This window comes from Kitasatospora sp. NPDC051705 (assembly GCF_044453265.1).
Taxonomy (GTDB): domain Bacteria; phylum Actinomycetota; class Actinomycetes; order Streptomycetales; family Streptomycetaceae; genus Kitasatospora.
Map to the genome: position 1 here is coordinate 1 of NZ_JBITCO010000012.1, position 227464 is coordinate 227464.

Below are 227464 nucleotides of genomic sequence, written 5' to 3' on the forward strand. Positions count from 1 at the left end.
ACGGACACTTCCTTCGGTCTGCCTTCCAGCAGGCCCTCCGGGCGCTTCGTTCTTTCGTGTTTCCAGCTTATCAGATGTTTTCCGCTCCGTTTTCCGGGGCTTCGTCATCCAACTCGCCGGTGTCTTCCGGGGTTTGACGCCCCGTCCGACGTTTCAAACTCTAGCCGATCCCCGCTCCGAAAAGCGAATCCGACCGCAATCCAATAAAACGAGCACGCCGAATACGCACCGAGCCGCGACAAAGCGCGACCCAGCCCGAGCCGGGAAGTGGTGTTTCGAAGGATTGGCCGCCCCGGGACCGTCCGCGCCGATGCGTGTCCGGTGCTCCCTGCCGAGCGACTAGAGAACACTACCCCTGTTCGGCGCCGCGGGCAAACCACTGCCGGTGACCGTCCGGGTGCAGCGCGGGCGCCCCGTCTTCACGTACTCGCCGTTGGGGTGGTCGTTGCCGGTGACCCAGTCGCGGGCGGTGGCCTCGTCGCGCCCGATGTCCCGGTGGCGGCGGAGCAGACGTTCCTCGCGCAGGGCGTCGTCGGTGTCGACGTACCAGAGCTCGCGCAGCAGGCGGCGGGCCTCCGGCCACGGGTTGTCGGTGGAGGCGAGGTAGTTGCCCTCGGTGATGACGAGGCGGGTGTGCGGGCGGACGACGTGCCGGGCGGCGACGGGTTCGTCGAGGGTGCGGTCGAAGTCGGGGACGTAGACGTCCCGGAAGCGGTCCCCGGCGATGCGGTGCAGCAGGGCGACGTAGCCGTGGGCGTCGAAGGTCTCCGGCGCGCCCTTGCGGTGCGTCAGGCCGAGGCGCCGCAGTTGGGCGCCGGAGAGGTGGAAGCCGTCGAGCGGGACGTACGCGGCGCTGCCGGGGCCTTCGACGCGTTCGACCTCGGCGACCAGGTGCCGGGCCAGCGTGGACTTGCCGGCCGCGGGCGGGCCGACGAGCCCGAGGATCGTCCGGGCGTTGCTGCCCGGGCCCCGCAGGAGGCCGAGGGCGAGGGCGGTGAGGCTGTCCCCGTTCACACTCATGCGCGCACCCTACTCACCCCGGCTCACCGGGTCACCGCCTCGCGGTCCGCCTCAGGCCCGGCCGGCGAGCGCGGGAACGGCCATGGTCAGCGTGCCGGCGTCGGCGTCCAGGACGGCGGGGACTCCGAGCGGCACGGTCAGCGAGGACGGGCAGTGGCCGAATCCGAGTTCCCACAGGACGGGGACGCCGAGCGGGCCGAGCCGGTCGAGCATGACGGAGCGGACCCGGTCCGGTCGGCCGCAGCCCTCCCAGGAGCCGAGCGCGATGCCGGCGACGCCGTCGAGCGCGCCGGAGCGCAGGAACTGGGTGAGGATCCGGTCGAGCTGGTAGGGGTGCTCGTTGACGTCCTCCAGGATCAGGATGGTGCCGGCGAAGGACGGCCGCGCTCCCGGGGTGCCGCGTTCCGCCGCCAGCACGTGCGTGCAGCCGCCGGCGGTGACGCCCCGGGCCACGCCCGGGACGAGGGCGGTGGCGGTGGCGGAGGTGAGCAGCGTGGTCGAGTCGGGTTCGAAGAGGGTGCGGCGCAGGTGTTCGGCGGTCGGTCCGTCGGTCACGAAGGCGGAGCCGGAGGCCAGCGGACCGTAGAGGGTGGCGAGCCCGAGGCGCTGGGCGAAGGCCTCGTGCAGCGAGGAGACGTCGCTGAAGCCGATGAACGCCTTGGGCGGGACGCGGCGCATGGCGTCCCAGTCGAGCAGGTCGACCATGCGGTGGACGCCGTAGCCGCCGCGGGCGCACATGACGGCGTCGACGGTGGGGTCGAGCCAGGCCTGCTGGAGGTCGGCGGCGCGGTCGGCGTCGGCGCCGGCGAGGTACCCGAGGGAGGGGTGGGTGTCGAGGACGTGCGGGGCGACCGTCACCCGCAGCCCCCAGGAGCGCAGGATCCCGGCCCCGGCGGCGAGCCGCTCGGGGTCGATCGGCCCGCTGGGGGCGACCACGGCGACGTGGTCCCCGGGGCGCAGGTGGGGCGGTCGGGTCAGCCCTCGTGCGGGCGAGGTCGGCTGCTGGTCCATGACCGGAATCCTTCCAGGGGCGCGGGGCGACGCGGTCGGCGGGGTGATGCGGCCTCAGTTCCGGCCGGGTCCGCCGGAACTGGTATGCCCCGTCCGCGTCACACCGATCCCATCACCGACCTGACCTCGGCGAGGGTGGCGTCGGCGATTGCGTTGGCGCGCTCGGCGCCGTCCCGCAGGACCCGGCGCAGGTGGGCGCGGTCGGCGGCGAGTTCGGCGCGGCGGGCCCGGAGCGGGCGGAGGTACTCGTTGACGGAGTCGGTGACGGTGCCCTTGAGGGCGGCGGCTCCGCCGTCGCCGATCTCGGCGGCGATCTCCTCGGGTGCGCGGTCCTGGCAGAGGGCGGCGAGCAGGACGAGGCCGGAGACCTCGGGGCGTGCGGCCGGGTCGTAGGAGATCCGCCGGTCGGCGTCGGTCCTGGCGGCCCGGACGATGCGGGCGGTCTCGTCCTCGGTGGCGCCGAGGGCGACGGAGTTGCCGCGGCTCTTGCTCATCTTGCCGCCGTCGGTGCCGAGCAGCAGCGGGGCGTCGGAGAGCAGCGCCCGGGGCTGGGGGAAGACGGGTTCGCCGCCGCTGTGCGGGTAGCGCTCGTTGAAGCGCCGGGCGACGGTGCGGGCGACCTCGAGGTGCGGCAGCTGGTCCTGGCCGACCGGCACGAGGTTCGCCTTGCAGAAGAGGATGTCGGCGGCCTGGTGGACCGGGTAGGTGAACATCAGCCCGTTGACGGCGGACTGGCGGGAGTGGGCGATCTCCTCCTTGACGGTGGGGTTGCGGTTGAGTTCGGCGACGCTGACCAGGCTGAGGAAGGGGAGCAGCAGCTGGTTGAGGGCGGGGACGGCGCTGTGCGCGAAGATCGTGGCGCGGTCCGGGTCGAGGCCGGCCGCGAGGTAGTCGAGGACGAGGTCCTCGGTGTGCTCGGCGAGCCGGTCGGCGACGTCCCGGTCGGTGATGACCTGGTAGTCGGCGACCACGACGAACATCTCGACGCCCTGTTCCTGGAGCCGGACGCGGTTGCGCAGGGTGCCGAAGTAGTGGCCGAGGTGGAGCGGGCCGGTGGGGCGGTCGCCGGTGAGGACCCGGTCGGTGCCCGGGTCGGCGGTGAAGGTCGCGGTGGTGGCGGCGCCGGCGGGGCCGGTCGCGGTCGCGGTGGTGGTCATCGGGTCTCTCCTCGGTGCGGCGGTGGTGGCGGCCGTCCGGGGGCGGGAGCCCGTCCCGTGGGGAAACACGACAGGGCCGTCCGATCCGGACGGCCCTGGGTCAGGTGTGAGGGGTGGCCGTCCTAGGACGGCCACCAGCTCAGGCCCGCGTGAAGCTTCATGTGCTCGAGGATAGCGCCGACGGTCCGCCGGCGTGGCCGGTCGGTCGATCCGGCGATCGACCGCCGGCCACCGGCGCCCGGCGCCCGTTTCAGTCCTCGACGACCAGCGCGGGGGTGTCCCGGCGCAGCGTCTCGCCGCGGAAGAACTCCGGCCGGACCAGGCCGTAGCCGGTCATCAGCGCCGCGCCGAGCAGCAGGATGCCGACGCCGATGACGAACACCGAGCCGATGCCGAGGACGGCTCCGCTGCCGTACTCCGGGTCCCAGGCGTCGGTGAGGGTCTGCAGGAAGACCCCGCTCAGCAGCACGCCGCCGAGCAGTGGGGCGACGCCCTTGAGGAAGAGGTCGCGCGGGCCGTTGCGCAGCGAGCGGCGGAAGTACCAGACGCAGGCGAATGCGGTCAGCGCGTAGTAGAAGCAGATCATCAGACCGAGCGCCAGGATGGTGTCCTCGACCACGTCCTCGCTGATCAGGCTCATGCCGACGTAGAAGACGGCGGTGGCGGCGCCGGCCGCGGCGGTGGCGTAGCCGGGGGTGCGGAAGCGCGGGTGGACGGCGCCGAAGCGCGGCGGCACGGCGCGGTAGGCGCTCATCGCGAGCAGCGTGCGGGCCACCGGGATGAAGGTGGTCTGCAGGCTGGCGGCGGCGCTCGCGACCACGGCCAGGAAGAGCAGGACGCTCCAGGGCGACCCGAGCACCGGGCGGGCGAGCGCGGCGAAGACGTTGTCGGAGGTCTCCGGATTGCCCAGGCCCGGGCCGGTGGAGCCGACGCCCGCGAACATCTGGGCGGCGATCGCCACCAGCAGGTAGGAGCCGACCAGGGTGACCATGGAGGTCATCGCCGCACGGCCCGGCGTCCTGGAGCTGCCGAGGGTCTCCTCGTTCATGGTGAGGCAGGTGTCCCAGCCCCAGTACATGAAGATCGACAGGGACAGGCCGGCGGTGAAGGCGCTGAAGGAGCCGACCTCCAGTGGGTTGAGCCAGGAGGCCGAGAAGCCGATCGAGTCGGGGAGCTCGCCCGCGGCGGCCTTGCCGATGGCGATGACCGAGAAGAGCACCAGCACGGCGAGCTGGAGCCCGACCAGGCCGTACTGGAACCACCGGGTGGCCGTCATCCCCCGGTAGCTCATCGCGGTGGCGCCGCCGATCAGCAGGACCACGGTGAGCAGGTGGACGGCCTGGTTCTGGTCGAGGTCGGCGACCCGGCTGCTGCCGGTCATCTCGCCGAGCATCAGGTAGAGGAAGTCGGTGGCGACCCCGGCCAGGTTGGAGAGCACGATGATCGTCGCGACGGTCAGGCCCCAGCCGGCCATCCAGCCGACCCGGGGGCCGAAGGCCTTGACCGTCCAGGTGAAGGACGTGCCGCAGTCCGGGAAGTCCTTGTTCAGCTCCTTGTAGGCGAACGCGACGAGCAGCATCGGCAGGAAACCGGCCAGGAACACCGCGGGCATCTGGACGCCGACCGCGGTGACGGTCGGCCCGAGCGTCGCGGTCAGGCAGTAGACCGGGGCGACCGTCGAGACGCCCAGGACCACGCTGCTCAACAGGCCCACCGAGTTGCCCGACAGGCCCTTGTCCCACGCTCCCCCCGCCGGCCCCCGGTCGGGGACTCCACCACTGGCACCACTGACCGGGGTGCCCTGCGGAGCGCCGGGCGCCATTGCCCGGCCGCTGCTTCCGTGCTCTGAGAGCTGCTGATCACGCACCAGCGCACTCTAGTGCGGATGCAGAAGGTTGAGCAGACCAACTCTTGGTGATTTTATGCACGTACGTTGAGATTTGGCGCGCGTAGTAGGTTTGCCTAACCTAACCTCGATCTCGAAGGAGCGTCGCGTGGCCCCCACCTCCGGCGACCCCACCTCCGGCGACCCTGCACCCGGCGACCCGGCCCGCGTCGGCCCCGCCCCGGTCGGCCCCCGCACCCCGTCCCGCCGCCGGTTCCTGTCCACCGCCGTCGCCGGCGGAGCGGTGCTCGGCCTCGGCGGACTCCTCACCGCCTGCGGCGGACCCGGCGGCAGCGGCGGCCCCGGCGCCTCCGGGGGGTCGACCCCGGGCACCGGCGGCTCCTCGCCCGACCAGAAGTCGGTGAAGCAGGGCGGCGACGACTACGCCACCGTGATCGAGAAGATGAAGGGCTTCGGCACCGACGCCGCCCCCGGCGTCTACCCGCGCACCGTCCGGCACGCGATGGGCGAGACCGTCGTCCCCGCCCGGCCCACCCGGGTGGTCGTTCTGGACACCGGCGAGCTCGACAACGTCGTCTCGCTCGGCATCCAGCCGGTCGGCGTCGTCCACACCGACGGTTCCAAGTCGCTGCCCTCCTACCTCAGGGACAGGGCCGGCGCCCCCGCCGCGGTCGGCACCATCAACAGCCTCAACCTGGAGGCGATCGCCGCGCTCAAGCCCGACCTGATCCTCGGCAGCCGGCTGCGCGCCCAGGACCAGTACGCGCAGCTGTCCAAGATCGCGCCGACCGTCTTCTCGCTGCGCCCGGGCTACCCCTGGAAGCAGAACTTCCGGCTCAACGCCAGCCCCTTCGGTCTGGAGGCGGAGGCCGGTGCGCAGCTCGACGCCTACCAGGCGGCCGCCACCGCGGTCGGCGCCGGACTCGGCGGCAAGCGGCCGACCGTCACCCCGCTGCGCTTCATGCCGGGCCGCACGCGGCTGTACGCCGGGCTGTCCTTCATCGGCACCGTCCTCGCCGACGTGCCGCTGCCGCAGCCCCCGATCGAACAGGTCGAGGAACTCGCGGTGGAGGTCAGCCCGGAGCAGATCGACAAGGCCGACGCCGACTGGATCTTCTACGGCGTCTACGGCACCCCCACCGCCACCAACCAGGACACGGTGCTCGGCGGCGCGCTCTGGAAGACCCTCGGTGCGGTCAAGTCCGGTCAGGCCCGACCGGTTTCGGACGAGACCTGGTTCCTGGGGCTCGGCGTCCTGGCGGCGAACGCGGTGCTCAGCGACCTCAAGGGGTTCGTCGCGCCCGGCACTTGAGCCGACACACCGGGTAGGGGCGGGCCCGGTCCGCGCGCACGACCGCGGAAATGACGCTTGGAGCTGATCGCGCGGTGCGGGAGGATCGTCGGGACCGTCCGCCGAAGGGCCCGTGCCGATGACCTCGCTCCACCCCACCGCAACCGATCCGACGCCGCCCGGCCCGCCCGCGGACGGCGCCGGAACGCCGGCACCGCACGCCGGGCGCTGCGCCGTCACGACGGCCGCCGAGGCCGGCCCGGCCGGCGCCCCGGGGGCCTCCCCCAACGGCCCGGCCGGCGACCCGCGCCACCCCGGCGGCGCGCGCCCCGACTCGGTGCCCCGGCCCCGCGGCTCGCAGGACGCCCTGCCGGACGGCCGCCCCGCCGACGAGGACGCCGCGACGGACGATCCGACCACGTCACGGCTGCGGGCGGCGCTCGCCGAACGGCTGCGGGCCGCGCACGCGCAGGGGCGCTCGGTCTCCGAACTGGCGGCCGCGTGCCGTCGGCCGGTCGCGGAGGTGCGGGCCCTGCTCGGCGGGGACGGCGCGGGCCGGGCCGCGGAGTCCGACGGCGTCGGCCGGGGGCGCCCCGCGGGCGGCTCAGGCGGCGTGGACGGTCCGGACGGTCTGGTCCGTGCCGCGGGCGGCCCCGGCGGTCGGGACCGGACGGACGGTGTGCACGGCGGCCTCGGCGCGGCCGACCCGGGGAGCGCGGCGGTCCCCGCGGGTCCGGAGCGCGCGAGCGGCACCGGAACCACCGGGTACACCAGGTTCCCCCTCACGACCGGCCCGACGGCGGACGAGACCGACGTGCCCGTCCTACGGGCCGCCCGCGAGGACCTGCGGGGCTTCGGGTCGCGGCGGCCCTCCCCGTCGCGCCGGCTGCGGCGGATGCACCCGGAGAGCGCCCCGGCCGGACCGGCCGCCGTCGGCCCGGCCGAACCGGCGGCCCCGGCCGGCCTCCAGGACGGGGACGGACGGGTGGTCCTGCCCCGTACGGGTGAACCCGCCGACGCCGGCCGGACCGTGGAGCAGTGGCCGGCCGCCGACCCCGGGGCGACGCGCGGCGAGACCCCGCTGGGCATCCTGATCAGTGGCAGCCCCCTCCAACCCGAGGCCGTCGGCCGCCCCGAGGAGCGAGCTCCGGTCCGGGTGACGGCCGACACCGTCCGCCTCGGCCGCGGCACCAGCCTCGTCGTGCTGCCGTCCTGGCGGCCCGCCATCGCCGTCTCGGTGCCGACCGACCGGCTGCTGGCCGCCACCGGGCTCACCTTCGAGCAACTGGCCGGCGCGCAGCTGACGGTGCTGATGAACCCCGCCGCGCTGCACGACCGGGAGTTGGACCTGCACGGCTGGGAGGCCGGACCGGGCGGGCGGGCCCGGCGCGGCGGGCGGCCGTAGGGCCGAGGAGCCGTCGAACCGCGGGCCGACGGGCCGACGGGCCGACGGGCCGACGGGCCGACGGGACGCCCGCACGGGAGCCCGGCGGTCGGCGGGTGATGTGCGGCGGGGTCGTGCGTGGCGGATCGCGGCTGGCCCTCGGTGGCTGAGCGTCAGCGGGCGGTCGTCAGCATGCGGCCGTCAGCATCCGGGCGTCGTCAGCGGACGTCCGGGGCGTTCGGCACGTAGCCGAGGTCGACGGGCACCGGGGGCCGACCGTCCACCGCCCAGCCCGAACGGACGGCGTCCAACAGCTCCGGCAGCCGGGGCGGCCAGAGCGCGTCGGCGTTCTCGTCGGCCAGGTCGGCCGGGGTCCACCAGCGCCAGTCCAGGATCCGGTCCTCGGCGTGCACGGCGCTGACGTCGCCGACCGGCCCGCGGTGCGGACCGGTGGTCAGGTAGATGTGCTCGTGCTGGCGGACCGGGGTGCCGTGCCAGGTGAAGTCGTGCTCCCAGGTGCAGAGCAACGGGCCGGGTTCGAGGTCGGTCCAGCCGGTCTCCTCCCAGAGCTCGCGCCGCGCGCCGGTCCACGGGCTCTCGCCGGTGTCCAGTCCGCCGCCGGGCATCGTCCAGTGCACGCCCACCTCGTCGTTGTCCGAACGCAGCAGGAAGACCGAACCTCCCTCGTCCAGGACGACGGTGCGGGCGGCCTGTCGGGGAACGCGCTTGCGGGATCGCAGCAGATTTCGCATCGGATCACTCTGGCAGCGCAGCCCCGGGCCGTCGAGCCGAATTCGCCGGAGTGAAAGCCGCCGACACGGGCCCGGCTCCGGCCGTACCCTGACGGCCATGCCCGTACCCGCGATCCTCCTCCCCGCCGACCCGCTCAACCCTCGCCGACCCGACCCGCACTTCGCCTGGGAGGCGCGGCTGTTGCGGGAGTCGGGCGGCGAGCACCACCTGGTCGACCACGACGCGCTGCTCGCCGGACGGGCCGAGGAGGCCGTCCTACGGGTGCCGCGCGGCAGCGGCCCGCTCTGGTACCGGGGCTGGATGCTGCCCTCGGCCCGCTACGCCGAGTTCTCCGCCGCGCTCACCGCACGCGGCGGACACCTGCTGACCAGCGCGGCCGGCTACGCGACGGCCCACGAACTGCCCGGCTGGTACGGCGTGTTCGAGGGGGCGACCCCGCCCAGTACGTGGATCCCGACCGCCGGGGCGGCGCCAGCGGCGGAGGAGCTGGCGGCCGCGGCGGCCCGGCTCGGCGGCAGCGGGCCGGCGATCGTCAAGGACTACGTGAAGTCCCGCAAGCACGAGTGGCACGAGGCCTGCTACGTCCCGGAGTTGGCCGACCTGGCGGCCGTCGGCCGGGTGGTGGCCCGGTTCGTCGAGCTGCAGGGCGAGTTCCTGGCCGGCGGGGTGGTGCTGCGGCGGTTCGAGCGGTTCGCCGGCCTCCCGGACGCCGGGCGCGGGGCAGGCGGCCCCGGGGCGGCCGCGCCGGGCGGCGCCGGAACGGGGGCCGACGGAACCGGCGATGGCGCCCACGGCCTGGGCGACGGGGCCGGCCGGGCCGCGGAGGCGCGGGTGTGGTGGCTGGACGGCGAGCCCGTCCTGGTCGGACCGCACCCAGACGGGCCCCGCCACACCGTCGAACCCGACCTCGACGGCGTCCAGGCGCTGGTCCGGACGCTCGGCTGCCGCTTCGTCACCACCGACCTCGCCTACCGGGCCGACGGCTCCGGCTGGCGGGTGGTCGAGGTCGGGGACGGGCAGGTGAGCGAGCTTCCGCACGGCATCGACGCCTCGAGCCTGTTGACCTCGCTGATCGCCGCCTGACGCCGGGGCGGCCGTCGCCCTTCGCAGGCACCGCCGCTCCGAACGCCCCGGCCGGGGGCCGCCCGGTCGGGGAGGGTGGCCGGACGGGGAGGGTGGCCGGAGTCCGGTCGGACTCCGGCCCACGCTGCCCCGGGCGACCCGGCCCGGGGACCTACCCGGCCGGGACGGCCTCGGCCACCGGGTGGCCGTCGGCGATGAAGGCCTCCCACAGCCGGGCGTAGGTGCCGCCCCTGGCCAGCAGTTCGGCGTGGGTCCCGTCCTCGACCACCCGGCCGTGGTCCAGCACGACGACCCGGTCGGCGCGCTCGGCGGCGGTCAGCCGGTGGGCGATCACCAGGGTGGTGCGGCCGCCGCTGAGCCGGTCGGCGGCGTGGTTGACCACCGCCTCGGTGGCCAGGTCCAGGGCCGCGGTCGCCTCGTCCAGCAGGAGGATGTCCGGGTCCACCAGTTCGGCTCTCGCCAGCGCGATCAGCTGGCGCTGGCCCGCCGAGAGGTTGCGCCCGCGGCCCGCGACCTCGTGGTCGTAGCCGCCGGACAGCTTGAGGATCATGTCGTGCGCGCCGACCGCCCGGGCCGCCGTCTCCACCTCGGCCGGCGAGGCCTGCGGCCGGCCGTACGCGATGGCCTCGCGCACCGTGCCGGCGAACAGGTACGCCTCCTGCGGCACCACGCCGAGCCGGTGCCGGTACTGCGCCAGGTCGTAGCGGGTGAGGTCGACCCCGTCGACCCGGACGGTGCCGGCCGTCGCGTCGTAGAACCGGGCGACCAGCTTCACCAGCGTCGACTTCCCGGCGCCGGTCTCACCCACCAGCGCCACCGTCTGCCCGGCCGGGATGTGCAGGTCCACACCGGTCAGCACGTCCGGGGCGCCGTCCGCCCCGCCGTTGTAGGCGAAGCTGACGCCCTCGAAGGAGATCTCCCCGCGCAGCCCCTCGGGGACCGGGACCGGGTCGGCGGACTGCACGGTGGTGGTCGGGGTGCGCAGCAGCTCCCGGATCCGGCCGAGCCCCACCGAGGCCTGCTGGTAGCCGTCGAACACCTGGGACAGCTGGTTGACCGGCGCGAAGAACAGGTCGATGTACAGCAGGTACGCGACCAGCGCGCCGACCGTCAGCGTCCCGGCGTCGACCCGGGCGGCGCCCACGATCAGCACCAGCGCGGCGGCCACGCTGGAGAGGAACTGGACGAACGGGAAGTACAGCGAGATGTAGAGCTGCGCACGGACCCGGGCCTCGCGGTAGGCCTCCCCCCGGGCGACGAAGCGGTCGGTGTTGGCGTCCAGGCGGCGGAAGGCCTGGACGATCCGCATGCCGGCCACGTTCTCCTGCAGGTCGGCGTTGACGGTGCTGATGAGGTCCCGGGAGAGCTCGTACTGGTCCTTGGACTTCTTGCGGAACACCAGCGTGGCGATCACCAGCAGCGGCAGCACCGCGAAGACCACCAGGGCCAGGCCGGCGTCGATGATCAGCAGCGCGGCGAAGATCCCGGCGAAGGTGAGCAGGCTGACCACGGCGGTGACGACGCCGGTCTGCAGGAACGAGGTCAGCGAGTCCAGGTCGGTGGTCATCCGGGTCATGATCCGACCGGACAGCTCGCGCTCGTAGTAGTCCAGGCCGAGCCGGTTCAGGTGGGCGAAGATCTTGAGCCGGAGCGAGTAGAGCACCCGCTCGCCGGTCCGTCCGCTGACCCGGTTCTCGGCGCTCTGCACCAGCCAGTCCAGCAGCACCACGACGAGCGCGGCGAGCGCGGCGACGGCGACCCCGGACATCAGGGCCTTGCTGACGCCCTGGTCGATGCCGTGCCGGATCAGCACCGGCAGCACCAGGGCCGCGCCGGCGTCCAGCGCGACGAGCAGCAGGGCGAGGGCCAGCGGGGCCCGGAAGGGGCGCAGCATCCGGCGGAGGGTGAAGTCCGGGTCGCCGGCCTCGGCCTCGGACCGGGGGATGGCCGGGGTGTCGGTGGCCGGCGGGAGCGCGGCGACCGTGGCCAGCAGGTCGGGGTTGGCGGTGCGGGCCGCCTTGACCAGGGAGGGGGTGGGGAGGGCGGGGACCGCCGGTTCGCGCTCCGGCGCGGCGGTCTGGCCTGCCGTCCGCCCGGGGGACCCGTCGAGGGCCTGGCCGGTGGCCTGGTCAGGGGCGTGGTCGGGGGCCCGGTCCGCGGTCGGGTCCGTCGCGTCGTCGGGAGCCTGCTGCCCGGAATGCTGCTCGGCGTGCTGCCCGGCGTGCTGTTCGGACGGCTGCCCGGGTGCGGGCTCCGCCTGCGGCCGCCGGGAGGCGCGGCCCGCCTCGTGGTCGGTGATCAGCGCCCGGTACTGGGGACATCGGGCGTCGAGCTCCTCGTGCGTGCCGATGTCCAGGAGCCGGCCGTGGTCCAGGACGGCGATCCGGTCGGCGAGCTGGAGCGTCGACCGCCGGTGCGCGATCAGCAGCGTCGTGCGGCCGGTCATCACCGAGCGCAGCGCGTCGTGGATCTCGGCCTCGATCTGCGGGTCCACCGCCGAGGTGGCGTCGTCCAGCAGCAGGATCCGAGGGTCGGTGAGGATCGCCCGGGCCAGTGCGATGCGCTGGCGCTGGCCGCCGGAGAGGGTCAGACCCTGCTCGCCGACCCTGGTCTCGTAACCGTCCGGCAGCGCGCGGACGAACTCGTCGGCCTGGGCGGCGCGCGCGGCCGCGACGACCTGCTCGTCGGTGGCGTCCGGGCGGCCGTAGGCGATGTTGGTGCGGACCGACTCGGAGAAGAGGAAGCTCTCCTCGGGGACGATCCCGACCGCCGCGCGGACCGAGTCCAGGGTGAGGTCGCGCAGGTCGTGCCCGTAGATCCGGACGGCGCCGGCCGCCGGGTCGTAGAAGCGGGGCACCAGCTGCGCCACCGTCGACTTGCCGGAGCCCGAGGCGCCGACCAGCGCGAGGGTCTCGCCCGGGGCCAGCCGCAGGCTGAGGCCGTGCAGCACGGGGGCGGGGTGCTCCGGGTCGTAGCGGAACTCGACCTGGTCGAACTCCAGGGCGACGTCCGGCGTGCGGGGGCCGGCGGAGCCGGCCGGGGAACCGGGGGTGACGGCGGCGTCGGGCGAGGCCTCTGCGGCCCCGCCGTCCCGGCCGGAACGGGTGAGGTCGAGGGTCAGCGCGTCCGGGCGCTCCTGCACCAGCGGACGGTCGTCGATCAGCTGCAGCACGCGCTCCACGCCGGCCCTGGCCTGCTGGCCGATCGTGATGACCGCGGTGAGCATCCGCACCGGACCCGTCATCTGCGCGACGTAGGCCGAGAAGGCGACGAAGGTGCCGAGCGAGACCCGGCCGTCGACGGCCAGCCAGCCGCCGAAGGCCAGCACCGCGACCTGCGCGAGCGCCGGGATCGCCTGCATCGCCGGGTTGTAGCGGGCGTTGAGCCGGATCGACCGGAGGCGGGCGGCGAACAGGTTGCGGGACGCCAGCTCCAGTTTGTCGAGCTCCTGGGCCTCCTGGCCGAAGCCCTTGACCACCCGGACGCCGCCGATGGCGCCGTCCACCACGCCTGCCACGGCCGCCGCCTCCTGCTGGGCGGCCCAGGTGGCGGGGAACAGCCGCTTGCGGCTGAGGGAGGAGACCCACCACAGCGCGGGCGCCATCACCAGGGCGATCAGGGTGAGCGGCGGGGAGAGCCAGACCATCACGGCCAGCGACATGACGAACATCAGCAGGTAGCCGGTCATCATCGGCAGCATCGAGAGCAGGCCGTTGATCAGCTGGAGGTCCGAGGTCGCGCGCCCGATGACCTGGCCGGTGTCCAGGCGGTCCTGGCGGTGGCCGTCGAGTCGGCCGAGCGAGCGGAAGAGGTCGCTGCGCATGTCGTGCTGGACGTCGAGGGCGAGCTGACCGCCGTAGTAGCGACGGACCTGGGTGCAGCCGAAGACCACGACCGCGGCGAGCAGCAGCACCAGGGCCCAGGGGGCCAGCGAGCGGGTGTGCGTGGTGATGACGTCGTCGATGATCAGCTTGGTGACCAGCGGCACCAGCGAGGTGACGGCCATGCCCACCAGCGAGGCACCGAACGCGAGCAGCACGCTCCGGCGGGAGTGCCAGCAGTAGCCGACCAGTCGGCGCAGCCAGCCGGTCGTCTCCGGGCTCCCGCCGCCCTGCGGGGCCGCGGCGTTCTGCGGGGCCTGGGCGTTCTGCGGGCCCCGACCGGTCTGCGGGCCGGCGCCGGTGTCCTGCCGGCCGGCGCCGGGAACCGGTGGGCCGCTCGGGGACTGCTCCACCGTGGATCCGTGAGTCTCAGGCATATTTAGGGATGCTAACCATTTCGTCGGGTGGCCGCCACGGCGTTCTCCCACCGGGGTGGGGTGGGAGTGGGCCGGGACGGCCCGGATCGTCCGGTCCGGCGGTCTGGCAAACAGCCCGCGCCCTGCGGTGATTCCCGATCGGACCCGCACGGCACGCCGCCCCCGCCTGCCTCCAGGGTCGCGGACGGCCCGGCGGACGCCCAGCGGCCGCGGGCCGGTGGGCGCCGTCCTTTGGACCTAGGACCCGGGCCGGGGGTGCCGGGCGGGGCCGGGGCACGGATCAGGGGCGCGGACCAGGGGTGCGGGTCGGGGTCCGCGGGGCGTGCCGGTGCCGGCCTCAGGCGTCCGGAGCCGCGTCCGGAGCCGCGTCGGCCGCGACGGAGCCGGCCGCCGCGGCGAAGGCGCCGTGGGCCAGGGCGTGCAGCAGGGCGGCCATGCCGTCGCGCTGGAGGCCGACCCGCTCGCCCTGGGCCGGGTTCGGGGCGAGGCTGTGCGGGGTCGAGTTGATCAGTCCGAAGACGGCGTGGACGGCGGCCCGGGCCACCGGCTCGGCGCTCGGGCCCGCCAGCTGCGGATACGCCTGCCGGACCACGTCCACCCAGAGCTCGACGTAGCCGCGCTGGAGGCGGCGGACGCTGCGCCGGTCCTCCTCCTTGAGGTTCAGCAGCTCGCGGTCGTGCAGGGTGATCAGGTCGCGGTCGTCGAGGGCGAACTCGACGTGGCCGCCGATCAGGGCGTCGAGTGCGGCGGCCGGACCGTCACCGCCCCCGGCCCGGCGGCGCCCCTCCTCCAGCAGGCGCTCACTGATGCCGATCAGCAGGTCGGCCAGCATCGCGTCCTTCCCGGCGAAGTGGCGGTAGAGCCCGGGGCCGCTGATGCCGACCGCCTTGCCGATCTCGTCCACGCCCACTCCGAGGAAGCCCCGGGCGGCGAACAGCCGCGCGGCCTCCCGGCGGATCTGGTCGCGGCGTGGGAGCGCGGAGGCTGCGGGGACGTTCGGCATGCTGCCCATCGTAGACAGTAGGGTTATCGGCCGTTAACCTGGGCGCGTAAGTTAACGTTAATTAACGTGTGACTCATGGGCGTACCGCACCCGGCCGCCCACCAGGCGCCGAGGGCAAGGGAGCTCTTGGGAATGGTCATCTCCACCGCCGGCACACCCGCCGGAGTCCAGCTCAGCGCGGCGAACGGCACCGCGGCGCCGTCCGCCGCACCGCCGGGGGCCGCGGCCCCCGCACCCCGGCTCGGCACCTCCGCCGACCCGGGCTCCGCGGCCTACCTGGCCAACACCGAGGCGCACCGGGCCCTCGTCGCCGAGCTGCGCGACAAGCTCGACACGGCCGCCCTCGGCGGCGGCGCCAAGGCCCGCGCCCGGCACACCTCCCGGGGCAAGCTCCTCCCCCGCGACCGGGTGGACACCCTGCTCGACCCGGCCTCGCCCTTCCTGGAGCTGGCCCCGCTGGCCGCCGACGGCATGTACGACGGGGCGGCGCCCGCGGCCGGGGTGATCGCCGGCATCGGCCGGGTCGCCGGACGCGAGGTGGTGGTGGTCGCCAACGACGCCACGGTCAAGGGCGGCACCTACTACCCGATGACGGTGAAGAAGCACCTGCGCGCCCAGGAGGTCGCGCTGGAGAACCGGCTGCCCTGCGTCTACCTGGTGGACTCGGGCGGCGCCTTCCTCCCCATGCAGGACGAGGTCTTCCCGGACCGCGACCACTTCGGCCGGATCTTCTACAACCAGGCCCGGCTCTCCGCCGCGGGCATCCCGCAGATCGCCGCCGTGCTCGGCTCCTGCACGGCCGGCGGCGCGTACGTCCCGGCGATGAGCGACCAGGCCGTGATCGTCCGCAACCAGGGCACCATCTTCCTGGGCGGGCCCCCGCTGGTGAAGGCCGCCACCGGCGAGGTGGTCACCGCCGAGGAGCTGGGCGGCGGCGAGCTCCACTCCCGCACCTCCGGCGTCACGGACCACCTCGCCGAGGACGACGCCCACGCGCTCTCCATCGTCCGCACGATCGTGGCCGGGCTCGGCCCGCGCTCGGCCGCGCCGTGGCCGCTCGCCCCCGTCGAGCCGCCGACCGTCGACCCGGCCGGGCTGTACGGGGCCGTCCCGGTCGACCCGCGCACCCCCTACGACGTGCGCGAGGTGATCGCCCGCCTGGTCGACGGCAGCCGGTTCGCCGAGTTCAAGGCCGAGTACGGATCGACCCTGGTCACCGGCTTCGCCCGGATCCACGGCCACCCCGTCGGCATCGTCGCCAACAACGGCGTGCTGTTCTCCGAGTCGGCCGTCAAGGGCGCCCACTTCATCGAGCTGTGCGACCAGCGCGGCATCCCCCTCCTCTTCCTGCAGAACATCACCGGGTTCATGGTCGGCCGGCAGTACGAGGCGGGCGGCATCGCCAAGCACGGCGCCAAGATGGTCAACGCCGTCGCCTGCACCCGCGTCCCGAAGCTGACGGTGGTGATCGGCGGCTCGTACGGAGCCGGCAACTACTCGATGTGCGGACGGGCCTACTCACCCCGCTTCCTGTGGATGTGGCCGGGCGCCAAGATCTCCGTGATGGGCGGCGAGCAGGCGGCGTCCGTCCTCGCCACCGTCCGCCGCGACCAGCTGGAGGCGCACGGCGAGCAGTGGCCGACCGAGGCGGAGGAGGAGTTCAAGCGCCCCGTCCGCGAGCAGTACGAGCGCCAGGGCAGCGCCTACTACGCCACCGCCCGGCTCTGGGACGACGGCGTGATCGACCCGATGGACACCCGCACCGTCGTCGGCCTCGCGCTCACCGCCTGCGCCAACGCCCCGCTCCCGCAGCCCGGCCCGTACGGCGTCTTCCGGATGTGACCCCGCCCCCGCGGGCTCCGACCCCTCCCGTCCGACCGTGACCCCGCTTCCGCGGGCGTGACCGGGCGGTGCCGACGCACCGCCCGGGCCGGGGCGCCCGCCCCGCCCGCCACCCCCTCTTCGTACGGCCCCCTCGACCCGGAGGAACGCCTCCCATGTTCGACACAGTTCTGGTCGCCAACCGCGGTGAGATCGCCCTACGGGTGATCCGCACCCTGCGGCGGCTCGGCGTGCGCTCGGTCGCCGTGTTCAGCGACGCCGACGCCGACGCCCCGCACGTCCGCGAGGCGGACGTCGCGGTGCGGCTCGGCCCCGCCGACCGCAGCGACAGCTCCGCGGCCGAGACCTACCTGCGCACCGACCAGATCCTCGCCGCCGCCCGCCGCACCGGCGCCCAGGCCGTCCACCCCGGCTACGGCTTCCTCGCCGAGAACGCCGGCTTCGCCCGCGCCTGCGCCGACGCCGGCCTCGTCTTCATCGGACCTCCTCCCGGTGCGGTGGAACTGATGGGCGACAAGATCAACGCCAAGGAGGCCGTCCGCGCCGCCGGCGTCCCGGTGGTCCCCGGCAGCGAGGCCACCGCGCCCACCGACGACGAGCTCGTCGCCGCCGCCGACGGGATCGGCTACCCCGTCCTGCTCAAGCCGTCCGCCGGCGGCGGCGGCAAGGGCATGCGCCTGGTGCGGGACCCCGCCGACCTGCCCACCGAGATCGCCGCCGCCCGCCGCGTCGCCCGGACGGCCTTCGGTGACGACACCCTGCTGCTGGAGCGCTGGGTCGACCGGCCGCGCCACATCGAGGTGCAGGTGCTGGCCGACGCCCACGGCACCACCGTCCACCTCGGCGAGCGCGAGTGCAGCCTCCAGCGCCGCCACCAGAAGCTGATCGAAGAGGCTCCCTCCGTCCTGCTCAACGCCGAGACGCGTGCCGCGATGGGCGCTGCGGCCGTCCGCGCCGCGGAGTCCTGCGGCTACACCGGGGCCGGCACCGTGGAGTTCATCGTCCCCGGCATCGACCCGGCCGACCCCGCCTCCGCCGCCACCGACGGGGTGCGGGACTTCTTCTTCATGGAGATGAACACCCGTCTCCAGGTGGAACACCCCGTCACCGAGCTCGCCGTCGCCGTCGGCGAGGACGCGGCCCGACTCGACCTGGTCGAGTGGCAGCTGCGGATCGCCGCCGGAGAGCGGCTCTCCTTCGGTCAGTCCGACGTCTCCTTCCTGGGCCACGCCATCGAGGCCCGGATCTGCGCCGAGGACCCGGAGCGGGACTTCCTGCCCACCGGCGGCCGCATCCTCGTCCTGGACGAGCCCCGCGGCGAGGGCGTCCGCGTCGACTCCGGGGTCGCCCCCGGATCCGTCGTCACCAGCGCCTACGACCCCATGCTCGCCAAGGTCATCGCGTACGGGCCCGACCGCCCGACCGCGCTGCGCCGGCTGCGCGCCGCGCTGGCCGACACCCGGATCCTGGGCGTCACCACCAACACGGGCTTCCTGCGCCGACTGCTCGCCCACCCCGACGTCGCCGCCGGCCGACTGGACACCGGACTGGTGGAGCAGACGGCCCGGCAGCAGCCCGGACTGCTCGCCTCGCCGTACTCGCCGGCGAACGCGGCCGACCCCGGGCACCCGGCCGAGGAGGCCGGCACCGGCGACGGCACGGGGGCGACCGGCCCGCTCCCCTCCGGCGCTCCGACATCCGCCCACCTCCTCTACTACGCGGCCGCGCTGGCGCGGCACCTCGACCTCACCCCCGCCGCCGACCCCGGCGGCTGGACCGACCCGTTCTCCCTCCCCTCCGGCTGGCGCCTGGGCGGCACCCCCGCCTGGACCACCCACCGACTCCGCACCCCCGGCCAGGACCCGGTGTCGGTGTGCATCCGTCCGATCACTGCGGGCAACGTAGCCGATGCCACTGACAATCCCGCCGAGGTCACCCGCGAGGTGGAGCTCCGGCTCGACGCCGGCCCCGTCCACCGCGCCCGCGCGACCCTGACCGGCGACCGGCTGCACCTGACCGTCGACGGCCTGCGGACCGCGTTCGCGCTGGCCGTCGACGCCTCCCCCGGCCTCGCCGCCGGTCCGGTGACCTGGCTCGGTGCGGAGGGCGACGCCTGGCCGCTGCACCCGCACGACCCGGTCGCCGAGAACGCCGCCGGGGCCGCCGCCCACCACGGCGCCCTGACCGCCCCGATGCCCGGGACCGTCACCGTCGTCAAGACCACGGCGGGCGAGACGGTCCGCAAGGGCCAGCCCCTGCTCGTGCTGGAGGCCATGAAGATGGAACACGTGATCGCCGCCCCGCACGACGGCGTGGTGGCCGACCTCCGGGTCGCCGCCGGCGCCACCGTCGCGATGGAGGACCTGCTGGTCGTGGTCGCCCCGGCCGAGGACGACGCCGACGGCCGGGACGCCGACGGGCAGGCCGCCCCCGCGCCCGCCGGGGTGCGGTCGTGACCGCCCCCGGCCGCGAGCCCGACGCGCTCGACCTGGGGCTGCCCGACCCCGTCCGCGCCCCCGGCCTGCCCGAGGAGGTCCGGATCCACGAGGTCGGACCGCGCGACGGACTGCAGAACGAGGGCACCCTGGTGCCCGTCGAGGTCAAGGCGGAGTTCATCGCCCGGCTCGCGGCCGCCGGGCTGCGCACCGTCGAGGCCACCAGCTTCGTGCACCCGAAGTGGGTGCCGCAGCTGGCCGACGCCGAGGAGCTGGTGCCCCGGCTGGCCGGCCTGCCCGGGCGCCACCCCGGCCTGCGGCTGCCCGTCCTGGTGCCCAACGAGCGCGGGCTGGACCGCGCGCTCGCCCACCACGCCGCCGACATCGCCGTGTTCGCCAGCGCCACCGAGACCTTCGCCCGCCGCAACCTCAACCGCTCGGCGGACGAGGCCATGGCGATGTTCCGCCCCGTCGTGGCACGGGCCGCCGAGGCCGGCGTGGCCGTCCGCGGCTACCTCTCGATGTGCTTCGGCGACCCGTGGGAGGGCCCCGTCCCGGTCGACCAGGTGGTCCGCTTCGGGGTGCAGCTGCTGGAGATGGGCTGCGCCGAGCTGAGCCTCGGCGACACCATCGGCGTGGCCACCCCGGGGCAGGTCGGCGCCCTGCTGGCCGGCTTCGCCCGCGCCGGGGTGCCGGTCGGGCGGCTCGCCGTGCACTTCCACGACACCTACGGCCAGGCCCTCAGCAACACCCTGGCGGCACTGCGCGAGGGCGTCACCACGGTGGACGCCTCGGCCGGCGGACTGGGCGGCTGCCCGTACGCCAAGAGCGCCACCGGCAACCTGGCCACCGAGGACCTGGTGTGGATGCTGCACGGGCTCGGCGTCCGGACCGGCGTCGACCTGCGCGCGCTGGTCGCCACCAGCGGCTGGATGGCCGAGCGGCTCGGCCGGCCCAGCCCCTCCCGCACCGTCCAGGCGCTGCTCGGCGCCGCCCGGGGCTGACCCGCCCCCCGCCCGGGGCCGGCCGCGCGGCCACCCGACCGCCGGCCGGCCCCGGTTCCCCGCTCGTCACCCAATCCCACCGTGCGACCGTCACACCGTCCGACGGACGCCGGTCGTCCCGCTCACGCCCGCGGCCACCCCGGCCGGGCCCCAGGAGGATCACCGTGTTCGACCACCGACTCAGCAGCGAGTACGAGGAACTGCGGCGCACCGTCGCCGAGTTCGCCCAGGACGTGGTGGCGCCGAAGATCGGCGAGTTCTACGAGCGGGAGGAGTTCCCCTACGAGATCGTCCGCGAGATGGGGCGGATGGGCCTGTTCGGCCTGCCGTTCCCCGAGGAGCACGGCGGCATGGGCGGCGACTACTTCGCGCTCGGCATCGCCCTGGAGGAGCTCGCCCGGGTCGACTCCTCGGTGGCGATCACCCTGGAGGCGGCCGTCTCGCTCGGCGCGATGCCGATCCACCGCTTCGGGACGGAGGAGCAGAAGCGCGAGTGGCTGCCCCGCCTGACCTCGGGCGAACTCCTCGGCGCCTTCGGCCTGACCGAGCCCGAGGGCGGCTCGGACGCCGGCGCGACCCGCACCACGGCGCGCTACGACGAGACCACCGACGAGTGGGTCATCAACGGCACCAAGTGCTTCATCACCAACTCCGGGACGGACATCACCGGTCTGGTCACCGTCACCGCGCTCACCGAACCGATCGCTCGTTCGAGTGAAGAAGGCGAATTCGGCTCGCCCACCCGCGAGATCTCCTCCATCATCGTGCCCACCGGGACCCCGGGGTTCCAGGTGTCCAAGAAGTACTCGAAGGTCGGGTGGAACGCATCCGACACCCGCGAACTGTCCTTCACCGACTGCCGCGTCCCCGCGGCCAACCTGCTGGGCGAGCGTGGCCGAGGCTACGCCCAGTTCCTGCGGATCCTCGACGAGGGCCGCATCGCGATCGCCGCCCTGGCCACCGGCCTGGCCCAGGGATGCGTCGACGAGTCCGTCAAGTACGCCGGCACCCGCCGGGCCTTCGGTCGCCCGATCGGTGCCAACCAGGCCATCCAGTTCAAGCTCGCCGACATGGAGCTGCGCGCCCACACCTCCCGCCTGGCCTGGCGGGACGCCGCCTCCCGGCTGCTGCACGGCGAACCCTTCAAGAAGGAGGCCGCGATCGCGAAGCTGTACTCGTCCGAGGCCGCCGTCGACAACGCCCGCGAGGCGACCCAGATCCACGGCGGGTACGGCTTCATGAACGAGTTCCCGGTCGCCCGGTTCTGGCGCGACTGCAAGATCCTGGAGATCGGGGAGGGCACGTCGGAGGTCCAGCGGATGCTCATCGCGCGGGAGATCGGCGCCACGTTCTGAGCCGGTCCCACCGGAACGACACCCCCCTCCTCACACGGCGTTGAGGAGCGGCCGGCACCACGAAGCCGGCGGCATCGCGAGGCCGCCGGCGCGGGGAGCGCCGGGCCGGGCGCCGTGAGAGGGCGTCAGGGGATCACGATCACCGGACGGTTGGCCCGCCGGGCCAGCCGTCCGGAGACGGAGCCGAAGAGCTTGCCGAGCAGGCCGTGCGTCGTGCCGACGACGATCGCGTCGGCGGCGTACTCACGGCCGACCTCCTCGATCTCGTGGCAGATGTCGCCGCCCCGCTCGATCAGGATCCACGGCACGCCGGCGAGGAAGTCCGCACAGGCGAGCTCCAGACCCAGGACCTCGGTCCGGTGGTCGGGGAGGTCGACGAAGACGGGAGGTTCACACCCCGCCCACACCGTGGCGGGCAGGCGGTTGGCGACGTGCACGATCACCAGGCCGCACTGCGAGCGACGTGCCATGCCCACCGCGTAGGCGAGCGCGCGCTCGCTCGACAGGGAGCCGTCGAAGCCGACGACCACGCCGTGCTGGAAGACCGGGTCGAGGGGGCGCGCGGGCGCGTCCTGGGCCGTGGGCTCGACGTACGCACCGGACGGGTCGGACGCCTTCGGACGCTCGGCGCCCGGGCCGAGGCGGCCCGTCACCGGGGGCTCCGGAGAGCCTGCCGGACGCTCGCCACGGCGCTGCCGCGGGCCGGACCGGCCGCGGCGGACGATGCCGCCCCGCCGGGCGGCGTCGCGCAGTGCGCGTACGAGGCCCGGGCCGCCGGTACGACCGTCGGCGGACGCGTCGGCGTGCCCGTTGCCGCGGGCTTCGGCGTGCCCGTCGGCCGGGTCGTGGCCGGCAGCGGGCGGAATGCGGCCCCCGGGCGCAGGAACGCGCTCTGCCGGGGCCGGAACGCGGTCCGCGGGGCCCGGGCCGTCGGCTGCGGGGCCGTGGCCGTCCCCGGTCGCTGCGCCCGCGCTGCGGGGCGCGTCCGGTTCCAGCGGTCGGGAGGACTCAAAACCAGCCATGGCTCACGGCTCTTCGAGGGAGAGGGGCCGACAGGAGAGGACAACGCTGCCCGGGCAGCAGGCCCGCCCACGGCATGACGTCGGTCTGCGCCGCGCAGCACCGTATGTGACCTGTTCCTTTCAGAGTACGACGGGCGGGAGTCCCAGCCCAGCGGTGAAGCCTCGGAGCGCCTTTGTTCCCGCAAAAGGAGGATGCGCCCGCCGACGGCAGTGCGCCCCGCCCGCCGGCGACGCGCCCCTCCGGAAAGGAGGTTCCCTGGAGCTTGACTGAGCGGACCGGGTGACGCAACAGGCCCACCGGACACCGTGACCGGACTGTCATGGATCGGCGACGATCCGTTGCGACATGTCGCCAACCGTCACGCCCCACCGGTCCCACCAGCCCCGACGGGCCCGCCCCGCCCCGTCCGCCACCCGGGCCGGGATGCCGATTCAGCCAGTGTGCACGGCTTCACGACGCGCTCTGGCATTTGCCAGGTGCATAGGCACGGCCGCTGGCACCATGCGACACATGCCCCTGCTCCTGTTCGACCTCGACAACACGCTGCTCCCCAGGGACGCCGCTTTCCGGGCCTGGGCTCAGGATTTTCTGTCCGAACGAGACCTACCGCCCGGAGACGTCGACTGGTTCGTCACCCTGGACGGTGGCGGCTACGTACCGCGCAGCACCGTACTGTCCGCCGTCCGGCGCCGCTACGGCCTGGACGTCTCCGCCGAGTTCCTGCTCGCCCACTACCGGCGCGGCATCAACTCGCACATCCACTGCCCGTCCGGTCACATCGACGCGCTGCGGACGGCGCGGGCGGCCGGGTGGACGCTGGGCATCGTGAGCAACGGCGGCACGCGGCCGCAGCTGGAGAAGATCCGGCGGACCGGACTGGGGCCGATGGTCGACGGCTGGGTCATCTCCGAGGAGGCGGACTGCGTCAAGCCCGATCCGCTGATCTTCGAGATCGCCGCCCAGCGGTGCGGTGTCGCGCCGACCGGCGACTGGGCGTCGCACTCCTGGATGGTCGGGGACCACGCCCCCGCGGACATCGCCGGTGCCGAACTGACCGGCCTGCGCAGCGTCTGGCTGCACCACGGCCGCCCCTGGGCCGAGACCGGCTACCGGCCGACGCTGAAGGCGGCCGGTCTGCCGGAGGCGGTCGGCCAGGTGCTCGCGGCGCGCAACGCGCCCTCGCCGCGGCCGGGCATCCGGGCGGGCGGTCCGGTGCGGCGCCGGGCGGCCGGAGCGGCGGTGCGCACGACGGCGCTCCTCGGCGCTCGGCCCGGCGCACACCCGGCGACGACCGCCCCGGCGAGCCCGTTTGCGCCTGTTGCCGTGGGTGGCGGGACGGCCGGTGCTTCCGGTGCGCCAGTGGGGCCGTCGGATGTCCGAAACCGCACCGGCGAGCTTGCCCTGCTCACCGAGAGCCCTTCGGAGGGCCTCGCCGGCTCAGCCCAGGGCACCGCTCCGGGGGCGGACGGCCGCCGCGCGACCACCGGCGCCCGCCCAACACCCCTGCGAGGGAGGCCCGATGGGGTGGCCGGGCCCGGACCGACCGCCTTCGTCGCGGCCCCGGCCGCGGCCGCCCCGTAGCGCCTCCGCGCGCCCACCGCCGGCAGCCCACCCACCCGCTGCCGGCCGTCCGTCCGTCCGCGCACCGCCAGCCGTCCGTCCGGTCACCGTCGAAGGCCTGCAACCGGCCGGCGGCCCGTCCACCCCGGCCCTCAGGAGTCGGCCGGGGTGCGGATCCACCAGCTGGTCCGGGCCTGTTCGGTGAACCCGAGCCGGCGGTAGAGCGGTTCGCCGAGCGACGTCGCCACGAGGCTCGCCGGGCGGTCGGGGTGCGCGTGGGCGAGGGCGGTCCGCAGCACGGCGCCGGCCACGCCCCGACCGCGGTGCGCGGGCAGCGTGGCCACCCAGTAGACGCCCGTGACCCGCCCGTCGTCGTAGGTCAGGCAGGCTCCCGCCACGGCGGCGTCGACCCGGCCCAGCCAGGCCCGGCACCCCGCGTCGCCCAGGAGGTTCTCCGGGAGGGCCCCGCCACGGGTCCAGGGCTGCCGGGCCGGCAGCGGGAAGCCGTCCACGACGGCGCGCTCGACCAGCGCGAACGTGTCGCCGTCCAGTGCCTCATCGACCGTCAGGACGCCACCGCCGCGCGCCTCCGCGCGGGCGGGGAGGGCGGCGGAGGCGCCCTCGACCGGGCCCGGCTCACGGGTCATCACCGGCATGGCGGGCATCCTGGCGGCCCCGAGGCCGGTCAGGTCGAGCCCGCCGTACGGGTCCTCCACGGTGAACCGGACGGCCTCCCACTCCTCGATGAGCTCGGCCAACTCCGCTTCCAGGGGCTTCGGTTCGGCGTACCGGCGGGTCACCAGGAGGCGGGGCGGGTCATCGGGGGTGCGGGCGCAGCGGACCGCCGTCCAGTCGGGGCGGATACGGTACCGCCAGCCGTGCGCGCGGGCTTGGGCGAGCCAGAAGGCGGCGGCGTTGTCGTTGGCCTGTTCGAGCCGGCTGAGGGTGTTCACAGCAGGACGGTAACCCGGCGTCCCGGCCCCGGCCGGGCCGTCGCCGCCTTGGCCGGATGAGGCCTGGGAGGCGCACGGAGGAGTTGCGTGCGCCCTCTTGTGCACCGGCTATTTTCGGTCAATTTCGGGCCGGTCCCTCCCGCTTGGGCAAATCCGCAGCCCAGACCCGCCGGCCGGGTGCGCGGAACCCGGGCACCCCGGGAGCGGCCCCTCGACAACCAGCCACCGTTGCACGGGCCCTCTTCCCAGAAGGGTCGACGGGTGCCACGCTTCGTGATCGAATGCATCACGCCAAATTGCCATGTCGACATAGCGTCGGATGGTGAACTTGTCACAACGGCAACGGTCCACCCGATAGATTTCGATCTTGGCGAGCAGTGCCGCACCACCCACACCACACCACCGAGGGGGCTTGAGCGCCTTGAGCAGGGTGAGCAGGAGCGACGCGGGTCCTGACAGCGGCCAGGCGGTGGCCGGTATCGCGGCCAGGTCCGCGAGAAGCACTGGCACCTCCGCGATCGCCGCCGGCACCCGCATCTCCGGCGCCCCGGGCGCAGCCCACCACCTCTCGTACTCCTCGGCGCCGGGGCCCGGCACCGCGACCGGCCCCTCCTCGGCGCCCGCGGAGCACGGCGGCCTCCACGCGGGCACCCCGCACGCAGGACTCCTGCACGGCGGAGCACCGCACGGCGGGCCGCTCGCGAGCCGAGGGGCCGTCAACCCCGCCCAGGCCTACGGCGCCGACCACTCCGGCCACCCCGCCCAGGTCGGCTACCCCGCGCAGGCCGGCTACCCAGGGCTGAACGGCGGGCCCGGCGCGAACGGCTCCCCCGCCGGCCCGCTCGGGACCCTCGCCCTCGGAGCCGCACCGGGCCACGGCCAGACCGGCCACGGCGGTCCCGGCCCGAACGGCTCCCCCACTCCGATGACCGGCTCCGCCCCCCGCAAGCTCTCCGGCCGGCGCCGCCGGGAGACCGTCGCGGTGCTGATCTTCGGCGGGGCCCCGATCTTCGAGAGCTCGATCCCGCTCTCCGTCTTCGGCGTCGACCGCCAGGACGCCGGGGTGCCGCGCTACCGCCTGCTGGTGTGCGCCGGCGAGGAGGGCCCGCTCGCCACCACCGGCGGTCTCACCCTCTCCGCGCCCTACGGACTGGAGGCGCTCGCCCGCGCCGGCACCATCGTCGTGCCGGCCTGGCGTTCGATCTCGCAGCCCCCGCCCGTCGAGGCGATCACCGCCCTGCGCAAGGCCCACCACGAGGGCGCGCGGATCATCGGACTCTGCACCGGCGCCTTCGTGCTCGCCGCCGCCGGCCTGCTCGACGGCCGCCCGGCGACCACCCACTGGATGTACGCGCCGACGCTGGCCAAGCGCTACCCGCGGGTCCACGTCGACCCGCGCGAGCTGTTCGTCGACGACGGCGACGTGCTCACCTCGGCCGGTACCGCCGCCGGCATCGACCTGTGCCTGCACGTGGTCCGCAGCGACCACGGCGCCGAGGCCGCCAACGCGCTGGCCCGCCGCCTGGTGGTGCCGAGCCGCCGCAGCGGTGGCGGACAGGCCCAGTACATCGACCAGTCATTACCGGAGGAGATCGGCAACGACCCCCTGGCCGAGGTGGTCACCTGGGCGCTCGAGAACCTCAACCAGCAGTTCGACGTCGAGGTCCTGGCGGCGCGCGCCTACATGAGCCGACGCACCTTCGACCGCCGGTTCCGCACGCTCACCGGCAGTGCGCCGCTGCAGTGGCTGATCACCCAGCGGGTGCTCCAGGCGCAGCGGCTGCTGGAGACCTCGGAGCTGTCGGTGGACGACGTCGCGCGCCGGTGCGGGTTCCGTTCGCCGGTGGCGCTGCGCGGGCACTTCCGCCGCCAGCTCGGGGTCTCCCCTGCCGCGTACCGGACCAGCTACCGGGCCCGCCGCCCCGGTCCGGCGTCCGCCCTGCCGGGTGGAGCGCAGGGCGGCGACCTCCGACTGCCCGGCGCCCTGCCGCACGCGGCCGCGGCCGCCGCGGCGGGCGGGGCCCTGTTCGGCGGCGCGCACGGCGGGCAACCGGGGCAGCCGTTCCCGGGCGGCCCCGGGTCGCCGGTGCCGGTCGGCCCGCACGGCCAGCCCGTGCCGCACGGCGCGCAGCCGGTCGGCCCCGGTCAGCTGGGCCCGCACGGCCAGCCCGGTCCGTTCGGTCCGGGGCAGGCCGGGACGCCGGCCGCCCAGGCCTTCCACGCCCGGGCCGGACAGCCGTACCCGTACCAGCAGGCCGCACAGCCCCCGCACCCCGGGCAGCAGGGTGCGGGGCGCGGTCCGGCGCGGCCTCCGATGGTGCCGCCGCAGGCCGGGCCCGGGGCCGGGGCGGGGCGTCCGCCGCGCACCGCCGAGCACGCGGCCGCGGAGGACGGACTCCCCCAGCCGGGGGCGCGCGGTCAGGGCCAGGGGCACCGGAGCGCGGTCGAGCGGCCCGCGGACGACGCAGGCGCGACCGGGGCGGGCCAGGCCGGCCGCGGTCACGCCACCGGCGGCGGCCGGGTGCCTGCGCCCGCCCCCGCCGGGCAGCCGGCGGCCGGGGCGGGCGAGCTCCGGGGCCGGCAGGCGCGGGCGCCGCAGGTCCGTCCGCAGGCCGGCCGGACGGGTGCCGAGGGCGCCCGGACGGCTCGTGAGGCGCGCCCGGCCCGGGAGGGCCACGCGGTCCGCACCGGCCGGGACGGCGAGCGCCCGGAGGGCCACGGCCCGCACGCCGGCGCGGAGGAGCACCAGGCCGAGGGCTGCGCCCCGGAGCCCCGGTCGGCGCCACCGGTCCCCGCGGCGCGTGATCGCGCCGTAGGGTGAGCTGCGTGAATGACCGTTTGGTATGGATCGACTGTGAGATGACCGGCCTCGACCTCGACCAGGACGCCCTGGTCGAGGTCGCGGCGCTGGTGACGGACTCCGAGCTGAACATCCTCGGCGAGGGCGTGGACGTCGTCATCCGCCCGCCGGCGGAGGCGCTGGCGAACATGCCCGAGGTGGTGCGCGCCATGCACACCTCCTCCGGCCTGCTGGAGGAGCTGGAGCACGGCGTGACGCTGGCCGAGGCCGAGGAGCGGGTGCTCGCGTACATCCGCGAGCACGTGCCGGAGGCCGGCCGGACGCCGCTGTGCGGGAACTCGGTGGCCACCGACCGCGGCTTCCTGGCCCGGGACATGCCGGCGCTGGAGAAGCACCTGCACTACCGGATCGTGGACGTCTCCTCGATCAAGGAGCTGGCCCGCCGCTGGTACCCGAAGGCCTACTACAACAGCCCGCAGAAGGGCGGGAACCACCGGGCGCTCGCCGACATCCGCGAGAGCATCGACGAACTGCGCTACTACCGGGAGGCGGTGTTCGTCCCGCAGCCCGGCCCGGACACCGACACCGCGCGTGCCATCGCCGAGAAGTACCAGGCTCCGACGGCCTGACCGGCGGACCGTCCCCGGTGGCGGGGCCCCGGCCGACCCGGACCCGCCACCGACGGCCGCCACCCGACCCCGCCGCCGCGGGCCCGCAGGGGTGCGCGGAGTGCCCGCGTCCGCCCGAACGAAACCCTGGCGCGAGCACCCTCTCGGATCCTGTAGAGTTCTTCCTGTCGGAACGGGAACGCGAGAGCGGGAACGGACCGGACAGATGGTGGGTGTAGCTCAGTTGGTAGAGCACCTGGTTGTGGTCCAGGTGGCCGCGGGTTCGAGTCCCGTCACTCACCCCAGAGCCCGAGGGGCCGATCTCTTCAAGAGGTCGGCCCCTCGGGCGTTTTCGCGTTCCCTCAGTTCTCCCCGGCGGTTCGGGTTTTCCCGGCGCAGACCTGCCGCCAGAAGCTACCGACAAGTAACATTGCCGCCATGACGACTCCTTCGATCGGCCAGCTGCTCGACTCCACCGTGCCGATGGCGCACACCCTCAAGCTCGAGTACCTGGAGACCACCCCGGAGCGCGCGGTGCTCCGGCTGCCCGACCAGCCCGCGTACCACAACCACGTCGGCGGCCCGCACGCCGGCGCGATGTTCACCCTCGCCGAGTCCGCCAGCGGCTGCATCGTGCTCGCCGCCTTCGGCGACCAGCTCTCCCGGGCCGTGCCGCTCGCCGTGAACGCCGAGATCGCCTACAAGAAGCTCGCCATGGGCGAGGTCACCGCCACCGCCCTGCTCGGCCGCCCGGCCGCCGAGGTCGTCGCCGAGCTGGACGCCGGCGGCCGCCCCGAGTTCCCGGTCACCGTCGAGATCACCCGCGCCGACGGCGCCGTCACCGGTGTGATGACGGTCACCTGGACCCTGCGCCCCAACTCCTGACCACCCCGCGGCCGGTGGCCCCGGGGGTCCGACCCCCCGGGCCACTCGCGCGATGACCGTCCGTGACGGCCGGCGTGACCTCACGCCCCGTCCGCTCGTTCTCGACTCACGTGCGAGCCAACCACGCGACCAGGCCCCAGGAGCCCGCCCCCCGCGGCGTCACCGGAGCGCGGCGCGCGATCCGACGGTGGCTGCCGCACCCCCGCGCGGTCGCGGCCGGCGGCGCGCTCCTCGCCCAGCTCTGGGGGATCGGCGCACCCGGAGCGTACGCGGCCTCCGCCGAACCCCCGCCGGAGGGGACCCGGCCCGCCGTCCGACGGACCGCGCCGCACGACGGCGGCGCGCACGGCGGACCGGCCCCGCGCGGGGCGCCCCGGAGCCGCCCCGCCACCGGCGGATCCCCGCCCGACGGGACATCAGCCGGACCGCCCCCCGAGGCCGGGCACCAACCGGGCGGGGAGACCGCCCGGCCCTCCGGGCCCGTCGGCGAACCGCCCGGCACCGGACTCGCCGGGACCACCGGCGCCGTCGGCGGCCTCCTCCAGGACCGGATCCGGGCCGGCGGGCTCCCCCTCCCCGGCCAACGGGCCGCCGTCCCCGACGCTTTCGCGATCGCCTCCGGCCTGCTCGACACCGCCCCCGCGCAGGGCCGCCGCGTCGAGGCCCGCGCGCCCCGCGAGGGCGAACCGTCCGCACCGCCCACCGCCGCCCGGCCCGGCAGCGGCCCCGGCCGCACCGCGGCCACCGCCCACGCGCCCCACCAGCCCCGGGCGGCCGCCACGCCCCCGCCCGCCCGGGAGACCGTCGCCCCGGACCCGCGGAGCACGGCCGACCGGGGCGTCGCCGGCACCGCCACCGCCGCGCCGGTGAGCACCGTCACGCCTGACGGTCCGGCCGCGCCGATCGCCCTCGCCGAGACCGCCCCGGTCACGGCCGTCGGCGACGACTCCGCCACGGTGACCGCCGTCCTCGCCCCGATCGCCGCCGGACTGCTGCTGACCGGCGCGGCCATGTGCAAGCACCGCGGCCTGCCGCGCGGACACTGACGGGCCCGGCCCGGGAGGACGGCAACGGGCCCACCCGCCGGAGGCGCGGCGGGAGTTCGCACGCGAGCCGGACCGGACGGCGGCCGGACGGCAGGCCGGTCAGGCCCGGTCAGGTCGGGTCGGGGCGGGCCAGGTCAGGTCGGGCCCGTCAGGGTGGCGCCCAGGCGGACGGGACGGCCGGACCGGTCAGCGGAAGACGCCCGGCGGCGGGGCCGGCGAAGGGGCGGCGGTGGCGTCGGTGGCCGGGACGGCGCCGGCCGTGAAGTCGGTGAGCCCGGGCCCGTGTTCGACCCGGCCGAGCGCCGCGTCGGAGGCGACCCGGCGGGTGAGGTCGGCCAGCGGCAGCGGGTCGTGGCCGGCCGCGAGGACGAGGTTGCCGAAGCGCTTGCCGCGCAGCACGGCCGGGTCGGCGATCAGGCACAGCTCGGGGAAGACGGCACCGAGGGTGGCCACCTGGGAGCGGGCGAAGCGCAGGGCCGAGCCGTCGGCGATGTTCGCCGCGTACCGCCCGCCGGGGGCGAGGGCGCGGGCGGCGAGGGCGGTGAACTCGACGGTCGTGCAGTGGGCCGGGGTGCGGGCGCCGGAGAAGACGTCCGTGATGACCAGGTCGACGCTGCCCTCGGGGGTGCGCTCCAGCACGCTGCGGGCGTCGGCGCCGCGCACCTTGATCTGCCAGCCGCGCTCCAACGGGAGTTCCGTGCGGACGAGTTCGGTGAGCGCGGTGTCGATCTCGGCGACCTGCTGGCGGGAGCGGGGCCGGGTGGCGGCGACGTAGCGGGCCAGGGTGAGGGCGCCGCCGCCGAGGTGCAGGACGGTGAGCGGTCGGCCCGGCGGGGCGGCCAGGTCGATCAGGTGGCCGAGCCGGCGCTGGTACTCGAAGCCCAGGTGGGTGGGGTCGGCGAGGTCGACCAGGGACTGCGGGGCGCCGTCGATCAGCAGCGACCAGGCGTCGGGCCGGTCGCGGTCGGGGCGCAGCTCGGCGAGGCCGGAGCCGACGGGGCGGGTGAGCGGGCCCTGGGCGTGGGTGCGGCCGCCGGGGCCGGTGGCGGCCGGTCCGGTGTCGCGCTCGGTGTCGCGGCCCGTGCCGCGGGCGGCTCTGCTTCGTCCCATGCTGGCCATTATCGCCGCCGGACGGGGCGGCGTCACAGGCCGGTCGTCACAGGTCAGGGGCGTCGAGGGGCGTACCGGGTGGATCCGGCCGGAGGGGCGGGTCGGGCTCGCGGGCCCGGCGGGATCCGCACGGCACGCACGCTAGAACGGGCCGAGTCCGCCGGCGGTGAGCGTGCAGGCGGCCTCGCACAGGGCGGAACGGAGCACCCAGGCGTCGGTGGGGCGCGCGACGCCGGCCGGGGGGATCACCCAGCGCGGGTCGGTGGCGCCGGGCAGCAGGGCGCCGGCCGTGCAGGAGCTGCCGGGCAGGTGCCAGGTGTCGCAGGTGCCGGCGGGGACGAGGAAGACGACGGTGCTGCCGTTGCGACTCTGCAGGACGGCGCCGCAGGCACGGCGCAGGCGCAGGATGTCGACCGCCTCCAGGCCGTGCCGCAGCGCGACGGTCACGGTGTCGTAGGAGGTGGCGGGGGTGTCCTCGGCGGCTCCGGTGCGGTTCCGCGCGCCGCAGGGGGCCCGGCCGCCCTCGACCGGCCCGCGACCGGGGATCCGTTCGTCGGCGGGTTCGGGGAGCAGGGCGGGGGCGGCGCCGGCGAGCGCCCCTCCGACGACGGGTCGGTACTGCGGCAGTCCGGTGGCCATCATGGGCCCTCCTGTACCTCGTCGGGTCGGAAGCCGCCGCCGTCCGGGAGGTGGGGGCCGCGGGGCGGGCGACGGGCCGGGGCGGGGCCCGGGCTTCCACGTATCAGGACAACGCGGTGGACGCCCGGCAGGCCACGGGGCGCCTTACAGCAAGCCATGGCATTTCATGGCGGATACCCGCAACAAAGCCCGGTATGTACCGGATTGACAGCACATCTCCCGTGAACCCGCCGTGGTCGACCGGTCACGCCCGGTACTGTCGGCGGCATGGCAGCCACCCCACCGGCCGAGCCGAACCGCCCGTCCCCCAACTCCGTGATGCGCGCGCTGCGCGGCGATCGCTCTCCCGGCGAGTTCGCCACGGCGGTGCGCCGGGCCGCCCGCGAGATCGGCGAGCACGTGTCCTGCGACGCGCGCTACGTCGGGCGGGTCGAGTCCGGTGAGATCCGCTGTCCCAACTACGCCTACGAGCGGGTGTTCCGGCACATGTGGCCGGACCGCACGCTCACCGACCTCGGCTTCTCCCCCCGCACCGCCGTCCGGGGCCGCACGGCGACCCCCGGCGGCCTGCGGGCCGAACCCCCCACGTGCCACCCCCCGTTCCCGCCCCTGCCCGCCCCGCGCTCACCGCTCTCCACCCAACTCCCGTACGCTGCCTCGCCGTACGCGGATCCAACCGCTCCGGACGGGCCCCCGTGGCCGGGGGCCGGCGCGGTGCCCCGGGGGTCCGACGGATCGCCCTATCTCGACGAGGAGAACGACGACGTGCGTCGCCGTACGTTCCTGGCCGGCGGCTCGACCGCGCTGGCCGCCGTGATCGGCATCGAGCGGCCGGCCGCGGCCGCCGCCGGCCGCGCCACCGCTGCCGGCGGCCCCGCCACCGACCCCGCCGTGCCGCGACTGTTCGACCCCGGACCCGGCCCCCTGGTGCCGGGCCGCCCGGGACCGGTGCCGCCGCTGCGCAAGGTCGGCGTCGCCGAGGTGCTCGGCGTCGAACAGGCCGTCCGGGACATCCGGCTGGCCGACGACGCGCACGGCGGCGACACCCTGTTCGGACGCGCCGGGCAATCGCTGCGCACCGCCTACGTGCTGCTCAACGAGGGTGAGTACAGCGCGGAGACCGAACGCAGGCTCCAGGCCGGGGCCGGCGAACTCGCCATCTCGGTGGGCTGGTTGGCCCACGACTCGAACCGGCTCGCGGACGCCCGCTCGCTCTACGCGGAAGCGCTCGCCACCGCCCGGATGGCCGGCGACGCCGCCCTGGAGGCGCACGTCTTCTGCAACAGCGCCTTCCTCGCCCGCGACGCCGGCCGGCCCCGCGAGGCGCTGCGCGCCGCCCAGGCCGGCCAGGTCGCCGCCCGCCGGCTCGGCTCCGACCGGCTGCTCGCCCTGCTGGCCATGCGCGAGGCCGGCGGCTGGGCCGTGCTGCAGGACCGCACCGCCTGCGAACGCGCCCTCACCCGGGCCCGCACGCTCTTCGACCACGGCCCCGTCGACGCCGACCCGGAGTGGATGTCCTTCTTCGGCGAGGCGGAGCTCGCCGGTCTGCAGTCGCAGTGCTGGTCGGCGCTCGGCGACTGGGACCGCGCCAGCGAGCAGGCCGCGCTGGCCATAGCGCTTCAGGAGCCGCACTTCGTGCGCAACCGGGTCCTCTACACCGCCGAACTCGCCCACGACCGGCTCGGCCGGGGCGACCTGGTGGGCGCGGCGCACCACGGCTCGGCCGCCGTGGCGCTGTTCGGCGAGGTCCGTTCGGCGCGGATCCGCGGCATGCTGGCGGACACCGCCGGACGGCTGCGCGGCCACGCCGCCGTGCCCGAGGTGCGCCGCTTCCTGGTCCGGTACGACCGGGCGGCGGCCGCCTGAGGCACGGCGGTCAACGGCGCGTCGGTGGGCGAAGCGTCGGTGGGCGGTGCGCCAGTGGGCGGCGCGCCGTGAACGACGCGTCAGTGGGCGGCGCCCGTCTCCTCCAGGTGGGAGAGGTCGTTCCAGACCTCGACGGCCGGGGCGCCGTACTCCCAGGACAGCACGCAGAGCGCGGCGGTGCCGAGCTTGAACCGCTGGGCGAACTCGGGCGGCAGGCCCAGCCAGCGGGCGGTCAGGATGCGCAGCAGGTGGCCGTGCGCGAAGAGCACGACGTCGCGGTCCGCGCAGTGCATGACGGTGGTGTCCTCGTCGGGGACGCCGTGTTCCTCGTTGAGGTCGGCGAGCAGGGCGTCCACCCGGGCGGCCACCTCGGAGAGCTTCTCGCCGCCGGGCACGCCGTCGCGCCAGATCAGCCAGCCGGGGTGGTCGGCGGCGCGGATGTCCGCACCGGTGCGGCCCTCGTACTGGCCGTAGTCCCACTCCAGGAGCTCCGGGCGGTCGACCGCGCGGTCGCCGAGGCCGGCCAGCTCGCAGGTCTCCCTGGCGCGGCCGAGCGGGCTGGTGTAGACGAGCGCGTCCGAGAGCCCGTTCCAGGGGGCCCTGGCGAGGCGGGCGCCGAGCGCCCGGGCCATCGCGCGGCCCTCCTCGGTCAACGGGATGTCGGTGCGGCCGGTGTGGCGGCCGGTGGCCGACCATTCGGTCTCGCCGTGGCGGACCAGCACGATTCGGGCGGGCATGGGGGGCTCCTCGCAGCGGGGCGGTGGCAACGTTCGGTCTCACCGTTGAGCACCGGGTTCCATGATCCCTCACCCGGACGGCGGACACGATCCCGAGCGGGGGAGTTGGCGGGGGCGGGCGGCCGCAGGCCGGAACGGGCCGGGCCGCACCGCTTTGTCGGACCCGGATGCGACACTGGGCCGCACCATGAACGTCTCGACGAACGTCCCGTCCAGCGGGCACGCTGAGCCGCTCGCCCAGCGGCTCGCCGAGCTGCGCGGACCGGCACCGCAGCGCAGTCTGAACGCCCGCTCCCTCGCCGCGCTCGCCGCCAATCCGGGCTGCCACCGCCGCGCCGTGCTCGACGCGGCCGGGGTGGACAAGTCGGCACTGGCCGCCCGGCTCGGCCGCCCCGCCCCCTTCGGGCAGTCCCCGTTCGCGATCTCCCGCGGCGTGATCTTCGAGGCCCGGCTGAAGGCGGACGACTACGCCGCGCTGCTGGAGCCGCTGCGGGCCCGCCTCGGCGTCCCGGTGGACGGCGGCGGCGCCCCGCTGCTGGTCCCGGACCTGCTGCACCGCTCCGGCCCCGCCGTCCGGGCCGACCGGACGGCCGAGGCGCTCGCCCGGGCCGCCGCCGAGCCGGAGGCCTGGACGCTGCTGGACCACCCGATGCTGCGGCTGGACGTGGCCGGCGGCACCGCCTACCTGGAGCCGGACGCCGTCGTGGTGCACGGCGGGCGGTGCACCGTGGTCGAGATCAAGTCCTTCCCGGTGCTGGACGGCGGTGCCGACCCGGCCAAGGTCGGTGCCGCCGCCCGCCAGGCCGCGGTCTACGTGCTGGCGCTCCAGCACGCCGCCGCCGCACGGGCCGGCCGGCCGCTCGCCGAGGACCCGTACACCGAGCAGGCGCTGCCGGGCAGCCCCCGGTCGAGCGTGCTGCTGGTCTGCCCGAAGGACTTCGGCAACCGGCCGACGGCCGTCGCCGTCGACGTCCGCCGGGAGCTCGCCACCACCCGCCGCCAGCTGAGCCGGCTGACCGGCATCGGCCGGCTGCTCGCGGAGCTGCCCGCCGGGGCCGACTTCGACCTGGCCACCCGCGAGGACGGCGACCCCGCCCGCTCCGCCGAGGAGCTGACCGCCTCGGTGGAGGCGGTGCCCGCCGCGTACAGCCCGGACTGCCTCTCCACCTGCGAGCTCGGCTTCCACTGCCGTGCCCGGGCCCGCTGCGACGACCGGGTCGAGCAGCTGGGCCGCGGCGTGCGCGGCGAGCTGGGCAGCATCCGGACGGTGGCGCAGGCGCTGGCCGCCGCCGAGGAGACGGGTGCCGACACCGACGAGGCCGCCGAACGGCTGGCCTACGCGGCCGCCCTGCGCGCCGAGGCGCTGGGCCGGGCACTGGTCGGAGCCGCACGGTGAGCGGGCGCGGCGACGGGCCGGTGCCCGGCCGCGGCGGGGCGGGCGCATGAGCCTGCTGACCACCCTCGCCCGGCTGGAGGCCGTCCGCAGCGGCCGGGCCGAGCCGCTGGCCACCGTCCGGCACCGGCACCTGTCGGACCGCCCGATGGTGCTGGTGCCGCTGACCGCGGCCGGCGAGTCCGGCGCGCCGCTGGCGGTGATGCTGGGCACCGACCGGGAACGGCCCCGGGTGCACCTGGTGCCGCAGCCGCTCAACCGGACCCTGCGCTTCGACTTCCTGGCCGGCCTGGCCGCCGACCTGCTGCCCTACCTGGAGTCCTTCGCCGAGGACGTGGAGCAGATCGAGGGCTCCGAGAAGGACCCGGAGACGGGCGAGAAGACCCAGGTGTTCCGGGAGCTGTGCTCCGACGCGCCGCAGCTGATCGTGCCGAACGGCGCCGGCGTGCAGCACCTCGCCCTGCTCGGACGCTCGACCCGGTTCCGCCGCACGGCCGAGGACGCCGAACCGGGCCCCTACCCGGCGCCGGTGCGGGTGCCGCTGCTCGGCCGCTGGCTGACCCACCTCACCGACCGCGCCCAGGTGCCCGGCACCTGCCTGCTGCTGTCGATGACCGGCCTGCTGGCCCGGCACTGGGCCACCGGCCAGAGCCACCTCGAGGACCAGCACCTGGCCGCCCGGCTGGCCTGGCACGCACCGCCGGACGGGCTGACCGGCGCCGAGGCCGCCGAGCGCGCCGAGTCGGCCCGGGACGACCGCGGGCAGCTGCTGCACCCGCCGGCCGGTCCGGCCACGGACCCGCAGTTCGACGAGGCCGTGCTCGCCCCGGCGATCGCCCGCTACGACGCCGCCGCGGCCGCCCTGCGGCACGCCGCCGAGCAGGGGGACGAGCCCGCCGCCGAACGGGCCCGGGACGCCGTCCGGGCGGCCGTCGGGCAGCTGCGCGAGGCGCTGACGGCAGTACTGCTGCCCACCTGGCGGGACGTCTGGCACGGCCTGGACCTGCTGCGGGCGCTGCCGCCGGCCGGGCACCTGGCGGAGCGCTGGACGGGCGACCGCTGGTCCTACACCGGCCACCGGGACCGGCTGGCCGCCGGCGAGCCGCCGCAGCCCCGGCAGGACGACGCGGTGACGGCCGCCCGCAAGCTCGCCCAGCGCGAGCGCGAGCAGGCCCGGCTGGACGTCCAGGAGGCGCTGGACGATCCGTTGGCGATGGCCGAACACCGTCTGGCGGGAGAGGCGTTCACCGGCGTGGTGACGGAGGTGGTGCCGGACTACGACACCTCCGGCCGCTCCCCCAAGCCGCGCCCGCTGGTCACCCTGCGGACGACCGACCGCCCGCACGCCGACCTCGGGCGGGAGGCGCACCGGGTCCGGGGGTTCCCCCGGCCGGAGGGCGGCGCAGGGCCGTCCGCACAGAAGGCCGAGATCGCCGCGGTCGACCAGGCCGCGGGGACGATCACCCTGCGCGTGCTGTCCGGCATGGGCCGCAGGAAGGAGCCGGAGCCGGGCAGCCTGCCGGAGCCCGGCGAACCGGTGACCTTCACGCTCTTCGAGCTGACGGTCCGCCAGTCCGCCCCGCTGCCCGATCCGGACGAGACCCCGTGGACGCACGGCGGCCCGCCCGGCGCCGCGCCCGCGGCCGGGCCGTCCGCCGCCGCCGCCGAGGAGTGGGAGTGATGGGCGGGATGAGCACCGAGCAGGCGCCCGGCGAGGCCGCCGACGCCGCCGTGGCCCGGATCCTGGCGGCGACGGTCCACCCGCCGGCCGGCGCCCCGCGCGGGGTGGTCGTGGACTCCCCGCCCGGGGCCGGGAAGTCGACGCTGGTGGTGCGCGCCGCCCGCGAACTGGTCGGGGCCGGCGAGCGGTTGATGATCGTCGCCCAGACCAACGGCCAGGTGGACGACCTCGTCGGCCGACTGGCCGAGAAAGCGCCGGAGCTGACGATCGGACGGCTGCACGCCGCGGACGCCCGGCCCGGCCCGGAGGTGCTGCGGCACGCCAACGTCACGCCCTCCGACAAGGTGGCCGACCTGGTCGAGCAGGACGTGGTGATCTCCACCTCGGCGAAGTGGCAGTGGGTGCGGGCCGAGGCGCCGTGGCGGCACGCGATCGTCGACGAGGCGTACCAGATGCGCTCGGACGCGCTGCTCGCGGTGGCCCGGCTGTTCGAGCGGGCGCTGTTCGTCGGCGACCCCGGCCAGCTGGACCCGTTCACCGTGGTCGGCACCGAGCAGTGGGCGGGCCTGTCCTACGACCCGTCGAGCAGCGCCGTGGTCACCATGCTGGCGCACAACCCGCAGATCGAGCCGCACCGGCTGCCGGTCTCCTGGCGGCTGCCGGCCAGCGCGGCGCCGCTGATCTCGCGGGCCTTCTACCCGTACACGCCGTTCCGCTCCGGCACCGGGCCGGACGACCGCCGGCTCACGGCCGCGGTACGGCCGGACGGCTCGGCGCTGGACGCCGCGATCGACCGGGCCGCCGAGCACGGCTGGGCCCTGCTGGAGCTGCCCGCCCGGCACACCGTGCGCACCGACCCGCAGGCGGTGGCGGCCGTCGCGGCCACCGTCCGCCGACTGCTGGACCGTGGGCTGACCGCCCACTCCGAGCAGGGCTCCGCCCCGCTCACCGCGGGCCGGATCGCGGTCGGGACCGCCCACCGGGACCAGGCCGCGGCCGTCCGGGCGGCCCTGCTCAGGGCGGGCGTCCCGGTGGACGTGGCGGCCGGCCCGGCCGTCACGGTGGACACCGCCAACCGGCTGCAGGGCCGCGAGTACGACGTCACCGTGGTGCTGCACCCGCTCTCCGGGCGACCGGACGCGACGGCCTTCCACCTGGAGACGGGCCGGCTGTGCGTGCTCGCCTCCCGGCACCGGCACGCCTGCATCGTGGTGGCCCGGGCCGGGATCGGCGAGCTGCTGGACGAGCACCCGTCGACCGAGCCGGTGCAGCTGGGCGCCCCGGTGAGCTTCCCGGACGGCTGGGAGGCCAATCACGAGGTGCTGCACCACCTCGGCGGCCACCGGGTCCGGCTGCGCTGACCGCCGGGGCGGCCGTGGGCGGCCCGGCGGTCGCTCCCGGGCCGGTCCGGCGTCGGTCCTCGGCCGGTGCCGGTCAGTCCTCGGTCAGTCCTCGGTCTCGCAGAGCGCGTAGGCCCGGACGACGCCGCGGGCCGCCCGGGCCGCCCAGGTGGCCGGGGCGTCCGGGACGGGGGCGCTGACCAGGACGGCGTCGGCGGGATCGGCCGGCGTGAGGGTGTAGCCGCCGCCCGTGAGGTGGCTGTGGGCCGGGCAGGTCGCCGTCGACCAGCCGCCGGGTGCGCTCTGCCCGCCGGTCACCACGACGGTGGTCTCGGCGGCGACGGCGTCGGGGGCCGTGGCGGCGATCGGCAGGGCGAGCGGCAGGGCGAGGGACAGGGTCGCGAGGGTCTTCCCAGTGCGCATGGTCCTCCTTGGACGGCGGTCGGACGGCGGTCGGTCGGCAATCGGCCGGCGTCGGCACGTCGGCCGGTGCCGGTTCACCCGGGACAACGCCGCAGGCCGGGCCGCGATGACGGCACGGCGCCGGGACCACCCGAAGGGGTACCCGGGCCGCGGGGGCGCGCCCCCGGCGCGTGCGGGGGAATAGCGCCCGCACGCGCACCGTTCCGTTACCGGCCGCCGCCGCGCGACAATGGACGACGGCCACGACCGGGCGGCGCGGCCCGGAGCAGCCGCCGCCCACCCCCTCATCGAGCCCCGGAGGTGTCCGTCCATGCCCGACTCCCACACGAAGGCGTCCGACCACGGTGGTCCGTCCGACCCCGCGCGACGCCAGCGTCCGGCGCAGCTGCTGTTCGAGCCGCAGTCCGCCGAGCCGGAGCCGGAACGGTTCTTCGACCTGGAGTCCATCGACGACCCCGCGGAGCTGCTGCGCCGCTCCACCGAGCTGGCCCTGGCCTTCCGGGCCGCCGCGGAGCGGGCCACCGACTTCCAGGCCGTCGCCGCCGCGCAGCTGGCCGACCCGCGCCGGTTCGACGCGCTGCCGGACACCGAGATCGCCCGACGCGCGGACTGGACCCCGGACTACGCGGCCAAGATGATCGAGTACGGCCGCGGGCTGCTCCAGCCCCGCCGCCACGAGGACTGAGCCCCGGCGCCGCATCCGCCCCGTCCGCCACACGGGCCCCGGACACGCGCCGCTGGCATATGCGCGGCGGGAAGGGTACGCCGTGCCGCGCCGCCCTGTCCGACGAACGGCGCTTTCCCTCCCGTCCGGCCCGCCGAGCGCGCAGGCTGCTGTGCGTGGACATCTGGACCTATCAGTCGGTGGAGTACGTCACCGTCGCCGGGGAGGCCTGGCTCGCCTCCGCCAGCGAGTACCCGCGCAGCATGCGCGCCCTCTGGGAGGCCCGCCCGTGGGCGCCCTCGGTGCTGCCCTGCGGTCGCGCCTTCGACGTGATCAGCATGCCGTCGCTGTTCGGCCGCCGGGTGCTGGACGAGCTGTGGGCCTCCGGCCCCGGCTGCGGCCCGGTGGCCTCCTACCGGGGGCGGACCCTGCTGTTCGTGCGGCCCGGCGCGGCGCCCAGGCTGCGCCGGCTGCTGGCCTGGGAGGAGTGGGCCCGGGACGTGCCGCCGCTGTTCTGTCACGGGCGGGGCGACACGGTGACGGTGCCGCCGGTGCAGCGGATGGTGAACGGCCCGGACTCCCCGGGGCTGGGCTCCGGCCGGTGGATCGTCGCGCCGGAGGACCGCGAGCCGTGGCTGCCCGGTGCCTCGGTGGTGCTGTGGGCCTGCGTGCGGGCGGCCCGGGAGCCCGGTGCGGCGGTGCCGGTCGGCGCGGCGGTGGTGACCGGCGGGTGAACCCCGGACGGACGGTATTCGATTTTGGCGCGGCCCGGGGCCGCTGCTAGAGTCTTCTCTGTCAGCAGGCGCCGCTAGCTCAGTTGGTTAGAGCAGCTGACTCTTAATCAGCGGGTCCGGGGTTCGAGTCCCTGGCGGCGCACAGACGGTCGAAGGGCCCCTCGCGAGAGCGAGGGGCCCTTCGGCGTTTCCGCGTGCGGGGCCCGGGAGCGCCGGGCGGCGGGCCGCCCGCGGGAGCGGACGGCCCGGCCGGGGCTCAGCGGCCGCGCAGTGCGCGGTAGCGGGCCACCAGCTCCGCGGTGGAGCCGTCCAGCTGGTCGGCGCCCTCGCCGGTGAGCAGCACGGGTTCGATCCGCTTGGCCAGCACCTTGCCCAGCTCGACGCCCCACTGGTCGAAGGAGTCGATGTTCCAGATCGCGCCCTGGACGAACACCTTGTGCTCGTAGAGCGCGACCAGCTGGCCGAGCACCGAGGGGGTCAGCTCGGCGGCCAGGATGGTGGTGGTCGGGTGGTTGCCCCGGAACGTCTTGTGCGGGACGAGCTCGGCGGGCACGCCCTCGGCCGCGACCTCCTCCGGGGTCCGGCCGAAGGCCAGCGCCTGGGTCTGCGCGAAGAAGTTGGCCAGCAGCAGGTCGTGCTGGGCGACCAGGCCCGGGAGCAGGTCGGCGACGGGCCGGGCGAAGCCGATGAAGTCGGCCGGGATCACCTTGGTGCCCTGGTGCAGCAGCTGGTAGTAGGCGTGCTGCCCGTTGGTGCCGGGGGTGCCCCAGACCACCGGCCCGGTCTGCCAGTTCACCGGCGTGCCGTCCCTGGTCACCGACTTGCCGTTGGACTCCATGTCCAGCTGCTGCAGGTAGGCGGTGAACTTGGAGAGGTAGTGCGAGTACGGCAGCACGGCGTGCGCCTGGGCGTCGAAGAACGCGCCGTACCAGACGCCCAGCAGGCCGAGCAGCAGCGGGACGTTCTGCTCCGGCGGGGCGGTGCGGAAGTGCTCGTCGACCAGGTGGAAGCCGTCCAGCATCTCGCGGAAGGCGTCCGGGCCGATGGCGATCATCAGTGAGAGGCCGATCGCCGAGTCGTAGGAGTAGCGGCCGCCGACCCAGTCCCAGAACTCGAACATGTTGGCGGTGTCGATGCCGAAGTCGTGCACGCCCTGCGCGTTGGTGGACAGCGCGACGAAGTGCTTGGCCACGGCCTCGGTGCCGGCGCCCAGCCCGGCGAGCAGCCAGTCCCGGGCGGAGACCGCGTTGGTGATGGTCTCGATGGTGGTGAAGGTCTTCGAGGCGACGATGAACAGCGTCTCGGCCGGGTCGAGGTCGCGCACCGCCTCGTGCAGGTCGGCGCCGTCCACGTTGGAGACGAAGCGGACGTCCAGGTCGCGCTCGGCGTAGGAGCGGAGCACCTCGTAGGCCATCGCGGGGCCGAGGTCGGAGCCGCCGATGCCGATGTTGACGACGGTGCGGATCGCCTTGCCGGTGTGGCCGCGCCACTCGCCGCCGCGGACCCGGTCGGCGAAGCCGGCCATCTTGTCCAGGACGGCGTGCACGGCGGGCACGACGTTCTCGCCGTCGACCTCGACCACGGCACCGCGCGGGGCGCGCAGCGCGGTGTGCAGGACGGCGCGCTGCTCGGTGTTGTTGATCTTCTCGCCGCGGAACATCGCGTCCCGCAGCCCGGCGACCCCGGTGGCCGCGGCGAGCTCGCGCAGCAGTTCCAGCGTCTCGTCGGTGACCAGGTGCTTGGCGTAGTCCACGTGCAGGTCGCCGACCTGGAGGGTGTAGCGGCGGCCGCGCTCCGGGTCGGCGGCGAACAGCTCGCGCAGGTGCGTCTCGCCCAGCTCGGCGCGGTGCTTGCCGAGGGCCGCCCACTGCGGGGTCCGGTCGAGCGGGGTGCGGGCGTCGGCGCGGGTCTCCGACATCGGTGGTTCCTCGATTCATCTGGGTGCAGATACCGGCAGGGCCAGGCGGTGAGGGTTTCGCGAGGTCGTGCGGGTACTGGTGGTGCGCCGACTCCGTTGACGGCCTGCCCGGGCTCAGCCTATGCAACGTCCGGCGGGGCCGCGCACATTCCGTTCGGTCACGTCCCGAGGCGGGTCGGCCGCCCGGTGACGGGGAGGTGTCAGCGGGGTGGACCGACGGTGCGTCACTTCCTCTCGGAGCGCAGGTCGAGCCCGCGCAGCACCTGGTCGACCAGCTCCGGATCGGTGCCCGCCTCGCTGCGGGCGACCAGCATCTCGCGCCGGGACGCGGCGATCATCTCCTGCTCGACCTCCCGGGCAGCCCGCCACTGGGAGAGCCGCAGTTTCGCCTCGGCGGCCTCCTCCTCCGCGTAGTTCTCCGGGCAGAGCCGGGCCAGCCGGTCGTGCTGACGGTCCCGCAGGCGGTCGGCGACCTCGGCGGGCAGCCGGTCCTGCTCCTCCAGCTCGCCGAGCCGCAGCAGCCCGGCCTTGGCGGCCCGCCACCAGAGCCGGCGGACGGCCTGCTCGTGGCGGTCCTGGTCGATGTCCAGCTGCAGCCGCTTGGCCAGCCAGGGCAGGGTCAGGCCCTGGACCAGCAGGGTGAAGAGCACCACGCTGAAGGCGATGAAGACCAGTCGGCCGCGCTCGGGGAAGTCCGCGCCGGAGTGCACGGTCAGCGGGATGGCGAGGGCCAGGGCGACGGTGGCCACGCCGCGCATGCCGGACCACCAGAGCACCACGCTCTCCCGCCAGCTGAACGGCGTGTCCTCCTCCTCGCCCGAGCGCAGCCGCCGGGAGACCCAGCCGGCCGGCAGCAGCCAGAGCAGCCGGACCAGGACGACGACGGCGATCACCACCCCGGCGTCGCCGAGCATGCCGGTCCAGCCGGTGCCGGCCTCCTTGAGCACGGTGGCGAGCTCCAGCCCGATCAGGCCGAAGGCGACGCCGGTGATCAGGATCTCGACGACCTCCCAGAAGGCGTTGCCGACGAGCCGGTAGGAGACGGCGTCGGCGTCGGCGGCCCGCTCGGCGAGGTAGAGCGCGCAGATCACCACGGCGAGGACGCCGGAGCCGTGGATCTCCTCGGCGATGGTGTAGGCGGCGAAGGGCACCAGCAGGTTGAGCGCGACCTGCTGGGTCGGGTCGTCCAGCAGTTCGGCGAGCTTGCTGTTCACCCAGCCGAGGACGATCCCGACCACCACGGCGAGCACCGCGGAGAGCACGAAGCGCAGGATCGCGTGGCCGGCCGAGAAGTCGTCGCTCACCACGGCGTCGATGGCCAGCGAGTAGATGACGATCGCGGTGACGTCGTTGAACAGGCCCTCGCTCTCCAGGATCGCCACCAGGCGGCGGGGCAGTCCCACGCTGCCGGCCACCGCGACGGCGGCGACCGGGTCGGGCGGGGAGACCAGCGCGCCGACCGCGATCGCGGCGGCCAGCGGCAGCGCGGGCAGGAGCCAGTGCACGGTGCCGGCCACGGCGACGGTGGTGACCACGACCAGGGCGACGGCGAGCAGCAGGATCGAGCGGACGTTGGCCTTGAAGTAGCGGACCGAGGAGCGCCGGGCGACCGCGAAGATCAGCGGCGGCAGGACCAGCGGCAGGATGAGTTCGGGCTCGATGGTGATGTCCGGGATCTGCGGGACGAGCGCCATGACGATGCCGAGCAGGGTCATCAGCACCGGCTGCGGCACCCCGGTCCGGCGGGCCAGCGGCATGGTCACCACGGAGGCGAGCAGCACCAGGAAGAGCAGGGGCAGCTGACCCACGGGGAGGTTCCTCTCGACGGCGGACGGCTGAGCGCCGCCAGGATAAATCTGACAATGCGCCTATCCCGGGGGACACGCCGGGAGGTGCTTGACCTCAAGCGCGCTTCAGGTTCGAGGATCGGCGCGCGGCCCGCGGCGGACACTCCCCCGCGGACGCGGACACGCCGGCGCGGACCCGCCGCGGCACGCGCGCACGACCGAGAGGGCAGGAGCACCCATGAAGGCAGTCACCGTTCCCGGGTTCGGCGGACCGGAGGTCCTGCGGGCGGCCGAGACGCCCGACCCGCTGCCCGGGCCGGGCGAGGTGCGGGTCCGGGTCCGCGCGGCCGGGGTCCAGCCGGTCGACCTCGCCATCCGCGAGGGCTTCTCCCCGCCCGGGGCGCGGATCGAGCCGCCGTTCGTCCTCGGCAACGAGTTCGCCGGGGTGGTCGACCGGCTCGGCCCCGGCAGCCACGGCTGGCAGGTCGGCGACGAGGTCCTGGGCTTCCGGCTCCTGAACTGCCACGCCGAGTTCGTCACCGTGGACACCGCCCAGCTGGTCGCCAAGCCCGCCGCGATGCCCTGGGAGCAGGCCGGCTCGCTCTCCGCCTCCGGCCAGACCGCGCACATGGCCCTCCGCCTGCTGGGCGTCGGCCCCGGCGACACCGTCCTGGTGCACGGTGCGTCCGGCGGAGTCGGCACCGTCGCCGTCCAGCTCGCCCGGGCCTGGGGCGCCACCGTGATCGGCACGGCCGGCGAGCGCAACCACGCGTACCTGCGCGGGCTGGGCGCCGTTCCCGTCGCCTACGGCGAGGGGCTGGTCGAGCGGGTCCGGGCGGTGGCGCCGCAGGGCGTGGACGCCGCCTTCGACGCCGCCGGGCGGGGCGCGCTGGAGGCCTCGGTCGAGCTGGTCGCGGACCGGGCGCGGATCGGCACCGTGGTCGACTACCCGGGCGCCGAACGGCTCGGGGTGCGCGGGCTGCGGGCGGAGCGGACCGCCGCCCGGCTGGCCGAGCTGGTCGGGCTCTGGGAGGCCGGCGGCCTGCGGCTGGAGGTGGCCGAGGCCTTCCCGCTGGAGCGCGCCGCGGACGCGCACCGGATGGTCGGCACCGGGCACGTCCGGGGCAAGGTCGTCCTGGTCCCCTGACGGCCGCCGGCCGACCCCGGCCCGGGCGCCGGCCGCTCCGGCTGCCGCCCGTCCGGGCCGATTGTGTGTTTCTGCTGCTGACCAGGTAATGTTCTCCACGTCAGCAGGCGCCGCTAGCTCAGTTGGTTAGAGCAGCTGACTCTTAATCAGCGGGTCCGGGGTTCGAGTCCCTGGCGGCGCACAGACAGCCGGAAGGCCCTTCGCGAGAGCGAGGGGCCTTCCGGCGTTTCCGGCTCCGCTCCCCCGTCCAGGGGCCCTTCCGTCCCCGGCACGCCTGCCGCCGCGGCCGGGCGCCCGCGGTGGCAGGAAAGGTGGGAAACAGGTCATTGCCGCCATCGGAGCCCGCTGACAGGCTGGCCGCATGAGAGCACGCAGCGTGCTCGTCGTCCTCTACGACGGCGTGCAGAGCCTGGACGTGACCGGCCCCCTGGAGGTGTTCGCGGGGGCGGGCGCCGCCGCCGGGCGGCCCGGCGCCTACCGGCTGACCACCGCCTCGCCCGGCGGCGCCCCGGTGCGCAGCCGCAGCGGCCTGCGGCTGCTGCCGGACGCGGACCTGGCCGGGGCCGGCCCGGCGGACACCCTGCTGGTCCCCGGCGGGGCGGAGGCCGACGACCCGGGCCGGGCGGCACTGGTGGCGCGGATCCGGGAGCTGGCCGAGGGGGCCGAGCGGGTGGCGTCGGTGTGCACCGGGGCGTTCCTGCTCGCCGAGGCCGGACTGCTGGCCGGCCGCCGGGTCACCACCCACTGGGCGTACTGCGACACGCTGGCCCGGCGCTTCCCGGACGTCCGGGTCGACCCCGAGCCGATCCACGTCCGGGACGGGCCGGTGGCCACCTCCGCCGGGGTGACCGCCGGGATCGACCTGGCCCTCGCCCTGGTCGAGGAGGACCTCGGGCGCGACGCCGCGCTGCTGATCGCCCGTCACCTGGTGGTCTTCCTGCGCCGGCCGGGCAACCAGGCGCAGTTCAGCACCCAGCTGGCCGCCCAGGTCGCGGCCCGCGACCCGCTGCGCGAGGTCCAGCGCTGGATCGCCGAACACCCGGAGGACGACCTCTCGGTCGAGGCACTGGCCCGCCGCTCGGCGCTGTCCCCGCGGCACTTCGCCCGCGCCTTCGCCGCCGAGGTCGGGGTCACCCCCGGCCGGTACGTGGACCGCGTGCGGCTGGAGGCGGCCAGGCGCCGGCTGGAGGACACCGCGGACGGGATCGAGGAGGTCGCCCGCTCCTGCGGCTACGGCACCCCGGAGGCGATGCGGCGCGCCTTCGTCCGGGCCCTGGCCGTCGCCCCCACCGAGTACCGGCGCCGCTTCCACCCCGGCCCCACCACCCACCGAACCGGAGAAACCTGATGCGCATCGCCGTCCTGCTGTACGACCAGTTCACCGCCCTGGACGCCGTCGGCCCCTACGAGGTGCTGTCCCGGATCCCGGGCGCCGAGGTGGTGTTCACCGCCGCCCGGCGCGGGCCGGTGCGCACCGACATGGCGAGCCTGGCGCTCACCGCCGACGCCGCCCTGGACGAGGTGGACGCGGCCGACGTGCTGCTCGTCCCCGGCGGGCCCGGGACGCAGGAGCGGCTCGCGGACGCGGCCCTGCTGGAGTGGGTCCGCGCGGTGGACGCCACCACGCGCTGGACGACCTCGGTCTGCTCGGGCTCCCTGCTGCTCGGCGCCGCCGGACTGCTGACCGGGCGCCGGGCCACCTCGCACTGGTGCTGCCTGGACCAGCTGCCCCGGTACGGCGCCGAGCCGGCGGCCGCCGAGCGGGTCGTGATCGACGGCAAGTACGCCACCGCGGCCGGGGTCTCGGCCGGGATCGACCTGGCGCTGTCGCTGACCGGCCGGCTCGCCGGGGACTCCGTCGCGGAGGCGATCCAGCTGGTCATCGAGTACGACCCGCAGCCGCCCTACTCGACGGGCTCCACCGCGAGCGCGCCGGCCGGGATGGTCGAGGACCTGCTGGCGAAGGGGCTGCTGCTCTAGGACGTGTCCGGGGTCCTCTGTCGGCCCCGGGGCTTCCCGGCCGGGCGTCAGGTGCGCCGGGCCGGGAAGCCGTGGGCCCGGGCGCCGAGCACCACCGCGAGGACCGGTACCAGCAGGAGCAGGACGGTCCACGGCAGCGCCCCGGTGCCGAACCGGCCCAGCACCAGGCCGCCGGCCACGCCGCCGCCCGCCATGGCGACGTTCCACAGGGTGACCAGCGCGGCCTGGGCGGCGTCCGCCTGCGCGCCGCCCGCGTCGCCGGCGGCGGTCTGCAGCAGGGTCGGCGCGCCGCCCCAGCCCAGGCCCCAGAGCAGCGCCGCGAGGTGGACCAGCGGCGAGCCGTCGGGCCACAGGCCCAGCAGGGCCGCCGCCGCCGCGATCAGCAGGACGCCGCCCGCGGTCAGCCACCGCAGCCGGCGGTGGATGTGCACGCCGGTGAACCAGATCGCCACCAGCGAGGCCACCCCGAAGACCAGCAGCACCGAGTCGGTCGCGGTCCCGAGGCCGGCCCGGTCGAGGAACGGTGCGACGTAGGTGAACAGGACGGTGTGGGCGAGGACGAGGAGCACCGTCACGGCGAGCACCGGCCGGACTCCGGGCAGGGCGAGCGCGCGCCGTACCGGGGTCCGGTCGCCGTCCGCCCGGCCGGGCTGGTCCGGCAGGGCCGCCGCGATCCAGCCGATCACGCCGACCGCCAGTGCCGTCATGGCCAGGAACGGCACCCACCAGGCCAGCACCCGGCCGAGGAAGGTGCCGACCGGTACTCCCAGCGAGAGCGCCACCGGCACGCCCGCCATGGCGACGGCCATGGCCCGGCCCTGCTGCCCGGCCGGCACCAGACGGCGGGCGTAGCCGGCCAGCAGCGCCCAGGCGAGGCCGGCCGCGACCCCGGCGAGGAAGCGGGCGGCGATGGTGAGCGGGTAGTTCGTGGAGGCCGCGGTCACCGTGTTGGCCACGGCGAAGCCGGCCATCGCACCGAGCAGCAGCCGCTTGCGGCTCCAGCCGGCGGTGGCCGCGGTCAGCGGGATCGCGGTGGCGGCGGTGCCGAGTGCGTAGACGGTGACGGTCTGCCCGGCCGCCGACTCGCCGACGCCGAGGGCCCCGCCCATGCCGGGCAGGACGCCTGCGGGCAGGGTCTCGGTCAGTGCGGTGACGAAGACGGCGGTGGCCAGTGCGAGCAGGGACGGGAGCGGGAACGGGGACCGCCCGCGCGCCGCGGGGGTCGGGAGCTGTGTGGTCGCCATGGGGACCATGCTCGAACCTCACACCGGTGTCAGGTTCAAGTGCGTTCCGGCGCGGTTCACGTGCGGTCACGTGTGTTCAGGCGCGTTGGCATGCGTTCGCGTGCCGTTCGCGTGCGTTCGCGTGCTCCGGTGCGGTGCCCGGCCCCCGCACGGCGCGGGGGCCGGGCGGCCGGTCAGCGGTGGAAGTACCCGTCGAAGTTCCTGGAGAACTCCCGGCCGCCGAACTGGTCCCAGTTGACGGACCAGGTCATCAGCCCGCGCAGGTTCGGCTGGGCGCCCGAACGCGGCACGTAGGAGCCGCAGTTGGCGAGCCGGGTGAGGCAGTCCAGGGCCTTGTCCACCTCGGCCGGGGAGACGTAGCCGTTGCCGGCGTTGGTGGTGGCGGGCATGCCGACGGCCACCTTGGAGGCGGGCAGTGGCGGGAACACGTTGGCGGTGTTGCCCGCCACCGGGAAGCCGGTGAGCAGCAGGTCGGTCATCGCGACGTGGAAGTCCGCGCCGCCCATCGAGTGGTACTGGTTGTCCAGGCCCATGACGGAGCCGGAGTTGTAGTCCTGGACGTGCAGCAGGGTGAGGTCGTCGCGCAGCGCGTGGATGACCGGGAGGTAGGCGCCGGCCCGCGGGTCCTGACCGCCCCAGGGGCCGGATCCGTAGTACTGGTAGCCGAGTTGGACGAAGAACGTCTCCGGCGCCATGGTCAGCACGAAGCCCTGGCCGTACTTGGCCTTCAGGGTCCTCAGCGCCGAGATCAGGTTGACGATGACCGGGGTGGTCGGGTTCCTGAAGTCGGTGTCGCCGGTGTTGAGGGAGAGCGAGTGGCCCTCGAAGTCGATGTCGAGGCCGTCCAGGCCCCACTTGTCGATGATCGCCGAGACCGAGCTGACGAAGGTGTCCCGGGCGGCGGCGGTGGTCAGCTGGACCTGGCCGTTCTGGCCGCCGATCGAGATCAGCACCTTCTTGCCCTGGGCGCGCTTGGCGGCGATGGCGGCCTTGAAGTCGGCGTCGGACTCCACGCCCGGGCAGTCGGCGGCGGAGCAGCGGTTGAAGCGGATGTCGCCGGAGGTGACGGAGGTGGGCTCGCCGAAGGAGAGGTCGATGAAGTCCCAGGAGTTCGGGACGTCGGCCATCCGGGTGTAGCCGGCGCCGTTGGCGAAGCTGGCGTGCAGGTAGCCGACCAGCGTGTGGCCGCCGGCGGGCGGGGTGGTCGGGGTGCCGGTGGCGGTCGGGCTGCTCGTCGCGGTGGGCGAGGCCGTGGCGGTGGGGCTGGCGGTCGCGGTCGGCGAGGCGGTGGCCGTCGGCGAGGCGGTCGCGGTCGGCGTGGGCGTGGGGACGCCCGGGCCGTCCAGCGAGACGTCGTCCGCGTAGTAGGTGCCCTGGCCGTACCAGCCGTGGGTGTAGACGGTGGCGCTGGTCTGGTTGGCGCCGGTGGTGAAGCTGAGGCTGAGCTTCTGGTAGCCGCCGCCGGTGCCGGGGGTCCAGGTGCTGGGGCCGCCGCCGTCGACGCCCAGGTAGACGTACGAGCCGTTGACGTACGCGCTGAGCGTGTAGGTGGTGCCGGGGGCGACGGCCACGGTCTGGGCGCACTGCGCGGTGTCGCCCGCGGTGGCGGCGCCGGCCAGCGCACGGGTGCCGCCGTGCACGGGGGCGGTGACGACGCTGCCGGTGCCGCCGCTGCAGCTCCAGGGGCCGAGCGAGCCGGACTCGAAGCCGCCGTTGACCAGGAACTCGCCGGCCGAGGCGGCGGGCGCCAGGCCCAGGGTGAGGCCGACCAGGGTGGCGGCGGCGACGGCGGAGGCGATGCCGGCGGCGATCAGGGCGCGGGGACGCGGGGGTGAGCTTCTGGGCATGGGGGCTCCTGCGGTGACACGGTCGTGGGGGACGTCCGAGGGCACGCCGGAGCACGCGCCAGTGGGGGGGAACGGCCCGGCCTGGCACCCTAGTTGGACTAGACCACTGAAGTGGATCCGACGCTTCGGTGTCAATGGTCCAGACCGGTTGCGGGGCGCCGGGGGCCGGCGGGGGCGTCGGCGGGGGAACCGCCCCGGTTGCCGGGTGTGACACCCCGTCGAAGGATGGAGGGGTGACCCCGCCCGGCTACCTCCGCTACCCGCACCTGCACGGCGACCTGCTCGCCTTCACCGCCGAGGACGACGTGTGGATCGCCCCGCTGGACGGCGCCGGCGGCACCGGCCGGGCCTGGCGGATCGGCTGCGACCGCACCCGGGTCAGCCACCCCCGCCTCTCCCCCGACGGCCGCTCCCTCGCCTGGACCAGCTGGCTCAGCCTCACCCCCGAGGTGTGGACCGCCCCCGTCGAGGGCGGCGGCGCCCGCCGGCTCAGCTACTGGGGCAGCCAGGACACCCGGGTGCGCGGCTGGCTGCCCGACGGCGAGGTCCTGGCCGTCACCTCGTACCACGAACCGTTCGGCCACTACACCTGGGCGCACGCCCTGCCGCCCGACGGCTCCCCCGGCCGCCGGATGCCCTGGGGCCCGGTCGGCGACGCGCAGATGAGCCGCCGGCGCACCGTCCTGCTCACCGGCGCCGCCCCGCACGAACCCGCCGCCTGGAAGCGCTACCGCGGCGGGGCCACCGGCCGGCTCTGGGTCGACGGCGAGCAGGTCCTGGCCGGCCACCCCGGCCACCTCGCCTCGCCGATGCCCGTCGGCGACCGGATCGCCTTCCTCTCCGACCACGAGGGCATCGGCAACCTCTACTCCTGCCGCCCCGACGGCACCGACCTGCGCCGGCACACCGACCACGCCTCCTACTACGCCCGCGAGGCCGCCACCGACGGCACCAGGATCGTCTACCAGCACGCCGGCGACCTCTGGCTGCTGGACGGCCTGGACGCCCCCGCCCCCCGCCGGCTGGCCGTCCCGCTCGGCGGCGCCCGCGCCGGCCGCCGCCCGTACCAGGTCAGCGCCGCCTCCCAGGTCAAGGACCTGGCCTGCGACCAGAGCGGCCGGGCCGGGGTGATCACCGTCCGCGGCAGCCAGTACTGGCTCACCCACAAGGACGGCCCGGCCCGCGCCCTCGCCGACACCCCGGGCGTGCGGACCCGGCTGCCGGTCATGCTCGGGCACACCGGCGAGGCCGCCTGGATCACCGACGCCGAGGGCGCCGACGCCGTCGAGGTGGTGCCGCTGCCCGGCCACGAGGGCGCTCCCGGACACGGCGACCCGGCGACCCCGGACCCCGGGCACGACGGGGGCGGCCGGCACCGGCACCGGGTGCTCGCCGCTGGCCGGCTGGGGCGGGTCCTGGAGCTCACCGCCTCCCCCGACGGCGCGCACCTGGCGGCCACCTCCTCGGACGGGCGGCTGCTGCTGGTCTCCGCCGCGGACGGGGCCGTCCGCGAGATCGCCGCGTCCGGCTACGGGCCGGTCTCCAGCGCCCGGTTCTCCCCCGACTCGCTCTGGCTCGCCTGGTCCCAACCGGTGGCCGGGCGCTCGCTGCGCCGGATCCGGCTCACCCGGACCGACGCCCCCGCGCCGATCACCGAGGTCACCGACGGCCGGTTCGAGGACGAGCAGCCGGTGTTCACCCGGGACGGCCGCTACCTGGCCTTCCTGTCCTGGCGCGGCTTCGACCCGGTGCACGACGTGCACACCGGCGACCTCTCCTTCCCGGTGGGCTGCCGCCCCTACCTCGTGCCGCTCACCGCCGACACGCCGTCCCCGTTCGCCGCCCCCGCCGGGGACGGCGCCCCGCGCGGGGACGGCGGCGGCGACGGCACCGTCCGGGTCGAGCCGCAGGGCATCGGCGAACGGCTGGTGCAGTTCCCGGTGATCGCCTCCAAGTACTCGGCCACCGACGCGGTGCGCGGCGGCCTGGTCTGGCTGCGCTGGCCGATCTCCGGCACCCTCGGCCAGACCTTCGCCAGCCCCGACGACACCTCGGGGCGCCCCTCCCTGGAGTACTTCGACCTGGCCCGCGGCACCCGGAGCACCCTGGTCGACAAGCTGGACGGCTACGCGGTCTCCGGCGACGGCGGCTCGGTCGCGGTGTACTCGGCGGGATCCCTGCGGATCGTCCCGGTCGGGGCCCCCTCCGCCGGCACCACCGTCGACCTGCGCCGGATCACCCACACCGTGCACCCGGCCGCCGAGTGGCACCAGGCCTACCACGAGGCGGCCCGGATCGTCCGGGACCAGTTCTGGGACGAGCGGATGTCCGGCCTGGACTGGCCGGCGCTGGTCGCCCAGTACGAGCCGCTGCTGGAGCGGATCTGCTCCCCGGACGACTTCGCCGACCTGCTGCGCGAACTCCTCGGCGAGCTCGGCACCTCGCACGCCTACGTCACGCCGTCCCGGCGGGGCGAGGGGCCCTCGCTCGCCCAGCAGCCGCTCGGCCTGCTCGGCGCCAACGCGCACCGCTCCCCCGACGGGCGCTGGCTGGTCAGCCGGGTGCTGCCCGGCGAGTCCTCCGACCCGCGAGCCCGGGCCCCGCTGGCCGCCCAGGGCGTGCGGGACGGCGACGAGCTGCTGACCGTCGGCGGCCGCCCGGTCGACCCGGTCCGCGGACCGCTGCCGCTGCTGGCCGGCACCGGCGGGACCACCGTGGAGCTGGCGCTGCGCAGCGCCCCGGACGGGCCGGTGCGGCGGATCACCGTCACCCCGCTGACCGACGAGCGGGCCATCCGCTACCAGGACTGGGTGGCCAGACGCCGTTCCCTGGTCCGGGAGTTCAGCGACGGCCGGTGCGGCTACCTGCACATCCCGGACCTCGGAGGCTCCGGCTGGGCCCAGTTCAACCGCGACCTGCGCCGCGAGCTGGACAAGCCGGCCCTGGTGCTGGACGTGCGCGGCAACGCCGGCGGCAACGTCTCCGAACTGGTGCTGGAGAAACTCACCCGGCACGTCCTCGCCTGGGACTTCAGCCGGGACCGCCAACCGGTCCGCTGGCCCCGGGACGCGCTGCGCGGCCCGATGGTGGCCCTCGCCGACGAGGCGACCAGCTCGGACGGCGACGTGGTCATCGCCGCGATCAAGCTGCTCGGCCTCGGCCCGGTGATCGGCAACCGGACCTGGGGCGGGGTGGTCGGGATGACCGGGCGGCACACCCTCGGCGACGGCACCCAGATCTCGGTGCCGAAGAACGCCTCCTGGTTCGGCGGCGGCCTCGGCTGGTCGATCGAGAACCGCGGCGTCGAACCGGACGTGCACGTGCTGCGCACCCCGCAGGACTGGGCCCGCGGGCGCCACCCCGAACTGGTCGCCGCCGTCCAGCTCGCCCTGGATCTGCTGGAGGACCTGCCCGCGGCGGCGCCCCCGCCGGAGTCCACCCCCCGGCCGGACCTGCGGCGCCCGCCGCTGCCGCCGCGCACGCGCTGATCCCCCCGGGCGCGGGACCCGGGGGGCGCGGGGGTCACGGCCCGGTCAGTCCCAGGGGTCGCCCTCGGCCGTCATGTTCTCGGCGGCGCGCCGGTCGGCCTCCTCCTGCGCGGACTGCGCGGAGAGCCGCTCCGACTCGCGGGTCCCCCGCGCCCGCTCGACCTCGTCGCTGTACGCGTCGGCGGCCTCGTCGTGGGCCAGGGCGGCGCGCTCGGTGGCGTCCTGCCCGGCGGTGTCGTGCGCCTTGTGGCGGAACCTGTCGAAGATGCCCATGACTCCTCCTCCGGACGGATACCGGGCTGCCCCCACTCTCACACCGGTGCCGGACCGCCGCACCTTGAGTCCTTGGTCCCGGTCGGACGCGTCCAAGGGCCGTAGCGGGGCGGCCCGCGGCGGGCGCAGGGTGGAGCCGTCGGCCGATCTGACGTCCACCGTCTGGAGCCCGCTGTGACCGTCGCCCACCCCGAACGCCCCACCCGGCGCCCCGCCGAGGACCTGCACGACGGACCGCGCCGCCGGGTCGGCCCGCTGGCCGCACTGGACGGACGGCTGCCCGGACCGCACGACCTGCTGCTGATGCAGTGCCCGGGCTCGCTGCGGCCGCTCGCCGGTGGCGCACTGCCGCCCTGGGCCCGGGCGGTACTGCGCGCGCACCCGTGGGTCACCGTCGGGCGGGCGCCCGTGCTGCTCGCGGCGCCGACCGCGCCGGGCCCGCAGCGCTGCGCCCGGGACGACGCCCCGGCGCCCGACCAGTGGATCCCGGTGACGGTGCGCGGCGCGCGGCCCGGTCAGCGCCTGGACGCGCTGGCGCCCTGGGCGGCCGTCGCCCGGACCCTGCGGCCGGAGCAGCTGGTGGCCCGGCGGGCCCGGCTGGCCCCCGGACGGCTCGCCGACGTCCCGGCCCTGGCGCTGCTGCCGGAGGTCGACCGGCTCGTCGCCGACCACCGGCTGGCCTGGGGCCCGATCGGCGCGGTCGGCTACGAGCTGGGCAGCGGGGTGCCGGTCGCCGGGCCGCTGAGCCCGCTGCGGCTGGTGCTGCGGGCCCCGCACCCGGTCAGCCGGCGGGACGCGCTCCAGCTGCGGCGCGCGCTGAGCAAGCTGCCGGTGCCGGTGCAGGCCGAACTGGAGACCCGCTACGGCGCGGTGCTGCTGGCGGAGTACGCGGCGGGGCCGCAGGCGCTCACCCTGCTGACGCCGTACGGGCCCCGGGAGGTCCACGATCCGTGGTTCCCCCGGGGCCCGCTGTACTGAGGGGTGCGGTCAGCCGCTGACGCTGGGCGCGCCGGTCTCGAGGTGCCCGGTGAACCGCTGCGACCAGGTGGCGTCCGCGTCCACCGTGACGGTGAAGTCGTACCAGCCGTTGCCGTAGGCCACCGCGTTGAAGTAGTCGCTCACGCTGCCGCCGGCCGGCACCTGGTACGTCCAGGGGCCGTCGGTGCGGTAGTTGTTCGACGCGATGGTGAAGGTGAGCGGGGTGCTGCCGGAGTTGGCGAGCCGGAAGTAGAGCGCCAGCTTGCCGGTGCCCGGCTCGACCGCGTACGAGGCGGTGACGGCCGCGTTCTTGCCCGCCTTCGTGGCGTCGCCCTTGAAGCGGCGCAGGAAGCGGTTGGGGCCCACCACCGTGAGGTCGTACGGGCCGCCGCCGAAGCCGGTGCCGCAGTTGAAGAAGTCGCTGGTGCTGCCGCCCGGGTCGACGGTGTACTGCCAGGGGCCGCCGCTGCGGTAGGCGTTGGCGTAGGCCGCGAAGTGCGCGGACTTGGTGGCGGCCGCGCCCTGGTTGGCCATCGCGATCCAGACCTTCATCACCCCGCCGGAGCCGAACTCCAGGTGGTCCAGGTTGGCGTTCGGCTGGTACGGCAGGGCGCGGGCCTGCCGGGTGCCGGACTCCTGGAGCGGCAGCTGGTTGTTCACCGGCGCCGGGTTGGGCAGCGGGCCACAGGCGGACAGGCCGATGGTCTGCGAGGTGTCCGGCAGCGCGGGCAGGCCGTAGACCGGGTTGGCGAAGTCGAAGGCGCTGGTGAGGTCGCCGCAGACGCGGCGGCGCCAGTCGCTGATGTTCGGACAGGTGGCCGGGGTGCCGAGGGCGGTGGTCCAGGCCTCCAGGAAGCGCAGCACCGAGGTGTGGTCGAAGGTCTCGGAGTTGACCCAGCCGCCGCGGGTCCACGGCGAGACCGCGATCAGCGGGACGCGGAAGCCGAGGCCGATGTTGGTGCCGCTGTAGAACTCGCCGGGCGTGCCGGCCGGGGCGACCGGCGGCGGGACGTGGTCGAAGAAGCCGTCGTTCTCGTCGTAGTTGACGAACAGGACGGTGGAGTTGAAGACGTCCGGGTTCGCGTTCAGCGCGTCGACCACGTTGTGGACGAAGTGCGCGCCGTCGGCCGGGGTGGCGTAGGGGTGCTCGGAGGAGGCCTGGTCCGGGACGATCCAGGAGACCTGCGGCAGGGTGCCGTTGAGCACGTCGGCCCTGATCGCGGCGACGATGTCGTCCGGGGTGCGGCCGGTGACCTTGGGCACCGAGCCCATGCCCTTGACGGCCAGCGGGCTGCCGGCCGGGGCGTTCGCGAACTGGGTGAAGTAGGCCAGCGCGTTGTCGCCGTAGTTGTCGGCGGCGTTCTGGTAGACCTTCCAGCTCACGCCGGCGTTCTCCAGCGCCTCGGCGTAGGTCTGCCAGCGCAGGCCCTTCTCGTCGCCGCCGTCGTAGGCCGGACCGCCGGCGGCGCCGGCCGGGTCGATCTGGCCCGACCAGTGGTAGGTGCGGTTGGGGCCGGTCGCGCTCAGCACCGAGCAGTGGTACGCGTCGCAGATGGTCCAGTTCTCGGCCAGCGCGTAGTGGAACGGGATGTCCTGGCGGGTGAGGAACCCGAGGGTGCGGACGTTGCCCTTGGCGGCGACCCAGGAGTCGAGCTTGCCGCCGTTCCAGGCCTTGTGCTGGTCGCTCCAGCCGTGCGCGAGGTCGCCGTTGCACTGGGCGAGGCGCTCGGGGTCGGCCCCGCCGGCCGGCTTGGTCTGGCTGAACTGCCACGGGTACTGGCGGCCGAGCCCGTTGGGCTGGTTGAAGACGCTGTAGCCGCCGGAGATCTGGATGGCGCTGCGGTCGGCGAAGCCGCGCACGCCGCGCAGGGTGCCGAAGTAGTGGTCGAAGCTGCGGTTCTCCTGCATCAGGATCACCACGTGCTGCGCGTCGGCGATGGTGCCGCTGTGCCGGAGGCCGGCGGTGGCGGCGGTGGCGGCGGTGGCGGCGGTGGCGGTGGTTCCCGCGGTGCTCGGGGCGGCCCCCGCCGCCCCGCTGCCGGCCACGGCGAGGCCCGCCGCCGCGGCTCCGGACAGCGTGACGAACTTCCTACGACTCAGCTCGGCCATCAGTCCGGCCCGTCCCTTCGCTGGCGATGTTGTGTACACAAGTCGGGGCTCATCGATCGCGCAGCATCTTCCACCGCGGCCCGAGCGGCCCACCAGATGCCCGCGGCAGGGTTGGTGGACTGTTCGTCCGGCGGTCACCGAACGACGGCGGGCTGAACGGGCGGCGGAAACCCCGGGGAGGGACGGCGGGGGCCTGGCCCGGAGGGACGGCGGGGCCGGGGTCAGCGGTCCCGCACCGTGATCCCCAGGGCGTGGGCGAACTGCGGCGCCAGCTCCAGCAGCTGGGTGGAACTGATGACCGCCCCGCGCAGCCCCTCGTGGCCGTCCGCCAGGCCGAGCCGGGCGGCGTCGCGCAGGTCGGCCCCGCTCAGGGTGGCGCCGCGCAGCCGGACCTCCTCCAGCGTCGAGCCGGGGAAGGAGACCTCCGTCAGCCTGGCCCCGCCGAAGTCCACGTCGCGCAGCAGGCAGTCCTCGAAGACGACGTCCCGCAGGACCGCGGCCCGCAGGTTGACCGCCTCCAGCTTGCAGCCCCGGAACACCACCCGGCGCAGCGCCGAGCCGTGCGCGGCCACCCCGGCGAGCACCCCGCCCAGGACGGCGGTGTCCTGCCACTCGGAGTCGCTCAGGTCGCAGGCCACCCAGCGGCCGGCCTGCACCCAGACCTCGTTGAACCGGGCCTGGCGCAGCTTGACCCCGCTGAGCGCGACCCCGGTGAAGGCGCACTCCAGGAAGGCCGCCCCGGCGGCCGACTCGTCGGTGTGCTCGCCACCGTCGAAGTGCACGGTGTCGTAGTGCTCGTCGCTGCGCAGCGCCCCCGTGTGCGGGCTGAGCAGCTCCGCGTAGGGCAGGTCGGCGAGCTGGTCGGGGACGGAGCGCGGCATGGCGGGCACCTCACGGTCGGGCGGCACGGACGACCGGAGCGGTCGGCGCCGGCCGGAGCCGTCGCGGCGGTCGGACGGATCTCGTCCGCATGCTCGCACGCGGCACCGACAACGCCCCGGAGCACGCCGGGCGCCCGGCCCGGGCGACGCGCGGGGCCGCGACGCCGGGCAGGAGACGGGCAGGAGACGGGCCGTGACGCGCGGGCGCCCCGGCCCGGCCGCTGCGGACGGCGGCCGGGCCGGGGCGGTCACCGGGGGATCAGCCTCGCGCCCAGAGGGAGTTGACGCGGCTGCGCTCGGTGCTGTTCGGGTAGGGGTTGGTGCAGGAGGTGCCGGGGCCGCCACCGGACATCAGCTCGCTGCACGGGCCCGAGTAGTGGTCCGGCAGGCCGAGCACGTGCCCGGTCTCGTGCGCGGTCACCCGCACCGAGTTGTACTGCCGGTTCTGCTGGTAGTCGAGGAAGATGTAGCCGCGCCCGTGGCCGTCGGTGCTGGCGTAGGAGCCGCGGCTGTCGTTGCCCTCGTAGTAGCGGAAGTCGGCGGCCGAGCCGGAGCGCAGCTGGACGTTGCTGACCGAGCTGTTCCAGATCTGTGCGGCCTGGGAGATCTGGTTGCGGAAGCTCGGCGCCGAGCTGGCGTCGTAGGTGACGACCACGGTGGCCAGGTTCGGGTTGGCGGCCTGCTTGGCCTTGGCGGAGGCCATCACGGCCTGGAAGAACGCCTGGTTGTCCGCGGTCTCGGCGGCCGAGCCGGCGTACGTCGAGGCGGTGTAGCCCTGGACGGCCGCGGCGGGGGTGGCGGCGGCCGCGGCGGTGGTGGGCAGCACGGCGAGGCCGGCGGCGAGGGCGAGGCCCAGGGTGGCGGACAGCACGGATCGCTTCATGTGGGGGCTCCGATTCCGGTGGTGTCCGGCCGGGTTGGGGGCCGGCTTGGGGGGACACCTGGTCAGCGGGTGATGTCCCAGAGCTTCGGGCAGCCCGGCGGGCGGGCGGATGATGTCAACCGGTGATAGCCCGACCCAATACCCCTTCGGGCGGCGGGATTTGGAACGTCCTTTTCCTCGCCTTGACCCGCGCGTGCCCCTGGCTTTCGGTTCCGCCGGGGGCTAGGCTCGGCGCGGGGAAGTAACCGAAGCGGCGGGCCGCCCGATTCCGGCCGGGCGGCCCGCTGCTCCCGAGGCCGGCGCCGACTCGGCTGCCGGGGCGCGTGTTCGCCGGCGGTGCCGGTCAGTTCGCGGGCGCGACACCGTTCGCCCAGAGGGCGTCGACCTGGCCGCGCTCGTTGCCGTCGGGGTAGGGATTGGTGCAGGACGGGCCGGGGCCGCCGCCGGACATCAACTCGCTGCACGGGCCCGAGTAGTCGTCGGGCAGGCCGAGCACGTGACCGGTCTCGTGCGCGGTGACGCGGAGCGAGTCGTACTCCTGGTTCTGCTGGTAGTCGAGGAAGACGTAGCCGTGGCCGTGGCCGTCGGTGCTGGCGTAGGAGCCACGGCTGTCGCTGCCCTCGTAGTAGGAGAAGTCGCCGCCACCGCCGGTCTCCTGGAGCTGGACGTTGCGCACCGAGCTGTTCCAGATCTGCGCGGCCTGGGCTATCTGGCCGGTGAAGGAGGGCGCGTTGGCGGTGTCGTAGGTGACGGTGACGGTCTGCAGCCACGGGTTCGCGGCTCGCTTGGCCCGGACGGAGGCCGTCACGGCCCGGAAGAACGCCTGGTTGTCCGCGGCCTCGGCGGCCGAACCGGCGTACGCCGGGGCGGTGTAGCCCTGGACGGCCGCGGCGGGCGGGGCGGTGGCGGGTGCGGCGACGGCGGTGGCGGGCAGGCCGGCGAGGCCCGCGGCGAGGACCAGGCCGAGGGCGGCGGACAGCACGGATCGATTCATGTGGGGGCTCCGGATTCGCGGTGCGCCGACCGCCGGACCGGTGGGGGCCGGACGCGGCGGCGGCGGACGGTGGGGCGCCCCGACCGGAGGCCGGGGCGGATTCGCTGCACCCGAGCTTCGACCCGTCCGCGCCCGGCGCGGATGATGTCAACCGGCGATAGCGCGGCCGCATACCGGCGGTCCCCGCCGCTTGACCCTCTGTCATGTCCTTGGCGAGAAAGGCCGTCGACGTCTATGCTCCCCGGGTGGAGCTCGACGTGAGACACCTCCGGGTGCTGTGCGCGGTCGCCGACGCCGGCAGCCTCCGCAAGGCCGCGCTCCAACTCGGCATGACCCAGCCCTCCCTCACCACCCAGCTGCACCGCATCGAACGGGCCGTCGGCGGTGCCCTGTTCACCCGCGAGCAGACCGGCAGCCGGCCCACCGCGCTCGGCCACTCGGTGCTGTCCCGGGCCCGGCCGGTGATCGCCGAGATGGCCGCCCTGGTCGCCGCCGCCCGCCAGGAGGCCCGCGACGCGGCCGGGCCCGGTCGGCAGCGGCGGCTGCGCATCGGCAGCGTGGGCAGCCGGGCGGTCGCCGCCTGGCTGCGCCGGGTCCACGAACGGCTTCCGGAGACCGACACCACCATCCACGTCGACGTCTCCGCCAGCGCGCTGCTGCGGCTGGTCGCCGCCGACCAGCTGGACGTAGCCTTCGTGAACGAGAGCGAGGGCTTCCCGCTGCGGGTGCCGCCGGACGCCGAGCACCGGGTGCTGATGGCCCGGGAGCCGCAGTTCGTCGCGCTCGCCACCGGCCACCCGGCCGCCGCCCGGACGGTCGTCCACCTCGCCGACCTCGCCGAGGACACCTGGATGGTCGACCCGACCGCCGACCACGAGTACGCGGCGATGCGCCGGGTGTTCAGCGAGGCCGGGCTCAACCCCCGGGTCGTCCAGGTCCGGGACAACGCGACCGCCGCCGAACTGGTCGCCTCCGGCGAGGCCGTCCGGCCGTGCCAGCCGACCTCCGCCCCCGGGCCGGGCACCGTGGTGCGCCCCGTGCACGGGGACCCGCTGGCCGTCCGGCTGCTGTTCACCTGGCGGGCGCGCTCGCTCAGCCCGCCCGCCCTGGACACGCTGTACGACGAACTGCGCGCCGCCTACCTGGACCTGGCCAGGGTCAACCCGGCGTACCTGGACTGGCTGGCCCGGCACGAGCCGGTCCTGCTGGAGTGCGCCTGACCGGACCGGCCGGGTCCCGCCAGAGCGCCCGACCCGGCCGGTCCCGCCCCGGCCCGGCCCGGTGCGGCCGGCCTCCCGGCGGCGCGGTCAGCCCTCGCGAGTGTGCAGCACCACCCCGACCGCCACGGTCAGCGCGCAGACCAGGCCCGCCGCGAGCACCCCGGAGCCGCCGAGCGCGGTGCAGGCCAGCACCAGCACCGCCCCCGCCGGGGCGAGCGCCTGCGCCAGACCGGCTTTGGTGTGCCGGGAGTGCAGCAGCCAGACGGTGAACAGGTAGAGCGCGGTGGGCACGGTGACGGTCGCGGTGGCCGCCGTCGCCGAGATCTCCGCCTTGTGCACGGCCGACTCCACCGCCACCTCCAGCCCGGTGCCGATCGCGGCGGCCGCGCCGAACACCAGGTAGTGGCCGTAGCCCCAGGCGAAGGCCTGCCGGTTGGAGCGCAGGTGCTCGTGCACCGACCGGGCGAAGTAGATCCACCAGGCGGAGAAGCAGATCAGCAGGCCGCCGGCCGCCACCGGCAGCAGCCGGCCCAGCCCCTCGTGCTCGTCCACCGCCGACTGCACCGCGATGGTCGCCGCCGCCACCGTCTCGCCGAGCACGATCAGGGTGAACAGCCCGTACCGCTCGGCGATGTGGTGCGGGTGCCAGGTGGTCTGCATCCGCAGCTCGGCCACCACCGGCACGGCCAGTTCGGCCAGCACGCCGATCGGGATGACGTACGGCCGGGCGGCGTCCGGCAGGAAGAGCAGCACCACCCAGGCGATCTGGCACAGCGTGATCCCCAGCGCGTACCGCAGTGCGACCCGCCTCGCCTCGCCCTGCTCGCTGGCCGCCGCGCGCAGCCACTGGGTGACCATCGCCAGGCGCATCACCACGTACCCGGTGACCGCCAGCGTCAGGTCCTGGGTGGCGAACAGGCGCGGCACCCCGGCCGCGAGGATCAGCACGCCGGCGATCTGCACCAGCGTGGTGATCCGGTACGGCACGTCGTCGCAGTCGTACGCGGAGGCGAACCAGGTGAAGTTCATCCAGGCCCACCAGATCGCGAAGAAGGCGAGGACGTATCCGCGCAGGCCCTCGCCGTAGTGGCCGGCCGCCAGGTCGTGGGCGAGCTCGCGCCCGGCCTGCCCGACCGCGACCACGAAGCAGAGGTCGAAGAAGAGCTCCAGCGGGGTGGCGACCCGGTGCGGCTCGTTGCGGTCGCGCGGGACCATCCGGCGCACCGGGCGCGGATCGGCGGGACGCGGGTGGGGGGCTGCGGCGGAATCGCTGGCCATCGGTGCTGCTCCGGGGTGGGAGGGGCGGGCTCTCCCGCGCATCCTGGCAGCGGCCCGGGCCCGGCGCACGCACCGGCGCGACGGGTCCGGCCGTTCGTACACCCGGGCACGATGTGCCGGTTCGCCCCTTTTTTCCTTGCCGTCAGCCGTAGTTGACGTCCGGGTGCGCGAACCGGGTGACAGCGCGACGGGTTTCCGGGCGCGCCCGCGCGCTGCGCGCGCGACCCGCCGGACCATCCGGCTAGATTCGTCCCCGGTTGGAAGAGCGCGGGCCCTGCGGGGCCCCACGACACGGGCGGCCTGCGGGCAACGCGGAAGGTCAAGGCCGGTGGCAGGACAGCGGGGGCGGCGCAGCCGACCCAGCCGTGTCCGCACCACCGGCCTCGTGATCACCGCGCTGCTCGCCAGCGCCTGCCGTGCGGCCGGTGCCGCCGCACCCGCGACGGGGGCTACTTCTCCCAGCCGACCTTGGCGTAGTCCTCCCCCGCGAGCCCGAAGGCGCCGTAGTTGGCGAGGCCCTTGCGCGTCGCCAGCACCACCGGCCGCTGGTAGAGCTCGACGGTGTGGCCGAGCTCCCAGATCTTCGCGTCCGCCTGGTTGTACAGCTTCGCGGCCTCCGCCGCGTCGACCGTCCCGGCCGCCTTCTTCAGCAGGTCGTCGATCTCCTGACTGCCCAGCCGGGACGGGTTGTTGAAGGTGTTGTCGCCCACCGGCAGGCGGAAGTTGGGCAGGCTCTTGGAGAGCGGGAAGGAGTCGGTGTTGCGCCAGCTCGCGATCTCGAACTTGCCCGGGTTCACGTACTTGGTGAAGAAGTCGTTGGACGGCACCTTGTCCAGGTCGACCTTGACGCCGGCCGCCTGCCACATCGCCGCCGCCGCGGTGGCCAGGTCGATCTGGGCCTGCGGGGTGGCGTCGTTGACCACCCAGTGCAGCTCCAGCGGCTTGCCGTCCCGGGTGCGCGGCTGACCGCCGCCGGCGTCCTTCCAGCCGGCCTCGTCCAGCAGCTTCCTGGCCGCGGCGAGGTCGAACCTGGCCCACTCGCCGGAGTTGTCCTGGTAGCCGGCCTGGTTGGGCATGAGGATGTGGTTGCCGAGCGGCTTGAACTCCACCGGCACCCCGTTGTTGGCGATCTTGATCAACGCGGACCGGTCGAGCGCCTTGCCGAGCGCCTGGCGGACCTTCTGGTCGGCCAGCGCGCCGCCGCCGCCGAAGGATATGTGCACCTCGTCCCACGGGCTCGCGCTGCGGATCACGGTGTCCTTGGCGTCCTTGAGCTGCCCGTACGCGGTCGCGGTGCCGGCCGTGGCGAGGTCGATCTCGTTGTTGAGGTACGCCTGGGTGGTCGCCGACTGGGACATCACCCGGAAGGTGATCCGGTCGAGCTTGGCCCGGGTGCCCCACCAGGCCGGGTCCGGGACGAGGGTGAGGGTCTGCGCGGTCTTGTCCGCCGATCCGACCTTCAGCGCGCCGGCGGTGATCGGGATCCTGTCCACCCAGCCCTTGTTGAAGTCGTCCGGGGTGGCGATGCCGGCCGCCGGGATCAGCGGGCGGAACAGGTTCTGCCAGTCCGCGTACGGCTCCGAGAAGGTCACCTTCACCTCGGACGGGTCCGCGCCCTGCTCGACGGCGGAGATCTGCTCGTAGCCGGAGGGGTCGGAGATGTTGTACGCCGGGTCCTTGCCGTTGCTGGTCTGCCAGTCCGCCTTGAAGTCCAGGTAGCTCAGCGGCTTCCCGTCCGACCACTTGGCCTTGGGGTTGAGCTTGTAGGTGATCACCTGCGGCGAGGTCGAGGTGACCTTGGCCTCCAACAGGTAGTCGGTGTTCGGCAGGAAGCTGCCGGAGGGGTCGGTGTTGAACAGCGACGGCTCCAGCGCGCGCATGATCGAGACCGCGTCGCCGTAGGTGCCGTCCACCTGGAACGGGTTCCACTGGCTGATCCACTGGTAGAGCGGCAGGCGCAGCTCGCCGCCGTCCTTCACCTGGTCCAGCGGCTTGGCGTTGATGTCCTGGGAGTCCTGTCTCGGCGGCTCGCTCTTGGCCACGGTGTCGGCCGACCCGCCCCCGCCCGAGGTGCACGCGGTGACCGCCAGCGCGACGGCGGCCGCGAGGGCGGTGGCCCGGCCGAGTCGGCGGGCCGTGGTGGAAGCGTCCATGGGAGTCCCCCTGGTGAGTTCTTCTGAGTTCTTCAGAGCGGGAGTTGGGCCGCGCGAGGTGTGGCGGGGCTTGAGCGTGGGCAGCCAATTCGGCACCGGGCCAGCAGAACGTAACAGCGGATCAGATCCGCCACCAGGGGGAGGAACGCACACCTGATCCAGACGTCACACGCGGCAACACCACCGCAACACCCCGGCCGTGCGCCGGTGCAAGACTCTGACCTGCTGTTTCCCAGAGGGCCCGGACCGGGCCTCCGACCGAAGGCCACCACCCGATGCCCACCAGACGCGTCGGCCCCGCCCCCGCCACCCCGGGCGGACGCTGATGCTCCGCTACCTGGCGAAGCGGCTGAGCTACTACGCCGTGCTCCTGATCGCCGCCGTGTTCCTGGCGTACGCGATATCCGCGACCGCCCTGCAACCGCGCACCTACTTCGACGCCAAGGTCCCGCGCCCCGCCGCCGAGTCGGTGGAGCGCCAGCTCACCGCGCTCAACCTGAACGACCGCACGCCGGTCGTCGAACGCTTCGGCCACTGGGCCGGCGGCCTGCTCCGGGGCGACCTCGGCCGGACCATCCACGACACCCCGGTCACCGACGACTTCGGTCGCCGGGTCTGGGTCTCGCTGCGCCTGCTGCTGGTCGGCAGCCTGCTCGGCATGCTCCTCGGCGTCGCCGTCGGGGCGTGGGGCGCCGTCCGGCAGTACCGGTTCTCCGACCGGCTGCTCACCGTGACCTCCTTCGTCCTGCTCTCGACCCCCGTCTTCCTGGTCGCCCTGTTCCTCAAGAACGGCGCCATCGCCGCCAAGGACGCGGCCGGCCACGACGTCGTCCCGTTCACCGGCTACGAGACCCCCGGGCTGACCGGCGGACTCGGCGCCCACCTCGCCGACTGGGCGCTGCACCTGCTGCTGCCCACCGTCTCGCTCGCCCTCGGCGGCCTCGCCACCTACAGCCGCTACCAGCGCGGCACCATGCTCGACGTGCTCGGCTCCGACTACCTGCGCACCGCCGAGGCCAAGGGCCTCACCCGGCGCCGGGCGCTGCTCAAGCACGGGCTGCGGACCGCCGTGATCCCGATGTCGACGATGTTCGCCTACAGCTTCCTGGGCGTCTTCACCGGCGCGATCTTCACCGAGACCATCTTCGGCTGGCACGGCATGGGCGAATGGCTGATCCAGTCCATCAACGAACAGGACGTCAACTCCGTGGTGGCGGTCAACCTGTTCACCGCCGTGGTCGTCCTCGCCTCCGGCTTCCTCGCCGACACCCTGCACGCCGCCCTCGACCCGCGCGTGCGGTCCTGACCGGAGGTGACCTGACGTGACCACCATCGCCGCGGAGCCGGCCGCGCCCGCCCCCACCCCCGCGCCGCGGACCGCCGGCCGCGGGCGGCTCGTCCTCGCCCGGCTGCTCGCCGCCCGCGGAGCCCTCGCCGGAGCCGTCGTCGTCCTGCTGCTGTTCGTGCTCGCCTTCGGCGGGCCGTACCTCACGCCCTGGGACTACGCCACCCCCGACTTCACCGCGCTGCACCGACCCCCCTCCGCCGAGCACTGGTTCGGCACCAACGGGATCGGCCAGGACGTGTTCGCGCAGACCGTCCGGGGCCTGCAGAAGTCCCTGGTGATCGGCCTGCTGGTGGCACTGTTCTCCACCGTGCTGGCCTCCCTGGTCGGCGCCTGCGCCGGCTACTTCGGCGGCTGGACCGACCGGGTGCTGATGTTCCTGGTGGACCTCCTGCTGGTCTTCCCGAGCTTCCTGATCATCACCGTCGTCTCGCCCCGGCTGCGCAGCGCCGGCTGGATCGCCTTCGTGCTGCTGCTCGCCCTGTTCAACTGGATGATCACCGCCCGGGTGGTCCGCTCGATGACCATCTCCCTGCGCGAGCGCGAGTTCGTCCGCGCCGCACGGTTCATGGGCGTCCGGCCGCTGCGGATCATCACCCGGCACGTCCTGCCGAACGTCGCCTCCTTCCTCATCATCGACGCGACCATCGCCGTCGGCGGCGCCGTGATGAGCGAGACCGCGCTCTCCTACTTCGGGTTCGGCGTCAAACCGCCGGACGTCTCGCTCGGCACCCTGCTCGCCGCCGGCACCAGCGAGGCCCCGGTCTTCCCCTGGATGTTCTACTTCGCCGCCGGACTGCTGGTGCTGTTCGTCCTCGCCGTCAACCTGATCGGCGACGGGCTGCGCGACGCCCTCGACCCCACCGCCGGGAGCGCGCCCCGCCGCCGCTCCGCCCGTAGGAAGCGCCCGTGACCACCACCGTCGACACCCCCCTGCTCGCCGTCCGGGACCTCCGGGTGGACTTCGCCGGGCCGCACGGTCCGGTCCCCGCCGTCCGCGGGGTGGACCTCACGCTGCGGCGCGGCGAGACCCTCGGCATCGTCGGCGAGTCCGGCTCCGGCAAGTCCGTCACCGCGCTGTCCGTGCTCGGCCTGCTGCCCGGTACCGCCGAACTCCGCGGCTCGGTGCGCCTGGACGGGCGGGAGCTGGTCGGACTGCCCGGCCGGGAGCTCGCCGCGATCCGCGGCCGCCGGGTCGCGATGGTCTTCCAGGACCCGCTGTCCGCCTTCACCCCGGTCTACCGGATCGGCGACCAGATCGCCGAGGCGGTCCGCATCCACCAGCGGGTCGACCGGGCCGCCGCCCGCCGCCGGGCCGCCGAACTCCTCGAGCTGGTGGGGATCCCCGACCCCGGACGGGCCCTGGACAGCTTCCCGCACGAGTTCTCCGGCGGCATGCGCCAGCGCGCCATGATCGCCATGGCGATCGCCAACGACCCCGACGTCCTGCTCGCCGACGAACCCACCACCGCCCTGGACGTCACCATCCAGGCCCAGGTGCTGGACGTGCTGCGCACCGCGCGGCGGGAGACCGGCGCGGCCCTGGTCCTGGTCAGCCACGACCTCGGGGTGATCGCCGGCATGGCCGACCGGGTCGCGGTGATGTACGCGGGCCGGGTGGTCGAGTCGGCCGGGGTGGACGAACTGTTCACGGCCCCTCAGCACCCCTACACCCTCGGGCTGATCGGTGCGGTGCCCCGGCTGGACGGGCGCGGCGGCGCCCTCGTGCCGATCCCCGGCACCCCCGCGCCGATGGCCGACCTGCCGCCGGGCTGCCCGTTCGCCGCCCGCTGCCCGATGGCCGAGGAGCGCTGCACGACGGCGGAGCCGCCGCTGACCGGGGGCGGAGCCGGGAACGGGGACGGGAGCGGAGCCGGGGACGGGGAGCACCTGGCGGCCTGCGTGCGCTCGGCGGAGCTGGCCGGGCGCCGGCCCGCACCAGCCGAGGTCTACCCGGTGCCGGCGCTGCCGCCGGCCGCCGCCGCCCCGGCGGACCGCGGCTCGCGGGCCCCGGTGCTCTCGGTCAGCGGCCTCGGAAAGACCTTTCCCCTCCTCAAGGGGACGGTGTTCAAGCGCCGGGTCGGCGAGGTCTACGCGGTCGACGGCGTCGACCTCGACCTGCGGGAGGGCGAGACCCTCGGCCTGGTCGGCGAGTCCGGCTCCGGAAAGTCCACCACCCTGTTCGAACTGCTGAACCTCGCCGCCCCGGAGACCGGCCGGATCGAGGTGCTCGGCCGCGACACGGCCGAGCTCACCCGGGCCGAGGCCCACCGGCTCCGCGCCGAACTGCAGATCGTCTTCCAGGACCCGATGGCCAGCCTCGACCCCCGGATGCCGATCGGCGACATCGTCGCCGAGCCGCTGCGCGCCCAGCACGCCGCCGCCGGCGAGATCGCCCGCCGGGTGCCCGAGCTGCTGCGCCAGGTCGGCCTCGACCCGGCGCACGCCGTCCGCTACCCGCACCAGTTCTCCGGCGGGCAGCGCCAACGCGTCTCCATCGCCCGGGCCCTGGCCGTCCGGCCGAAGCTCCTGGTGCTGGACGAACCGGTCTCCGCACTGGACGTCTCCATCCAGGCCGGGGTGCTCAACCTCCTCCAGTCGCTCAAGGCCGAGCTCGGCCTCTCCTACCTGTTCGTCTCCCACGACCTCTCGGTGATCCGGCACCTCGCCGACCGGGTCAGCGTCATGTACCTCGGACGGACCGTCGAACAGGGCGAGGTCTCCGCCGTCTTCGAACGCCCCCGGCACCCCTACACCCGGGCCCTGCTCTCCGCCGTCCCGCTGCCCGACCCGGCCGCCGAACGCGCCCGGGAGCGCATCCTGCTCGCCGGGGACCCTCCTTCCCCCACCGAGCGCCGCACGGGCTGCGCCTTCCGGACCCGCTGCCCGGTGTACGCCGGGCTCACCGGCTCCGCCGAGCGGGCGCGGTGCGAGCAGGAGCGGCCGGGCCTCGGGGACGGGCCGGGCCTCGGGGAGCGGCCGGGGGCTGCGGCCGGGGCGTCGGACCACCAGGCGGCGTGCCACTTCCCGGCGGCGTAGGCCGGCCGGGCCGACCGGCGGATCGTCACGGTGGGTGACCACTCGAAAGCGATTCGGCGGATCGGCCCGGCGCCGTGTAATGTTCTCCAGGTCAGCAGGCGCCGCTAGCTCAGTTGGTTAGAGCAGCTGACTCTTAATCAGCGGGTCCGGGGTTCGAGTCCCTGGCGGCGCACATGGCAAGGTCTCAGGCCGTCCACTCCGGTGGGCGGCCTGAGGCGTTTCCGGGCCGGGTGCCCGGGTGGCACCGGCGCCCCCGGGGGCGTCAGCCGGTGTCGAGGACGGCCGAGGCCACCGCGTCCGGGCGGTCGAACATCACCAGGTGTCCGGCGGGGGCGGTGGGGCGGTAGTCGGCCCCGAGCAGCGCGGCCAGCTCCCGCTGCCCGGCCAGCCAGGCCTCCGTCCGGCGGGTCCGGCACCCGTCGTCGGCGGCCAGCACCGTGACCGGCAGCCCCTCGGGCAACGGCCGGGCGGCGCGCAGCACGTCCAGTTCGGCGGCCATGTCGAGGTAGCTCGTGTTCTCCCGGAGCAGGGCGCGCAGCGACCGGCCCGTGCGGTAGCAGCGCCGGACCAGCGGCGGCGGGGCGAGGTCCTCGCGGCGGACGGTGCAGAGCCGGGCCACCGCCCGGCGGGCGGCCGGACCGAACAGGTACGGCACGGCCACGGCGGTGGCGGCCCCGGCGAGCGCCCTGGCCGCCAGGTCGCGGGCGGCGGGGGCCGGGTACGGCCGGGCCGCCGGCTCGACGCTGCCGTCGACCAGGACCAGCCCGGCGGCCCGGTCCGGGTGCACCCGGGCGAACGCCTCGACGTGGAAGGCGGCCAGCGAGTGGCCCACGGCGGTGCAGGGGCCGGCCAGCCCGAGCCCGTCCAGCACCGCGCGGATCCGCCCGGCCTCACCGGCCAGCGTCGGCACGGGCCGCCCCGCGGCGGGCTCCGGAGCGCTCAGCCCGTAACCGGGACGGTCGAAGCGGACGACGGTGCGGTACGGCGTGAGGAAGGGCACGACGAGGTCCCAGTCGAACCAGCTGCTGCCGAGGCCGCCGGTGAGCAGGCAGACCGGGCCGCCGCCCTCGACGCGGACGTGCAGCGGGACGCCGTCCACGCGCAGGAAGCGCGCCCGGGTGCGGGGGTCGGCGGGTGCGGTCATGTCGGGCCCCGGCCCCCCGGCCGACCGGCCCGCCGGTCCGCGCCGGGCTCCGGGGTCGCCGCCACCCCGGGTGCCCGGTTCGCCGCCGCGCCGACCGTCACGTCGCCCGTCGCCCCGACCCTCGCGTCCTCCGCCGCACCGTCCGGGCGGGCCAGGCCGCGGGCCAGCACGGCCAGCCAGCACGCGACCAACAGCACCTGGAGCCGCTGCCCGGCCCCGAGCGCCCAGGTGCCGCGACCGGCCTCGAAGGCGGCGATCGCGGCGAGGCTCCAGCCGGTGGCGAGCAGCTCGGCGCCGAGCAGCCACGGCCCGGCCCTGCGCACCGCCGGCCACCACCCGTACCGGCGGGCGGCGAGGGTGAGCACGGCCATTCCGGTGAGCGCGCCGAGCATGGCCAGGCTGCTGGTGACGGCGTGCGCGGTGTGGGTCGCCGGGACGAGCCCGGCGGTCTCCCGGGCGGCGCACATCTCGTCGCTGGTGGGGGCGCAGCTGAGCGGCAACCGGGAGTCGGCGGCCGTCGCCGCACCGAACAGGGCCAGGGCGGACCAGCCGACCAGGGCCTGTCGGCGCCCCGGGCGGGGAGCGCGGGGCCGGGCCCGGCCTCCGGCGAGCGCGGTGACGGCGGCGGCGAGCACGCTGAGCCCGGCGACCAGGTCGGTGGCCCGGAACAGGCCGCCCAGCGGCTGGTCCTCGGCCGCGAGTTCGCTGATGTAGGCCTGCACCGGGTCGAGTCCGGTGCTCAGCACGACCTCCAGCACCCAGGCCGTGTACGCCACGGCACTGAGCAGCAGCAGCGCGGCGGTCGCCGTCCGCGCGTTCGGGTGTCCGGGCTGGGAGCTGGGCACGGTTCCACCCTAACCGGCGGCGAACTGCACCCCAACCGGGCGGAAACGGACACCTCGGCGGCGGCACCGGCGGGGCGCCCTGGCGGCCCCCGGAGGCCGGTTCGAAGCACCCCCCGGAACCGTGTATTGTTTTCCAGGTCAGCAGGCGCCGCTAGCTCAGTTGGTTAGAGCAGCTGACTCTTAATCAGCGGGTCCGGGGTTCGAGTCCCTGGCGGCGCACAGACAGTTGGGGAGCCTCTCGCAACAGCGAGGGGCTCCTCAATTTTTTGGCCCTCGACGTCCGTTTTGCGTGTGATGTCGGTCTCGATTGCCGTTCCGGCGGAGCCATCCGGCCCGCCCGGCTCGTCCTGGGCAGTAAACCGGAATCGGGGCAAAGGTCCCCAACCGCCGATGTCCCCGTCTGTGCAGGCCGGTCCGTCCGCCCGCAGGAAAGGCCGCGCCTTGTCCGAGAACGCCCAGAGCGGCCGTCGCGCGCTGCTGGCCGGCCTCCGGCCGGTCGAGCGCCTCAAGCGCACCGCCCCCGCGCCCGGGGGCAAGAAGCCCCGCCGTCCGAAGCGGACCGGCTGGCGCCGGCTGCTCCCCACCTGGCGGATGAGCCTGCTCGGCCTCGCCGTGGCGCTGCTGCTCGGCGTCGGCCTGTTCGCCCTGGGCGTCGCGCTGGTGAAGGTCCCCGACGCGCACGCCGCCGCCACCGCGCAGAGCAACACCTGGCTCTACGCGGACGGCTCGGTGATCACCCGCACCGGGCAGACCAACCGGCAGAACGTCGGGCTGGACAAGGTGTCCCCCGCCGCGCAGCACGCCGCGCTGGCCGCCGAGGACCGCAACTTCTACCACGAGGGCGCCGTCAACGTGCAGGGCCTGCTCCGGGCCGCGGTCAACACCGCCAAGGGAGAGGGCACCCAGGGCGGCTCCACGATCACCCAGCAGTACGTGAAGAACACGTACCTGAACCAGAAGCAGTCCGTCACCCGCAAGGTGAAGGAGCTGTTCATAGCCATCAAGGTGGACGCCACCGAGAGCAAGGACGAGGTCCTCTCCGGCTACCTGAACACCTCCTACTACGGCCGCGGCGCCTACGGCATCCAGGCCGCCGCCCAGGCGTACTTCGGCGTCGACGCCTCCGCGCTCACCCCCGCCCAGGGCGCCTACCTGGCCACCCTGCTGAACGCGCCGAGTGCCTACGACGTGGCCACCGCGACCCCGGCCGGCAAGCAGAACGCCGTCAACCGCTGGAACTACGTGCTGGACGGCATGGTCAAGGAGGGCTGGCTCTCCGCCGCCGACCGCGCCGCCACCACCTTCCCCGACGTCAGGGACCCGCAGCCCAACCCGGGCCTGTCCGGCCAGTCCGGCTACCTGGTCAACGAAGCCACCCAGTACCTCACCGCCAACCAGATCATCAGCGAGAGCGAGCTGGCCAAGGGCGGCTACACGATCAAGCTGAGCATCGACCCGGGCCGCCAGCAGGCCCTGCAGGACTCCGTCCAGACGCAGCTGCACGACACCCTGAACCCGGACAAGCGGAAGAAGGACGCGGCCGCCCAGGCCGGCGCCGTCTCGGTGGACCCGAAGACCGGGGCGGTCGTCGCCCTCTACGGCGGCGTGGACTACGTCAAGCACTACGTCGACAACGCGACCCGGCGGGACTACCAGGCCGGCTCCACCTTCAAGGCGATCGCCCTGGCCGCCGCGTTCGAGAACGACGCCAAGACCCAGGACGGCCGGACGGTCACCCCGCGCACCGTCTACGACGGCACCAGCGGCCGCAAGGTCCGCGGCGGCAAGGGCACCCCGTACGCGCCGCCGAACGAGGGCGACAGGAGCTACGGCCAGATCTCCCTGCAGCAGGCCACCGACTGGTCGGTCAACTCGGCCTTCGCGCAGTTGGCCCAGGACACCGGATTGCAGAAGGTCAAGGACACCGGTGTCGCGCTGGGCCTGCCCGGCAACACCCCGGGGCTCGACCCGGTCCCGTCCATCCCGCTGGGTGCGGCCACCCCCAGCGTCCTCGACATGGCCGGCGTGTACGCCACGCTGGACAACGGCGGCAAGCAGATCACCCCGTGGCTGGTCCAGTCGGTCGACCGCGAGGGCGAGGCCGTCCCGCTGCCCGCCCACAAGACCACCCAGGCGATCAGCTCGGACACCGCGAACGAGGTCACCTCGATGCTCCAGGGCGTGGTGAGCGACCCGGGCGGCACCGGCTGGCGGGCCAAGGCGCTCGGGCGCCCGGTGGCCGGCAAGACCGGCACCACCGACGACCAGAAGTCGGTGTGGTTCGTCGGCTACACCCCCGAGCTGGTCACCTCGGTCGCCCTGTTCGGCCAGGAGCCGGGCACCGGCGCGCAGGTCAGCCTGAGCGGCGTCGGCGGGATCGACGGCGCGGCGGGCGGCCAGTACCCGGCGCAGATCTGGACCGGCTACATGAAGGCCGCGCTCAGGGGGCTGCCGGTCTCCGACTTCCCGGACCCGGCCGACGGCGGCGACTCCGCCGACCCCGGCGACCTGCCGACCGCGCCGTTCTCGCCCAGCGCCACGCCGTCGACCGGCACCGGCTCGGGTGCCACCACCGCGCCGGGCGCCCAGCCCGGCGACGGGTCCCGGACCGGCTCCAGGAACGGCAACGGCAACGGCTCCGGTGCGTCGACGCCGACGGGCGGGCCGAACCCGGGCGGCGGTGCCACCACCGCGCCCACCGACCCCGCCACCGGGCAGCCGACCTCGCCGCCGACCACCCAGCCGACGACGAAGCCCACGACCAAGCCCACCACGAGGCCGACGCCGACCACCGGCCCGACCACGGCCCCGACCACCCAGCCCACCACCCAGCCCACCGGCGGGACGGACCCGCTGGCCGGGGCGGGGACGTCCTCCGGTCAGTAGCGGGGGCCCCGGGTTCGGGCGCGAACCCGGGGCGCGGGCGCGGGGCGCCGGCCAGGGGGTTCGCGCGGCCTCGGGCGGCCTGCGGGGCGGGTGCGCGGGCGGGTGCGGGACGGCGCAGGTGATTGCGCCGCTGCGCACAGTTCCGTGCAGGACCAAATGCCGGAATGGCGCCTTACCGAAGCTCCGGTATGACTGTCACAATGCGTCGGTGCACGGATCAACAGCCCCATCCACCCGCCCCACCGGCAGGACCCTCGGCCTCAGCCTCGCCCTGGTCTCCGCCTTCGCCTTCGGAGGCTCCGGCACCGCCGCGAAGCCGCTGATCGAGGCCGGCCTCTCACCGCTGCACGTGGTGTGGCTCCGGGTCACCGGCGCGGCCGTGGCCCTGCTCCCGATCGCCTACCGGCACCGGGACGCCGTCCTGCGCCGCCCCGGCCTGCTGCTCGGCTTCGGCCTGCTCGCCGTCGCCGGCGTCCAGGCCTGCTACTTCGCGGCGATCTCCCGCATCCCGGTCGGCGTCGCCCTGCTCATCGAGTACCTCGGCCCGCCGCTGCTCATCGGCTACGTCAGGTTCGTCCAGCGCAAGCCGATCAGCCGGGGCGCGGCGATCGGCGCCGGGGTCGCGGTGAGCGGACTGGCCTGCGTGGTGGAGGTCTGGAACGGCCTCGGCTTCGACGCGCTCGGCGTGCTCTTCGCCCTGGGCGCCGCCTGCTGCCAGGTCGGCTACTTCCTGCTCGCCGACGCCGGCCGCCGGGGCGAGCGGCCCGTCGACCCGATGGCGGTCAGCGCCTACGGCCTGCTGATCGGCGCCGTCCTGCTCACCGCCTTCACCCGGCCGTGGCAGGCCGACTGGAGCCCGCTCGGCGGATCCGTGCTGATGAACGGGCACACGGTGCCCGCGCTGCTCCCGGCCGCCTGGATGATCCTGGTCGCGACCGTGCTCGCCTACCTGACCGGCGTGATCTCCGTGGGCTACCTCTCGCCGCCCATCGCCGGGGTGGTGGCCAACCTCGAGGCGGTCGTCGCCACCGTGCTGGCCTGGGTGCTGCTCGGCGAGCACCTCGGCCTGCCGCAGATCGCCGGTGGTCTGCTGGTGCTGGCGGGCGCCTTCGCGGCGCAGGCCAGCAAGCCGCCGGCCGACCCGGAAACGGTGGCCGCAGCCGTCGCCGGCGCCGCCGCCCCGGGTGTCCCGGACGGGCTCGACGAGCTGCACCGGCCGGACGGGCCGGGCGGGCCGGGCGGGCCCGGCGGTCCTGGCGCGCCGAGCGGCGCGCGGGTCGCCGGGGACTCCCCGGTCGACCGGGGTCCTCGGGCCGACCGGGAGCGGGTGGCCGCCGAGCGGGGGGTCAGCGACCGACCCAGCCGAACCAGTCGAGGTGGTTGAGCGGCCACACGACGGCCGCCACCGGCCCGACCACGTTGGCCACCGGCACGGCCCCGCCGCCCGGGCCGCGCTGGTGGTAGCGGGAGTCCGCCGAGTCGCTCCGGTGGTCGCCCTCGACCCAGACGGAGCCCGAGGGCACCGTCACCGGGCCGAAGTTCAGGCCGGCGCAGGAGTCGTCGCCCGGGTGCAGGTACGGCTCGTCGACCTTCTTCCCGTCGACGGTCAGCGTGCTGCCCGCGCACTGCACGGTCTGGCCGCCGGTCGCGACGACCCGCTTGACCAGGTAGTTGTCGTCCTTCGGCGGCACCAGCCCGACGAAGCTCAGCACCGAGGTCACCGCGTTGGTGAGGGGGTTCGAGTCGGTGGGCTGCGGCGGGAGCCAGCCGCCCGGGTCCTTGAACACCACCGGCTGCCCGGGTTCCGGCTTCCAGCCCGTCAGCGGAGCGAACTTGTTCACGCCGACCCGGTCGCCGATCCGCAGCGTGTTCTCCATCGAGCCGGACGGGATGGTGAACACCTGGAACAGGCAGGTCTTGATCAGCAGGGCGACCACCAGGCCGACCGCCGCCATCGCGGGCACCTCGATCCACCAGGGCCGCGGTCGGCGCCCCGCCCGGCGGGCCTTGCGGACGCGCGAGCCCCGGGCCCGGCGGCGGGCCTCGGCGCGGCCGCCGGGGGCGTCGGACGCCCCGGGACCGCGGCCGGCAGCAGGGACCGGGCCGGACCCGGCATCGCTCGGCGTTTCGGGCAGGTTCACCGCCATCGTCGCTGCTCCACCTCTCCGGCTGGGGAAACCTGCACGCTACGCCAACCGTGGAGCCTCACGAAATCGGGCGTTTAGCCGTCCCCGACATCTCCCCGGGCTCCCCCGGACCGGACGGCCCCGGGGAGCCGCCCCGCCGGGGGGGCGCTCAGGCGAGGGGCGCTCAGGCGCGGGCGATGGCCTCGTGGTGGCGGATGACCTCGGCGATGATGAAGTTCAGGAACTTCTCGGCGAAGACCGGGTCCAGCTTCGCCCCGGCGGCCAGCTCCCGCAGCCGCTTGATCTGGTCCCGCTCGCGCGCCGGGTCGGCCGGGGGCAGCTTGTGCTCGGCCTTGAGCCGGCCGACCCGCTGGGTCGCCTTGAACCGCTCGGCCAGCATGTGGACCACCGCGGCGTCGATGTTGTCGATGCTCTCGCGCAGGCTGGTCAGCTCCGCCCGCACGGCGTCGTCGACCCCCTGGGGCAGGCCGGCGTCGGGGGTCGTGGGGTGGTCCGTCATCGGGGCGGCTCCCGGTGTCTGGGTTGGGCACCCGGCGCGCGGGGCGGCCGGGCTCGGGCCCGGGCAAATCTAACAGGGCCCCCGTGCCGGAACCGCACGCCGAAGGGGTTCCGTCCACGATCCGGACGTCCCCCGGACCCCCGGCGGCCCCGATGGTCACCCGGCAGTCCCCCCGCGTTCCCCCGCCGGCCCCGGGCGGACCCGGGCGGACCCGCGCCGTCCCACGACCCGCGCCACCCGCCGCCCCGACCCTCCCGGGCCCCGGGGGCGCGGCCCGTAGGCTGGTGCGTGCATGACCGGAAGTGACGACACAACAGTCCCTCAGTGATGGAGGTACCGATCGTGGCAACCACCCGCACCGCCCGCACCGCCTGGGAAGGCAACCTGGTCGACGGCAAGGGGCAGGTGACCTTCGCCTCCTCCGGGATCGGCGAGTACCCGGTCTCCTGGCCGGCCCGGGCCGAACAGCCCAACGGCAAGACCAGCCCGGAGGAACTGATCGCCGCCGCGCACTCGGCCTGTTTCTCGATGGCCCTCTCGCACGGCCTCGCCGGCGCCGGCACCCCGCCGACCACCCTGGACACCCAGGCCGACGTCACCTTCCAGCCCGGCACCGGGATCACCGGCATCCACCTGACCGTCACCGGACAGGTGCCCGGCCTGGACGAGGCCGGCTTCGTCAAGGCCGCCGAGGACGCCAAGGCCAACTGCCCCGTCAGCAAGGCGCTCACCGGCACCACCATCACCCTGACCGCCACGCTGGCCTGACGCCCCGCCGGATCCGGCGCGGCGTCAGCTCGTTCCCGCTCCCGGCGCGCAACCAGCGCCCGGGGGCGCGGATTCGGCTCACACGCCCCCGGCACACCTCATGTGATGTACACCCGGGGCGTCCACCCGTACCGCCACTCATGGCCACGAAGCGGGCGAATCACCCTGGCGGCGGTCACCGCCCGTTGTCACCGCGGCCTATGATCGGCCGCAGCGCCCTGTCCTTCACGCGGGTCTCCGCGCGACAGCGCCCCACGCCGGGCGCCCCGCACCGGACCGACTCCGAGGACCGCGACAGAGTGCGGAGCCGGCCGCCGGAGTCCCGAGTGGCCGGCCGGACCAGCATCAGGCGTCAGCAGCGGACGGGAGCATGCCGTGCCGGGCCAGAACGAGGGGGCCGACGCACACCACCCGGGCGTGCGGCACGAGGACTCACCGCACCACCGTCACCTCACGGCACCGGCCCGGCGGCCCGCCGTCGGCTCCGCCGGCACGGCGGTCGGCGCGGCGGTCGGCACCGTCGACCCGGTCGGGTCGGTCGCTTCCGTCGGTCCGATCGACCCGTCCGGAACGGCGGGCATCTCCCCGGCCGACCCCGGCGCGCTCCTCTGCCCCACCTGCTCGAAGCCGCTGAACGACGGCGCGCACCGGGGCCCCGCCGGCGGCGCCGACCCGGAGGACGGGGGGACGGACCGGCCGCTCGCCGCCCTGCGGGCCAGCGAGTCCCGGTTCCGGGCCGCCTTCTGCGACGCGGTCATCGGCATGGCCCTGATCGACCCCGAGGACCGGATCATCGAGGTCAACCCCGCCTTCGCGGCCCTCATCGGACGCGGCGTCGGCGAGCTGGTCCGCACCCACCTGCACGAGATCATCGACCCCGAGGGCATGCCGCACCGGCTCTTCCCCGAACTCGTCCACGGCGGCCGCGAGCGGTTCCGCGTGGAGAAGCAGCTCAAGCACCGCGAGGGCCGCACGGTGTGGAGCAAGGTCACCGTCTCGCTGATCCGGGACGGCGCAGGGCGACCGCTCTACACCCTGGCGCTGGTGGAGGACATCACCGAGCAGCGCCGGCTCGGCGACCGCCTCGAGTACCAGGCCCTGCACGACCCGCTGACCCGGCTCCCCAACCGGACCCTCTTCTTCGAGCGGCTCGACGCCGCCTGCCTCACGGCCACCGCCACCGTCGCCCCCTCCGACGCCCTCGCCCTCGACGCCGCCGTACAGGCCGCCGACGTCCTCCAGGCCGCCGAGCCGGCCCTCCCGCCGGCGGACGGGCGCCGGGTGGGCGTCTGCTACCTGGACCTCGACGGCTTCGCGGCGATCAACGAGACGCTCGGCCACCACATCGGGGACCAGCTGCTGATCGCCGTCGCCACCCGGCTGCGCCGCGGGTTCTCCGGTCGCGACGCCCACCTGGTCGCCCGGATGGGCGGCGACGAGTTCGCCGTCCTGGTCACCGACAGCCGGGGCAGCGAGCAGCTGACCGAGCTGGCCGCCCGGATCCTCCGGGAGCTGGAACGCCCCTTCGACGTCGCCGGGCACCGCCTGGTGGTCACCGCCAGCGTGGGCGTCGTCGAGCGGTCCGTGCACGAGACCACCCCGACCGACCTGGTCAAGGACGCCGACGCCACCCTCTACTGGTCCAAGGCCGACGGCCGCGCCCGCTGGACCCTCTACGACCCGGACCGCGGCGCCCACCAGCTGACCCGCCAGCTGCTCGCCACCGCACTGCGGCCCGCCCTGGAGCGCGGCGAGTTCACCATCGAGTACCAGCCGCTGGTCGGCCTGGCCGACGGCGCCGTGCACGGCGCCGAGGCCCTCGTCCGCTGGCACCACCCGCGGTACGGGAAGCTCTCGCCGGACCGTTTCATCCCGCTCGCCGAGGAGTCCGGTGCGATCGTGCCGCTCGGCACCTGGGTCCTGGAGGAGTCCTGCCGCCAGGCCAAGCGGTGGCTCACCGAGTTCCCCGAGACCGAGACCTTCGTGAGCGTCAACCTGGCGGCCCGCCAGATCTGGGACTCCGACGTGGTCGCGGACGTCGCCCGGGCGCTCGAACGCACCGGACTGCCGGCCCGGCTGCTCCAGCTGGAGATCACCGAGAGCGCCCTGCTCGGCCCCGGCGGTCGACCGCTGCAGGCCCTGCAGGCCCTGGCCGACATGGGCGTGCGGATCGCGATCGACGACTTCGGCACCGGCTACTCCAACCTGGCCTACCTCTCCCGGCTGCCGGTGCACGTGCTGAAGCTCGACGGCACCTTCATCGAGGGCTTCCGCGACCCGGCCCCGGCCGGCGGCGGCCGCCCGGAGCGCCCGGAGCTCGGCTCCCGCCGCAGCGACGCCGACGAGCAGATCGTCGGCGCGATGGTGCAGCTGGCCCACACGCTCGGCCTGACCGTCACCGCCGAGGGCATCGAGAGCGCCGCCCAGGCCGAGCGGCTGCGGCTGACCGGCTGCGACACGGCTCAGGGCTGGTACTTCGCCCGGCCCGGGGAGGCCGAGCTGGTCGCGGCCATACTGCGCGAGGGCCGCACCGGCCGGGGCGCCGGCCGCTGACCCGGGGCGGGCTCGGGCGGTGGGCCGGGGCCGCCAGGCCCCGGCGGTCACCTCGGCGGTCGGGCCCCGGCGGTCAGGCTCCGGCGGTCAGGCCGTAGGCCTCGGCGATCAGACCGTAGGAGCGCAGCCGGGCCTCGTGGCCGTGGATGTGCGAGGTCACCATCAGCTCGTCCACCCCGGTCCGCTTGCGCAGGGCCTCCAGGCCGTCCGCGACCTCGCCCGGCGCGCCCAGCACCACGTTCTCGAGCCAGCCGTCGATGAACTCCGCCTCGGCCGGGCTGTACGGGTGGGCCTCGGCCTCCTCCGGGGTGGGGATCGGGCCGGGGTTGCCCCGCCGCAGCCGGAGCATCCCGAGGGCCGCGGAGCGCGCGAGGCGGCGGGCCGAGGCCCGGTCGTCGGCGGCGACCGCGCTCACCCCGATCAGCGCGTACGGCTCGGCGAGCACCTCCGAGGGCCGGAAGGACTCCCGGTAGAGGTCGAGGGCCGGAACGGTGTTGACGCTGCTGAAGTGGTGCGCGAAGGCGAACGGGAGACCGAGCCGACCGGCCAGCCGGGCGCTGAAGCCGGAGGACCCGAGCAGCCAGACCGGCGGGCGGCCGTCCCCGCGGGGGACGGCGGTCAGCCGCGCGTACGGGTGCCCGTCGGGGAAGTCCGCGTCGAGGAAGTGGGTCAGCTCGGCGAGCTGCTGCGGGAAGTCGTCCGCCCCCTCGGAGAGGCCCCGGCGCAGTGCCCGGGCGGTGGCCGGGTCCGTCCCGGGGGCGCGGCCGAGCCCGAGGTCGATCCGGCCCGGGTGCAGCGCCTCCAGCAGGCCGAACTGCTCGGCGACGGCGAGCGGGGCGTGGTTGGGGAGCATGACGCCGCCCGAGCCGAGCCGCAGCGTCGTGGTGTGGGCCCCGAGGTGGGCGAGCAGGACGGCCGGGGTGGAGCTGGCGACGCCGGGCATGCCGTGGTGCTCGGCGACCCAGAAGCGGTGGTACCCCCACTGCTCGGCGCTGCGGGCCAGCGCGGTGGTCGCGGCCAGGGCCTCGGCGGGCGTGTAGCCGACGCCCACGGTCGCGAGGTCGAGGATGGAGAGCGGGGCGGGTGCGGTACCGCGGGCGGTGCCGCGGACCGCCGCGCCGGGCCCCGGTCCGGCCCCGTGCTCCTGCTGGTCCTCGGTGGTCATGCCGTCCGCCCTCCTGGCCTTCCCTGAGCCGGCCCGTCGTGGTCGACCGCCGGTGTCGAACGCCCGGCGATCGCTGTTGCCGACCGGGGTCAACCACGCCGCCGGGCCGGCTGTTCCCGCGCTCCGACGGGATCCGCCCCGGCGCTGCCGACGGGGCCGCCCCGGGCCCGCCCCTCCGTTCACCTGACGGAGGGACAGCACCGCCGCCCGGATGGCGACTTCACGCCAGAGCCGGAAGTCGCCAGGCCCAGGGCTCGCGATCGGCGGCGGCCTCCGGCAGGCTGGTGATCAGGAGCGGACGACCCGACGGGATCCGTCCTCCGCGAACAAGATCGGCGGGCTGGACCAGTGCCGACCGATCCCAGCGAGCCCCCGGAGCGGCACACCGCTCCGGGGGCTCGCGCCAATTCCCGGCAAACCGCCCACCTCCTGTGATCCGCGGCATACCGGGGTGCTTCATGGCATGAAAAGTCGAGGCGCTAGCGTTGACCCCAGCAGCCACCTGCTCCCCCGGGCGGCGTGGAGGGAGTACGGGCCTTGAACTTCGTGGCGGCGATCGGATCCTCGTGGATCTGCGCCCTGGCGCTCTTCGCCGTACTCGGAGACGCCCTCCTCCCCTTCATCCCCAGCGGCACGCTGGTCATCCTGGCCGTCCTCAAGACGGCGCGGATCGACGGCGCCCCGATACTGCTCGGCCTGGGCGTGGCCGTCGCCTCGTTCCTGGGCGACCTGCTGCTGCTCCACCTCGCCCGGCGCGGTGCGCCCGTCCTGCAACGGCGGCTCGCCCGGCGGCCGAAGCTGGCCGCCAGCGTGGCGAGGGTCCAGCAGGCCCTGGTCGAACGCCCCCACGGGGCGGCCGCGGCGATGGTGGTGATCGCCCGGTTCGTCCCGGCCGGCCGGACCGTCCTGGACGTGGCCATCGGCCACTCACCCGCCCATCCGCACCGCTTCCTGCACTGGTCGGCGCTGGCCGCACTGGTCTGGGCCGCCTACATCGTGACGCTGGGCTGGCTGAACAGCCACTGGTTCGACACCGCCTGGCTGAGCCTGGCGGTGTCCTGCACCGCCGCCACCTTCGTCAGCACCGCGATCGCCCGAATAGTCCGCCGCAACCGGCGACTGGCCGCGCTCTGACCGCTCGCCGAAGCCTCCCGGCGAGCACCCCCCTCCGACCCTCGACCCGGCCGGACCGACCCCTCGGCGAGTGCCGTCCGCCCGGACGGGCGACCGGCCGGACCGAGCGCTGACGAACTCTGATCACACGGTCGAACCGGGGGTACCGTACTGCCCCGACGGCGCGAGGTGCGAAGCGTCACAGGACGGCAACAGATGAGAATTTCCTGCAGCCCGGCTCGGTGCGGTCGGCGTGTTGTCCTACGTCGGACATCGGCGGCCTTGGTCGCCGCTGCGACCACATGACATGCTTACAGCGGAAAATACATCAATTGCCCGATTTGGCCGGTTGCGGACCCGACCCGCCCTCACCACCGGCATCGGCACCCAGGGGAGACCATGACCAGCATCTCGCGCAGGACGGTGCTCAGTGCGACCGCTGCGACCGCGGCCCTCGGCGCGGTCGCGGCCTGCTCCAGCGGCGGATCCGGTTCGAGCCACGGCTCCACGTCCTCCCCCGGTGCCGGCGGCAGCCCGGGCACCACCTCGGCCGACACCGCCGACCCGACCAGGACCACCGTCCCCAAGGGCACCCCGATCGGCGACGGCTCCACCGCCGACACCGGTCCGCAGCCGAACCAGCCCAAGCCCGAGAAGCTCAAGCCCGGCGAGCGGCCCCCGCAGTTCGTGGTCTTCTCCTGGGACGGCGCGGGCGGCACCGACGACGGCCAGTTCCCCCGCTTCCTCAAGCTGGCGGAGCAGTACAAGGCCACCATGACCTTCTTCCTCTCCGGTATATACGCCCTGCCCAAGGGCAAGGCCGACCTGTACCACCCGCCGAAGCACTCGGTGGGGGCCTCCGACATCCCGTACCTGTCGGACGGCGCGGTCAAGGCCACGCTCAAGCTCGTCAGCCAGGCGTGGCTGGCCGGGCACGAGATCGGCACCCACTTCAACGGGCACTTCTGCTCCAGCCGCCCCGACAAGAACGGGGTCAACATGTGGACCCCCGACGACTGGCAGAGCGAGATCGACCAGGCGATCGGCTTCGTCACCCAGTGGCGGACCAACACCGGCTTCACCGACGTCGACCCGCTCCCCTTCGACTACAAGAAGGAGCTCATCGGCGGCCGCACCCCCTGCCTGGAGGGCCAGAAGGCACTGCTGCCCACGGCCGCGAAGCTGGGCTGGAAGTACGACGCCAGCTCCTCCGGCGGCCTCCAGATATGGCCGCAGAAGGTGCAGGACGGCAAGGTCTGGGACTTCCCGCTGCAGTCCATCCCGTTCCCCGGGCACACCTTCCAGGTGCTCTCGATGGACTACAACATCCTGGCCAACCAGTCCGCCGGCAGCACCAAGGGCGACCCGGCCAAGTACAACGACTGGCGCACCCAGGCCAAGGACGCCTACCTCGCCGGCTTCGACCGCGCCTACAACAGCAACCGCGCACCGTTCTTCATCGGGAACCACTTCGAGCAGTGGAACGGCGGCATCTACATGGACGCCGTCGAGGAGACCCTCAAGACGATCGCGGGCAAGCCGGACGTCCGGCTGGTCTCCTTCCGGCAGCTCGTCGAATGGCTCGAGGTCCAGGACCAGTCCACCCTGCGCAAGCTGCGCACCCTCAACGTCGGCCAGGCGCCGGCCGGGGGCTGGGAGACGTTCCTCGGCGCGGCGGGCTGAGGCTCGGCCGGACGGCCGACCCGCGGGGCTGAGTCCCGGCCGGACGGCCGACCCGGGCGCCGGCGGCCCCGTCGGCGGGCACCCGTTCCGCCGACCGGGCCGGTGCCGCCCGGTCGGTCACCCGACGCCGGCGTCCGCGAGCAGGCCGCGGACGATGCGCTCGGCCCCCCGCTCGCCCCAGAGGATCGAGTAGTGGTTGGTGTCCGGCACCGGCGAGGCGGGCACCCGGGCCGGATCGAGCCCGGCGAGCCCGATCCGCCGGTGGTCGTAGAGCCCCTGCGGCTCGTCGAGCAGACCGCGCTCGGCCCAGATGAGTTCGGCCGGGCAGGAAAGCCGGTGCACGGCGGCCGCCGCCTCCCGGTCCAGCAGCACCTGGGCGCCGTCGGCCTGCACGGCCTCCAGCACGCAGGATGAGCGGAGGTCGGGCTCCACCCCGACCAGGTCGCGCCCGGTGTAGGCGTCGAGCTCCGCCGACCAGACCGGCCCGAAGGCCGGGTGGCGCTGCCAGAACTCCCGGTAGGCGGCCCGGTCCGGGAAGGTCATCGACAGCCGGGCCAGGGCCGGGCCGAGCACCGCGGCCAGGGCGTCCTCCTCGCGGACGCCCTCCGGCAGCGGGAAGGTCAGCGCACCGTCCACCAGCAGCACCCGGCGGACGAGGTCCGGATGCCGCACCGCGGCCAGCGCGGTGACCCAGGCCCCCATCGAGTGGCCGACCACGGTGACGGGCCCCGCGCCGAGCGCCGAGATCACCGCGGCCACGTCGTCGGCGTGCCGGGCCAGCCCGTACGGCCCGGCGACCGCCCGGCTTCCACCGCGCCCCCGCAGGTCGGGCGCGAGCAGGGTGACCCGCCCGGCGAGCCGGCGGGCGACCTCGTACCAGGCGAGGCCGTTGGCGGTGATGCCGTGCACCGCCACGACGGTCGGGGCGTCCGGGCGGCCGGCCGGCCAGCGCAGCACCGCCAGCTCACCGCCGGGCACGGGGACGGCCGCCTCCTCCGGGTGCAGGGGGGACTGGCTCATGCGGGGGTACCTCCGAAGGGGCGGGCGGGCCGGACACCGGTCGGCGTCCGGACCGGGCGGGCGGACCGGGCGGCGCGGACGCGCCCCGGACGACGGGCGAGGCCGACGGGCAGCAGGTGGACCACCGCGAGGACGGCGAGCCGCCGGGCGGGGCCACCGGTCGGGCCCGCGCCCGGGCGGGCACCGGAGGCGGTCCCGGTGGGTGCTGTCGAGCTGCGCATGGTGGCCGACTCCTGGGGGTGCGGCGGCTGGATGCCGGAACCGTAGGTGTGCGGTGGGACGGGCGACATGTGACCGGGCGACGCATCGGCCCACCGCGATGTGGCTGCGGCCGCCATACCGCCCGGTCCGCGCGGCTCCCCGGGTGCCGGGGTGTGGCCGCGCGCCACGCCCCGGCACCCGGGCATGGCGGCGGCGGCCATGGCTGCGGCGGCCCGCGCCCGGTGACGGTGGAGGCGACACGTCGGCCGACCGGCCACGGCCGGCCGTCCGGCCCGTCGCGGCTGCGCATCCCTCCCCTCCGGGTGCCGCTCCGTCTCCCCTACCCCCTCCGACGCCGCACCACCACCCCTTCCCGGAGCGACCCCTTCCTCCCTCTCCCACTCCTCACGAGGTGACCCCTTGGACAAGGTCCTGGACTCCCCCGCCGACGCCGTCGGGGACATCCCCGACGGCGCGGTGCTGGCCGTCGGCGGCTTCGGCCTCTGCGGCATCCCGAGCACGCTGATCGGCGCCCTGGTGGACACCGGCACCACCGGCCTGCGCGTGGTCTCCAACAACTGCGGAGTGGACGACTGGGGGCTGGGCCTGCTGCTGCGGGCGGGCCGGATCGCCCGGATGACGTCCTCCTACGTCGGCGAGAACAAGGAGTTCGCCCGGCAGTACCTGGCCGGTGAGCTGGAGGTGGAGCTGACCCCGCAGGGCACCCTGGCCGAACGGCTGAGGGCGGGCGGCGCCGGCGTCCCCGCCTTCTACACGCCCGCCGGTGCGGGCACCCAGGTCGAGGAGGGCGGGCTGCCCTGGCGCTACGCGACGGACGGCTCGGTGGCCCTGGCCTCCCCGGCCAAGGAGGTCCGGGAGTTCGGCGGCCGCCGGTACCTGCTGGAGGAGGCGATCACGGCCGACTTCGCGCTGATCCGGGCCGAGGTGGCGGACCGGCACGGCAACTGCGTGTTCCACGCGGCCGCCCGCAACTTCAACCCGCTGTGCGCGGCGGCCGGCCGGATCACCGTGGTCGAGGCCGACCGGATCGTCGAACCGGGCGAGCTCGCCCCGGACGCCGTGCACCTGCCCGGGGTCCACGTGGACCGGGTGGTGGCCGCCGACCCCGGGGACCGCCGCATCGAGCGCCGGACCGTCCGCCCCGAACCGGCCGCGCCCTCCCCGGCGAACGCCGGACCGGCCGGCCCCGCCGGGCGGCCGCCCGTCCTCGACGCGCGCAACGCCCTGGCGGCCCGCGCCGCCCGGGAGCTGCGCGACGGACAGTACGTGAACCTGGGCATCGGCCTGCCCACCCTGATCCCCGGTCACCTCCCGCCGGGCGTCCAGGTGGTGCTGCACTCGGAGAACGGCGTCCTGGGCGTAGGGCCGTACCCGGTCGGGGGCGCCGAGCACGCCGACCTGGTCAACGCCGGGAAGGAGACGGTGACGGTCGCCCCCGGTGCCTCGTACTTCGACTCGGCCTTCTCCTTCGGCATGGTCCGGGCCGGCCGGATCGACGTCTCGGTGCTCGGCGCGATGCAGGTGTCGGCCGGCGGCGACCTCGCCAACTGGACGATCCCCGGCCGGATGGTCAAGGGCATGGGCGGCGCGATGGACCTCGTGCACGGCGCCCGCCGACTGATCGTCGTGATGGAGCACACCGCCCGGGACGGGTCTCCGAAGATCGTCGAGGAGCTCTCGCTCCCCGCCACCGGGCGGGCGGTGGTGGACCGCATCGTGACCGATCTGGCCGTGATCGACGTGACCCCGGACGGGCTGCGGCTGGTGGAGACCGCCCCGGGCGTGGAGTTCGCGGCGGTCAGGGCCGCGACGGCCGCGACCCTGCTGCCCCCGCTCTGAGGCTGCCGGGGCACGGCACGGCGAGCCTGAGTGGAGAAGGGGAACGGAGAAGCGGAACGAGGAACAGGAGAGCCCGACGGAACGGCCGGACGCCTCGCGGTGCGCCGGCCGTTCGCCCGGCCCGTAGCACCACCGGCCGCCCCTCGTGCCGGCACACACGCCGGATTCACCGCATCGGCACCGGCGAGGCCCGGAATGGCCGAGAACCGTGCGATCCTCACGCGGGCACGGCGCTCATCCCCCGGATCGGTTGCGATCACGGTTGCGCTCCGGGAGAGTTGGGGCGCAGTGGATCCCGCACCCGGGAGGGGAAGCCGGGACGCGTCACGGGATCCGCACGTGGACTCCCCTGCAGGCGCTCGACGAATTCCGCTCGCGGACGCATGACCCGCGGACAGATGACCCGGGGACGCCCGGCGCGCGGACGCATGGCGCGAGTGGCGGCCGGAGATCGGCCCGGAACGCCGCAGTTCACCCGGCGGACTTCCACCGGACCGGCTTTCGGGCGCAGTCGGGCGCAGCAGGGCGCAGCAGGGCGTAACCAAGCACAGAGCGAGACACGGAGCGCAGCAAGGCTCCGGGGGGCGCGGACCGGCCCCGCCGAACGCGACCGCCGGCGCACCGGGGCGCAGCACGACGCGGCAGGTCGCATACTCCCGTTCCGGACACGCACCAACAGGCCCGCCGACACGGCCGGCCCCGCTGGGGGGAGCTGACGATGACCACGCCGTTCGCACGGCAGAGGGATGCCGGAACGGCCCGCGGGCGGGGCGCCCGACGGCGGCTCGACGAGGAACTGGCCTCCGTCCCGGCTCCCGAAGCCCCCTACGACTACGGCCACTTCAGCCGACTCGCCGGCCCGGCCCACGACCCGGACGAGGACGACGACCTCGGCGGTGGCGTCTACCGGCCCGAGTCCGTTCCCCACTGGCCCGAGCCCGCCCCCCACGGGCCGGACCACGGCGCTCCCCCCGAGGCGCGGCTCGCGGACCTGCCCGGGGACCTGTCTCCGGACCGCACGGCGGAGCCGACCGCCCCCGCCCCCTACCGGGTGCAGTACCGCAGCCTGTTGCGCCGCGAGCCGCACCGGGTCCGCGCGGTGCTGCTGCTGGTGGCGGCCCCGTTGGTGGAGGCCGTGCTGCTGGTCTGGCTGCTCCTGCCGGAGCACTGGCCCGAGCGCCCCGGCGAGACGGACACGCTGGTGCTGCTCGGCGACCGGGTGATGATCGGGATCATCGCCGTGGTCGAGCTCTTCCGGCTGGTCAACGTGGTCTCCAACACCCACGCGACCCTGGTCGCCCGCGACCCGGTGCCGGTGACACCGCAACCGGGCACCCGGGTCGCCTTCCTGACCACCTGTGTGCCGGGCAAGGAGCCGCCGGAGATGGTCCGGGCCACGCTCGTCGCGGCGCGCGCCGTGCGGCACGACGGACCGTACGACCTGTGGCTGCTGGACGAGGGGAACGACCCGGCGATGCGGGCCCTCTGCGCCGAGCTCGGCGTGCGCCACTTCAGCCGGTCCGGCCAACCGCACTGGAACCGGCCCGAGGGCCGGTTCCGCGCCCACACCAAGCACGGCAACTACAACGCCTGGCTGCAGGCGCACGGCGACGACTACGACTTCTGGGTCTCGGTCGACACCGACCACGCCCCGCTGCCCGACTTCTGCGAGCGGATGCTCGGCTACTTCCGCGACCCGGACGTGGCGTTCGTGGTCGGCCCCCAGGTGTACGGGAACTACCGGAGCTCGGGATCGGCCGTCACCAGGTTCTCCGAGAGCCAGCAGTACCTCTTCCACGCCCTCGTCCAGCGCGCCGGGAACCGGTACGGCGCGCCCATGTTCGTCGGCACCAACAACGCCGTCAGGATCCGCGCGCTCCAGTCGATCGGCGGACTGTCCGACTCCGTCACGGAGGACATGGCGACCGGCCTGGAGTTCCACCGGAGCCGGAACCCCGGGACCGGTGAACGCTGGAAGTCCGTGTACACGCCGGACGTGCTCGCGGTCGGCGAGGGCCCGTCCTCCTGGACCGACTTCTTCTCCCAGCAACTCCGCTGGAGCCGCGGCACCTACGAGACCCTGCTCACCCGGTACTGGCGGGTGCTCTGGCAGCTGTCGCCCGGCCGTCTGCTCAACTACTCGCTGATGGTGGGCTTCTACCCGATGGCGGCGCTCACCTGGCTGCTCGGCGGTGCGTCCAGCGTCCTCTACCTGGTGTTCGGCGCCTCGGGCGTGCACGTGTCCTCCGAGATCTGGATGATGCTGTACAGCGACGCCGCCGCCCTCCAGCTGCTGCTCTACACCTGGAACCGCAAGCACAACGTGAGCCCGCACGAGCCGGCCGGTTCCTCCGGGGTGGCGGGCATGCTGATGTCGGCGCTCTGCGGCCCGGTCTACGCCGCCTCCCTGGTGCAGGCGCTGCTGCGGCGGCGCAGCCGGTTCGTGGTGACGCCGAAGGGCCGTTCGGCCAGTACGGACCGGGTCGGCACCTTCCGCTTCCACCTCTTCTGGGCACTGGTGTTCGGCGGGGCGATCGCCGCATCCTTCGTCACCGGGCACGACCACGTCGCGATGCGCACCTGGGCCTGGATCGCCCTGCTCCTGACCCTGCTGCCGGTGCTGGTGCTGGCCGGTGACGCCGTCCGCCGCCGGCGCACCCGCCCCACGGCCACCCTCACCGTCACCGGCGGCCCTGCGGCGGCGCCGAAGGTGCTGCTGGAGAAGCGCCGCCCCCGGCACGCCCGCCGGCCGGGGGGCGGCGGCCCGGAAGGGGGCCCGCCCGCGCCGTTCCCCCCGCCCGCACCGTTCCCCCGGGCCGCGCCGGACCGGACGGGGAGCACCACCGGGCGCTGAACCCGCCCCGGCAGAACCGGTCGGAACCCGCCGGAACCGACGGAGCCGACAGCCCGAGCAGCCCGAGACGACCACGAAGACCACGAAGACCAGGACGACCGAGCAGACCAGGCAGACCAGGCAGACCAGGCAGAGCTTCCCGAGGGGACCAACCACCGTGAAGATCCACAAGACCGGCCGGACCAAGCGCTTCGCCCTCGGCAGCACCGTGGCCCTGGCCGTCGCCGGGATGAACGCGCCGGCCGTCCTCGGGTTCGCCACCCACCAGTACCACCAGTACGTGATCAACCGCCCCGAGTACAAGGCGGAGTACGGGCACTGGCAGACCCTCACCCTGCCCGCAGGGTTCCGGGTCAACGCCGTCCACGCCTCCCTGCTGCGCACCGGCAAGGTGCTCATCGTGGCCGGCTCGGGCAACGACGAGAAGCACTTCGACGCGGGCACCTTCCGGAGCCTGCTCTGGAACCCCGCCGACAACACCTACAAGCTGGTGCCCACCCCCGCCGACATGTTCTGCGGCGGCCACGCCTCCCTGCCGGACGGTCGGCTGCTGCTCGCCGGCGGCACCCAGCGCTACGAGAAGCTGGCGGGCGCGGTGAAGCGGGCGGCCGGCGTCATGCGGGTGCGCAACGAGAGCCCGGCCGGCGCCCGGACGTTCCCCAGGGGCACCGTCTTCGTCGGCCCGAACGGACGCGAGTACGCCTCCACCGCCCCGGTGACCGTCCCGGCCGCGGTGAAGAGCGGCTCCGGCCGGCAGACCGTCGTCACCGCCGGCGAGCAGCACGTGTTCGTCGAGGCGGTCGGCGAGGGCCCCGACTGGGTCGCCGGCTCCCCCGCCCAGTACCGGATCAAGGGCCTGGACGGGGCCGACGCGCACGACCTGTACGGGCAGAGCGCCAAGCTGACCCTGGACAAGCAGGAGTACCAGGGCATCCGCTCGGCCTTCGAGTTCAACCCGGACACCGAGCTCTACGAGCAGGTCACCGACATGGCCTCGGCCCGCTGGTACCCGACGCTCACCGGACTCGGCGACGGCCGGGTGCTCACCGTCTCCGGCCTGGACGACACCGGGGAGATCCTCAACGGCAACGACAACGAGATCTACGACCCGGGGAGCAGGACCTGGTCCAAGGGCCCGGACCGCTACTTCCCGACGTACCCGTCGATCTTCCTGACCGCCGCCGGCAAGCTCTTCTACTCCGGCTCCAACGCCGGCTACGGCCCGGCCGACAAGGGCCGCGAGCCCGGCGTCTGGGACCTCGCCACCAACGGCTTCCAGCCCGTCCCCGGCCTGCGCGACCCGGACCTCACCGAGACGTCCTCCTCGGTGCTGCTGCCGCCCGCGCAGGCGCAGAAGGTGATGGTGCTCGGCGGCGGGGGCGTCGGCGAGTCCCCGTCGTCCACCGCGCGCACCGACATCGCCGACCTGTCCGCCGCCGCGCCCGCCTTCACCCCGGGCCCGGACCTGCCGGCCGGCGGCACCCGCTACCTCAACAGCGTGATCCTCCCGGACGACACCGTCCTCACCACCGGCGGCTCCAGCGGGTACCGCGGCCGGGGCGGCAGCGACCTGCTCAGGGCACAGGTGTACCACCCGGACAGCAACACCTTCACGGCCGCGGCCGAGCCCACCGTCGGCCGCGACTACCACTCCGAGGCGCTGCTGCTGCCGGACGGCCGGGTGGCCGTGCTCGGCTCGAACCCCCTGTTCGCGGACAAGGCCGAGACCACCCCGGGCGGTTTCGAGCAGCGCATCGAGGTGTACACGCCGCCGTACCTGTTCCACGGTGAGCGTCCGCAGGTCGGCGCCGCACCGGAGCGGGCGAAGCTCGGCGGCACCGTCCGGATCGGCAGCACCCGGCCGGAGGCGGTCACCACCGCCAAGCTGATCCGGCCCAGCTCCGTCACCCACGTGACCGACGTCGAGCAGCGGTCGGTGGCCCTGGACATCGGCGCGCGCACGGCCGACGGCGTCGCCCTCACCCTCCCCGCCAACCCCGACCTGCTGCCGCCCGGCTGGTACATGCTCTTCGTGACGGACGCCGCCGGCACGCCGTCGGTCGCCCGCTGGATCCAAGTGACGCGCTGACCGGGGCCCGCGGCGGCCAGGGCCTCGCCGGCTCGCCCCCCGGAGGGCCCGAACCCGAACCGGCGAGCCCTGGGCGGTCCCTCGCCGCCCGGCCCGTCGGCAGCCGCCCCCTCAGCGGGAGGCCGCCACCCGGCCAGTCAGGGCGCGGCCTGCGCCAGACCGAGCGCGTAGGGCAGCCAGAACTCGCCCGCCCGGGGCTCGCCGCGCCCGCACTCGCCGTCGGACTCCCCAGGGTTCTTGATCCACAGGTAGGCGTCGACCCCGGGCCGGCCGGTGTCGGCGGACGGCCGTTCGCCGAGCGCGCGGCCCGGCGGGTTGCACCAGGCGTCGCCGCCCAGCGGGCCGTTGCCGTTGCGGCTGGTGTCGATCACGAAGGGCTTTCCGCCGAGGGCGGCGGAGAGCTGGGCGCCGTACGCCGCGTTCCGGTCGGTGGCGTAGAAGTTGGCGACGTTCACGGCGAACCCGTCGGCTGCTGCGATCCCGGACTTGCGCAGGGCGGTGGACAGTTCGGCCGGGTCCTGTGACCAGCCGGGGTTGCCCGCGTCCAGGTAGACCCGCACCTGCGGGCGCTTCTTCAACTCCTGGACGGCGAAGGCCAGCAGACCGTAGCGCTCGGCCGCGACGTCGCCCTTGATCCCACAGGTGTCGAGGGTGTGCGCGACGGCGTCCGGCTCCAGCACCACCCAGGCCCTGCGGTCGCCGAGGGCCTCCGCGACGCCGCTGATCCAGGCCCGGTAGGCCGCGGCGTCGGTGGCGCCGCCGGCCGAGTAGAGGCCGCAGTCACGGTGCGGGATGTTGTAGGCGACGAAGACGGCCGTCCGGTCGGCTTCGGCGGCACGCTTGCTGACCTGTTCGGCGATCTCCCTGGCGCCCTGCTCGCCGAGCCACTGCGCGGAGGGCTGGGCGGCGATCCGCAGCAGGGTGTCGGCCTCCGCCGTCCGGCCCTGGCCGCGCAGGGCGGTCACCTGGCGGGCGGCGTTGGTCCGGTCGGACACGTAGAAGGCCTGGCCGGGGAGTTGGGCGAGCCCGCCGGGGCCGACGCCTCCCGCACCTCCCGCACCTCCCGCACCTCCCGCACCTCCCGTACCGGCACCCCCGCTCGCGGCACCCGGGCTCGGGTCGGTGGGCACGGCGGTCGGCGCGGCGCCCGGCGTCCGGCCGGTCGATCCCCCCGACCCCCCGGTCGAACCGCCGCAGCCTGCCGCGGCCCCCACCAACAGTCCCACCAGGGCCGCCCCCGCGACCCGTCGGAATGCCCCTACCCGTCCCACCCGGCGCACGTTCCGCCCCTCCCCAGAGCCGGTCCGGCGACCGGTCGGCACCAGCTAAGCACACCGGGTACCGACCGCCCGCCACGCCCGGTGAACGGAGGGTGGCCGTGGAGCGGCCAGCGGGCGACCGCCCGCCCGGACCGTCCGCCGAGCCACCCCGACGCCGCCGGGGCCCCACCCCCGAACGCCCCGGGCGTTCGAGCCCCGAACGCCCTCGGGCGCTCAACCCCCGGGCGCTCAGCCCTGCTTGAGGTCGGGCACCTGCCAGTCGATCGGCTCGCCGCCGAAGCCGTCCAGCGCCGTGTTGATCTGCGAGAACGGCCGGCTCCCGAAGAACAGCTTGGCCGACAGCGGCGACGGGTGCGCGCCCTGCACCACCACGTGCTTGGAGGTGTCGATCAGCGGCAGCTTCTTCTTCGCGTAGTTCCCCCACAGCACGAAGACCACCGGCTCCTCGCGCTCGCTCACCGCCTTGATCACGGCGTCGGTGAACTTCTCCCAGCCCTTGGCCTTGTGCGAGTTGGCCTCGTGCGCGCGCACCGTGAGCACCGCGTTGAGCAGCAGCACGCCCTGCTCGGCCCAGTGCATCAGGTAGCCGTTGTCCGGGGCGGGGATGCCGAGGTCGGCGTCCAGCTCCTTGAAGATGTTGCGCAGCGACGGCGGCGTCCTGGTGCCGGGCAGCACCGAGAAGCTCATGCCGTGCGCCTGGCCGTTGTCGTGGTACGGGTCCTGGCCGAGGACGAGCACCCGGACCTTGTCGTACGGGGTGGCCTCCAGCGCGGCGAACTCCTGGCCGCTCGGCGGGAACACCTCGTGCTCCGCGCGCTGGGCCGCCACGAAGGCCGCCAGCTCGCCGAAGTACGGCTTCTCCGTCTCGGCACCCAGCACCGCGCGCCAGGACTCGGGCAGCTCCAGCCCGCCGCCCGCACCGGCCTCGACGACGCCCGCCTCGACAGTGTCCGTCACGACATCCACCTCCCACACCGCGGCTGTTGCGCCGCACGCCCTCTTTCACCCCGAACGCTACACAGCCCCACCGACAACTCACTCCCCCGGAGCCGGAGCGGCCGCGGCGGCCGCCCGCGCCACCCGCACGTGCTCCAGCACGTTGAGCCCCACCAGCAGCACCGCCAGCGTCACCAGCACCGCCAGCGCCGGCAGCCGCACCATCGCGGGCGCCAGCCCCAGCACCAGCACCGCGGCGCCGATCCGGGTGCTCGCCACCTGCCGGAACATCATCCAGCGGGTGTACCCGAAGGTCAGCAGGTAGAGCCCGCATCCGCCGTACAGCAGCGCCACCGCTCCCGGGCCGAGCGCCCGCCACGGGTCCGCGACCGTCTCCCCGAAGCCGACCGCCACCCCGATCACCCCGGCGACCAGCGCCAGGTGCCCGTACTGGAAGATCCGCCGGATGACGTCGCGCCGGGAGTCGGCGACCTCGACGGCGTGCCGCATCGCGTCCGCCGCGTAGACGAAGTACTGCCACCACAGGCCCGCCGAGATGGTGAACGCGGCCGCCACGGCGACCAGTTCGGCCGCGTCCAGCCGCGCGCCGGCCGCCGTTCCGCCGATCCCGACGATCGACTCGCCGAGCGCCACCAGCAGGAACAGTGCGAACCGTTCCGGCATGTGCGAGGGGTGGTAGGCCACCGCGGCCAGCCGCCGCCGGAACACCAGCGGGGCCGCGAGGTCGCAGAACGCGGCCGCCGCCCACAGCCCCAGCCGCGGGCCGTCCGGCAGCAGCCCGCCCAGCACCAGCAGCGGCCCGCTGACCAGCACGCCCGCGCCGTACGGGCCGCGCCAGACCCCCGGCACCCGGATCAGCAGGAGCAGCAGCACCACCCTGGCCAGCCAGTACCCGAGGCCGAGCAGCACGCCCCGGCCGCCGTACGCGCCCGGGACGGCCAGCGCCATGAACAGGCCGGCCAGCCCCACCGCCAGGATGCCGAGGCGGTCCCGCGGGTTGTCCACGTCCCGGATGTTGGCCTGCACCGTGGTGCCCACCCAGCACCAGTAGACCGGCACGAACACCACGAGCGCCCGGACGAGGCCGGCCCCGTCGTGGTGGTGGTGCAGCAGCCCGGAGACCTGGGTGATCGCGAAGACGAAGACCAGGTCGAAGTAGAGCTCGGCCCAGGTGACCCGCTTCTCCTCGGCCGCCCCGCCGCCTCCCGCCGCGCCGCCGGCCGGCGTTCCGACGTCCACCGCCCTGACGTCCACCGCCCTGACGTCCACCGTTCCGACGTCCCCCACCGCGGCAACCACCGCTCCGACGTCCCCCGTCGCACTCATCCCGCCGTTGCCTCTCCCCAGGTACGAAGCGGGCCCCGCCCCGGCGACCGGCCGGAACGGGGCCCACGACAGCACCGCAGAGGCTAGACCAGGTCGACCAGGTCCGCGATCGACTTGACCACCCGGGTCGGCCGGTACGGGAAGCGCTCCACGTCGGCGGCGGCGGTGAGACCGGTGAGGACCAGGATGGTCTCCATGCCCGCCTCCATGCCCGCGACGATGTCGGTGTCCATCCGGTCGCCGATCATCACGGCCGTCTCGGAGTGGGCGCCCGCGGTGTTCAGCGCCTCCCGCATCATCAGCGGGTTGGGCTTGCCGACGAAGTACGGCTCGACGCCGGTCGCCTTGGTGATCAGGGCCGCGACCGAACCGGTGGCCGGCAGCACGCCCTCGGTGGAGGGGCCGGTCTCGTCCGGGTTGGTGCAGATGAACCGGGCGCCCTGGTTGATCAGGCGGATCGCCTTGGTGAGCGCCTCGAAGCTGTAGGTGCGGGTCTCGCCGAGGACGACGTAGTCCGGGTTGTTGTCGGTCAGCACGTAGCCGGCCTGGTACAGCGCGGTGGTCAGGCCCGCCTCGCCGATCACGTACGCGGTGCCGCCGGGGCGCTGGCCCTTGAGGAACTTGGCGGTGGCCAGGGCGGAGGTCCAGATGCACTCCTCGGGCACCTCCAGGCCCATGCCGGCCAGGCGGGCGCTGAGGTCGCGCGGGGTGTAGATGGAGTTGTTGGTGAGCACCAGGAACGGCTTGCCGGACTCCCGCAGCCTGCGCAGGAACTCCTCCGCCCCGGGGATCGGGGTGCCCTCGTGGATGAGGACACCGTCCATGTCGGTCAGCCAGGACTCGATGGGCTTGCGGTCTGCCACGTGCGTGTCTCCCGAGTGTTGCAACGTCGTGCGGTGGGCCCTGACGCGGCACAGCCTAATCCGCACGCCTGCCCGACGGCAGCACGTCCCGCGCAGCGGAACTCCGCCCCAGCCCCCGTCCCCGCTGCCGTCCCCTCCGGCGTGACCCGTCGGCCCGGGCGGGTGGCCCCGCAGCAAACCGGGAGCAACCGGGCGCCTCATGATTGAGTGGGCCCCATGAGCCCCGAGACCTCCCGCCCGTTCCGCGTCGGCCTGATCGGCTACGGCCTGGCCGGTTCCGCCTTCCACGCCCCGCTCATCGCCACCACCCCGGGGCTGCGCCTGGACGCCGTGGTCACCGCCAACCCCGAGCGCCGCGAGCAGCTGCAGCGCGAACACCCCGGCGCCCGCGCCGTGGACACCCCGGAACAACTGCTCGCCGACCCGGACGCGCTCGACCTCGTCGTCATCGCCTCCCCCAACCGCACCCACGCCCCGCTCGCCCGCGCCGCCCTTCGCGCCGGGCTCGCCACCGTCGTCGACAAGCCGCTGGCCGGCACCGCCGCCGAGGCGCTGGAGCTCTGCCGCCTCGCCGAGTCCCGCGGCACCCTGCTCTCCGTGTTCCAGAACCGGCGCTGGGACGGCGACTTCCTCACCACCGCCCGGCTCGTGCGGGGCGGCGCGCTCGGCCGGGTGCACCGCTTCGAGTCCCGCTTCGAGCGCTTCCGGCCCAAGCCCAAGCCCGGCTGGCGCGAACTCGCCGACCCGGCCGAGGTCGGCGGCACCCTGTACGACCTCGGCAGCCACCTCGTCGACCAGGCGCTCACCCTGTTCGGACCGGTCGAGACCGTGTACGCGGAGATCGACGTCCGCCGGGACGGCGCGGTCGTCGACGACGACGCCTTCCTCGCCCTCACCCACGCCTCCGGCACCCGCTCGCACCTGTGGACCAGCGCCATCGCCCCGCTGATCGGCCCCCGGCTGCGCGTCCTCGGCGACACCGCCGGGTACGTCAAGCCCGGCATGGACCCGCAGGAGGCCGACCTGCGCGCGGGACACCGGCCGGACGGCAGCCGGCCCTGGGGCGCGGACCAGCCCGCGCAGTACGGCACCCTCGGCACCGACGAGTCCGTGATCACCCTGCCCACCGACCCCGGCGACTACCCCGCCTACTACGCCGGCATCGCCGCCTCGCTGGCCTCCCCCGGCACCCCGCCGCCGGTCGACCCGCACGACGCGGTGGCCACCCTGACCGTCCTGGAGGCCGCGCGCACCTCCGCCGCCACCGGCACCACCGTCCGGCTGGACTGAACCCGCGCCGGGCCCGTCGCCCCCGCACGTCCCCGAGACTGTCGCCCCCACCCCGCGGACCCTGGAGTGGCCGGATGGACAGTCGGCGGGGGCGACCGGTCAGCGGCGAGGAACGGCTGCAGCGCGAACGGGCCTGGTCGGCCGGGCAGCAGGAGCGGGAAGCCGCCTGGAACGCCCGGCACGAGGCGCAGCAGAAGGCCTGGCAGGCACAGGAGCGAGAGCGCCAGGCCGCCCGCGCCGCCGAGTCGGAGCGGGCCGCCTGGACCCGGGGCAGACGGGCCGGGCAGGTCGGCCACCTCGACGTGACCGGGCCGGACGGCGTCCCGGTGCGGATCGCGGTGGTGTGGCTCGGCCGCTTCCGGGCCACCACCAGGCCGCTGAACGACCACAACCCGCTGCGGCACGTCCAGCCGGACGGCGGGGACGGACTCCTCCTGCTCGTCCCGTTCGCCCTCCTCGTCCTCCTGGACTTCGCGGTCCGCTGGTCGTTCCTGCGGCTGACGGGCCGCCCCTGCTGGGCCGTCGCCGCCGCCGCGGGCCCCGACGTCGGCACCCGCGGGCGCAACCTCGTCCTGCGGCGCACCCCGAGCCGGCGGCCGGCCCTGCTGGCCGCGGCGGCGCTGGCCGACCGCGTCGAACGCGACGGGGTCGCGGCCCTCACACCCCGATGACCTCGACCGCCGAGCCCAGGCCCCGGAAGTCGGCGACGTTGCGGGTGTAGAGCGGCAGGCCGTGCACGGAGGCGACGGCGGCGATCATCAGATCGATCCGTCGTGGGCGGGGCTGGCGCCCGGCGGCGATCGTCAGGGTCACCAGCGTCCCGTACCGGGCCGCGGCCGCCGCGTCGAACGGCAGCGGGTCGAAGTCGGCCATCGCCGCGCCCAGCACCTCCAGCCGGGCCGCCCGGCTGACCGGGTCGCGCGCCATCGACACGCCCTGCTGCAGCTCGGCGAAGGTGATCGCGGTCAGCTCCGGCACGGCCGGCAGGTCCGCCGGGGAGAGCAGCGCCAGATCGATGTACACGCAGGTGTCCAGCACCCCGGCCGGCCGCCGCCGGGACGCCCGTCGGCGCTCAGCCACGCGGCCGCTCGAACGGGTCGTCGCCGTCGTCCCCCACCAGCTCCTCCGGACCGAAGTACTCCTCGGCCTCCTTGCGCATCTCCTGGTAGTCCACCCGCGGCAGCTTCACGTGCCGCGCCACCAGCTCCTCCGCCGTGAGCCGCCGCCGCCCCGCCACCGGCCGCAGCTCCGCGACCTCGACCCCGTTCCTGGTGATGTGGAAGGTCTCCCCCGCCTCCACCGCGTCCATCACCGCGGCGGAGTTGTTCCGGAACTCCCGCTGGGTAATCGTCTTCATGCTCCCCAAGGTAGCCCCGCGTAGCCCCACTCGCTACACCCCGAACGCCCCGGACCCAACCTCCCCGGGCAGGACGGCACGGATCGGGTGCGGGTGTCCGCGAGGGAGATTCCCCGAGCGGCTGTCGGGCGGGTGGGTGCAGGCCGTAGGATCGGGCTCCTGTACGTCCGGTGGGTCCGGAGCATCGAGAGGAGTGGCGCGTGGGCATCGTGGCGATGTTGATCGGGCTGCTCCGGGTGCTGACCGGGGAGCTGGTCACCGAGGGCGGGTCGTTCGCCTCGGTGGCGGCGGTCGCGGCCGTGGTGCTGGTGGCCGGTGCGGTCGCCGGGACGCTGGCCGGGGCGCGGCTGCTCGGGGCGCGGGCGCCCGCCGCGGTGCGCAGCGGGGTGTTGCGGCGTCGTGCGTTCGGCACGGCCTTCCTGCCGCAGCGTGATCCGGATGCCCGGGGCAGGCGACGCCCGAGGGCACCGGGTGCGGCCCCGGCGGCCGCGTAGTCCTTCCGTTCCGCCGTACGACGCGGCCGTCCTCCGCCGATCACTCATGTTCTGAGACCCCGGAGGGCTCGCTTCACCATGTCCGTTCTCGCTGTTCTCGACCCGGCCGTCGCCGTCGCCCACGCCGCCGTCGCCGCACTCGCCGAGGTCCTGCCGACCGCGCTGGCGATCGTCCTGTTCACCGTCGCCGTCCGGCTGGCGCTGCACCCGCTGGCGCGGGCCGCGGCGCGCGGGGAGAAGTCCCGTGCCCGGCTGGCGCCGAAGGTCGCCGCGCTGAACAAGAAGTTCAAGGACCGACCGGAGAAGCTCCGGGAGGCGCTGGCCGAGCTGTACCGGGAGGAGCAGGCCTCGCCGTTCGCCGGGTGCCTGCCGCTGCTGGTGCAGATCCCGTTCTTCTCCGTGATGTACCGGCTCTTCACCACGCCGAACGACCTACTGGACCACACCCTGTTCGGCGTGCCGCTCGGCCTGCACGTGGGGGGCGCGCACGGTGCCGGGCAGCTCGCGGTGTTCGGGCTGCTGTACGCCGGGCTGGCGGCCGTCGGGTACGTCAACTTCCGCCGGGCGCGGCGTGCGGCGGCGGCGCAGACCACCCCGCAGCCGGGGGCGGGCCTGCTGCCGTACCTGTCCTTCGGTTCGGTGCTGTTCGCGATGCTGGTGCCGGTGGCGGCCGCGCTCTACCTGGTGACCACGAGCGTCTGGTCGGCGGCGGAGCGGGCCTGGCTGCACCGGGACGGCACGCCGGTGCCGGCGACGGCGCTGGCGCTCTGACGCCCGGGGGACGCGGGGGTGCGGGGACGCAGCGGTGCGGGGCGCCCGGACGGCCGGGCACCCGGTCGGTCGGTCGGCTACCGGGTGCCCGGCCGGGCACCGTAGCCCCGGGCGCCGCCGGCCGCCGCCGGTCAGAAGTGCTCGAGCAGCTCGGGGAAGGTCCTGAGCTGCAGGGTGGCCTCGTCCGGGCCGAGGTCCTGGTGCTCCAGCACCCAGGTGTGCTCGTGCGGGATGAAGACGGTCCGCAGCCCGGCCCCGCGGGCGGGGGCGATGTCGGACTTGGGCGAGTTGCCGATCATCCACGTCCGGTCGGGGTCGAGGCCGAGGTCGGCGACGAGCTGCAGGTAGGTGTCGACGGACTTCTCGGCCACGATGTGGACGCCGCGGAAGTGGTGGTCGATCGTGGAGGCCGCCACCTTCCGCTGCTGCTCGTCGAGGTCGCCCTTGGTGAGCAGCAGCAGGTGGTGGCGGTCGGCGAGGGCGGCGACGGTGGTGGCGACGCCGGCGATGAGTTCGACGTCGCGGGCGGTGAGCGGGGTGAGGAGCTCGGTGATCCGGGCGTCCTCGGCCTCGGTGAGGGCGCGGTCGCCGTTGAGGGCGCGCACGCAGTCGGCGAGGCTCTGCCGGAACACCGTCGCGCCGTAGCCGAGGGCCGCGGAGTTCTCGGCCTCGATGCGGTCGAGGACGGCCCTGGCGCCGTCCCGGTCGGCCGGGGCGGCGACCCAGTCCAGGAAGCCGTCGATGACCCGCTCGAAGAGGACGTTGTTCTCCCAGAGGGTGTCGTCGGCGTCGAAGATCAGGGTCTGGTCGGTGTGCATCGGGGTCTGCTCCAACGGGGTCTGAAGACGTGGTCTGAGAACTGGGGCGGGAGGGGCCCGGAGGCGACGGCCGGGCGCGGTCCGACGGCCGGGCCCGGTCCGGTGGTCAGGCGCGGGGCGGTGGTCAGGCGCGGGGCGCGGGCGTCGCGTCGAGCAGGCGGGCGGCCCGGTCGAGGGTCTCGCGCAGGTTCTCCTCGCTGGTCCGCTGCCGGGCCTCGGCGAGGGTGAGCCACTCCAGCGGGGAGACGGGGTTCTCCGGGCGGGCCCGGTCCGGCTCGGCGGTGGCGAGCAGGAACCGCAGGTCGGCGTGCTGGTGGGCCGGTTCGGTGGCGGACGCCGCGACGGGGACGACGACGAGGTGGAGGAGGGCGGCGTCGGGCCAGGGCGCGAGGTCGGTGAGCCCGGTCTCCTCGCGGCCCTCGCGCAGGGCGATGTCCAGCGGGACGGTCTCCCCCGGGTCGCCGTGCCCGCCGATCTGCAGCCAGGCCTGCTGGCGGACGTGCCAGCGCAGCAGGACGCGGCGGGTGGGCGGGTGGACGATCAGCGCGGAGGCGGTGAGGTGGAGCGGGGTGCTGCGGTCCCAGAGGCCCGCGGCAGGCGCCGCGCCGGTCGTGCCGGTCGCACCGGTCCCGACGGCACCGGCGCCCTCTCCGGCGGCCGCGACGAGGCGGCGGACCCGCTCGTGGTCGGCCGTCTCCGCCGCGCCCTGTGGCAGGTGGTCGGCCAGCAGTCGGGGCAGGTCGGGGCTCTGCGGCAGGCCGCCCGTGGTCACCATGATCAGCACTCCTCGTTCTGCTCCGGACCGCCTCAACCGGCTTGCGGGGGAGGGTGATCGGGCCCGGCGCTTCCGGTTCCGGCAAACCCGCGCAGCCTATCCACGGGCTGTTCGCGGGCCCACCGGTTTTCGCCCGTGCCGGCCGGGGGACGGGCCGGTCGGAGCGGTCCGCGGAGGGCCGTTAGCCTGTGGTGATCGATCCTGTGGTGATCGTTCCGGGACAGGTGGAGGGATGTCGTCATGGTGGCTGCTCCGGCACTCGCGGATCTGCGCGAGGTGTGCCAGCCGCAGGCCAAGCTGCAGAGCCGCAACGGTGAGCACTGGGCGGGGCGGATGTACATGCGGCGCCTCTCGCTGCGGACGACCCGGCAGCTGGTGCGGACCTCGGTGTCGCCGAACACCCTGACCTGGGTGATGGTGGTCTGCGGGGTCGGCGGCGGGGCGGCCCTGCTGATCCCGGGCCTGACCGGTGCCGTGCTGGCCGCGGTGCTGTTCCAGCTGTTCCTGCTCTTCGACTGCGTCGACGGCGAGGTGGCGCGCTGGAAGCGCCAGTTCAGCATGGCCGGGGTGTACGTGGACCGGCTGGGCGCCTACCTGGCCGACGCCGCGCTGATGATCGGCGCCGGGGTCCGGGCGGCCCGCGGCGGTTCGGAGCTGTGGATCTCGGTCGGTCTGGCGGCGGCGCTGGGCGTGGTGCTCCTCAAGGCCTCGACGGACCTGGTGGACGTGGCCCGTGCCCGCAGCGGGCAGGCCCCGGCGGACGAGGAGTCCACGCAGCCCCGGTCGCAGGGCATCGCGACCGCGCGCCGGCTCGCCTCCGTGTTCAAGATCCACCGGGTGACGAACGGCATCGAGGCCTCGCTGGTCCTGCTGGCGGCGGCCGTGGTGGACGCGGCGCTCGGCAACCTGGACGCGACGCGGGCGACGGTCGCGGGCATCGCGGTGATCACCTGGGGCATGGTGGTGGCGCACCTCGCGTCGATCCTGTCCTCCTCGCGCCTGCGCTGACGGGCCGACGGACGGGCGGACGGGCTGACGGGCCGACGGGCCGACGGGCCGACGGGCCGACGGACGGGCGTCCGGCGGCCGGACGCCGGGCCGAAGGTCGGGTTGCCGGCCACCGGGCGCATGGCCACCGGGCCGCCGCTCCGCACTCCGGAGCACGCGCCGCTCCCCCGCCCGGGGGAGTCGGCGGCGCCGGGCCCGCCGCCGGGCGGACGCGGCGCCACCGGCCCCGCGGGGAGGGTGGGTACATGACCGCTCCCCGGCCCGCCACCGCCGTTCCCGACCCGCCCCGCTGGGCCGTCCGTGCCGCGCACGCCGCCGCGGTGACCGCACTGCCGTCGGGCCTGTGGCGCCTGGCACTGGTCGCGGGCTGGCACGGCGGGTACACCGGTGCGGGCTACCGGGCGATGGGCTTCGACGGTCCGGGCGCGGTGTGGCCGGTGACCCTGAGCGTGCTGACGGAGGCGCTCGCGCTGCTCACGGTCGGGCTGGTGCGCCCCTGGGGCACGGTGGCGCCGCGGTGGGTCCCGTTCATCGGCGGGCGCCGGGTGGACCCGCGGGCGGTGGTGGTCACGGCCTCGCTGGGCGCGGCGGGGCTGGTCTGCCTGTGGACGCCGTTCGCGGCGTGGTGGACGTTCCCGCCCTCGGGCATGAGCCCGCTCGGCCACGCCGTGGTCGGCTTCCTCTACCTGCCGACGGTCGCCTGGGGGCCGCTGCTGGCCGCGGTCACCGTCTCGTACCACCGGCGGCACCGGGCTGCGGCCGTCGTCGAGACGGCCGGGGTGGCCGTCGACGGGACCCCGTCCACCGAGCACCCGCCGACCGGTCCCACCCCGACGCCCGACGCAGCCCCGACGCCCGAACCAGCGCCGACGACACCGACGCGGACGCCTCCGCCGACACCGACACCGACACCGACCAAGCGGTGAACCGAGCCCCGGCTACGCCTCGGCGGCGGTGCGCGCGTACGCGGCGAGGACGGTGTCGAGGAGTCCGGGGAAGCGCTGTTCGAGGTCGGTGGCGCGCAGGGCGGAGAACCGGCGGTTGGCCTCCTCGCGCTGGCGGATCACGCCGGACTCGCGCAGCACCTTGAAGTGGTGGCTGAGGGTGGAGGGCGCGACGTCCACCGGGAAGGTGCCGCAAGCCCGTTCGGGCTCGGTGCGCAGGACGCGCACGATGGTCATCCGGGTCGGGTCGGCGAGCGCGTGCAGGACGTCGAGGAGGTCGATCTCCCGGGTTTCGGGGTGGGCGAGCGCCGGTCGGCGCCGGGTGCTTCGGGGCACGGTCCAGCCTCTCTGATCTGCGATGTTCGACAGGTCTCGAAACGCCGTGGTACCACTGACCCACGACAATTTCGTCGTTCGTCGAACATCGTAGTCGAGGGGGACCGACATGCGCGCACTGGTGATGACCGCACCCGGCGGAGCCGAGCACACGGAGATCCGGGAGGTCGGGGCACCGCTCCCCGGCCCCGGGCAGGTCTCCGTCGACGTGGCCTACGCCGGCCTGAACTTCGTGGACGTGATGACCCGGCGCGGCGACAGCGCCTACGCCGCCGACTGGCCGTACCGGCCGGGCAAGGAGGTGTCGGGCACCGTCCGGGCGGTCGGCGAGGGCGTCACCGGACTGGCCGTGGGCGACCGGGTGGCCGCCGCACCGGTCGGTGCCGGGCTGGCCGAGGTGGTGCTCGCCGAGGCGGCGCTCACCGCACCCGTGCCGGACGGGGTCGCCCTCGCCGAGGCCGCCGCCGTCCCGCTCGGCCTGGCCACCGCGATGCTGCTGCTGGACGACGCGGGCCGGTTCACCGCCGGGGACACCGTCCTGGTGCACTCCGCCGGCGGCGGCATCGGCAGTGCGATCGCCCGGCTCGTCCCGCTGCTCGGCGGCGGCCGGCTGATCGGCACGGTGGGGCGCCCGGAGAAGGCGGAGGCTGCCGTCGCCGCCGGGTACGACGCCGCCTTCGCCCGCGGCGAGGGCCTGGCCGAGGCCGTCCGGGCCGCCGCCGGCGGCCGGGGTGTCGACCTCGTCCTCGACCCGCTCGGTACCGACGCCCTGGAGCTCGACCTCGACGTGGCCGCGCCCGGCGGCCGGATCGTCCTGTTCGGCAACGCGGGCGGCGGCGCCGTCGCCGACCTGCCGCCGCTCGCCCGCCTGATGGCCGGCAACCTCACCGTCACCGGCTTCAGCCACCGCGGACTGGCCGCCACCGCCCCCGAGCGGCTCGGCCGGGCGATCGGCAAGGTGCTCGGCCTGATGTCCGGCGGAGGCCTCGCCCTGCCCGTCACCGAACTCCCCGGTCTGGACTCCGTCGCGGCCGCCCACGACGCCATGGAACAGGGCCGCGCCCTGGGCAAGTACGTGGTGCGCGTGGCGGGTTGACCGCCCCCGCCGGCCGGGGCGGGCCCGGGCTGCCAGGGCCGCCCCGGCCGGCAGCCTCGGGGCCGAGATACCGTGGACTGGTCCACGGAGGCCGGGGACAGGAGCGCACGCATGACGGCCGGACACCGGTGGCCGCTGGACGAGACCCCCTGGCCCGCCGAGGCGGCGCTGGCGTACGGCGAGATGGTGGAGCTGACCACCCCGGAGCCGCCGGTCCCCGAGCTGGGCTTCCTCGGTCCGGACCTGCTGGGCACCCGGGGGGTCGTCGTCGAGTGCCTCGTCGAACGGGACGACCACGACGGCCGACCCGGCCCGGTCTACTCGGTGGAGACCGAGGACGGGAGCCCCTGGCGCCTGCGGCCGGAGTTCCTCTCCTCCCTGGGGCGGCTGCACCCCGGCATGCCGCCCCGCCACCGCAGTGACCTGCCCGAAGGCACCCGGGTGTGGATCCGCGACGAGCCCGAGCGGCCAGGCGGGCCCGCCGAAGCCGCCGAAGCCGTCGGACGGATCGGACGGATCACCGGCCTCTGGTGGACCACCGCCCTCGAACCCCCGAAGGGCTACACCGTCGACGTGGACGGATGCAGCCGCAGCGTGACCCCGCAGGAGATCGAGGTCCTCTGACCCCGCGACCGGGCCGACGCCCGGACTCCGCGCGTGAAGTCGACCCGGCCGACTTCTCGTGCGGGGCCCACCGGCGGTTCGACCAGCCCTTCCCGCACGTGGCGTGACGGACGGTCGGCCCGGGCGACCCGGGCGGCATGGTTCGGACGGCAGGGGCGTTGGGTGCGGCATGACCGTGATTCTGGTGATCGGCGCCACCGGCAGTGTGGGGCGGCACGTGGTGTCCGCCCTGGCGGAGGGCGGGTACGGGGTGAGGGCGCTGGTACGGGATCCCGGGAGGGTCCCGCTGCCCGAGGGGGTCGAGGCCGTCCGGGGTGACCTGTCGGCGCCGGAGACGCTGGCGGCGGCGCTGCGCGGGGTGGACCGGGTCTACCTGATGTGGCCGGGGCTCCCAGTGGAACCGCGGGTGGTCGAGCTGATCGCCGCGCACGCCGAGCGGGTCGTGTACCTCTCGGCGGACGTGGCCGACCTCGCCGACGACGAACCGGCCGTGATCTTCCACCAGGAGATCGAGCGGCTGATCAGGAAGTCAGGCGTCCGCTGGACCTTCGTGCGCGCGATCGACTTCGCCGGCAACACCCTCGGCTGGGCCGACCAGGTCCGGCAGGGAGTCGTCCGCTGGCCCTACGGCCGGGCCCGCCGATCACTCGTCCACGAAAGCGACATCGCGGACGTCGCCGTGCGGGCCCTCACAGAGGACGGCCACGACGGTGCCCGGCACGTGGTCACCGGTCCCGAGTCGATCGCCCACGCCGAGCTGGTACGGCTCATCGGCGAGGAACTCGACATCGAGCTGCGCTGGGAGGAGCTCGCCCCCGCGGCGGCCCGCGAGCAGTTGACCGCGGCCTGGGGCGACGCCGCCTTCGTGGACTCCAGACTGCGCGCCTGGGAGTCGTTCACGCACCAACCCGAACGGGTCACCGACACCGTGGAGCGGGTGCTCGGCCGGCCCGCGCGAACCTTCCGCTCCTGGGTCCGTGACCACGCGGAGGACTTCCGGTAGCGGTAGAGGCGACCGGCCCGGGCCTCGCAGAGAGCACCGAGAAGGGCGGCGAGGAGGTTGAAGGCCACGAGGTCGAACGCCAGGAGTCCGAGCATCAGTGGGGCGCGTCCCGGCTTCGCTTGTACTCGCGGAGGAGTGCGAGGAGGTTGATCAGGGTGCTGGCCGGGATGCTGCCGACGGAGACCAGGCGGCGGCCGCGGAGATCGGCGTCACCGGCCCTGGCGGACGGCCAGAGGAGACCGAACTCGCGCCCCTCGGTCCGGAGTTCGACGACGAGTTCGGTGAGCTCGCGGACGGTGAGGTGGAGGAGCGCCGGATCGGCCGGATGGATCGGGTGGTGGGCGCTCACGCGGCACCGTCCAGCTCGAACCAGACGGCCTTGCCGAGCGTCTGCGGGTCGACGCCCCAGCGGTGCGTGAGACCGTCGACGAGCTGGAGGCCCCGGCCGGATTCGGCGAGCGCGGAGGCCGTTCGCTGTTCGGGGAGGGCGGAGGAGCGGTCCGCGACGGTGACCCGGAGGGTGTTGTCGAGGAAGAGGATGAGGACGACGGGGGCGGCGGTCCCCCCGTGGCGCCAGGCGTTGACGATGAGTTCGACGAGGGCGAGCTCGGCATCGGCGATGGTCGGGGGCGCCCAGCCGGCGCGGGTCATCGCGTCGCGGAGGGCTTCGCGGGAGAGCGCGAGGGAGGGGGAGTTGAGGTTGCGCACAGGGGTCTCCCGAAGGGGGAAGGGTGAGACCGGCGGATGCGTCGCCGTGAACGAGCCCACTGGGCATGGGTGTTCTGCGGTGCCCGAGCGGCGTTACTGACGATCCATTCGGCGATCGGTGCATCTCAGACTGTAGGACCGGTGGTACATGTTGGGGTACTTCTACCCCCACCTTCACTCGATCGATGGATTGCTGGACCCTTCACTGGATGGCGATGGATGCTTGGGGCATGCCACCACGAACCACTCCGTCAGCCAGGCAGGAGCGAGTAGGTACCGAGCTGCGGAAGATGCGCGACTGCGCCAGCCGCACGACTGCCGAGTCCGCCGCGCTGTTCGGGTTCGCCCGGACGAAGATCACCCAGATCGAGAAGGGGCAGTACCCGATCACCGCCGAGCGCGTGCGGATGCTCGCGTCCGAGTTCGAAGAGGGCGACGTCGCCTTCATCGAGGCCCTCGCAGCCATGGCCGAGGAACGCCACAGGGGTTGGTGGGAGGACTTCCGGGGCTCTGTACCTGCCGGGTTCCTCAACATCGCCGAGATGGAGTACTTCGCCCAAGGGATGCGCACGTATCAGATCTCGCACGTCCCCGGCGCCATGCAGACGGAGGAGTACGGACGAGCCATCTTCAACGATGTCTACCCGCCACTCTCCGCACGCCACATCGAGGCGCGCGTCGAACACCGGGTTCAGCGCTCCGCGATTTTGATGAGCGAAGGTGCGCAACCCTACTCGGCGCTGGTGCACGAAGCCGCTCTGCGCATGCTGTTCGGTGGTCGTGATGCCGCAAAGAGGCAGATGGACAAGCTGCTTGAGTACTCGGAGCTGCCTCACGTGACGCTTCGGGTGGTCACCTTCAGCACCAATGGCTTCATGGGAGCCGGTCAAGGCATCATCTATGCGAACGGACCAGTGCCCCGTCTCGACACCGTTCAGCTCGACTCGACCAGCGGCCCAGTGTTCCTTCACGAGCAGAAAATGATGGAGAACTACCGCCACATCATCGACAGGATGACCGAGAGGGCGCTCACCGAGAGCCAGTCTCGCGACGCCATCAGGGTCATCAAGAAAGAGATCTAGGGCCATGGAGATACTTCGCTGGAAGCGCCCCGAGGCATGCGGCGAGGGTGCGAGCTGCCCTGAGGTGGCCATCACCTCGGAGGCCGTCTACGTCCGCAGCAGCCTCCGGCCCGACGCCGTCGCCCACCTCACCCCCGGCGAGTGGCGTGACCTCGTCTCCGCCATCCGCAACGGCGAGTACGAACTCTGAACTCTCCACGCCGCCCGGGTCCTTCGCTCCCCGAGGACCCGGGCAGCGCCGCGTCCGCGCCCTCGTCATCGACCGCCCCGGCGCGTACGCTGATCCGCTACACCGTGCCTCGGGGGGAACTGTGCTGCTCGCCATCTCCTTCTTCGTCCTCGGACTCGCCATCGGCGCGCTCATCGCCACTGCCGCCCTGCGCCGCCAGGCCCTCGACGCCGTCCGATCCGCCCGGGCCGCCCGCGACGCGGCCGAATCCGCCCGGAAGGCCGCCGAGGCGGCCAAGGCGCTCCCCGGTCCGGGCCGCCCCAGGAAGGCGGCGGCCCCCACCTCCGACCAGCGGCCCAAGCCGCCGCGGTCCCGCAAGGCACCCGAGCCCGCTCGCGCGCCCGCCACTCCCCTCCCTGCCGGACCCGTCGACGACGGGCTGCCCCGGCTCGGCCCCGCCGGGCCCCGGGACACGCCCGGCACCGTCCCCCGACGAACCGACGACGATCCCTTCCACCACACGGGCGTCTGGGACGAGGACACCGATCACGAGTTCCCGATCGAGCTCCCCGAGCCCGGCGCCGTCGCGGTGGTCGAGGTCACCGCCAAGTCCTCCAAGCGCGTCCGGATCGTCCCGATGACCCGGACCCCGACCCGGGTCGACACCCATCGGACCCTGCTCTACGTCAGCGCCTCCGACGGAACCGAGCGCACCCGCACCGTCCTGTCCCGGGACGTCACCCACCTGAAGGTCGATGCGCAGGGCCGCTCCGAGTGGTCCGTCCGCCTCTACGGCCCGTCCGAGACCGACGAACTGACCGGCACCCGCGAGGGGACCGGCGAGATCGTCGTCGCCCTCCGCCCCGACGCGCCCTCCGAACTCCTGCTGCACGTCGACTCCTCCTCCTGGGGCGCCGAGTTCATCTGCCACTGCTGGCGCTGGGACAAGGACAACCGGGACAAGTGCAGGTGCGCCGCGCCCGAGGGCCTCCCCCGGTGGTTCTCCAGCATGGTCTACCTCCAGGGCGAGGGCATGCGCACCCTCGTCATCCCCCGCCCCGGCCTGCTCAAGCTCCACACCGACAAGCCCACCGACCCCTGGCGCCTCCGGCTCGGCCCCTACCGCGGCACCGCCGAGGACGACGACTCCGACGACTAGCATCGGCCGGGTGCTGCCCGAACAACTCCCCCTCTCCCCCGGCGCCTTCACCACAGCCGCCGCGGTGCGGAACGCCGGCCGCGGCGCGAGCGAGACACGGATCTGCATCGCCCGCGGGCTTCCGTCGATCTTCCTCTTCGCGGATCCGGGCGCCCGGCGGCTCCGGGGCTTCAACCTCTTCGACGGGTGGGCCGAGGAGGACGACCGGGGCCCGGTGTTCCACCTCACGAGCGTCGGCGCCCTCGGCGACCACCGGCTGACCCTCGGGAACAGGGCCCTCCTCGACCACCGGGAGCACGGGCGGGCCCTTCACCTGTTCGCCGCCGACGGCCCCTCCGGAAGCCCGGTCGACCCCGTCCGCCAGCGATACCTGGGCGAGTTCCTCGTCGACCCGACCGAACCCCACCTGGAACGCCGAGCCCCGGCGCTCGGCCCCGGCAACCGGACCCGCCGGGTCTTCGTCTTCCGGCTGCGGCCCGTGCCGGGCCGGCCGTTCCAGCGCGACGACCGTGACGGGACCGCCACCCCCGAGGAACACGCCGCCGCGGCCGCCAGGACGTGGTTCGTCAGCTACCGGTGACCGCCCGGGCCGGCCGCCGACCGGAGCCCCCGGTGCGTCGACCGGCCGGAACCACCGATGACCCGACCGACCGGATCCGCCGACGGCCCGGGTGACGGTCTCGCCGTCACCCGGGCCGCGGCCGCCGGCCGTACCCCCGTCACCGCCGGTGGAAGACGCTCCGCGACCAGAGGTAGCCGAGCAGCGTCAGTCCGGTGCACCAGGCCAGAGCGATCCAGCCGCTGGAGCCGATCCCGGTGCCCATCAGCAGACCGCGCAGGGTCTCGATGATCGGGGTGAAGGGCTGGTACTCGGCGAACCAGCGGAGCACCGTCGGCATCGAGTCCGGCGGGACGATGGCGCTGCCGATGAAGGGCAGGAAGGTCAGCGGCAGCGGCGTGTTGCTGGCGCTCTCCGGGGTCTTCGACACCAGCCCGATCCCCGCCGATATCCAGGTCAGCGCCAGCGTCACGAACAGCAGCAGCCCTGCCGCGGCCAGCCACTCCACCGGCCCGGCGCTCGACCGGAACCCCATGGCGAAGGCCGCACCCGTCACCAGCACCAGCGCGATCACCGTCTGGATGACGCTGCCGATCACGTGCCCCGCCAGGAACGCCGACCGCGATATCGCCATCGTGCGGAAGCGGTTGACGATGCCCTCCGTCATGTCGACGCAGACGCCGACCGCCGTGGCGACCGAGCCCGCCGTCGCCGTCATCAGCACGATCCCCGGCGTCACGTAGTCGATGTAGCTTCCGCCGCCGATCCCCAGCCCCAGCGCCCCGCCGAAGGCGTAGTTGAAGAGCGCCAGCATCATCACCGGCATCACCACGACCGAGAAGGTCATCGCCGGGTACCGCTGCGCGCGCTTGAGGTTGCGCCGCAGCATGGTCAGCGAGTCGCTGACCGCGTAGCTCGTCATCGCGCTCATCGCGCGCCCTCCCCCGTGAGCGTGAGGAACACGTCGTCCAGATCGGCCGTCTCCACGACCAGTGACTCGGCCCGCACCGACGCGTTGTCGAGCGCGTCCAGCACGGCCTTCACGGTGAGCACCGAGTTGTCCCCCGGGATCTCCAGCCGCAGTGCCTCGGCGTCGGCCGTGGCGTACTCGAACAGCCGGGCGGCCGCGTCCAGGTGGCCCGGGTCAGCGAACTGGAGCCGGATCCGGCCGCCGGGGACGATCCGCTTGAGCTCCTCGGCCGTGCCCTCGGCGACGATCCGGCCGCCGTCCAGGACGGCTATCCGGTCGGCGAGTTGGTCGGCCTCCTCCAGGTACTGGGTGGTGAGCAGGACCGTCACCCCCTGCTCGCCGACCAGCCCCCGGATGATCTCCCACATGGTGCGCCGGCTGCGCGGGTCCAGCCCGGTGGTCGGCTCGTCGAGGAAGATCACCTGTGGGTCCCCGACCAGGGTCATCGCCAGGTCGAGCTTGCGCCGCATGCCGCCGGAGAAGGTGGACACCGGCTTGCGGGCGGCCTCCGTCAGGTCGAACCGCCGCAGCAGGCCCTCGGCCCGCCTCCGCCCCTCCCGACGGCGGAGGTGGTGGAGGTCCGCCATGAGCAGCAGGTTCTCCTCGGCGGTGAGCAGGTTGTCCACCGCCGAGAACTGGCCGGTGACGCCGATCGACCGCCGCACCCCGTCGGCCTGCGCGGCCACGTCGTACCCGGCCACCCGGGCCGTTCCGCCGTCCGCCGGGAGCAGCGTGGACAGGATCTGCACGGTGGTGGTCTTGCCTGCGCCGTTCGGCCCGAGCAGGGCGAACACGCTGCCCGCGGGGATCTCCAGGTCGACCCCGTTCAGCACCGCCTTGTCGCCGTAGGACTTGGTCAGCCCGCGCGCGGAGACGGCCGCCATCAGGCCCTCCGGACGACGACGGTGCCGACCTGGGTCTGCGCGCGGACCTCGACCGTCTCCCGGGCGTCGCCCGGGCCCTCCGCCTCGCCGAGGGAGTTGCGGACGCCGCCGAACTTGCTGTGCACGTCGAGCCAGGCCGCGGTGCCCTCCGCGATTCCGATCTCCACGTCCCCGACGCTGGTCTGCAGGGTGACCTTGCCGCGGACCACCCGGCCGAGCCGGATGTGGCCGTTCGCCGACTTGGCGTCCACGCCCGAACCGGCGAGGCCGACGTGGATCCGGCCGTTGGAGGCGTTGGCCACCAGCTCCCCCCGCACCTCGTCGATCTCGGTGTCGCCGTTGCTGTTCTTGACCGTCAGCCGGCCCCCGACGGAGCCGACCTCGATCCGGCCGCCGCCGGACACCTCGGCGTCCCCGGTGACGGTGCCGACCCGGACGTCACCCATGTCGGTCTTGAGCCGCACGGCCTCGGCCCGGTCCAGCTGGATCCGGCCCATGGACGTCTTCACCCGGCAGTCCCCGAGCGGGCCCTCGGCGACGAAGTCGGCCATCGGGGAGTCGGCGTGCACCTCGGAACCGGCCGGCAGCTCGACGAGGACCTCGATCGAGCCCTTCCTGTTGGAGAACACGGTGCGCTGCTTGGGGCCCTTGAGGGTGAGCCGGCCGCCGGAGAAGTCGACCTGGGTGAGCTCGGCGGCCCTGACGTCCGCCTCCCTGGCCGCGTTGGCGGGCCGGACCTCGACCACGGTGTCGGTGCGCTTGCTCGCGCGGACCCACACCGAGCCGATCTCGAACTCGAGGGCTGCGGAGATCGGTCCGTCGGTCTCGTACGTAGGCATGGCTGTCCCGTCCTCTTGACTCGTGGTGGTGTTCCCGCTGGTCGGAGCGGGGGTGACGTGGAAGGTGCAGGGTGCTCGGTGGTGCGAAGGCGTGGGGAGGTGTGGGGAGGTGTGGGGGGGCGTTAGTGGACCCAGCCGGTGAAGCCCTGGCCGCCCCCGCCGCGCGGGGCGCGGGTGCCGAGGTCGGCGGCCGGGCGGACGCCCGGCTGGCCACCCTCCATCGCGCCGGCGACGGCCCGGACCAGCCAGGCGTTGAGGGACAGGCCCTCCCGCCCGGCCGCGTCCTCCGCCCGGGCCTTGAGGTTCGCGGGCAGTCGCAGGTTGATCCGGGCGGTGCCGCTCTCGTCGCCCTCCGGCACCGGAGAGGAGACCGGTGGCACCACCGGCGCCACCGACGGCACCACGGGTGGCACATCGCCGTGGAAGCCGCCGGTGCCGGGCGGCACCGTGACCACGAACTCCGGATCCAGCCCGCGCAGCCGGACGTCAACCGAGCCCGGCGCGAGGTCGCGGGTGACCTCGCCCATGGCGGCGGAGAGCGCGTTGAGCAGGGTGAGCCGCACGGCGGACTCCAGCGGGAGCGTCAGCCGCTCGGCCAGCGCGCGGGCTTCGTCCCCGCCGGCGTCGGCCGCCGCGGCGAGCTCGTTCCGGAGGTTCTCTACGTACGGCGTGAGGTCCATGCCAGAAGCATGGCACAGCGGTGGCGCCATGTCGAGACATAAATGGCACCACTGTGGCGCCACCCGGCGGAGGGGTCCGGCACCACGTCACGCGCGGGCCCGGCGCCACGTCCCGACCGGGCCGGCGCCACAACGGGAACCGCCCCGCCGGCCGAAGCCGACGGGGCGGTCCACCAGGGCGAACGGCCGGCGGTCAGGCCCGCCAGCCCGCCAGGTACGCGTCGATCTCGCCGACCAGGCGGGCCTTGCCGGCCACGTCCAGGAAGGACGCCTCGACCGCGTTGCGCGCCAGCGCCGCCACCCCGGACTCGTCCAGGTCCAGCAGCCGGGCCGCGACGGCGTACTCGGTGTTGAGGTCGGTGCCGAACATCGGCGGGTCGTCGCTGTTGACGGTCACCAGCAGGCCGGCCTCCACCATCCGCTTGATCGGGTGGTCCTCGATCCGCTCCACCGCGCGGGTGGCGATGTTGGAGGTCGGGCAGACCTCCAGCGGGATCCGGTGCTCGCCGAGGTGGTCCAGCAGTGCCGGGTCCTTGACCGCCTGGGTGCCGTGCCCGATGCGCTCGGCGCCGAGCACCCGGATGGCGTCCCAGACCGTCTCCGGCCCGGTGGTCTCGCCCGCGTGCGGCACGCTGCGCAGGCCGGCCGCCCGCGCCCGGTCGAAGTACGGCTTGAACTGCGGACGCGGCACGCCGATCTCCGGGCCGCCGAGGCCGAAGCTGACCAGGCCCTCCGGGGCCAGGTCGACGGCGAGCCGGGCGGTCTCCTCGGCGGCCTCCAGGCCGGCCTCGCCGGGGATGTCGAAGCACCAGCGCAGGACGACCCCGAGCTCCTTCTCGGCGCGCAGCCGGGCGTCCTCGATCGCCTCCATGAAGGCGACGTCGGGGATGCCCCGCCGGACCGAGGAGAACGGGGTGATGGTCAGCTCGGCGTACCGGATGTTCTGGCGCGCCATGTCCTCGGCCACGCCGTAGGTGAGCGCGCGGACGTCCTCGGCGTCGCGGACCAGGTCCACGACGCTCAGGTAGACCTCGATGAAGTGCGCGAAGTCGGTGAAGCTGAAGTACTCGGCGAGGGCCGCCGGGTCCGTCGGCACCTTCGACTGGCCGCGGTGGCGGGCGGCCAGCTCCGCGACGACCCGCGGCGAGGCCGAGCCCACGTGGTGGACGTGCAGCTCCGCCTTGGGCATCCCGGCGATGAACGCCTCGATGCCGCCCTTGCCAGTGGGGTTTCCGATCCGACTTCCGTCCGGCTGGACCACGGTGGTTCCCTCTTCCTTCTACGCGCGTATCGGCAGGTGTTGGCAAGGATAGGCCGAAGCCGCGGGTCAGCCGCCCAGGGCCACCGCGACGGTGTGGATGAGCAGGCCGGCCAGGGCGCCGACCACGGTGCCGTTGATGCGGATGAACTGCAGGTCCCGGCCGACGTTGGCCTCGATCTTCCGGGAGGCGTCGTCGGCGTCCCAGCCCGCCACCGTCTCCGAGATCAGCGAGGTGATCTCGGTGCGGTAGGTGTCCACCAGGTACTGGGCGGCGTCCTGCAGCCAGCCGTCGGCCTTGGCCTGCAGTTTGGCGTCGGTCGCCAGGCGCTCGCCGAAGCGGCGCACGCCGTCGCGGATGCGCCGGCGCAGTTCGCTGTCCTCGTCCTCGGCCGCCGTCAGCACCAGGGTGCGCACGGCCGCCCAGGTGGAGGCGATCAGGTCCTGCACCTCGGGCCGGACCAGCAGCTCCGCCTTGGCCCGCTCGACCCGGGCGATGGTCTCCGGGTCGGTCTGCAGCTCGGTCGCGAAGTCGGCGAGGAAGTTGTCGATCGCGCCGCGGGCCGGGTGGTCCGGGTCGTCCCGGATGTCGGTGACGAACCGCAGCAGCTCCTTGTAGACCCGCTCGCCGACCTGCTGGTCGAGGAACTTCGGGGTCCAGCCCGGGGTCTTCTGGGTGACCTTGCGGACCACGTCCTCGTGGTTGGCGGCCAGCCAGTCGTGCGCGCGGACGGCCACCAGGTCCACCACGCCGTGGTGGCCGCCGTCGGCGACCACCTTGCCCAGCATCCGGCCCATCGGCTCGGCCACCGAGGTCGCCGCGGCCCGCCTGGTCACCGCCTCGGCGACGACCGCCTGCACGTCGTCGTCCCGGAGCACCGCGAGGACGCCGCGCAGCGCCGCCGAGGCCTCCTTGGTGACCCGCTCGGCGCTGCCCGGCGCGGCCAGCCACTCCCCCAGCCGGCGGGCGATGCCGAGCGCGGCCAGCCGCTCGCGCACCACCCGGCCGGAGAGGAAGTTCTCCCCGACGAAGTCGCCGAGCGAGCGGCCGAAGGCGTCCTTCTTGGTGGGGATGATCGCGGTGTGCGGGATCGGCAGGCCGAAGGGGCGGCGGAACAGCGCGGTCACCGCGAACCAGTCGGCCAGCGCACCGACCATGCCGGCCTCCGCGGCGGCCGCCACGTACCCGGCCCAGGCCCCGGCCCCGGCCGCCTTGGCCCAGGTGGCCAGGGCGAAGACCAGGGTCGCGAAGGCCAGCAGGCCGGTCGCGATGGTCTTCATCCGGCGGACGCCCTGTCTCTTCTGCTCGTCGGCGGCGGTGAACCGGACCCCGGGGCCCGTCCCGCTGAAGGCTTCGTCGCTCACCCCGCCAGTCTGCCCGCTGCCCGGCGCGGGTGAGGGCGCGCCCCGCAATCACGCGCCGGGCGCGCGCCGGAACCCGCGTGCCGGGCGTGCGCACCACCCGCCGGGCAGCCCACCCGCCCGGCCCCCGCCGGTCAGCCCGTCGCCGCCCCGCCGCTCAGCCCACCGCCGTCCCGGCGTACATCCGGGCGATCACGTCCTCGATCGCCGGCTCCCGCACCGACAGGTCCACCAGCGGGTAGCGCTCGGCCACCGCCGCGACGATCGGCGCGGCGCTCTGCCGCGCCGGGAAGGCCAGCCACTGGCGCGGGCCCTCGACCTTGACGACCCGGGCGCCGGACACCTCGATCGCCGGCCGCGCCTCGGCCAGGTCGACCACCAGGGTGCGCTCGCTGCGCCCGGCGGCGTGCAGGCCGTCCAGACCGCCGTCGTGGACGACCCGGCCGTGGTCGATCACCATCACCCGGTCGCAGAGCTGCTCGATGTCGGTGAGGTCGTGGGTGGTGAGCAGCACGGTGGTGCCGTGCTCCCGGTTCACCTCGCGCAGGAACCCGCGCACCCGGGCCTTGCTGACCACGTCCAGGCCGATGGTCGGCTCGTCCAGGTAGAGCACCTGCGGGTCGTGCAGCAGGGCCGCCGCGAGGTCCCCGCGCATCCGCTGGCCGAGCGAGAGCTGGCGGACGGGGGTGTCCAGCAGCGCGGCCAGGTCGAGCAGTTCGACGCAGCGGCCGAGGTTCTCGCGGTACCGGTGCTCGGGGATGCGGTAGATCCGGCGGGCGAGTTCGAAGGAGTCGCGCAGCGGCAGGTCCCACCAGAGGGTGGTGCGCTGGCCGAAGACGACGCCGATCCGGCGGGCCAGGGCGACGCGCTGGCGGGCCGGGTCGACCCCGGCGACGCGCAGCCGCCCGCTGCTGGGGACGAGGATGCCGGTGAGCATCTTGATGGTGGTCGACTTGCCGGCCCCGTTGGGCCCGATGTAGCCGACGCACTCGCCGGCCTCGACGGTGAAGCTGAGCCCGTCCACCGCGCGCACCTCGCGCTTGGCCCGGCTGAACCGGCCGGTGCGGGCCCGCACGGTGAAGCTGCGGCGGACGTCCTCGAGTTCGATCAGTGCCATGGGTGCTCCTTGCGTGGTCGGAGGGGTCAGCTGCCGGCGCCGCGGTAGGCGCGCAGTCCGGCCCGCCAGGCGAGCCCGGCGGCGGCGACGCACAGCGCGGCGGCCACCGGGGAGGCGAACTGGAAGGCGGTGGGCAGGCCGAGCGGGTCGGGCCGGCCGAGGACGTGCAGGGCGGGCAGCCAGTTGACGAAGGCCAGCGGGACGCCGAAGACCGCCCCGGCCACCAGCTCCTTGGCGAAGATGGTCGGCGGGTAGTGCAGCAGGGTCGCGCCGCCGTAGGTGAAGGAGTTCTGGATCTCCTTGGACTCGCCCCACCAGAACTGGACGGTCGCGCCGCCGACGTAGACGGCCCCGAAGATGACGCTGCCGCAGACCAGCAGGACGGGCACCAGCAGGACGCGGTCCCAGGTCCAGTGCACGTCCAGGGCGGCCAGCGACCAGACCAGCACGGCCAGGGCCTGCACCGGGCGGCCGAGGCGGCGCAGCGAGAAGCGTTCCGCGCACAGCTGGGCGAGCGCCGGGGCGGGCCGCACCAGCATGGTGTCCAGCGTGCCGTTGACGATCCGCACGCCGAGTCCGTCGACCGAGCCGACCAGCAGGTTGGCGGTGCCGAGGGCGAAGGTCGCGGTGCCGTAGAGGAAGGCGATCTCCGGCAGGCGCCACCCGCCGAGCTGGTCGGTGTGCCGGAACATCAGCACCAGGACGACGAAGTCCAGCGAGTGCGTCGCCAGGCTGGCCAGCAGGTTCAGGGCGAAGGAGGCCCGGTAGGCCATCATCGAGCGCATCCACATCCGGGCGCAGAACCACCAGGAGCGGACGGCCCAGGCGGCCCGGGCGGTGAGCGGCTCGGCGGCCACGGTGAGCGACTCGGACGGCGGCGCGGCGGGCGGCGCGGCGGGCCCGGCCGGGGCGACGAGGGGCTCAGCCACCCTGGACCACCACCTTGCGGGTCGCCAGCCACTGGGCACCGCGGCCGGCGGCGAGCAGGGCGGCGGCCCAGCCGAGCTGGAAGCCGAGCGGCCCGAGCAGGCCGGCGCCGGTGGCGCGCTCCAGGAAGACGTCGGTCGGCACCTGCACCAGCGCCGCCCAGGGCAGCACCGGGGCGAGGTCGCCGAGCAGGCCGGGGAACAGTGCGATCGGCAGCAGCATCCCGGAGAAGAACATCGAGACCACGAGCATCACCGAGCGCACGCCCTCCGAGTCGTGCAGCCAGAAGCCGGTGACGGAGACCAGGAAGCGCAGCCCGAAGCTGACCACCACCGCGAGCAGCACCGAGAGCAGGAAGGCCGCCCAGGTGACGGGCCGTTCGGGCATCCGGGTGCGGAACACCAGTGCGCCGACCAGCAGCGGCACGGTGCCGCGCACCAGCAGCTGGAAGGCGGCCCGGCCGAGGTCGGTGGCCAGCCACCAGCCCTGGAAGTCGACCGGGCGGTAGAGGTCGACGGCGATGTCGCCGCTGCGGAAGCGGTCCTGGACGTCGTCCTGGAAGCCGCCGCCCCACACCGCGACGGTGACCAGCAGGGCCTGGCTGACCCAGATGTAGGTGACGGCCTGGCTCTCGTCGTAGCCGCCGAGGCCGGGGCGGGCCCGCCAGAGGGCGAGGAAGGAGGAGGCGAGGATGATGCCGAAGACGGTGTTGGTGAAGGTGCCGGCCAGCGTGGCGGCCCGGTAGCCGGAGTAGCGGCGGAAGGCGCCGCGGGCGACGGCGGCGTAGAGCCCGAGCACGGGGAGCGGTCCGGCGGGATCGGGCGGGCGCCCGGTCCGCGGGCCGGGGGATGCGACGTTCAGCATATTGTCTCCTTGTCGACAAATACGGGCAGACGGGTGTGCCGGCCGACGTCCGCGCACACCCCAGCGGCCCCGACCGGCCCACCCCGGGGGTACCGGGCCGAGCGGACGGAGCTGTCGGAAACAGGTGCGCTATGCGGTTCTCACCTTTCACCGTACCGCCGGCGATCAGCCCCCGCACCCGTTTTTCCCGCGCACGCCGCAGCCGCCCCACCACTGATCGCACGTCAAATAGCACATAATCGCCGCATGACCTTGAGCACCCGGCGCCAGGCCAAACGAGCCGCCCGCCGCGCGGCCCGCCGCGCCCTCCCCCGCTGGCGCCGGCTCCTGCCCACCTGGCGGATCACGCTCGGCGCCCTCATCGCCGCGCTGCTGATCGCCGTCGGCGCCTTCGCCGTGCTCTACGTCATCGTGCCCGTCCCCGACGCCAACGCCCACGCCGTCGCCCAGAACAACATCTACCTCTACGCCGACGGCACCACCGAGATCGCCCGCACCGGCGCCGTCAACCGCACCGACGTCACCATCGACCAGATCCCCGCCCAGACCCAGCACGCCGTCGTCTCCGCCGAGGACCGCACCTTCTATCAGAACCGCGGCATCGACCTGAAGGGCATGCTCCGGGCCGGCTGGAACACCCTCCTCGGCAAGGGCATGCAGGGCGGATCCACCATCACCCAGCAGTACGTCAAGAACTACTACCTGACGCAGGACCAGACCATCGAGCGCAAGGGCCGCGAACTCTTCATCGCCCTCAAGGTCGACCAGCAGCGCGACAAGAAGGACATCCTCGCCGGCTACCTCAACAGCAGCTACTTCGGGCGCGGCGCCTACGGCATCCAGAGCGCCGCCCACGCCTACTACGGCGAGGACGTCTCCGCCCTCAGCGTCGCCCAGGGCGCCTACCTCGCCGCCCTGCTCCAGGCCCCCAGCAGCTACGACGTCAAGACCGCCACCCCCGCCAACCGCGAGAAGGCCGTCGCCCGCTGGAACTACACCCTCGACGGCATGGTCCAGCTCGGCTTCCTCACCCCCGCCGAACGCGCCGCCACCACCTTCCCCGAGCTGCTCGACCCGCAGCCCGCCACCGGGCTCTCCGGCCAGGCCGGCTACCTCGTCGGCGTCGCCGACGACTACCTCGTCTCCGCCGGGATCATCGACGCCGCCACCCTCAAGGCCGGCGGATGGCGCATCACCACCACCTTCGACAAGCCCCGGCAGGAGGCCTTCGTCAAGGCCGTCCAGGACGAACTCACCGGCGAACTCGACCCCCGGGCCCGCCCCGCCACCGACACCGACGTCCGCGTCGCCGGCGCCTCCGTCGAACCCGCCACCGGCCGCGTCGTCGCCGTCTACGGCGGCCCCGACTACGCCAAACAGCCCTTCAACGACGCCCTGCGCCAGGACAACCAGATCGGCTCCACCTTCAAGCCCATCGACCTCGCCGCCGGCCTCATCGCCCAGCACACCCTCGACGGGCGGCCGATCACCACCGAGAGCCGCTACGACGGCGCCAGCGAACGCCCCGTCACCGGCGGCCCCACCCCCTACGCACCGCCCAACGAGGACGACGTCGACTACGGCAACATCACCCTGCGCTACGCCATGGTGAAGTCCGTCAACTCCGTGTACGCGCAGGAGGGCGTCGACGCCGGACTCGCCCGCGTCCGCGACACCGCCATCAAGCTCGGCATCCCCGACAGCGTCCGCGGCATGGACCCGGCCAACACCTCGATGACCCTCGGCACCGCCACCCCCAGCGCCCTCGACCTGGCCGGCGCCTACGCCACCCTCGCCAACCACGGCGACGCCACCGCGCCCTGGTCCGTCCAGAAGCTCGAACGCGTCCACAGCGGCGGCGCCGTCGACATCCCCAAGATGCCGGACCACACCCCCGTCACCGCCATCGGCCGCGGCTTCGCCGACGCCGTCACCGACGTCCTGCGCGACGTCGTCAGCCCCCGCGGCACCGGCGCCGCCGCGCTCGACCTCGGCCGCCCCGCCGCCGGGAAGACCGGCACCACCGACTCCAACCTCTCCGCCTGGTTCGCCGGCTACACCCCCGAACTCGCCACCACCGTCGGCCTGTTCCGCGAGAACCCGAAGACCCACGCCAAGGAACCGCTGGCCGGCACGGCCGGACTCACCCGCATCAACGGCGGCACCTTCCCCACCCGGATCTGGACCGCCTACATGACCGCCGCCCTCCAGGGCACCCCCACCCAGCAGTTCGACCTGCAGACCGACCACGACGCCCCCGCGCCCGACCTCACTCCCAACAGCAGCACCACCCCCACCGGCACCGGCAGCGCCACCACCGCCCCCGCCACCGCGGCCGCGACCCCCGGCACCACCCCCAGCGCGACCACCCCCGCGCACGACACCCCCACCCACGCCCCCAGCGCGCCCGCCCCCACCGGCGGCGACCCCGCCCCCGGGCCCACGCCGACCAGCCCCGCCGCCCCCAGCCCGCCGGCCCCCCAGCCCACCCCCACCCAGGACCAGCCCAGCCCCGCCCCCAAGCCCACCCAGACCCGGCCCACCCGCCCGACCGACCCGCCCACCGCCACGGCCCCCGCACCCGCCACCAAGCCGGCGACCTCGGCGACGCCGCCGCCCCAGTGAGCCGCCCGGCCGGGGCGGGCCGGCAGCCCCGGCCCTAGCGGGCGGCCACCAGCTCCCGCTCCAGCGGTGTCCTGAACCGCGGCGTCACCCGCACCTCCCCCAACCAGCCCGACAGCCGCGCCGCCTCGGCCGCCACGGCCGCACCGGCCTGCGCCCCCACGTCCTCGAACAGCCGCCACACCACCTCGCCGTCCGGCCGCTGCGCCCAGCCGCCCACCACCCGGCCGCACCACCACACCGTCGGCCCGGCGTTGCCCGCCCGGTCGAACAGCGCCGGCACGTCCTCCGGCCGCAGGTACCAGTCCCGCCCGCGCCACCCCATCACCGTCGGGTCCAGCGCCGGCAGCAGCGCCGCCCACGGCTCCGGCTCCGCGACCGGCCCGGTGTCCCCCGGCAGCACCAGCGCGGCGGCCCCGCCCGCCAGTTCCACGTCCTCGGCGCCGACGTCCGCCAGCGCCCGGCGGGTGTCCCCCAGCGTCCAGCCCGTCCACCACTTCACGTCGTCCACCGTCGCCGGGCCGTACGAGGCCAGCCAGCGCCGCACCACCTCCGCCTTCGCCTCCCGCACCGGCACGTCCGGCCACTGCGGCACCGGCGCCCAGGGGTGGACGTTGCTCAGCCAGGAGCCGCGCGGCCGCCCCCGCCGCACGTGCCCGTCCGCGGCCAGCAGCCGCAGCAGCCGACTGCCCACGCTCTGCCGCGCCTCGTACGGCTTGCCCGCCGACATCAGCATCGTCTCGCGCAACTCCGGCACGTCGTCGGCGAGTTCCTTCGTCGTCGCCTCGCCGCGCAGCGCCAGGGCGGCCAGCGCCGCCCGCTCCGCCCCGGCCAGCCTCGCCTCGTCCCAGCCCTCGGCGTGGTCCCGCAGGTGCTTGAGCAGCGTCGCCCGCTCCCGCGCCGCGATCGCCCGCGCCGTCGACGAGCTCACGTACGGCGCGAAGCCCTCCGTCACCGCGAAGAGCGTCCGCCGCATCGACAGCAGCCGCACCAATGTGACGTCCTCGTACAGCGCCCGGTCCACCTCCGCCGCGGACGGCGCCGCCAACCGGGCGCACGCCGACAGGTACACCGTCGCCGGATCGGAGGCGTGCAGCCCCACCACCGCGTCCGCCACCTGCTCCACCCTCGCCGCCCGCCCCGCGGGCGCCAGCAGCTGGCGCCGCCCCACCCGGGCCCGACGCTCCTCCACACCGATCACCGGCACACGCCTGCTCATGGGCGGACCATAACCCCCGCCACCGACAGGAGCGCCCCCTCCCGGGTCGCGGGAGGGGGCGCGTCGCCCACCGGCCGCCGGCGGGCGGTGCGGGCACGGGTCAGGGGCTCCGGAACGGGAGCGGAGTCAGAGGTACAGCCCGGTCGACCCCTCGGTGTCGCCGAAGCGGGTCGCCGCCACGGCGTGCAGGTCCCGCTCGCGCAGCAGCACGTACGTCGCGCCGCGGACCTCGACCTCCAGCTTGTCCTCCGGGTCGTACAGCACGCGGTCGCCCGGCTCCACCGAGCGCACGCTCTGGCCCACCGCGACGGCCTCCGCCCAGGTGCAGCGCTTCGACAGCTCCGCGGTCGCGGGGATCAGGATGCCGCCGGTCGAGCGGCGCTCGCCCTCGCCGCCCTCGATCCGCACCAGCACGCGGTCGTGCAGCATCCGGATCGGCAGCTTCTCGCCCAGCCGGTCGTGCCGCGGGTGGTCGCCCCCGGAGGCGGCGGAGGCGGACTGCGGGGTCGGTTCGTCGTTCGTACTCACGGTCCCGAAGGTACCGCCCCCGGGCCCGGAGCGTGACGCTGGCCCGGCGTGCGCAGGGCCGGGCGCGGCCCGCGCCCGGCCCTGCGCACGGCTCCCGGTCAGCCCTTGCGCCGCTTGCGGGACGAGGCCACCAGCAGCACCAGGCCGACGCCCACGAGCGCGGCCGGCACGACCCGCTCCTTGCGCGGCCGCCCCTTCTCGTCCACGAACTCGGCCCGGACCCGCTCCACCAGACCGTTGGCGGCCACGTACGCCCGGCCGGCCTTCTCCTCGACCGCGGCCGCGGCCCGCGCCTTCACCTGGGCGCCGATCGTGCTCGGGTGGACGCGCACGGCCAGCTCGTCGAGGGTCGCCGCCAGCTGGGTGCGGGTCCGGGCGATGTCCGCCTCGATCTGGGCGGTCGTCCTCGCCGACTTGTCCTGCGTGCTCGCCTCGCCCACTCGGGCCACCCCATTCACTTACCGATGTTGTCCTGTGCGACTGACCCAGTCTGTCAGCTGCCGAGCACGGCCGCGCGGCCCCACCCACCATCAGGGGTAAGTTTGCCGTGGTACGACCGACCGCCCCAGCATCAGGAGAGTCCGACCGTGAGTGAGCGTCTCCAGCCCGGCGACACCGCGCCCGCCTTCAGCCTGCCCGACGCCGACGGCAACCAGGTGTCCCTGGCCGACCACCTGGGCCGCAAGGTGATCGTCTACTTCTACCCCAAGGCGCTCACCCCGGGCTGCACCAAGCAGGCCTGCGACTTCACCGACAACCTCGACGTCCTCGCCGGCGCCGGCTACGACGTCATCGGCGTCTCCCCCGACCAGCCCGAGAAGCTCGGGAAGTTCCGGGAGGCCGAGAACCTCAAGGTCACCCTGCTCTCCGACCCCGACCACACGGTGCTGCAGGCCTACGGCGCCTACGGCGAGAAGCAGAACTACGGCCGCACCTACGTCGGCGTGATCCGCTCCACGGTGATCGTGGACGAGCAGGGCAAGGTCGAGCGCGCCCTCTACAACGTCAAGGCCACCGGGCACGTCGCCAAGCTGCTGCGCGACCTCGAGGTCGGCACGGCCTGACGCACCGACGACGGAAGCGGTGGCGGCACACCCCCCGACCGGGTGCACCGCCACCGCCGTCCCTCACCTCGGGCAGCCGCCGGTCAGCAGGCCCCGAGGTCGCTCCAGACGCCCCACGCGCCGCCGGCCGTGGGGTCGTCGCCCTTGGTCCACCACTTGTTCTGGTAGTAGTGGCCCTTCCACGAGACCTTGGTGGTGCTCGCGTAGGTGGTGCCGGCGTCCCAACTCGGCGCGGCCGTGCAGGCCCCCGAGGTCGGGGTGGCCGTCGCGGTGGCGGTCGGCGAGGCCGTCGCCGTCGGGGAGCCCGTCGCCGTGGCCGTCGCGGTCGGCGAGGCGGTCGCGGTCGGCGAGGCCGTCGCGGTCGGCGAGGCCGTCGCCGTCGGGGAGGCCGTGGCGGTGGCCGTCGAGGTCGGGGTCGGGGTCGGCGTGGAGGTGCCGCCGTCGACCGCGCCGCGGGTCAGGTCGCCCTTGATCCCGTACAGCGTCCCGCCCACGTTGACCGTCCAGTTGGACGGCGTCGAGACCGGCAGGTAGTAGACGAAGTCCAGGTCCACCGAGGCGCCCGGCGCCAGCGACTGCCAGCCCGGCAGCTTGACCGAGACCCGGTTGTAGGTGCCCTTCAGACCGCCCACGTTGCCCGGACCGGGATTGTCCTGCCGGATGACCTGCAGGCCGAAGCCGGACTGGTCCTTGGCGTTGCCCGGGGCCGAGTTGGAGTAGTCGAACTGGAACTCCGTCCCGCCCGGCAGGGTCACCGTCGAGTTGTTGACGACGTGGATCTTCGGGTTGATCGGGTAGTTGGAGTCGCCCAGCGCGAAGTTGGTGAACGACACGTCGATCGGCAGGGTCTGCTGCGGCAGCGCGACCGTCGAGCGGGTCGCGCCGTACGGCGTCGCCGACTTGAACTTGTCGTACATCAGCGAGGTCAGCGTCGAGCCCGGCACGTACTCGCCCTTGCCGCCGTTGGCCGCGGCGTCCCACTTGTAGTCGCCCGCGAGCTCCCAGATCATCGCGCCGCCGGCGCCCTGGTTGACGATGTAGTCCGCCTTGGCGCCCACCGACTGCTCGTCCTCGGTGGAGAGGAACACCTTCTTGGTGTCGTTCCACAGCCACGGCGCCACCAGGGCGCTGCTGTAGTTGCGGGCGTAGGTGCCCTGCAGCGCGGTGTCCGTCACGCCGTACTTGGACAGGTAGTCGGGCAGGATGCCCTTCTCCAGGTTCTTCGCGTGCCACATCGGGTTCGACCCGGCCGGGGACTCCTTGCCCGCGTCGTCCTTGTCATTCCAGATGTTGTCGATCCCGACCGCGCCGTCACCGCAGGAGGTCAGGCCGGAGCCGACCGGGCAGGTGGTCGCCGAGGCGGTGCCCCAGAGGCCGTTGGTGCCGCCCTGGACGTTCTTGAACCCGCGCGTGTAGTACGGCAGGCCGACGTTGATGCGCCCGCCGGGCATCGCGCCGCGGAAGTAGTGGTACGACCAGTCGGCGTTCAGGTAGCCGATGCCGCCGTACTGGGCGGTGCCGTAGACGTTGGCCGCCGCCAGTTCGCCGTCCTTGCCGTCGTCGAACAGCGAGGCGTTCGGGCCGACGTACTTGTTCCAGGCGCCGTGCAGGTCGTACGACATGATGTTGACGTAGTCCAGGTACTGCGCCACCTGGAAGGTCTCCATGCCGCGCAGCAGGTAGCCGGACGACGGCGCCGCGACCGAGAGCAGGTAGTGCCTGCCGTCGGCGGCGCCGGCCCGGTCCAGCTTCTCGCGCAGCGTCTTCATCAGCGCCGCGTAGCCCTTGGCCAGCGAGCCGCGCTTGGAGTTGGCGAGCTGCCAGTCCAGCGGGTTGCCCGCGTCCTTCATCGAGGTCGGGTACTCGTAGTCGACGTCGACGCCGTTGAAGCCGTACTTGCGGATGAAGTCGACGGACGAGGCGGCGAAGGTGTCGATGCCGGCCTGGTTGACGCTGCCGTCCGGGTTGACCGTCAGCGAGTAGAAGCCGCCGGTGTTGACGCGCTTGCCGTCGTCCCCGAAGTAGCCGCCGGTCTCGGTCCAACCGCCCACCGAGATCATGGTCTTGACGTTCGGGTACTGCTTCTTGAACTTCGTCAGCAGGTTGAAGTGCCCCTTGTAGGGCAGCGTCGGGTCCAGCTGGGCGGCCGGCACGCCGGGGAAGTCGATCCCGGTGGCCTCGTTGGTCGGGCCGTCCGTGCCGACCGACAGCTTGTTGTCGGAGCCGACGTGGCCGAACGCGTAGTTCAGGTGGGTGACCTTGTCCCAGGGGACGTCGCTCACCAGGTACGGCTGGTCGCCGTTCTTGCCGGTGCGCCAGCCGGTGAAGTAGCCGATGATGCGGCGCTGGTGGTCCGCGCCCATCTTCTCGCGCCCGCTGGTGTCGTAGACGGAGCAGTACGGGACGTCCACGCCGGGCGTCTGGTACATGCCGTCGGGGCGACAGGCCGCGTTGTCGACGGTCGCCGACGCCTGCGAGGGCGCCGCGCCCAGCGTGGCCAGCAGCAGACCGGCCAGGCCGGCCGCCGCCAGCGAGGCCGCGCCCGCCCGGGCTGCCGGGCTCTTGCGACGGGTGGCGGCGGTGGGACGCCGCTCCGCCGTGCTTCGGATCAACACTCGGTCCTCCGGGAGAGAGTGTCGGCGCGTGCCTGTGGGGGAGCACGCACGTGGGGGATTGCAATTGGCGCCGAAGCTATGTGGTCTGAACCACATAGGTCAATAGGTCTGTACCAATTGGTAATCAACAGCCAAACATCACAGGTCGGGCCCGCTCGACAACCAGTCAGCCGGTGGCCGAAACCCGACATCCCACGACCGGACCCGCGACCCGACCCACGACCGGCACGACGGCCGGACCGACGGCCTCACCCGCAGCCGACCCCGCACCCGCCCGGCGACCCCCGGGGCGGGGCGCACGCCCCCGCGCCGAATCACGGTGTTCCCACCGGAGGCGAAGCCCTAGACTAGGGGCCACGCGGCCTTGGCGGAGCAGGCAGACGCGCCGGACTTAGGATCCGGTGGGGGAAACCCCGTGAGGGTTCGAATCCCTCAGGCCGCACTCATCTCAAACCTTCAGATCGAAGGCCCGCCCCGAATCTTCTCGGGGCGGGCCTTCGGCGTTCCACGGACGGTGCGTCAGCCGACGAGGTCCTTCACGACCGGGGCGAGCGCCCGGAAGGCGTGGCCGCGGTGGCTGATCGCGTTCTTCTCGGCGGGGGTGAGTTCGGCACAGGTGCGGGTCTCGCCGAGGGGCTGCAGGACCGGGTCGTAGCCGAAGCCGCCGTCGCCCGAGGGGGCGGTGCGCAGGGTGCCGAGCAGGCGGCCCTCGACGACGCGCTCGGTGCCGTCGGGCAGGGCGAGGGCGGCGGCGCAGAAGAAGTGGGCGCCGCGGTGCGGTTCGGCGATGTCGGAGAGCTGGGCGAGCAGCAGGTCGAGGTTGGCGCGGTCGTCGCCGTGCTTGCCGGCCCAGCGGGCGGAGAAGATGCCGGGGGCGCCGTTCAGGACGTCGACGCAGAGGCCGGAGTCGTCGGCGACGGCGGGCAGGCCGGTGGCGCGGGCGAGGGCGTGGGCCTTCAGCAGGGCGTTCTCGGCGAAGGTGACGCCGGTCTCGGGCACGTCCGGGATCTCCGGGTAGGCGTCGGCGCCGACGAGTTCGACGTCCAGACCGGCCTCGCCGAGGATGGCGCGGAGCTCGGCGACCTTGTGCTGGTTACGGGTGGCGAGGATCAATCGGGTGGACATATCGCCCACCCTATCGGCAGCGGTGGGGGCGTCAGCCGGTGCAGACCGAGGTGAGGTTGCCGGCCGCGTCGCCGAGCGGCTTGAGGTCGGGGACCTCCTTCTTGTCGACGGCCTGCTGGACCTTGTCGGCCTGCTTCTGGAGGTCGGCGACGGCCTTGGCGACGTCGGTGTTCTTGGAGTTCCGGCCGATCTGGTCGAGGTCGCCGCGGAGTTTCTGCAGCGCCTTCGCCGCGGCGGCCGAGTCGTTGCTGGAGTTGCCGTAGGCGGCGGTGACGTCGGCGAGGTCGCCGGTGACCCGCACGGCGGTGTTGCCGCAGTCGAGCGCCTTCTGCGCGGCGGAGCAACTGACCATGCTGAGCGGGAGGATCGCGATCAGTCCGGCCACGGCGAGGGCGGCGGGGCGGGCGATGCTCGACGGCATCCGGTCCTCCTGGGGGGCGCGCGGGTTCCGTGGGACGGGACGCGCGCCGGGGGGTGCGCGGTTCCCGCAGCGGGGTGCTGCGGGAACCGTACGGGCTCCGGGCCCGGCCTGTACAGCGGCGCGTCCGTCCCGTTCCACGGCGGCGCGGGCCGGGGAGGTTCAGCCCTCGAGGGCCTTGCGCTGGATCTCGTCGAGTTCGGCGCAGCCGAGGGTGCCGAGGTCGAGGAGGCGGTCGAGGAGGACGCGGTCGAAGGGGGCGCCCTCGGCGGTGCCCTGGACCTCGACGAAGCGGCCGTCGGAGGTGCAGACGATGTTCATGTCGGTCTCGGCGCGGACGTCCTCCTCGTACTGGAGGTCGAGCATCGGGACGCCGTCGATGATGCCGACGCTGACGGCGCTGACGCCGCCGGTGATGGGCTGGCCCTTGGCGCGCAGGAGCTTGCGGTCGCGGGCCCAGGCAACGGCGTCGGCGAGGGCGACGTAGGCGCCGGTGATGGCGGCGGTGCGGGTGCCGCCGTCGGCCTGGAGGACGTCGCAGTCGAGGACGATGGTGTTCTCGGCGAGGGCGCGGTGGTCGACGACGGCACGCAGCGAGCGGCCGATGAGGCGGCTGATCTCGTGGGTTCGGCCGCCGATGCGGCCCTTGACGGCCTCGCGGTCGCCGCGGGTGTTGGTGGCGCGCGGGAGCATGGAGTACTCGGCGGTGACCCAGCCTTCGCCGCTGCCCTTGCGCCAGCGGGGGACGCCCTCGGTGACGCTGGCGGTGCACAGCACCTTGGTGTCGCCGTAGGAGATGAGGACGGAGCCTTCGGCGTGCTTGCTCCAGCCCCGTTCGATGGTGATCGGGCGGAGCTGGTCGGGGGTGCGGCCGTCGATGCGTGACATAGGAACCGAGCGTAGTCGCTCGGCGCGGGTGTTCCGGAGAGCGTCCGCGGAGGCCGCTGCGGAGCCGCGCCGGGGTGGGGGCGGGCGCCGTGCCGCTGCGCGCGGGCCGGACGCGCCCCGGCCCGCCGTCCTGTGCGGGGCGGCGGGCCGGGGGGAGCGTGAGCGCGGTGGCTCAGCTCACATCATGTCCTCGATGTCGGCGGCGATCGGGTCGGCGTCGGTGCCGATGACGACCTGGATCGCGGTGCCCATCTTGACGACGCCGTGGGCGCCGGCGGCCTTGAGCGCGGCCTCGTCGACCAGGGCGGCGTCCTTGACCTCGGTGCGCAGGCGGGTGATGCAGCCCTCGACCTCTTCGATGTTGTCGATGCCGCCCAGACCGGCGACGATCTTCTCAGCCTTGCTGGCCATCTGATTCTCTCCCTCTGTCTCGGCCTGCCGGCGGCTCTGCCGGGTGCCGTCCTGCGCTGTGCTGGGTGTCCGTCGGCCGGTGGCCGCCGGGACCGTCTGCCGGTGCTGACGCCGGTTCAGCCGTGGTCGCGCTGCCGGGCAGCGCGACTAGCATCACCCGCTCCGGGCCGGTCTGCCACGTTAGTCCACTTTTGGCGCAGTCCGGCGCGCACGGTCCCGACCGCCGCCGGAGGATGACGATCAGCGGGGCCCGCGTCCCGGCGTGCGGCCTGCGTCCAAAGTGGTCTACACCAATATATGTGTACTCCGATGAACGCAGAAAGGACCCCGGGCGTTCCGGCCCCCGCGCGGGGTCCCGCCGGGGGCCACCGGCCGCCCACTGCTCCCCGGAGGTCGAAGGATGAGTTCGGCAGGCGCCACGACCCCGCAGACCGTGTGGTGGCACAACCTCTACGGCGGGCTCCAGAAGATGGGCCGCTCGCTGCAGCTCCCGGTGGCGGTGCTCCCGGCCGCCGGCATCCTCAACCGGCTCGGCCAGCCCGACGTCTTCGGCAAGGACGGCCTCGGCTGGGACAACGTCGCCAAGGTCTTCGCCGCGGCCGGCGGCGCCCTGCTGGACTCCGCGCTCGGCCTGCCGATGCTGTTCTGCGTCGGCGTGGCGATCGGCATGGCGAAGAAGGCGGACGGCTCGACGGCGCTGGCGGCCGTGGTCGGCTTCCTCGTCTTCTACCGGGTGCTGCACGCCTTCCCGGAGCAGTGCAAGCCGCCGACGGTGCTGGTCAGCGACCAGTGCGTGGACTACGGCTCGGCGAAGTCGGCGGCCGCCACGTACCAGAACCCGGGGGTGCTGGGCGGCATCCTGATCGGCCTGATGTCGGCCTGGCTCTGGGTCCGCTTCCACCGCACCAAGCTGGTCGACTGGCTGGGCTTCTTCAACGGCCGCCGCCTGGTGCCGATGATCACCGCCCTGGTGGGCATGCTGACCGCCTGCCTGGCGGTCTGGGTCTGGCCGCCGATCGGCCGCGGCCTCAACGACTTCAGCCAGACCCTCGCCGACCTCGGGTCGACCGGCGCCGGCCTCTTCGGCCTGTTCAACCGCCTGCTGCTGCTGATCGGCATGCACCAGCTGCTGAACACCTTCGTCTGGTTCCAGTTCGGCGAGTACACCAAGCCCGACGGCATGATGGTGCACGGCGACATCCCGCGCTTCCTGGCGGGCGACCCGACGGCCGGCCAGTTCCAGTCCGGCTTCTTCCCGATCATGATGTTCGCGCTGCCCGCCGCCGCGCTGGCGATCGCGCACTCGGCCAAGCCGCACCGCCGCAAGGAGATCTACGGCCTGATGCTGTCGGTCGGCCTGACCTCCTTCGTGACGGGCGTCACCGAGCCGATCGAGTACTCCTTCGCCTACATCGCCCCGGCGCTGTTCCTGGTGCACGCCCTGCTGACGGGCGTCTCGATGGGGCTGACCTGGGGCCTCGGGGTCCACGACGGCTTCAGCTTCTCGGCCGGCCTGATCGACTACGTCATCAACTGGAGCCTGGCCACCAAGCCGTGGCTGATCCTCGTGATCGGGGCCGGCTTCGCCGCCGTGTACTACGCGCTGTTCCGGTTCATCATCGTCAAATTCAACCTGAAAACGCCCGGCCGGGAGGACGAGAGCGAGGTCGAGGACGTCACGAGGGCCTGATAGCGGGCCGCGAAACCGCCCCCGAAACCGAGCGTCACCGGACGTCACCCGCAATGGCCCCCGGACCCGTCGGTCCGGGGGCCATCGACTTTCCGGAAAGGGCCAATTGCCCTGGCGGGAAAGCCTCGGCGGCCGCACCACCGGCCTGGTCGCGCACGCTCCGCCGCGAGCCGGCGACGCCCGGCGAGGCCGGGCCTTTTTGTTGCGCAAATAGCCAAAATCCCAATCACGCCGGGTAATCATGATCGTCGTTCCGCAAGTAGGTTTCGATTTCATAGCGCTTCCCGGCAGCAGCGCTTTCCGGGGTTCCCCGCCTTCTCCACCCGTGCTACAAAACTGGTCTACACCACACGTGGTGTAGACCAGTTCGCGGTTCGGCCCCCTGTGCCCCTCCCCCGACCGACCGCCATGCCGTTAGGAACCCACCCCCATGAGTCAGTCTGCGCAGGCACCGGCGCCCGCCACGGCTCCGGCCACGCCAAGCCCGACCAAGAAGTTCGGCCAGAGCCTCCTCCAGGGTCTGCAGAAGATCGGCCGCAGCCTCCAGCTGCCCATCGCCGTGCTCCCCGCCGCAGGCCTGCTGATGCGCCTGGGCCAGGACGACGTGTTCGGCAAGGACGGCCTCGGCTGGGACAAGGTCGCCGCGGTGTTCAACACCGCCGGCAGCGGGGTCTTCGACAACCTGCCGCTGCTCTTCGCGGTGGGCATCGCGATCGGCTTCGCCAAGAAGGCGGACGGCTCCACCGCCCTCGCCGCCCTGGTCGGCTTCCTGGTCTACAAGAACGTGCTGACCGCGTTCCCGATCGCCGAGGGCCACATCGCCGACGGCAAGTGGGTCGCCCCGACCTACCAGAACCCGGGCGTGCTCGGCGGCATCGTGATCGGCCTGCTGGCCGCCGTGCTCTGGCAGAAGTACCACCGCACCAAGCTGGTCGACTGGCTGGGCTTCTTCAACGGCCGCCGCCTGGTGCCGATCCTGATGGCCTTCGTCGGCACCGCCGTCGGCGTGCTCTTCGCCCTGACCTGGGGCCCGGTCGGCGACGCCATCAAGAGCCTTAACGACACCCTGATCGGCGCCGGCGCGTTCGGTGCGGGCGCCTTCGGCCTGGTCAACCGCGGTCTGCTGCCGGTCGGCATGCACCAGTTCGTGAACTCCTACGCCTGGTTCCAGACCGGTGACTTCACCAAGGCCGACGGCACCATCGTGCACGGCGACATCCCGCGCTTCTTCGCCGGCGACCCGACCGCCGGCCAGTTCATGTCGGGCTTCTTCCCGATCATGATGTTCGCGCTGCCCGCCGCCGCCCTGGCCATCGCCCACGCCGCCAAGCCGCACCGCCGCAAGGCCGTCACCGGCATGATGCTCTCGCTGGCGCTGACCTCCTTCGTGACCGGTGTCACCGAGCCGATCGAGTTCGCCTTCGTCTTCATCGCCCCGGCCCTGTACGTCATCCACGCGCTGCTCACCGCCGTCTCGATGACCGTCACCTGGGCGCTCGGCGTGCACGACGGCTTCACCTTCTCCGGCGGCCTGATCGACTACGCCCTGGCCTGGAGCAAGGCCACCGACCCGTGGATGATCATCCCGATCGGCCTCGCCTTCGCCGCGCTGTACTACTTCCTCTTCCGCTTCGCGATCACCAAGTTCGACCTCAAGACCCCCGGTCGCGAGGAGGACGACGAGATCGAGGACGTCACCAAGGCCTGACACCCGGCCGCACCCCACGACCCCGCCCCGCCGCTGCTCCCCCAGCGGCGGGGCGGGGTCGTCGTGCGTGGCGGCCCACCGGGCGGGCCGTCGCGGGTCAGATCCGGTAGACCGCGCCGGCCCGGGCGATCTCGACGGGCCCGGCGTAGGCCGCGGCGGCGTCCCGGCGGTTGTGCTCGGCGTCGGTCCACGGCGGGATGTGGGTGAGGACGAGGCGGCGGGCGCGGGCGGCGGTGGCGTGCTCGCCGGCCTCGCGCCCGTTGAGGTGGACGGCCCGGTAGGTGTCCCGGCCGTCGATGTAGGCGGCCTCGCAGAGGAAGAGGTCGGCGTCGCGGGCGAGTTCGACGAGCTCGGCGCTCTCGCCGGTGTCGCCGGAGTACACGAGCGAGCGGCCGTCGTGTTCGAGGCGGAAGGCGAAGGCGTCGACCGGGTGGTTGACCTGGGCGACCTCGATCCGGAACGGGCCGAGGTCGAAGGCGCCGGGGGTGAGGGTGCGGAAGTCGAAGACCTCCTTCATCCCGGGGTTCTCCGGCATGTCGTAGGCGCGGGCGAGCCGCTCGGCGGTGCCGGCCGGGCCGTAGACGGGCATCGGGTCCGGGCAGCCCTCGGCACGGTAGTTGCGGGCGACCCAGTAGGCGCAGAGGTCGACGCAGTGGTCGGCGTGCAGGTGGCTGAGCAGGACGGCGTCGACCGCGTAGAGGTCGACGTACTTCTGCAGGGCGCCGAGGGCGCCGTTGCCGAGGTCGAGCACGACGCGGTAGCCGTCGGCCTCGACCAGGTAGCTGGAGCAGGGCGAGTCGGCGGACGGGAAGCTCCCCGAGCACCCCACCACGGTCATCTTCATCCGAGCCCCTCCGCCCCGACACGTCCTGGCTGCTGCTGGAAAACGGCAGGCCGGGCCGGGGAACCGGCCGGGAGCACTGCTTCGCGTGTCGAGGGTAAGGGCGGAAGGACACTTTGCCCCCGTCCCCGTGCCGGGCTGTGGCTGGAATCACCAGAACGCCGGGGCCGGGGCGGGGGCCTCGCTCAGCGGTGCCGGGGGTGTCGCTCAGCGGTTGCGGGGGCGGTCCGGCGGTCCCGCGGCGGGGCGGGGGCCGTGGCCGGGCCGGTCAGCGGTGGCGGGGGCGGTTGCGGGCCCAGGTGCGGATCGTGTCCGGGTGCCAGCGGGGGTGGCCGTCGTCGACGACGTCGGGGTCGGGCAGCAGCCCGTGCCGGCGGTAGTTGCGCACGGTCTCGGGCTGCACGTTGATGTGGCGGGCGATCTCGGCGTAGGACCACAGGTCGCTGTCCCTGCTCACGAGGACACCTCCGGAGGGGCGGGGGCGGACGTTCGTGGGCAGCTTTTCCGGGCCGGGGCGGTGTCCTGTGCGCAGAACGGGCACCGTGGCCGTTCCGTGACGAACCGGGAGCAACGGGCGGACAAATACTCAACTGTCACAGCACCGACGGTGGTGGGCGCCGCCGCGGGCCGGTACGGTTCGCGGCATGAGCGGCATGACTGGCATCTGGGTGGTCCTGGCGGTGGCGGGCGTCGCGGCGGTGGCCGCCGTCGCGGCGGCACTGGTCAGGCGGACCCGCCCGGCTCCCCGACCGGCCGGTCCGACCGGCCCTCGGCCGCGCCCGGCGACCCGCGGCGCGGCGGTGCCCCGACCGCAGGAGATCTGGTGGGCGGAGGTGCCGTTCGAGGACGGCCCGGGGGCGAAGGACCGCCCGTGCCTGGTGCTGCGGGTGCACGGCCGGCAGGCCACCGTCGCGAAGATCACCAGCAAGCACCACGGCGACCGCCCGGGAGTGCTGCCGCTGCCGCCCGGTTCGGTGGGCGACCGGCAGGGCCGGACCAGCTGGCTGGAGACCGACGAGCTGCGCGAGGTGCCGCTGACGGCCTTCCGCCGCCGGGCCGGCACGGTGGACCGGCAGGTCTGGTCCCGCGCCGAACGGGCCCTGCGGACCGGCTAGGTCCCGTACGGGCCGCAGGTCCGACGCCCGTTCCTAGGCCCAGAGCTGGCCCTGCAGCGCCTCGACGGCCGCCTCGGTGGACTCGGCGGTGTAGATGCCGGTGGACAGGTACTTCCAGCCGCCGTCGGCGACGACGAAGACGATGTCCGCCCGCTCCCCGGCCGCCGCGGCCTTGCGGCCGACGCCGATCGCGGCGTGCAGGATGGCGCCGGTCGAGACGCCCGCGAAGATGCCCTCCTGCTGGAGGAGTTCGCGGGTGCGGCGGACGGCGTCCGCGGAGCCGACCGAGAAGCGGGTGGTGAGCACCTCGGCGTCGTACAGCTCGGGGACGAAGCCCTCGTCGAGGTTGCGCAGCCCGTACACCAGGTCGTCGTAGCGGGGTTCGGCGGCGACGATCCGCACGCCGGGGACCTTCTCGCGCAGGTAGCGGCCGACGCCCATCAGGGTGCCGGTGGTGCCGAGGCCGGCCACGAAGTGGGTGACGGAGGGCAGGTCGGCGAGGATCTCGGGGCCGGTGCCGGCGTAGTGGGCGCCCGCGTTGTCGGGGTTGCCGTACTGGTAGAGCATGACCCAGTCGGGGTGCTCGGCGGCGATCTCCTTGGCGATGCGGACGGCGGTGTTGGAGCCGCCGGCGGCCGGCGAGGGGATGATCTCGGCGCCCCACATGCGGAGCAGTTCGCGCCGTTCCTCGCTGGTGTTCTCGGGCATCACGCAGACCATCCGGTAGCCCTTGAGCTTGGCGGCCATGGCGAGCGAGATGCCGGTGTTGCCGCTGGTGGGCTCGAGGATGGTGCAGCCGGGGGTGAGCCGGCCGGCGGCCTCGGCGCGCTCGATCATGTGCAGCGCCGGGCGGTCCTTGATGGAGCCGGTGGGGTTGCGGTCCTCCAGCTTGGCCCACAGCCTCACCAGCCCGTCGGCGTTGCCGGGAACGGCGGCGGACAGCCTGGGCAGGCGGACCAGCGGGGTGTTCCCGACGGCTTCGAGCGGGCTGTCGTAACGCAAGGGGGCCTCCGGCCGCGGCGTTGGGGGGTGTCGAGGGGGCGGCTCCCCCGCCGCGCGGGCGGGGGAGCCGGGAGGTCAGCGGGCGCCGCCGGCCACGGCGGGCAGGATGGTGACGCTGTCGCCGTCGGCGAGGGCGGTGGAGATGCCCTCCAGGAAGCGGACGTCCTCGTCGTTCAGGTAGACGTTGACGAAGCGGCGCAGCTCGCCGCCCTCGACCAGGCGGGCGGCGATGCCCGGGTGACGGGCGTCGAGGTCGGTGAAGAGTTCCCCGAGGTTGCTGCCGGTGCCCTCGACGGCCTTGGCGCCGTCGGTGTAGGTGCGGAGGATGGTCGGGATGCGGACCTCGATGGCCATGGGTGCGCTCCTGTGCGAGTCGTGAGGGGTGGGCCGCAGCGGGCGCGGCAGGGCTGATGGTCCCGGGGCTCGGCGTCGCCGACCGGCGGCGGGCCCGGGTGGGGCGTGGCGGCTCAGCGTGAGCGCGCGGGCGTGCCGGGACAGATCGCGCTGGCGAGCCGGCACAGGTCGACGTGCAGGCGCGCCACGAGGCGGGTGCCCGGGGCCTGGTTGCTCACATCGACGGAACGCATGGGCTCATCGTATAGATTCCCGGGCCCGCTCCGACATCTCCGTCTCGGGATCCGGATGTTCCCGTCCCTCTTGCTGAGACGAGACGGGCCCGCCGACCGTCCGCGGACGGTCAGCGGGCCGGGCCCAGGGGGGTGCCGGTCAGGCCGGGTGGGCCTCGACGACCTGGACGTCTTCCTCCGTGATCTCGCCGTCCACGATGCGGAACGAGCGGAACTGGTAGGGGTCGTCCTCGCCGTTGCCCTCGGCGGTGGAGACCAGGACGTAGTGGGCGAACGGTTCGGAGGCGTAGCTCACGTCGGTGCGCGACGGGTAGGCCTCGGTGGCGGTGTGCGAGTGGTAGACGATCACCGGCTCCTCGTCGAGGTCGTCCATCTCGCGGTAGAGCTTGAGCAGGTCGCCCGAGTCGAACTCGTAGAAGGTGGGCGAGCGGGCGGCGTTGAGCATCGGGATGAAGCGCTCGGGGCGCCCGGTGCCGGCCGGCCCGGCGACCACGCCGCAGGCCTCGTCCGGGTGGTCGGCGCGGGCGTGGGCCACGATCCGGTCGCGGATTTCTCGGGTGATGGTCAGCATGCGGTCAGGATAGCCACGCCCCGGCGGGTGTCCGCCGGGATGTCCGGAGCGCGGGCACCGGGTGTCCGCCACCCGGTCGCGGGGCCCCGGAGGCGCCCCGCGACCGGGCCCCGGGACCGGGCCCGGGAGGGGTGTCAGCCGGCGTCGCGCGCGAGCTCCCGGTCCTCGGTGGCGCCCTGCGCGGCCTGCGGGTCGCGGCGCTTGAGCAGCTGGTAGCCGACCACCAGGACCAGGGCCCAGGCGGGGAAGACGTACAGCGAGATCCGGTTGTCCTCGTCGAGGCCGATCAGCACCACGACCAGGGCGAGGAAGCCGAGCGCGGCCCAGCTGATCCAGGCGCCGCCGGGCGCCTTGAAGGTGGGCGCCGGAAGGCGTCCGCCCTGCCAGGCCTTGCGGTAGCGGATCTGGGCGATGAGGATCATCGCCCAGGTCCACAGGCCGCAGACGGTGGCGACCGAGGTGATGTACTCGAACGCCCGCGCCGGGACGAGGTAGTTGAGCACCACGCCGGCGCCCATCAGCAGGGACGAGACGGTGATCGCGAAGGCCGGGGTGCGGCGGCTGTTGAGCTTGGTCAGCCGCCCGGGCGCCTGACCGCGCAGCGCGAGGTCGCGCAGCATCCGGCCGGTGGAGTACATGCCGGAGTTGCAGGAGGAGAGCGCGGCGGTGAGCACCACGAAGTTGATGATCCCGGCCGCGGCCGGGATGCCGATCTTGCCGAAGGCCGCGACGAACGGGCTGACGCCGGGCTGGAACTCGGTCCACGGCACCAGCGAGAGGATGACCACCAGGGCGCCGATGTAGAACAGCGCGATGCGCCAGGGCAGCGTGTTGATGGCGCGCGGCAGGGTCTTCTCGGGGTTCTCGCTCTCCCCGGCGGTCACGCCGACGAGTTCGACACCCAGGTAGGCGAACATGACGATCTGCAGGGTCATCACGGTGGCGCCGATGCCCTTGGGGAAGAACCCGCCGTTCTGCCACAGGTGGGTGACCGACGCGGTGTCACCGGCCTTGCTGAAGCCGAGGGTGAGCACCCCGACGCCGATCAGGATCATGCCGATGATGGCGGTGACCTTGACCATGGAGAACCAGAACTCGATCTCGCCGAACAGCTTCACCGAGATCAGGTTGGCGGCGTAGAGGATCACCAGGAAGGTCAGCGCGCTGAGCCACTGCGGGAAGCCGGGCGCCCAGAACTTCACGTACACGGCGGCGGCGGTGGTCTCCGCCATGCCGGTGACCACCCAGAACAGCCAGTACGTCCAGCCGGTCACGTAGCCGGCGAAGGGGCCGAGGAACTCCCGCGCGTACTCGGCGAAGCTGCCGGAGACCGGGCGGTAGGTGAGGAGTTCGCCCAGGGCGCGCATGATCACGAAGATCACCAGGCCGGCGACGGCGTAGGAGAGGATCAGGCTGGGGCCGGACTTGGAGATCGCGGTGCCGGCGCCGAGGAACAGGCCGGTGCCGATCGCACCGCCGATCGCGATCATCTGGATCTGGCGGCTGCCGAGCCCCCGCTCGTAGCCCTCCTCGTCCGGTTTCGCGACGACCGCGTCGTCGTTCGGCTTCTCGGCCATGGTGCACCGTCCTGGTGGGTCTCGTGGGGTGGAGAAGTCGTACCACGCAGGGTTCGGTGAGCGGGCTCCATCTGAGCGTTATTTGAGCATGCCCTGGGAGGGTTTCGCCCGGTTCGGACGAAAATGCCCCGACCAATCGTCCACATACTGGACGAAGCGGTCGGGGCCTGCCCGGATCCGGGCACGATCAGTCCACGATCGCCTCCAGCAACGTCTCCTGGAGTGCGCCCAGCCACAGGTACGCCATCACCAGCGGCTTGCGGTCGTCCTCGTCCGGCAGCTCGTAGAGCTCGTCGTCGTCCTCGCCGACCTCCAGCTGGACACCGAGCGTCAGCCGCAGGTCGTTGAGGGCGCCCAGCCAGCGCTGACAGTCGGCCGGGTCCAGCTTGAGCACCCCGCCGCCGCCCAGGCGGTCCAGGGTCCGCACCACGTGCAGCGCGTCCTCGCGCTTGCGGGCCCGCAGGTCCAGCTCGGTGTAGCGGCGGAACTCGCCGGCGGCGGCCCGGCTCTCCTCGTCGGCCGGCTCGGCCGGATCCCCGTAGGCGTCCGGGAACAGCCGGGCGAGCACCGGGTTGGCCGGCGTCTCGCTCGGCCCCTCGGCGAACAGCGCGGCCAGCGGATCGCCGCCGTCCCCGCCCGGGCCGGGCCCGATCAGCTGCAGGATCCCCACCTCCAGGGAGCGGAGGATGGAGACCTCCAGCTCCTCCAGCGCGATCGCCGCACCGCCGCCGCCGGCACTCTCGAACAACCCAGCCATCTGTATCGGTCAGCCCGTCTTCGTCGTCTCGGGTGGGGTACTGGGGCCGCGGGCCCCGGTCAGTCGTGCTGGAGCGTCGCCCAGAGCCCGTAGCCGTGCATCGCCTGCACGTCGCGCTCCATCTCCTCGCGGGAGCCGCTGGAGACCACGGCCCGGCCCTTGGTGTGGACCTCCATCATCAGCTTCCTGGCCTTGTCCTTCGGGTACCCGAAGTAGGCCTGGAAGACGTACTGGACGTAGCTCATCAGATTGACGGGGTCGTTGTGGACGATCGTCACCCAGGGGGTGTCCGGTTCCGTCACCGGCAGTCCCTCGACCTCCGGGCGCTCGATCTCCACGGGCGCGACACTCACCTGCGGGTCCTCCTCGCTGCGCAGTCCGTCCACGCCTCTTCAGCCCCATGCTGCCATCCGGGGGACCCCCGGGCGATTCCGGCCCGGGTCGCGTCGCGAGAAATCGTCACTTTGACGCTAAGTGGTAGTAGCATCATCCGCATGGACGCCACTTCCGTGCGCGCGGCCGGCTCGACCGCGCTTCTCACCGACCGCTACGAGCTCACCATGCTGCAGGCCGCCCTGCGCAGCGGGGCCGCGCACCGCCACTCCGTCTTCGAGGTGTTCACCCGCCGCCTGCCCGGCGGCCGCCGCTACGGCGTCATGGCCGGCACCGGCCGGGTGCTCGACGCGGTCGAGGACTTCCGCTTCACCACCGCACAGCTCGACTGGCTCGCCGGCCAGGGCGTGGTCGACGAGGACACCCTGCGCTACCTCGCCGACTACCGCTTCAGCGGCGACATCCACGGCTACCCCGAGGGCGAGGTCTACTTCCCCGGATCGCCGCTGCTGACCGTCGAGGGCACCTTCGCCGAGGCGGTGATCCTGGAGACGGTGATCCTCTCGATCCTCAACCACGACTCCGCGATCGCGGCCGCCGCCTCCCGGATGACCGCCGCCGCCGGCGGCCGCCCCGTCATCGAGATGGGCGCCCGCCGCGCCCACGAGCGGGCCGCCGTCTCCGCCGCCCGCGCCGCGTACGTGGCCGGCTTCGCCGCCACCTCCGACCTGGAGGCCGGCTTCGCCCACGGCATCCCCACCACCGGCACCGCCGCCCACGCCTTCACCCTCGTCCACGACAGCGAGCGGGACGCCTTCCGCGCGCAGATCGCCAGCATGGGGCGGGGCACCACGCTGCTGGTCGACACCTTCGACCTGCGCGAGGCCGTCCGCACCGCGGTCGAGGTGGCCGGCCCCGAGCTGGGCGCCGTGCGCATCGACTCCGGCGACCTCACCCTGCTGGCCCACCGGGTCCGCCGCCAGCTGGACGAGCTCGGCGCCGAGAAGACCCGCATCATCGTCACCTCCGACCTCGACGAGTACGCGATCGCCGCGCTCGCCGCCGCCCCCGTCGACGGCTACGGCGTCGGCACCAGCCTGGTCACCGGCAGCGGCCACCCGACCTGCGCCATGGTCTACAAGCTGGTCGCCCGCGCCGAGACCGAGGGCGGACCGCTGATCCCGGTGGCCAAGCGCGCCGCCGGCGGCAAGACCAGCGTCGGCGGCCGCAAGTGGGCCGCCCGGCGGCCCGACGCGGACGGCGTGGCCGAGGCCGAGGTGGTCGGCACCGGGCCCGTCCCGGCCGAACTGGAGCCGCACCTGGTGCAGGTGCCCCTGGTGCGGGGCGGCGAGACCGTCGGCCGCGAGCCGCTGACGGCCGCCCGCGAACGGCACGTCCGGGCCCGGGCCGCGCTGCCGCTGTCGGCCACCCAGCTCTCCAAGGGCGACCCGGTCCTGCCGACCGAACTGATCGTCTGACCGGCACCCGCCGCCCGCGCGGGGGCGGAGGCCTTCCGCCCCCGCGCGCCACTCCCTAGAGTCAGCCGTAGAGTTCCCCCGGAGCCCCCCGAGACCCCGAGCCCGCCACCGGGCCGAGCGCTCCCGCGGGCTCCCCCACCGGGACGCCGCCACCCCGCGGACGCCCCCCACACCCGAGGACGCGAACCATGCACCGGGCCCTGATCGTCGTCGACGTGCAGAACGACTTCTGCGAGGGCGGCAGCCTGGCCGTCGCCGGCGGCGCCGAGGTGGCCGCCGCCATCACCGACCTGATCGCCGAATCCGCCGCCGGCTACCAGCACATCCTCGCCACCCGCGACCACCACATCGACCCGGGCCCCCACTTCTCCGCCGAGCCCGACTACGTCGACAGCTGGCCGGTGCACTGCGTGGCCGGTACCGAGGGCGTCGGCTTCCACCCCAACTTCGCCCCCGCCGTGATCTCCGGCGCGGTCGAGGCGGTCTTCGACAAGGGCGCCTACGCGGCGGCGTACAGCGGCTTCGAGGGGTTGGACGAGAACGACCGCGGCCCGCTGGAGTGGCTGCGCGAACGGCAGGTCGACGAGATCGACGTGGTCGGCATCGCCACCGACCACTGCGTCCGGGCCACCGCCCTGGACGCCGCCCGGGCCGGCTTCACCACCCGCGTCCTGCTCGACCTCACCGCCGGGGTCGCACCGGAGACCACCACCGCCGCGCTCGCCGAACTGCGCGCCGCGGGCGTCGAGTTGGTCGGCACCCCGGTGGTGCAGGGCTAGGGTCCGCCCGGCCGCCCCGGCCGCCGGTCTCCGGCCCCCGGTCTCCGCGTTCCGGGGCCGGCTTCCGGCCGGGGCCTCGGCCGGGAGCCGGCCGCCGCTCCCGCCCCGGCTCCGGCCGCTACTCCTGCCCCGGCTCCGGGACCGGCTCCGGGACGACCATGAGCTCGACCACGTCGGTGCCGCCCGCCCGGAACGCCTCCCGCAGTTCGGCACCCACCGCGTCCCGGTCCGCCGCGAGCCGGGCGCCGCAGACGTAGACCACCCGGATCCCCAGGTACTCCATCCGGTGCTGGCCGCCCCGCACCCAGGCGGCCTCGCCCTCGCTCACGCAGCGCAGGTCCGAGTCCACCTCGACCGCGACGCCGCGCTCCGGCCAGTAGAGGTCCGGGACGGCGATGAAGGTGCCGCCGCGCATCCGCAGCTCGGGGCCGACCAGCGGGACCGGCAGCAGCCCCTCGTCCACCAGTTCGCCGACCCGCTCCAGCACGAAGTCCCGCTCGGCGGCGAGCAGTTCGTCCAGCGCGGCACGCACCCGCGGCTCGGCGGTCAGCCCCGACTCGGTCAGCTCGGCCGCCAACTCCCGGACGGTGCACCGGCTGTCGGGCCGGGAGACGGCCTCCCGCAGCACCTCGCGCACCGGCACCGGGGCGCCGGCGCCCGCCGCCGTCCACTCGCACAGCGCGTCCGCGACCGCCCGGGCGACCGGCGCACAGGCCAGGCCGTGCACCGAGCGGGCCACCAACTCCCTTTCGGTGCGCCGGATCCGCACGTCTCCGGCGTCCTTCAGCCGGCGCTGGCGGGGCACCAGGACGTCCACCCCGGTCACCGCCGGCAGCCGGGGCACCGCGGCGAAGCCGTACAGCGCGAGCGCGGCCGCACCCGTGATCACCGCCCCCTCGCGGCGGCCCTCCTCGCGGCCGTTCTGCGCGGCGTACAGCAGCGCGGCCCACATCCGCTGCTCCGGCGTCGGGCCGTCCGACTGCAGCAGGTAGACCCTGGGCAGCAGGCGCTGCCAGGGCCCGCCGCGCCGGCAGTGCTCGGTGATGAGGCGGGCCGGCACGCTCCGGGCGCGCAGCTGGCTCGCGGTGACGACGTTCTGCTGACGCTTCGCCAACTCCTCGAGGGACGGCGGCGGCGTGGGAATCCGGTAGCTCATACGAACACCATCCCCAACCGGCCCGACCCGGCACCGGCCGCCTGACGCACTGTTACGCAACCGTCGCGAAACCGGGATCAGCCCGCACTAAAGTCCCCATACCCTCACTCATTCGGAGTAATTGCTGGTCGCGAGGTTGTCAGATGCGATCGAAAGTGATCGCCGACCTGGTCGCCTGACCGACAGTGACCAAAGGCATACTCCAAGAGACCCTCCAGACGTCAATCCCGCCCCGGGGATTGCCTAGGCTTACGTCATGTCACGTGACGAGACCGCCGGCCTCCGCGCGGCCCAGCTCCGCCTCGGCCGTCTGCCCGGATACGTCCGCCGCCCGGACCCGGCGCGCCGCAGCGGCGAACAGGGCCATACGTACAAGAAGGGCTGGGAGGTCCGCTTCACCGCCCGCAGCGAGGCCGAGATAGCCGAGATCCGCGACCTGGTGGTCGCCGCCGGGTTCGCCCCGGCCAGACCGTTCTTCAAGGGCCACCAGCTCATCCAGCCGGTCTACGGCATGGCCGCCGTCCAGGCCTACCTGGCCGCGAGACAGGCGGCCGAGGAACACGCGGCCCGCGCGGAACTCGGCCGACGACGACGCTCGACGGACGAGCACCAGCCGGCCGCCCACCCCACCGGCGGGCACACCGCCGCCGGACACGGCACCGGGCACGGCGCCGGACACGCCACGGCCGGACACGCCGCCGGGCACCCCTCCGCCGGGGTGGCGGCGCACCGGTGCGAGCGCGAGGAGGCCGCCGCCGGGGCAGCCGCGGCGGCTGCGGCCGCGGCTGCCGCAGCCGCCCAACTCGCCCGGCGCCGGGCCGTCGAGGCCTTCCCCACCCAGGTCGAACGGACCAGCGCCGTCGACGACCGGATCGCCCCGACGGAGGCCCGACCCACCTCCTGACCACCGGGTGCGCCGCCGGCCCGGCGGACGCGCCACCCGCCACCACGTCCGTCCGGCGCGCAGCGTGTGCCAGCTCCACCGCATCCGCAGCGCGCCCACCCCGCGCACGCCGCCCACCCCGCGCGGCGCGCGCCGCCGGCACCCCGGGCGCGACCCGCCCGGACACGCCCCTCCGCGCGCACTCCCGCCGGGCGCCGTCCACCCGACCCGGAGCGCCGCACGAGCACGGGCACCGAGGATGCGCCAGGCGGCGCCGCGGGGCGGCCTCACCGGAACGACCCACCCACGGGACCCGAGGGGGGCGGCCACGGTGGCGGGCGCGGTTGCGCAGGCGGTTGTGCGGGCGCGGCTTCGCGCCGTGGGCGTGGACGTCAGCCGCCGAAAGCCCTACGGTGGCACATCAACCGCCGCGCGGCCACCGCCGCCCCACCCCCTCTGACCAGCCGCGACACGCTCGCACCTACGCCCCCCGCAGGACTGCGCACCACTCCCCCGCCGATCCACCGCCCGGCCGCCCCACCACCGCTCCGCACCGGTCGCCACCGGAACCGGCCGAGCGGCGACGGGTTCCGGGCATTCCATCAGATTGGTCACCCAGCGCACCTAGGGCCTACCGTAGAGTGAGCACAGATGATCGACCGTCAGAAATCCATCTCCCTTGCCGAGAAGACGAGATGACCAATCGTCACGCGAGCGCAGCCGAGCCGCCCCCGAGGCCCGGCGAACCGGAGGACGTACCACTGGAGTTCGCCGCCTTCTGCGAACTCCACCGCCCCCGGTACCTCAGCTACGCCCGGGTCTGGCTCACCGAACACAGCACCGCGGCCACCGCCGTCCAACAGGCCTTCGCCGAAATCGCCGTCCACTGGCGCGAACTGCTGGGCAGCTCCAACCCGACCGCACACGCCTGGCAGATCCTGCGCAGCACCGTCGCCGAACACACCCGGCACGTGCCCGCCACCCCGGACCGGCACCCCGCCGACGACGACCTCGCCATCCTGCACTACGTCGTCGGCCTCGCCGCCCCCGAGATCGCCGACGTCATCGGCACCGACACCGCCAGCGTGGCCGGCCGCCTCCGGCGCACCATGCTGCGCGAGGCCTCCGGCTGGTGAGCCCTCGCCCCCGCCCGCACCGCCGCTGGCGGCCGAGGCCGCACGCAGGGCTCAGACCCGCACACCCGTCACGTCGAACAGGTGGTGCACCGGGTCGTGGATCAGATAGCGGGCGAACGACTCCACGGTGAACCGCGCGCCGTCACTGCGGTCCCCGGTCCGCAGCCACTGCCCGCCCGTCACCCCCTCGAACGCCACCGCCAGCACCTCCGCGGCCTCCGCCAGCTCGCCGGCCACCACCTCCGGCCGCTGCTCCCCGTAGCGCTCCGCGACCGCCGTGGCGTCCTGGTCCCAGTTCGCGAACGACGGGCCGTCCTCGGCCAGCATCAGCCCCAGCCGCACGCGGAACAGCCGGAACACGTCCCGGACGTGGCACGCGTACTCCAGCGCCGACCACACCCCCGGAGCCGGCCGCCGCGCCACCTCACCCGCATCCCCCGACAGCACCGCCCGCCAGGCCGCCGCATTCGCCCGGACCATCCCCGCGACGTCCTCCCGCACCACCGCCGGAGTGTCCAACCCGCAGTCCGGACACGGGCGTTCCAACACCCACGTCCAGTCCTTGCCGTCCGGGACGATACCGCCCGGCACGACCCCGCCCGACACGATCCCGTCCGCCCCGCCCGCAGCGCGCTCAGAAGTGCTCATGCCCCCAGCATCGCCGCCCCGCCCCCCGCCCCACCAGCGGCAATGACGCCACCCACCACCAAGATGCTGCCAGCCCCCGCCTCGTCAGCCCAGGCCCCCGGCCCTCACCGCACCCCGGACGAACCCCCCGCCGACCGCCTCCGCCGCCGCGCCCGCACCACCAGCAGCACCACCGACACCACCCCGCCGAGCAACACCCCCCACAACGCCACCCCGACCGCCACGCCCGCCCCGAACCAGCCGCCACCCCCGCCACCGGCCTCCGCGGCCGGAACCGCCGCCTCGTCACCCGGCGGCCCCGCAGCCGCCTCCGGCGCAGCACCCTGCGACTCCCGCCGCCCCACCAGCGGATTCTCCCGCGCGCCCCCGTCGACCGCCGGATCCACCGCCAACGCCCTCGCCGGCGACACCACCCCGTACCCGTACCGGTCGTTCGGCACCGCCGACCCGTCCACCGGCGGCGAGGCGGACTTGATCATCCGATTGATCACCTGGCCGGCGGACAGGCCCGGGAACCTCGCCCGGATCAACGCGGCGGTGGCGGAGACGTAGGCGGTCGCGTCGGAGGTGCCGTTCCCGACCCCGTAGCTCGCGGTCGACTTGGCCGTGGCCTGGTAGATGTCCACGCCCGGCGCGGCGAGCGTGGTCTCGGAGCCCCGCGTCGAGCGGTCCCAGACGGCGCCCGCGGAGTCCACGGCCGCCACCGCCACCACTCCGGGGAAGGCGGCCGGGTACTGCACACCCTGCCGGTCGTCGCCGCTGTTCCCCGCGGCGGCGACCAGCACGACGTCCTTCGAGATCGCGTACTCGACGGCGGCGCGGCTCTGGGAGTCGAACCGTGACGCTCCCCCGACCGACATGTTGACGACCTTCGCGCCGTGGTCGACGGCGAACCGGATCCCCTGCGCAAGACCGTTCTGCTGAACATCGGACCGTCCGCTGCTGGTGTCCACCTTCACCGGAAGGATCTTCGCCTTCGGAGCCAGTCCCAGCACCCCGGCCTGCGCCCCGTGTCCGTGCCCGGCGATCAGGCTCGCCATGGCGGTGCCGTGGCCGTCACTGTCGACCCGGCCGTCCGTGTTCCCGCCGGAGAAGTCGACGCCCGGCAGCACCTGCCCGGTCAGGTCCTGGTGGTCCTGGTCGACACCGCTGTCGACCAGCCCGACCAGGACGCCCTCACCCTGGCTGATCGTCCAGACCTTCGCCTCGGCCTCGAAGGTCCTCAACGCCCACTGCTCGTCCCTGATCTGGTCCGCGGACGCCGCCGGCACTCCCCAGGTCAGCGCCCCAACAGCCAGGGCCGCAACAGCACGAGTCAACCGGCGGCTCGTCAAACCAGGTCACCCCACTCGGCAAGGCGTCCCGCGGATCACCGATCTGCGGGACGCTGTCAGATCACCCGCCCGTTCGGGCCGGACTCATTCCACCACGGTCGGGTTGGCGGGCCTTGCCGACGCCCACGTCTCCTCGTCCTCGACGAGGTAGACCGGCCGACGGCCGCGCTTCTCCCCGTCCTTGGTTCTCCGATGCGTGCCGGCGACCGGCACTCCGGGGGCCACGGCACCCGGGCCGCCGACACCGGTCACACCTCTCGGCCCGCTCCGGGCCCCCAGGCCGGAACCTCCTTCCGTGAACGCTCCCGTGCCGCGCCCGCCCTCGACCGGCCGCGTCGTCCCGCCGACGACCCCGCCGGACCGGGCCGAGGCCCCCTGCGGGGACCGTTCACCCGGAACGGCACGCCCTCCGGCCGCCGCGCCGGGAACGGCACCACCCCCGGCCGCCCAACCACCACGTGCCCCGAATCCGCCCACCGGCCCCACACCCTCCGGGAGCCCCTCGGCGACGGGGCCTCGCCCGCCCGGGCCGACGCCGGGACCGGAGGGGCCGCTTGCGGACGGACCAGCGGTACTGGTGCCCGCAAGGCCCGTGCCGCCCAGCGGAGTTCCTCCGTACCCGTTCCTGGGGACACCGGGCGGCACCGCCCCGGCATCCGTCCGGATCCCGGTGACGGCTGGAGCCGGCACACCCATGCCGGATCCGGTCGGCCCCTGCGGCCTCGCCTTACCTCCCTTGATCCCCGGGTCGGTGACGACCGGCGCACCGACCGGTGCGGGGCGTGCCACCCGCTGTGGTTCCGGTGACGCGGGCCCCTGCGGTACGGGACCGCTCGGCACACGGGCCGAGGTTCCCGCCATTCCGAGGGAGGTGCCCGACACCATCGCGCTCGCCATCGCCGCTACGCCGCTCGGATCGTCCTGCGGGACGACGTCGCGTGATTCGCCGAGACCCCCCAGTGCCGGAGGAAGGCTCTGCGGCGGCTTCAGGGCCGGGGTGGCGATGCGGTAGTGCATGGCGAGGGTCTGCATGACGGTGGCGGCTTCGGTCTTGCGGCGGTCGGCGAGGGGGAGGTGTTCGTCGTCGCCGCCGAAGACGGAGGAGATGCCGTCGCCGAGGGTGTCCTTGGCCTGTTCCCAGGTGCTGGGTTCCTCGGGCATGTCGCGTTTGGCCTTGGCGATGGCCTCGGACATGGCGTGCAGGGTGTTGGCGGCGTCGTTGGCGTAGGAGGCCGCGTTGTTGATGCCGTCGGCGAGGTGGAGCATGCGGGTGTGGAAGGCGTCGCTGGTGGCGCCCTCCCAGGTGACGGCGGCTTCGGTGCTGGCACGGGTGAGGGTGGCGCGGATGGCCTTGAGGGTGTCGGCGGCGCGGCGCCAGGGGTCTCCGGCGGCCATGACGGCGCCGGGGTCGAGGGCTTCGGCCATGGTGCGGAGCTGGGCGTGGCTGTACTTGGTGAAGTCGGTGTAGGCCATGGCCGGTTCGTCTCCGTCCGGTGGGCGCTAGCGGGCGGACTTGCCGCCGTCGCGGGTGGGCGGGGCGATGGTCTGTTCGTAGGCGGCCCGGCTGGTGGCGGAGGGGTTGGCGACGGACCAGCCGTCGTCGCCGAGCCTGAGCTTCCGGGCGGTGCTCCGGTCGCGTTCCTCGTAGCCGGTGGCGGTGAGTTCGGCGTTCTTCTGGGCGTCGTCGACGGCTTGTCGGAGTTGGTTGAGGATGTCGCGCAGGCCGTCGCGCATGGTGTCGTAGCGGCCGTGGAGTTCGGTGGCCTCGGCGAAGGTGCCGAAGGCGCCCTTGCCGAGGCCGCTGCGGCCGTGGGTGTCGGTGCCGTCGGCGTGGTGCTGGAACTCGGCGAGGAGGAGGCGGACCTGGGCGGCGAAGGCGCGGAGTTGTGCGATCTCGACGCGGTATCCCCGGCCGGCTCCGCCGGTGGTGCCGGTTCCTGTGGCCACTGCGGCGCTCCCCGTGCGTCCGTCGGTCGCTGCCGGGCCCGGGTCCCGGTGTGTCATGTCTAACACACCGGGGCCCTAATTCGGCCTGGGACATGGTCAGTTCGTCGGCGTCCGGGTGCGGAGGGCCTCGGCGAGGGCTCGGCGGCAGAGGGAGTCGGCGTGCCGGGTGGTCTCGGGGAGCCGGTACTGGCGGGCGAGGTCGAGGGTGGTGCGGACGGCGGTGTCGAGGCCGATGCGGTGGCCGACGGAGACGTAGACGGGTTTGACGCCGGGCCGGGTGCGCAGGGCGCGGCCGACCTCCTCACCGGTGGCCGGGTCGGTGAGGGGGGTGGTGGAGCCGCGGGGGGCGTCGGGTTGGCGGTGGTCGAAGGTGAAGGGGGTCTTGGCGACGCCGAGGGTGCGCAGGCCGGTGAGGACGCCGAGGTGGCTGGCGAGGCCGAGGCGGCGGGGGTGGGCGAGGCCGTAGCCGTCGCAGACGACGGTGTCGGGCGTGCGGGTGAGGGCGGCGAGGGCGTCGAGGACGGCGGGGAGTTCGCGGAAGGCGAGCAGTCCGGGGACGTAGGGGAAGGCGATCCGGCCGACGGCGGTGGCCTGTTCGACGACGGTGAGCGTGTCGCGGTCGAGGAGGACGGCCGCGGCGACGACGAGGTCGTGGTCGTCGTCGTAGGCGACGTCGACGCCGGCGACGAGGTGGCCGGCGGCGGGGTCGGTCGGGTCGTCCTGGGAGGTGCCGTCCCGGGAGAGGTCGCCCCGGGAGAGATCGCCCCGGGAGGGCTCGTCCCGGGCGGGGTCGTCGTGGGCCTGGACGAGGGGCCGCAGTCGTTCCTGTTCGGCGAGCGCCTCGGCCTCGGTGGTGGGCCAGTCGGCGGGGATGGGCACGGGCGGTTCCCCCGGATCGGTGGTGCGGGCGTGGTCGGCTTCACCGTACCGAGGGGGCGCACGACCCTCGGGTGAGCCTGTGCGCCCCCCTGTGCCCCCCGGGTCGGCGGGTTAGCCTGGACTTACCGAACTCCCTTGCCGGGTAGGACTCCTGGAGCCGGCAGTGTTCCGCCCGTTCCCCCCGACGTGCGAAGGAGCCCCCGTCATGCCGCGTCCGTCCGCCGCCCAGTACTGCCTTGGTTCGTTCACCGTCGTCGCCGCCACGGTGGCGCTGCTGGCCGTCTCGGGTGCCACCGGCGCCCTGGAGGTCGCGGTGCTGGTGGGTTTCGCGCTGGCGCTCGGCACCGTGGTGACGGTGTTGGCGGTGGCCGTGTCCGGACGCTCCGACCGGTCTGCGGGGGCGGCGCACGCGGCGCCTCCGGCCGCTGCCGGGCGCGAGTACGCCCGGCAGCGCTGATCCGCCGCCGGGCGTCGCGGGTCGGGCCGGTCGGGCCGGACCGGTCAGGGCCGGCCCGGGCCGGTCAGAGGGTGGTGACGACCACGGTCTTCGCGGCCTTGTCGTGGATGCACTGCCGGTAGGGCTTGTCGAAGACGCCGAACAGGCCGTCGATGACCCACCAGAGGGCGGCGCAGCAGAGCACGGCGGGGAGGATGAAGACCGCGGAGCGGGTCCAGGCGGCCGACTGGGTGGGGACGTTCCCGTCGATCAGCATGGCGACGCGGATGTGCATCGCCTTCTTCCCGAGGCTCTGGCCGTCGCGGCCGACCATCAGGGCGTCGTAGACCAGCCAGATGGCGCAGGCCAGCCAGAAGGAGCCCGCCGAGCCCGAGCGGTCACCGAGGCTGGCGAAGGGCGCGACGATGATCACGGCGACGGCCTGGACCAGCAGGTAGTCGATGAACCGGGCGAGGATCCGCTTGGGCCAGGTGCCGAGCGGCGGCATGCCGGGGACGGGTCCGGCGCCGGGGGTCCCGTAGCCGGCGGGGCCGTAGCCGGGCGGGGGCTGGTCGTAGGGCGACTGCCCGTAGGGGTTCTGGCCGTACGGGGTCTGACCGTACGTCGGGCCGCCGTAGGTGCCGCCGTACGCGCCGGGGCCGTCGGCCGGGCCCCCGCCGGACGGGCCGCCGGCGGGGGGTGGGGCCGACGACGGGTCGGGGTCCGACGGGCGGCCTTCCGGCGTGCCGCCGCCCGGCTGCGGGGGCTGCTTGTCGGAGGAGGGCTGACCGCCCCCCTCCGGCTGGGGGCCTGAGGGGTCGTGGGTGCTCATCCCCCGAGTAGAACATCACGAATTCTTGCCCTTTGGCACATTCTGTCCGTTTTGTCGGCAGCGGCCGGAATGGGCCCACCCGGCCCGCCACCGGCGGCGCTCAGCCGCGGACCACCCGGGTACGGGCCGCGAGGTCCTGCCAGCCGCGCCGGGCCACACGGTCGAACACCGGCCAGACCAGCCCGAGCAGCAGCACGAGTCCGAGCAGCCGGACGGCCCACCGCAGCAGCGAGCGGCCGAGGCCGAGACCGGTCCGGCCACCGGTGGCGGCGGCGTCCACCACCCGGATCCCGGTCAGTCGCTTGCCGAAGGTCTGGCCGGTCCGCGCGGTCGGCAGCACCTCGTAGAGCAGGCCGACGAAGAGCAGGATGCCGAGCAGGACGGCGATCTTGCCCACCACCACGTCGTCCACCAGCCAGACCTGGACCTGGCGGCGGGTGAGGGCACTGGCCATCCGGGCCTGGTCGAGCTTCTGCCGGATGTGCTCGGAGACCGAACCGCCGAGCGGGATGCCGGCGGCGACGGCGACCACCAGCAGGACGGCGGTGTCCACCGCCCGCGCGGCCAGCCGGCGCCCGAGCCCGGCCGGGCCGGCCGGGGCCTGGCGGCGGCGGGCGGCGGCCGTCCTGGCCGGGCGCGCGGCGGACCGCGAGACGGCGGGGGTCGGCGCGACCGCGGCCTTCGGTACGGCGACGGACTTCGCGGCGGCCGCGGAATGCGCAGCGGCTGCCGACTTCGGCGCAGCGACGGACTTCGGCGCGGCGACGGACTTCGCGGCGGTGACGGACTTCGGGGCGGTGACGGACTTCGGGGCGGTCACGGGTTCGGCGACGGTGACGGCCACGGGCTCGGGCGCAGGCTCGGCCCGGGTGGCGCGCTCCGCGTCGCGGGCCGCGGGTACGGGCGGAGCGACGGACCCGGCGACGGCCGGTGGCGCCGACACCTCCACGGCTGGACGGCGGCCGCCCGCCGGGACGGCAGCAACCGGAGCACGCTCACCCTCCGCGCGCCCCTCCTCCCCCTCGGACGCCCCCGGAAGCACCCCCCAGGAGACCCAGCGCGCCGACCCGCCGGTCTCCATCAGCCCGGGCTGCGCCCGCGGGTCGACCTGCCAGCCGGGCACCGCCGGCTCCGCCTCCGCCGACGCCCCCGCCGCCCGCAGCTCCGCCGGGAACGCCCCGACCGGCGGCACACCCGCCGACGGCACGCCCACCGAGAGACCTCCCCCCGAGGGACCTCCCACCGACGGCACGCCCCCAGGCACCGGCCCGGCCGGCGGCCCGGCCGCGACCGGCTGCTCGCCGGGCCCGGCCCCGCCCCCCGCCGGACCGACCGTGCGGAACACCGGCCCGCCGATCACCTCCGCCACCCTCGGCCCGAGGACGAACGACGCCCCGCCCGTGGTCTGGTCCAGGTAGACCGGCCCGGTGTCCTCGCCCCGGGCCCGGGCGGACCCTCCGCCGGGCGGCTCCGGCGCGACCGCCGCCGGGACCACCGGAGGTGGCACCACCCGGGCCCCCGCGGGTGCGGCCCGCCGGGCCGCGTACCGGGGCGGTTCCAGCACCTCGCCCGGCGCCGGGGCGGGCCGGCTGGTGCCCGGCACCCACGCGGCACCGCCCCAGTAGCGGACGAAACCGGGGATGGAGGGGTCGGGGTAGTAACCGGGCTCGGGTCCGACGGCCGGGTCGCCGGCGGCGGCGAAGGGGCGGTCCGTCATGGCGGGTCTTCTTTCCTGGCGGGTCCTGGCCGGCGCCGGCGGGTCCTGGCGGACGGCGGCTCGGCCCTGGTGGGTTCCTTGCGGGTTTCCTCGCGGGTCGTCTGGCGGGTTTCCTGGCGCTCTTCCGGTGGTTCCTGGCGGTTCCCAGTGGCTACTGGTGGTTCGTGCTGGGCCCGGGCGGCTCCGGGCGGCTCCTGGTGCCCTCCGGCCCGGCCGGCCGGCCTTCCGCGGGGCCGGGACGGCACGCCCGCCCGGCGCCCCGCCCAGTACGCCCGGGAGCCTCCCGGCGCGCGCGGGCACCACCGATGGGCGGACAGTCGCCGGGCAGTCACAAAGGGTAGTGCCTCGTCGGGGCGGCGACGGGAAGTTGGCGAATACCCGGACAGCGGTGGGCCGTCCGGGGTAAGGGCGGCCGCACGGTTCCGGCGCGCGAGGGTGGTCGTGCGCCGTGCGGTCGGCCGTTCACCACCTCGCGCTGAACTTTCCGGGGAAAACCCGGTAACCCGTGTAAGAACCGCGGCGGAGCGGCCTCTCCCAATCGGCGGGCCCGGAACCGGGCAGCCGACGACAGAGAGGAAGACGATCATGGAGCGCCCCACCGGCGTCGTCGAGCACGAGCTGGAACTCAACCTGGTGCTCTCCCCCGAGCACAGCGTCCCCGTGCCGGCCCGGCTGTCCTACGGCAGCCACGACCCGTACGCGGTGCACATCACCTTCCACCTGGACACCGGCTCGCCGGTGACCTGGGTGTTCGCCCGCGAGCTGCTGGTCGAGGGCACCTTCCGGCCCTGCGGCCAGGGCGACGTGCGGATCTGGCCCACCGCCCCCCAGCCCTCGGCCGGGGGCGCCGCCAAGGGCCGGCGCAGCGTGCTCTGCCTGGCGCTGAGCTCCCCCGCCGGGGACGCGCTGCTGGAGGCGCCGCTGCCGGTCGTCGCGGCCTGGCTGGAGCGGGCGCACCGGCTGGTCCCGCCGGGCAGCGAGATGGCCGCGCTGGACATGGACGGCTCGCTCGCCGACCTGCTCGCCTGAGCGTGCGCGCACCGACCGCACCCGCGCCGGACGCAGTCAGGACGGCTGCAGCACGGACGGGCGCAGCACGGACGGCCACGACCGAGCCGCGCGATCCGGACGACGGCACCCCGGACGACGACGGCCCCGGCCGCCCCGGCGGCGCGGACCACGACGGGAGCGGCGCCCCCGCCGGCTCAGCGGGCCGCGGGGGCCTGCTGACGGCCGCGGGCGGCGTCCGGTCCGCCACCGCCGCGCTGGCCGGGCAGCCGGACCAGCGGGGCACCGGCGGAGCGCCGCCGTGCCCTTATCCGGATGGCGGCGGCGAGCAGGAAGCAGAGCCCGACCCACGGGTAGACCGAGGTGGGCAGCTGACGCAGCGGCCCCATGTGCAGCACGGCCACCCCGAACGGTTTGGCCGCCCACATGGCGAAGGAGAGGAAGGCGACCAGCGTCGCCCAGAAGGCGGCGCGCCAGCGCAGTCGGCGGACGGCGGCCGGACGGGCGTGCTCGACGGACGCCTCGGCGGCCAGCAGGACGAGCACCGGCACGCACCAGACCCAGTGGTGGGTCCAGCTGATCGGCGAGATCAGCACGGCGGTGACGGCGGCGCAGCAGACGCCCCAGGCCTCGGACCGGGGCAGCCAGCGGGCGCTGCGGGCGGCCCAGGCGGCGACGGCGAGGCCGGCCACCGCGACGAGCCCGCCGGCCAGGGTGGCCAGGGTGCCGGGCTCGGCGGCGTGCAGCAGTCGGGCCAGGGCGCCGCGCAGGGACTGGTTGTCGACGATGTACGTCTTGCCGACGCGGGACGAGTCGTAGAGGTACTCGGTCCAGAAGCCCCAGGTGGCGTCGGGGAGGACGAGGGCGCCGATCAGGAAGGTGCCGAGGAAGGTGAAGCCGGCCACGAAGGCCGCCCGGATCCGGCCGGTGACCAGCAGGTAGACGGCGAACAGTCCGGGAGTGAGCTTGATGCCGGCGGCGATGCCGATCGCCACGCCCTTGCTGCGGCGGCCGTCCGGGCGGGTGAGGTCCCAGAGGATCAGGCAGGCGAGCGCGAGGTTGATTTGGCCGTACCGGAGCGTGGTGAAGACGGGTTCGAGCCAGACTCCGCAGCCGGTCACCAGGATCACGCCGATCGGCCGCAGTTCGCGGCGCGGCCAGCCGACCAGCTTGAAGGACAGGTGGGTCAGCAACGCCAACAGCCCGAGGTTGCCGAGAGTGATCGCGACCCGGAGGAACGGGACCGGGAACCAGGTGGTCGGCACGAACAGCATCGCCGCGAACGGCGGGTAGGTCGCGGGGAGGTTCCACTCGGTGACGCGCAGCGCGTACAGGTCGGTGCCGTTGGCGACGGCGGCGCCCTCGGCCCGGTAGACGATCATGTCCACCATCGAGGTGTGGACGAAGTGACGGACCACTGCGTACACGACCAGGGACAACAGGGCCAGGCCCGAGGCGGCCAGCAGCGGTCGGCGGGGGGCCTCGCGCAGGGCGCGGACGGGGGTGCCGAGCGCGTCCCGCAGACGGTCCGACAGGGGGGCGGGCGCGGAGTCGGGTGCGGTCCGCACCGGGCTGCGCTCGTCTTGTACCGCTGTCACCTGTCCACTCCGTCCACCGTCCGACCAACCGCCGACGATACCGGATGCGGGGCGGCCCGGCCTGGGCAGGATCGGTGACTCAGCGTGACGAAGCGACCCGGCCGGCCGCGCTCCGTTGCGGGCGGAGCACGGACGGCCGGGTCCGGGAGGGGAGGTCGGTCACGCCGGTCCGGGGCCCGGGCGGGGCCCCGGACGGCGCCGGGGGTGCGGTCAGCCCGTGTAGGCGCCCAGGGCCCGGGTGAAGTCCAGCGGCTGCTGGACGATGCTGCTGCAGGTGGCGTCGGCGTAGGCCTTGGCGCCGCCCTCGCAGGCCTTGTCCCGGGTGCCGGACCACATGGCCAGCCAGGCGAGGTGCTTGCTGCCGGCGAACTCGGCGAGCTGCTTGGCGTCGGCGACGGTGAAGACCTCGCTGGCGACGTCGTTGACGCCGATCATCGGGGTCACCGCGACCTTGCGCCAGGCGGCCGCGTCGTCCAGCCCGAGCACGCTCTTGACCTGGGCCTGGGTGGCGGTGGCCGCGGCGATCGCGTACTTGCCCATCTGGCCCTGCGGGTTCGGGGCGACGCCGTCGCCGAAGTCCATGGCCATGATGTTGACCGCGCCGACCGCGACACCGTTCTTCTTGGCGTCGGCGATCAGGTTGACGCCCTCCTGGGTCAGGCCGGAGGGCAGCGCGGGCAGGGTGAAGGAGACGTCGAGGGCCTTGCCCTTGGCGGCCGCGTTCTTCTGCAGCTGGGCGACGGCCTGGGCCCGGCGGGTGTTGGCGGCGGTGTCGGCGATCGCGCCGCCCTCGACGTCGAAGTCGACCTTGGTCAGGCCGTAGGCGTCGACGGTCTTCTGGTAGGCGGCGGTCAGGTCGGCGGTGGAGCCGCAGGCGAGGGCCAGCTCGCTGCCGTTGGCGCCGCCGAAGGAGACCCGGACGTCGCCGCCGATCGCCCGCAGCGCGCCGATCTGGGCGGCCACCGCGTCGGCGGACAGGTCGCTGACCCCGCCCCACTTGGGCACGCAGCCGCCGCCGGAGACCACGAAGGCCAGGTTGACGTTCCTGACGCCGGTCGCCTTGGCGGTGGCGACCAGGTCGTACGGCGGGTAGAGCGAGGTGTCGACGTACGGGGCGAAGCCGGCCCCGGCGGCCGGGGGTACGGGCACACCGGTCGCCGTGGGGGTGGCGGTCGGGGTGGGGGTCGGCGCCGGGGTGGTCGGCTTCGCCGTGGCGGTCGGGCTGGGCTTTCCGGTCGGGCCGGCCGTCGCCGTGGGGGTGGCGGTGGCCGTGCGGGTGGCGGTGGCGGTCGCGGTCGGCGCGGGGGTGGGCGTCGAGGTCGCGGTGGGACGGCCGGAGGGCGTGGGTGCCGGGCCGTCCCCGCCCTTGCAGGAGGTGTTGTTGATGAGGCAGTTCGCCGGCTCGGTCTGTGCGGCGCCGGCGCCCTGGGCGACGAAGCCGACCACCACGCTCCTGCCGGGCTCCAGCCGCTTGCTCCACGCCTCCGGCCTGACGGTGACGTGCTGGCCGGCGGCGGTGAAGGTGGCGTTCCAGAGCGAGTCGATCTTCGCGCCGGCCGGGAGGTCGAAGCTGAGCGTCCAGTCCTCGATCGGGTGGCTGTCCGGGTTGGTGACCAGGTACTGGCCGGTGTAGCCGGCGTCCCAGCTGCTGGTGCGGCTGTAGACGGCGCCGAGCGAGGCGGCGCTGGCCGAGGAGGCGAGGACCACCACGCCGCCGGCGACCAGTGCGGCGGCGACCGCCGAGGCCCCGATGATCGTGCCCTTGCGGCTGCGCCGGCGGCGGCCTCGGCGGCTGTCGGGCTGGGTAGTCATGGCGCGTTACCTCCGCGGGTGCCTTGCGGTCGGCCGCCGTCCGGACGCGGGTGCGTACGGACTTCCGGGCGGCCGGCCCGGCTCGGTCGGGCGACCGGCGGGACCGACGCTAGCGGCGGGCCGGGGCCCGAACCGGCGGGCTGAGCGAGGGGTAGTGCTCCCTTAGGGCGGGCTTAAGGAAGAGCCGTCCGCGGGCCGCCCGCGCGGGCCGGTCCACACACCGCCCCCGCGGCGGGCGCGCAGCATCCCCACGGCAGCTCCCCGGCTGCCGCACCGTCACCGCTGGAACAGCGCCCCCCGGTTGCGCCGCCGGGCGGGCCGCGCCTGCGCCGTGTGGTCCGGGCGGCTCAGCAGCCGCAGCCGGATCTCCGCGCCCCCGAGCACGGCCGAGCGGCCGAGCGCCAGGTCGCCGCCGGTGGACTCGGTGAGCTTGCGGACGATGTCCAGGCCGAGGCCGGTGGAGCCGTCGCCGCCGTGGCCCGCGCCGCGCTCGAGGGCGGCGGCCGGGTCACTGAACCCGGGGCCGGCGTCGCCGACCAGCACGATGACCGAGCTGTCGGTGGCGAGCACGTCGACGGAGAAGGCGGTGCCGACGGCGGTGTGCCGGAAGACGTTGCCGAGCAGCGCGTCGACGGCGGCGGCGAGGTCGGCGCGCTGGATCGGGACGGGTGCCGCCCGGTCGGCGCCGGCGAGTTGCCAGCGGCGTCCCTCGTCCTCGGCCAGGGCGGACCAGAACCCGACCCGCTCGCGGATCACCTCGGCGACGTCGCAGCCGACGGCCACGGCGGGCGCGTCTTCGGGGGCGCGGCGGGCCGAGCGGATGATCTGGTCGACCTCGCGCTCCAGTTGGGAGACCGCGTGCCGGGTGGCGTCGGCGGCGTCGCCCTCGCCGAGGGAGGCGGCGTTGAGCCGCAGCACGGTCAGCGGGGTGCGCAGCCGGTGGGACAGGTCGGCGGCCAGTTCCCTTTCGGCGGCGAGGAGTTGGACGACCCGGTCGGCCATCGTGTTGAACGCGTGGGCGGCCTCGCGCAGTTCCTCGGGGCTGCCGGCCGCCTGCCGGCCGTCCACCGGGACGCGGACGGCGAGGTTGCCCGCGCCGAGCGAGCGGGCGGCGCCGGCCAGCCGGCGGGCGGAGGCGACGATCCGGGTGCCCATCCGGTCGGCGACCAGGACGGCGATGGCGACGAGGGCGAGCGCGACCCCGGAGAGCACCAGCCAGGCGGTGGAGACGCCCCGGGTGAGGTCGCCGTCGGCGACGAACACCTCGACCACGGCGGTGCGCCCGGTGTCCACCGCGACCGGCTGGAGCAGCGCGTACCCGCCGGGCACCTCGACGGTGAAGGAGCGGCCCTGCCCGCCGGCGGTGGACACGTCTCCGGCGGCGGCCCGGGCCTCGCCGATGGTGGGGCCGCCGGGGCCGCCCACCCCGGGCGGTGCGGCGGCGGCCGTCGGGGCGGGCAGGTGGACGGCCATCCGGCCCTGCCCGCCGGCGTCGGTGCTGGCCAGGGCGCGGTTGATGGCGTCCTGGTCGGTGGTGATGGCGAGGGCCGGGCCGAGTGCGGCGGCCTGCCGCTCGGCGGCGGTGAACGCCCGGTCCCGGGCGGTCTGCTGGACCATCAGGCCGAGCGGGATGAGGAAGGCCAGCGCGACCATGGTGGTCCCGGCGACGGCGGCCTTGATCAGGGCCCAGCGCAGCGAGCGTCCGAACCGCCTCATGTCCGGTGCTCCGCGGGGCCCCCGGAGGGCTCCAGCCGGACGCCGACGCCCCGGACGGTGTGCAGGTAGCGGGGGTTGGAGGCGGTCTCGCCGAGTTTGCGGCGCAGCCAGGAGAGGTGGACGTCGATGGTCTGGTCGCCGCCGTAGGTCTGCTGCCAGACCTCGGCGAGGATCTCCTTGCGCGGCACGACCACGCCGGGCCGCCCGGCGAGGAAGGCCAGCAGGTCGAACTCACGGCGGGTCAGGTCGAGCGCCCGCCCGTCCAGCGCGGCCTCCCGCCGCTGCAGGTCGATGGCGAGTCCGCCGACCCGCAGCACCTGGGCGGCGGGGGCGGCGCCGCCGCCGAGCCTGCGCAGCACGGCGGCCATCCGAGCGCTGAGGTGTTCTCCGGAGAAAGGTTTCACCAGGTAGTCGTCGGCGCCGTCGTTGAGCAGCCGGACGATCTCCGCCTCGTCGTCCCGGGCGGTGCAGATGATCACCGGCACGTTGGTCAGGCCCCGGATCATCTTGAGCGCCTCGCTGCCGTCCAGATCCGGCAGGCCCAGATCGAGGATCACCAGGTCGCAGCCGACCTGGGCGACCTCCCGCAGCGCCTCGAGTGCCGTGCCCACACTGCGGACCGCATGACCGGTGTCGGTCAGGTGCCGGATGAGGGCGGAACGTACGAAGGGGTCGTCCTCGACCACGAGCACTGTTGCCATGGCCCTGCACGGTACGCCATCGGCGGTCAGTGGTCTGTACCTCGGGGTGGCCCCGGACACCGGGCAACTCCCCCGGGGGACACCAGGGGTGCCCGCCCGCACCGGCCCGGAGTACGGCAGGATGAGCGGACGATGCGGAACGGACTGGTACAGCTCGGCGCCTGGGCGGCGGCCACCGGGGCGGCGGTGGCGCTGTCCTGGTTCGGCGTGCACGCGGTGCTGACCGGCGCCGCGTTCGAGCAGCCGACGGCGCTGCCGCTGCCCTCGCCGACGGCCGACAGCACGCCGTTCACCGCGACCGTCACCCCGGACCCGGGCCACCCGGGCACCCCGACCGGGACGCCCGCCCCGCCGGCCTCCCCGACCGCCGCCGGCACCGGCCCGACGCACGGCCCGGCCCCCGTCGCCACCACGGCGGCCACCCCCGCCGGGGCCCCGTCGGCCACCCGCCGGCCCACGCCCGCCACGACCCCCACGTCGTCGGTGAAGAGCTACCCGGTGCCGGGCGGCAAGGTCGCCCTGGACATCCGCCCGGACAAGGCCTCGCTGGTCTCCGCCACCCCGGATCCGGGCTGGCAGATGCAGGTCTGGAACGGCGACCAGTGGATGCGGATCGACTTCACCAAGGGCGAGCAGGCCAACTCGGTCTTCGTCTACTGGAACGGGCACCCGCCCGTGGTGGAGACGGCGGTCCGCTGAACCCGCCGCACCGGGCCCCGTCGGACCCGCCGGGCCCCGTCCGGGCTCACCGGGCCCTCACCAGGCCTCGAACGGAAGGTAGCCGGGCAGGTACGGCCCGCCGTAGCGGGACCGGTCGACCAGCGTGTGCCTCGTCCCGCCGGGCACCCCGATGGTCGCCAGCACCACCGTGCCGAAGCGGTCCCGCGCCTCGTACGGCTCGGCGAGCGACAGCGCGCCCCGGTCCACCGCGTAGTCGTAGGCGTAGTACACGTCGGGCACGCTCACCGAGAGGTCCAGCACGCCGTCCCCGTGCCGGGCCAGGTACCCGGCCAGCTCCCGCCCGCGCGGGCCGATCACCTGGACCAGCGAGGTGAGCACGATCCGCGTGCCGGGTGCGCTCAGCACGTAGGAGACCGTCTCCGGCTCCTCGGTCTCCGGCCCGGCGTAGGCGGTACATCGCAGTCCGAGTGCGGCGGCGTAGCGGTGGGCGGCCCGCTCGGCGTCGCCGACCGCGAAGACCACCGCGTCGGCGCGGCCCGTCGGGAGGGGGTCGGTCTCCCCCGGGCCGGCGGTGAGCAGGACGGGTTCGGCGGCGGTCTCGGTCATGTCGGCCCTCCCGGTAGGCGTACGGGACCACGTGGACCACGTGGGGCCCGCGCGCCGGGGTGGGGCCCGGCGCACGGGGTCGTGGCTGGAGGGTGGCGCCGAGCCGACCTGCGCGCAACTGTTCCGTTTCCTCCTGGTCAAGCTGTGCGCCGGGGCGGGAGAATCGGCGGCGCCGCTGTACAGAATGCCCATCGGAGGACGGAGCCGCGATGCCCCCCGCCCACTCCCCGAGCTCCTCAGGCTCGCCCAACTCCCCCGCCCCGCAAGGCGCTTCGGCCGGCGCCGGCCCCGGAGCGGGGCCGGGTGGCGGGAACGACGCGATCGACGCGCTGGACGGCCGGCTGATCCGGCTGCTGGCGGAGGAGCCCCGGATCGGGGTGCTGGAGTGCTCTCGCCGACTCCAGGTCGCCCGCGGCACCGTGCAGGCCAGGCTCGACCGGCTGCAGGCCAAGGGGGTGATCGGCGGCTTCGGCCCGGAGGTGGACCCGGCCGCCCTCGGCTACCCGGTGACGGCCTTCGCGACCCTGGAGATCTCGCAGGGCCAGGGCGCCGACGTGCGCGCCCACCTGGCGAGCGTGCCGGAGGTGCTGGAGCTGCACACGATCACCGGGGCCGGGGACATGATGGTGCGGATCGTGGCCCGCTCCAACGCCGACCTGCAGCGGGTGATCGACCGCGTGGTGGGCTTCGACGGGATCGTCCGCTCGTCCACCGCGATCGCCCTGGAGAACCCGGTGCCGTACCGCATCCTGCCGCTGGTGGACCAGGCCGCGGCCGAGTAGGCCGGCCCGGGGCGCCTCCGGAGCCCCGCCGCGTCAGCAGCCGGGGACGCTCCCCCCGCTCTTCAGCGCCTCCAGCGCCGAGACCGCCTCGCCGAGCGTGCCGACCGGCACCAGCCGCAGCCCCGCTGGGGTGTTCACCTTGGCGTCCGCGCACTCGTCCTTGGGCAGCAGGAACACGGTCGCGCCGTCCCGGGCGGCCGCCTGCGTCTTCAGCGGGACGCCGCCGACCGCGCCGACGACGCCCTGGTCGTCGATGGTCCCGGTGCCCGCGATCTTGAGCCCGCCGGTGAGGTCGCCGCCCTTGCCGTCGCCGGCGAGCTTGTCGACGATGCCCAGGGCCAGCATCTGGCCGGCGCTCGGGCCGCCCACGTCACCCAGGTCGATCTTGACCTTCACCTGGTCCGGTGAGAGGTGGAGGTAGTCCAGCGCCGCAGTGGTGGCGCTGTCCTGCGACTCGGCCATCTGCTGGGCGGTCACCTGCTCGGCCTTGGCCGGGTCGCCCTGCGGGTAGACGGTGTCGGTCGGGCGCACCGCCTCGTCCCGGTCGAACCAGGCCTGCAGGGCGCGCCGGAACGTCGTCTCCTCGCCCGGGTTGGTGGCCGAGATGGTGACCATCCGCAGCTCGCCCTCGGTGGTGCGCAGCGGCGCCCCGGTGATGGTGATGACGGGCTTGCCCTGGTAGGTGCCGAGGGTGTCCGCGGTCAGCCCGGGCCAGGTGAGCGTGTACGGCAGCGGGACGAAGGCCGCCACGCCGAACAGCGCGGTGACCAGCAGGCCGCAGAGCGCGAGCGCGCGGGTGCGCGGGGAGGTCAGGGCCTTGGGGAGCTTGGTGTCGGACACAAGGGGAATCCAAACACACCTCGGCCGCTACCTCAGTGCGTCGGCCACCTCGGTCGCGGCCTCGACGACCCGGGGGCCGACCCGTTCGGGCACCAGCCCGTTGAGCATCACCACGCCGACGCTGCCCTCGATCCCGCTCAGCCCGAGCAGCGCGGCGGCCGCGCCGCACGCCCCCGACTGCTCCTCCGCGCGGGTGATGACGAAGCCCTGCTCCGGCCGTCGCTGGCTGGGGAAGGTGCGCGCCTCCAGGATCGCCCGGCCGGCGGCGCTCTCGCCGAGCGGGTGGCGCAGCCCGGTGCGGTAGGCGACGTGGAAGTCCGTCCAGCTCGGTTCGACCACGGCCACGGCCAGCGCCTCACTGCCGTCCACCAGGGTCAGGTGGGCGGTGGCACCGAGGTCCTCGGCCAGGCTGCGCAGGGCCGGCAGCGCGGCCTCGCGCAGCAGCGGGTGCACCCGGTGGGCCAGCCGCAGCACCCCGAGGCCGACCCGGGCGCGGCCGCCGATGTCCCGGCGGACCAGGCCGTGCTGTTCCAGGGTGGCCAGCAGCCGGTAGACGACGGTGCGGTTGACGGCCAGCCGCGCCGCCAGCTCGGTGACGGTGAGGCCGCGCTCGGAGTCGGCGAGCAGTTTGAGGACCCGGACGCCACGGTCCAGGGTCTGGGAGGTCTCGGCAGTCACGACGGGCATCCTTTCCGCGACGCTCGCGGGGCGGGCGACGCCGGTACGGGTTCGGTGTCGCGCGCAGGTGGGGGTGGCCGCGCTGGGACCGTACGTCGTCGCCCTTGACGTGCGTACGGTCCTGCGGCGCCCGTCCCGTGGGGGGTTGCCCGGCGGTAGAGCGTGGGGGAAAGGTAGTGAAGGAAATGTCGCGGCGGAAGTGGTTGTCCAAAATTCGGGCGTGATCGACATCAACGGCGCCGCCAAATCAGGACAGAACCCACTATTTCGCAGCCCCCGTCAGGGCATGTGTTCGACCCCGGTCCGAAGTCCGGACAGTTCGGGACAGAGGGGACCGCGGGCCCGCCGCGGCGGCCCGCCCCCGGACGGCCGCCGCGGCACCGGCTGCGCGACGGCCGCCCGGCCGGCTACTTCGCCCACTCACGGATCTTGGCGATCCGCGCCTTCAGCTGGTTGGCGGTGGCCTGGGCGGTGAGCGGCCCGCCGCACTGGCGCCGCAGCTCGTTGTGGACGGTGCCGTGCGGCTGGCTGGTGCGGTGGTGCCAGGCGGCGACCAGCGCGTTCAGCTCCTTGCGCAGCTCCCGCAGCTCCTGGTGGGTGACCACCGGCCGCTGCTCGGCCGGCAGCTCCAGCAGGTCGGCCTCCTCGGCCGGCTTGCCCTTGCTGCGCTGGATCTGGCGGTGCTGGCGCTTCTGCAGCAGCATCTGCACCTGGTCCGGCTCCAGCAGGCCCGGGATGCCGAGGTAGTCGTCCTCCTCCTCGCTCCCCGGGTGGGCCTGCATGCCGAACTCCATGGCGTTGTACAGCACCCGGTCGAAGACCGCGTCGGAGCCGATCGCCTCGTAGGAGAACTCCTCGCCGCCCGCGCCGTCCGGCCCGTCGTTGGCCCGCTCGGCCTCGGCGAGCAGCCGGTCCTCCTCGTCGAAGAGGCCGTCGCCCTCCTTCTTCGGCCGGTCCAGGACGTGGTCGCGCTGCAGCTCCATCTCGTTGGCGAAGCCCAGCAGCATCGGGATCGTCGGCAGGAACACCGAGGCCGTCTCGCCGCGCTTGCGGGCGCGCACGAAGCGGCCGACGGCCTGGGCGAAGAACAGCGGGGTGGAGATCGAGGTGGCGTACACCCCGACGCACAGCCGCGGCACGTCGACGCCCTCGGACACCATGCGGACCGCGACCATCCAGCGGGACGTCCCGGCCGAGTAGTCGGAGATCCGCTTGGACGCCTCGGCCTCGTCGGACAGGACCAGGGTGACCTTCTCGCCGCTGATCTCGCGCAGCAGCTTGGCGTACGCCCTGGCCACGGTCTGGTCGGTGGCGATCACCAGGCCGCCGGCGTCCGGGATCGCCTTGCGGACCTCGGTGAGGCGGCGGTCGGCGGCCTGCAGCACGCTCGGGATCCACTCGCCCTGCGGGGCCAGCGCGGTGCGCCAGGCCTGGGCGATCAGGTCCTTGGTCATCGGCTCGCCGAGCCGGGCCTCCAGCTCGTCGCCCGACTTGGTGCGCCAGCGCATGTTGCCGCTGTAACTGAGGAAGATCACCGGCCGGACGACGTGGTCGGCGAGCGCGTGCCCGTAGCCGTAGGTGTAGTCGGCGACGGACTTGCGCAGGCCGTCGGCGCCCGCCTCGTACTGGACGAAGGGGATCGGGTTGGTGTCCGAGCGGAACGGCGTCCCGGTCAGCGCCAGCCGGCGGGTGGCCGGCTCGAAGGCCTCGAAGCAGGCCTCGCCCCAGGACTTGGAGTCACCGGCGTGGTGGATCTCGTCCATGATCACGAGGGTCTTGCGCGCCTCGGTCCGGTTGCGGTGCAGCATCGGGTTCACGCCGACGCCCGCGTACGTCACCACGATGCCCTGGTAGTCCCGGGAGAGCGGGCCGGAGGAGTAGGCCGGGTCGAGCCGGATGCCTATCCGTGCGGCGGCCTCGGCCCACTGCTTCTTGAGGTGCTCGGTCGGCGCGACGACCGTCACCTGCTGCACCAGGTGGTTGTGCAGGAGGTACGAGGCGAGGGTGAGCGCGAAGGTGGTCTTACCGGCGCCCGGGGTGGCGACCGCGAGGAAGTCGCGCGGCTGCGTCTCGATGTAGCGGTCCAGCGCGCCCTGCTGCCAGGCCCGCAGCTTGCCCGCGGTGCCCCAGGGGGCGCGGCCGGGGAAGGCCGGGGAGAGGTGGTGTGAGGCGGCGGTGGCGGCGTGGCCGCCGGTCCGGGCGGGGGCCTGCGGCTCCGGGGCGTCGGAGAACAGCGGCATCGAGGAGGCGGCGGCAGTACTCACGGTCTCCGAGGGGGATCATCGCAGGTCAGAGGCGGTTCTACGGCCCCGTCCCGCGGTCGGGCGGCGATCGGACAACCGGTCCAGCGTACCGGTTGGGCGCTGTTCGAGCGTTCAGCCGGGGCCTCGCGCCGGGCCCTGGCGGCCGGAAATCGACGTGACACGGATCACACCGTCGCGGCGCCCGAACCGGGTAATCACCGCCCGTCCCGGGACTCCCACCAGTGCGAGGCCGCCCCAACCCTCCCCGTGCCGACCGGCCTCGCACCGACCCGAAGGGACCTGCCGTGCACACCGCCGCCGAAGAGACCGTCCAAGCCCGTCTGATCCTCTCCGCCCACCGCTCGGTGCGGCTGCGGGTGGTCCTGACCTACCTGCCGGCGGACCCGTTCGCGGTCCGGATGGCCTTCCCCGCCGAGTTCTCCCTGGACGACCCGGCGGCCGACGGCGCCGGCCCGGGCGAACCCGGCGGGGAGGACGTCGTCTGGGTCTTCGCCCGGCAGCTGCTCTCGGCCGGCCTGGAGCTGCCGGCGGGCGTCGGCGACGTCCACGTCCGCCCCGCGTCCGGCCGGCGCACCATGGTCGAGCTGCGGGCGCCGGAGGGCACCGCGCTGATCCGCTTCGACACCGCCGACCTGCGGCGCTTCCTGTGGCACAGCCGGCTGCTCGTCCCCGAGGGCGAGGAGCACCTGCACCTGGACGCCGACCGCGCCCTCGCCGAGCTGCTCGGCTGAGCCCGGGCCCGCGCGGAGCCGACGGCCGGCTCCGCGGGCCCGGCCCGGCCGCCGGCTCAGCCCGACAGCCGCCGCATCAGCCGCACCCCCTGCGCCGGCGTCAGGTGCGGCAGGTACGCCTTGCCGATCGCCCGGGTGATGCCCGGCAGCGCGGCGGGGTCGGGGTACGCCATGTACATCGGCCGGTACTCCGGCTGGAACTTCGACTTGAACGCGAGCAGCGAGCGGAAGCCGTACACCGGCTCCAGCACCCGGCCCATCCAGTCCAGCATCCGCTGCAGGCCGGTGGGTCCCTCGCCCTGCCCGGAGCGGGCCAGCGGCGCGCCGGACAGCGAGAGGAAGCGCGCGCCCTCCTCCTTGAAGCCCAGTGCGGCCGAGGCGATCAGGAACTCGTTGACGCCGCGGAAGCCGTCCGAGCGGCGGCGCATGAAGTCCAGCGTCCAGCCGACCGGCACGCCGTTCTCGTACACCGGCATCCAGCTGGTCAGCCCGTGCACGACGCGCTGCTCGTCCACCGCGATCAGCACCCGCACGTCCGGGTCGTCCAGCTCCTCCAGCCCGCCCAGCGTGAAGCCCATCTCGGGCAGGCCCTTCTCGGAGACCCACTCCTCGGAGATCTCGCGGATCTGGTCCCGCAGCGCCCTCGGCGCCTCGTGGTAGGCCCACCACTCGGCGGTGATGCCCTGCTTGCCGGCCTTGTTCAGCGCCGTCCGGATGTCCTGCCACTTGCGGCCGGTGAAGGCCAGCTCGGGCAGCGCGACCACGGTGTCCTCGGCGACCTGCACCGAGCGCCAGCCGAGCTGTGCGGCGGCCGACCGGGTCTGCGGGGAGACGCTGTAGAAGCACGGGGTCCAGCCGCGGGCGTCGCAGAACCGGGCGAAGCCCGCCACCGCCCGCTCCCGGGCCTCCGGTTCTCCGAACGGGTCGCCGGTGGTCAGCGCCACGGTGCCGCGCACCCGGTAGGCGACCGCCGCCCGGCCCTCCTCGTCGAACCAGTAGTGGTTGCCGTCCCAGGTGGTGATGAAGGAGAGCGTCCCGCCGCCGTACGCGGTGAGCAGCGCCCGGGCCCGGGCGGACGCGTCCGCGTCGGTGTGCAGGACCGGCCGGCGGAAGGCCACCAGCAGCGCGCTCAGCGTGACCACCCAGAACGCCAGCCCGGAGTACGTCTCCAGCAGGAGCGCCACCCGGCCGACCGCTATCGGGTAGTCCGGCGTGAGGTCGTTGTACGCGGGCGGCAGGAACAGCGCCGGCAGCCCGTGCAGCAGGCGGCGCAGGTTCGCCCCCGGCTCGAACTGGTCGGCCACCAGCACCCCCACGCCCGCGTAGGCGGCGCAGGCGGCCAGCGCGGCGCCGCCGATCACCGACCCGAGCCGGCGCACCGCCCGGCCGGCCAGCCGCATCCGGAAGCGCTGGCGGGTGGCCAGCAGCAGTCCGAGGGTGAGCAGCGGCAGCAGCAGCGCCTCGACGAAGTACTGGATCACGTCGCCGCTGTCCGGCCCGGAGTCCAGGTACAGCCAGCCCAGCAGCCCGGCCCAGAGCAGCTCGGTGGCGACGGTGATCCGCCAGGCCAGCCGCAGCCCGCGGCGCAGCCCCTCGGCGAGCACCAGCAGCAGGGCCGGGAACAGGGCGGCCATCAGTCGGCCGGGAGTGTCGAAGATCCGCTCGACGGCGTGCGCGCGGGCGCAGTCGTGCGCCGACACCGCGCAGAAGTCGGCGACCTCCTCGGGGCTGAGGCGGTGCGACAGGTACAGCTCGGAGAAGGTGTTGAACGGCCCGGTGGCGTTGTCGTACAGCGAGGCGATCAGCGGCCCGAAGGCGGCGGCGACCAGGCAGAGCGCGATCAGCACCCGGGTCTCGGAGTGCGAGGAGCGGTGCGTGCGCAGGTGCTGCCGGCCCCGGTTGAGCAGGGCGCCCGCGCCGAGTCCGACGAGCGCGGCGGCGCACCGCTGGACGCTCTGCAGGTGGCCCACGTACAGCGTCATGACCAGCGGGACGAGCAGCACCAGCAGGTGCAGCCGGCGGCGCCAGAGCACGGTGAGCCGGTAGCCGAGCACCGCGGCGAGCGCGAACAGCCCGACGCCGGGGCCGACGGCGGTCTGGTCGGCCACCGAGGCGGTCCACTGCTCACCGGCCCGGGAGCCGACCGCGACCAGCCCGGCGCCCAGCAGGGTGCCCACCAGCTGCCCGGCGACCAGCACCGCGAGCGTCCGGGCCCGGCCGAGCCGGTGCTCGGCCGCCGGGCCGACCAGGAGCAGCAGCAGGCTGGTGAACACGTAGGAGCCGGCGCCGGAGCACCAGAACAGCGAGCTGAACGGGGTCCACCAGTGGCCCTCGGCGAGGGTGGGCAACCCCACCCCGACCCGGGCGAGCAGCCGCTCGGACGGCCCGTGCGCCAGGCTGCCGGTGGCCGCGCCGACCGCCCAGAGCCCGGCCAGCAGGGCCAGGGTCAGCGGTGCCGAGCGCAACCGGCCGCCGAAGGCCGCCGCGGCCCGGCGCAGCCGCTGCGGGCGCGGGTCGGGCGTGCCGGCGACGGGCGCGCGGTCCCGCGGCCACTCGCGCTCCTCGGCCGGCGCCGGGGCCGCCAGGAGCCGCATCACCGGATCAGCCCGGTCTGCTGGGAGAGCCAGGTCAGGTTCTGCTCGAAGGCCTGCCGGAAGACCACCCAGCTGTGCCAGCCGGGGATGGTCTGGTAGGCGACGTCCATGCCGGCGGCCTGGGCGGCCGCGAAGGCCTTCTCCTGCATCGGGCGGAAGTCCGGGTCGTTGGCGCCGACCACGAACCGGCCGGCGGTGTCGGGGAACTTCTTCCGCGCCATCAGGTGCAGCGGGTCGACGGCGTCGAAGGCGGCCTCGTCGCCGCCGAAGGCCTTGTCGACGGTCTCGCCGCGGCTGCCCAGGGTCGGCTCGTCCTGCCCGGAGATGTCCAGGAAGCTGCCGTAGACGTCGGGGGCGTTGACGGCGAGCTGGAGCGAGCAGGTGCCGCCGAGCGAGAGCCCGCCGATGGCGAAGGCGGTGCGGCCGGTGGCGGTCTGCAGGTTCCGGTGGATCCAGTCCGGGACGTCCTCGGCCAGGTAGGTGTGCGCCTTGGCGATCCGGGAGTCCATGCAGAGCGTGTTGGTGATGGGGCTGCCGGTGGGGTCGGCGACCACCACGATCGGGGCGAGGCCCTGGTGCGCGGCGGCGAAGGCGTCCAGGGTGTCCCGGATGGCGCCGGAGTTGACCCAGTCCTCCGGGGCACCGGGCTGGCCGGGCAGCAGCACCACGACGGGCAGCAGCGGGCGGGGGGTGGCCTGGTAGGCGGGCGGCAGGTAGACGTAGCCGCCGCGGGCCTTGAAGCCGGACTTGGCGCCGGGGATGGTCACCCCGGAGAGGGTGCCCTTGGCGGGCAGGCCGGCGGGCGCGTGCCACTGCTCCTCGACGGGCCGGCCTGGCGAGGCGGCGACGGTGCTGGCCGTCCTCCCGGTGGTGAGCGCCTCGATCTCGGGCGCCAGCATGGCCCGGGCGGTGGGGTACTGGTCGAAGCCCCGGTTGACCTGGGAGGCGGCCATCAGCAGGACCAGCACGGCACCGCCGGCCGCCAGCAGCCGCCGGCGGGTGGCGAGCAGCGGGGCGCGGAGCAGGAGCAGGCACACCGCGAACAGCGCGACGGCTATCCAGCGCATCACGAAGTCCGGAGTGCCCTCCGGGAAGGGGTGCCACCAGCCGTCGACGGCGATCTTCACCAGGGCGGTGAGCGCGGCGGCCAGCAGCAGGGCGCCCAGCAGGCGCGGGGCCCGCCAGCGCTCGTGGCGGGAGAACGCGAGCAGGACCAGCGCGCCCCAGCCGGCGGAGAGCACGGCGTACGGGACGGGGCCGTGGGTGAGCGGCCAGTCGATCGGGTTCCAGCGGGTGGCGAGGGTCAGCGTGGTCATGCGGCTTTGCCCGGCCGGGTGGTGTCGGCCAGGAAGCCGTAGGCGACGACGTTGCCCTCGTAGCCGTGCTCCTCGCTGTACGCGCCGCCGCAGGTGATCACCCGCAGCTGTGCGTCGGCGGCCTGGCGGTACACCCGGTCGTCCGGGAAGTCCTTTCGGTCGTGCACTTCGATGGCGTAGAGCTGGTAGACGGCGGTGGCGCCGTCGGCGCGGGCGATCTCGATCCGGTCGCCGCGGTGGAGCGCCCCCAGGTGGTAGAAGACGGCCGGGCCGGCCTTGGTGTCGACGTGCCCGGCCAGGATGGCGGTGCCGCGCTGCCCGGGGCTGGCGCCGCCGCGGTACCAGCCCGCCAGGTTGCGGTCGGCCTCGGACGGGGCTTCGAGGTGCCCGTCGGGGCCGACGCCCAGCGCGGTGACGGGGGCGTCCAGCCGGACGGACGGGATGCGGATCCGGGTCGGGGCGGACGGGCCGAGCGGCGGTACGACGGAGACCGGGGCGAAGCCGGAGAGGGCCTGTCCGACGCCGGGTGCGGGCGGCAGGGCGCCCGGTCCGCCGTCGTGCAGCAGCCAGGCACCGAGCACCAGCGCGGCACCGGCCGCCAGGGTGCCCGGCCACGGGCTCCTGCTCTGCTGGACGCCCACGGGCGCTCCCCTCTGCCGACGGAATCCCGATTCCTGGGAGTTTCCTGGGAACAATTGAAGCGGATCGGACCCTAATGCACGTCCATACGATGGTCGTACCGACACCCGCCGATCGGCAGGGACGGCGGCCCGGCGCCTGCGCCGAGTGGACGCCGGATCACGGAGCGCGACAGCGGCGTCCCGCGCCGGGCACCCCGCCGCTCGCGCGTCAACGCGCCCGGCAAGAGCTTCGACGTGGACGGGACCGGACTGGTTGCGTCAATCGAGCGATCGATTGAGACCGTCCGTGGTGCCTCTCCGACCGATCACGCCCACATGCCATGCTGACCCGGTCACGGGTTGTATCACCCCACTTGTCCGACCGGACTTTCGCGCGCCTGAACGCCCGCCGAACGCCTCATGAACGGAGTGACCATGGAAGCCCTCTCCCGCCGCACCCTGCTGGCCGCCGGTGCGGCCACCGCCGCGGCCCTGGCCGCCGGCTGCGGCAGCAACGGCGCGGGCGGCGGCGAGCGGGCGACGGGACCGGCCGTACCCGCCCCCGGCGAGGCCGTCGAGCAGACCGCCACCCCCGCCCCGGCCCCCAAGCCGCAGGCCGCCCTGATCGGCGACGGATCCACCTCCGACACCGGCGCCCAGCCCCGCCAGCCGGTGCCCGAGCGGCTCCGGGCCGGCGAGCGCCCGCCGCAGTTCGTGGTCTTCTCCTGGGACGGCGCCGGCGAACTCGACAACGGGCTGTTCGCCCGCTTCCGCCGGCTGGCGCAGGAGCACAACGCGTCGATGACCTTCTTCCTCAGCGGCCTCTACCTGCTGCCCGAGTCCAAGAAGGACCTCTACCGCCCGCCGCAGCACAAGGTCGGCGCCTCCGACATCGGCTACCTCAGCGACCAGCACATCCACGACACCCTGGAGAACCTGCACGCGGCCTGGCTGGAGGGCCACGAGATCGGCACCCACTTCAACGGCCACTTCTGCGGCTCCACCGGCGTCGGCAAGTGGTCCCCCGAGGAGTGGGACAGCGAGATCCAGCAGGCGATGGACTTCGTCACCAACTGGCGCACCAACACCGGCTTCACCGACCTCCCGGCGCTGCCCTTCGACTACCGCAAGGAGCTGATCGGCAGCCGCACCCCCTGCCTGGAGGGCCAGCGCAACCTGCTGCCCACCGCCGTCAAGCGCGGCTGGCGCTACGACAGCAGCGGCAACGGCACCCAGGTCTGGCCGCAGCGGATCCAGGGCGGGGCCCTGTGGGACCTCCCGCTGCAGTCCATCCCCTTCCCCGGGCACACCTTCCAGGTGCTCTCGATGGACTACAACATCATGTACAACCAGTGCGGCCCCAACACCAAGGCCGACCCGGCGCTCTACCCGGGCTTCCAGGCCCAGGCCCGCGACGCCTACCTGATGGGCTTCGACCGCACCTACCGCAGCAACCGCGCGCCGTACATCATCGGCAACCACTTCGAGGAGTGGAACGGCGGCATCTACATGAACGCCGTCGAGGACGCCCTCAAGGTCATCGCGGGCAAGCCGGAGGTCCGGCTGGTGTCGTTCCGCCAACTGGTGGACTGGCTGGAGGCCCAGGACCCGGCGGTGCTGCGCAAGCTGCAGGGCCTCGCCCCCGGCCAGTCGCCGACCGGCGGGTGGGAGGCCTTCCTGGGCACCCCGGCGGCGCCGCCGGCGAGCTCCTCGGCGACCGCCACCGACAGCGCCACCGCCACCGCCACCGCCACCGCCGGCTGACCGTCAGGCCCGGCGCACCCGGCCGGAGACCAGCGCACCCAGCAGGGCCACCCCGGCCATGGTCAGGAAGATCACCGTGAAGGCGCCGGCCGAGCCGGTGGACCCGGCCCCCTCGTGGGCGGCGGCCAGCGAGCCGCCGCCCAGGGCCGCGAACAGCACCCCGGCCAGACCCACCAGCAGCACGTTGCCCAGCGCGTCGCTCATCTGCAGCGAGGCCGAGTTGGCCCCCGCGTCCTCCGGCGCGGACAGCTTCATCATCAGCACGCTCACGCTGGCGACCGTCAGGCCCATCCCGATCCCGCCGACGCCCCAGGCGACCGCCGCCACCCAGGCCGGCACCGCCGGGACCAGCACCAGCGCCGCGCCCGCGATCGCCACCGCGGTCAGCACGAACCCGCCCCGGATCATCGCCTCGCGGTAGCGCTCCGCCCCCGGCCGCCCCTGCAGCCACGAGCCCAGCGCCCAGGAGAGCCCGCCGCTGGTCAGCGTGAGCCCGGCCAGCGTCGGGGACAGCCCGCGCTGGGTGACCATCATCAGCGGGATGAACGCCTCGGCCGCGAAGAACGCCCCCGCGGCCACGCCGCGCAGCAGGATCACCGTCGGCAGGCCGCGCCCGGCCCGCAGCGTCCCGGTGGGCAGCAGGCCCAGCACGGCGGGCAGCAGCAGCGCGGCACCGGCCGCCGCCGGGAGCAGCCCGAGCAGGTCGAGCCGCTGGCCGGCGTACTGCAGCAGGCCCGCCCCGACCGCCGCCATCGCGGCCAGTACGGTGCGCCGGCGGTCGAAGTCCGCGCCCTTCGCCACCGGGTGCTCCCGCTCGGAGCGGGCCAGCGCCGGGCCCATCACGGCCAGCGGCAGCAGGATCAGCACGGGCACCGCCAGGAACACCCAGCGCCAGCCCAGGTGCTGGGTGACCGCCCCGGAGACCACCGGGCCGACGATCGAGGGCAGCACCCAGGCCGAGGAGAAGGCCGCGAACACGGACGGCCGCAGCCGCTCCGGGTAGGCCCGGCCGACCACCACGTACAGGGCGACGATCACCAGGCCGCCGCCCAGCCCCTGGACCGCCCGCCCGGCCACGAACAGCCACATCCCCGGCGCCGCGCCGGCCACCACCAGGCCGGCGCCGAACACCGCGATGCCGGTGAACAGCGGCTGCAGCGGGCCGCGCCGGTCGCACCACTGGCCCGAGACGACCAGGGCGAACAGCGTGGTGGTGAAGTAGCCGGAGAAGGCGAAGGCGTAGAGCCCGAGGCCGTCGAGCTGGCGGGCCGCCACCGGCATCGCGGTGTTGACGGCCGTCGCCTCGAAGGCGAGCAGCAGGACCACCGAGACGATCCCCAGCGTCAGCGCCCGGTAGCGGCCGCTGAGGACCCCGCCGCCGGGGTCGTCGTCGAGGGGTACGGGCGCGGGGTCGACCGAGGTGGGGGAGGCAGTGGTCATACGTAACATCGTAAGGGCCGTCCGCCTGGGTGACCCCTGACTCCGGTCGCTGACCGGATCCGCCGCAGGACCTAGGACCCGCCGCCCGGCACGGCCCGGGACCACCGCGTCAGTGCAGCGCCTTGAGGCCCACCACGCCGGAGACGATCAGCAGCAGGCAGCCGATCCGGGCCGCGGTCACCGCGTCCCCCAGGACGGCCATGCCGTAAAGCGCGGTGCCGACCGCGCCGATGCCGACCCACACCGCGTACCCGGTGCCGATCGGGATGGTGCGCATCGCGTACGCCAGCCCGCCCATGCTCAGCAGCAGGGCGACGCCGAAGACGAGGCTGGGGACGAGCCGGGAGAAGCCCTTGGACGATTCCAGGGCGACCGCCCACACGGTCTCCAGGACACCCGAGACGATCAGAACGAGCCAAGCCATGACGGCCGTACCTCCGCAGTCCACAGCGGCCGGATTGCCGCTGAACTGCGCCGTCTTGTCGTCACCGGGTACGACGCGCTCGTCCGGGGTGGCCGGAGCCCGACCACCTGTCTCCGACCGTAGCACGGGCCGCCGCCGGAGTTGCCATGCAGAATTTACATTCGGCCGTTGACGGTCCGTCGCGGAATCCGCCACCATGAATTCACTGGCCGTGTGCCCGAGTGGCTTAGGGAACCGTCTGCAAAGCGGTACACGCGGGTTCGATTCCCGCCATGGCCTCGAAAAGGAATTGCCGGTCGGCTTTCGCGCCGACCGGCAATTCCCGTTTCCGGGAATTCCCGGTCAGCCCGCGATCGCGTCCTCGGGGCGGATCGGCAGCCGGCCGACCGGCAGGCCGGTGGCGGCGCGGACGGCCGCCGCGACGGCCGCCGGGGCCACCACCGCGGGCACCGCGCTGACCGCCTTCGCGCCGAAGGTCGCCACCACGTCCCGCTCCTCCAGCAGGGCGGCGATCCGCACCTCCGGGGTGTCCAGGGCGGTGGGCAGCCGGTAGCCGGTGAGCGAGGGGTTCTGCAGCACCCCGCCCTCGGTGCGCAGGTCCTCCAGCAGCGCCAGGCCGACGCCCTGTGCCACCCCGGCCTCGATCCGGTCCTCGATCTGCCGCGGGTTCAGCGCCCGGCCGACGTCCTGCGCGACCGTCATCTCGACCACCCGGACGGCGCCCAGCTCGATGTCCACGTCCACCACCGCGCGCATCGCGCAGAAGGCGATGGAGACGAAGGCGTCGCCCTGCCCGTTCTCGTCCAGCGGCTCGGTCGGGTGCGGGCGGCACTGCGCGGTGGCCCACAGCTCCTTGCCCTCCAGCGCCTCGGCGACCGGCATGCCGAGCACCCCGTCGTACGAGGTGATCTTGCCGTCGGCGATCTGCAGCAGCTCCGCGGACATCCCGAAGTTGGCGGCGATCGGCTGCAGCAGCTGGTGGCGGACCATCAGCGCGGCGCGCTCCACCGCGCCGCCGGAGACCCAGGTGTGCCGGCCCCGGGCGGACGGCCCGGCGATCGACTGGTCGCTGTCGGCCGGCGCGATGTAGACCTCGCTGACGCCCAGCACGCTCTGCACGATCTGCCGCGCCAGGGTGGCGAAGCCCTGCCCGGAGTCGACGGCCGCGCAGATCACCGTGGCGTGGTCACCGCTGACCCGCACCGTGGCGGTGGAGACCTCGTCCTCGCCCTCGGCCCCGAGCATGTGCACCATGCCGACCGCGTAGCCGATCCCGCGCCGCACCGCGGCCGGGTCGCCGGCGCCGCCGGGCCCGCCCGGCAGCAGCCACTCGGCGTCCGGGTCGTCCACCGGCAGGGCCGGCAGCGGCTCGGCCGCGACGGCCTCCAGCAGCGCGCCCACCGGCGCGGGGCAGGTGACGGCCTGCCCGGTGGGCATCGGGTCCCCGGTGGACATCGCGTTGCGGCGGCGGATCTCCACCGGGTCCACGCCGATCCGGGCGGCCAGCTGGTCCAGCTGCGACTCGTGGGCGAAGCAGGCCTGCAGCGCGCCCTCGCCGCGCATCCGCCCGGCCGGCGGGTTGTTGGTGCGCACCGCCCAGGCGTCCACGAAGACGTTCGGGCAGACGTACGGGCCGACCGAGAAGGCCGTGGCGGCCGCCAGCGCCTCGGCGGAGACGTCCGCGTACGCGCCGCCGTCCAGCAGGATCTGCGCCTCGACCTTGACCAGCCGGCCCTCGGCGTCGGCGTGGTGGCGGTAGCGCAGCAGCGCGGGGTGGCGCGAGGTGTGGGTGTGGAAGGACTCCTCGCGGGTGAGGGTCATCTTCACCGGGCGGCCGGTGCGCAGCGCCAGCAGCGCCAGGGTGACCTGGAACGAGAGGTCCTCGCGGTCGGTGGTGGCGCCGGGCACCCCGGTGACCACCAGCCGGACCCGGTCGGGCTCCAGGCCCAGGCAGGCCGCGGTGCGGTCGCGGTCGCCGTGCGGGTCGGTGGAGGACAGGTGCAGCTCGACGCCGCCGTCCGGGCGCGGCACGGCGAGCCCGGCCTCGGCGCCGAGCGGCGCCGGGTCCTGCCGGCCGACCTGGTAGAGGCCCTCGACGATGACCTCGCCGGCCGCCTCCGGGTCCCCGGTGCGCAGCGGCAGGTGGCGGAACAGGTTGCCGTCCGGGTGCAGCGGCGGGGCGGTGAAGGCCTGCTCGGGGTCGGTGACGGCCTCCAGCGGCTCGTAGTCGACCGTGATCAGACCGACCGCGAGCCGGGCGGTGTCCGGGTGGTCGGCCGCCACCGCGGCGATCGGCTCGCCGTGGTGGCGCACCACGCCCGCGGCCAGCACCGGCCGGTCGGCGAGGATCGGGCCGGCCGGGGCGCCGTCCGGGGTGCCGTCCGGGCCGGGCGGCAGGTCGGCGGCGGTGACCACGGCGTGCACGCCGGGCAGCGCCAGCGCGGCCGAGGTGTCGATGCCGCGGATCCTGGCGTGCGGGTGCGGCGAGCGCAGCACGGCGCCCCAGAGCAGCCCCTCGGCCCAGAGGTCGGCCGCGTACGGGAAGATGCCGAGCGCCTTGGGCAGCGCGTCGCTGCGCAGCGGTGAGCTGCCCAGGCCGAACGGCTCCGGTGCGCCGCCCTCGCCGCCGTCCTGCTGGAGTGCTGCGCCGATGTCGGTAGGCGACGTCATGATGCGTGGTCGTCCTCGGGGAGCCGGATGCCGTGGGCGGGGGTGGCGCCGTACGGGACGCCGGCCTGGGCGCCGTCGTCGGCCGGGGCGCCGTGCGGGGGCGCGGGGACGTACGGGGTGCCGTGCGGCGGCGTGCCGTCGAAGGCGGCGCCGGGCAGCGGCGTGCCGTGCGCGGGGGTGGGCTGGTAGACCGGGGCGTCGTACCCGGTGTCGTAGCCGTTCTGCTGCGGGTAGCCGTCCGCGGGGTAGCCGCCGTCCGGGTAGACGCCGTGGACGGGCGTCCCGTGCGCGGGGGTGGGCTGGTACGGCTGCTCGGGGTAGCCCTGCTGCGGGTAGTACACCTGGTCGTCGGCGGCCTGGGCGGGGATGCCCTGGACCGGCGTCAGGACGGCGGTGTCGTACACGCCGGTGTCGTAGCCGCCCTGGCCGTCGCCGTACGGCCCGCCCCCGGCCGGGGCCTCCTCGACGGGCGGCTGCGGGACGTGCTCGATCCACGCGTCGGCGTCGGTGTAGACCGGCGGGTCGGCGACCGGCTCGGGTTCGGCGGCCGGCACCGGGGCGGCCGTCCCGTCGGCGGGCTGGTCGGCGAGCGCCGCCTCCTCCGCCTCCTCGGCCTCCAGGGCGCGCGCGTCGGCGATGCTCTGGACGGCGGCCAGCACGCCCCGGTAGCCGGTGCAGCGGCAGAGGTTGCCGCAGAGCGCCTGCCGGGCCTCGACCTCGGTGGGCCGGTGGTTGCGCTGGAGCAGGTCGTGGACCGCCATCGCCATGCCCGGGGTGCAGTAGCCGCACTGCACCGCGCCGGACTCGGCCAGCGCCTGCTGGACGTCGCTGGCGCCGCCGGCGGCCGACAGGCCCTCGACGGTGTTGATCTCGCTGTCCGCGGCCAGTGCGGCGGGCACCAGGCAGCCGGCGACCAGCTGGCCGTCCACCTGCACCGAGCAGGCCCCGCACTCACCCTGTTCGCAGCCGTCCTTGGCGCCGGCCAGGCCGAGCCGCTCGCGCAGCACGTAGAGCAGGCTCTCACCGATCCAGGCGTCGGTGACGGGCCGTTCGAAACCGTTGACCCGCAACGTGTAGGAGGCGCACGGGCGCAGCTCGCGGCTGACCTGCGGGGTGAGGCCGAGCGGGTCGGCGTCGAGGGTCTCGATGGGGTCTGTGCTCACTTCAGCGCCCTTCCCAGTGCCCGTCGGGCCAGCACCGATACGGTACGCCGTAGCCGAACGGCGGCCGCGCTCGGCCCCTCGGTCACGGCCTCCCAGGCGCCCTCGGCGCCGTAGGTGTCGGGGACGCAGGCGGCGGCCACGTACTCGCCGAAGGCGGCGGTGGCGGCCGGGTCGATCTCCCGGCTGCCGTCCCAGTCGATGCAGCCTGCGACCCAGGCCTCGGCCTCCAGCGGGCGCAGCGGCACCGGGGCGACGGCGCCGACCGCGCAGCGCACGGCGCGCCGGGCCGGGTCGAGGACGAGGGCGACGGAGGCGGTGGCGCGGGCCGGGCCGCTGCGGCCGGTGGCCTTGAGGAAGACCTGCGGCGCGTGCAGCAGCGGGACCCGCACCCAGGTGAGCAGTTCGCCGGGGCGCACCGGGTCGAGCCCGGTGAGCAGGTGGCTGACCGGCACCTCGCGGCTGCCGCCGGCCCGGGCCAGGGTGACGCTGGCCTCCAGGGCGGCGAGCACCGGGAGGGTGTCGCCGGCCGGGGCGGCGGTGACGATGTTGCCGCCGAGGGTGCCGACGTTGCGGACCTGCGGCGGGCCGGCGGTGCGGGCGGCGTCGGCGAGCGCGGGGATGAGCGCGGCGAAGTCGGGGCGGTCCATCCGGGCGTGGGTGAGTCCGGCGCCGAGGACCGCGGTGCCGCCGTCCTCGTAGCGCCAGCCGCGCAGTTCGGTGATCCGGCCGAGCCCGACCAGGGCGGCGGGGCGCAGCCGTCCGGCGTTGACGGCCTCCATCAGGTCGGTGGCTCCGGCCACCGGTACCGCGGCCGGGGCGGCGGCCAGCGCGTCGACGGCCTCGTCGAGGGAGGCCGGCAGCATGATCGTCCGGTTCACCTGGGTCCCACCGTGCTCCACTTGCTCATCGATCGCCTGCCGCCCGCGGCCTTCGGCCGTGGTGTCCGCGTCAGCAGCCCGGCCTGGCCCGTAGGGTACGGGCGATCGGGCCGGGTTGGGCAACTCTGGCACACAATGCTCGATGATCATTTCGGGACGGGTGAACGGGACTGCCCGATTGGGACGGATACCGGGCGGTATCTGCCCCGGCCCGGATCGAGCCAGGGCAGATGTTCATCTTTTCTTGACGTCAGACGACCACTCAGAAGTTCCCGAAGCGGCACCGCGGGATCCCCGGACCCCGACGTCGGCGGGGATCACCGCACCGGCGGCGGGCCCTCGATCGGGCGGCCGGCCACCCCGGGCCGGCGCTGCCAGGGGTGCGGGCCCTCGACCGGGCGGTACTCCACGCCGAGCGCGTCCAGCACCCGCAGGTGCCCCCGCAGGCGACGCTCGAAGCCCGCGTAGTCGCGCTCCGCGGGCACCGCCGGCAGGTCCGACCAGGCGACCTCGGCGAAGGCCACCAGCCGGGGGAAGGCCCGGTAGTCGACGTCCCGGGCACTGTCCGCGAACTCGCTCCACAGGTTGGCCTGGGTGCCGATCACCCGCCGGGCGGCGGTCTCGTCCAGCTGCTCCGGCACCGGCTCGAAGCGGTAGACGTCCTCCAGCGTCCGCACGAAGCCCACCGGGATCGGCTCGTCCGGCCCGTCCGCCTGCCGGTGGTCGAGGTAGACGTGCTGCTCGGGGCACATCACCACGTCGTGCCCGGCCCGCGCGGCGGCGATCCCCCCGCCGAAGCCGCGCCAGGAGGAGACGGCGGCGCCCGGCGCCAGACCGCCCTCCAGGATCTCGTCCCAGCCGATCAGCCGGCGCCCGCGCTCCGCCAGCCAGCGGTCGAAGTGCCGGATCACGTGGCTCTGCAGCTCGTCCTCGTTGGCCAGGCCGAGCTCGCGGATCCGGGCCTGGGCGGCGGCGCTGTCCTTCCACTGCTCCTTGGGGCACTCGTCGCCGCCGAGGTGGACGAACTCGGACGGGAAGAGCTCCAGGACCTCCTCCAGCACCCCCTCGAAGAAGCGCAGGGTCGCCTCGGAGGCGTTGAGCACGTTGTGGCTGACGCCCCAGTCCGTCCAGACGCCGAGCGCGGCGGTGTCCACCACGTCGGTGTTGCCCAGCTCGGGGTAGGCGGCGACGGCGGCCTGGGTGTGGCCGGGCAGGTCGATCTCCGGGACGACGGTGACCCCGCGCGCGGCCGCGTAGGCGACGATCTCGCGCAGGTCGTCCTGGGTGTAGTAGCCGCCGTGCGGGCGGTCGTCGCGCCGACCGGCGGAGCGGTAGCCGACCATCGAGCGCTCCCGCCAGGCTCCGCGCGCGGTCAGCGCCGGGTAGCGCTTGATCTCGACCCGCCAGCCCTGGTCGTCGGTCAGGTGCAGGTGCAGCACGTTGAGCTTGTGCGCGGCCAGCAGGTCGACGAAGCGCAGCACGTCCGCCTTGGGGAGGAAGTGCCGGGCGACGTCGAGCAGCGCGCCGCGCCAGCCGAACCGCGGGGCGTCCGCGATGTCCGCGCCGGGCAGCACCCAGCCGCTGCGGCGCAGCGGGGAGCGGCGGTACGCGTCCGGGCCGAGCAGCTGGCGCAGCGTCTGCGCGCCCCACAGCGCGCCGGCCGGCCCGCCCGCGGCGACCAGGGCGTGGCCGGGGCGCACCGCGATCCGGTACGCCTCCGGGCCCAGCGCGTCGTCCTGGACCAGCTCGATCCCCGCACCCGGACGGCCGGGGCCGAGCGGCAGCCCGGTGGCGGCGCCCAGCGCGCCGCGCAGCCAGCGCTCGGCGTCGGCCAGGACGGGCGGCGCGGTCAGCGTGGTGGCGTCGTCGAGGGGGAAGTCCCCGTCCGGGCGGCGGACGGCACTCGAGGGTGCGGGGATGAGGTCCATCCCGACATCCTGCCCCCGCCCCGGACGACTGGCATAGACCAATCCGGAAACGCGGCACCATGCAAAACGGCACCGTGCAGAACGACGCCGTGCGGAACGGCCGCGCACGACGGCGCGGACCGGGTACCGCGCGCGGCACCCCCGCGGACGGTCCGCACGCCGCGGCGTCACCCGGGGCGACGCCGCGCGGACCGGCCGGTCCTACTTGTCGTCGTCGCCGCCCTGCGGCTTGCCGATGCCGTCGTAGATCTCCTTGCACATCGGGCAGACCGGGTACTTCTTCGGGTCGCGCCCGGGCACCCACACCTTGCCGCACAGCGCCACCACGGGCGACCCGGAGAGCGCGCTCTCCATGATCTTGTCCTTCTGGACGTAGTGGGCGAAGCGCTCGTGGTCGCCGTCCCCGTTGGACACCTGCGGGACGGGCTCGACCAGGGTTCCGGTGCCGAGGCCGCGCTCGGGCTCAAGAGTGCTCATAGGTGCCAAGTCTATGGGCGGCCCGGGAAACCGGGCCAGTGTCGTGCCGCCGGGGCCCCCGGTTCAGTTCAGCGTCGGGTCGTCCGGGTACGTCGCGAGCAGTGCGAGCGGCCCGCGCTGGCGGCGCAGCACCGAGCGCCAGAGCCGCTCCGGCTCGGGGCTGGAGACGTCCCCCGGCTCGCAGTCCACCAGGTACCAGGCGCCGCTCTCCAGCTCCGCCTCCAGCTGGCCGGGCGACCAGCCGGCGTACCCGGCGAAGATCCGCAGGCTACCCAGCTCCCCGGCCAGCACCTCGGGCGGCGCCTCCAGGTCCACCAGGCCGATCGCCCCGTGCACCCGCCGCCAGCCGAGCGGCTCGCCGGTGCCCGGGTCCCCCGGCGCCACCGCGAGGCCGAGCGCCGAGTCCAGCGCCACCGGGCCGCCCTGGAAGACCACGGCGGGCCGGCCGACCAGCCGCCCCCAGCCGTCCAGCACGCTGCCGACCTCGACCGGCGTCGGCCGGTTGAGGACCACGCCGAGCGCCCCCTCGGCGTCGTGGTCGAGGAGCAGCACCACCGCCCGGGCGAAGTTCGGGTCGGTGAGCACGGGCGTCGCGACGAGCAGACGGCCGGTGTGGGACCGGCCTGCGTGCGAATGGGCCGCCGTCATGCCACACATGATCCCGCAGAACGGCGCCGTCGGGGCACCGCAACGCTCGAAACCCCGACACGCCGGACGAACACCCGTACGGACGCACCGGCGGGCGGCCCGGCACCCGGAGAGAGCACCATCACGGGAGAGGCTCACGGGAACCATCGGGACGCCCACTACCATCTACGGATGGTGGACGCCCTTACACGGTGCCGACTCGGTTTCGCCGGGGGCCCGAGCGCGCCCGTACCATCCGGTCCACCGACGGCTCCCACCGGAGCCTTCCCCACTCCTCTGGCACCCCGGATTGCGAGAACGATGACCGACGACGTCCTGCTGGTCCACGGCGGAAACCCGCTCGAAGGCGAGATCCGCGTCCGCGGCGCGAAGAACCTGGTCCCCAAGGCCATGGTCGCCGCCCTGCTCGGCCAGGGCCCCAGCAGACTGCGGAACGTCCCGGACATCCGCGACGTCAAGGTGGTCCGCGGCCTGCTCCAGCTGCACGGGGTCACCGTGCGGACCGGCGACGAGGACGGCGAGCTGATCCTCGACCCCTCCCACGTCGAGAGTGCGAACGTCGCCGACATCGACGCGCACGCCGGCTCCTCGCGGATCCCGATCCTGTTCTGCGGCCCGCTCCTGCACCGCCTGGGCCACGCCTTCATCCCGGGCCTCGGCGGCTGCGACATCGGCGGCCGCCCGGTCGACTTCCACTTCGAGGTGCTGCGCCAGTTCGGCGCCACCATCGAGAAGCACCCGCAGGGCACCTACCTGGTCGCCCCGCAGCGGCTGCGCGGCACCAAGATCGAGCTGCCCTACCCCTCGGTCGGCGCGACCGAGCAGGTGCTGCTCACCGCCGTCCTCGCCGAGGGCGTCACCGAGCTGCGCAACGCGGCCATCGAGCCGGAGATCGTCGACCTGATCTGCGTCCTGCAGAAGATGGGCTCGATCATCACGCTGGGCACCGACCGGACGATCCTGATCACCGGTGTGGACGAGCTGAACGGCTACAACCACCGCGCGCTGCCGGACCGCCTGGAGGCCGCCTCCTGGGCCTGCGCGGCGCTCGCCACCAAGGGCGACATCTACGTCCGCGGCGCCCGCCAGCTGGAGATGATGACCTTCCTCAACACCTTCCGGAAGGTCGGCGGCGCCTTCGAGGTGGACGACGAGGGCATCCGCTTCTGGCACCCGGGCGGCGAACTCAAGGCGATCGCCCTGGAGACCGACGTGCACCCGGGCTTCCAGACCGACTGGCAGCAGCCGCTGGTGGTCGCGCTGACCCAGGCCACCGGCCTGTCCATCGTCCACGAGACGGTCTACGAGTCCCGGCTGGGCTTCACCGGCGCGCTGAACCAGATGGGCGCGCACATCCAGCTGTACCGCGAGTGCCTGGGCGGCACCCCGTGCCGCTTCGGCGCGCGCAACTTCCTGCACTCGGCGGTCGTCTCCGGCCCGTCCAAGCTGATGGGCTCCGAGCTGGTCATCCCCGACCTGCGCGGCGGCTTCTCGTACCTGATCGCGGCGCTGGCGGCCGAGGGCACCTCGACCGTGCACGGCATCGACCTGATCAACCGCGGCTACGAGAACTTCATGGACAAGCTGCGGGACCTGGGCGCCCACGTCGAGCTGCCGGCCGAGCAGCTGGTCGACGCCTGACCGGTCCGGTGGAACGGCGAGAGGCCGGGCTCCCCGCGGGGAGCCCGGCCTCTCGGGCGTTCAAGGGGTGGTTCAGGCGCCCTTGGCGGCTTCCTTCAGCTTGGAGCCGGCGCTCACCTTGGCGCTGTAGCCGGCCGCGATCTGGATCGGCTCGCCGGTCTGCGGGTTGCGGGCGGTGCGGGCAGCGCGGTGGGTGCGCTCGAAGGTCAGGAAACCGGGAATGGTGACCTTCTCGTCGCCCTTGGCGACGACCTCGCCGACGATCTCGGCGAAGGCGGCCAGAACGGCGTCGGCGTCCTTGCGGGTCACCTCGGCGCGCTCGGACAGCGCGGCCACCAGCTCACTGCGGTTCATGTGTACTCCTGTGGTCTGTTCGCTTGCGGTGTGCGGGGGCCCATCGGTGCTCCCACCGGGGGGCACCCGGATGGGCCGCAGGTCCGCACACTGTGCTCATGCAGGCAATGCGTGGTCGCAGGCCGGGTCCGTACCCGATGCCGCGCGTCGGTGCCGTAGAAGGCCCGTCCGCCTGCCTGGATACGAATCCTGCCCCGACCGGCCCCGAGAAAGCCAATCGGGCCCCGGCCGAGCCACCCGAACAACGCCCGCCCGTTGGAGGTGTGACGCTCCGTCGGCTCCGGCGGACCGGGCGCGGGCGGCGGTCGGGACGACACGCCGGAAGACCAGGGGGACGTTCCGTACTTGTCGGACACGCCTGCCCCGTGCAGGGCTACCGTACGCCCTGGGACTGACAAGCCCAAACACGCCCCTCGCCCTTGTGTCGCAAGGGTTCGGGGCGGGCTTGGGCGGGTATGGCCGCGATTCGGACATTTGACCGATCCGCGACACGTCGGCGGACTCGCCGGTCAGAGCTTGACGGTGGGGAAGGAGGAGGTGTCGAGGGTGCCGACGATGCCGGGGGTCGGACGGGACTCCTCCGGGCGCTCCTGGGCGCCCGCCAGCGCCGCCTCGCGCACCGCCGAGGCCACCGTCTTGGCGACGTCCTTGTGGAACACGCTGGGGATGATGTAGTTGGCGTTCAGCTCGTCGTCGGCCACGGTGGTGGCCAGCGCCCGGGCGGCGGCGATCATCATCTCGGTGTTGACGGTGCGGCTCTGGGCGTCCAGCAGGCCGCGGAAGACACCCGGGAAGACCAGCACGTTGTTGATCTGGTTCGGGAAGTCGCTGCGGCCGGTGGCGACCACGGCGGCGGTCTGCCGGGCGATCGCCGGGTCGACCTCCGGGTCGGGGTTGGCCAGCGCGAAGACGATCGCGTCCTCGGCCATGGTGGCCAGGTCGTCGCCGTCCAGGACGTTCGGGGCCGAGACGCCGATGAAGACGTCCGCGCCCGCCACGGCCTCCTTGAGGCTGCCGGTGCGGCCCGAGCGGTTGGTGTGCTCGGCGATCCAGCGCAGGCTCTCGTTGAGGTCCTCCCGGCCCTGGTGGACCACGCCGCGGACGTCCGCCACGGTGGCGTGCTCGACGCCGGCGGCCAGCAGCAGCTTGAGGATCGCCGTCCCGGCGGCGCCGGCGCCCGACATCACCACCCGGATGTCGGCGATGTCCTTGCCGACCACCTTCAGGGCGTTGGTGAGGGCCGCGAGCACCACGATCGCGGTGCCGTGCTGGTCGTCGTGGAAGACCGGGATGTCGAGGGCCTCGCGCAGCCGGGCCTCGATCTCGAAGCAGCGCGGCGCGGAGATGTCCTCCAGGTTGATGCCCGCGAAGCCCGGGGCGATCGCCTTGACGATGGCGACGATCTCGTCGGTGTCCTGGGTGTCCAGGCAGATCGGCCAGGCGTCGATGCCGGCGAAGCGCTTGAACAGGGCCGCCTTGCCCTCCATGACCGGCAGCGCGGCGGCCGGGCCGATGTTGCCCAGGCCCAGCACCGCGGAGCCGTCGGTGACCACGGCGACGCTGTTGCGCTTGATGGTGAGGCGGCGGGCGTCCTCGGGGTTCTCGGCGATCGCCATGCAGACCCGGGCCACGCCCGGGGTGTAGATCATGCTGAGGTCGTCACGGTTGCGGATGGGCAGCTTGGACGACATCTCGATCTTGCCGCCGAGGTGCATCAGGAAGGTCCGGTCCGAGACCTTGCCGATCGACACGCCGTCGATGGCCCGGAGCTTCTCGACGATCTCCTCGCCGTGCGCGACGGACGAGGCCGCCACGGTGACGTCGATCCGCAGCGCCTCCAGGCCGGAGGCCGTCACGTCGAGGCCGGTCACCGAACCGCCGGAGGACTCCACGGCGGTGGTGATCGCGCTCACGGCGTTGCCCCGCGCCGGGACCTCCAGCCGCACCGTGATCGAGTTCGAGACACTGGGCACCGTCGCCATCGACGCTTCCTTCTTCCGTCCGTCGGCAGGTTCAACATTTTGTTGAAGGCATCGCCTGCCGCATGCTAGACCTCGATCGTCGCACCTTCCAAGGGGTAGCCAGAAATAACGTTCATTGAGTGTGCGGATCCGACAAGGGGGCGACGACTCCTTGCCTCTCCGGGCCGATGCGTTACATTGGACGGGACACCGGCTCGATCCAAGCCCCCGGGCCCAACCTTCGTCCCTTCGAGGGACCACTTGCCGCGAGGCGAGCATGGCGGGTCGGTGTCACTAGCGTCTGAAGGCCCCTCACCCGCGGGTGAGGGGCCTTCTGCGTGCCCGGACGCGCCCGGACCTGTCCGGCCGTCAGTCGTGCAGCAGCGCCGGCACGCCGGCCGCGTCCGGCAGGTCGTCCGGGCCGGACAGCACGGTCAGCCGCTGGGTCGCCCTGGTCAGCGCGACGTACAGCACCCGCAGGCCGGCCTCCGACTCGCCGGCGATGCCGGTCGGGTCGGCCACCACCGTGGCGTCGTACTCCAGGCCCTTCGCCTCCAGGCTGCCCAGCGCCACCACCCGCTCGCCCAGGCCCTCGGCCCAGCCGGCCGCCTCGGCCCGCCGGTCCATCGGCACCACGATCGCCACGGTGCCGTCCACCTCGGTCAGCAGCCGTTCCAGCTCGGCCCGGGCCCCCGCCCCGAAGGCCTCCGCCCCGGGGGCGGTGACGGCCGCGAAGCGCGGCTCCACGCCGACCCGGCGCACCGCGCTCGGCGACGGGGTGCCCGGCGCGGCCAGCGCCAGCACCTTGGCCGCGACCTCGGCGATCTCGGCCGGGTTGCGGTAGTTGACGGTCAGCGTGAAGCGCCGGCGCGGCTTCCCGGACAGCACCTCGTCCATCGCGGCCTGGGCCTCCTGCGGGAACGGCCAGGAGGACTGCGCCGGGTCCCCGACGATCGTCCAGGTCGCCATCCGGGACCGGCGGCCGATCATCCGCCATTGCATCGGGGTGAGGTCCTGCGCCTCGTCCACGATCACGTGCGCGTACTCGGTCCGCTCCACCGGCCCCTTCGCCCGCTGGCGGGAGCTGCGGTCCGCGAAGGTGGTGACCTCGTCCAGACCGCTCAGCAGGTCGACCGCGTCCACCTCGCGCACCTTCGGCCGGGCCGGCTCGCCGAGCAGCACCTGCAGCTCGTCGACCAGCGCGACGTCGTGGGCGGACAGCGCGCCCTCGCCCTTCGGCGACAGGTGGCGCCAGGAACCGGCCAGCAGCCGCGCCTCGTCCGGCGTGACGGCCCGACGGGCGATCCGATTGGTGTGCCGGTGGTGCTTGAGCGTGCCGAGCACCCGGCGCGGGCTCAGGGCCGGCCACCAGGCGTCCAGGAAGTCCAGGAAGGACGCCTCGTCCGAGACGTACTCGTCGAAGGACTCCTTCTCCTCCTGGCGCTGCTCGCGGGCGTAGTGGTCGGCGGGCCTGGGCAGGTGCCGGGTGGCCTCCTGCCACAGGGCGTCCAGCAGCAGCCGGCGGGCGCGCGGGCGCAGCAGGTTCAGCGGGGTGCCGCCGGAGCCGATCACGTTGCCCCGCACGGCCTTGAGGCGGCCCGCGTCCAGCCTGAGCACCTCGCCCCGGGCGACCACCTTCAGCTCCTGCGGCGCGCCCAGCTCCAGCGCCGCCCTGGCGGCCCGGCGCAGCAGCTGCACCATCCGGGCCGAGCCCTTGACCCGGGCCGCCTCGGGGCTGTCGTAGGTGCCCGCCTCGATGCCGTCCACCAGCGAGCCGACCGCCCGGATGGCGACCTGGCCCTCCTCGCCGAGCGAGGGCAGCACGCCCTCGGTGTAGGAGACCAGCAGCGGGGTCGGCGAGACCACCAGGATGCCCCCGGCGTAGCGGCGGCGGTCCTGGTACAGCAGGTAGGCGGCCCGGTGCAGGGCCACCGCGGTCTTGCCGGTGCCGGGGCCGCCGGTGACGAGGGTGGCGCCGGCCGCGGCGGCGCGGATCACCTCGTCCTGCTCCTTCTGGATGGAGGAGACGATGTCGCGCATCGAGTGGCTGCGGGCGCGGCCGAGCGAGGCCATCAGGGCGCCGTCGCCGACCACGGCCAGCTCCTCGCCGTCCAGGGTGGGCGTGAGGTCGGGGCGCAGCAGGTCGTCCTCGACGCCGATCACCCGGCGGCCCTTGGAGCGGATCACCCGGCGGCGGATCACCCGGCCGGGCTCGACCGGGGTGGCCCGGTAGAAGGGCGCGGCGGCGGGCGCCCGCCAGTCGATCACCAGCGGGCCGTACTCGGCGTCGAGGACGCCGAGGCGGCCGATGTGGAGGGTCTCGGCGACGGCCGGATCGGCCGGGTCGAGCGGGGTGTTCGACGGGATGCCGTGCTCCTCCGGGGCGTCCGCCCGCTGGAGGTCGATCCGGCCGAACAGGAAGTCCTCGAACTCGTTGTTGAGCCGTTGGAGGTGGGCACCGGCCCGGTAGACCTGGGCGTCGCGCTCGGCCAGCGCACCGGGGGTGCCGACCTGCACCCGCTTGGCGGCGTCCTCCAGGATGTACTCGGCCTCGGCGAGCTTCTCCTCCAGCCGGTGGTAGACGGTGTCCAGGTGCTGCTGCTCGCCGGCGATCTCGCGTTCGCGCACGGTCTCGTGGTCGGCGGCGGGGGTGGTGTCCGTGTTGCTCTGCATGGCCTCGGTGGTTGCGGCGGATATCCGGCTCCGGAAAACGAGCGGACGGATGATCCTACGCCCCGGCCGGTGCGGCGCGCCGCACCGGGACGGCGTCGGAGGCGCATCGGTTCGGACACGGCGGCCGGTGCGCGGACAGCGCGAAGGCCGCCCCCCGCTGAGCGGTGGACGGCCTTCACTGTGAACATGGGGTGGTGGAGATGCCGGGAATCGAACCCGGGTCCAGTGGAGTTAATTCAGGGCTTCTCCGAGCGCAGTCCGCTGTGCTTTTCTCGGCCCTGGCGGTCACACGGACGAGCCGCCAACAGGCCCAGCTGCTGTTTGATTTCCCATCCACCCTCGCAGCCCGGGCGGACGGTTGAGTTCCCTAGATTATGCCAGGGTCCGGGTCGGGAACCCCCCGGTCTGACACCCAAGCGCTATCGTTGCTTAATTAGGCAGCGAGAGCGAACTGCTGGGAATCGCGCTTAGAGTTGGCGATTATTTTTTTGCGACACGTGGTTAACGAGATCATTGCCGCGTTCCTCGGCTCGCTTCCCCTGTTTCAACATCCCCTGTCGAAACCGATCATCCCCATGTTTTGTTGAGAAACAGCCGGACGGTGACCGTCCGTGTTGCTGGCGCCATAGTACGCGAGGCGACGGGCGAGGGTCCAGCGGATTAACCCTGGCGGCGCCGGGCGGCCGCCACGGCACGCGCCGTCTCGCGGGTGTCCTGCTTCTCGCGCAGCGTCTGCCGCTTGTCGTACAGCTTCTTGCCGACCGCGAGCGCGAGTTCGAGCTTCACTCGGCCGTCCTTGAAGTACAGCGAGAGCGGGACCAGCGTGTGGCCCGCGTCGCGGACCTTGGTCTCGATCTTGCGGATCTCCAGCTTGTGCAGCAGCAGCTTGCGCTTGCGCCGGGCCGCGTGGTTGGTCCACGTCCCCTGGGTGTACTCGGGGATGAAGACGTTGTCGATCCAGGCCTCGTGGTTCTGGATGTACGCGTAGCCGTCGACCAGGTTGGCCCTCCCCTCGCGCAGTGACTTCACCTCGGTGCCGGTGAGCACGAGGCCGCACTCGTAGGTGTCGAGGATCGTGTACTCGTGTCGCGCCTTCTTGTTCTGCGCGATCAGCTTCTGTCCGGTTTCCTTTGCCATAGCGCGGCCATTCTCGCACTTCGGGCCGGGCGGGGCAGCCCCTTTAGCCGCGGGTCCCGGCCCTCAGGCGCGGGTTCCGAGCCCGGCCAGCACCCGCAGGGCGAGCGCGTCGGCGTCCTCGCCGGCGGTCGCCGGGACGTCCGGGGCGAGGCCGGTGCCCTCCGGGGAGCGGCCGGCCGGGGTGTAGTAGCGGCCCACGGTCAGCTCCAGGACGGCGCCGTCGGCGAGCCGGCTGGGCTGCTGGACGGTGCCCTTGCCGAAGGTCCGGGAGCCCACCACCACGGCGCGGCTGCGGTCCTGGAGGGCGCCGGTGAGCAGCTCGGCGGCGCTCATCGTGCCGCCGTCGACCAGCACCACCAGCGGGGTGCGCTGGTCGCCGCCGGGCGGGGCGGTCAACTCCCTCGTCCCGCCGCGCTCCTGGTACGAGCCGACCGGGCCGCCGTCCAGGAAGATCCCGGCGGTGCCGGCGGCCTCCTCGACCAACCCGCCCGAGTTGCCGCGCAGATCGAGCACCACGCCGGTGTGCGGGACGCGCAGGGCGGCGCGCACCTGGTCCGTCACTCCGCTGGTGAAGGCCCGGACGGCGATCCGCAGCACGCCCTTGTCCAGGTGCTCGGCGGTGACCTGCCGGCTGTCCAGCAGGGCCCTGCGCAGCTGCAGTTCGCGGATCTCGCCGGTGCCGCGCTGCACGGCGAGGGTGACCTCGCTGCCGGCCTTGCGCTCGCCGTCCCGGCCGCGCAGCCGGGCCACCACCTCGGTGACCGGCAGCCGGTCGGCCTGGTCCTGGTCGATCCGCAGCAGCCGGTCCCCGGCGGCGATCCCGGCGGTGGCGGCGGGCCCCCCGGGGGCGACCTGGGAGACGGCGGTGACGCCGTCCTCACCGCGGCCCACGGAGAGGCCGACGCCGAGGTAGCGGCCGTCCAGGCCCTGGGTGAACTCGGCGTACTCCTGGGCGCTGTAGTAGGCGCCCCAGCGGTCGCCGTTGGCCCCGAGCAGGTGCTCGGCCTGCTGCTCGGACAGTGCGGACCCGGCCGGGTCCGCGGGCGGGCCCGCGGCGGCGGCCGCCACCGGCGCGGTGTCGGCGGACGAACGGCGCACCGGGTCGGCGGGGTCGCCCCAGGCGCCGGAGGCGGCCCCGGCCAGCAGCACGACGCCGAACACCAGGCTGAGGGTGGCCACCTGACGTGCCCTGCGCGGAGTTTCCAGCATGGCACCGGAGTGTAGACACGCGTCGGCCGCGCCGGGCCGGAACGACCGACGGCGGAACGGCGGCGGCCCCGGACGGCGCAGTGCCGTCCGGGGCCGCCGGGGCCCTCGGGGTCAGACCTTGAGGTACTTGCGGAGCGTGAAGAACGCCGCCACACCGGCCATGCCCATACCGACCACGACCAGCAGCGGTATCACCGCGAGCACCGAGCCGAGGCCGATGAAGTGGATGAACTGCACCCGGTCGGCCAGCCAGCCCTGGACGAAGAAGTGCCCGCCGACCAGCAGTCCGGAGGCCATCACCGCGCCGAGCAGCGCGGAGAACGCGGCCTCGGCGATGAACGGCATCTGGACGTAGAAGTTCGAGGCACCGACCAGGCGCATGATGCCGGTCTCGCGCCGCCTGCTGTACGCCGAGACCCGGACGGTGTTCACGATCAGCAGCAGGGCGACGAACAGCATCAGCACCATGATCACGAAGGCCGCCGTCTGCAGGCCGTTGAGCAGGCCGAACAGGTTCTCCAGGATCTTCCGCTGGTCCTCGACCGACTTGACGCCGGGCTTGCCCGCGAAGGCGCTCTGGATGACGTCGTACTTGGTCGGGTCGTTGAGCTTGACCCGCCAGGACTGCGGCATGGCGTCCGGGCCCAGGACGGAGATGAGCGGGTTGTCCGGGTTCATCTCCTTCCAGTGCTTGTACGCCTCGGCCGAGCTCTCGAACGTCGAGGACTGGACGACCGAGTCCATCTTGTCCAGCTGGGCCTTGATGTCCTGCACCTGCTGGTCGGTCGCCGCACCCTTGTCGCACTGGGGCGAGTTGCGGGCGTCCGACTTGGTGCAGAAGTAGATGCTCACCTCGACCTTGTCGTACCAGTACCCCTTCATGGAGTTCACCTGGTCGCGGACCAGGAGCGAGGAACCGGCGAGGGCGAGGGAGAGCGCGACGCTGACCACGACCGCGATGGTCATCGTCAGGTTGCGGCGGAGACCCACACCGATCTCCGACAGGACGAACTGGGCACGCATGCGGGAAACACTCCAGGGTCGGTACTGCTGGTCTGGCGACGCGGGCGGACGGGCCCACGGGTTCAGCGCCGGTCGGTCAGTGCTGGTACCCGTAGACGCCGCGGGCCTGGTCGCGGACGAGCAGCCCCTTGTCGAGCTCGATGACGCGCTTGCGCATCTGGTCGACGATGGCCTGGTCGTGGGTCGCCATGAGCACCGTGGTCCCGGTGCGGTTGATGCGGTCGAGCAGCTTCATGATGCCGACCGAGTTCTGCGGGTCGAGGTTGCCGGTGGGCTCGTCCGCGATCAGCAGCATCGGGCGGTTCACGAAGGCGCGGGCGATCGCGACGCGCTGCTGCTCACCACCGGAGAGCTCGCCCGGCATGCGGTCCTCCTTGCCGCCGAGGCCGACCAGCTCCAGCACCTCGGGCACCACCTTGTTGATGGCGCTCTTGGGCTTGCCGATCACCTCCAGCGCGAAGGCGACGTTCTGCGCGACCGTCTTGTTCGGCAGCAGGCGGAAGTCCTGGAACACGGTGCCCAGCTGGCGGCGCATGTGCGGCACCTTCCAGTTGGACAGCTTGCCGAGGTCCTTGCCCAGCACGTGCACCTCGCCCGTGGAGGGGCGCTCCTCGCGCAGGCACAGGCGCAGGAAGGTGGACTTGCCCGAGCCGGACGAGCCGACCAGGAAGACGAACTCGCCCTTCTCGATCTCCAGCGAGACGTTGTCCAGGGCGGGACGGTTCTGCTTGGGATAGGTCTTGGAGACGTTGTCGAATCTGATCACGGCTGCATCACGGAGGCCATCCTAGGCGGCGCCAGTCCTCGGTCGGTCCACCCCGGGCGCCCGGCCCGGGGGCGGGCGGAGGGGGCGGACAGGGCCGCTCCCGGTCTGGGACCATACGCGAAGCGGCGGCGGGCTCGCAGTGCCTGGACGGGACAGCACCCGGAATCTGGGGGACAATGTCCGGTTATGCCCCGAAAATTGCGAGGCATCTCACAGCCCGGGAGCCGGAACGGGCAGAACCTGGCAGAGTGGAGGTGGCGGCCGCGACCGGCCGCTCCCCCGCACAGGGCAAGAAGAGGAACCAAAGCCCGGTCCGGTGCGTTGGCTGTAGCAGCGAGGAGGAGATCGCATGACCTGCGACCATCTGGTGTGCGCCAACTGCAACGGCCGCGTGAGCGACGGGCGTTGCCCGGTCTGCCGCGCCAACCGGGCCCGGCTACAGGAGCAGCAGGGGCCCTTCGCCGCGCTCTCCCCCGCGATGCTGCTGGCCCTGCTGGCCGGTCTGCTCGCGGTGGCGCTGATCGCGCGGCAGGCGCTGGCCTGATCCCGAACGGGACGACGAGGAGACGACGAAAGGGCCCCCGACCTCGGTCGGGGGCCCTTTCGTCACTGCCTCGCGCGGTTACTCCGCGGCGGTCTCGCGCTGCTTGCGCCACCGGATGCCGGCCTCGATGAAGCCGTCGATGTCGCCGTCCAGCACGGCCTGCGGGTTGCCGGCCTCGAACGCCGTCCGGACGTCCTTGACCATCTGGTACGGGTGCAGCACGTAGGAGCGCATCTGGTTGCCCCAGGAGCTGCCGCTGTCCTTGAGCGCGTCCATCGCCGCCTTCTCCTCCTGGCGGCGCCGCTCGAGCAGCTTGGCCTGGAGGACGTTCATCGCGGACGCCTTGTTCTGGATCTGCGAGCGCTCGTTCTGGCAGGACACCACGATGCCGGTCGGCAGGTGCGTGATGCGCACCGCCGAGTCGGTGGTGTTGACGCCCTGGCCGCCGGGGCCGGACGCGCGGTAGACGTCCACCCGCAGCTCGCCCTCGTCGATGTCGACGTGGTCGGACTGCTCGACGACCGGGAGCACCTCGACACCGGCGAAGGAGGTCTGCCGGCGGCCCTGGTTGTCGAACGGCGAGATGCGGACCAGGCGGTGGGTGCCCTGCTCGACGGAGAGCGTGCCGTACGCGTACGGCGCCTTCACGGTGAAGGTTGCCGACTTGATGCCGGCCTCCTCGGCGTACGAGGTGTCGTACACCTCGGTCGGGTACCCGTGCCGCTCGGCCCAGCGCAGGTACATGCGCATCAGCTGCTCGGCGAAGTCGGCGGCGTCCACGCCACCGGCCTCGGCACGGATGTTGATCAGCGCCTCGCGGGCGTCGTACTCGCCGGACAGGAGGGTGCGGACCTCCAGCTCCTCGACGGCCTTCTGGAGCGCGACGAGCTCGGCCTCGGCCTCGGTGCGGGTGTCCGCGTCGTCCTCGGCCTCGGCGAGCTCGAACAGCACGCCCAGGTCGTCGACCCGGCTGCGCAGGCCCTCGACCCGGCGCAGTTCGCCCTGGAGGAAGGAGAGCCGGCTGGTCACCTTCTGCGCGGACGCGACGTCGTCCCACAGGTTGGGGGCCGCCGCCTCCTCCTCCAGGACCGCGATGTCGGCCCGGATCTTGTCCAGGTCGAGGACGGCCTCGATCGACCCCAGGGTCGTCTCGAGGTTCTTGAGCTCTTCGGAAGGATCGACGGCTGCCACGCCCCCAGCGTAATGGTTCCGGGGGTGGTCATGACGACACCGGGGTCCTCCGGCCCTCCCGCACCGGCCCCGGCAGCCGCTACGGCGCCCGCGGAGCCGTGCTGTGCACCGCCGGAAGGGCCGGGCGGGGGGCGCCCGGGCCGGTGTCGGCGAAGGCCGTCCAGGCCGCCGCGGCGCCCGCCAGCAGCAGCACGGTGGCCAGCAGCACGGCCAGCATCCGGCGGCGGCGCAGCAGCGCCTGCCGGTCCCGGCGCTGCCCGGCGCCCGGGGCGGTGCGCTGGGCGCGGGACTCGGCGGCGTACGCGGCCAGTTCGTCCGCGGACGGGCGGCGCAGGCTGGTGTGGGTGTCCCGGGTCGAGTCGGGGGCGGTGCCGGGCACCAGCGGGACGGCCGGGCCGCGGCGGCGCTTGTGGGTGCCCGGGCCGGCGTCCACCTCGGCGTAGACGGCCTCGCCCGGCGTGAGCGCCTCCTCGGCCGGGGCCCGGCCCTGGGAGGGCACCGCCAGCACCGGCAGGCCGGCCAGCGAGGGCAGCTGCTCGCGCAGCCGGGCGGCCAGCTCGGCGGCGCGCAGCCGCGAGGCCGGGGCCTTGGCCAGGCACTCGGAGATGATCCGCCACAGGCCGTCCGGCAGGCCGGGGATCGGCGGCACCTGTTCGGTGACGTGCCGGCGCAGCACCGCGCCGGTGTGCCCGCCGCCGAAGGGGGTGGATCCGGCCAGCAGCTCGTAGAGCACGGTGGCGAGGGCGTAGATGTCGACGGCGGCGCGCGGTTCCAGGCCCTCGATGATCTCGGGCGCCAGGTAGTCGGGGGTGCCGATGATCCGGGTGGCCCGGGTGCGGCGGGGGGCGTCGACCAGGCGGGCGACGCCGAAGTCGGTGAGCTTGGCGCGCGGGGCGGCGCCCGGACCGGGGGCGGCGGCGAGGTCGAGCAGCACGTTCTCGGGCTTGACGTCGCGGTGGACGATGCCGGCCGCGTGCGCGGCGGCCAGGCCGTCGGCGACGTCCGCGATGATCGAGGCGGCGGTCTGCGGGGGCAGGGCGCCGTCGCGCTCGAGCCGGGAGCGCAGGTCGGTGCCCTGGACCAGTTCCATCACCAGGGCGAGGTCGCTGCCGTCCACGACCATGTCGCGCACGCCGACCACCCGGGGGTGGTCGAGGCTGGTCAGCGCGGCGCGCTCCTGGACGAAGCGGCCGACCAGCACCTGGTCGGCGGCCAGGTCCTCGCGCAGCAGCTTGACCGCGACCGGGCCGTCGGGCCCCTCACCGAGCCAGACCGTCCCGGCCGAACCCCGGCCGATGACCTGGTGGACGGTGTACCGGCTGCCGATCTTGCGTGCCAATGCTGCTCCGTGGGCGGCGCGGGAGCGCTCCGGGGGGCCCGGTGCGCTCGGTGGGGCGGGACAACAGCGACCAACCTACGCGCCCCGACCCCCCGTGCGGGCCGCCTGAGGGCCCCGGACGGGCAGTCCCGGGCGAGAAATCTCGAAAATTGTCGACAAAGCGTCAATCCTGCCGTCCGGGCGCGGTGTCGCGTCCGGACGGCCCCGCGGGACGGAACCGTCCCGGCGTCAGTTCTTCGAGCTGCCGAACAGCGCGTCCGCCCAGTCCCGCACCGTGGTGAACCAGCTCTGGACGTTGTCCCAGTAGTGCGGCAGCGGCGTGAAGTTCCACAGCGCCAGCCCGGCCACGAACAGCACCAGCAGCACCACCAGGCAGCCCTTGAGGCAGCCGAGCCCCGGGATGTACATCCGGTTGCGGCTGCGCGGGCGCCGCTCGCGCGGCGGGGCGGGCTCGCGGCGGGGCTGCTCGCGCGGCTCCTCGCGGCGCTGCGGGGGCTCCCGGTGCTGCGGCGCCGGCGGCTCGGCCCGGCGCGGCACCGGGGCCGGCGGGGGCGGCGGTGGGTAGCCGCCCTGCGGCTGCGACTGGCCGTACCCGGCCGGGGCCTGCCGGTAGCCGCCGGGCGGCTGCGGGCGGCCGCCCTGCTGCGACGGGCCGCCGTAACCGCCCGGACTGGCCTGGCCGCCGTAACCGCCCTGGCCGCCCTGGCCTCCGTAGCCCCCCTGGCCGCCCTGACCACCCCGTCCGGCCTGGTACGGCGGCGGGGCCACCGGCGGGCGCTGGGCGTACCCGGGCGGCGGGGCCTGGTGCCGCGGGTCCTGCCGGTAGCCGGCCGGCGGCTGCGGCTGGTAGCCCTGGCCCGGCCGGCCGCCCTGTCCGGCCTGGAACGGCGGCGGGGCGACCTGCGGGTCCTCGAAGTCCTCCGGGCCGAAGTAGCCGACCTGGGTCTGCTGGTTGCGGTCCCGGGCCGCCTGCAGCTGGGTCTGCCAGGGGTGCGGCGCCTCCTCCTTCGGCGCACCGGGCGGGGGCGGCGGCACGGCCGTGGGCGGCAGCACCTGGGTGCGGTCGGCGGCCCCGTACGGCGGCGCGGCCGGCGGCTGGGTGCTCATCACCCGGGTCGCCGCGGCCGGGTCGTAGTGCGAACCGCCCTGGCCCGCCGGCGGCGCCTCCGGGAAGGGCGGCGCCAGGTCCGGGACGACCGGGGCGCTGCCGGGGACGGCGGCCGGCCGCGGGTCGGGCACCAGCAGCGCGCCGACCGCGAGCGCCTCGTCCACCGCGGCCGGCGAGGCGTGCACCCCGACCCCGGCCGCCACCACGCGCAGCGCGCGGGCCAGCGAGGTGGCGCCCGGGCGCTGCGCCGGGTCCTTGCGCAGGCAGCGCTCGATGACCGTCCACAGCGGCTCGGGCATGGTGCTGGGCCGCTGCGGCTCCTGCGCCAGGTGGGCCTGCAGGACGGCGAGCGCGCCGTCGCCCTGGAACGGCTGCCGGCCGGTGACCAGCTCGTACAGCATGATCCCGGCGCCGTAGACGTCCACCGCCGAGGTCTGCGGCCGGCCCTCGGCGGACTCCGGGGCGACGTAGGCGGGGGTGCCGACGAACTCGTGGGTGCGGGTGATGCCCGGGGAGTCGGCGAGCCGGGCGATGCCGAAGTCGGTGAGCATCGGGTGCATCTGCTCGGTGCCCTCGACCAGCAGCGAGGAGAGCAGGACGTTGGCCGGCTTGAGGTCGCGGTGGACGATCCCGTCCGCGTGGCTGGCCGCCAGCGCGTCCGCGACCTGGGCCATCAGCAGGGCGCCGGCGATCGGGCTGAACGGGCCGTTGGCGCGCAGGTACCGGGCCAGGTCGGGGCCGTCGACGAGGTCCATCACCAGGGCCAGCAGCTCGCCCTCGACGACCAGGTCGCGGACCCGGACGATGTTGGGGTGGGTCAGCCGCAGCAGCAGCGAGCGCTCGCGCAGGAAGCGCATCACGACGTCCGGGTCGGCCGCCAGCTCCTCGCGCAGTACCTTGATGGCCACCAGCTGCCCCGGCTCGCTGCCGGGCACCTGGACGTCGGGGCGCACCCGGCCGCGCCAGACCGTGCCGGTGGCACCCCGTCCGAGGGTCTCCTCAAGCAGATACTTGCTGCCGACTGGCCGCACCTGTCGCACTCCTCGCCGTGCCGCCCGCGCGGGGCGCTCCTCCGCCGGTGCGGTGAGCCTGCCGGGCCCGTGTCTGCGGCCACTCTAACCGTGTCCGTTCGGGTTTCAGAGGCAACTGGCAGGCCATCCAGGAGGTGGTGGGGGACATCCCCTAGGGGACCGTCCGGAGCCGGTCGGCGGGCCCGTCGACGGGGTCGTCCCGGCACCGGTTGACCTGACCCTCCGTCGCCTCCACCATGGCGGTGATCGCAAGATCGTCAAATCCGGTACCGTGCGCGGACTGTCCGTGACGGATGGCAGGATGGACACTCGCCACTCGTGTGGCCCAAAGGGTCGCCGCGACCGCCCCGCGCGTCCGCGACGCCACCGGACGGGCTCCACACCAGCAGAAGGGACCCGCGGGCGAGATGCAGATCCGGCTGACCGTCCTCCGACCGCGCAGCGGCCCGACCGCCGCCGGCTCCGCCATCCCCTACGTGGACGTGCTGGTCACCGCGCCCGTCGGCACCGCGCTCGGCGCCCTCGCGGGCGCGCTCGCGGGCGCCGTCGGCGTGCGCGGGCCCCGGGCCGCCACCCATGTGCACCTGTACGCCGGGGCGCACCGGGTGGACGAGCACACCCTGCTCGGCCACCCCCCGCTGCTCGACGGCGCCGTCCTCAGCCTCAACGAGCCCGACCCCACCGCCGACGAGCCCGACGACACCCCCGCCGTCGCCGAACTGCGCGTCGTCGGCGGCCCGGACGCCGGCGGCGTGCACCGGCTGCACGGCCGCGAGATCCGGATCGGCCGCTCCGGCGAGGCCGACGTCCCGCTCGACGACCCCGACGTCTCCCGGCTGCACCTGGCCCTGCACCTCGCCGACGACGGCCGGATCACCGTCCGGGACCTCGGCTCCACCAACGGCACCACCCTGGACGGCCGGATCGTGCCGCCCGGCGGCACCGAGGAGGCCGTCCCGCTGGAGCCCGGCGGCCTGCTGCGGATCGGCGAGTCCACCCTGCAGGTGACCACCCCCGACCGCACCGACGCCCCCGGCAGCGGCCGCGCCGCCGTGCCCGACGGCCACGGCCACCTCCAGCTCGCCGCCCCCGGCCCGGCCCGGCCCGCGCCGCCCCCGGCCGAGCCGCCCGCCGCCCCCGAACCCGCCCCGGGCCGCGGCCGCGGCCTGCTCTCGCTGCGGCTCGGCCGCACCGCCGAACCGCCCGGCCAGGAGAGCGCCGAACGCCACCACACCGCCGTCCGGCTCCGCCAGGCCGCCGCCCAGCGCGAGCGCTGGCCGGACCTCGCCACCCTGCTGCTCAACGCCGTCGGCCCCGGCCCGCGGCTCTGGGAGCGCGGCCCCGGCCACCCCGACGCGCTCACCCTGCGCCTGGGCACCGCCGACCGCCCCCTCCCCCCGGCCGGGGGCGGCCCCACCGGCGGCCCCGGCACCGCGCCCGGCGCGACACTGCCCGCCGTCCCGGTCACCCTCGACCTGCAGACCGCCGGCAGCCTCGGGCTCAGCGGCCCCCGCGCGCGCCTCGACGCGCTCACCCGCGCCGTCGTCGCCCAGCTCGTCGCCCTGCACCCGCCCACCGGCCTCAGCCTCGTCGTCGTCGACGCCGACCCGGCGCGCACCCCCGAGGAACGCGCCGACACCTGGGCCTGGGCCCTGTGGCTGCCGCACCTGCGGCCGGCGGACGGCCAGGACTGCCGCCTGCTGCTCGGCCTCGACGACGAGCAGGCGACGGCCCGGCTCGACGAACTCACCGCCCGGCTCAACGGCCCGATCGGCCTCGGCGGCCACCCCGCCACCGTCGTCGTGGTCGACGGCCGCCCGGCCACCGAGCACGCCCGGCAGGCGGTCGACCTGCTGCTGCGCCAGGGCCCGGCCGTCGGCATCTTCCCGGTCTGCCTCGCGGAACAGCCCGAACTGCTCCCCCGCGGCCTCGGCGCCACCGCCCTCGTCACCGGAGAGGTCGGCACCCACCTCTCGCTGGACCGTCCGGTCGCCCGCGGCCGGGAGACCCTGCACGAGGTCTCGCTGGACGCCGTCTCCGACGCCTGGGCCGAGCGGCTCGCCCGCCTGCTCGCCCCGCTGCGGGAGGCCGTCCCGGCCGCCCGCGGACCGCTGCCCGACGCGCTGCGACTGCTCGACCTGCTCCAGCTCGACACCGTCACCCCGGCCAAGCTCTCCGCCCGCTGGGCCGCGCACGCCGGCGGCATCGGCGCGGCCACCGCGCTGCTCGGCACCACCCGGGACGAGCTCTGCACCCTCGACCTGGCCGACCCGGAACTCGCCCTGCCCTCCCCCGACCCGGGCGGCCCGCACCTGCTGATCGGCGGCGCCCGCGGCTCCGGCAAGACCGAACTGCTGCGCACCCTGGTCGCCTCGCTCGCCGTCTCCGAACGCCCGGAGCGCCTCGCCGTCACCCTCATCGAGGGCCGGGCCACCGAGGACGGCCTGGACGGCTGCACCGAGCTGCCGCACGTCACCGGCCGGGTCAACGCCGCCACCGACCCGCGGGCCGCACTGCTCGCCGCAGAGGCCCTGGAGGACGAACTCGCCCTGCGCGAGCGACTGTTCGACGGCCTCGACTTCGCCTCCTGGCACGCCGCCCGGATCCTGGACGGCCGGCCGGACCTCGCCGCGGGCGTGGACGCCGTCCCGGTGCCCGCCACCGTGGGCGCCCCCGCCCCGGCCCCGCCGCGCATCGTCCAGCCGCGCAGCCCCGACGGCCCGCGGCCCGCGACCGCCCCCTCGGGTGCCGTCCCCGCCCGGCTGGTCGTCGTCGTCGACGACTACGAGGCCCTGCTCTCCCCCACCTCGCCGGCGGGCCGCCCGCTGGCCCGGGCCCTCGCCGCCGTCGCCCGCCGCGGCGGCCCGCTCGGCGTCCACCTCGCGGTGGCCACCGGCCGGCCGGAGGAGAGCGCCGGCACCGAGGTCGACGAGGCGGCCCTGCTCCGGATCGCCCTGCGCACCGAGGACCCGGCCGACTCCGACCTGCTGATCCACCTCGGCGACGCCGCCGGCCTCCCCGAGGACACCCCGGGCCGCGGCTACCTGCGCCTCCCGGACGGCGGCGTCACCGCCTTCCAGACCGCCCGGATCAGCGGCCGCATCCCGCGCACCGCCACGCTGCGGCCCACCGTCGTCGCCATCGACCCGCTGCAGCTCGGTGCCCCGCCGGCCCGCCGCCCGGTCCGCGAGCTCGGCAACGGCCCCACCGACCTCGCACTGCTGGCCAGCGCCCTCCAGCGCGCCGCCGCCCGCTAGGGGGTTCCGGGCCGCACCCGGTCGGGTGCGGCCCGGCAGGGGCGGGTGCGGCCCGGCAGGGGCGGGTGCGGCCCGGTGCGGTCAGGAGCAGTAGGTGCCGCGCTTGACCAGGGCGAGGCCGGTGACCCTGGCGCCGTCCATGGTGAACTCGTAGACCCAGCCCTCGCCGCTGCGCACGCCCTCGGCCGGCAGCTCGTACTTGCCGTCCTTGCCCGGCTTGAGGCCCTTGCCGTCGTAGGCCCGCTTGAGCTCCTCCTCCGTCGAGCCCGCGCCGACGCCGTCGGCGGTCCGGGTGCCGGCCGGGGCGACGAGTTCGCGCAGGCCCTTCGTCCCGAAGCCGACCCGGCCGGTGGTGAGGAAGGCCTGGTCGTGGGTCCTGATGGCCGTCTCGAGCGCCTTGGCGTCCTTGGAGAGCCGGTCCAGCTCCGCCTGGTCGGCGGCGTTCTGGTCCAGCCGCACCTTCTCCCGCTTGTAGTACTCCATCATCTGCTGCGGCGAGGAGCCGGGCGGCAGCGTCTCGTGGGTCTTCAGCTTCGCCAGGACCTCGTCCAGCTTGGCGACGTAGGCGTCGGACTTGGCGCGGGCGTCCGTCTCGGCCGCCATCCGCTCCGGGCACGAACGAACCGGCGGGGCCCGCGTCCGAAGACGCGGGCCCCGCCGGTTCAGCCGTCCGTCAGCGCATCGAACCGGTGCGCAGCAGGGTGCGGATGACGCGCATCGCGACCGAGAGGCTGGACAGCTCGTAGTTGTCCGAACCCCTTATGTCGTCGAGGGTGCTCTTGGCGCGGTTCAGCAGCGTGCTGTTGAGCTCCGCCCAGGCGGTGTAGCGCTCCTCCGGGGTGGCGCCCTCCGGGCCGCAGACCAGGATGTCGGCGGTCAGCGCCGCGTGCGCCGCGAAGAGGTCCTCGCGGATCGAGGCCCGGGCCATCGACGACCAGCGGTCGGTCCGGGGCAGCTCGATGATGCGGTCCAGCAGGTGGGTGATCTGCAGGCGGTCGGCGAGGTCGTAGTAGAGCTCGGCGACGTCCGCGACGTCCTTGCCGGAACGGTCCGCGACCTCGGTGATGTCCAGGGTCGGGAAGGTCGAGGACAGCCCGGCGACCCGGGTCGCCAGCTCCTCCGGCACGCCGGCCGCGGCGAGCTCCTCGTAGACGGACTCGAACCAGGCCAGGTCCTCGCCGCGCAGCGGCTTGGGCAGCGAGCCCCAGACCTGGTTGACCCGGTCGTGGAAGAACTCGATGGTGCCGGCGATGTCGAGCGGCTGGCGGCGGTTGTTGAGCATCCACCGGGTGGCGCGCTCGACCAGGCGCCGCGAGTGCAGCCGCATCTTGGTCTGGCCGCGGGCCGGGACCTTGTTGTCCAGGCCCTCGATCTCGCCCCAGATCTCCTCCAGGCCGAAGACGGCCCGGGCGGCGGTGTGGGTGCGGGCGATCTCCTCGTAGGTCGCGCCGGTCTCCTCCTTCAGCCGGAAGGCGAAGGTGCAGCCACCGCGGTTGATCGTGTCGTTGACGATCAGGGTGGTGATGATCTCGCGGCGCAGCGCGTGGTTGTCGATCGCCTCGGCGAACCGGGCCCGCAGCGCACTCGGGAAGTAGTCGTGCAGCGCGGTGCGGAAGTACGGGTCGTCGGGCAGGTCGGTGGCGAGCAGCTCGTCGGCCAGCGTGATCTTGGTGTACGCGAGCAGGACGGACATCTCGGGCTGGGAGAGCCCGCGGCCGTTCTGCTGCCGCTCCTTGATCTGGCGCTCGGTGGGCAGGAACTCCAGGCCCCGGTCGAGCTGGCCGGCCGACTCCAGGCGGTTGATCATCCGGGAGTGGACGTTGACCATGCTGTGCGCCTGGGCGACGGCGTTGGCCAGCACCACGTTCTGCGCGTAGTTGTTGCGCAGCACCAGGTGGCCGACCTCGTCGGTCATCTCGGCGAGGAGGGTGTTGCGCTGCTTGACCGTCATGTCGCCCTCGGCGACGACCTGGTTGAGCAGGATCTTGATGTTGACCTCGTGGTCCGAGGTGTCCACGCCGGCCGAGTTGTCGATGGCGTCGGTGTTGATCCAGCCGCCGGTGCTCTCCGGGCCGCCCACCGCGGCGTACTCGATGCGGCCGAGCTGGGTGCAGCCGAGGTTGCCGCCCTCGCCGATGACCCGGGCCCGGACCTGGTCGCCGTTGACGCGGATGGCGTCGTTGGCCTTGTCGCCGACCTCGGCGTTGGTCTCGGTGGAGGCCTTGACGTAGGTGCCGATGCCGCCGTTCCAGAACAGGTCGACCGGCGCCTGCAGGATCGCCTTCATCAGCTCGGCCGGGGTGAGCCGGGCGACGTCGACGCCGAGGGCGGCCCTGGCCTGCGCGCTGAGCTGGATCGACTTGGCGCTGCGCGGGAAGACCCCGCCGCCGGCCGAGATCAGCGACTTCTCGTAGTCGTCCCAGGAGCTGCGGGGCAGCTCGAAGAGGCGGCGGCGCTCGGCGTAGGAGGCGGCCGCGTCCGGGTTCGGGTCGATGAAGATGTGGCGGTGGTCGAAGGCGGCGACCAGCCGGATGTGCTCGCTGAGCAGCATGCCGTTGCCGAAGACGTCGCCGGACATGTCGCCGATGCCGATGACGGTGAAGTCCTCGGTCTGGGTGTCGACGCCGAGCTCGCGGAAGTTGCGCTTCACCGACTCCCAGGCGCCGCGGGCGGTGATGCCCATGCCCTTGTGGTCGTAGCCGGCCGAGCCGCCCGAGGCGAACGCGTCGCCCAGCCAGAAGCCGTAGGACTCGGCGACGCCGTTGGCGATGTCGGAGAAGGTCGCGGTGCCCTTGTCGGCGGCGACGACCAGGTAGGTGTCGTCCTCGTCGTGGCGGACCACGTCGGCCGGGTGGACGACCTCGCCGCCGACCAGGTTGTCGGTGATGTCCAGCAGCGCGGAGATGAACGTCTTGTACGAGGAGATGCCCTCGGCCAGCCAGGCGTCCCGGTCCACCGACGGGTCCGGCAGCTGCTTGGCCACGAAGCCGCCCTTGGCGCCGACCGGCACGATGACGGTGTTCTTGACCATCTGCGCCTTGACCAGGCCCAGGATCTCGGTGCGGAAGTCCTCGCGCCGGTCGGACCAGCGCAGACCGCCGCGGGCGACCTTGCCGAAGCGCAGGTGCACGCCCTCGACCTGCGGCGAGTAGACCCAGATCTCGAACGCCGGACGCGGGGCCGGCAGGTCCGGGATGGCCTTCGGGTCGAACTTCATCGACACGTAGGAGTGCCACTCGCCGGAGGCGGCGTGCTGGAAGAAGTTGGTCCGCAGGGTGGCCGTGATGAGGTGCAGGAAGGAGCGCAGGATGCGGTCCTCGTCCAGCGACACGACCTCGTCGAGCGCGCCGGCCAGCTCCTCCAGGATGCCCTCGGTCAGCTCCAGGGCGCCCGAACGGTGGCTCGGGCTCAGCCGGGCCTCGAACAGGTTGACCAGCAGGCGGGTGGTGTGGGTGTTGTTGCGGAGCGCGTCCTCCATGTAGTCCTGGGAGAACGTGGAGCCCGCCTGGCGCAGGTACTTGGCGTACGCGCGCAGCATCATCGCCTGCCGCCAGGTCAGCCCGGCGGTGAGGACCAGCTCGTTGAAGCCGTCGTTCTCGGCCTTGCCGGTCCAGGTGGCCGCGAAGGTCTCCTGGAAGCGCTCGCGGGCCTCGTCGGTGAGCCCGGTGGCCTCGCGCAGCTTCAGGCCGAAGTCGTACACCCACGCGGTGGTGCCGTCGGAGCGGCGCAGCGCGTACGGGTGCTCGTCGAGCACCTCGACGCCCAGTCGCTGGAGCACCGGCAGGACCTCGGTGAGCGAGATCGGGCCGCCCACCCGGTAGATCTTGAAGCGGCGCTCGTCGTCGCCGGCGCCCACGGGCTGGTACAGGTTGAGGCGGAAGTCGCCGTCGCCGTGCAGCGCCTCGATCTGCTTGATGTCGGAGACGGCGGTGCGCGGCGGGAAGTCGGCGCGGTAGCCGTCGGGGAAGGCGTTGGCGTACTTGTGGCCGAGCTCGGCGGCCCGCTCCTCGCCCAGCTCGAGGTGCAGCTGGTCGTGGAAGCCGTCCATCCAGAACCGGGCCGCCTCGGCCAGGCGGTTCTCGATCCGCTCGATGTCGGTGTCGGTGAGCTGCGGCAGCTCGGTGCCCGGGGCGACCCGGACCACGAAGTGCAGGCGGGTCAGCACCGACTCGGTGGCGTACACCGTGTAGTCGATGGTGGCGCCGTTCAGCTCCTCCTTGAGGATGTCGGTGAGCAGCAGCCGGATCCGCGTGGTGTAGCGGTCGCGCGGCAGGTAGATGAACGCGGAGAAGTAGCGCCCGTACTCGTCCTGGCGCAGGAAGAGGCGCAGCTTACGGCGCTCCTGCAGGTAGAGCACGCTGGTCGCGATGGAGAGCAGTTCGGAGGCCGCGGTCTGGAACATCTCGTCCCGCGGGAAGGTCTCCATGATCTGCAGCAGGTCGCGGCCGTCGTGGCTCTCGCTGGAGAAGCCGGAGGCGTCCAGCACCTCCTGGACCTTGCGGCGCACGACCGGGATCCGGGTGACGGACTCGGTGTACGCGGCGGAGGAGAAGAGGCCGAGGAAGCGGCGCTCGCCGATCGGCTCGCCGGCGGCGTTGAACTTCTTCACGCCGACGTAGTCCAGGTAGGCCGGGCGGTGCACGGTGGAGCGGCTGTTGGCCTTGGTGAGGACGAGCAGCTTCTTCTCGTGGGCCTTGGCGCGGACCGGCGCGGACAGCCGGCCGAAGGCCTCGCTGACCGAGTGGTGCCGGTCGTCGTGGCTGTGCGGGTCGGCGCGCAGGATGCCCAGACCGGTGCCGGCGACGGCCTTCAGGACCTCCTCGCCCTCGTGCTCGACGAGGTCGTACTCGCGGTAGCCGAGGAAGGTGAAGTGGTCGTCGGCGAGCCAGCGCATCAGCTCCCAGGCCTCGCCGACCTCCTGCTCGGGCAGGCCGCCCGGGGGCTCCTCGGCGAGCTCGTCGGCCAGGCGCAGCGCGCTCTCGCGCATCTTGCTCCAGTCCTCGACGACCTCGCGGACGTCGCCGAGCACCCGGCGCAGGTTGGTCTCGATGGAGCGCAGGTCCTCGCGGTCCGTCTCGCGGTCGATCTCGATGTGCATCCACGACTCGACGGTCGCGTCGGCGGGCCACTCGGCGCCGGCGGCCTGGCTGCGGGAGCAGGCGTCGACGTCCAGGATCTCCAGCAGCTTGCCGGTGATGTCACGGCGGACGACCAGCTGGGGGTGGATGACGAGGTGGATCGCGCGGTCCTGGCGGGACAGCTCGTTGGTGACGGAGTCGACCAGGAAGGGCATGTCGTCGGTGACGACCTCGACCACGGTGTGGCCGCAGGACCAGCCGTTCTCCTCCACCGAGGGGGTGTGGACCCGCACCTCGGCGGTGCCCTGCGGGCGCTTGAGGCCCAGCCGGTAGTGGGAGGCCGCCGCGCCGTAGACGTCGACCGGGTCGGAGTCGACCAGGTCCTCGGGCGCGGTGTGGAGGTAGTAGTGGTGCAGGTACGCGGTCAGAGCGCCGTTGCTCAGACCCTCCCCCGGCGCCGCTCCCCCCACCTGGCTGTTCTCAGCGGCTGCGGCTGCCTTCTTGAGCAGTTCGGCCTTGGCTGCGTCCAGCTTGGTCTGCATGACTTCTTGGCTCCTGTCGCGCGCCGTTGCGTGACTCGGTCGGGTGTGGATGTTCACCGACGGGTCTCCCGCAATCCTGCCGCACCATCCGACTGAAAAGGCCCCATGGCGCGCATGAAACACCTTCGCAGTGGGTAGGACGATTCGTCTTGCGAAGCCACCCGACGACGCCAGCCAGCCTAACCGGATCAATCGAAGGTGCACAGGGACAGGGAGGCGCAAACCTGCAGGATGATCGGTCCGTCCTGGACACCATGTCCAAACCGGAACCCCTTGTTCACTCTCAGCCCATGTGGGGGTATCCGTACCGGACGGGCGGGACGAAGGTCTCCTTGATCGCCCGGGCCGAGGTCCACCGCAGGAGGTTCTGGGCGGCGCCCGCCTTGTCGTTCGTCCCGGAGGCCCGGCCCCCTCCGAAGGGCTGCTGGCCGACCACCGCGCCGGTCGGCTTGTCGTTGATGTAGAAGTTCCCGGCGGCGAACCGCAGGGCCTCCACCGCCTGGGCCACCGCGTAGCGGTCCTGGGCGATCACCGAGCCGGTCAGCCCGTACGGGGCCCCGGCGTCCACCCGGCCCAGCACGTCGTCCCAGCGGGAGTCCTCGTACACGTGGACGGCCAGGATCGGACCGAAGTACTCCGTCCGGAACATCTCGTTGCGGTGGTCGGAGGAGACCAGCACGGTCGGCCGGACGAACCAGCCGATCGCGTCGTCGTACTGGCCGCCGGCCGCCAGCTCGACCGTCGGGTCGGCCTTGGCCCGCTCGATGGCGTCCCGGTTCCGCTCGAAGGCCCGCCGGTCGATCAGGGCGCCCATGAAGTTCGAGAGGTCGGTGACGTCGCCCACCGTGAGCGCGTCCACCTCGGCGAGCAGCTCGTCCTTGATCCGCTGCCAGAGGCTGCGCGGCAGGTACGCGCGGGAGAGCGCCGAGCACTTCTGGCCCTGGTACTCGAAGGCGCCGCGGATCAGCGCGGTCCGCAGGATCTCCGGGTCGGCCGAGCGGTGCGCCAGCAGGAAGTCCTTGCCGCCGGTCTCGCCGACGATCCGCGGGTACGTCCGGTAGCCGCCGATGTTGGCGCCGATGGTCTGCCAGAGCGACTGGAAGGTCGCCGTGGAGCCGGTGAAGTGCAGCCCGGCGAGCGCCGGGTCGGCGAGCGCGACCGGGGAGACCTGGAGGCCGTCCCCGGTGACCAGGTTGATCACGCCGGGCGGCAGGCCGGCCGCCTCCAGCAGCCGCATCAGGTGGTGCGCGGCCAGGGTCTGGGTCGGCGCGGGCTTCCAGACCACGGTGTTGCCCATCAGCGCGGGCGCGGTCGGCAGGTTGCCTGCGATCGCGGTGAAGTTGAACGGGGTGACGGCGTAGACGAAGCCCTCCAGCGGGCGGTGGTCGACCCGGTTCCAGACGCCCGGCGAGGAGACCGGCTGATCGGCCAGGACCTGCCGCGCGAAGTGCACGTTGAACCGCCAGAAGTCGATCAGCTCGCAGGCCGAGTCGATCTCGGCCTGCTGCACGGTCTTGGACTGGCCGAGCATGGTGGCCGCGTTGAGGGTCTCCCGCCAGGGGCCCGCCAGCAGCTCGGCGGCCCGCAGGAAGACCGCGGCCCGGTCGTCGAAGGAGAGCGAGCGCCACTGCCGGCCGGCCGCGAGCGCCGCGTCCACCGCCGCCCGCGCGTCCTCCCGGGTGGCGTTGCCGAGCACCCCCAGCCGGGCCGCGTGGTGGTGCGGCTGGACGACGTCGATCCGCTCGCCGGAGCCGAAGCGCTGCTCGCCGCCGATGGTCATCGGCAGCGGGACGGGCTCGGCCGCCAGCTCGTCCAGCCGGCGGACCAGCCGGTCCCGCTCCGGGCTGCCCGGCGCGTACCCCAGCACGGGCTCGTTGACCGGGTCCGGTACCTGGGTGACTGCGTCGATGGGCATGGCGGCTCCGTCCTGCTGACTGCTCCGGTGTCAGTCCAGCCTGACCAGCCGCCGCGCGATCCGCCCGTTCAGACACGCGGACGGCGGACGTGGCGCCCGCCACGTCCGCCGTCGCGACGGGCGCCGGCCCCCGCCCGTCGAGCGGGGCCGGGGCGCGCCCGTCAGCCCTGCCCCAGCCGCCCGGCCAGCTCGACCGCCTCGGCCAGGGTGTCCACCACCGGAACGCCGACCGGCTCCAGCTTCTCCCGGGTGTGCGAGCCGCCGGTGTAGAGCACCGCGTGCGCGCCCGCGCTCAGCGCCGCCAGGGCGTCGTCCGCGGCGTCGCCGATCAGCACCGTCCGGGCCGGGTCCACCTGCTCACCCAGCGCGGCCAGGTGCCGGGCCAGCTGCTCGGCCTTCTGGCCGCCGGACGGGCCGCTGCGGCCGTCCACCCGCAGGAAGCGGGTGGTGAGGCCGAAGGTGTCGACCAGCGGCAGCAGCTTCTCGTGCTCGTACATGGACAGCAGCGACTGGCTGTGCCCGGCCTCCCCCCAGCCGTCCAGCAGCTCGCGGGCGCCCTCGGTCAGCCCGCACTCCTGGCGCAGCTCGTGGTAGCGGGCGTGGAAGGCGTCGTCGAGCAGCAGCCACTCCTCCGCCGAGGGCAGCCGGCCGAGCAGCCGCTGGTAGAAGCGGGGGATCGGGATCTCGTACTGCTCGCGGTACTCCTGCAGGGTCATCGGCCCCACGCCGATGGTCGCGAACGCGGCGTTGCTCGCGCCGAGCACCGCCTCCATGTCGTGGAAGAGCGTGCCGTTCCAGTCCCAAACGATGTGTGTGCGCACGCCGGGAACGGTAACTCCGATCACCGGCGAACCGGTAGGGCCCGGCTCACCTCAGGCCAGCAGGGACGGGATCTCCTGGGTCGCGAACCAGAGCAGGTCGTGGTCCTCCGCGCCGTCCACGGTGAACTGGGCGTCCTGGTCGCCCGCGTCGGCCGCGGACACCGCAGCCACCGCCGCCGCGACGTCCTCGACCACCTCGTCGTCGGCGACGTCCGCGTGCACCGCCGCCGCCTTCGCCAGCGGCAGCGGGCCGGCCAGCACCACCCGGCCGAGCGAGGCCTGGTCCTGGTACTCGTCGCCCGGGAAGGGCCGGACCGCCGAGTCCGCGACGTCCAGCGCCACCACGACCCGGCGGCGCGGGGCGTCCGGGTCGGCGGCCAGCAGGCGCAGGGAGGACTGGGCGGCCCGGTTCAGCGCCGCGTACTCCAGCTCCTCCAGGTCGTCGCTGACGTACCACTCGCGCAGCGCGGGCGTCACGGCGTAGGCCGCGGACGGCTCCAGGGCACCACCGGGGTGCGCCGCCGCCAGGCCGGTCAGGGTGGTGGGCACGTACACGCGCATCGGTGGCACTCTCCGGTTCGTCCTGCGGGGGTTCGTCCTGCCTGGGTTCGTCCTGCCGGGTCCGTCCGGCGGGGGTTCGTCCAGCGGCACTACGTGCAGCGCCCCAAGAATAAGCGCCGCACGGCCCCCCGTGATCACCCCGGCCCGGCTCAGCGGGTGGCCCGCAGGGCCTCCCGGCTGGTCCTCAGGGCGCTCTCCAGGACGGGGTCGCGGCGGGCCGGGTCCATCATGTTCGGGCCCATCACGGCGAGGTCGGCCAGGGTCGGCGCGAGCAGTCGCACCCGCACGCCCTCGGCCCGCAGCAGCGCGGCCTCGCGCAGCAGCTGCCGGGTGACGGCGCGGCGGTAGCGGCTGACCAGCTGGGCCAGGACGCCGCGCGGACGGTCCCGGGCGCGCCACTCGCGCAGTGCGGCGAGGGTGCCGCGCCCGGCCCCGTCGACCGGGTGCACGGGGTCGGCGCCGGCCGGACCGCCGTCGGGCGGGCCCAGCCGCAGGGCCATCGGGGCGAGCACGTAGACCTCGTCCAGGCCCCGGCCGAGCAGCAGGTCGGCGTTGGTGGCGGACCAGCAGCCGCCGTCCACGTACGCCGAGCCGTTCAGCCGCACCGGCGCGAACCAGCCGGGGATCGCGCAGGAGGCCATCACCGCGTCGGCGACCGCGACCGCCGGGGCGTCCGGGTCGCCGAAGACCACCCGGTGGCCGCTGCGGTAGTCCACCGCGGCCACCCTCAGCGCCGGGACCCGGGCGCCGCCGTCCTCGCCGGGCGGCGGCCAGCCACCGGGGCCGAGCAGACCGCGCACCAGCTCGCCGACCGGGGTCAGCGAACCGCGGCCGTGCGGCGCCATCGCGGACACCATGGTCAGCAACGGGTACTCGCGCGGGTGCCGGACGGCGTCCCGAAGCAGGCCGGGCGAGCCGATGCCGGGCCGCGGTCGCGGCGGCAGCGCACCGCCGACGGAGGTCTCGTAGTCGAAGGCCACCCCGGCCAGCGGGCCCTCGGTGACCGGCAGGCCGCGCTGGTGGTCGCGCAGCTGCTCGGGGCCGACCCCGCCGGCCAGCAGCGCGCCGAGGATCGCGCCCGCGGAGGTGCCGAGCAGCAGGTCGGCGTCGCCCGGGCGCCGGCCGGTGGCCTCCTCGACGGCGCACAGCGCACCGATCGTCCAGGCCGCGCCGAGCATCCCGCCGCCGCCCAGCACCAGGCCGCGCCGGGGGGCGTCCCCGGCGGGCGGGGAGGTGCCCGCGGCCGCCGGGGACGGCACCGCCACCCGTGTCGTCATCGCGTCCGCCCGTCGTCGTGGGGTCGGCTCGCCCGCTCCCCGCGGTTCCCGGTCAGGCTCCGATGGTGCGCGCGGGCGGCCGGGCGGCGCAACGGGGGCAGCGGCGCGGCATCACCCGGTCCGGTGCGGCGGAGCGTCCCCTTTCGGACCGCAGGCGCCGTTCCCGCACGTCAACCGGGCGCCCCGGGGCCTGGTCACGGGCCCGTCACCGCACTGCCGGTTCACCCGGATAGGTGAACTTTCCGACTGGTCCCCGGATGGCGGCGAAAGCCCTTGCCGCCCTACGCACGGGGCCACTAGAACCCTCCGTACCCGCACCACCCGACCGAGGAGCCGACCGTGACCGCACCGCTGAGCCCCCGCCCGCACCGCCGACCGCACGGCGCCGCCGCCCACCCGCTCGCCCAGCACCCGGCCACGCAGCACCCCGACTCCCAGCCCCCCGCCACCCGGGCCCGGCACGCGGCCCCCCGCGGGAGCCACCCGGCCGCCCACGACCACCACCCCGCCGGGCGCCGGCCCCGCCACCCCCGCACGGACTGCCCCGGCCCCGGCGGCCACGACCCCCGCGCGCTCGCCTCCCGGTTCGCCCACCAGCTCGTCGAGGTGCTCACCGGCGCCCGGCCCGCCGGCCAGCTGATGCGGCACACCAGCCTGGACGGCTACGGGCAGCTCGCGTCCCTGGTCCGGATCGGCGCGCTGCGCCGCGGCGGCGCCGCCGACCGGCCCAGGCTCGGCCCGGTGCACGACCGGTCCCCCGCGCCGGACGCCGTGGAGGCCTGCGTCCGGGTCGACCTCGGCCGGCGGCACCACATGGTGGCCTTCCGGCTGGAGCAGCGCGGGCAGGCCGGGCAGTGGCAGTGCACCGCCGTGGAGGCCCGGTGAGCCGGGCCGCCGTGGCCCCGGCCGCGCGCGAGGACACGGGCCCCGGCGCGGACACCGGCACCGGCCCGGACACCGGCGCGGCCCGGCGGCGGACGGCGCAGGGCGCCGCCCCCGTCCGGGAGCGGCGCCCTGTGCGGCGTCCTGCGGGTCGATCAGGCCTTGCGGCGGCGGCCCTTGGCCGACTTGGCAGCCTTGCGGCGCTCGGCGCGGGTCAGCCCGTCGCCCTCGTCCTCCGGCGCCAGGTCCTCGAAGTCGCCCTCGATGACCCCGCCGCCGACCTCGTCCGAGGGGGCCGTGTAGTGCAGCCGCTGCGGCTTCGGGGCCTCCAGGCCCTTGGCCTTGATCTCCGGGCGGGCGGCGTCCTTCTCCAGCTTGTCGAGCATCACCGCGGCGTCCTCGACCGGGACCTCCTCGACCTGCTGCTCGACCTGGACCTCCAGGTTGAACAGGTAGCCGACGGACTCCTCCTTGATGCCCTCCATCATCGCGGTGAACATGTCGAAGCCCTCGCGCTGGTACTCGATCAGCGGGTCGCGCTGCGCCATGGCCCGCAGGCCGATGCCCTCCTGGAGGTAGTCCATCTCGTAGAGGTGCTCGCGCCAGCGGCGGTCCAGCACCGACAGCACGACCCGGCGCTCCAGCTCGCGCATGATCTCCTCGCCGAGCTGGTCCTCGCGGGCGCCGTACTGCGCCTGGATGTCCTCCTGGATGGCCTTGGTCAGGAACTCCGGGGTCAGCCCGGCGGTGCCGCCGGCCTCCTCCTCCAGCTCCTCCAGGTCCAGGGTGACGGGGTAGAGCTGCTTGAGCGCGGACCAGAGCTTCTCCAGGTCCCAGTCGTCCTCGAAGCCCTCGCCGGTGGCCGCCTTGACGTAGGCCGCGACGGTGTCGTCCATGAAGTGGCCGACCTGCTCCTGCAGGTCCTCGCCCTCCAGCACGCGGCGGCGCTCGCCGTAGATGACCTCGCGCTGGCGGTTCAGCACCTCGTCGTACTTGAGGACGTTCTTGCGGATCTCGAAGTTCTGCTGCTCGACCTGGGTCTGCGCGGAGGCGATCGCCCGGGTGACCATCTTCGACTCGATCGGCACGTCCTCGGGGACGTTGGCCATCGACAGCACGCGCTCGACCATGCCGGCCTTGAACAGGCGCATCAGGTCGTCGCCCAGCGACAGGTAGAAGCGGGACTCGCCCGGGTCGCCCTGACGGCCGGAGCGGCCGCGCAGCTGGTTGTCGATCCGGCGGGACTCGTGCCGCTCGGTGCCGAGGACGTAGAGGCCACCGGCCTCCTTGACCTCGTCCTGCTCGGCCTTGACCGAGGCCTTGGCCTTCTCCAGCGCGGCCGGGAAGGCGGCCTCGTACTCCTCCGGGGTGTCCGTCGGGGTCAGCCCGCGCTGCGCCAGCTCGGCGGCGGCGAGGTGGTCGGCGTTGCCGCCGAGCATGATGTCGGTACCGCGGCCGGCCATGTTGGTGGCGACGGTGACGGCGCCCTTGCGGCCGGCCTGCGCGACGATCTGCGCCTCGCGCTCGTGGTGCTTGGCGTTCAGCACCTCGTGCGGGATGCCGCGCTTGCGCAGCTCCTGCGACAGGTACTCGGACTTCTCGACCGACACGGTGCCGACCAGCACCGGCTGGCCCTTCTCGTGCTTCTCGGCGATGTCCTCGACCACGGCGGCGAACTTGGCCGGCTCCGACTTGTAGATCAGGTCGGGCTGGTCGATGCGCAGCGGGTTCTTGTTGGTCGGGATCGGGACGACGCCGAGCTTGTAGATCTGGTGGAACTCGGCGGCCTCGGTGGTGCCGGTACCGGTCATGCCCGCGAGCTTGTCGTACAGGCGGAAGAAGTTCTGCAGGGTGATGGTGGCCAGCGTCTGGTTCTCGTTCTGGACCTCCACCCCCTCCTTGGCCTCGATCGCCTGGTGCATGCCCTCGTTGTAGCGGCGGCCGGCCAGGATGCGGCCGGTGTGCTCGTCGACGATCATGACTTCGCCGTTCATCACGACGTAGTCCTTGTCCGCCTTGTACAGCTCCTTCGCCTTGATGGCGTTGTTCAGGAAGCCGACCAGCGGGGTGTTCACCGACTCGTAGAGGTTGTCGATGCCCAGGTAGTCCTCGACCCGGCTGACGCCCTCCTCCAGGATGCCGACGGTGCGCTTCTTCTCGTCGACCTCGTAGTCGCGGTCGACCTTCAGGCGCAGCACCAGCTTGGCGAAGTCGGCGTACCACTTGGTCGCCTGGTCCGCCGGGCCGGAGATGATCAGCGGGGTGCGGGCCTCGTCGATGAGGATCGAGTCGACCTCGTCGACGACGGCGAAGTTGTGGCCGCGCTGGACGAGTTCGTCCTTCGACCAGGCCATGTTGTCGCGCAGGTAGTCGAAGCCGAACTCGTTGTTGGTGCCGTACGTGATGTCCATCGCGTACTGCTGCTTGCGCTCGGCGGGCGTCATGTTCGCCAGGATCACGCCGACTTCGAGGCCCAGGAAGCGGTGCACCCGGCCCATCCACTCCGAGTCGCGCTCGGCGAGGTAGTCGTTGACGGTGATCAGGTGGACGCCCTTGCCCGTGAGCGCGTTCAGGTACGCGGGCAGGGTGCCGACGAGGGTCTTGCCCTCGCCGGTGCGCATCTCGGCGACGTAGCCGTGGTGCAGGGCGGCGCCGCCCATCAGCTGGACGTCGTAGTGCCGCTGGCCCAGGACGCGCTTGGCCGCCTCGCGGACGGTGGCGAAGGCCTCGGGGAGGATGTCGTCCAGGGTCTCGCCGTCGGCGAGCCGCTGCTTGTACTCGTCGGTCAGCGCGCGGAGCTCGGCGTCGGTGAGGTTGACGAAGTCCTCTTCGATGGAGTTGACCTGGGCAGCAATCCGCTGCAGCTTGCGAAGGATCTTGCCTTCGCCGGCGCGCAGGATCTTGTCGAAGACGGACACTTGAGCGGGCTCCTTGCCTGTATTGGCACTGGACGACTGCACGGCGGGTCCACCCCACCGCACGGGCCATCGTATGCGAGGAGTCCAATGCCCCGGGAGGTGCGTCAGCACGCTATTCCCGTGTCACCCGCCCGAGCAGTTGGACCGATAGCACCGCCCACCGGGGCAAACCGGTCAGCCCACCCGGGAGTTGGCCGCATATTCGGATGACCGAATTCCCCTTCCGTCGGAATAATCCCGGCATGGAAGAAGACGTCGAAGGCCCCGGCGGCGACCCCGCCTCCCTCACCACCGACCGCCTCCTGCTGCGGCCCCCGCAGGCCTCGGACGTGGACGCGGTCCACGCCGCCTGCCAGGACGAGGAGATCCAGCGCTGGACGGTGGTGCCCAGCCCGTACCGCCGGGAGGACGCGGAGTACTTCGTCCACGACCTCGCCGCCGAGGGCCGGCGCACCGGCGGGAACCTGATCTGGTGCGTGTTCGAGCGCGCGTCCGGCGCCCTGGTCGGCACCCAGGGGCTGGTCCTGCGCCCCGGCGACCGGGGCTCCGCCGAGGTCGGCTGGTGGGCGGTGAAGGAGTTCCGCGGGCGCGGCTACACCGTCGAGGCCGCCCGCGCCGTCGCCCGGCACGGGCTGCTCGAGCTCGGCCTGCGCCGCCTCGAGTGGCAGGCCTACGTCGGCAACGAGGCGTCCCGCGCGGTCGCCGAGCGGGTCGGCTACCGCTTCGAGGGCACCCTGCGCTCGTACGCCGAGCAGCGCGGCACCTTCCGCGACGCCTGGGTCGCCTCGCTGCTCGCCTCCGACCTCCCGGACGTCCCGGGCCTCCTCGACGCCGCGGGGCCGGCCGACCGCCGGGTCTGAGCCCGGTACCGCCGCACCCGGCGCCCGCCGCCCACCCGGGCCCCGGGCCGCACCCGGACCCCGCACCCCGCCCCCGGTCGGCGCCCGGTTGTCGGTGCCCGCGACTACCCTCGCGGACATGACCGCCCTGCCTGCCGCCGGCGCCCCCGCCGGCCCGCCCGTCACCGTCCTCAGCGCCGACGACGCCCGCCGGATCGCCCTGCGGGCCCAGGGCCTGCTCGGCGCACCGGACCGCCGGAGCGGGGTGCGCGGCGTGCTCCGGCACCTGGGCGCCGTCCAGCTGGACACCATCTCGGTGCTGGCCCGCTCGCACGAGCTGGTGCCGTACGCCCGGCTCGGCGCGGTCGGCCGCCCGGCCGTCGAGGCGGCCTACTGGGGTGCCGGCACGAGTTTCGAGTACTGGTCGCACGCCGCCTGCGTCCTGCCGGTCGAGGAGTGGCCGCTGTTCGCCTTCCGGCGCCGCCGCTACCGCGAGCGCGGCCACCTCTGGGGCCACCAGGTCACCCCCGAGACGTACCGGCACGTGCTCGACAAGCTGCGCGCCGAGGGGCCGTTGACCTCCACCGAGCTGGGCGGCGCCAAGCGGACGGCCGAGTGGTGGGACTGGTCCGACACCAAGATCGCGGTCGAGCGCGCCCTGGCCTTCGGCGACGTGGTCTGCACCGAGCGCCGGAGCTGGAAGCGCGTCTACGCGCTGGCCGAACAGGCCGTCCCCGAAGCGCTGTTCGGCCAGGAGCCCGACGACGCGGAGTGTGTGCGGACCCTGGTCGCCCAGGCCGGTGCCGCGCTCGGCGTGGCCACCCGGGCCGATCTGCTGGACTACCACCGGCTGCGCGCCGAGGAGTTGGACGGCGTGCTCGGCGACTGCGGGCTGGTCCCGGTCGAGGTGGCCGGCTGGGGCCCCGGGGGTGCGCCGGCGGCGGCCTGGGCCGATCCGGCCGCACTGGCCGGCGCCCCGCGCGGCCGCCACCGCACCACGCTGCTCTCACCGTTCGACTCGCTGGTGTGGGACCGCGCGCGCACCGAGCGGATCTTCGGCATGACGCACCGGCTGGAGGCCTACACCCCCAAGCACAAGCGGGTGCACGGCTACTTCGCCATGCCGCTGCTGGCCGGGGGCTGGCTGGTCGGCCGGGTGGACCCGGCCCGCGAGGGCCGGACCCTGGTGGCCCGTCAGCTCTCGCTGGACTCCGCCCGGCACCTGGACGCCCTGGCCACCGCCCTGCGCGAGGCGGCGGCCTGGGTGGGCTGCGACGCCGTCCGGGTCGAGGCCCTGCACGACGAGCGGCTGCGCCCGGCCCTGGAGAAGCTCCTGGCGGCCTGAGGCCCGGGCGCCGCCCCGGTCACCCTATTTCGAGGATCTTCTCGCGCATCGCGTACACCACGGCCTCCATCCTGGAGTGCAGTTGGAGCTTCTCCAGGATGTTGCGCACGTGGTTCTTCACGGTGTTCTCGCTGATGAACAGCTCCTTGGCGATCTCCCGGTTGTTCATCCCGGTCGCCACCAGCTTCAGCACCTCCAACTCCCGGTCGGTGAGCCGGGGTGCGGGCACCAGGTCCCGGTCGTCGGAGCGGCGCTGGATCATCGACTTGAACTCGGTGAGCAGCTTGGAGGCCATCGAGGGGCTGATCTGGGACTGCCCGTCGGCGACCGCCCGGATCGCGGTGGCGACCTCGTCGGTGGAGATCTCCTTCAGCAGGTAGCCGGTGGCTCCGGCCTTGATCGCCTCGTAGAGGTCGGCCTCCTCGTCGCTTATCGTCAGCATGATGATCTTGGTGCTGGGCGCCACGTCCTTGATCGCGGTGCAGGCCTCGATCCCGCTGCGCCGCGGCATCCGCACGTCCATCAGGATGATGTCGGGCAGCAGGTCGGCGGCCTTCAGCACGGCCTCGGCGCCGTCCCCCGCCTCGCCGACGACCTTGATGTCCGGCTCCTCCGCGAGCACGATCTCCAGCCCCCGCCGGAACAGCGCGTGGTCGTCCACCACCAGCACGCGGATCGGCTCACCCCGGTGCGGCGCGTACGCGGGTTCCTCCTCCGGCCCCGGTGACAGTCCGGCGGCAGGCCCCCTGGCGGGCCCCAGCCCGAAGTGATCCCCCATCCGCTCCTCCCCCTTCGCGGGTCGTCGTGCGCCAATCATTCCACGCCCCGCAGCCGCCGCGGTCACCCTCCGGCGCCGATCGCTCCGCATCGGGTGACCCCCCGGGCCGCTCCTCGAGCGCGGTTCGAGCCGACCTGGCCCGGAACGCCGGTGACCCCGGCGGCCGGAGCCACCGGGGTCACCTCTCCATCACTGCTCGGACGGTCAGTCCTCGTCGCCGTTCGCCCCGATCGCCCCGCCCGCTCCACTACCCGAGCCGGCCGACGAGTCGGTCTGCAGGTGGATGACACCGTAGTGGTAGCCGTGGCGGCGGTAGACGACGCTCGGCAGGCCGCTGTCCTTCTCCACGAAGAGGTAGAAGTCGTGGCCGACCAGCTCCATCTCGTAGAGCGCCTGGTCCAGCGCCATGGGGGCGGCCGGGTGGGTCTTCTCCCGGACCACCAGCGGGCCTTCGCCCTCGACCTCCAGGGATCCCATCATGGTCTTGCGGACGGCGCCGTTGGTCTCGCTCTCCGGCGTGGCCGTCAGCGGCAGCGCGGCCAGCGGCGCGGTCGCCTCGGCGACGCTGATGGGGGTGCGGCCGTTGCCGCCCTTGTGCACCCGACGCCGGTCAGCCGACTTGCGCAGCTGTGCGTCGAGCTTCGCCGAGGCCAGGTCGAGCGCCGCGTACGGGTCCCCGGCGGCGGCTTCGGCCCGGATCACCGGCCCACGGGTACGGAGAGTGATCTCCACCCGCTCGGACCGGTCGGCCTGCCGCGGGTTGTGCTCCTTGGACACCTCGACGTCGAGGCTGATCACCTTGCCGTCGAACTTCTGGACCTTCTCCAGCTTCTCGGCCACGTGCTCGCGGAACCTCTTGGGCACCTCGGTCTTGCGGCCCTTGACGACGATGTCCACGCAGAACTCCGATCCCTCGTGCTGACGCCGATCCGGGTGCTACCGGATCGGGCTGAGACCCAGCTGGACCAGCCCATCCACTGCCGGCCCCCCGCCCCCGCCGCCAGCGACGGAAACGACTGGCCCTCACCTCACTTCCTCCCCACCAGGGACGGTTGAAACCCCCTGTGGGCTTATCGAACACCTCACACGGGGTTTTCGCCTCCCCAGGTGAGGACACGGGTATCACCCCGTACTGCGGGCAGGGCGGTCAAGCTGTTCCACCCTCTCTACCCTCCTGCGAGTGAAGCATGGGTGAATACCTGGACAACACCCCCCGTACGGCGCATCCTTTGCTCACTCTTCGTGCCTGCCGCCGCCAGGAGCAGCCGTGCCGACCACTCCCGCACCCACCCGTCCGCGCCCCGCCCAAGGGCCGTTCGGCCACGCACTGGCCGGGCTGCTGGACGTCCTGCTGCCGGCCCGCTGCGCGGGCTGCGGCGCCGAACGGAGCCAGCTCTGCCCGGTCTGCCGGCTCGCGCTGGCCACCGCCCGCCCCGGCCCCACCCCGCTGCCCTGGGTGCACGCCGCCGCCCCGTACGCCGACCCGGTCCGACAGCTGCTGCTCGCGCACAAGGAGCGCGGCGCGCTGCGGCTGGCCGGGCCGCTCGGCGAGGCGCTCGGCCGGGCCGTCCGCTCCTCGCTGGGTCCGCGGGCCGACGCCGCGCCGCTGCTGCTGGTCCCGATGCCCTCGACCCGGGCCGCCGTCCGCGCCCGCGGCCACGACCCGACGCTGCGGCTGGCCGGGGCCGCCGCCCGCTCGCTGCGCCGGGCCGGCCTGGACGTCCGGGCCGAGCCGCTGCTGCGGCACGCCCGCCCGGTCGCCGACCAGGCGGGGCTGGGCGCGGCCGAGCGCCGCCGCAACCTGCACGGTGCGCTGACGGTGCTGCCGCGCGCCGGCCGGGCCCTGGCTGGCCGTCAACCCGTCCTGGTGGACGACCTGGTGACCACCGGTGCCAGCCTGGCCGAGGCGGCCCGGGCGCTGGCCGACGCCGGGCTGCCGGCCCGGGCGGGCGCCGCGGTCGCCGCGGCGGGAGCGACGGGAGCGACGGGAGCAATGGGAGCAACGGGAACGGCCGGCCCGCGCCGGCCCGGCTGAGCGGCCCCGGAACCGCCGCCGCCCGGCCACGGGGGCCGGGCGGAGCGGATCGAGGCGGCCGAGGGGATCGACCCGGGTGAGCCCGGGTCAGCCCGGATAGAAGAAGGACCCCGCCTTGTCGGTGAGCGGGACCTCCCGCCACTGATTGCCGATCAGACGGTAGATCTTCCCCACCGCCACCGCGAGCACCGGCGGCGCCTGCGCCAGCGCGCTCCAGCGGGACTCGGAGGCCGAGACGGTGAGCATGCTGTCGGCGCCCGGGAGCGGGCCGTCGGTGCTCTGCGAGCCGTCGGTGCTGATGTAGTGCAGCTGCTGGATCCGGTCGGCCTCCTTGCCGAGCACGAGCAGCTGGTCCGCCTCCGCCCAGGAGACCGAGACGACGTCGGTGAGCGAGGGCGCGGCGCGGCGCAGCCCGACGATCTTCGCGGTGGGCGCCTCCGGGGTCCCGCCGTGCACCACCAGGCCGAACATCAGCGAACGGCTGGGCACACCGGCGGTCTTGACCACCAGTGCCACCCGGGCGCCGTCCGAGGAGATCTTCATCGCCTGCACGGTCTGCCCGTCCAGCTTCTCGACCGGCACGGGGTAGGCCTTGTTGCCGCGGACCATCACCACCCGCGGGGCCTGCGGGTTGCGGTCCACCACCCAGAGGTCGCCGCGGCCGTCCCAGCTGGGCGAGGCCAGCCCGTCCTCCTTGTCGGCGGTCCGCACCGGCGTGGCGAGCACCGGTTCGGGCAGCGCCACCGCGTTGTCGGAGAGCGGCACCGAGTAGAGCTGGTGGCCGTCGCCGCTGATCGCGGCGGCCCAGGAGCCGTCCCGGTTGACCGCGACGGTGCCGAGCGCGGGCTTGCCGGCCGGCTGCGGCTTGCCGAGGACGCCGCGCACCGGGTCCCCGTTGCGCTGTTCCTCGGTGACCATCAGGACGCCGTTGTCGGCGCGCTGGTAGTACTGCTGCGCGGGCGGCGGCCCGGCCAGGGCGCCGGGCCCGGTGGCCTGCACGTCGCTGCGGGAGACGGCGCAGCTGCCGCGCTGCCCCTTCAGCTCCAGCCGCTCGACCTGCCCCTTGCCCTGGTCGGCCAGGGTGTAGAAGAGCTGGGTCGCCATCCGGCGGCAGGACACCCCGTCGGTGGTGTCGGCCCCGCCGAGCTGGACGTGGGCGACCCGGCTGTCGTCGACGGTCACCCGGTCGACGCGGGCGCCGCTCGGGAAGGCGGTCCGGGCGACCGGCGCGAGCCAGTTCGAGGGCCCGGCGACCAGGGCCTTCGCGGCCATGGTCAGCGGGTCTATTCGGCGCCGCAGGTAGATCGGGTCGGCGATCAGCACCTCCTGGTCGGCCTTGCCGGTGGACACCGCGGACGGGTCCGGGGAGGTGTAGAAGAACCGGTCGACCTGGCGGTAGCTGTTCCGGAAGTTGGTCTCGTTCATGATCACGCCGGCCGGCAGCTTGTCGATCCGCCACTCGCCGTCCTTCTGCCGGACGAAGGTGAAGTCGGACGAGATGTCGCGCTGACCGTCCACCAGGACGTAGGACTGCTTCTCGTCGATCCTGGCGATCACCTGGCCCGTCACCGAGGCGGAGACCATGGTGTCCGTGTCGGTGACGTCCTGCCCGGACGGCAGGTTCGGGGTGGCGGCGGCGAGCACCTGGATCCCGGCGTCCGGGTTCCAGGTCGCCGCGGCCTCCTCGGTGAGGTACTTGCGCGCGGTCTCGTAGCCCTCGTCGGCCGTCACCGCGTCCAGGAAGCCGGTCAGCAGGGCGCGCGGTTTGGCGCCCTTGGCGGGCGCCACCGGGTAGACCCTGGCCTGCAGGTTACGGTCCGCCGCCCCCTGGGACAGCTCCACCTTGGAGATGCCGCCGGAGTCCGGCATCGCCGCGCAGCCGCTCGCCAGCAGGGCGCCGAGCACCATGCCGGCCACCGCCGTGAAGCGCGGCTCAGTCCCGCTGCTCGTCCTTCGCACGCTGCGACCCCTCCAGGTCCGTCCCGCCCGTCACGTCCGGCTCCGCCGTCCGCTGTGCCACCGACGGCCGTCCCGGCGTCGGGTCCACCATCACCTGGGCGCCGGTGGCACCGTACCCGGCCCCCGCCGTCCGCACGTCCGAGGGGTCCGCGCGCGGGCCCACGGGCAGCCGGCTCTGGCCCAGGCCGGGGCCGATGTTCAGCACCCCGCCGAGCCCGCTGCCGAAGCCGTTGACCGGCCCCTCCGGCGTCTCCGCCTGCTCCTCGGCGACGGTCAGCGCGGTCGCACCGGACGGGCTGATCGCCCGCCGGTACGGCGTGCCGTAGGCGCCCAGTCCGCGGTTGTTGCGGGAGTCCTCCGGCTCCAGCCGGAACGGCGCCCGGCTGATCTCGCCGCCGCGGGTGCGGGGCAGGGTGAGCCGGAAGTGCGAGCCGCCGCCGGGCTCGCCCCAGGCCTGCAGCCAGCCGCCGTGCAGGTGCGCGTCCTCGACCGCGATGGACAGGCCGAGGCCGGTGCCGCCGGTGGTCCGCACCCGGGACGGGTCGGCCCGCCAGAAGCGGTGGAACACCCGGGACGCCTCGCCGGGCTTGAGGCCGATGCCGTAGTCGCGCACGCCGACCGCGACCGCGCCGTCGGCCGAGCCCAGCCGGACCACCACGTCGCGGCCCTCGCCGTGCTCCAGCGCGTTGACCACCAGGTTGCGCAGGATGCGCTCGATCCGGCGGGAGTCGACCTCCGCGAGCACGGGCTCGCCGTCGCCGCGGATCACCACGGCGCTGCCCTTCGCCTCGGCGAGCGGTTCGGCGGCCTCGACCACCCGGCCGACGATCTCGCGCAGGTCGACCGGTTCGGCGTCCAGGATCGCGGCGCCGGCGTCGAACCGGCTGATCTCCAGCAGGTCGGCCAGCAGCGACTCGAAGCGGTCCAGCTGGCCCTGCAGCAGCTCCGCCGAGCGGGCCGCCATCGGGTCCAGGTCCTCGCGGCTGTCGTAGATGAGGTCGGCGGCCATCCGGACGGTGGTCAGCGGGGTTCGCAGCTCGTGCGAGACGTCGGAGACGAAGCGCCGCTGCACCCTGGACAGCTCCTCCAGCTGGCGGATCTGCGCCTGCAGGGCGTTGGCCATCCGGTTGAACGACTCCCCGAGGCGGGCGATGTCGTCCGTGCCGGTGACCTTCATCCGCTCCTCGAGGTGCCCGTCGGCGAGCCGCTCGGAGATGCCGGCGGCCATCCGCACCGGGGTGACCACCTGGCGCACCACGACCCAGGCGATGCCGCCCATGAGGATCACCACGAACACGCCGGCGGTCGCCAGGGTGCCGGTGATCAGGTTCAGGGTGTCCGTCTCCTGGCCGAAGGAGAACACGTAGAACATCTGGTAGCTGTTGCCGGCCGGGCCGCTGAACTGCATGCCGAGGGCCAGCCCGGGCTCGGTCCGGTCGTCGGCCCGCTGGATCCGGGTCGGCTGGTCGTACATCTGGCCGGCCTCGGTGTACACCTTGTCGCGCAGGGTGTCCGGGACGCTGCTGGGCAGGATGTCGCCCGAGTAGCGGGGCGCGAAGCCGGTCTCCGGGACGATCGCGTCGGTGCCGGGGGCCATCGCGATCACCGAGTAGACGGTCTGCCCGCTCGCGGCCAGGTCGTTGACCTGGCGCAGCAGCCAGGTGCCGGTCTCCTCGGTGGTGGGGTCGGCGGTGGCACCGACCCGCACCCGCTGGTCCTTCGCCTCGTCGATCTTCTTCTGCTCGGCCTGGAAGCCGATCCTGGCCTGCTCGCGGGCGGCCGCCATCTTGGTGTCGAGCAGCCCGGTGCGCACCTGCGCCACCACGACCACGCCGAGCACCAGGACGACCGCGATGGAGGCCAGCAGGGAGACCGCGACCACGCGCAGCTGGATCGACCGCCGGTAGAGGGCGGTCACCCGGCGCGTGGGGCGGCGCAGCTGCCGGGTCAGCAACGCGTACGCGGCCGCGCGGCGGCGCTTGCGGGTGGTCGAGCTCAGCACGGACCCGCGAACGGAGTCGGCCCCGTCGGTCGCGGTACCCGACGGGGCTTCGTCAGCCTGGTGCGTCACGTCAGCTGGGTCCGGCCTTGTAGCCGACGCCGCGGACGGTCACCACGATCTCGGGGCGCTCCGGGTCCTTCTCGATCTTCGACCGCAGGCGCTGCACGTGGACGTTGACCAGGCGGGTGTCCGCCGCGTGGCGGTAGCCCCAGACCTGCTCCAGCAGCACCTCGCGGGTGAACACCTGCCAGGGCTTGCGGGCGAGCGCGACCAGCAGGTCGAACTCCAGCGGGGTCAGCGGGATGCCCCGGCCGTCCCGCTTGACCGAGTGGCCGGCCACGTCGATCACGAGGTCGCCGATGGTCAGCTGCTCGGGGGTGGGCTCCTCGGCGCGGCGCAACCGGGCGCGCACCCGGGCCACCAGCTCCTTGGGCTTGAACGGCTTGGTGACGTAGTCGTCGGCACCCGACTCCAGGCCCACCACGACGTCGACCGTGTCGGTCTTCGCGGTCAGCATGACGATCGGGATCCCGGACTCCGCCCGGATCTGCCGGCAGACGTCGATGCCGTCCCGGCCGGGCAGCATGAGGTCCAGCAGGACCAGGTCGGGCTTGGTCTCCCGGAACGCGGCTAGCGCCTTGTCCCCATCCGCGACGAAAAACGGCTCAAAACCCTCACCACGCAGCACGATGCCGAGCATCTCGGCCAGTGCGGAGTCGTCATCAACGACGAGGACGCGTCCCTTCATGCGTCCATCCTCTCATTACCGGATTGTGACCTGCCGCACAGCAGTGCCAATGCTCCACAACGGCCAACTCGCCGGGCGTCCATTTCCGGCCATACCGGACGAATGGCCCGCACCGGAGTACCTCCGCACCCTCCGCGGCCCACCACCCGCCCACCACGGGGCCCGGCTTGCCGATCATCGAGCGGCTGCCCCTGGGGCCCGTCCTGGCCCCATGGCACGATGGGCGCTGCGCGCGGGCGAAAGATCCGCCCGGAACCGCGCCCGTGACGCCCTCCGAGGAGCAGTGATGACCGACACTCCGGGCTGGGCCTCGCCCGGCTCGTCCGAGCCGCCCCGCGGCGACGCCCGGCCGCCGGCCGACGCGCCCGCCGCCGTGCCCGGGCCGTCGGCACCCCCGCAGGGCCACCCCGCACCCCGGTGGAACGCCCCGCCCGCCCTGACCGGCGGCGGGCCCGCCGGAGGCGGCGGCCCCCACCCGTACGGCTGGGGAGCCCCGCAGAGCCCCAAGCCCGGCGTCATCCCGCTGCGCCCGCTCGGCGTCGGCGAACTCCTCGACGGCTCCGTCGCCACCATCCGCAGGCACTGGCGGACGGCGCTCCCGCTCGCGCTCGGCATCGCCGTGATCCAGCAGGCCGGGGTCGTCGCCGCCGGCCAGCTGGTCACGGGCAGGACCGGACCGGCCACCCAGGTGGTGATCCTGCTGGCCACCCTGCCGCTGCGGGTGCTGGGCAGCGTGGTCGCCGTCTCCCTGCTCACCGTGGTCGTCAGCCGCGCCGTCCTCGGCCGGTCCGCGACCGCCGGGGACGCATGGCGCGACGCCCGTCCCCGGGTGCTGCAGCTGCTCGGACTGACCGTGCTCACCGGCCTGATGTCCGGCGGCGTGGTGCTGCTCGGGTTCAGCCCCTGGTACTTCTACCGATCCGGCGGCTCCGGCGAGCCAGCCACCGAGGCACTGCTGTTCCTCGTCGGCTTCCTGACCCTCCCGGTCGCCGCCTGGCTGTGGATCCGGTTCAGCCTGGCCGCCCCCGCCCTGATGCTGGAGAAGCAGGGCGTGGTCACCGCGCTGTCCCGCTCCCGGCG

The 227464-nt window shown here is 74.3% G+C and carries 187 protein-coding genes, 7 tRNA genes, 1 other RNA gene, 2 pseudogenes and 1 riboswitch (1 of these 198 cut by a window edge); of the genes and pseudogenes, 79 read left to right on the forward strand and 118 right to left on the reverse strand.

Features of this window, described 5'->3' with window-relative positions; all coding sequences use genetic code 11:
- Positions 1-339: 339 nt before the first annotated feature.
- The 4 genes from ACIA8Q_RS17205 to ACIA8Q_RS17220 form a co-directional block, all read right to left on the reverse strand.
- Complete coding sequence (locus ACIA8Q_RS17205; protein ID WP_360209239.1) at positions 340-1020, reverse strand: nucleoside/nucleotide kinase family protein; 681 nt, start codon at positions 1018-1020, stop codon at positions 340-342.
- A gap of 51 nt (positions 1021-1071) precedes the next feature.
- On the reverse strand, positions 1072-2031 hold the full coding sequence (locus tag ACIA8Q_RS17210; RefSeq protein WP_387901329.1) for an LD-carboxypeptidase: 960 nt from the start codon (positions 2029-2031) through the stop codon (positions 1072-1074).
- 98 nt (positions 2032-2129) lie between these two features.
- Positions 2130-3188 (reverse strand): tryptophan--tRNA ligase, encoded by a 1059-nt coding sequence (gene trpS / locus ACIA8Q_RS17215; protein WP_387901331.1) that lies wholly within the window; start codon positions 3186-3188, stop codon positions 2130-2132.
- 250 nt (positions 3189-3438) lie between these two features.
- Positions 3439-5010: an APC family permease gene (locus tag ACIA8Q_RS17220; protein WP_396317445.1), complete on the reverse strand. Its 1572-nt coding sequence runs from the start codon at positions 5008-5010 to the stop codon at positions 3439-3441.
- A gap of 280 nt (positions 5011-5290) precedes the next feature.
- Here ACIA8Q_RS17220 and ACIA8Q_RS17225 point away from each other — a divergent pair, with 280 nt between their 5' ends.
- Positions 5291-6346: an ABC transporter substrate-binding protein gene (locus ACIA8Q_RS17225; RefSeq protein ID WP_396317446.1), complete on the forward strand. Its 1056-nt coding sequence runs from the start codon at positions 5291-5293 to the stop codon at positions 6344-6346.
- 118 nt (positions 6347-6464) lie between these two features.
- Positions 6465-7730 carry a hypothetical protein gene (locus ACIA8Q_RS17230; RefSeq protein WP_396317394.1) on the forward strand — a complete coding sequence of 422 codons (1266 nt, stop codon included), beginning with the start codon at positions 6465-6467 and terminating at the stop codon, positions 7728-7730.
- 197 nt (positions 7731-7927) lie between these two features.
- On the opposite strand, the gene ACIA8Q_RS17235 is transcribed toward ACIA8Q_RS17230, so the two are convergent.
- Positions 7928-8461, reverse strand: a complete 534-nt coding sequence (locus ACIA8Q_RS17235; protein WP_360209251.1) for an NUDIX domain-containing protein — start codon at positions 8459-8461, stop codon at positions 7928-7930.
- A gap of 97 nt (positions 8462-8558) precedes the next feature.
- Here ACIA8Q_RS17235 and ACIA8Q_RS17240 point away from each other — a divergent pair, with 97 nt between their 5' ends.
- Complete coding sequence (locus ACIA8Q_RS17240; protein ID WP_396317395.1) at positions 8559-9545, forward strand: ATP-grasp domain-containing protein; 987 nt, start codon at positions 8559-8561, stop codon at positions 9543-9545.
- Positions 9546-9696: 151 nt separating this feature from the next.
- On the opposite strand, the gene ACIA8Q_RS17245 is transcribed toward ACIA8Q_RS17240, so the two are convergent.
- A complete protein-coding gene (locus tag ACIA8Q_RS17245; RefSeq protein ID WP_396317396.1) occupies positions 9697-13803 on the reverse strand; it encodes an ABC transporter transmembrane domain-containing protein in 4107 nt (1368 codons plus the stop codon).
- A 337-nt stretch (positions 13804-14140) separates the two neighbouring features.
- On the reverse strand, positions 14141-14806 hold the full coding sequence (locus ACIA8Q_RS17250; RefSeq protein ID WP_360209258.1) for a TetR/AcrR family transcriptional regulator: 666 nt from the start codon (positions 14804-14806) through the stop codon (positions 14141-14143).
- Between the two features lie 132 nt (positions 14807-14938).
- Between ACIA8Q_RS17250 and ACIA8Q_RS17255 the strand changes: the two genes are divergently transcribed.
- The 4 genes from ACIA8Q_RS17255 to ACIA8Q_RS17270 all read left to right on the forward strand — a co-directional run bounded on the left by ACIA8Q_RS17255 (position 14939) and on the right by ACIA8Q_RS17270 (position 21442).
- Positions 14939-16648 (forward strand): carboxyl transferase domain-containing protein, encoded by a 1710-nt coding sequence (locus ACIA8Q_RS17255; RefSeq protein WP_360209261.1) that lies wholly within the window; start codon positions 14939-14941, stop codon positions 16646-16648.
- 155 nt (positions 16649-16803) lie between these two features.
- Positions 16804-19104, forward strand: a complete 2301-nt coding sequence (locus ACIA8Q_RS17260; RefSeq protein WP_396317397.1) for a biotin carboxylase N-terminal domain-containing protein — start codon at positions 16804-16806, stop codon at positions 19102-19104.
- Positions 19101-20087: a hydroxymethylglutaryl-CoA lyase gene (locus ACIA8Q_RS17265; RefSeq protein ID WP_360209266.1), complete on the forward strand. Its 987-nt coding sequence runs from the start codon at positions 19101-19103 to the stop codon at positions 20085-20087. Before ACIA8Q_RS17260 ends, ACIA8Q_RS17265 begins: the two co-directional genes overlap by 4 nt.
- Before the next feature lie 164 nt (positions 20088-20251).
- Positions 20252-21442 (forward strand): acyl-CoA dehydrogenase family protein, encoded by a 1191-nt coding sequence (locus tag ACIA8Q_RS17270; protein ID WP_360209269.1) that lies wholly within the window; start codon positions 20252-20254, stop codon positions 21440-21442.
- 125 nt (positions 21443-21567) lie between these two features.
- Here ACIA8Q_RS17270 and ACIA8Q_RS17275 read toward each other — a convergent pair.
- Positions 21568-22029 (reverse strand): annotated as a pseudogene (locus ACIA8Q_RS17275) (universal stress protein); the annotation flags it as partial.
- A gap of 946 nt (positions 22030-22975) precedes the next feature.
- Here ACIA8Q_RS17275 and ACIA8Q_RS17280 point away from each other — a divergent pair.
- Positions 22976-24046, forward strand: a complete 1071-nt coding sequence (locus ACIA8Q_RS17280; protein WP_360209274.1) for an HAD family hydrolase — start codon at positions 22976-22978, stop codon at positions 24044-24046.
- A gap of 131 nt (positions 24047-24177) precedes the next feature.
- Here the strand turns inward: ACIA8Q_RS17280 and ACIA8Q_RS17285 are convergent, their stop codons facing one another.
- Entirely contained in the window at positions 24178-24978 is an 801-nt protein-coding gene (locus ACIA8Q_RS17285) for a GNAT family N-acetyltransferase (protein ID WP_360209276.1), read from the reverse strand.
- A 925-nt stretch (positions 24979-25903) separates the two neighbouring features.
- Here ACIA8Q_RS17285 and ACIA8Q_RS17290 point away from each other — a divergent pair.
- The 5 genes and pseudogenes from ACIA8Q_RS17290 to ACIA8Q_RS17310 all read left to right on the forward strand — a co-directional run.
- A pseudogene (locus ACIA8Q_RS17290) lies at positions 25904-26902 on the forward strand (helix-turn-helix domain-containing protein); the annotation flags it as partial.
- A gap of 902 nt (positions 26903-27804) precedes the next feature.
- On the forward strand, positions 27805-28407 hold the full coding sequence (orn, locus tag ACIA8Q_RS17295) for an oligoribonuclease (protein WP_360209279.1): 603 nt from the start codon (positions 27805-27807) through the stop codon (positions 28405-28407).
- 208 nt (positions 28408-28615) lie between these two features.
- Positions 28616-28691, forward strand: a tRNA-His gene (locus tag ACIA8Q_RS17300).
- A 133-nt stretch (positions 28692-28824) separates the two neighbouring features.
- Positions 28825-29271, forward strand: a complete 447-nt coding sequence (locus ACIA8Q_RS17305; protein ID WP_387901349.1) for a DUF4442 domain-containing protein — start codon at positions 28825-28827, stop codon at positions 29269-29271.
- A gap of 110 nt (positions 29272-29381) precedes the next feature.
- The gene (locus ACIA8Q_RS17310; protein WP_360209284.1) at positions 29382-30317 is read left to right on the forward strand and encodes a hypothetical protein; all 936 of its coding nucleotides are present in this window, start codon (positions 29382-29384) and stop codon (positions 30315-30317) included.
- Between the two features lie 186 nt (positions 30318-30503).
- Here ACIA8Q_RS17310 and ACIA8Q_RS17315 read toward each other — a convergent pair whose 3' ends face one another.
- Positions 30504-31427 carry a spermidine synthase gene (locus ACIA8Q_RS17315; protein ID WP_387901353.1) on the reverse strand — a complete coding sequence of 308 codons (924 nt, stop codon included), beginning with the start codon at positions 31425-31427 and terminating at the stop codon, positions 30504-30506.
- 141 nt (positions 31428-31568) lie between these two features.
- Positions 31569-32069, reverse strand: a complete 501-nt coding sequence (locus tag ACIA8Q_RS17320; RefSeq protein ID WP_360209288.1) for a hypothetical protein — start codon at positions 32067-32069, stop codon at positions 31569-31571.
- Between the two features lie 264 nt (positions 32070-32333).
- On the opposite strand from ACIA8Q_RS17320, the gene ACIA8Q_RS17325 reads away from it, so the two are divergent.
- Positions 32334-33932, forward strand: coding sequence for a tetratricopeptide repeat protein (locus tag ACIA8Q_RS17325; protein ID WP_396317398.1), 1599 nt, complete (start codon positions 32334-32336; stop codon positions 33930-33932).
- 80 nt (positions 33933-34012) lie between these two features.
- Here ACIA8Q_RS17325 and ACIA8Q_RS17330 read toward each other — a convergent pair whose 3' ends face one another.
- A complete protein-coding gene (locus tag ACIA8Q_RS17330) occupies positions 34013-34669 on the reverse strand; it encodes a histidine phosphatase family protein (protein WP_396317399.1) in 657 nt (218 codons plus the stop codon).
- 187 nt (positions 34670-34856) lie between these two features.
- Between ACIA8Q_RS17330 and ACIA8Q_RS17335 the strand changes: the two genes are divergently transcribed.
- Genes ACIA8Q_RS17335 through ACIA8Q_RS17345 form a run of 3 tightly spaced genes read left to right on the forward strand, consistent with a single transcriptional unit; the run spans position 34857 to position 39104 of the window.
- Positions 34857-36065, forward strand: coding sequence for a hypothetical protein (locus tag ACIA8Q_RS17335; RefSeq protein ID WP_360209297.1), 1209 nt, complete (start codon positions 34857-34859; stop codon positions 36063-36065).
- A gap of 46 nt (positions 36066-36111) precedes the next feature.
- On the forward strand, positions 36112-37743 hold the full coding sequence (locus ACIA8Q_RS17340; protein WP_396317400.1) for a hypothetical protein: 1632 nt from the start codon (positions 36112-36114) through the stop codon (positions 37741-37743).
- A gap of 8 nt (positions 37744-37751) precedes the next feature.
- On the forward strand, positions 37752-39104 hold the full coding sequence (locus ACIA8Q_RS17345) for an AAA domain-containing protein (RefSeq protein ID WP_360209513.1): 1353 nt from the start codon (positions 37752-37754) through the stop codon (positions 39102-39104).
- Positions 39105-39188: 84 nt separating this feature from the next.
- Here ACIA8Q_RS17345 and ACIA8Q_RS17350 read toward each other — a convergent pair whose 3' ends face one another.
- Positions 39189-39506 carry a hypothetical protein gene (locus tag ACIA8Q_RS17350; protein WP_396317401.1) on the reverse strand — a complete coding sequence of 106 codons (318 nt, stop codon included), beginning with the start codon at positions 39504-39506 and terminating at the stop codon, positions 39189-39191.
- Positions 39507-39816: 310 nt separating this feature from the next.
- Between ACIA8Q_RS17350 and ACIA8Q_RS17355 the strand changes: the two genes are divergently transcribed.
- The 3 genes from ACIA8Q_RS17355 (at position 39817) to ACIA8Q_RS17365 (ending at position 41046) form a co-directional block, all read left to right on the forward strand.
- Entirely contained in the window at positions 39817-40191 is a 375-nt protein-coding gene (locus ACIA8Q_RS17355; RefSeq protein WP_360209305.1) for a hypothetical protein, read from the forward strand.
- Between the two features lie 155 nt (positions 40192-40346).
- Positions 40347-40904 carry a bifunctional DNA primase/polymerase gene (locus ACIA8Q_RS17360; RefSeq protein WP_360209307.1) on the forward strand — a complete coding sequence of 186 codons (558 nt, stop codon included), beginning with the start codon at positions 40347-40349 and terminating at the stop codon, positions 40902-40904.
- Between the two features lie 68 nt (positions 40905-40972).
- Positions 40973-41046: transfer RNA gene (locus tag ACIA8Q_RS17365), tRNA-Lys, on the forward strand.
- Positions 41047-41160: 114 nt separating this feature from the next.
- On the opposite strand, the gene pgi is transcribed toward ACIA8Q_RS17365, so the two are convergent.
- Both pgi and ACIA8Q_RS17375 read right to left on the reverse strand, forming a co-directional pair.
- Positions 41161-42822, reverse strand: a complete 1662-nt coding sequence (gene pgi, locus ACIA8Q_RS17370; protein ID WP_360209310.1) for a glucose-6-phosphate isomerase — start codon at positions 42820-42822, stop codon at positions 41161-41163.
- Positions 42823-43046: 224 nt separating this feature from the next.
- Positions 43047-44630 carry a Na+/H+ antiporter gene (locus ACIA8Q_RS17375; RefSeq protein WP_387901364.1) on the reverse strand — a complete coding sequence of 528 codons (1584 nt, stop codon included), beginning with the start codon at positions 44628-44630 and terminating at the stop codon, positions 43047-43049.
- A 217-nt stretch (positions 44631-44847) separates the two neighbouring features.
- Between ACIA8Q_RS17375 and ACIA8Q_RS17380 the strand changes: the two genes are divergently transcribed.
- From ACIA8Q_RS17380 to ACIA8Q_RS17395, 4 genes are all read left to right on the forward strand, one after another.
- Positions 44848-45756 carry an NADP-dependent oxidoreductase gene (locus ACIA8Q_RS17380; protein WP_396317402.1) on the forward strand — a complete coding sequence of 303 codons (909 nt, stop codon included), beginning with the start codon at positions 44848-44850 and terminating at the stop codon, positions 45754-45756.
- Positions 45757-45863: 107 nt separating this feature from the next.
- A tRNA-Lys gene (locus tag ACIA8Q_RS17385) sits at positions 45864-45937 on the forward strand.
- Between the two features lie 180 nt (positions 45938-46117).
- On the forward strand, positions 46118-47104 hold the full coding sequence (locus tag ACIA8Q_RS17390) for a GlxA family transcriptional regulator (protein ID WP_396317403.1): 987 nt from the start codon (positions 46118-46120) through the stop codon (positions 47102-47104).
- Complete coding sequence (locus ACIA8Q_RS17395; RefSeq protein WP_387901370.1) at positions 47104-47736, forward strand: DJ-1/PfpI family protein; 633 nt, start codon at positions 47104-47106, stop codon at positions 47734-47736. Before ACIA8Q_RS17390 ends, ACIA8Q_RS17395 begins: the two co-directional genes overlap by 1 nt.
- Positions 47737-47783: 47 nt before the next feature.
- Here the strand turns inward: ACIA8Q_RS17395 and ACIA8Q_RS17400 are convergent, their stop codons facing one another.
- Complete coding sequence (locus ACIA8Q_RS17400) at positions 47784-48980, reverse strand: MFS transporter (protein WP_396317404.1); 1197 nt, start codon at positions 48978-48980, stop codon at positions 47784-47786.
- 173 nt (positions 48981-49153) lie between these two features.
- Positions 49154-50827 carry a carbohydrate binding domain-containing protein gene (locus tag ACIA8Q_RS17405; RefSeq protein ID WP_360209324.1) on the reverse strand — a complete coding sequence of 558 codons (1674 nt, stop codon included), beginning with the start codon at positions 50825-50827 and terminating at the stop codon, positions 49154-49156.
- A gap of 233 nt (positions 50828-51060) precedes the next feature.
- On the opposite strand from ACIA8Q_RS17405, the gene ACIA8Q_RS17410 reads away from it, so the two are divergent.
- Complete coding sequence (locus ACIA8Q_RS17410) at positions 51061-54315, forward strand: S41 family peptidase (RefSeq protein WP_387901378.1); 3255 nt, start codon at positions 51061-51063, stop codon at positions 54313-54315.
- Between the two features lie 45 nt (positions 54316-54360).
- Here the strand turns inward: ACIA8Q_RS17410 and ACIA8Q_RS17415 are convergent, their stop codons facing one another.
- Positions 54361-54588 carry a hypothetical protein gene (locus ACIA8Q_RS17415; RefSeq protein WP_387901380.1) on the reverse strand — a complete coding sequence of 76 codons (228 nt, stop codon included), beginning with the start codon at positions 54586-54588 and terminating at the stop codon, positions 54361-54363.
- Positions 54589-54762: 174 nt separating this feature from the next.
- Between ACIA8Q_RS17415 and ACIA8Q_RS17420 the strand changes: the two genes are divergently transcribed.
- Positions 54763-55566 carry a phosphoribosyl-dephospho-CoA transferase MdcG domain-containing protein gene (locus ACIA8Q_RS17420; RefSeq protein ID WP_360209331.1) on the forward strand — a complete coding sequence of 268 codons (804 nt, stop codon included), beginning with the start codon at positions 54763-54765 and terminating at the stop codon, positions 55564-55566.
- Positions 55567-55575: 9 nt separating this feature from the next.
- Here the strand turns inward: ACIA8Q_RS17420 and ACIA8Q_RS17425 are convergent, their stop codons facing one another.
- The 4 genes from ACIA8Q_RS17425 to snpA (ACIA8Q_RS17440) form a co-directional block, all read right to left on the reverse strand.
- Positions 55576-57675 carry a phosphocholine-specific phospholipase C gene (locus tag ACIA8Q_RS17425; protein ID WP_396317405.1) on the reverse strand — a complete coding sequence of 700 codons (2100 nt, stop codon included), beginning with the start codon at positions 57673-57675 and terminating at the stop codon, positions 55576-55578.
- A gap of 221 nt (positions 57676-57896) precedes the next feature.
- Positions 57897-58556: a pentapeptide repeat-containing protein gene (locus ACIA8Q_RS17430; RefSeq protein ID WP_360209337.1), complete on the reverse strand. Its 660-nt coding sequence runs from the start codon at positions 58554-58556 to the stop codon at positions 57897-57899.
- Between the two features lie 259 nt (positions 58557-58815).
- Positions 58816-59439, reverse strand: a complete 624-nt coding sequence (gene snpA, locus ACIA8Q_RS17435; protein ID WP_360209339.1) for a snapalysin — start codon at positions 59437-59439, stop codon at positions 58816-58818.
- Between the two features lie 343 nt (positions 59440-59782).
- Complete coding sequence (gene snpA, locus ACIA8Q_RS17440) at positions 59783-60433, reverse strand: snapalysin (protein WP_360209342.1); 651 nt, start codon at positions 60431-60433, stop codon at positions 59783-59785.
- Positions 60434-60678: 245 nt separating this feature from the next.
- On the opposite strand from snpA (ACIA8Q_RS17440), the gene ACIA8Q_RS17445 reads away from it, so the two are divergent.
- A complete protein-coding gene (locus ACIA8Q_RS17445; RefSeq protein WP_360209345.1) occupies positions 60679-61653 on the forward strand; it encodes a LysR family transcriptional regulator in 975 nt (324 codons plus the stop codon).
- Positions 61654-61740: 87 nt separating this feature from the next.
- On the opposite strand, the gene ACIA8Q_RS17450 is transcribed toward ACIA8Q_RS17445, so the two are convergent.
- Together ACIA8Q_RS17450 and ACIA8Q_RS17455 are read right to left on the reverse strand one after the other, a co-directional pair.
- Positions 61741-62931, reverse strand: coding sequence for a low temperature requirement protein A (locus ACIA8Q_RS17450; protein ID WP_360209348.1), 1191 nt, complete (start codon positions 62929-62931; stop codon positions 61741-61743).
- Between the two features lie 449 nt (positions 62932-63380).
- The gene (locus ACIA8Q_RS17455; RefSeq protein WP_360209351.1) at positions 63381-65084 is read right to left on the reverse strand and encodes an ABC transporter family substrate-binding protein; all 1704 of its coding nucleotides are present in this window, start codon (positions 65082-65084) and stop codon (positions 63381-63383) included.
- 325 nt (positions 65085-65409) lie between these two features.
- Here ACIA8Q_RS17455 and ACIA8Q_RS17460 point away from each other — a divergent pair, with 325 nt between their 5' ends.
- The 4 genes from ACIA8Q_RS17460 (at position 65410) to ACIA8Q_RS17475 (ending at position 69640) form a co-directional block, all read left to right on the forward strand.
- The gene (locus tag ACIA8Q_RS17460) at positions 65410-66390 is read left to right on the forward strand and encodes an ABC transporter permease (protein ID WP_360209354.1); all 981 of its coding nucleotides are present in this window, start codon (positions 65410-65412) and stop codon (positions 66388-66390) included.
- A 16-nt stretch (positions 66391-66406) separates the two neighbouring features.
- Positions 66407-67342 (forward strand): ABC transporter permease, encoded by a 936-nt coding sequence (locus ACIA8Q_RS17465; RefSeq protein ID WP_387901394.1) that lies wholly within the window; start codon positions 66407-66409, stop codon positions 67340-67342.
- Entirely contained in the window at positions 67339-69468 is a 2130-nt protein-coding gene (locus tag ACIA8Q_RS17470) for an ABC transporter ATP-binding protein (RefSeq protein WP_360209357.1), read from the forward strand. Before ACIA8Q_RS17465 ends, ACIA8Q_RS17470 begins: the two co-directional genes overlap by 4 nt.
- Positions 69469-69566: 98 nt before the next feature.
- Positions 69567-69640: transfer RNA gene (locus tag ACIA8Q_RS17475), tRNA-Lys, on the forward strand.
- Positions 69641-69730: 90 nt separating this feature from the next.
- On the opposite strand, the gene ACIA8Q_RS17480 is transcribed toward ACIA8Q_RS17475, so the two are convergent.
- Complete coding sequence (locus ACIA8Q_RS17480; RefSeq protein WP_360209360.1) at positions 69731-70612, reverse strand: alpha/beta hydrolase; 882 nt, start codon at positions 70610-70612, stop codon at positions 69731-69733.
- The gene (locus ACIA8Q_RS17485) at positions 70609-71457 is read right to left on the reverse strand and encodes a DUF998 domain-containing protein (protein ID WP_387901402.1); all 849 of its coding nucleotides are present in this window, start codon (positions 71455-71457) and stop codon (positions 70609-70611) included. Before ACIA8Q_RS17485 ends, ACIA8Q_RS17480 begins: the two co-directional genes overlap by 4 nt.
- Positions 71458-71602: 145 nt before the next feature.
- Here ACIA8Q_RS17485 and ACIA8Q_RS17490 point away from each other — a divergent pair.
- From ACIA8Q_RS17490 to ACIA8Q_RS17500, 3 genes are all read left to right on the forward strand, one after another.
- A tRNA-Lys gene (locus ACIA8Q_RS17490) sits at positions 71603-71676 on the forward strand.
- A gap of 222 nt (positions 71677-71898) precedes the next feature.
- Entirely contained in the window at positions 71899-74343 is a 2445-nt protein-coding gene (locus tag ACIA8Q_RS17495) for a transglycosylase domain-containing protein (protein ID WP_396317406.1), read from the forward strand.
- 208 nt (positions 74344-74551) lie between these two features.
- Positions 74552-75727: an EamA family transporter gene (locus tag ACIA8Q_RS17500; RefSeq protein WP_396317407.1), complete on the forward strand. Its 1176-nt coding sequence runs from the start codon at positions 74552-74554 to the stop codon at positions 75725-75727.
- Here ACIA8Q_RS17500 and lepB read toward each other — a convergent pair.
- Positions 75690-76490 carry a signal peptidase I gene (gene lepB, locus ACIA8Q_RS17505; protein WP_396317408.1) on the reverse strand — a complete coding sequence of 267 codons (801 nt, stop codon included), beginning with the start codon at positions 76488-76490 and terminating at the stop codon, positions 75690-75692. The genes ACIA8Q_RS17500 and lepB overlap by 38 nt on opposite strands.
- A 163-nt stretch (positions 76491-76653) precedes the next feature.
- Positions 76654-76989 (reverse strand): chorismate mutase, encoded by a 336-nt coding sequence (locus ACIA8Q_RS17510; RefSeq protein WP_360209370.1) that lies wholly within the window; start codon positions 76987-76989, stop codon positions 76654-76656.
- A gap of 342 nt (positions 76990-77331) precedes the next feature.
- On the opposite strand from ACIA8Q_RS17510, the gene ACIA8Q_RS17515 reads away from it, so the two are divergent.
- Positions 77332-77757, forward strand: a complete 426-nt coding sequence (locus ACIA8Q_RS17515) for an OsmC family protein (RefSeq protein ID WP_360209373.1) — start codon at positions 77332-77334, stop codon at positions 77755-77757.
- A gap of 375 nt (positions 77758-78132) precedes the next feature.
- Positions 78133-80310 (forward strand): putative bifunctional diguanylate cyclase/phosphodiesterase, encoded by a 2178-nt coding sequence (locus tag ACIA8Q_RS17520; protein WP_396317409.1) that lies wholly within the window; start codon positions 78133-78135, stop codon positions 80308-80310.
- A gap of 73 nt (positions 80311-80383) precedes the next feature.
- Here the strand turns inward: ACIA8Q_RS17520 and ACIA8Q_RS17525 are convergent, their stop codons facing one another.
- The gene (locus tag ACIA8Q_RS17525) at positions 80384-81475 is read right to left on the reverse strand and encodes an LLM class flavin-dependent oxidoreductase (protein ID WP_387901412.1); all 1092 of its coding nucleotides are present in this window, start codon (positions 81473-81475) and stop codon (positions 80384-80386) included.
- A 546-nt stretch (positions 81476-82021) separates the two neighbouring features.
- Between ACIA8Q_RS17525 and ACIA8Q_RS17530 the strand changes: the two genes are divergently transcribed.
- Both ACIA8Q_RS17530 and ACIA8Q_RS17535 read left to right on the forward strand, forming a co-directional pair.
- Positions 82022-82609 carry a VTT domain-containing protein gene (locus tag ACIA8Q_RS17530; protein ID WP_360209521.1) on the forward strand — a complete coding sequence of 196 codons (588 nt, stop codon included), beginning with the start codon at positions 82022-82024 and terminating at the stop codon, positions 82607-82609.
- Positions 82610-82987: 378 nt separating this feature from the next.
- Positions 82988-84271 carry a hypothetical protein gene (locus tag ACIA8Q_RS17535; protein WP_360209382.1) on the forward strand — a complete coding sequence of 428 codons (1284 nt, stop codon included), beginning with the start codon at positions 82988-82990 and terminating at the stop codon, positions 84269-84271.
- A gap of 117 nt (positions 84272-84388) precedes the next feature.
- Here the strand turns inward: ACIA8Q_RS17535 and ACIA8Q_RS17540 are convergent, their stop codons facing one another.
- Both ACIA8Q_RS17540 and ACIA8Q_RS17545 read right to left on the reverse strand, forming a co-directional pair.
- A complete protein-coding gene (locus ACIA8Q_RS17540; protein WP_396317410.1) occupies positions 84389-85291 on the reverse strand; it encodes an alpha/beta fold hydrolase in 903 nt (300 codons plus the stop codon).
- Positions 85288-85512 carry a hypothetical protein gene (locus ACIA8Q_RS17545; protein WP_396317411.1) on the reverse strand — a complete coding sequence of 75 codons (225 nt, stop codon included), beginning with the start codon at positions 85510-85512 and terminating at the stop codon, positions 85288-85290. The genes ACIA8Q_RS17540 and ACIA8Q_RS17545 overlap by 4 nt, the downstream gene beginning before the upstream one ends.
- 400 nt (positions 85513-85912) lie before the next feature.
- Between ACIA8Q_RS17545 and ACIA8Q_RS17550 the strand changes: the two genes are divergently transcribed.
- The 3 genes from ACIA8Q_RS17550 (at position 85913) to ACIA8Q_RS17560 (ending at position 92295) form a co-directional block, all read left to right on the forward strand.
- On the forward strand, positions 85913-87352 hold the full coding sequence (locus tag ACIA8Q_RS17550) for a 3-oxoacid CoA-transferase (protein ID WP_396317412.1): 1440 nt from the start codon (positions 85913-85915) through the stop codon (positions 87350-87352).
- A 718-nt stretch (positions 87353-88070) separates the two neighbouring features.
- Positions 88071-90206, forward strand: a complete 2136-nt coding sequence (locus tag ACIA8Q_RS17555; RefSeq protein WP_360209388.1) for a glycosyltransferase family 2 protein — start codon at positions 88071-88073, stop codon at positions 90204-90206.
- A gap of 157 nt (positions 90207-90363) precedes the next feature.
- Entirely contained in the window at positions 90364-92295 is a 1932-nt protein-coding gene (locus tag ACIA8Q_RS17560) for a galactose oxidase-like domain-containing protein (RefSeq protein ID WP_396317413.1), read from the forward strand.
- 137 nt (positions 92296-92432) lie between these two features.
- Here ACIA8Q_RS17560 and ACIA8Q_RS17565 read toward each other — a convergent pair whose 3' ends face one another.
- The 4 genes from ACIA8Q_RS17565 to ACIA8Q_RS17580 all read right to left on the reverse strand — a co-directional run bounded on the left by ACIA8Q_RS17565 (position 92433) and on the right by ACIA8Q_RS17580 (position 96721).
- A complete protein-coding gene (locus tag ACIA8Q_RS17565) occupies positions 92433-93290 on the reverse strand; it encodes a glycoside hydrolase family 6 protein (protein ID WP_360209391.1) in 858 nt (285 codons plus the stop codon).
- A gap of 513 nt (positions 93291-93803) precedes the next feature.
- The gene (locus tag ACIA8Q_RS17570; protein WP_360209393.1) at positions 93804-94532 is read right to left on the reverse strand and encodes a uracil-DNA glycosylase; all 729 of its coding nucleotides are present in this window, start codon (positions 94530-94532) and stop codon (positions 93804-93806) included.
- 78 nt (positions 94533-94610) lie between these two features.
- Complete coding sequence (locus ACIA8Q_RS17575; RefSeq protein WP_396317414.1) at positions 94611-95819, reverse strand: low temperature requirement protein A; 1209 nt, start codon at positions 95817-95819, stop codon at positions 94611-94613.
- A 122-nt stretch (positions 95820-95941) separates the two neighbouring features.
- Positions 95942-96721, reverse strand: a complete 780-nt coding sequence (locus tag ACIA8Q_RS17580; RefSeq protein ID WP_360209399.1) for an HAD-IIA family hydrolase — start codon at positions 96719-96721, stop codon at positions 95942-95944.
- Positions 96722-96937: 216 nt separating this feature from the next.
- On the opposite strand from ACIA8Q_RS17580, the gene ACIA8Q_RS17585 reads away from it, so the two are divergent.
- Together ACIA8Q_RS17585 and ACIA8Q_RS17590 are read left to right on the forward strand one after the other, a co-directional pair.
- Positions 96938-98011 carry a Gfo/Idh/MocA family oxidoreductase gene (locus ACIA8Q_RS17585; protein WP_360209402.1) on the forward strand — a complete coding sequence of 358 codons (1074 nt, stop codon included), beginning with the start codon at positions 96938-96940 and terminating at the stop codon, positions 98009-98011.
- 74 nt (positions 98012-98085) lie between these two features.
- Positions 98086-98682, forward strand: a complete 597-nt coding sequence (locus tag ACIA8Q_RS17590; RefSeq protein ID WP_396317415.1) for a hypothetical protein — start codon at positions 98086-98088, stop codon at positions 98680-98682.
- On the opposite strand, the gene ACIA8Q_RS17595 is transcribed toward ACIA8Q_RS17590, so the two are convergent.
- Positions 98669-99091, reverse strand: coding sequence for a type II toxin-antitoxin system VapC family toxin (locus ACIA8Q_RS17595; protein ID WP_396317416.1), 423 nt, complete (start codon positions 99089-99091; stop codon positions 98669-98671). The genes ACIA8Q_RS17590 and ACIA8Q_RS17595 overlap by 14 nt on opposite strands.
- A complete protein-coding gene (locus tag ACIA8Q_RS17600) occupies positions 99084-99368 on the reverse strand; it encodes a type II toxin-antitoxin system prevent-host-death family antitoxin (protein WP_360209406.1) in 285 nt (94 codons plus the stop codon). Before ACIA8Q_RS17600 ends, ACIA8Q_RS17595 begins: the two co-directional genes overlap by 8 nt.
- A gap of 200 nt (positions 99369-99568) precedes the next feature.
- Between ACIA8Q_RS17600 and ACIA8Q_RS17605 the strand changes: the two genes are divergently transcribed.
- On the forward strand, positions 99569-99862 hold the full coding sequence (locus tag ACIA8Q_RS17605; protein ID WP_360209408.1) for a DUF6412 domain-containing protein: 294 nt from the start codon (positions 99569-99571) through the stop codon (positions 99860-99862).
- A gap of 78 nt (positions 99863-99940) precedes the next feature.
- Positions 99941-100633, forward strand: a complete 693-nt coding sequence (locus tag ACIA8Q_RS17610; protein ID WP_387901436.1) for a YidC/Oxa1 family membrane protein insertase — start codon at positions 99941-99943, stop codon at positions 100631-100633.
- Positions 100634-100764: 131 nt separating this feature from the next.
- On the opposite strand, the gene ACIA8Q_RS17615 is transcribed toward ACIA8Q_RS17610, so the two are convergent.
- Positions 100765-101451, reverse strand: a complete 687-nt coding sequence (locus ACIA8Q_RS17615; RefSeq protein WP_396317417.1) for an HAD family hydrolase — start codon at positions 101449-101451, stop codon at positions 100765-100767.
- A 124-nt stretch (positions 101452-101575) separates the two neighbouring features.
- A complete protein-coding gene (locus ACIA8Q_RS17620; protein WP_396317418.1) occupies positions 101576-102226 on the reverse strand; it encodes an NUDIX hydrolase in 651 nt (216 codons plus the stop codon).
- A 240-nt stretch (positions 102227-102466) separates the two neighbouring features.
- Between ACIA8Q_RS17620 and ACIA8Q_RS17625 the strand changes: the two genes are divergently transcribed.
- Positions 102467-103234: a CDP-alcohol phosphatidyltransferase family protein gene (locus ACIA8Q_RS17625; RefSeq protein WP_360209418.1), complete on the forward strand. Its 768-nt coding sequence runs from the start codon at positions 102467-102469 to the stop codon at positions 103232-103234.
- 245 nt (positions 103235-103479) lie between these two features.
- Positions 103480-104160, forward strand: coding sequence for a hypothetical protein (locus ACIA8Q_RS17630; protein WP_396317419.1), 681 nt, complete (start codon positions 103480-103482; stop codon positions 104158-104160).
- A gap of 12 nt (positions 104161-104172) precedes the next feature.
- Here the strand turns inward: ACIA8Q_RS17630 and ACIA8Q_RS17635 are convergent, their stop codons facing one another.
- Positions 104173-104514: a metalloregulator ArsR/SmtB family transcription factor gene (locus ACIA8Q_RS17635; RefSeq protein WP_360209423.1), complete on the reverse strand. Its 342-nt coding sequence runs from the start codon at positions 104512-104514 to the stop codon at positions 104173-104175.
- Between the two features lie 109 nt (positions 104515-104623).
- On the opposite strand from ACIA8Q_RS17635, the gene ACIA8Q_RS17640 reads away from it, so the two are divergent.
- The 3 genes from ACIA8Q_RS17640 to ACIA8Q_RS17650 all read left to right on the forward strand — a co-directional run bounded on the left by ACIA8Q_RS17640 (position 104624) and on the right by ACIA8Q_RS17650 (position 107237).
- Positions 104624-105610, forward strand: coding sequence for a zinc-binding alcohol dehydrogenase family protein (locus ACIA8Q_RS17640; RefSeq protein ID WP_396317420.1), 987 nt, complete (start codon positions 104624-104626; stop codon positions 105608-105610).
- A 111-nt stretch (positions 105611-105721) separates the two neighbouring features.
- The gene (locus ACIA8Q_RS17645; protein WP_396317421.1) at positions 105722-106234 is read left to right on the forward strand and encodes a hypothetical protein; all 513 of its coding nucleotides are present in this window, start codon (positions 105722-105724) and stop codon (positions 106232-106234) included.
- A 169-nt stretch (positions 106235-106403) separates the two neighbouring features.
- Entirely contained in the window at positions 106404-107237 is an 834-nt protein-coding gene (locus ACIA8Q_RS17650) for an NAD(P)H-binding protein (RefSeq protein ID WP_396317422.1), read from the forward strand.
- A gap of 94 nt (positions 107238-107331) precedes the next feature.
- On the opposite strand, the gene ACIA8Q_RS17655 is transcribed toward ACIA8Q_RS17650, so the two are convergent.
- Complete coding sequence (locus ACIA8Q_RS17655) at positions 107332-107586, reverse strand: hypothetical protein (protein ID WP_360209435.1); 255 nt, start codon at positions 107584-107586, stop codon at positions 107332-107334.
- The gene (locus tag ACIA8Q_RS17660) at positions 107583-107945 is read right to left on the reverse strand and encodes an ATP-binding protein (protein ID WP_360209437.1); all 363 of its coding nucleotides are present in this window, start codon (positions 107943-107945) and stop codon (positions 107583-107585) included. The genes ACIA8Q_RS17655 and ACIA8Q_RS17660 overlap by 4 nt, the downstream gene beginning before the upstream one ends.
- 209 nt (positions 107946-108154) lie before the next feature.
- Between ACIA8Q_RS17660 and ACIA8Q_RS17665 the strand changes: the two genes are divergently transcribed.
- The 4 genes from ACIA8Q_RS17665 (at position 108155) to ACIA8Q_RS17680 (ending at position 110935) form a co-directional block, all read left to right on the forward strand.
- A complete protein-coding gene (locus tag ACIA8Q_RS17665) occupies positions 108155-109027 on the forward strand; it encodes a DUF5753 domain-containing protein (RefSeq protein WP_360209440.1) in 873 nt (290 codons plus the stop codon).
- Positions 109028-109031: 4 nt separating this feature from the next.
- Positions 109032-109217: a DUF397 domain-containing protein gene (locus ACIA8Q_RS17670; RefSeq protein ID WP_360209443.1), complete on the forward strand. Its 186-nt coding sequence runs from the start codon at positions 109032-109034 to the stop codon at positions 109215-109217.
- A gap of 121 nt (positions 109218-109338) precedes the next feature.
- Complete coding sequence (locus ACIA8Q_RS17675) at positions 109339-110355, forward strand: hypothetical protein (RefSeq protein WP_360209446.1); 1017 nt, start codon at positions 109339-109341, stop codon at positions 110353-110355.
- Between the two features lie 10 nt (positions 110356-110365).
- Entirely contained in the window at positions 110366-110935 is a 570-nt protein-coding gene (locus ACIA8Q_RS17680) for a hypothetical protein (protein ID WP_396317423.1), read from the forward strand.
- A gap of 139 nt (positions 110936-111074) precedes the next feature.
- On the opposite strand, the gene ACIA8Q_RS17685 is transcribed toward ACIA8Q_RS17680, so the two are convergent.
- The 9 genes from ACIA8Q_RS17685 to ACIA8Q_RS17725 all read right to left on the reverse strand — a co-directional run bounded on the left by ACIA8Q_RS17685 (position 111075) and on the right by ACIA8Q_RS17725 (position 119815).
- Positions 111075-111845: an ABC transporter permease gene (locus ACIA8Q_RS17685; RefSeq protein WP_360209452.1), complete on the reverse strand. Its 771-nt coding sequence runs from the start codon at positions 111843-111845 to the stop codon at positions 111075-111077.
- Positions 111842-112768, reverse strand: a complete 927-nt coding sequence (locus ACIA8Q_RS17690; protein ID WP_387901468.1) for an ATP-binding cassette domain-containing protein — start codon at positions 112766-112768, stop codon at positions 111842-111844. Before ACIA8Q_RS17690 ends, ACIA8Q_RS17685 begins: the two co-directional genes overlap by 4 nt.
- The gene (locus ACIA8Q_RS17695; protein ID WP_360209458.1) at positions 112768-113607 is read right to left on the reverse strand and encodes a DUF4097 family beta strand repeat-containing protein; all 840 of its coding nucleotides are present in this window, start codon (positions 113605-113607) and stop codon (positions 112768-112770) included. The genes ACIA8Q_RS17690 and ACIA8Q_RS17695 overlap by 1 nt, the downstream gene beginning before the upstream one ends.
- 122 nt (positions 113608-113729) lie before the next feature.
- A complete protein-coding gene (locus tag ACIA8Q_RS17700; protein WP_360209461.1) occupies positions 113730-114287 on the reverse strand; it encodes a toxin-antitoxin system HicB family antitoxin in 558 nt (185 codons plus the stop codon).
- Between the two features lie 193 nt (positions 114288-114480).
- Positions 114481-115548, reverse strand: a complete 1068-nt coding sequence (locus tag ACIA8Q_RS17705; protein WP_396317424.1) for an adenosine deaminase — start codon at positions 115546-115548, stop codon at positions 114481-114483.
- 66 nt (positions 115549-115614) lie between these two features.
- On the reverse strand, positions 115615-116910 hold the full coding sequence (locus tag ACIA8Q_RS17710) for a DUF445 domain-containing protein (protein ID WP_387901473.1): 1296 nt from the start codon (positions 116908-116910) through the stop codon (positions 115615-115617).
- A 154-nt stretch (positions 116911-117064) separates the two neighbouring features.
- The gene (locus ACIA8Q_RS17715; protein ID WP_360209469.1) at positions 117065-118024 is read right to left on the reverse strand and encodes an ATP-binding cassette domain-containing protein; all 960 of its coding nucleotides are present in this window, start codon (positions 118022-118024) and stop codon (positions 117065-117067) included.
- Between the two features lie 26 nt (positions 118025-118050).
- A complete protein-coding gene (locus tag ACIA8Q_RS17720; protein WP_396317425.1) occupies positions 118051-118953 on the reverse strand; it encodes an ABC transporter permease in 903 nt (300 codons plus the stop codon).
- Positions 118946-119815: an ABC-2 family transporter protein gene (locus ACIA8Q_RS17725; protein ID WP_363365205.1), complete on the reverse strand. Its 870-nt coding sequence runs from the start codon at positions 119813-119815 to the stop codon at positions 118946-118948. Before ACIA8Q_RS17725 ends, ACIA8Q_RS17720 begins: the two co-directional genes overlap by 8 nt.
- A gap of 246 nt (positions 119816-120061) precedes the next feature.
- On the opposite strand from ACIA8Q_RS17725, the gene ACIA8Q_RS17730 reads away from it, so the two are divergent.
- Entirely contained in the window at positions 120062-122440 is a 2379-nt protein-coding gene (locus ACIA8Q_RS17730; RefSeq protein ID WP_396317426.1) for a transglycosylase domain-containing protein, read from the forward strand.
- 34 nt (positions 122441-122474) lie between these two features.
- Here the strand turns inward: ACIA8Q_RS17730 and ACIA8Q_RS17735 are convergent, their stop codons facing one another.
- The 3 genes from ACIA8Q_RS17735 to ACIA8Q_RS17745 all read right to left on the reverse strand — a co-directional run bounded on the left by ACIA8Q_RS17735 (position 122475) and on the right by ACIA8Q_RS17745 (position 124624).
- Entirely contained in the window at positions 122475-123656 is a 1182-nt protein-coding gene (locus ACIA8Q_RS17735; protein ID WP_360209478.1) for a winged helix DNA-binding domain-containing protein, read from the reverse strand.
- Positions 123657-123782: 126 nt separating this feature from the next.
- A complete protein-coding gene (locus ACIA8Q_RS17740; protein WP_049655715.1) occupies positions 123783-124085 on the reverse strand; it encodes a co-chaperone GroES in 303 nt (100 codons plus the stop codon).
- 197 nt (positions 124086-124282) lie between these two features.
- Positions 124283-124624, reverse strand: coding sequence for a DUF3618 domain-containing protein (locus ACIA8Q_RS17745; RefSeq protein ID WP_360209481.1), 342 nt, complete (start codon positions 124622-124624; stop codon positions 124283-124285).
- A gap of 147 nt (positions 124625-124771) precedes the next feature.
- On the opposite strand from ACIA8Q_RS17745, the gene bcp reads away from it, so the two are divergent.
- On the forward strand, positions 124772-125248 hold the full coding sequence (gene bcp, locus ACIA8Q_RS17750; RefSeq protein WP_360209484.1) for a thioredoxin-dependent thiol peroxidase: 477 nt from the start codon (positions 124772-124774) through the stop codon (positions 125246-125248).
- Between the two features lie 83 nt (positions 125249-125331).
- Here bcp and ACIA8Q_RS17755 read toward each other — a convergent pair whose 3' ends face one another.
- Positions 125332-127863, reverse strand: a complete 2532-nt coding sequence (locus ACIA8Q_RS17755) for a chitinase C-terminal domain-containing protein (RefSeq protein ID WP_396317427.1) — start codon at positions 127861-127863, stop codon at positions 125332-125334.
- 358 nt (positions 127864-128221) lie between these two features.
- Here ACIA8Q_RS17755 and ACIA8Q_RS17760 point away from each other — a divergent pair.
- Positions 128222-128305: transfer RNA gene (locus tag ACIA8Q_RS17760), tRNA-Leu, on the forward strand.
- A gap of 77 nt (positions 128306-128382) precedes the next feature.
- Here the strand turns inward: ACIA8Q_RS17760 and rdgB are convergent.
- From rdgB to ACIA8Q_RS17780, 4 genes are all read right to left on the reverse strand, one after another.
- Positions 128383-128988 (reverse strand): RdgB/HAM1 family non-canonical purine NTP pyrophosphatase, encoded by a 606-nt coding sequence (gene rdgB, locus ACIA8Q_RS17765; protein WP_387901484.1) that lies wholly within the window; start codon positions 128986-128988, stop codon positions 128383-128385.
- Between the two features lie 31 nt (positions 128989-129019).
- A complete protein-coding gene (locus ACIA8Q_RS17770) occupies positions 129020-129409 on the reverse strand; it encodes a hypothetical protein (protein WP_360209489.1) in 390 nt (129 codons plus the stop codon).
- A 159-nt stretch (positions 129410-129568) separates the two neighbouring features.
- Entirely contained in the window at positions 129569-130294 is a 726-nt protein-coding gene (gene rph, locus ACIA8Q_RS17775; protein ID WP_396317428.1) for a ribonuclease PH, read from the reverse strand.
- Positions 130295-130471: 177 nt separating this feature from the next.
- Positions 130472-130825, reverse strand: a complete 354-nt coding sequence (locus ACIA8Q_RS17780) for a PTS glucose/sucrose transporter subunit IIB (protein ID WP_360209535.1) — start codon at positions 130823-130825, stop codon at positions 130472-130474.
- Positions 130826-131105: 280 nt separating this feature from the next.
- On the opposite strand from ACIA8Q_RS17780, the gene ACIA8Q_RS17785 reads away from it, so the two are divergent.
- Both ACIA8Q_RS17785 and ACIA8Q_RS17790 read left to right on the forward strand, forming a co-directional pair.
- Positions 131106-132395 carry a PTS transporter subunit EIIC gene (locus ACIA8Q_RS17785; protein ID WP_387901487.1) on the forward strand — a complete coding sequence of 430 codons (1290 nt, stop codon included), beginning with the start codon at positions 131106-131108 and terminating at the stop codon, positions 132393-132395.
- 430 nt (positions 132396-132825) lie between these two features.
- Positions 132826-134103 (forward strand): PTS transporter subunit EIIC, encoded by a 1278-nt coding sequence (locus tag ACIA8Q_RS17790; RefSeq protein ID WP_360209498.1) that lies wholly within the window; start codon positions 132826-132828, stop codon positions 134101-134103.
- A gap of 97 nt (positions 134104-134200) precedes the next feature.
- On the opposite strand, the gene ACIA8Q_RS17795 is transcribed toward ACIA8Q_RS17790, so the two are convergent.
- Positions 134201-134947 (reverse strand): MBL fold metallo-hydrolase, encoded by a 747-nt coding sequence (locus tag ACIA8Q_RS17795; RefSeq protein ID WP_360209501.1) that lies wholly within the window; start codon positions 134945-134947, stop codon positions 134201-134203.
- 265 nt (positions 134948-135212) lie between these two features.
- The gene (locus ACIA8Q_RS17800; RefSeq protein WP_360209504.1) at positions 135213-135401 is read right to left on the reverse strand and encodes a MarR family transcriptional regulator; all 189 of its coding nucleotides are present in this window, start codon (positions 135399-135401) and stop codon (positions 135213-135215) included.
- A gap of 187 nt (positions 135402-135588) precedes the next feature.
- Here ACIA8Q_RS17800 and ACIA8Q_RS17805 point away from each other — a divergent pair, with 187 nt between their 5' ends.
- Complete coding sequence (locus ACIA8Q_RS17805) at positions 135589-136059, forward strand: type II toxin-antitoxin system PemK/MazF family toxin (protein ID WP_360209507.1); 471 nt, start codon at positions 135589-135591, stop codon at positions 136057-136059.
- 33 nt (positions 136060-136092) lie between these two features.
- Here the strand turns inward: ACIA8Q_RS17805 and ACIA8Q_RS17810 are convergent, their stop codons facing one another.
- The 7 genes from ACIA8Q_RS17810 to clpS all read right to left on the reverse strand — a co-directional run bounded on the left by ACIA8Q_RS17810 (position 136093) and on the right by clpS (position 140906).
- Positions 136093-137061 (reverse strand): cysteine synthase, encoded by a 969-nt coding sequence (locus ACIA8Q_RS17810; RefSeq protein ID WP_360223461.1) that lies wholly within the window; start codon positions 137059-137061, stop codon positions 136093-136095.
- A gap of 75 nt (positions 137062-137136) precedes the next feature.
- Entirely contained in the window at positions 137137-137415 is a 279-nt protein-coding gene (locus ACIA8Q_RS17815; protein WP_196952340.1) for a MoaD/ThiS family protein, read from the reverse strand.
- A gap of 113 nt (positions 137416-137528) precedes the next feature.
- Complete coding sequence (locus ACIA8Q_RS17820; RefSeq protein WP_347878546.1) at positions 137529-137648, reverse strand: putative leader peptide; 120 nt, start codon at positions 137646-137648, stop codon at positions 137529-137531.
- Positions 137649-137787: 139 nt separating this feature from the next.
- Positions 137788-138219 carry a M67 family metallopeptidase gene (locus tag ACIA8Q_RS17825; protein ID WP_360218143.1) on the reverse strand — a complete coding sequence of 144 codons (432 nt, stop codon included), beginning with the start codon at positions 138217-138219 and terminating at the stop codon, positions 137788-137790.
- A gap of 134 nt (positions 138220-138353) precedes the next feature.
- Positions 138354-139796: an amino acid permease gene (locus ACIA8Q_RS17830; RefSeq protein WP_360218146.1), complete on the reverse strand. Its 1443-nt coding sequence runs from the start codon at positions 139794-139796 to the stop codon at positions 138354-138356.
- Between the two features lie 187 nt (positions 139797-139983).
- Positions 139984-140553: a DUF2017 domain-containing protein gene (locus tag ACIA8Q_RS17835; RefSeq protein WP_360218149.1), complete on the reverse strand. Its 570-nt coding sequence runs from the start codon at positions 140551-140553 to the stop codon at positions 139984-139986.
- Between the two features lie 59 nt (positions 140554-140612).
- Complete coding sequence (clpS, locus tag ACIA8Q_RS17840) at positions 140613-140906, reverse strand: ATP-dependent Clp protease adapter ClpS (protein WP_360218152.1); 294 nt, start codon at positions 140904-140906, stop codon at positions 140613-140615.
- A gap of 141 nt (positions 140907-141047) precedes the next feature.
- Between clpS and ACIA8Q_RS17845 the strand changes: the two genes are divergently transcribed.
- Together ACIA8Q_RS17845 and ACIA8Q_RS17850 are read left to right on the forward strand one after the other, a co-directional pair.
- A complete protein-coding gene (locus ACIA8Q_RS17845) occupies positions 141048-142364 on the forward strand; it encodes a nicotinate phosphoribosyltransferase (protein ID WP_360218155.1) in 1317 nt (438 codons plus the stop codon).
- A 188-nt stretch (positions 142365-142552) separates the two neighbouring features.
- A complete protein-coding gene (locus ACIA8Q_RS17850) occupies positions 142553-143143 on the forward strand; it encodes an isochorismatase family protein (protein ID WP_360218158.1) in 591 nt (196 codons plus the stop codon).
- A gap of 118 nt (positions 143144-143261) precedes the next feature.
- Here ACIA8Q_RS17850 and ACIA8Q_RS17855 read toward each other — a convergent pair whose 3' ends face one another.
- Entirely contained in the window at positions 143262-144299 is a 1038-nt protein-coding gene (locus ACIA8Q_RS17855) for a hypothetical protein (protein WP_360218161.1), read from the reverse strand.
- 256 nt (positions 144300-144555) lie between these two features.
- On the opposite strand from ACIA8Q_RS17855, the gene ACIA8Q_RS17860 reads away from it, so the two are divergent.
- Complete coding sequence (locus ACIA8Q_RS17860; RefSeq protein WP_360218164.1) at positions 144556-145203, forward strand: hypothetical protein; 648 nt, start codon at positions 144556-144558, stop codon at positions 145201-145203.
- A 674-nt stretch (positions 145204-145877) separates the two neighbouring features.
- Positions 145878-146318 carry a hypothetical protein gene (locus tag ACIA8Q_RS17865; protein WP_360218167.1) on the forward strand — a complete coding sequence of 147 codons (441 nt, stop codon included), beginning with the start codon at positions 145878-145880 and terminating at the stop codon, positions 146316-146318.
- A 51-nt stretch (positions 146319-146369) separates the two neighbouring features.
- Here ACIA8Q_RS17865 and ACIA8Q_RS17870 read toward each other — a convergent pair whose 3' ends face one another.
- The 5 genes from ACIA8Q_RS17870 to ACIA8Q_RS17890 all read right to left on the reverse strand — a co-directional run bounded on the left by ACIA8Q_RS17870 (position 146370) and on the right by ACIA8Q_RS17890 (position 151126).
- A complete protein-coding gene (locus ACIA8Q_RS17870) occupies positions 146370-146966 on the reverse strand; it encodes a DinB family protein (RefSeq protein WP_360218170.1) in 597 nt (198 codons plus the stop codon).
- Between the two features lie 104 nt (positions 146967-147070).
- The gene (gene mycP / locus ACIA8Q_RS17875) at positions 147071-148285 is read right to left on the reverse strand and encodes a type VII secretion-associated serine protease mycosin (protein ID WP_396317429.1); all 1215 of its coding nucleotides are present in this window, start codon (positions 148283-148285) and stop codon (positions 147071-147073) included.
- A gap of 99 nt (positions 148286-148384) precedes the next feature.
- Positions 148385-149773, reverse strand: a complete 1389-nt coding sequence (locus tag ACIA8Q_RS17880; RefSeq protein ID WP_396317430.1) for a WXG100 family type VII secretion target — start codon at positions 149771-149773, stop codon at positions 148385-148387.
- 27 nt (positions 149774-149800) lie between these two features.
- Positions 149801-150247 carry a DUF2563 family protein gene (locus tag ACIA8Q_RS17885; RefSeq protein ID WP_360218179.1) on the reverse strand — a complete coding sequence of 149 codons (447 nt, stop codon included), beginning with the start codon at positions 150245-150247 and terminating at the stop codon, positions 149801-149803.
- A 96-nt stretch (positions 150248-150343) separates the two neighbouring features.
- Entirely contained in the window at positions 150344-151126 is a 783-nt protein-coding gene (locus ACIA8Q_RS17890; protein ID WP_396317431.1) for an endonuclease V, read from the reverse strand.
- A gap of 205 nt (positions 151127-151331) precedes the next feature.
- On the opposite strand from ACIA8Q_RS17890, the gene ACIA8Q_RS17895 reads away from it, so the two are divergent.
- The gene (locus tag ACIA8Q_RS17895) at positions 151332-151583 is read left to right on the forward strand and encodes a hypothetical protein (protein ID WP_360218184.1); all 252 of its coding nucleotides are present in this window, start codon (positions 151332-151334) and stop codon (positions 151581-151583) included.
- 64 nt (positions 151584-151647) lie between these two features.
- Here the strand turns inward: ACIA8Q_RS17895 and ACIA8Q_RS17900 are convergent, their stop codons facing one another.
- Complete coding sequence (locus ACIA8Q_RS17900) at positions 151648-152394, reverse strand: RDD family protein (protein ID WP_396317432.1); 747 nt, start codon at positions 152392-152394, stop codon at positions 151648-151650.
- A gap of 100 nt (positions 152395-152494) precedes the next feature.
- Positions 152495-154111 (reverse strand): RDD family protein, encoded by a 1617-nt coding sequence (locus ACIA8Q_RS17905; RefSeq protein WP_396317433.1) that lies wholly within the window; start codon positions 154109-154111, stop codon positions 152495-152497.
- 585 nt (positions 154112-154696) lie between these two features.
- On the opposite strand from ACIA8Q_RS17905, the gene ACIA8Q_RS17910 reads away from it, so the two are divergent.
- Positions 154697-155140, forward strand: a complete 444-nt coding sequence (locus ACIA8Q_RS17910; protein WP_396317434.1) for an SsgA family sporulation/cell division regulator — start codon at positions 154697-154699, stop codon at positions 155138-155140.
- A 176-nt stretch (positions 155141-155316) separates the two neighbouring features.
- On the opposite strand, the gene ACIA8Q_RS17915 is transcribed toward ACIA8Q_RS17910, so the two are convergent.
- The 4 genes from ACIA8Q_RS17915 to ACIA8Q_RS17930 all read right to left on the reverse strand — a co-directional run bounded on the left by ACIA8Q_RS17915 (position 155317) and on the right by ACIA8Q_RS17930 (position 160946).
- Positions 155317-156717, reverse strand: a complete 1401-nt coding sequence (locus ACIA8Q_RS17915) for a glycosyltransferase 87 family protein (RefSeq protein WP_387901519.1) — start codon at positions 156715-156717, stop codon at positions 155317-155319.
- Positions 156718-156927: 210 nt separating this feature from the next.
- A complete protein-coding gene (locus ACIA8Q_RS17920) occupies positions 156928-158529 on the reverse strand; it encodes a cellulose binding domain-containing protein (RefSeq protein WP_360218199.1) in 1602 nt (533 codons plus the stop codon).
- A gap of 276 nt (positions 158530-158805) precedes the next feature.
- Positions 158806-160224, reverse strand: a complete 1419-nt coding sequence (locus ACIA8Q_RS17925) for a HAMP domain-containing sensor histidine kinase (RefSeq protein ID WP_360218253.1) — start codon at positions 160222-160224, stop codon at positions 158806-158808.
- A gap of 17 nt (positions 160225-160241) precedes the next feature.
- The gene (locus tag ACIA8Q_RS17930) at positions 160242-160946 is read right to left on the reverse strand and encodes a response regulator transcription factor (RefSeq protein WP_360218202.1); all 705 of its coding nucleotides are present in this window, start codon (positions 160944-160946) and stop codon (positions 160242-160244) included.
- A gap of 132 nt (positions 160947-161078) precedes the next feature.
- On the opposite strand from ACIA8Q_RS17930, the gene ACIA8Q_RS17935 reads away from it, so the two are divergent.
- Positions 161079-161645 (forward strand): hypothetical protein, encoded by a 567-nt coding sequence (locus ACIA8Q_RS17935; RefSeq protein WP_396317435.1) that lies wholly within the window; start codon positions 161079-161081, stop codon positions 161643-161645.
- A gap of 57 nt (positions 161646-161702) precedes the next feature.
- Here the strand turns inward: ACIA8Q_RS17935 and ACIA8Q_RS17940 are convergent, their stop codons facing one another.
- Positions 161703-162233, reverse strand: coding sequence for a VOC family protein (locus ACIA8Q_RS17940; protein WP_396317436.1), 531 nt, complete (start codon positions 162231-162233; stop codon positions 161703-161705).
- 209 nt (positions 162234-162442) lie between these two features.
- Here ACIA8Q_RS17940 and ACIA8Q_RS17945 point away from each other — a divergent pair, with 209 nt between their 5' ends.
- Positions 162443-163015: an Lrp/AsnC family transcriptional regulator gene (locus tag ACIA8Q_RS17945; protein WP_360218211.1), complete on the forward strand. Its 573-nt coding sequence runs from the start codon at positions 162443-162445 to the stop codon at positions 163013-163015.
- A 33-nt stretch (positions 163016-163048) separates the two neighbouring features.
- On the opposite strand, the gene ACIA8Q_RS17950 is transcribed toward ACIA8Q_RS17945, so the two are convergent.
- The 3 genes from ACIA8Q_RS17950 to ACIA8Q_RS17960 all read right to left on the reverse strand — a co-directional run bounded on the left by ACIA8Q_RS17950 (position 163049) and on the right by ACIA8Q_RS17960 (position 166773).
- Positions 163049-163855, reverse strand: coding sequence for a S16 family serine protease (locus ACIA8Q_RS17950; RefSeq protein ID WP_387901525.1), 807 nt, complete (start codon positions 163853-163855; stop codon positions 163049-163051).
- Positions 163856-163882: 27 nt separating this feature from the next.
- Complete coding sequence (locus tag ACIA8Q_RS17955) at positions 163883-164533, reverse strand: helix-turn-helix domain-containing protein (protein ID WP_360218217.1); 651 nt, start codon at positions 164531-164533, stop codon at positions 163883-163885.
- A gap of 407 nt (positions 164534-164940) precedes the next feature.
- Positions 164941-166773 (reverse strand): DEAD/DEAH box helicase, encoded by a 1833-nt coding sequence (locus ACIA8Q_RS17960; RefSeq protein WP_360218256.1) that lies wholly within the window; start codon positions 166771-166773, stop codon positions 164941-164943.
- A gap of 308 nt (positions 166774-167081) precedes the next feature.
- Here ACIA8Q_RS17960 and ACIA8Q_RS17965 point away from each other — a divergent pair, with 308 nt between their 5' ends.
- Positions 167082-167528, forward strand: coding sequence for an SsgA family sporulation/cell division regulator (locus tag ACIA8Q_RS17965; protein WP_360218220.1), 447 nt, complete (start codon positions 167082-167084; stop codon positions 167526-167528).
- Positions 167529-167584: 56 nt separating this feature from the next.
- Here the strand turns inward: ACIA8Q_RS17965 and ACIA8Q_RS17970 are convergent, their stop codons facing one another.
- The 3 genes from ACIA8Q_RS17970 to ACIA8Q_RS17980 are packed head-to-tail and all read right to left on the reverse strand — an operon-like array spanning position 167585 to position 172079.
- Positions 167585-170122: a DUF2156 domain-containing protein gene (locus ACIA8Q_RS17970; protein WP_360218223.1), complete on the reverse strand. Its 2538-nt coding sequence runs from the start codon at positions 170120-170122 to the stop codon at positions 167585-167587.
- Positions 170122-171438: an alpha/beta hydrolase-fold protein gene (locus tag ACIA8Q_RS17975; protein WP_360218226.1), complete on the reverse strand. Its 1317-nt coding sequence runs from the start codon at positions 171436-171438 to the stop codon at positions 170122-170124. Before ACIA8Q_RS17975 ends, ACIA8Q_RS17970 begins: the two co-directional genes overlap by 1 nt.
- Entirely contained in the window at positions 171435-172079 is a 645-nt protein-coding gene (locus tag ACIA8Q_RS17980) for a class F sortase (protein WP_360218229.1), read from the reverse strand. Before ACIA8Q_RS17980 ends, ACIA8Q_RS17975 begins: the two co-directional genes overlap by 4 nt.
- Positions 172080-172493: 414 nt before the next feature.
- Between ACIA8Q_RS17980 and ACIA8Q_RS17985 the strand changes: the two genes are divergently transcribed.
- Positions 172494-173822 (forward strand): hypothetical protein, encoded by a 1329-nt coding sequence (locus tag ACIA8Q_RS17985; RefSeq protein ID WP_396317437.1) that lies wholly within the window; start codon positions 172494-172496, stop codon positions 173820-173822.
- Positions 173823-173825: 3 nt separating this feature from the next.
- On the opposite strand, the gene ACIA8Q_RS17990 is transcribed toward ACIA8Q_RS17985, so the two are convergent.
- Positions 173826-175262 (reverse strand): MFS transporter, encoded by a 1437-nt coding sequence (locus tag ACIA8Q_RS17990; RefSeq protein ID WP_360218235.1) that lies wholly within the window; start codon positions 175260-175262, stop codon positions 173826-173828.
- Between the two features lie 109 nt (positions 175263-175371).
- Positions 175372-175686 (reverse strand): SMR family transporter, encoded by a 315-nt coding sequence (locus ACIA8Q_RS17995; protein ID WP_360218238.1) that lies wholly within the window; start codon positions 175684-175686, stop codon positions 175372-175374.
- A gap of 44 nt (positions 175687-175730) precedes the next feature.
- A riboswitch (guanidine-III (ykkC-III) riboswitch) is annotated at positions 175731-175796 on the reverse strand.
- A gap of 97 nt (positions 175797-175893) precedes the next feature.
- Here ACIA8Q_RS17995 and ACIA8Q_RS18000 point away from each other — a divergent pair.
- A tRNA-Cys gene (locus ACIA8Q_RS18000) sits at positions 175894-175965 on the forward strand.
- A gap of 63 nt (positions 175966-176028) precedes the next feature.
- Here the strand turns inward: ACIA8Q_RS18000 and ACIA8Q_RS18005 are convergent.
- From ACIA8Q_RS18005 to ACIA8Q_RS18030, 6 genes are all read right to left on the reverse strand, one after another.
- Entirely contained in the window at positions 176029-178356 is a 2328-nt protein-coding gene (locus tag ACIA8Q_RS18005) for a xanthine dehydrogenase family protein molybdopterin-binding subunit (RefSeq protein WP_360218241.1), read from the reverse strand.
- Positions 178353-179519 carry a 2Fe-2S iron-sulfur cluster-binding protein gene (locus ACIA8Q_RS18010; protein WP_396317438.1) on the reverse strand — a complete coding sequence of 389 codons (1167 nt, stop codon included), beginning with the start codon at positions 179517-179519 and terminating at the stop codon, positions 178353-178355. The genes ACIA8Q_RS18005 and ACIA8Q_RS18010 overlap by 4 nt, the downstream gene beginning before the upstream one ends.
- Positions 179516-180382, reverse strand: a complete 867-nt coding sequence (locus ACIA8Q_RS18015; protein WP_360218259.1) for an FAD binding domain-containing protein — start codon at positions 180380-180382, stop codon at positions 179516-179518. The genes ACIA8Q_RS18010 and ACIA8Q_RS18015 overlap by 4 nt, the downstream gene beginning before the upstream one ends.
- A gap of 332 nt (positions 180383-180714) precedes the next feature.
- Positions 180715-182325 (reverse strand): beta-N-acetylhexosaminidase, encoded by a 1611-nt coding sequence (locus ACIA8Q_RS18020; protein ID WP_396317439.1) that lies wholly within the window; start codon positions 182323-182325, stop codon positions 180715-180717.
- Between the two features lie 201 nt (positions 182326-182526).
- Positions 182527-182802: a DUF3039 domain-containing protein gene (locus ACIA8Q_RS18025; RefSeq protein ID WP_329929182.1), complete on the reverse strand. Its 276-nt coding sequence runs from the start codon at positions 182800-182802 to the stop codon at positions 182527-182529.
- A 63-nt stretch (positions 182803-182865) separates the two neighbouring features.
- The gene (locus ACIA8Q_RS18030; RefSeq protein ID WP_387901541.1) at positions 182866-183459 is read right to left on the reverse strand and encodes a YqgE/AlgH family protein; all 594 of its coding nucleotides are present in this window, start codon (positions 183457-183459) and stop codon (positions 182866-182868) included.
- A 291-nt stretch (positions 183460-183750) separates the two neighbouring features.
- Between ACIA8Q_RS18030 and murA the strand changes: the two genes are divergently transcribed.
- Positions 183751-185091: a UDP-N-acetylglucosamine 1-carboxyvinyltransferase gene (gene murA / locus ACIA8Q_RS18035; protein ID WP_360218250.1), complete on the forward strand. Its 1341-nt coding sequence runs from the start codon at positions 183751-183753 to the stop codon at positions 185089-185091.
- A 72-nt stretch (positions 185092-185163) separates the two neighbouring features.
- Here murA and ACIA8Q_RS18040 read toward each other — a convergent pair whose 3' ends face one another.
- The 8 genes from ACIA8Q_RS18040 to ftsE all read right to left on the reverse strand — a co-directional run bounded on the left by ACIA8Q_RS18040 (position 185164) and on the right by ftsE (position 194214).
- Positions 185164-185445, reverse strand: coding sequence for an HU family DNA-binding protein (locus ACIA8Q_RS18040; RefSeq protein ID WP_030059737.1), 282 nt, complete (start codon positions 185443-185445; stop codon positions 185164-185166).
- A 509-nt stretch (positions 185446-185954) separates the two neighbouring features.
- The gene (locus ACIA8Q_RS18045; protein WP_360218055.1) at positions 185955-187427 is read right to left on the reverse strand and encodes an NAD-dependent malic enzyme; all 1473 of its coding nucleotides are present in this window, start codon (positions 187425-187427) and stop codon (positions 185955-185957) included.
- A gap of 348 nt (positions 187428-187775) precedes the next feature.
- Complete coding sequence (locus ACIA8Q_RS18050; protein WP_360218058.1) at positions 187776-190079, reverse strand: UvrD-helicase domain-containing protein; 2304 nt, start codon at positions 190077-190079, stop codon at positions 187776-187778.
- Between the two features lie 192 nt (positions 190080-190271).
- Positions 190272-190654, reverse strand: a transfer-messenger RNA (tmRNA) gene (ssrA, locus tag ACIA8Q_RS18055).
- Positions 190655-190739: 85 nt separating this feature from the next.
- Positions 190740-191216 (reverse strand): SsrA-binding protein SmpB, encoded by a 477-nt coding sequence (smpB, locus tag ACIA8Q_RS18060; protein WP_045695776.1) that lies wholly within the window; start codon positions 191214-191216, stop codon positions 190740-190742.
- A 63-nt stretch (positions 191217-191279) separates the two neighbouring features.
- Positions 191280-192425, reverse strand: coding sequence for a S41 family peptidase (locus ACIA8Q_RS18065; RefSeq protein WP_387901548.1), 1146 nt, complete (start codon positions 192423-192425; stop codon positions 191280-191282).
- A 111-nt stretch (positions 192426-192536) separates the two neighbouring features.
- A complete protein-coding gene (gene ftsX / locus ACIA8Q_RS18070; RefSeq protein ID WP_360218064.1) occupies positions 192537-193448 on the reverse strand; it encodes a permease-like cell division protein FtsX in 912 nt (303 codons plus the stop codon).
- Between the two features lie 76 nt (positions 193449-193524).
- The gene (ftsE, locus tag ACIA8Q_RS18075) at positions 193525-194214 is read right to left on the reverse strand and encodes a cell division ATP-binding protein FtsE (RefSeq protein ID WP_063349173.1); all 690 of its coding nucleotides are present in this window, start codon (positions 194212-194214) and stop codon (positions 193525-193527) included.
- A gap of 349 nt (positions 194215-194563) precedes the next feature.
- Here ftsE and ACIA8Q_RS18080 point away from each other — a divergent pair, with 349 nt between their 5' ends.
- Positions 194564-194758, forward strand: coding sequence for a hypothetical protein (locus ACIA8Q_RS18080; RefSeq protein WP_030059729.1), 195 nt, complete (start codon positions 194564-194566; stop codon positions 194756-194758).
- Between the two features lie 78 nt (positions 194759-194836).
- On the opposite strand, the gene prfB is transcribed toward ACIA8Q_RS18080, so the two are convergent.
- The 3 genes from prfB to ACIA8Q_RS18095 all read right to left on the reverse strand — a co-directional run bounded on the left by prfB (position 194837) and on the right by ACIA8Q_RS18095 (position 199427).
- Complete coding sequence (gene prfB / locus ACIA8Q_RS18085; RefSeq protein ID WP_360218068.1) at positions 194837-195949, reverse strand: peptide chain release factor 2; 1113 nt, start codon at positions 195947-195949, stop codon at positions 194837-194839.
- 79 nt (positions 195950-196028) lie between these two features.
- Positions 196029-197288, reverse strand: a complete 1260-nt coding sequence (locus ACIA8Q_RS18090; RefSeq protein ID WP_387901552.1) for a serine/threonine-protein kinase — start codon at positions 197286-197288, stop codon at positions 196029-196031.
- 228 nt (positions 197289-197516) lie between these two features.
- Positions 197517-199427: a protein kinase gene (locus ACIA8Q_RS18095; RefSeq protein WP_360218074.1), complete on the reverse strand. Its 1911-nt coding sequence runs from the start codon at positions 199425-199427 to the stop codon at positions 197517-197519.
- Positions 199428-199834: 407 nt separating this feature from the next.
- On the opposite strand from ACIA8Q_RS18095, the gene ACIA8Q_RS18100 reads away from it, so the two are divergent.
- Positions 199835-202684 carry an FtsK/SpoIIIE domain-containing protein gene (locus tag ACIA8Q_RS18100; RefSeq protein ID WP_396317440.1) on the forward strand — a complete coding sequence of 950 codons (2850 nt, stop codon included), beginning with the start codon at positions 199835-199837 and terminating at the stop codon, positions 202682-202684.
- Between the two features lie 81 nt (positions 202685-202765).
- Here the strand turns inward: ACIA8Q_RS18100 and ACIA8Q_RS18105 are convergent, their stop codons facing one another.
- From ACIA8Q_RS18105 to ACIA8Q_RS18130, 6 genes are all read right to left on the reverse strand, one after another.
- The gene (locus tag ACIA8Q_RS18105) at positions 202766-203287 is read right to left on the reverse strand and encodes a hypothetical protein (RefSeq protein WP_360218080.1); all 522 of its coding nucleotides are present in this window, start codon (positions 203285-203287) and stop codon (positions 202766-202768) included.
- Between the two features lie 70 nt (positions 203288-203357).
- The gene (locus ACIA8Q_RS18110; protein ID WP_360218083.1) at positions 203358-208304 is read right to left on the reverse strand and encodes an NAD-glutamate dehydrogenase; all 4947 of its coding nucleotides are present in this window, start codon (positions 208302-208304) and stop codon (positions 203358-203360) included.
- A gap of 283 nt (positions 208305-208587) precedes the next feature.
- Positions 208588-210213: an L-glutamate gamma-semialdehyde dehydrogenase gene (gene pruA, locus ACIA8Q_RS18115; protein ID WP_360218131.1), complete on the reverse strand. Its 1626-nt coding sequence runs from the start codon at positions 210211-210213 to the stop codon at positions 208588-208590.
- 167 nt (positions 210214-210380) lie between these two features.
- Positions 210381-211040 (reverse strand): HAD family hydrolase, encoded by a 660-nt coding sequence (locus tag ACIA8Q_RS18120; protein ID WP_360218086.1) that lies wholly within the window; start codon positions 211038-211040, stop codon positions 210381-210383.
- Between the two features lie 51 nt (positions 211041-211091).
- Positions 211092-211601: a DUF6912 family protein gene (locus tag ACIA8Q_RS18125; protein ID WP_360218089.1), complete on the reverse strand. Its 510-nt coding sequence runs from the start codon at positions 211599-211601 to the stop codon at positions 211092-211094.
- 149 nt (positions 211602-211750) lie between these two features.
- Positions 211751-212878, reverse strand: a complete 1128-nt coding sequence (locus ACIA8Q_RS18130) for a patatin-like phospholipase family protein (RefSeq protein ID WP_360218092.1) — start codon at positions 212876-212878, stop codon at positions 211751-211753.
- A 339-nt stretch (positions 212879-213217) separates the two neighbouring features.
- Here ACIA8Q_RS18130 and ACIA8Q_RS18135 point away from each other — a divergent pair, with 339 nt between their 5' ends.
- Entirely contained in the window at positions 213218-213763 is a 546-nt protein-coding gene (locus ACIA8Q_RS18135; protein ID WP_360218095.1) for an Rv3235 family protein, read from the forward strand.
- Positions 213764-213915: 152 nt separating this feature from the next.
- Here ACIA8Q_RS18135 and secA read toward each other — a convergent pair whose 3' ends face one another.
- On the reverse strand, positions 213916-216678 hold the full coding sequence (gene secA / locus ACIA8Q_RS18140) for a preprotein translocase subunit SecA (protein WP_360218098.1): 2763 nt from the start codon (positions 216676-216678) through the stop codon (positions 213916-213918).
- Between the two features lie 242 nt (positions 216679-216920).
- Here secA and ACIA8Q_RS18145 point away from each other — a divergent pair, with 242 nt between their 5' ends.
- Both ACIA8Q_RS18145 and ACIA8Q_RS18150 read left to right on the forward strand, forming a co-directional pair.
- Positions 216921-217538, forward strand: coding sequence for a GNAT family N-acetyltransferase (locus ACIA8Q_RS18145; protein WP_360218101.1), 618 nt, complete (start codon positions 216921-216923; stop codon positions 217536-217538).
- Positions 217539-217656: 118 nt separating this feature from the next.
- Positions 217657-218862 (forward strand): winged helix-turn-helix domain-containing protein, encoded by a 1206-nt coding sequence (locus tag ACIA8Q_RS18150; RefSeq protein ID WP_396317441.1) that lies wholly within the window; start codon positions 217657-217659, stop codon positions 218860-218862.
- Positions 218863-218881: 19 nt separating this feature from the next.
- On the opposite strand, the gene ACIA8Q_RS18155 is transcribed toward ACIA8Q_RS18150, so the two are convergent.
- Both ACIA8Q_RS18155 and hpf read right to left on the reverse strand, forming a co-directional pair.
- Entirely contained in the window at positions 218882-219640 is a 759-nt protein-coding gene (locus ACIA8Q_RS18155; RefSeq protein ID WP_360218107.1) for a response regulator transcription factor, read from the reverse strand.
- A 204-nt stretch (positions 219641-219844) separates the two neighbouring features.
- On the reverse strand, positions 219845-220537 hold the full coding sequence (hpf, locus tag ACIA8Q_RS18160) for a ribosome hibernation-promoting factor, HPF/YfiA family (protein ID WP_360218110.1): 693 nt from the start codon (positions 220535-220537) through the stop codon (positions 219845-219847).
- A gap of 370 nt (positions 220538-220907) precedes the next feature.
- Between hpf and ACIA8Q_RS18165 the strand changes: the two genes are divergently transcribed.
- Positions 220908-221675, forward strand: coding sequence for a ComF family protein (locus tag ACIA8Q_RS18165; RefSeq protein WP_396317442.1), 768 nt, complete (start codon positions 220908-220910; stop codon positions 221673-221675).
- 87 nt (positions 221676-221762) lie between these two features.
- On the opposite strand, the gene ACIA8Q_RS18170 is transcribed toward ACIA8Q_RS18165, so the two are convergent.
- The 3 genes from ACIA8Q_RS18170 to mtrA all read right to left on the reverse strand — a co-directional run bounded on the left by ACIA8Q_RS18170 (position 221763) and on the right by mtrA (position 226384).
- Entirely contained in the window at positions 221763-223634 is a 1872-nt protein-coding gene (locus ACIA8Q_RS18170) for an LpqB family beta-propeller domain-containing protein (protein WP_360218113.1), read from the reverse strand.
- Positions 223609-225636 carry an MtrAB system histidine kinase MtrB gene (mtrB, locus tag ACIA8Q_RS18175; RefSeq protein ID WP_396317443.1) on the reverse strand — a complete coding sequence of 676 codons (2028 nt, stop codon included), beginning with the start codon at positions 225634-225636 and terminating at the stop codon, positions 223609-223611. The genes ACIA8Q_RS18170 and mtrB overlap by 26 nt, the downstream gene beginning before the upstream one ends.
- A 70-nt stretch (positions 225637-225706) precedes the next feature.
- On the reverse strand, positions 225707-226384 hold the full coding sequence (mtrA, locus tag ACIA8Q_RS18180) for an MtrAB system response regulator MtrA (RefSeq protein ID WP_030061806.1): 678 nt from the start codon (positions 226382-226384) through the stop codon (positions 225707-225709).
- A gap of 286 nt (positions 226385-226670) precedes the next feature.
- Here mtrA and ACIA8Q_RS18185 point away from each other — a divergent pair, with 286 nt between their 5' ends.
- Positions 226671-227464 carry the 5' portion of a hypothetical protein gene (locus ACIA8Q_RS18185; RefSeq protein ID WP_360218116.1) on the forward strand. 379 nt of this gene lie beyond the right edge of the window, so the window shows 794 of its 1173 coding nt (coding positions 1-794); the start codon lies at positions 226671-226673; its stop codon lies off the right edge, out of view.

What these genes read in the sequence shown, in the direction of transcription:
- ACIA8Q_RS17205 (WP_360209239.1), bottom strand. Translation starts at nt 1,020, where the DNA reads ATGAGTGTGAACGGGGACAGCCTCACCGCCCTCGCCCTCGGCCTCCTG.
- ACIA8Q_RS17210 (WP_387901329.1), bottom strand. Translation starts at nt 2,031, where the DNA reads ATGGACCAGCAGCCGACCTCGCCCGCACGAGGGCTGACCCGACCGCCC.
- trpS (WP_387901331.1), bottom strand. Translation starts at nt 3,188, where the DNA reads ATGACCACCACCGCGACCGCGACCGGCCCCGCCGGCGCCGCCACCACC.
- ACIA8Q_RS17220 (WP_396317445.1), bottom strand. Translation starts at nt 5,010, where the DNA reads ATGGCGCCCGGCGCTCCGCAGGGCACCCCGGTCAGTGGTGCCAGTGGT.
- ACIA8Q_RS17230 (WP_396317394.1), top strand. Translation starts at nt 6,465, where the DNA reads ATGACCTCGCTCCACCCCACCGCAACCGATCCGACGCCGCCCGGCCCG.
- ACIA8Q_RS17235 (WP_360209251.1), bottom strand. Translation starts at nt 8,461, where the DNA reads ATGCGAAATCTGCTGCGATCCCGCAAGCGCGTTCCCCGACAGGCCGCC.
- ACIA8Q_RS17240 (WP_396317395.1), top strand. Translation starts at nt 8,559, where the DNA reads ATGCCCGTACCCGCGATCCTCCTCCCCGCCGACCCGCTCAACCCTCGC.
- ACIA8Q_RS17245 (WP_396317396.1), bottom strand. Translation starts at nt 13,803, where the DNA reads ATGCCTGAGACTCACGGATCCACGGTGGAGCAGTCCCCGAGCGGCCCA.
- ACIA8Q_RS17250 (WP_360209258.1), bottom strand. Translation starts at nt 14,806, where the DNA reads ATGCCGAACGTCCCCGCAGCCTCCGCGCTCCCACGCCGCGACCAGATC.
- ACIA8Q_RS17255 (WP_360209261.1), top strand. Translation starts at nt 14,939, where the DNA reads ATGGTCATCTCCACCGCCGGCACACCCGCCGGAGTCCAGCTCAGCGCG.
- ACIA8Q_RS17260 (WP_396317397.1), top strand. Translation starts at nt 16,804, where the DNA reads ATGTTCGACACAGTTCTGGTCGCCAACCGCGGTGAGATCGCCCTACGG.
- ACIA8Q_RS17280 (WP_360209274.1), top strand. Translation starts at nt 22,976, where the DNA reads ATGCCCCTGCTCCTGTTCGACCTCGACAACACGCTGCTCCCCAGGGAC.
- ACIA8Q_RS17305 (WP_387901349.1), top strand. Translation starts at nt 28,825, where the DNA reads ATGACGACTCCTTCGATCGGCCAGCTGCTCGACTCCACCGTGCCGATG.
- ACIA8Q_RS17315 (WP_387901353.1), bottom strand. Translation starts at nt 31,427, where the DNA reads ATGGGACGAAGCAGAGCCGCCCGCGGCACGGGCCGCGACACCGAGCGC.
- ACIA8Q_RS17320 (WP_360209288.1), bottom strand. Translation starts at nt 32,069, where the DNA reads ATGATGGCCACCGGACTGCCGCAGTACCGACCCGTCGTCGGAGGGGCG.
- ACIA8Q_RS17325 (WP_396317398.1), top strand. Translation starts at nt 32,334, where the DNA reads ATGGCAGCCACCCCACCGGCCGAGCCGAACCGCCCGTCCCCCAACTCC.
- ACIA8Q_RS17330 (WP_396317399.1), bottom strand. Translation starts at nt 34,669, where the DNA reads ATGCCCGCCCGAATCGTGCTGGTCCGCCACGGCGAGACCGAATGGTCG.
- ACIA8Q_RS17335 (WP_360209297.1), top strand. Translation starts at nt 34,857, where the DNA reads ATGAACGTCTCGACGAACGTCCCGTCCAGCGGGCACGCTGAGCCGCTC.
- ACIA8Q_RS17340 (WP_396317400.1), top strand. Translation starts at nt 36,112, where the DNA reads ATGAGCCTGCTGACCACCCTCGCCCGGCTGGAGGCCGTCCGCAGCGGC.
- ACIA8Q_RS17345 (WP_360209513.1), top strand. Translation starts at nt 37,752, where the DNA reads ATGAGCACCGAGCAGGCGCCCGGCGAGGCCGCCGACGCCGCCGTGGCC.
- ACIA8Q_RS17350 (WP_396317401.1), bottom strand. Translation starts at nt 39,506, where the DNA reads ATGCGCACTGGGAAGACCCTCGCGACCCTGTCCCTCGCCCTGCCGCTC.
- ACIA8Q_RS17355 (WP_360209305.1), top strand. Translation starts at nt 39,817, where the DNA reads ATGCCCGACTCCCACACGAAGGCGTCCGACCACGGTGGTCCGTCCGAC.
- pgi (WP_360209310.1), bottom strand. Translation starts at nt 42,822, where the DNA reads ATGTCGGAGACCCGCGCCGACGCCCGCACCCCGCTCGACCGGACCCCG.
- ACIA8Q_RS17380 (WP_396317402.1), top strand. Translation starts at nt 44,848, where the DNA reads ATGAAGGCAGTCACCGTTCCCGGGTTCGGCGGACCGGAGGTCCTGCGG.
- ACIA8Q_RS17390 (WP_396317403.1), top strand. Translation starts at nt 46,118, where the DNA reads ATGAGAGCACGCAGCGTGCTCGTCGTCCTCTACGACGGCGTGCAGAGC.
- ACIA8Q_RS17395 (WP_387901370.1), top strand. Translation starts at nt 47,104, where the DNA reads ATGCGCATCGCCGTCCTGCTGTACGACCAGTTCACCGCCCTGGACGCC.
- ACIA8Q_RS17400 (WP_396317404.1), bottom strand. Translation starts at nt 48,980, where the DNA reads ATGGCGACCACACAGCTCCCGACCCCCGCGGCGCGCGGGCGGTCCCCG.
- ACIA8Q_RS17405 (WP_360209324.1), bottom strand. Translation starts at nt 50,827, where the DNA reads ATGCCCAGAAGCTCACCCCCGCGTCCCCGCGCCCTGATCGCCGCCGGC.
- ACIA8Q_RS17415 (WP_387901380.1), bottom strand. Translation starts at nt 54,588, where the DNA reads ATGGGCATCTTCGACAGGTTCCGCCACAAGGCGCACGACACCGCCGGG.
- ACIA8Q_RS17425 (WP_396317405.1), bottom strand. Translation starts at nt 57,675, where the DNA reads ATGGCCGAGCTGAGTCGTAGGAAGTTCGTCACGCTGTCCGGAGCCGCG.
- ACIA8Q_RS17430 (WP_360209337.1), bottom strand. Translation starts at nt 58,556, where the DNA reads ATGCCGCGCTCCGTCCCCGACCAGCTCGCCGACCTGCCCTACGCGGAG.
- snpA (WP_360209339.1), bottom strand. Translation starts at nt 59,439, where the DNA reads ATGAAGCGATCCGTGCTGTCCGCCACCCTGGGCCTCGCCCTCGCCGCC.
- snpA (WP_360209342.1), bottom strand. Translation starts at nt 60,433, where the DNA reads ATGAATCGATCCGTGCTGTCCGCCGCCCTCGGCCTGGTCCTCGCCGCG.
- ACIA8Q_RS17450 (WP_360209348.1), bottom strand. Translation starts at nt 62,931, where the DNA reads ATGGCCAGCGATTCCGCCGCAGCCCCCCACCCGCGTCCCGCCGATCCG.
- ACIA8Q_RS17455 (WP_360209351.1), bottom strand. Translation starts at nt 65,084, where the DNA reads ATGGACGCTTCCACCACGGCCCGCCGACTCGGCCGGGCCACCGCCCTC.
- ACIA8Q_RS17460 (WP_360209354.1), top strand. Translation starts at nt 65,410, where the DNA reads ATGCTCCGCTACCTGGCGAAGCGGCTGAGCTACTACGCCGTGCTCCTG.
- ACIA8Q_RS17480 (WP_360209360.1), bottom strand. Translation starts at nt 70,612, where the DNA reads ATGACCGCACCCGCCGACCCCCGCACCCGGGCGCGCTTCCTGCGCGTG.
- lepB (WP_396317408.1), bottom strand. Translation starts at nt 76,490, where the DNA reads ATGGCGGTGAACCTGCCCGAAACGCCGAGCGATGCCGGGTCCGGCCCG.
- ACIA8Q_RS17510 (WP_360209370.1), bottom strand. Translation starts at nt 76,989, where the DNA reads ATGACGGACCACCCCACGACCCCCGACGCCGGCCTGCCCCAGGGGGTC.
- ACIA8Q_RS17525 (WP_387901412.1), bottom strand. Translation starts at nt 81,475, where the DNA reads ATGACCACCGAGGACCAGCAGGAGCACGGGGCCGGACCGGGGCCCGGC.
- ACIA8Q_RS17535 (WP_360209382.1), top strand. Translation starts at nt 82,988, where the DNA reads ATGACCAGCATCTCGCGCAGGACGGTGCTCAGTGCGACCGCTGCGACC.
- ACIA8Q_RS17540 (WP_396317410.1), bottom strand. Translation starts at nt 85,291, where the DNA reads ATGAGCCAGTCCCCCCTGCACCCGGAGGAGGCGGCCGTCCCCGTGCCC.
- ACIA8Q_RS17545 (WP_396317411.1), bottom strand. Translation starts at nt 85,512, where the DNA reads ATGCGCAGCTCGACAGCACCCACCGGGACCGCCTCCGGTGCCCGCCCG.
- ACIA8Q_RS17555 (WP_360209388.1), top strand. Translation starts at nt 88,071, where the DNA reads ATGACCACGCCGTTCGCACGGCAGAGGGATGCCGGAACGGCCCGCGGG.
- ACIA8Q_RS17585 (WP_360209402.1), top strand. Translation starts at nt 96,938, where the DNA reads ATGAGCCCCGAGACCTCCCGCCCGTTCCGCGTCGGCCTGATCGGCTAC.
- ACIA8Q_RS17590 (WP_396317415.1), top strand. Translation starts at nt 98,086, where the DNA reads ATGGACAGTCGGCGGGGGCGACCGGTCAGCGGCGAGGAACGGCTGCAG.
- ACIA8Q_RS17600 (WP_360209406.1), bottom strand. Translation starts at nt 99,368, where the DNA reads ATGAAGACGATTACCCAGCGGGAGTTCCGGAACAACTCCGCCGCGGTG.
- ACIA8Q_RS17610 (WP_387901436.1), top strand. Translation starts at nt 99,941, where the DNA reads ATGTCCGTTCTCGCTGTTCTCGACCCGGCCGTCGCCGTCGCCCACGCC.
- ACIA8Q_RS17615 (WP_396317417.1), bottom strand. Translation starts at nt 101,451, where the DNA reads ATGCACACCGACCAGACCCTGATCTTCGACGCCGACGACACCCTCTGG.
- ACIA8Q_RS17620 (WP_396317418.1), bottom strand. Translation starts at nt 102,226, where the DNA reads ATGGTGACCACGGGCGGCCTGCCGCAGAGCCCCGACCTGCCCCGACTG.
- ACIA8Q_RS17625 (WP_360209418.1), top strand. Translation starts at nt 102,467, where the DNA reads ATGGTGGCTGCTCCGGCACTCGCGGATCTGCGCGAGGTGTGCCAGCCG.
- ACIA8Q_RS17630 (WP_396317419.1), top strand. Translation starts at nt 103,480, where the DNA reads ATGACCGCTCCCCGGCCCGCCACCGCCGTTCCCGACCCGCCCCGCTGG.
- ACIA8Q_RS17640 (WP_396317420.1), top strand. Translation starts at nt 104,624, where the DNA reads ATGCGCGCACTGGTGATGACCGCACCCGGCGGAGCCGAGCACACGGAG.
- ACIA8Q_RS17645 (WP_396317421.1), top strand. Translation starts at nt 105,722, where the DNA reads ATGACGGCCGGACACCGGTGGCCGCTGGACGAGACCCCCTGGCCCGCC.
- ACIA8Q_RS17650 (WP_396317422.1), top strand. Translation starts at nt 106,404, where the DNA reads ATGACCGTGATTCTGGTGATCGGCGCCACCGGCAGTGTGGGGCGGCAC.
- ACIA8Q_RS17665 (WP_360209440.1), top strand. Translation starts at nt 108,155, where the DNA reads ATGGCGATGGATGCTTGGGGCATGCCACCACGAACCACTCCGTCAGCC.
- ACIA8Q_RS17670 (WP_360209443.1), top strand. Translation starts at nt 109,032, where the DNA reads ATGGAGATACTTCGCTGGAAGCGCCCCGAGGCATGCGGCGAGGGTGCG.
- ACIA8Q_RS17685 (WP_360209452.1), bottom strand. Translation starts at nt 111,845, where the DNA reads ATGAGCGCGATGACGAGCTACGCGGTCAGCGACTCGCTGACCATGCTG.
- ACIA8Q_RS17690 (WP_387901468.1), bottom strand. Translation starts at nt 112,768, where the DNA reads ATGGCGGCCGTCTCCGCGCGCGGGCTGACCAAGTCCTACGGCGACAAG.
- ACIA8Q_RS17695 (WP_360209458.1), bottom strand. Translation starts at nt 113,607, where the DNA reads ATGCCTACGTACGAGACCGACGGACCGATCTCCGCAGCCCTCGAGTTC.
- ACIA8Q_RS17700 (WP_360209461.1), bottom strand. Translation starts at nt 114,287, where the DNA reads ATGGACCTCACGCCGTACGTAGAGAACCTCCGGAACGAGCTCGCCGCG.
- ACIA8Q_RS17715 (WP_360209469.1), bottom strand. Translation starts at nt 118,024, where the DNA reads ATGGCACTGATCGAACTCGAGGACGTCCGCCGCAGCTTCACCGTGCGG.
- ACIA8Q_RS17725 (WP_363365205.1), bottom strand. Translation starts at nt 119,815, where the DNA reads ATGCTGAACGTCGCATCCCCCGGCCCGCGGACCGGGCGCCCGCCCGAT.
- ACIA8Q_RS17730 (WP_396317426.1), top strand. Translation starts at nt 120,062, where the DNA reads ATGACCTTGAGCACCCGGCGCCAGGCCAAACGAGCCGCCCGCCGCGCG.
- ACIA8Q_RS17735 (WP_360209478.1), bottom strand. Translation starts at nt 123,656, where the DNA reads ATGAGCAGGCGTGTGCCGGTGATCGGTGTGGAGGAGCGTCGGGCCCGG.
- ACIA8Q_RS17740 (WP_049655715.1), bottom strand. Translation starts at nt 124,085, where the DNA reads ATGCTGCACGACCGCGTGCTGGTGCGGATCGAGGGCGGCGAGGGCGAG.
- rdgB (WP_387901484.1), bottom strand. Translation starts at nt 128,988, where the DNA reads ATGTCCACCCGATTGATCCTCGCCACCCGTAACCAGCACAAGGTCGCC.
- ACIA8Q_RS17770 (WP_360209489.1), bottom strand. Translation starts at nt 129,409, where the DNA reads ATGCCGTCGAGCATCGCCCGCCCCGCCGCCCTCGCCGTGGCCGGACTG.
- rph (WP_396317428.1), bottom strand. Translation starts at nt 130,294, where the DNA reads ATGTCACGCATCGACGGCCGCACCCCCGACCAGCTCCGCCCGATCACC.
- ACIA8Q_RS17785 (WP_387901487.1), top strand. Translation starts at nt 131,106, where the DNA reads ATGAGTTCGGCAGGCGCCACGACCCCGCAGACCGTGTGGTGGCACAAC.
- ACIA8Q_RS17790 (WP_360209498.1), top strand. Translation starts at nt 132,826, where the DNA reads ATGAGTCAGTCTGCGCAGGCACCGGCGCCCGCCACGGCTCCGGCCACG.
- ACIA8Q_RS17795 (WP_360209501.1), bottom strand. Translation starts at nt 134,947, where the DNA reads ATGAAGATGACCGTGGTGGGGTGCTCGGGGAGCTTCCCGTCCGCCGAC.
- ACIA8Q_RS17805 (WP_360209507.1), top strand. Translation starts at nt 135,589, where the DNA reads ATGAGCGGCATGACTGGCATCTGGGTGGTCCTGGCGGTGGCGGGCGTC.
- ACIA8Q_RS17815 (WP_196952340.1), bottom strand. Translation starts at nt 137,415, where the DNA reads ATGGCCATCGAGGTCCGCATCCCGACCATCCTCCGCACCTACACCGAC.
- ACIA8Q_RS17820 (WP_347878546.1), bottom strand. Translation starts at nt 137,648, where the DNA reads ATGCGTTCCGTCGATGTGAGCAACCAGGCCCCGGGCACCCGCCTCGTG.
- ACIA8Q_RS17825 (WP_360218143.1), bottom strand. Translation starts at nt 138,219, where the DNA reads ATGCTGACCATCACCCGAGAAATCCGCGACCGGATCGTGGCCCACGCC.
- ACIA8Q_RS17830 (WP_360218146.1), bottom strand. Translation starts at nt 139,796, where the DNA reads ATGGCCGAGAAGCCGAACGACGACGCGGTCGTCGCGAAACCGGACGAG.
- ACIA8Q_RS17835 (WP_360218149.1), bottom strand. Translation starts at nt 140,553, where the DNA reads ATGGCTGGGTTGTTCGAGAGTGCCGGCGGCGGCGGTGCGGCGATCGCG.
- ACIA8Q_RS17845 (WP_360218155.1), top strand. Translation starts at nt 141,048, where the DNA reads ATGGACGCCACTTCCGTGCGCGCGGCCGGCTCGACCGCGCTTCTCACC.
- ACIA8Q_RS17850 (WP_360218158.1), top strand. Translation starts at nt 142,553, where the DNA reads ATGCACCGGGCCCTGATCGTCGTCGACGTGCAGAACGACTTCTGCGAG.
- ACIA8Q_RS17855 (WP_360218161.1), bottom strand. Translation starts at nt 144,299, where the DNA reads ATGAGCTACCGGATTCCCACGCCGCCGCCGTCCCTCGAGGAGTTGGCG.
- ACIA8Q_RS17860 (WP_360218164.1), top strand. Translation starts at nt 144,556, where the DNA reads ATGTCACGTGACGAGACCGCCGGCCTCCGCGCGGCCCAGCTCCGCCTC.
- ACIA8Q_RS17865 (WP_360218167.1), top strand. Translation starts at nt 145,878, where the DNA reads ATGACCAATCGTCACGCGAGCGCAGCCGAGCCGCCCCCGAGGCCCGGC.
- ACIA8Q_RS17870 (WP_360218170.1), bottom strand. Translation starts at nt 146,966, where the DNA reads ATGAGCACTTCTGAGCGCGCTGCGGGCGGGGCGGACGGGATCGTGTCG.
- ACIA8Q_RS17880 (WP_396317430.1), bottom strand. Translation starts at nt 149,773, where the DNA reads ATGGCCTACACCGACTTCACCAAGTACAGCCACGCCCAGCTCCGCACC.
- ACIA8Q_RS17895 (WP_360218184.1), top strand. Translation starts at nt 151,332, where the DNA reads ATGCCGCGTCCGTCCGCCGCCCAGTACTGCCTTGGTTCGTTCACCGTC.
- ACIA8Q_RS17900 (WP_396317432.1), bottom strand. Translation starts at nt 152,394, where the DNA reads ATGAGCACCCACGACCCCTCAGGCCCCCAGCCGGAGGGGGGCGGTCAG.
- ACIA8Q_RS17905 (WP_396317433.1), bottom strand. Translation starts at nt 154,111, where the DNA reads ATGACGGACCGCCCCTTCGCCGCCGCCGGCGACCCGGCCGTCGGACCC.
- ACIA8Q_RS17910 (WP_396317434.1), top strand. Translation starts at nt 154,697, where the DNA reads ATGGAGCGCCCCACCGGCGTCGTCGAGCACGAGCTGGAACTCAACCTG.
- ACIA8Q_RS17920 (WP_360218199.1), bottom strand. Translation starts at nt 158,529, where the DNA reads ATGACTACCCAGCCCGACAGCCGCCGAGGCCGCCGCCGGCGCAGCCGC.
- ACIA8Q_RS17930 (WP_360218202.1), bottom strand. Translation starts at nt 160,946, where the DNA reads ATGGCAACAGTGCTCGTGGTCGAGGACGACCCCTTCGTACGTTCCGCC.
- ACIA8Q_RS17935 (WP_396317435.1), top strand. Translation starts at nt 161,079, where the DNA reads ATGCGGAACGGACTGGTACAGCTCGGCGCCTGGGCGGCGGCCACCGGG.
- ACIA8Q_RS17940 (WP_396317436.1), bottom strand. Translation starts at nt 162,233, where the DNA reads ATGACCGAGACCGCCGCCGAACCCGTCCTGCTCACCGCCGGCCCGGGG.
- ACIA8Q_RS17945 (WP_360218211.1), top strand. Translation starts at nt 162,443, where the DNA reads ATGCCCCCCGCCCACTCCCCGAGCTCCTCAGGCTCGCCCAACTCCCCC.
- ACIA8Q_RS17960 (WP_360218256.1), bottom strand. Translation starts at nt 166,773, where the DNA reads ATGCCGCTGTTCTCCGACGCCCCGGAGCCGCAGGCCCCCGCCCGGACC.
- ACIA8Q_RS17970 (WP_360218223.1), bottom strand. Translation starts at nt 170,122, where the DNA reads ATGCGGCTCCTGGCGGCCCCGGCGCCGGCCGAGGAGCGCGAGTGGCCG.
- ACIA8Q_RS17975 (WP_360218226.1), bottom strand. Translation starts at nt 171,438, where the DNA reads ATGACCACGCTGACCCTCGCCACCCGCTGGAACCCGATCGACTGGCCG.
- ACIA8Q_RS17985 (WP_396317437.1), top strand. Translation starts at nt 172,494, where the DNA reads ATGGAAGCCCTCTCCCGCCGCACCCTGCTGGCCGCCGGTGCGGCCACC.
- ACIA8Q_RS17990 (WP_360218235.1), bottom strand. Translation starts at nt 175,262, where the DNA reads ATGACCACTGCCTCCCCCACCTCGGTCGACCCCGCGCCCGTACCCCTC.
- ACIA8Q_RS17995 (WP_360218238.1), bottom strand. Translation starts at nt 175,686, where the DNA reads ATGGCTTGGCTCGTTCTGATCGTCTCGGGTGTCCTGGAGACCGTGTGG.
- ACIA8Q_RS18005 (WP_360218241.1), bottom strand. Translation starts at nt 178,356, where the DNA reads ATGACGTCGCCTACCGACATCGGCGCAGCACTCCAGCAGGACGGCGGC.
- ACIA8Q_RS18015 (WP_360218259.1), bottom strand. Translation starts at nt 180,382, where the DNA reads ATGCTGCCGGCCTCCCTCGACGAGGCCGTCGACGCGCTGGCCGCCGCC.
- ACIA8Q_RS18020 (WP_396317439.1), bottom strand. Translation starts at nt 182,325, where the DNA reads ATGGACCTCATCCCCGCACCCTCGAGTGCCGTCCGCCGCCCGGACGGG.
- ACIA8Q_RS18025 (WP_329929182.1), bottom strand. Translation starts at nt 182,802, where the DNA reads ATGAGCACTCTTGAGCCCGAGCGCGGCCTCGGCACCGGAACCCTGGTC.
- ACIA8Q_RS18030 (WP_387901541.1), bottom strand. Translation starts at nt 183,459, where the DNA reads ATGTGTGGCATGACGGCGGCCCATTCGCACGCAGGCCGGTCCCACACC.
- murA (WP_360218250.1), top strand. Translation starts at nt 183,751, where the DNA reads ATGACCGACGACGTCCTGCTGGTCCACGGCGGAAACCCGCTCGAAGGC.
- ACIA8Q_RS18040 (WP_030059737.1), bottom strand. Translation starts at nt 185,445, where the DNA reads ATGAACCGCAGTGAGCTGGTGGCCGCGCTGTCCGAGCGCGCCGAGGTG.
- ACIA8Q_RS18045 (WP_360218055.1), bottom strand. Translation starts at nt 187,427, where the DNA reads ATGGCGACGGTGCCCAGTGTCTCGAACTCGATCACGGTGCGGCTGGAG.
- ACIA8Q_RS18050 (WP_360218058.1), bottom strand. Translation starts at nt 190,079, where the DNA reads ATGCAGAGCAACACGGACACCACCCCCGCCGCCGACCACGAGACCGTG.
- smpB (WP_045695776.1), bottom strand. Translation starts at nt 191,216, where the DNA reads ATGGCAAAGGAAACCGGACAGAAGCTGATCGCGCAGAACAAGAAGGCG.
- ACIA8Q_RS18065 (WP_387901548.1), bottom strand. Translation starts at nt 192,425, where the DNA reads ATGCTGGAAACTCCGCGCAGGGCACGTCAGGTGGCCACCCTCAGCCTG.
- ftsX (WP_360218064.1), bottom strand. Translation starts at nt 193,448, where the DNA reads ATGCGTGCCCAGTTCGTCCTGTCGGAGATCGGTGTGGGTCTCCGCCGC.
- ACIA8Q_RS18080 (WP_030059729.1), top strand. Translation starts at nt 194,564, where the DNA reads ATGACCTGCGACCATCTGGTGTGCGCCAACTGCAACGGCCGCGTGAGC.
- ACIA8Q_RS18100 (WP_396317440.1), top strand. Translation starts at nt 199,835, where the DNA reads ATGCAGATCCGGCTGACCGTCCTCCGACCGCGCAGCGGCCCGACCGCC.
- ACIA8Q_RS18105 (WP_360218080.1), bottom strand. Translation starts at nt 203,287, where the DNA reads ATGGCGGCCGAGACGGACGCCCGCGCCAAGTCCGACGCCTACGTCGCC.
- ACIA8Q_RS18110 (WP_360218083.1), bottom strand. Translation starts at nt 208,304, where the DNA reads ATGCAGACCAAGCTGGACGCAGCCAAGGCCGAACTGCTCAAGAAGGCA.
- ACIA8Q_RS18125 (WP_360218089.1), bottom strand. Translation starts at nt 211,601, where the DNA reads ATGCGCGTGTACGTGCCCACCACCCTGACCGGCCTGGCGGCGGCGCAC.
- ACIA8Q_RS18130 (WP_360218092.1), bottom strand. Translation starts at nt 212,878, where the DNA reads ATGACGACACGGGTGGCGGTGCCGTCCCCGGCGGCCGCGGGCACCTCC.
- ACIA8Q_RS18145 (WP_360218101.1), top strand. Translation starts at nt 216,921, where the DNA reads ATGGAAGAAGACGTCGAAGGCCCCGGCGGCGACCCCGCCTCCCTCACC.
- ACIA8Q_RS18150 (WP_396317441.1), top strand. Translation starts at nt 217,657, where the DNA reads ATGACCGCCCTGCCTGCCGCCGGCGCCCCCGCCGGCCCGCCCGTCACC.
- ACIA8Q_RS18155 (WP_360218107.1), bottom strand. Translation starts at nt 219,640, where the DNA reads ATGGGGGATCACTTCGGGCTGGGGCCCGCCAGGGGGCCTGCCGCCGGA.
- mtrA (WP_030061806.1), bottom strand. Translation starts at nt 226,384, where the DNA reads ATGAAGGGACGCGTCCTCGTCGTTGATGACGACTCCGCACTGGCCGAG.